Genomic DNA, 165,056 nt, shown 5'->3' with positions numbered 1-165,056 from the left:
TGTGGAGAGGGAAACAACCCAGACCAACAGCTAAGGCCCCCAATTCGTGGCTAAGTGGGAAAGGATGTAAGAATCCCAAAACAACCAGGAGGTTGGCTTAGAAGCAGCCATCCTTTAAAGAAAGCGTAACAGCTCACTGGTCTAAATAAGGGTTCTCGCGCCGAAGATGTACCGGGGCTCAAGCCACGAGCCGAAGCTTTGGGTTCATCCGCAAGGGTGAGCGGTAGCGGAGCGTTCCGTAAGCCTGTGAAGGGACAGTCGTGAGACATCCTGGAGGTATCGGAAGTGCGAATGCTGACATGAGTAACGAGAAACACTGTGAAAGACAGTGTCGCCGAAAGTCCAAGGGTTCCTGCGTAAAGTTAATCTTCGCAGGGTTAGCCGGTCCCTAAGGCGAGGCCGAAAGGCGTAGTCGATGGGAACCACGTTAATATTCGTGGGCCAGCAGGTGGTGACGCGTGGGGTAAATTGTTCGGACTTACTGGATTGTCCGGGCAGTGAACTCGCGCCAGGAAATAGCCCCTGCATCAGACCGTACCCGAAACCGACACAGGTGGACTGGTAGAGTATACCAAGGCGCTTGAGAGAATGACGTTGAAGGAACTCGGCAATTTACCTCCGTAACTTCGGGATAAGGAGGCCTTCGGTTTGGGCAACCAGATCGGAGGGGCACAGACCAGGGGGTGGCAACTGTTTAACAAAAACACAGGGCTCTGCGAAATCGCAAGATGACGTATAGGGTCTGACGCCTGCCCGGTGCCGGAAGGTTAAGAGGAGAGGTTCACGCCTTGAATTGAAGCCCCGGTAAACGGCGGCCGTAAATATAACGGTCCTAAGGTAGCGAAATTCCTTGTCGGGTAAGTTCCGACCTGCACGAATGGCGTAATGACTTCCCCGCTGTCTCCAACGTCAGCTCAGTGAAATTGAATTCCCCGTGAAGATGCGGGGTTCCTGCGGTCAGACGGAAAGACCCCGTGCACCTTTACTGTAACTTTGCATTGGCATTCGTGTCGGCATGTGTAGGATAGGTGGTAGGCTATGAAGCATGGGCGCCAGCTCGTGTGGAGCCACCCTTGAAATACCACCCTTATCGTCATGGATGTCTAACCGCGATCCGTCATCCGGGTCCGGGACAATGCATGGTAGGCAGTTTGACTGGGGCGGTCGCCTCCCAAAGAGTAACGGAGGCGCGCGATGGTGGGCTCAGACCGGTCGGAAATCGGTCGTCGAGTGCAATGGCATAAGCCTGCCTGACTGCGAGACAGACAAGTCGAGCAGAGACGAAAGTCGGTCATAGTGATCCGGTGGTCCCGAGTGGGTGGGCCATCGCTCAACGGATAAAAGGTACGCCGGGGATAACAGGCTGATAACCCCCAAGAGTCCATATCGACGGGGTTGTTTGGCACCTCGATGTCGGCTCATCACATCCTGGGGCTGGAGAAGGTCCCAAGGGTTCGGCTGTTCGCCGATTAAAGTGGTACGTGAGCTGGGTTCAGAACGTCGTGAGACAGTTCGGTCCCTATCTGCCGTGGGTGTAGGAGTATTGAGAGGATTTGTCCCTAGTACGAGAGGACCGGGATGAACATACCTCTGGTGGACCTGTTGTGGCGCCAGCCGCAGTGCAGGGTAGCTATGTATGGACGGGATAACCGCTGAAGGCATCTAAGCGGGAAACCCACCTCAAAACCAGTGCTCCCTCGAGAGCCGTGGAAGACGACCACGTTGATAGGCCGGGTGTGGAAGCAGGGCGACCTGCGTAGCTTACCGGTACTAATCGCTCGATTGGCTTGATCGCTCTCATTTATCAATGCCCATCTTTTGCGCGTGTTCTTATCCGAAAACCGCTACGCACTTTTCGGGAACACGCGAAGATGGATGATGGAAAGACAAAGCGCACAGCGCCCGTTTGCTTCGATGTGTTTCGCCGGCCTGGTGGCCTTCGGCGAAGCGATCAGACCCGATCCCATCCCGAACTCGGCCGTCAAACGCTTCCGCGCCAATGGTACTATGTCTCAAGACCTGGGAGAGTAGGTCGTCGCCAGGCCTGCCAAACACATCGCTTCCTTCCTCTTCCGATCCCAAACCAAAAGCGCCGCTCCAAAAAAGCGGCGCTTCTCGCTTGTCGCGGGGTGGAGCAGCCCGGTAGCTCGTCAGGCTCATAACCTGAAGGTCGCAGGTTCAAATCCTGCCCCCGCATCCAAGCTGACGTTTCCCCAGCAGATCCCTGTAATAAAAAGCCTTTTCGCCGCGCCGCGACAAAATGCGCCGGCTCTTGGGAGCGCTGCAGCAAAAATCGGCTTGACACTTGTGCAATGCAGCAATACAACAGTGAGGCGACAGCGAGATGGTTCTCGCTCTCGTAGCCCTCCTTGGGCGTTTCCTCCCTTGACTTGGGCCGCTGGCTTTCCGGCGGCCCCTTTTTTTGTCTGCGGACGGAAGCTCAGCTAATCACGTGAAAAAAGCTTCCGGAAACCAAGCCCGCGCGTCGGCCGGAAGGCGATTGCGTGGGGGAATAGGCGTCCCGCACCAGCGCGAAAGTCTCGCCTTCTTCGCGCGTGACCGTAGCGTAGTGGAATTCATGCCCCCGTAAAATGCGTCCTTTCGGACCGAGGCAGTGATCCGCCGAAAGAGCCGCGATTCTGTAGCCAAGATGAAGCTTGCGGCTGGCGAAGCTCGTCTCCAGCTCGAGCAATCCCGCCATTCGATGCGCGCGCCCGTCGGCGTCGGTGAGAAGGCGCCCCAGAACCATATAGCCGCCGCACTCGCCATGGACCGGCCGGGTTTGGGCGAAGCGGCGCAGGCCAGAAAGAAAACTTTCCGCCTGCGCGAGCGCGCCGGCATGGAGCTCCGGATAGCCGCCGGGAAGCCAACAGAGGTCGGCGTCTTGCGGCGGCGGCTCGTCAGCGAGGGGGGAGAAAAAGACAAGCTCCGCGCCCTGCGCGCGCCAGCTCTGCGCGTGATGGGGATAGAAAAAGGAAAAGGCCGCATCGCGCGCAACGGCGATTCGCTGCGCCGGCGGCTTCGGCGTAACGGATGCGTCGAGGGCCTTCGGCGCGCTTGCCGCGGCGTTGACGATCGCAGCTACATCGACATGGGCTTCGACAAAATCCGCCAGAGCGTTTAGCCGCGCGTCCAGCCCTTCCGTTTCTCCGGCTTGCACAAGGCCTAGGTGCCGCTCCGGTAGCTTGACAGCGTCGTTGCGAGGCAGGGCGCCGAAAAGCTTAAGCCCAAGCGCCTCGACGCTCTCCGCCACCAGACGGCGATGCCGATCGCTGCCGAGTCGATTGGCGACGACGCCGGCGATTTTCAAACGCGGGTCATGAGAGGCGAGACCTCGGATGACTGCGCCCGCGGTTTGCGCCTGGCCGGAAGCGTCATGCGCCAGCAGCACCGGCCAGCTGAGCAGCGCGGCAATATCCGCGCTTGCGCCTGTGCCGCCGGCGCCCTCGGGCGCGCCGTCGAAAAGCCCCATGGCGCCTTCGGCGATGATGATATCGGCTCCCGCGCCCGCTCGTGCGGCAAGGGCCGCGATCAAGCCGGGCTCCATCGCCCAGGAATCGAGATTGATCCCCTCGCGCCCCGTTGCGGCGGCGTGAAAGGCAGGGTCGATATAGTCCGGTCCGCATTTCACGGCGGTCACGCGCAGCCCGCGCCGCGTCAACGCCCGCATCAGGCCGAGCGCGAGCGTTGTCTTGCCCGAGCCCGATCGCGCCGCCGCGATCAATATGCCTGGAGCGCTCATACGCCGCCTCGCGGCCGGAAGCGACGATCATAGCCGGCGTCGTAAAGCGCGCTTTCTCTAAACTCCTCGGCGTCGAGCGCGGGGCCCACGAGAATCAGCGCCGTGCGCTCCATCGGGGCCTCGGCGGCGCGGGCTTCAATGTCCGCAAGCGCGCCTCGGATGATCGTCTCTTCGGGCCAGGAGGCGCGATAGACCAGCGCGACGGGGCAGTCGGCGCCGTAGAAGGGCGTGAGCTCCTCGACGACGCGGCCGAGAACGTGAATGGAGAGATGGATTGCGAGCGTCGCGCCGGTGTGCGCGAAGGTTGCGAGCTTCTCGCGCTCCGGCATGGCCGAGGCGCGCCCTGACGTGCGGGTGAGCACGACAGACTGCGCCACTTCCGGGAGCGTCAGCTCACGCCCGAGCGCGCTTGCCGCGGCGGCGAAGGCAGGCACGCCCGGCGTCATCGTATAGGGAATGCCGAGCGCGCGCAGGCGGCGCGTCTGTTCGCCGACGGCGCTCCAGATGGAGAGATCGCCGGAGTGCAGCCGCGCCACGTCATGCCCGGCGTCATGCGCGGCTTGCATCTCCGCAATGATGTCGTCGAGCGAGAGGGGCGCGGTGTCGACGATGCGCGCGCCCTCCGGACAATGGGCGAGCACGCCCGCCGGCACGAGCGAGCCGGCGTAAAGACAGACAGGGCAGCGCGCGATGAGATCGCGACCGCGTAGCGTGAGGAGATCGGCGGCGCCGGGGCCGGCGCCAATGAAATGCACGGTCATTCTTTTTCCTCGGCGCTGATGGCGAGCGCGCAGGCGACATAAGGCGTGGCGACGCGCGGCCCCAGGAGGCGGCTGCCGGGCCCTGCTCCGACGAGCGCGGCCGCTTCGGCGACGCTGCCCACGCCGAACATCGCTTGCACGCGCGGCGAATGGGTGGGCGCGGCGCCCTTGCGCGCTTTCAAAGCATCGAGCGGGAGAAAGACGAGCGGGACGCCGAGCGCCTTTGCGGCCTCATGCAGGCCCGGCTCATCTGCTTTGCTTTCCAGCGTGCAGAGCGTGATCTCGGAAAGCGGCGCGCCATGTTGCGCGGCGACGGCGCGCACGAGATCGATGATCGCCTCGGCGGCGACGCCGCGTCGGGCGCCGATGCCGGCCGCGTATCTCATGGTTTCACCGCGCGCCATTGCAGCACCGCCATGGCGGGATCGAGTGCATGAAAGCGGCCGACCGGTCGGGCGCGAGAAATTTGCAAATGTGTCAAGTCTCCGCCCTTGGTCTCGAACGCCTGCGCGAGCAATGCCTGCGTTTCCAAAGTCACGGCGTTGACGACGATCCTGCCGTGTGAAGGAAGCGCGCGCCAGGCGGCCTCTAACGTCGCGTCATTGGCGCCGCCGCCGATGAAAATGGCGTCGGGCGTGCGAAGGTCTTCCAGGGCCCGCGGGGCGGCGCCCTTCACGATCTCCAGATCGGGAACGCCCAAGGCGATTGCGTTGCGCGCGATGCGCGCGGCGCGCGTCTCGTCTCGCTCCAGCGCAATGGCGAGGTTGGCGGGATCGCTCAGCATCCATTCAATGGAAATCGAGCCCGAGCCGGCGCCGACGTCCCAAAGCGTCTCGCCCTTGCGTGGCGCGAGCGCGGAGAGCGTCACGGCGCGGATCTCACGTTTCGTTAACTGGCCGTCGTTTTCGAACCAGTCGTCCGGCAGGCCGGGCGCGCGAGGAATAATGCGTGCGCCGGGCTCGGCGACCACGTCGATCGCGACAGTATTGAGCGCCGCAATGTCTTGGAGATCGAATGCGTCTGCGCGGGTTTCCCGAATGCGTTCCTTCGCGCCGCCCAGGCGTTCGAGCACGAAGAGACGCGAAGCGCACATGCCGAGCTTAGTGAGATGATCAGCAAGACGCCTGGGCGTCGTTTCGTCCCATGACAGCGCGATGATGCGCGCGCGCGGTTGGAGGTGGGGCGTGATGCGCTCGAAGGCGCGGCCATGCAGTGAAACAAGCGCGCAGTCCTGCTGGCTCCAATTGAGCCGCGCAGCGGCGAGAGAGAAGGCGGAAGGCGCAGGGATGCAGAAGATTTCATCGCGCGCGACGTGGCGCGAGATAAGATCGCCGACGCCATAGAAGAAAGGATCGCCGGAGGCGAGCACGACGACCGGCGCGGCGCGGCGCGCCAAGATAAGCGGAATGGCGTCCGTGAGCGGCGAGGGCCATTGCAGGCGTTCGGCCTTGCTTTCACTGATGAGCGAGAGATGGCGCGCGCCGCCGACAATGAGCGTCGCTTGGTTGATCAGCGTGCGCGCGGCGGGCGCCAGCGCTTCGACGCCATCTTCGCCGATGCCGATGATGGAGAGCCATTTCTCCATTCACTCGGCCTTTCGCGACGTATAAACCCAGTCGCGCGCGCCTTCGCGCGCGATGCGCTTTGTGCCGCTCGCGCCGATGACGACAAGGGTCGACATGTCGATCAGCGACGTATCCGCTTCATCGAGGCGCGTGAGAATGATCTCTTCCTTTTCGCGGCCGACCGCCTTCGCGAAGCTGACCAACGTTTCGCCGGGAAGCAAGCGGCGCAGTAGCGTAAAGGCGTCGACGATGCGCGTGGGCCGCGCGCGCGAGGCGGGGTTGTAAAGCGCGATGACGAAATCGCCGCGCGCCGAATGTTCCAGCCGCTTCTCGATGACGCTCCATGGTTTGAGATTGTCGGAAAGCGAGATGGCGCAGAAATCATGGCCGAGCGGCGCGCCGAGCCGCGCGGCGGCCGCCTGCATCGCGGAGACGCCCGGCAGCACGCGAATATCGAGATTGCGCCATTCCTTCGGGCCGTGATCGACAGCCTCGAACACCGCCGCCGCCATGGCGAAAACGCCCGGATCGCCACCCGAGACGACCGCGACGACGCGTCCTTGCGCCGTTCGCGTGAGCGCCTCGCGCGCGCGGTCGATCTCGACGCGATTGTCGCTCGCGAGTCGCGTCTGTCCGGGCCGCATCGGCACGCGGGCGACATAGGGGTCGTAGCCGATGATGTCCTGCGCCTGCGCGAGCGCCTCTTGCGCCTCCAGCGTCAGCCATTTCTCATCGGCCGGCCCGAGCCCGACGATATAGAGACATCCGCTCATGGTCGGCGGCCCTGGCCCGGCACGAGCGCCATGGCGAAATAGGGCGCGTCGTCGTCGCGCTTCTTCGCAAAGGGCATGATCTTCTGGCCCGCCATGGTTCCGCGCTCGACGTAAATGGCGCGCGAGATGACGCCTGCGCGAGTCATGGCGCGGCGCAATTTCGGGAAGTTGCCGCCGAGCTTCATGACGACGGCGGCGTCCGCCGCAGCAAGACGCTCGGTCAGCGTGTCTTCGTCGAGAGTCGCGGGCATGACGGTGAGGATGTCGTCGCCCCATGTCATGGGTTGGCGGGCTGCGGCGAAACAGCCGGACATGCCGGAAACGCCTGCGCAGACTTCGACGCGAAAACGCTGCTGAAGGCGCGTGAACATATGCATGAAGGAGCCGTAGAGCAGCGGATCGCCTTCACAGAGCAGGGCGACGTCGCGGCCCTGTTCGAGCACAGCGGCGAGACGCTTTGCGCTTTCTTCGTAAAAAGTTGCGAGCGCAGCCACATATTCTGGCGCGTCGAAGGCAATCTCAGTTGTTACCGGATAGAGGAGCGGCAGCTCCTCGCAGCCTTTCGAGACATAGCGCTCCGCAATTGTGCGCGCATGACTCACACGGCCGCGCTTGGCGAAATAGGCGATGGTTTTTGCTTCGCCGATGAGGCGCGCGGCTTTCACCGTCACAAGCTCAGGATCGCCGGGACCAAGCCCAACGCCGATCAGCGCGCCGAGCTTTGCGGCGCTTTGTTGCGATGTTGCGGGAAGCACGCTCATTCGGCGTCGCTCGCCAGCGCATTGATGGCGGCGGCCGCCATGGCGCTGCCGCCCTTGCGGCCTTTCACAATCGCGAAAGGAATGCGCCCATCGGCCGCGAGCGCCTCTTTAGATTCCGCCGCGCCGACGAAGCCCACGGGCATGCCGATGATCGCCGCGGGGCGCGCAACGCCTTCGTCGAGCATTTCGAGCAGACGAAAGAGCGACGTCGGCGCATTGCCGATCGCGACGACGGCGCCGTCGAGCCTGTTGCGCCACAGCTCCATGGCCGCGGCGCTGCGGGTCGTGCCGAGTTCTGCGGCCAGCGTCGCCACATTGGGGTCTACGAGGGTACAAACAACGGTATTATTCGCCGGCAGGCGCGCGCGCGTGACGCCATGCGCGACCATATTGGCGTCGCAGAGAATGGGCGCGCCCTTGCGCAGCGCGGCTTTGGCGTCCGACACAAAGCTTGGCGAGAAGTCGATGTCGTCGGCAAGCTCCACCATGCCGCAGGCGTGGATCATGCGTACGGCGACCTTTTCCTGCTCAGGCGAAAAGCGCGCGAGATTGGCCTCCGCGCGGATGATCGCAAAGGAGCGCTGGTAGATCGCCGCGCCGTCGCGGATGTAACTCAATGCGTCCGACATAGATGTTCCCTTGCGCGCGCGGCGAGCGCGCTTTCGACGGCGTCGATGTCGAGCCCCTTCGACTGTGGCGCATCGCTCGCGCCGCCCGTGTCGACGAGGTTGAAGCGGCCGTCATCGGCGATAAGCGTCACCGGCGCGTTTCCGGGCCGCGCGCAGCCTTTCGCGCAGCCGGAGATATGAAGGCCGACGCCATCCTTGCCTGCAAGCTTTTGCGCCAGCGGCGCGAGCCGCGCAAGAGCGCCGCGCGTGTCGCCGCGCGCCTGCGGGCATTCCGGCGCGCCAGGACACGCAACGACGGCAAGGCGCGGGTCTTCGTGGGAGACGATAAGATCGCGCGCGCGGGCGGCGGCGATGATGCTTTGCGCTGCGTCGGCCGATGGCGCGGGGATGAGAATGGCGCGCCAGGGCGTGAGGCGTAATTCGCCGCCCGCTTGCGACGCGGCGAGCGACGCAAGCCCTTCAAGCGCGCTTGCGCGCCAACGGCCCGACGGCGCGGCGACGCCGGCGAAACAGAGGCCGCCGGCTTCTTGCACGCCGAGGAAGGGACGCGGCGCAGAATCGGGACGCCGCGAAAGCGCTGCGACGAGCCCCGCTTCGCTAAACAGGCGCGCGGCCCCAAGCGCTTTGACGAGCCGCCCCATACGGCGGAGCTCGAAGGCGCCGTTGCGGAGCGTCACAAAGGCGCGCGCGAGCTTGAGCGCAGTGGCGACGGCTTCGGTTCGATCGACGATAATCGCGAGGTCGTCGGCTCCCGCTACGCTTATCGCAACGTTGTTCAGTTGGACCGCGGAAAGGCGAATATCCGCTTCGACGTTCGACAGCGGCAGCGCCTCGCCATCTATAGCAAAAAGAATTTTGGCGGGGAGGGCGCGCAGCGCCTGATCTGCCCGAAGGGCGCCGGCGAGTTCGCGTGCCATCACATTGGCGTCGTCAGAGAGCGGCGCTGCGATGATGTTAGTAACCCGCTCGGCCGCGGCGTCGCGCGGGAGCAGATGTGCGGCGTCGAGTCTACGCAAGGCGTCGGGCAATGTCGCCTCGCTGACGCCTCTGATTTGCAGTTGCGCGCGTTGCGAGAGATCCACAAGGCCATTGCCGCAATCGGCGGAAATCGCCGCGACGGCTGCAAGCTGTGCAGCGTTTATCCGCGCGCCGACGATCTTCGCGCGGATGAGCAGACCATCATTGCTCGCCATGGGGGCGTAGGCCCCTGGGCACCAGCCCTTGATTTCAGGCGTTGGCTGCATGGGCCCCTCCGACATTCGTTAGGATGTCATGCACGCTGTTTCGTCCGGTGCGCCACAGCCCGCGCGAGAGCGCCTCGTTGAAGACATGCACGATCGCCTCCAGGGCGCGCGGATTCTCGCGCGCGAGAAAGTCGCGCACTGTGTCGTCGCCGAGCGTCGCTGAAAAGGCGAGGTCGAATTGCGCGTCGCTGACCAGCCCGCTCGTCGCCGCGAAGGCGTAGAGATTGTCGATTCCTTCCGCGATCTCCGCGCCGCCGCGATGCCCATGGCGCATTTGCCCCTCGAGCCAGCGCGGATTGGCGAGGCGCATGCGCAGCACGCGGGCGATTTCGTCTTGCAACGGCCGTGCGGTCAGGCGCTCGGGCCGCGTTGCGTCGAGATGCACCAGATCGGCGTCGCCTCCGAGCATTTTATTTGCGGCGGCAAAGCCGCCTTCGAAATCGGCGAAGGCGGGGCCGGTCAGCACGTCCACTTCCGCCATGTCCTGCGCATGAACATGAGCGTCGGCGGCGGCGACTTGCGCGCTGAACGCGTCATAAGCGGGCGCACTTTCGCCGGCGCGGTCGAGCGCATGGCCGCCCGCTTCAAGATAGGCGCGGGCGAGATCGTCCCGCGACGACCACTCGCCGCGCAAGATCGTCTCGCTGACGCCGAGCCCGTAATTTCCCTGCGCCGCGCCGAAAATGCGCGTGAGGCCGCGCGACTCTGTGAGCGGATTGAAATCCACGTCTTCGTCGAGCGCCGCCACTGCGCGCACAGCGTCGTCGAAGAGGGCGATGAGCCCGGGGAACATGTCGCGGAACAGGCCCGAGACATGCAGCGTGACGTCGACGCGCGGAAAATCGAGCTTGGCTTGCGGCAATATCTCGAAGCCGATGACGCGCGCGCTTTGCTGATCCCATGTCGGCCTGACGCCGAGAAGCGCCAGCGCCTGCGCGAAGTCCTCGCCGCCGGTGCGGATCGTCGCGCTGCCCCAGAGATCGAGCATGATGCGGCGCGGGAAGTCGCCATGCGTTTGCGCATGGCGCGTCATCACTTCATGCGCGGCGCGTCTGCCGATGTCGTAAGCCGTTTGCGTCGGCGCGTGGCGCGGATCGATGCAGAAAAGATTGCGGCCCGTGGGGATGACGTCGGCGCGGCCGCGTGACGGCGCGCCTGCAGGGCCGGGCTCGACGAAGCGGCCCGAAAGCGCGTCGATGAGCGCCTTGCGTTCGCTTAGCCCGCAAGCGTTGCGTGTTGCCTCTTCGTCGGCGCGGCCGAAGACGTGAAGCCCGTCGCCGATGCGCATTTCCTTCAAATCGCACATCCAGGCGTCGAGTCGCGCCAGCGTTTCGGCGATGTCGGTCTCGCGCGTCACGCCGCATTCCTGTGCGAGTCCGCTGCGTTCGGCTTCATCGAGTATCGCGCCGGCAATGAGGCGCGCGCGGCGCGGATCGAGCGACGCTGCGGCGGCATATTCGTCGAGCAGCGTCTCGATCGTCGCGGCGGCGTCGAAGAGCTCGGCCTCGACGAGCGGCGGCGTGAGATGCCCGATCGTCACGGCGCTCGTGCGGCGCTTGGCCTGCGCGGCTTCGCCGGGATCATTGACGATGAATGGATAAATGAGCGGGGTAGGGCCCAGCACGGCTTCGGGCGCACACTCCTGCGAAAGCATCACGGATTTGCCCGGCAGCCATTCGAGCGTGCCATGGGCGCCGAGGTGGATCAGCGCGTCGATTTTGTGGATGTGACGCAGCCAGAGATAGAAGGCGACATAGGCGTGGCGCGGCGGCCGCTGTATGTCGTGATAAGTCTCGTAGCGCTCCGCGCGCGCGCCGCGATCTGGCTGCAGGGCGATGACGAGATTGCCGTTGATGAGGCAGGAGAAGCGGAAGGCGTCGCCTGTAACAGCGGGGTCATCTTGCGGGGAGCCCCATGCGTCGTTGAGGGTTGCGATGAAGGTTGGGGGAAGCGTTTCGAGTAGGCGCACGTAGTCGGAGAGTGGAACGTCGATCGTTTGTGCGCCTTCCTCGAGCGCACGAATGATCGATCGTGATCCTTCCTTCTCCCGCTCGCGGGAGAAGGTGTCGCCGCGAAGCGGTGACGGATGAGGGCCCTCACCCGACCCCTGCTTACGCAGGGGCCACCCTCTCCCGCAGGCGGGAGAGGGGATTTCCGCGGCGTTCGTGGCGTCGCTCAATGACGGAGGGTCTTCTACAACGTAGCCGGCGTCGCCCAGCGCTGCGGTGATCTCCACGACGCTCGCTTCGGCGTCCAGGCCGATCGCATATCCGCTGCGTCCGCGTCGCGCCGGGTAATCGGAGAGAATAAGCGCGAGGCTTTTCTCGGCGTTCGATTTGCGGCGCAGGCGCGCCCAATTTGCCGCGAGCTCTGCGACAAAAGCGATGCGCGAAGGCTCCGGCGCATGGCGGGGCTCGTCCAATTCTGCGGCGCCGCGCGGCGCCGTTTCCTTGAAGGAGATGGCGCGGGTGAAGATGCGGCCGTCGACTTCCGGCAGCACGACGTTCATCGCGAGGTCGGCGGCGTTGGCGCCGCGGGCGGAAGCTTCCCATGCGTCGCGCGTGCAGGTGGCGAGCGCGACTTGCAGGACGGGCGCGTCGGCGCGGTCGAGCACGCAGCCTGCGTCGCGGCGCGCGGAGAAGGCCGTGGCGTTGAGAATGACGTCGGGCGCGAATGCGTCGAGCGCCTGCGTTATAAAAGCTTCGCTCTCGAGCTCCTTGAGGCTTGCGACATAGATTGCGTCGACGGCGAAGCTGCGTTCATTGAGCGCGTCGGCGAGCGCGACAATCGGGGCTACGTCGTCGGCGAGATAAAGCGAGCGATAGAAGACGATCGTCGCGCGCGGCGCATCGCCACCGACCGCGCGACAGGCTCGCGTGAAACGGCCGGCATTGGAGACCGGAACGCTCTCGCGCCAATCGGCGGGACGCCCGGCGAGCGCCGATGCATAGGCCAGGAACGAACGGAGATTATCGGGCCCGCCGTCCTGGAAGAGGCGCCAGATGCGATTGAGGGCCTGGGCATCTAGAGTCGACGCCTGAGCGAGACGGACGTCCTCGACCGTATCGCCCGGCACAATCGCGAGCGCAATATTGCGCGTGCGGGCCAGCGCCTCGAGCTGCTCGACGCCATAGGCCCAATAATCCTTGCCGCCGAGAAGCCGCACCACAATGACCTTGGCGTGGCGCGCGACTGTGTCGAGATAGAGATCGACGGAGTAGGGGTGTTTCAGTTGCGCGAGCGGCGCGCAGCGCAGGCTTGCAAGGCGCTCGTCGCGCGCATGCAGCCGGGCGAGCAGGCGCAGCTCTGAATCGGAAAAAGACAGAAAGACTACGTCGGCCGGAGTCTGGCCGAGATCCGTCGCCGCGCCGGCGTCGTCGAGACTATGGAGATCGCGCGGCAAGAGATGCATGGCGCCTCACGGCTGCGCGAGCATCGCGGCGATCGACTCGCGATCGAGTCCCTTTTCGCCGATCACGACGAGACGGCTCGCGCGTTCTTCGCCGGCTTTCCAAGGGCGGTCGAAATGATGCTGAACGCGCGCGCCGACGCCTTGCACGAGAAGACGCATCGGCTTGCCCGCGACCTCGACGAAGCCTTTTACGCGCAGCACGTCATGCGTACGCGCAGCTTCAGTGAGTCTCGCAACGAGCGCGACCGGATCGGAGATTGCCGGGATACTGACAACAAAACTATCGAAATCGTCGTGATCATGCTCGCTCTCGGCATCGTGATGCGAGGGGCGGTTCGCGAGATCGTCCTCAGCCGCCGCGGCGAGGCCAAGCAACACGAGCGGATCGACGCGGCCGGCGCGCGCGCGCACGACTTTCACGCTCGCGCGCGCGCCTTGCGAAAGCTGCGCGGCGACCGTCGCTTCTTCAGATTCGTCGAGCAGATCGGTCTTGTTCAAAATGACGAGATCGGCGCAGGCGAGCTGATCCTCGAAGACTTCTTCGAGCGGATTGTCGTGATCGATCGTCTCGGTTTCGGCGCGCTCCTGCGCGATGGCGTCGAGGTCATCGGCAAAACGGCCTTCTGCGACCGCCTTGCCGTCGATGACGGCGATCACGCCGTCGACGGTGAGCTTCGAGCGGATGGCGGGCCAGTCGAAGGCCTTTACCAAAGGCTTCGGCAGCGCGAGGCCGGAGGTTTCGATGATGATATGCTCGGGCCGTTTCTCATGCGCGAGCAGGGCCTCGATCGCCGGCACGAAATCGTCGGCGACCGTGCAGCACAGGCACCCGTTCGCGAGCTCGACGATATTCTCCTCCGGGCAATTCTCGATACCGCAGGCGCGCAAAATGTCGCCGTCGACGCCGACGTCGCCGAATTCGTTGATGACAAGCGCCAGCCGGCGGTCGCGGGCGTTCTCGAGCACATGACGGATGAGCGTCGTTTTGCCGGCGCCGAGAAAGCCGGTGACGATGGTTGCGGGGATTTTGGCGGCGCTCATGCGGCCTCCGTTTCGTCACGCGAGATGAGACGCCAAGCCAGTCCGGCCAGCGCGCCGGCGAGCACCCAGCTCGCCGCCTGCACGGCGAGCGAAGCGGCGGCGAAGCGCGCGGCAAGCTCGGCGGGGACGGTGCTTTCCGGCGTGGCAAGCGTCGGCCAGAAGAAATGCGGCGCGACGATCAGCGCGGCGCCGAAGATCTTGGCGGCGGGCGCGTCGAGGCGCAGCAAAGCGAAAAGCCCGGCGCCGGTCGAGGCGGCAGTCGCAAGCCACCAGATTTGGCGGCCCGCAAGATCGGTCTCCGCCGCGCCGGGGAGTTGCGGCGCGAGGCCGAGGCTCGTCGCGAGCCCGGTCGCGGCGAAGGCGCAGGCGCCCCAGAGCGCCGCGCGGCGGGGGCCGATGGACTCTCCAGAAAAAAGCATGCCGGCGAGCAGGATCAGCGCATAGCCCGCCGAGACGGCGATGGTTGCGAGGCTTGTCGCGACCGTGCGGCGCAGGCCCTCGAAGGCCGGGGCCGCCGCTTCGGCCGCGTCATGGGCATGCTGCGCCGCCTCATAAACCTCGGCGGCGAGGATGAGCGGCGTCGTCGTGATGTGCTGCAGACCCGCGACCGCAAGGCCCGCAACAATGCCGGCGATGAGGCCGGCCGCCAACAGGCGCGCGATCACGGGTCGCGTGAAGGGCGGTCAGTGGCAGGGGAAGGAGAGCGCGTGGCGCGAATCATGCGCCGCGTCGTGCACGGTCTCGGAGTTGGCGAAGCCCGCGCCATAGACGAGGCCGAGGCCGACGATGAAAGCAACGAAAGCGGCCTTCAGCGTCTCCGCGCGAGAGCCGGAAATCGAACGAATAGCGGCGGTCTTGGTCGTCATAAGGGTCTCCCTGCCGCCCCACCGGCGGCGCATAATTCCGACAAGCGACGGCAGGTCTCCTGGCTTCCGGGTTCCATCCGCGCCGCCTTCCCAAGCTTTTGGCTCAGTGGCCGATGGCGCAGCCTTCCCGGTTACAGTTGCGGGGGCAGCCGCGGTTTTGGGGACTCCCGCACCGCGTTCCCTTTTCGCCTTCTTGCGAAGGACCGTCACGCTCAGTCATATGCGCGCGTCACCTTTACGTCAAACGCCAAGGAGCGCGTCTTGGAAGAAGATCAGGAAAAGGACGCGGCGCGCCGCCATCGCGAGAAGATGGAAAAGCGCAAGGCCGTGCAGGACGCCGAGGTCGCCGGCAAGACGATCGTGCAAAAAGGCTTGCTGATGGTTCACACCGGCCCCGGCAAGGGCAAATCCACCGCGGCCTTCGGTCTGGCGCTGCGGGCGCTCGGCCACGGCTGGAAGGTCGGCGTCGTGCAATTCGGCAAGGGCGGCTGGCGGTCGGGCGAGCGCGAAATGCTGGAGAAGCTCGGGCAGGTCTCGCTCGGGCAGGTCTCCTGGCACACATTGGGCGAGGGCTTCACCTGGGAGACGCAGGACCGCGCGCGTGACGAGGCCGCGGCGAGGCGCGCCTGGGAGACGGCCTGCAAGCTGATGGATGATCCCGAGATTCGCCTGTTGGTGCTCGACGAGCTGAATATTTCGCTGCGCTACGAGCACCTGCCCCTGGGCGAGGTTGTGGAGAGACTGGCGGCGCGGCGAGACGGTCTTCATGTCGTCGTGACCGGACGCAACGCCAAGCCGGAAATGATCGCGGCCGCCGATCTCGTGACGGAGATGACCCTGGTGAAGCACCATTTTGCGGCGGGCGTGAAGGCGCAGGAAGGCATCGAGTTTTAAGGAGCTCAGCCTTGGCGTCGTAGCATCCGCTCCGCCGCGGCGCCGCTCGCGTTGAAGAAGAACTGCGGCGCCGAGACGAGCGCACGCCAAAACGCGGACGCTGATTTGACCATGGGCGTCAGCAGCATGCCGGCAACCGAATGCGGGTCGACGCCTTTTTCGTCGACGCCATAGGTCAGGCGCGGGTTTTTCTCCGTGGGGATCTCGAGCGTCCCAAACATCCAGTCCCAGACGGCGAGGACACTGCCGAGGTTGCGATTGAAATGCCTCGGATCGTTCGAATGATGGATTTGGTGGTGGGCGGGGCTCAAAATGACGCGGCCCCAGGCGCCGGAGAAGGGTATCCAGAACTGCGAGTGCTGGAGATGTCCGATGGTCCAGAGAAAGCAGAGAAAGAGGATGTTCTTGCCGTCGACGGCAAACATATCCGTCGACCGGTTGAAGAGCCAATGCAAGGCGCCGGACGCGGCGCCGATGAAGGTCGCGAGCATATAGCCGAAGATGACATTGTCGATCGGGTGGTTTCTGAAATTGGTCAGCGGCGTCAGGACATCGGCCGTGTGATGGAGCTTGTGAAGCTCCCACAAGAAAGCAACCCGGTGCTTGAGATAATGGTCTAGAAAATAGCCAATCTCATAGGCCAGGAACAAAACTACGGTCGAGATCGCCTTGATCTGCAAATCGCTGAAGCTTGTGTTCCCCATGTGCCCGAATGCTTTGCCGAGGACTGAACTGACGCCCATCGCAATGACGTTCGACGAAATGACGAGGCCGCCGATCACCGCCGGCATGAAGATGACGCTGAGAACGAAGAGCTTCAAATCTGCGTGAACAGACTCGCGCATCACGAAATTCTTGGAGAAAATCGCGCGCGCAACAGCCCGCAGATTGGCGCGCCCCCGGCGCCGCAAGCGTCGATAAGCCAATGCGGCGAAACCCAAAGCGAAGGACGACGCCAGCGAATAGATCGAAAAGATCGAACCTGCCGAGAACAGCTCCGACGAAACTTGCCTTACGGAAAAGCGGATCGCGCTGTTCAGGTCCATCGGAGCTATCTGGGCGGCTTGAAGTCGGCTCGCGGCGAAGCGTATTCGTAAGGCGCGATGGCGCCAAGGCGCTTTCCGAGGACGGACTTCCGCAAGTAGCTGCGCAGCTTGATATTTTTCGCGGCAGGACCGGCCTCGACCATAAGGACGCCGAGCAGGATGAGAAGGCAGCCCAGGATGGCGGGGCCCGTCAGGCGTTCCGAGAGCAGCGCGGCGCCCGACAGGGCCGCGAAAACGCACTCGAGCGACATGATCAGAGCGGCTTCGGCCGGGGGCGTATATTTTTGCGCGACGATCTGCAGCGTGAAGGCAATGCCACCGGAGCAGAGGCCGGCATAGAGGATGGCCGGAAGCGCCACGGCCAATCCCTCCTGGGAGACAGGCTCGACGCTGAGCCCGACAGTGAGGCCGAGAAGAGAGGCGACGCCATATTGCGCGAAAGCCAGGAAGAATGGCCGGTCGGCGCGCGCCAGAAAGACCGGAACGAGGCTGATCCCGGCCGCCCAAGCGACGTCCGCGATCAGAACCAAAGCGTCGCCGCCGTTGAGCCCCTGAAAATGCCCGTGTTCCGTCAGGAGCCAGGCCCCCGCGACGGACACGGCGATCGCGCCCAAGACCACGGGTCTCGGCTTGGCTCCCGTAATCATCCAGACGATGAAGGGGACGAAAATCACGTAGAGGGCGGTCAAAAAACCGCCGTTCGTCGCCGTGGTCGTGACGAGGCCGGTCTGCTGCAAAGTGGAGCCGGCAAACAGGCAGAGGCCGATCAGGCCCGCAAGCGCCAGATCCTGTTTTCTCAACCGCGCTCGAGCCTTGTTACTGCGCTCGTAGAAGGCGAGCGGCGCCAGCGCCATCCAGGAAACCAAAAAACGCGCGCCGACGAAACTGATCGGCCCCATGGCCTCGTTGGCTTGTTTCTGCGCGATAAAAGCCGTTCCCCAAATGATCGAAACCGCCATAAGCAACAGATCGGCGCGCATTCGGGACATCAGCTTCCTTTGCCGTTTGAGCGCCGCGGCGGTCGTTCCATCTCGAGGAGACAGCGCCGGCCCGGCTGCTTGGTCGCGGCCAGCCCCGCAAAAGTGCGATCGGCGGCCAAAAATGCTGAAGCCGACGCCCGAACAAGTCGAGAGCGTCGGCTCCAAATCGATCTGCGCCGTTGCCGGGCCGATCGTGCTCCCAGACGACAAGACCGGGAGATCACCCCCCGGCAAGTCGTTCAGCAGGGGTATTACTGAATCATGCGCGCGGTAGAGCCGGTGCCGGCGGTGCCGAGAGCCTCGCGGTTGTTGCCCGTGCCGTTGGTGCCCTCGGGAGAGATCCAGTCCGGAACCCAGGTAAGAGCGACGACGACGAAGCCGACGAAGGCGGCGACCCAGATGAGCATCTTGCCGATGTCGCCGGAGCTGTGAACGTTGACAGCCATGCGTTTTCCCCCTGTTTGTTTTTTCTACCAGAATGCTTGCCGCATCGAGGTAACCCTAGCCCGATTCAAACCGCTTGGCAATCTGCGGGGAGAGCCTAATTTTGACGGCCAAAAACGCGATATTATAGCGTATAATCAATCACTTAATGTGCGACAACTGGTCGCGGACAAAAAATTTTTTTAGGCCGTGGAACCCGAAGATTCGAGGCCTTTGAGAGGCCTCTCCGAAGCCCCGCCGCAGGTTGTTTCCACCCCGCGCAGGCGGCCTCGGGGCGGCCTTCTTGCAAATCCTCTTGCAAACCTTGCGGCGATCCCTATTGCTCCCTGCGGGCGCTTCGCCTATAAGCGCGCGCATCCCACAGGCGAAGGTTATGCGGCGTCTGATCCAAGACGTCGTTTCCGGTGGCCGGTTTCCGGCCTCTTCACCTTGCTTTCGCCGAGGCTCAACCGGAGAAAAGTAAATGGCGCTTCCTGACTTCACCATGCGCGGCCTTCTCGAGGCGGGCGCTCACTTCGGCCACCAGTCGCATCGCTGGAACCCGAAGATGGCCCCCTTCATTTTCGGCGTGCGCAACAATATCCACATCATCGACCTCGCCCAGACGGTCCCGCTGCTGCATCAGGCGCTGAAGACGGTCTCCGACACGGTGGCCAAGGGCGGCCGCGTGCTGTTCGTCGGCACCAAGCGCCAGGCGCAGGATCAGATCGCCGACTCGGCCCGCCGCAGCGCGCAATATTACATCAACTCCCGCTGGCTCGGCGGCACGCTGACCAACTGGAAGACCATTTCGGGCTCGATCAATCGCCTGCGCAAGCTCGACGAGATGCTCTCGGCCGGCGCCCAGGGCGTGACGAAGAAGGAGCGCCTGCTCCTCACCCGCGAGCGCGACAAGCTGGAAAAGGCGCTCGGCGGCATCAAGGACATGGGCGGCACGCCCGACCTGATCTTTGTCATCGACACCAATAAGGAGCAGCTCGCGATCAAGGAGGCCAACCGCCTCAAGATCCCGGTGGTGGCGATCCTCGACACCAACTGCGATCCGGATGGCGTGACCTATCCGATCCCGGGCAATGACGACGCCGGCCGCGCCATCCAGCTCTACTGCGACTTGATCGCCCGCGCCGCGATCGACGGCATCTCCCGCAGCCAGGGCGCGCTGGGCGTCGATCTCGGCGAAGCCGAGGCTCCGGCCGTCGAGCCGGCCGTGGCCGGCGCCGAAAGCGGCGAGGCTTACGAGTCGGCCGAGGTCTTCGAGCTGCTCGCCGCCCCGCGCGGCGCGCCCGACGATCTCGCCAAGCTGAACGGCGTCGGCCCGCAGGTCGTCAAGAAGCTCAATGACGCCGGCGTCTTCCATTACTGGCAGATCGCCGCGATGACTCCGGCCGACGTCGAAAAGGTCGACGCCGATCTCAAGCTCAGCGGCCGCATCGCCCGCGACGGCTGGGTGGATCAGGCGCGCGCGCTTCTGTCCGCCTAAAGACTGACTGTCATCTTTCGCCATTACCTCGGGCGCCGGCTCATCCAGAGCCGGCGCCCGTCGCCATAAAGCCCCCGAGAGCCGGGAAGCCGTCGCCGCGGGCTTCCAGCCGGCCCAAACAGAAGGATTTCGACCATGGCCACGATTACCGCCGCCCTCGTCAAGGAACTGCGTGAGAGCACCGGCGCCGGCATGATGGACTGCAAGGCCGCGCTCACCGCGACCGAGGGCGAGTTCGAGGCCGCTGTCGACTGGCTGCGCAAGAAGGGTCTCTCCAAGGCCGCCAAGAAGGCCGACCGCGTGGCCGCCGAGGGCCTCGTCGCCGCGCTCACCGGCGACAAGAAGGGCGTCGTCGTCGAGGTGAACTCCGAGACCGACTTCGTTTCCCGTAACGGCGACTTCCAGACGCTTGTCAAGAACATCGCCGAAGTGGCGCTGGCGACCGGCAAGACCGACGCCGCTGAGCTCGGCGGAGAGGCTTATCCGGGCGGCGGCACGGTCGCCGAGAACATCACGACGTCTATCGCCACGATCGGCGAGAACCTCACGCTGCGCCGCGCCGCCGCGCTGACGGTGTCCGACGGCGTCGTCGGCCGCTATGTGCACGGCCAGGTCGTCGACGGCCAGGGCAAGATCGCGGTGATCGTCGCGCTGGAATCGACCGGCGACAAGGAAGTGCTGGCCAAGCTCGCGCGCGAGATCGCCATGCATGTCGCCTCGGCCAATCCGCAGGCGATGGACGCCTCCGGCCTCGACCCGGCGATTGTCGAGCGCGAAGCCAATCTGCTGCGCGAGAAGAACGCCGGCAAGCCCGAGAATGTGCTGGCGAAGATCGTCGAGTCCGGCGTCAAGACTTTCGCCAAGGAAGTCTGCCTGCTCGACCAGCCCTCGAACCACCCCGAGCATAATGGCAAGACCGTCGCCCAGGCGGTGAAGGAGCTCGAAGGCAAGGCCGGCGCGCCGATCGCCATCAAGGGCTTCGTCCGCTATGCGCTCGGCGAGGGCATCGAGAAGCAGACCAGCGATTTCGCCGCGGAAGTCGCGGCGGCCGCGAAGGGCTGAGCCAAAACGGGCTCCCACGCCATTTCCTCCCTTAAAGGGGAGGGCGCTTCGCAAGGCGTAATGAACAGAAACTAAAAGGCCGAGGCTCCAACCTCGGCCTTTTTTGTTGGTCTAACGCGCTTGGTTGCTTTTCCGCCCAAGCAGACATGCTCGCTGTGGCGCATAGGTCGGCGCCGCGCTGATGAGCCATTGCTGGCTCCTGAACGGGCGTTATCTCCGAACTGTTTAATCCGGCGACGACGCTCCCGCCTCGGCTGGGAGGCCCGGATCACGGAGGGAGAAAAATGACGATCCGTCCGGACCCCACCTTCCACGCCACCCCCAAGCTGGCGATGGAAGCGCCCCCTGAGCGATATGCCTACGTCCTGATGCTCAGTCCCAATTTTTCGCGTCCGGACTGCCTGGGCGTGGTCGACGTCGATTCGAGTTCCTCATCCTATGGAAAAATCGTCCACACGGTGGTGATGCCGAATAAGGGTGACGAATTTCATCATTTCGGCTGGAACGCCTGCTCATCCGCCTTGTCGCCCATGTCGGGCCACGCCTTTCTGGAGCGCCGCTACCTCATCATCCCAGGTCTGCGGTCGTCGCGGATCTATGTGATCGACACCAAGCCGGACCCCACGCAGGCAAAGATCCACAAGATCATCGAGCCGGAGGAAGTCTTCCACAAGACCGGCTATTCGCGACCGCACACGGTCCATTGCGGGCCGGAGGGCATTTATGTCTCCACCCTCGGCGGCGGCGGACCGGATGGGACCGATAGCCCGCCCGGTATCTTCATCATGGATTGCGAAACATTCGACGTGCTGGGCCGCTGGGAGATCGACCGAGGGCCGCAGGACAAGCATTACGATTTCTGGTGGAACCTGCCGCGGGACTACATGGTGACGAGCGAATGGGGGCTGCCGCCGCAGTTCGAGAACGGCCTGGTTCCCGACGATCTGCTCGGCAACAAATATGGGCATAGACTCCATTTCTGGGATCTGCGCGCGCGGCGCAACGTCCAAACAATTGACCTTGGCGCCAACCATCAGATGGCCCTTGAAGTCCGGCCGGCGCACGACCCGATAAAGGAATATGGCTTCGTCGGCGTCGTGGTGGACACGACCAACCTCGAGGGGTCGATCTGGACCTGGTGGCGCGAGGGCGGCACGTTCCGTTGCGAGAAGACAGCCGTCATTGCGCCCGAGCCGGCGGATAAAAATCAGCTCCCACCATTGCTTCAGGCCTTTGCCGCCGTTCCGCCATTGGTCACCGACATCGACCTCTCCCTCGATGATCGGTTCCTCTATGTGTCCTGCTGGGGCACGGGCGAGATGCGCCAGTATGACGTCAGCGACCCGAGGGCGCCCAAGCTGGTTGGCTCGGCGCATATCGGCGGCATTGTCAGACGGACGCCCCATCCGAATGGCAATACATTTGCCGGCGGCCCGCAGATGATCGAGATCAGCCGCGACGGGAAGCGGGTCTACTGGACGAACTCGCTCTATTCGACCTGGGACGACCAGTTCTTTCCTGAGGGAGTGCTAGGCGCGATGGTCAAAGCCGACGTCGGGACCGATGGCGGCGTCACGCTGGACAAGGAATTTTGGGTCGAGTTTCCGGATGGATACAGGTCGCACCAAATACGCCTGGAAGGCGGCGACTGCTCGACCGACTCCTTTTGCTATCCGTCCGTCTGAAGGTGGGCCACGTTCAATGGAGCACGGCTGACCTTTGGCTGGCCGTGGTCGCCAGCGGCCTCTACCACGGCGTTAATCCGGGCATGGGATGGCCTCTGGCCGTTTCAGCCGGCCTGATGGGCAGGGGGCGCTGGGACCTCGCCTTGGCGCTTGCGTCGCTTGCGGCCGGGCACTTAGCCGCCATGCTGGTCATTCTGCTGCCCTTTGCGCTGATGACCGCGCTGGTGGAATGGGGACGAGTCATCAGGATCGCCGTAGGCGCCGCCGTGATCGCCTATGGCGCCTACCGCCTCGTCAACCGGCGACATCCGCGCGCGCTCGCCCGAATCAGGCCCACGCAGCTTGCGCTGTGGTCCTTCGCTATCGCGATCGCCCATGGGGCCGGTTTGATGCTGTTGCCCATCTATCTTGGCCTTTGCTCGGCGGGAGAGGTCGACGCGGCTCATCAGGGACTGGCGAGCCTGATGGGGCGAAACTTTGCAACCGCGGTCCTGGTTTCGCTCCTCCATGTGGTCTCGATGGTGACCGCTGGCGGCTTGATTGCGTTCCTTGTGCACGGCTGGCTCGGCCCGAGCTTCATCTCCAGAAGCTGGTTCAACCTCGACCTGGTTTGGGCGCTGAGCTTGATGCTCGTCGGCGCCGCCGGGCTCGTGACGGCCTTGTGAAACATTCCCTTCATCCCCCGCGTTTCGCCCTGCTGGCGGGGCGCCGGGAGGGTTCAATGCCTGCGCAGGGACAATCGATCACGGAAGCGATCCGGGAGAATATCTCGGTAACCGGCATAGAGAGCGCCGCCCCCCTGCCGGATATGCAGACGCAGGGCGACGGGCTCAAAAATCCGCGCGAGCTTTATCCCAAGCCGCCTTTCGAGAAGCAGCCGCAGCCCTGGCCGGGCCTCGCCTGCAAAATGACTCCGCTGCCCGATCACGGCGAGAAGAGCTATCGCGGCTCGGGGCGGCTCAAGGGCCGCAAGGCGCTGCTCACGGGCGGCGATTCCGGCATCGGCCGCGCGGCGGCGATCGCCTTTGCGCGCGAGGGCGCCGATGTCGCGATCAATTATCTTCCGCAAGAGGAGGAGGACGCCCGGGAGGTTGTGGCGTTGATCGAGGACGCCGGCGGCAAGGCCGCGCCCATTCCTGGCGACATTCGCGACGAAATGTTCTGCAAGCGTCTCGTCGATGACGCCGTGAACGAGCTCGGCGGGCTCGATATTCTGGTCAACAACGCCGCCCGCCAGCATGTGCACGAATCGATCACGGAGATCACCACGGAAGACCTGGATTGGACCTTCCGCACCAATCTCTATGCGCTGTTCTGGATCACCAAGGCGGCCGTCCCCCATATGCGGCCCGGTTCGACCATCATCAACACGACCTCGATCAACGCCTATGAGCCATCGCAGCATCTGCTCGATTATGCGGTGACGAAGGCCGGCATTCTGAATTTCACCTGGGGGCTGGCCAAGCAGCTTGCCAAACAGGGAATCCGCGTCAACGCCGTGGCGCCGGGCCCGTTCTGGACGCCGCTGCAACCTTCAGGCGGGCAGACGCAGGAGCATCTCACCCAGTTCGGCGGCGACACGCCGCTCGGACGCCCCGGCCAGCCGGCGGAGATTGCGCCGCTTTACGTCCTGTTGGCCTCGGCGGAATCGAGCTATGCGACGGGGCAGGTGTTCGGCGCGACGGGCGGCGAGGTCGGACCGTAACCTTTCGCTTTGGAGATTCGAAAGGGTCACTTGCGGCGGGGGCGCGCCATTCGTATTTAAGTCGCGCCCCCGCCCAAGCCATCAGAGAGACCCGTCATGTCCGACCACGCCTCGAAGCGATATAAACGCGTGGTCGTGAAGCTTTCCGGCGAGGCGCTGCAAGGATCGCTGCCTTATGGCCTCGATGCGACGACGCTGGAGCGCATCGCCAAGGATCTGGCGACGGCCTCGGAAAATGGCCATGAGGTCGCGGTGGTCGTTGGCGGCGGCAATTTCTTCCGCGGCATCAAGGGCGCCGATACGGGCATCGAGCGGGCGCGCGCCGATTCGATCGGCATGCTCGCGACCGTCATGAACGGGCTGGCGCTCGAGCAGGCGATCGAAATGCAGGGGCGCCCGGCCCGCTGCCTCTCCTCCGTGCCGATGCCCTCGCTGTGCGAATCCTTCTCGCGCCGCGCGGCGCTGCATCATCTCGCCAAGGGAAGGGTGATGATCGCGGCCGGCGGCACCGGCAATCCCTTCTTCACGACCGACACGGGCGCCGTGCTGCGCGCGGCGGAGCTTTCGGCCGACGCAGTGCTGAAGGCGACCCAGGTCGACGGCGTCTATACCGCCGATCCCAAGCGCGATCCCGCCGCCAAGCGTTACGAGCGCTTGACCCATGACGAGGCCATCGCCCAAAATCTCGCCGTCATGGACACGGCCGCCTTCGCGCTGGCGCGGGAAAATCGAATTCCGATCATCGTCTTTTCGATCGGCGAACCCGGCGCGATCGCCTCGGTGCTGGCCGGGGGCGGGCGTTCGACCCTCGTCGCGCCATAAGCTCACGCGTCTTTAACTTGCGCACGACGCCTAAAAACATGCCATAAGGGGCTTTGATCGCGGACCTGCGCGTCCGCGGGCCAGTTGAGAAACCACGCCGGCCGGGCGCGCGCCCTCGCGCTGCTGGCGACGAAAGCAGGTTGTAAAGGTCATGACGGATAAATTCGATCTGGCGGATTTGAAGCGCCGCATGCAGGGCGCGATCGCAACTCTGAAACATGAGTTCGGCGGCCTGCGGACCGGCCGCGCCGCCGCGAGCCTGCTCGACCCCGTGCATGTCGACGCCTATGGGCAGATTTCGCCGCTCAATCAGGTGGCGACCGTCAGCGTGCCGGAGCCGCGCATGCTCGCCGTCCAGGTCTGGGACAAGGCGCTGGTCATCGCCGTCGACAAGGCGATTCGTGAAGCCAATCTCGGTCTGCAGCCGACTGTCGAGGGCCAGATCCTGCGCATCCGCATGCCGGAGCTCAACGAACAGCGCCGCAAGGAGCTGGTGAAGGTCGCCCATAAATATGCGGAAGAGGCCCGCGTCGCGGTGCGCCATGTCCGGCGCGACGGCATCGACATGCTGAAGCGGTTGTTGAAGGATCACGCCATTCCCGAGGATGACGGCAAGCGGCACGAAACCGAGGTGCAGAAGGCGACCGACGAGGCGGTGAAGGAAATCGACGCGGCCCTGGCCGCCAAGGAAAAGGAAATTATGCAGGTCTAAGGGCCGTGCTGGAGACGCGAGCGCGGCGGCGACCGTCTGCCTCCATTGCTGAGATCGGCCGGCGATTCGGAACGACATATGGCGGAAGGCGATTTTTTGGAGATGGCGACGACCACGCTCGGCATAACGATTGTCCCGCGCCACGTCGCGCTCATTATGGACGGCAATGGCCGCTGGGCGGCGGCCCGTGGCCTGCCGCGCTTCGAGGGGCATCGCCGCGGCGTCGAGGCGCTTCGTCGGGCCGTCCGGGCTGCGATCGAGCTCCGTATCTCCTATCTGACGGTCTATTCCTTTTCGGCGGAGAACTGGTCGCGCCCGCGTGAAGAGGTGCAGAGCCTGCTCGGATTGCTGCATCGGTTCATTCGCAACGACCTGTCCGAGCTGCACGACAACAACGTGCGGGTGCGCGTCATCGGCGCGCGCGAGGATCTCGCGCCGGAGATTCTGGCCCTGCTCAAGGAGGCGGAGCAGGTGACGGCGGCCAACACCGGGCTGACGCTCGTCGTGGCCTTCAATTACGGCGCGCGGCAGGAGATCGCGGCGGCGGCGCGCGCGCTCGCCGAGATGGTGGCGGAGGGGCGGCTTGCGCCGCATGAAATCGACGCCGACGCCATCTCCGCGCGCCTCGACACCGCCGACATACCGGACCCGGATCTGATCATCCGCACCTCCGGCGAACAGCGGCTCTCGAATTTCCTTTTGTGGCAGGCGGCCTACGCCGAATTCGTGTTCCTGCCGATCCTGTGGCCCGATTTCGACCAGGCCGCTTTGGTCTCCGCTTTGGAGGAATACGCTCATCGGGAGCGCCGGTTTGGCCGGGTCGAGTCGCCGCGCAGCGCCAAGACGGCGTCATGACCAGCCCGCTGGCCAAGGAAAAAAGCGGCGGCTTCGCCGACCTCGGGCCGCGCGTCGCTTCTGCGGTCGTGCTCGTCGCGGCGGCGGTGGCGACGCTCTATTTCGGGGGCGCTATTTTCGCTGCCTTCTGGCTCGTGGCGGCATTTGCCGTGAATTGGGAGTGGCAGGGGCTGATTGGCGGCGAGCGTCGCATCGCAAGGGTCGCGGCCGGCGGCGTGGCGACGGCTGCGGCGGCGGCTTTTGGGCGGAACGGGCTCGCAGGCTATGCGGCTCTGGACATCCTCGTCTTTGCGGCGATCGTCGCCGTTTTGGCCGGGCCGGCGCGGCGGGTCTGGGCGGCCGGCGGCGTCGTCTATGCCGGGGCCCTGGCCTTTTCGGTCTGCTGGCTGCGGGAATCATTCGACTTCGGAATTCTGGCGATCGCCTTCCTCTTCGCAATCGTGTGGGGAACCGACATTTTCGCCTATTTCGGCGGGCGGCTGATCGGCGGTCCCAAGCTTTGGCCCCGCGTCTCAGCGGGGAAAACCTGGTCGGGCACGATCACTGGCGTCGTCAGCGGCGCTTTGCTCGGCCTTGCGACCGCCTATCTCGGAGGCGGCCCGGCGCTTGCTAGCGTTCAGGTGTTTCTGGTCGGACTGGCGGCGGCTTCCATCTCACAAATGGGAGATCTGTTCGAATCCTCCGTGAAGCGCCGCTTCGGCGTCAAGGATTCGAGCCAGCTCATTCCCGGCCATGGCGGCGTGATGGACCGTCTGGATGGTTTCATTTTCGCCTGCGTTTTCGCGGCGGCGATCGGCTTGGTCCGGGGCGATCCCTCGGCGGCGGCCAACCTCTTTTTTTGGTGAAGCGCTCATGGGTTTGAAGAACGGACATGCAAACGGGGGCGCCCGAGCGCCGCGCCGTATCGTCCTGCTCGGCGCAACGGGTTCGGTCGGCCGCTCGACGGTCGATCTCCTGGAACGCGATCCGGAGGGGTTTTCGGTCACCGCCGTCGCCGGCGGGCGCGACGCCAAGGCGCTTGCCGACGTCGCCCGCCGCACCAAGGCGGAATTTGCGGCGATTCGGGATGAAAACGCCTATGCGGAGCTGAAGGACGCGCTGGCGGGGACGAATACGCAGGTGGCGGCCGGCCGCGACGCCGTGATCGAGGCCGCCGTGCGCGACGCCGATCTCGTCGTATCGGCCATCGTCGGCGCCGCGGGCGTCGAGCCGACGCACGCCGCGCTGTCTCTCGGCCGCGACGTCGCCCTCGCCAACAAGGAATGCCTCGTCTGCGCCGGCGCGCCTTTCATGCGCACCGCCAAAAAGATGGAGGCGATGCTCCTTCCGGTCGACAGCGAGCACAACGCCATCTTCCAGGCGCTGGGCGGGGAGGACCCGTCGCGGATCGAGCGCATGATCGTCACCGCCTCGGGCGGCCCGTTTCGCACCTGGAGCAAGGAGCGCATCGCCGGCGCGACGGTCGAGGAGGCCCTCAACCATCCGAACTGGGCGATGGGCCCCAAGATCACGGTCGACTCGGCAGGGATGATGAACAAGGGTCTCGAGCTGATCGAGGCGCACCATCTTTTCGGCGTCCCGGCGGAAAAGCTCGAGGTTGTCGTGCACCCTCAGTCGATCGTGCACGGGCTCGTGGCTTTCTCGGACGGCTCCGTCACCGCCGGCATGGCGCCGCCGGATATGCGCGTGCCGATCGCCCATTGTCTGGCCTATCCCGAGCGCCTCACCACGCCGGCGCATCGGCTCGACTTCGCGAAAATCGCGACGCTCACATTCGAAGCGCCCGATTTCGAGCGGTTCCCCGCGCTCAGGCTGGCGCTCGACGCTCTGGCGCATGGCGGCGGCTTGACCAATGTGCTCAACGCGGCGAATGAGATCGCGGTCGAGGCTTTCCTCGGCGGCCGCATTTCTTTCGCCGGAATCGTCCGCCACGTGGCGGAGGCCTGCGAGACAGCGCTGCGCGAAGGCTATGCTCGGGCTCCTGAAAATGTGGAGGAAGCGCTGGGCGTTGACCATATTGTCAGAGAAAGGTCGCGGGCGGCCTTGGCCGTCGATGCGCCTTCAGGCATTTTAACGCTTCAGTAACCAAAAGCCCCGCGCCCCATGTTGTGCGGGGAGCTTGGCGAGCGTGACGCGTTGGAGACGAGACCGTGCTGGACCTGTTGACGACTTTTGCGACCTACGTCATCCCCTTCGTGCTCATCTTGACCATCGTGGTCTTCGTCCACGAATTCGGCCACTTCATCGTCGGCCGCTGGTGCGGGGTCCTGGTCGACGCCTTTTCGATCGGCTTCGGTCCCGAGCTTTGGGCCAGAACGGACCGCTACGGCACGCGCTGGCGCGTCGCCGCCATCCCGCTTGGCGGCTATGTGAAATTCCATGGCGACGCCAATGGCGCGAGCCTGCCGGACCCCGACGCCGTCGAGGCTATGCCGGCGGCCGAGCGCGCCGTCACTTTCGCGGCGCAGACGGTCTGGAAGCGGGCGGCCATCGTCTTCGCCGGGCCGTTCGCCAATTTTGTCCTCGCCATCGCGATTTTTGCTGGCATCTTCAGCTTTTACGGCCGCACGATCCTGGCGCCGCGCGTCGGCTCGATCGTCGAGGGCGGGGCGGGGGCGGCGGCCGGCTTCCTGCCGGGGGATCTCGTCCTGTCGATCGACGGCGCGCCGATCGACGCCTTCTCCAAAATGCAGGAAATCGTTTCAGTTTCCGCCGACTCCAAGCTTGTCTTCGTGGTGCGCCGCGCCGGGCAGGACGTGACGATCCTGGCGACGCCCGCCTGGCGCGAGGTCGAGAGCCCCGCCGGAAAGATGCGAATCGGCATGCTCGGGCTCAAGGCGTCGACCCAGGCCAGCGACGTGCGGGAGGAGCGCTATGGGCCGCTCGAATCGGTCAGGCTGGCGTTCAGCGAGACCTGGCAGGTGGTGTATCGCACCGGCTCCTATCTCGGCGGCCTCGTCAGCGGCCGCGAAAGCGCCGATCAGCTCTCGGGTCCAATCGGAATTGCGCAGATTTCGGGCAAGATGGCGCAGGCGGCGACCAAGGTCGGCCTCGCGCCCTTCCTCAATCTGATCGCCATACTGTCCGTGTCGATCGGCCTTCTGAATCTGATGCCGGTTCCGATGCTCGACGGCGGCCATCTGCTCTTCTTCTCCATCGAGGCCATCCGCGGCCAGGCGTTGAACGAGCGGGCGCAAGAGTTCGCTTTCCGAGTCGGGCTCGCCATGGTCGGGGTGTTGATGATCTTCTCGACCTACAACGACATCGCCCGGCTCATCCACCGCTTCGCTGGCGCGTCCTGACGCAAGCGGCGCAGTTGCGAAGTTTATGGCGAAACCGCGACCAGCGTCGCGGTTTCTTCATTTTTATTCACCGCATTCGCGGTCCGTTAACCGTCTGCTAGCCATGAATAGTGGCTTTGACGCCACGCCTTCGACAAATTGCCCGAACAGAATTCATTCTGGATTTGCAGGGGTGGTTAAACCCTGTAGAAGATTTGGCGGGACCCCGGAAAGGCGTGTTTCGCCTTGCACAAATAGGTTGTCATTCGCCGCGCTCCGGGCGGCGGAAGTTGCGGACGAGGACCAGCATTACATGCAATCCACTGGCGGCATTTGGAAATCTTCGTCACTTCTTATGGCCGCGCTTGCGGCGCTTCTCCTCTTTTCCGCGCCGGCGTCGGCGGACATCGTGGTGCAGGGCAACGCCCGCACGGACGCCGAGACGATTCGCTCTTATTTCACGGGCTCGAGCCCCGAAGAGGTCGAAAAGGGGCTCGAGGCGCTTCGCCAGAGCGGGCGCTTCGCGACTGTTTCCGCAAGCCGCAAGGGCGGCACTGTCATCATCCGCGTGACCGAAGGCAATCAGGTCAACCGCGTGGTCATCGAGGGCAACAGCAAGGTCAAGACCGAGAACCTGCAGCCCGAACTGCGCACAAAGGCGCGCGGGGCCTTCAGTCCGCAGGTCGCGGAGGCTGACGTCGCCCGCCTGACCGAGATCTATCGCCGCGCCGGCCGCGCCGCCGCCAAGGTTTCCTATCGCACGGTCGAGCTGCCGAATGGCCGCATCGACGTCGTGTTCACGGTCGTCGAGGGCGACAAGACCGGCGTTAAGGAGATTCGTTTCGTCGGTAATAACGTCTATTCGACGCGCCGCCTCGTCGGGATGATGGAAACGACGGAGATGAATTTCCTCTCCTTCCTGAAAACCAGCGACGTCTACGATCCCGACCGCATCGCTTCCGACCTCGAGCTCGTTCGCCGTTTCTACCTCAAGAACGGCTACGCCGATTTCCGCGTCATCAGCTCGGATGCGCAATATGACCCCGCGCAGCAGGGTTACGTCATCACCGTCGTCGTCGAAGAAGGTCCGCAGTATCGGGTCTCTTCCGTCGGCGTCGAATCGCATCTTCCCGATATCGACGGCGAAGCGCTGAACGGCGTGCTGCGGCTCTCGCCCGGCGACGTCTACAATGGCGACGCCGTCGAGAAGACGGTCGAGGCGCTGACCCGCGAAGTCGCCAAGAAGGGCTACGCCTTCACGCAGGCCCGTCCGCGCGGCGAGCGCAATCCCGCCGCGCAGACGGTCGCGATTCGCTTCGTTCTCGATGAAGGCCCGCGCGTCTACATCGAGCGCATCAATATTCACGGCAACACCCGCACCCGCGACTATGTCATCCGCCGCGAGTTCGATATCGGCGAGGGCGACGCCTATAACCGCGTCCTGATCGATCGCGCCGAGCGCCGCCTGAACGGCCTCGGCTACTTCAAGAAGGTCAAGATCACCAATGAGCCGGGCTCGTCGCCCGACCGCGTGGTGCTGAACGTCGACGTCGAGGATCAACCGACGGGCAATTTCGGCGTCTCCGGCGGCTATTCGACGAACCAGGGCTTCCTGGCCGAGGTCTCGGTTTCCGAGAGCAACTTCATGGGCCGCGGTCAGGCCGTTCGTCTGTCGGTGCAGGCGGGCCAGATCGCGCGCGGCGTGAACTTCAGCTTCACGGAGCCCTATTTCCTCGATCAGCGCATTTCGGCGGGTTTCGACGTCTTCGCGCGCCGGCAGGACGCCTACAACTACTCGATCTACGCCTCGACCTCGATCGGCGGCACGCTGCGCCTCGGCGTGCCGATCACGGACGAGCTCAGCTTCTCGCCGCGTTACTCGATCTATCAGACGACGATCTCGATCCCGAATACGATCGCTCGGCCTTACAACGACTGTTCGGTGCCGACCGCGATCACGCCTGGCTATTCGGTCTTCTTCCCGAGCTGGCAGGGCTATCCGAATCTCTTCTACAACTGCCAATCGAATGGCGAGGCGTCGCTGGCGATCAAGGAATCGCAGGGCACGATCGTGACGTCGTCGATCGGCTATTCGCTGAACTACAATACGATCGACGACTTCCGGAACCCGCATAACGGCTGGATGGCGACTTTCAGCCAGGACGCGGCGGGACTGGGCGGCTATTCTCGCTACCTCCGCACGACCGGCGACGTCCGCTACTTCCACGAGATTCCCTATCTCGACGACGTGGTCGGCATCGCGCGTCTGCAAGGCGGCAATCTGTTGCCCTTCGGCGGCTATACGCCCCGCATTCAGGACAACTTCAACCTTGGTCCGAGCCTTGTCCGCGGCTTCGCGCCGGGCGGCATCGGTCCGCGCGACTCGAATATCTTCACCACCTACAATGCGCGTTACGGCAACTCGCTCGGCGGCTCCGACTATGTCGGCGGCTCGCTCGAAGTGCAGTTCCCGCTTTGGGGTCTGCCGAAGGATCTGGGCCTCAGAGGCGCGCTCTTCGCCGACGCGGGCAGCCTTTGGAACTTCGAGGGCCGCACCAACTACAGCAATAATCTCCCGACGATTCCGGGCGTGACCTGTCTGGCGGCCTATACGGCGGCGGCCGGGTTCGGCCAGGGAACCTGCGTGGTGCCGAATTCGAACGCCTTCCGCCTTCGCTCTTCGGTCGGCGCCTCTGTGCTGTGGAACTCGCCGATGGGTCCGATCCGCTTCGATTACGCGGTCATCACCTCGAAGGCGAACGCCGACATCACGCAGAACTTCCGCTTCTCGGGCGGCACCAACTTCTAATCATCGCTTAGAGCGCGCCGGACGGATTCCGTCCGGCGCGCTTTTTTGTATCTCGAGCGCCGAAAGTCTGGCAGGCTACGCATATGAGCGTTGCGGCCTTTTTCCATCTCTCACGCCCTTACACCGTCGCTGAAATTGCCGAGCTGACTGGGGCCCGCATCGCCGAGGGCCGCGGTTTCGAGACCCCGCCCGCGCTCATCACCGGGGTTGCGCCGCTTGCGGCGGGCCATGTCGGCGATCTGTGTTTCTTTGCCTCTGCGCGCTACGTCGACGCGCTCGAAACCTGCCGCGCGACGGCATGTTTCATTCGACCGCGGGACGCGCATCTTCTGCCCGCGCGCATAAGCGGGCTGATTGTCCCAGACCCTCAGCGCGCCATGACGCTCGCCGCGTCGAAGCTCTTCCCGCACGCCTTGCGGCCCGAGTCGCTGTTTCGCGCGAGCGGCGTTTCCCCGAGCTCGATCATCCATCCGCAGGCGCGGCTGGAGCCCGGCGTGACGGTCGATCCCGGCGCCATCATCGGGCCGGGCGCCGAGATCGGCGCAGGCTCCATCATCGGCCCGCAGGCCGTCATCGGCCCCGACGTGCGCATCGGCCGCGATTGCGCCATCGGCGCGCATGTCAGCATCATCTGCTCGCTGATCGGCGACCGGGTCATCATTCACCAGGGCGCGCGGCTGGGGCAGGACGGTTTTGGTTTTGCGCGGGGCGAGAAGGGCTGGCTCAAGACTCCGCAACTCGGCCGCGTCATCATTCAGGATGACGTCGAGATCGGCGCCAATACGACGATCGACCGCGGCGCGACGCGCGATACGATTGTCGGCGAGGGCGCCAAGATCGATAATCTCGTGCAGATCGCGCACAATGTCGTGATCGGCCGATTCTGCGCCATTGCCGCGCAGACGGGCATCGCCGGCTCCTGCGAGATCGGCGATTACGTCATGCTTGGCGGTCAGTCGGCGCTCGCCGGCCACATTACGATCGGGGAGGGCGCCGCCATCGCGGCAAAGTCCGGCGTGGCGCGCGACGTGCCGCCGGGCGCGCGCTTCGGCGGCGCCCCCGCGCGGCCCCTGCGGCGTTTTCTCCGAGCCGAAGCGCTGCTCGATAAGACGGCCCGACGCGACAAGCCCGACAAGGCGATATAAAAGACCCCAAGGAGCGCGTTAGACGCTCAGCTATCAGGGGACGGAAACTATGTCAGGGACGGAAGCCGGCGCGACGCTCGAGAGCGCAGATATTCTCGACATCATGCGCAGCCTGCCCCATCGCTATCCATTTTTGCTCGTCGACCGCATCGTCGATATTCGCGGCGACGAGTCCTGCGTCGGCATCAAGAATGTCACGATAAACGAGCCGCAATTCACGGGGCACTTCCCCGAACGGCCGGTCATGCCTGGCGTTCTTCTCATCGAGGCCATGGCGCAAACGGCCGGCGTCATCGTCATGCGCGCGAATGCGCAGAGCGAGCGGCCCAAGCTCGTCTATTTCATGACGATCGACGCAGCCAAATTCCGCAAGCCGGTGACCCCTGGCGACCGCGTGGAGTTTCACATGACCAAGACCGCGCAGAAGCGCAATATCTGGTGGTATCAGGGCAGGGCGCTGGTCGATGGCGCTCTCGTCTGCGAGGCGCAGATCAGCGCCATGATGGGCGTCTGACGCAAAGGCGCGCGCGGCCGTCATGACGGCGATCATTCATCCGACCGCGATCGTCGAGCAGAGCGCGTATCTCGACGACGGCGTCGTCGTCGGGCCTTTTTGCCACATTGGCGCGGGCGTCGAGATCGGCGCCGGCGCTGTGCTGCAATCCCACGTCGTCGTCGCCGGCCGCACGAGGATCGGCGCCCGCGCGCGGATCTTTCCCTTCGTCTCGCTGGGCGCGCCGTCTCAGGATCTCAAGGCCGCGCTCGCCGAAGGCGATCTTTCGATTGGCGACGACTGCATTATTCGCGAGGGCGTCACCATCAACTCCGGCGTCGGCGAGGGCACGCGGGTCGGCGCGGGCTGCGCTTTTCTTGCCTATTCGCATGTCGCGCATGACTGCCGCCTCGGCGACGGCGTGATTCTCGCCAATCAAGTCTTGCTTGGCGGCCATGTCGCCATCGGCGATCACGCCTCCGTGGGTGGCGGAACGGCGGTGCATCAGAATGTGCGTATTGGCGCGCATGCGTTCATCGGCGGACTCGCGGGCGTCGAAGGCGACGTCATCCCCTTTGGCCTTGCGGGCGGCAATCGCGCGCATCTCTTCGGCGTGAATATCGTCGGATTGCGCCGGCGCGGCTATTCGACCGAACGAGTGGCTCGGTTACGGGACGCCTATCGGCGGCTTTTCACTGGCGACGACACTCTGGAAACTTTGTGCGACCGGGTAGAAAAAGTTGCGACGACCTATGCCGGCGTTTCCGAGGTCGAAGAGATCGTCGCCTTCCTGCGCGCGCCGTCTCGACGCCCGCTCTGCGCGCCGCGTCAGCGCGGCGAGCGCGCGTGACCGGCCCGCGCATTTTCGTCATTGCCGGCGAAGCCTCCGGCGATGCGCTGGGCGCGGCCCTGATGCGCGGCTTGCGCGAAAGATCGCCGGACGTCGACTTCATCGGCGTCGGCGGCAAGGCGATGACGGGCGAAGGGCTCGCTTCGCTTTTCCCCATCACCGATATTGCCGTCATGGGGCTTCTGTCCCCCTTGGCGCGCCTGCCGAAAATCCTCGCGCACATCGACGAGACGGCGCGCGCCGTCCTTGCCGCCGAGCCTGATTGTCTGGTGATCGTCGACGCGCCAGACTTCACCCACCGCGTCGCGCGCCGGGTGCGACGGGCGCGACCCGATATTCCCATCGTCGATTATGTGAGCCCGACGGTCTGGGCCTGGCGTCCCGGCCGCGCGCGGAAGATGCGCGACTATGTCGATTGCGTGCTCGCTTTGCTGCCCTTCGAGCCGCAGGCGCATGAGAAGCTCGGCGGGCCGCGCTGCGTCTATGTCGGCCATCCGCTTGTCGAAGCGCTCGACGAGCTTGCGCCTCATGGCGAAAGCGGGCCGTCTCGCGCGCCGCTTCTCCTCGTTCTTCCGGGCTCGCGCCTCGCTGAGATCACGCGCATGACGCCGCTCTATGGGCGGACGTTGGAACGGCTCATGCGCGATTGCCCCCATCTCGATGTCGCGATCCCCGTCGCGCCGCATATGGAGGCGCCGTTACGGGAGGCGCTGCGCGGCTGGCCGATTGCCCCGCGCCTTATTTCGCAAGCTGAGAAATTCGCGGCGTTCCGAACGGCGCGAGCGGCGCTCGTCACCTCCGGCGTCGTCACGCTGGAACTTGCGTTGGCGCAAACGCCCATGGTTGTCGCCTACCGCGTGTCGCAGCTCGAATCCTATCTGCGCTTCCTGGTGAAGGCGCATTCCATCGTGCTGCCCAATCTCGTGATCGGCGAGAACGCGGTTCCTGAATTTTTGCAGGAGGCCGCGACGCCGCGCGCCCTAGCCGCGGCGCTCGCGCCGCTCCTTGCCGAAACGCCGCCTCGCGCGTCGCAATTGGCCGCTTTCGAGCGCGTGCGCGCGCGTCTTTTGGAGGCGGGCGCGCGCCCGAGCGCGCGGGCGGCTGAGATTGTCCTCGAATATGCCGCTTCCCGGCGCCCTTGAGCGCCGTGAGGGGGCGCATAGGCGAGACGAGGCATTTCCGCTTGTATCTTACGGCGCCGCAACCATAATCGGCGCAAACACCCGAGCGGCCAAAGAGATGCGCCGCGCATTCGCGAAAGGGCGGCGCATTGTCCGAGGTCGAGCGGAAGATTTACCTCACGCGCAAATCCGTGGTCGCCATCCTCGCGGCGCATGACGCCGAGAAAGAAGGCGACGGGCTGAAGCGGGCGCTGGGCTGGGCGTCGCTGATGGCGCTCGGCATCGGCGGCATCATCGGCGCGGGCATTTTCGTGCTCACGGGCACAGCGGCGGCGAATTACGCCGGGCCGGGCGTCATGGTCTCCTTCGCGCTCTCAGGGATTGCCTGCGCCTTCGTCGCCTTCTGCTACGCCGAGCTTGCCGCGCTTCTGCCGGTCTGCGGCAGCGCCTACACCTATACTTATGTGACGCTCGGCGAGATTTTCGCCTGGATCATCGGCTGGAATCTCGTCCTGGAATATGCCGCCGGCGCCGCGACCGTCGCTGTCGGCTGGGCGGGCTATTTCAACCGCGTGCTGCATGGGTTGGGGATCAGCGTTCCATCGCAGTACACGACCGCCTATTTTGCCGCCCCGGGCGATCCCGCCGTGCATGGGTTCTTCAATTTTCCCGCCGCGGGCATTGTCCTTTTATTGACCATGCTGCTGGTGCGCGGCACGCATGAGTCGTCGCGGTTCAACAATGTGATCGTCGCTCTCAAGGTTGTTGTCGTGCTGATGGTGATCGCGGTTGGCGCGGCGCATGTCGACGTCGCCAATTGGTCGCCGCTCATTCCCGAGAACAGCGGCGAGTTCGGCGTCTATGGATGGAGCGGCGTGGCGCGCGGCGCCTCGGTCGTCTTCTTCGCCTATGTCGGCTTCGATTCCGTCTCGACGGCGGCGCAGGAGGCGCATACGCCGCAGCGCGACATTCCGATCGGCATCATCGGTTCTCTCGTCATCTGCTCCCTGCTTTATGTGGCGGTTGCGGCGGTGGCGACAGGCGTCGTGAATTACAGGGATCTCGGCGTGCCCGATCCGATGGCGCTGGTGATGGATCACACGGGCGTCGCCTGGCTCGCATGGGTCGTGAAATTCGGCGCGCTCGCCGGGCTGACTACCGCCATTCTTGCGCTGCTCTATGGCCAGACGCGCGTTTTCTTCACCATGGCGCACGACGGCCTGTTGCCGGCCTTTTTCGCCAAGCTGCATCGCCGCTATCGCACGCCGGCGGCGAGCCAGATCCTCGTCGGCGTCACGGTGGCCCTCGCGGCCGGCCTGTTTCCGATCGATATATTGGGAGAGATGGTGAGCATCGGCACGCTGGCCGCATTCGCGCTGGTTTGTTTCGCCGTGCTCCAACTGAGACGAACCCATCCGGAATTGCGCCGGCCCTTCCGGGCGCCCGGCATTCCGGTGATGCCGATATTGGGCATTTTGTCCTGCATCGCGCTCATGGTCGCACTGCCGCTCGATACCTGGCTGCGGCTCTTGGTCTGGACCGGCATCGGCCTCGCCATCTACGCCTTCTACGGGATCACGCACGCGAGGCGATAAAGGAGGCGCAATGGCGCCGGCGATCGTCTGGTTTCGCAACGATCTTCGCCTCGACGACAATCCTGCCTTGATGGCGGCGGCGCGCTCTGGCGCGCCGCTGGTTGCGCTTTATGTGCTCGACGACGACAGCGCTGGCGCGTGGCGCATGGGCGGCGCGAGCCGCTGGTGGCTTCACCATTCGCTCTCCTCGCTCGCCGCCGATCTCGCGCGGCTCGGCGTTTCGCTGATCCTGCGGCGCGGCCGCGCGGAGTTTGCGCTGGAAGCCGTGATCGCCGAGACGGGCGCGAGCGCCGCCTATTGGAACAGGCTTTACGAGCCCTGGGCCATGCGCCGCGACAGCGAGATCAAGGCGATTCTGCATGGGCGCGGCCTTGCGGTCGAGAGCTTCAACGGCCCGCTGCTCTTCGAGCCCGCTCATATGCGCAACAGGCAGGGCGAGACCTTCAAGGTCTTCTCGCCCTTCTGGCGCGCATGTCTTGCTGCGGGAGGACCGCCAGCGCCCTTGCCGGCGCCAACCAAGCTCGATGCGGCTCCGGCGCCGGCGAGCGACAGATTGGACGACTGGAGCCTTTTGCCCAAAAAGCCTGACTGGGCGCGGGGCCTGCGCGATGCTTGGAAGCCCGGTGAAGCGAGCGCTCGCGCACGTCTCTCCGATTTCGTGAAGAATCACGTTGTGGGTTACAAGGTCGCGCGCGACGACCTCGCGGGGCAGGGCGTGTCGCGCCTTTCGCCGCATCTGCATTTTGGCGAAATCTCGCCGCGGCGCGTCTGGGCGGAGGTCATGCAGTCGGCGGGCGAGGCCGGCCTGCCTTATTTACGCGAGCTCGGTTGGCGGGAGTTCTTTCATCATCTGCTCGTGGCCAACCCGGAGATGCCGGAGCGCGCGCTCGATCGGCGTTTCGATGGTTTTCCCTGGCGCGACGATCCCTCCGCGCTCGAGGCCTGGCGCAGGGGGCGCACAGGCTACCCGCTCGTCGACGCCGCCATGCGCGAATTGTGGCTCACCGGCTTTATGCACAATCGCGCGCGCATGGTGGCCGCGAGCTTTCTGGTGAAGCATCTTCTCCTTCCCTGGCAGGAAGGCGCGCGCTGGTTTTGGGACACGCTTGTCGACGCCGACCTCGCCAACAATAGCGGTAACTGGCAATGGGTCGCTGGATGCGGCGCCGACGCCGCGCCTTATTTCCGCGTGTTCAATCCGGTTTTGCAGGGCGCGAAATTCGATGCCGACGGCGCTTATGTGCGCCGCTTTGTTCCTGAATTGGCGGGGCTTGAGTCGCGGTGGATTCACCGGCCCTGGGAGGCGCCGGCGCATGTGCTCGCGGCGGCGGGCGTGACGTTGGGAGAGACCTATCCGCTTCCCATCGTGGATCACGCCGCAGCGCGCGCGCGTGCGCTCGCCGCCTTTGAGGCGATGCGGGCGAGCGGCGCCGATTTTAAAGCCTAAGGGCAGGCCGCTTCTATCAGTCCGTCTCGGCGGTTCTTTCCGCCGATGTCTCGGTCAGATCGCCTTCTCCGAGCTGCTCCTGCCTGCGCCAGACCCACCAGGCGAGAATGGCGACCGGAAGCCCCATCAACGACGTTCCGACGAAGAACGTCTCGAAGCCGGTGTGCTTGATGATGAAGCCGGATGTTCCCGCCAGCAGGCTGCCGGGCAGGGCGCAAAGCGAGGTGAGCAGGGCAAACTGGCTCGTCGCAAATTCTGTCGAGACCAGCGACGACATGTAGATGATCAGCACCACCTGCGCGAAGGCGTAGGCGAAACCCTCGATCCCCACGGCGAGCGCAAAGTCTGTGAAGTCGTGGCCATGCGCCGCGAGCCACGCCAGGGACAGATGCGAGGCCGAGCCGGCGATCGTCCCGATCACGAGGCTCTTCAACATCCCGAACTTGCGCACGACAAGGCCGGCGAGAATGGTGCCGCCGAGCGCGATCCAGAAGCCGAAAACCTTGGTGACCGTGGCGATGTCAGCTTCTGAGAAATGCAGGCTCTTGAACAGCGGCATGGCCATGGCGGTGGAGACATAGCCCGGCATGCGAAAGCCCGCGACAAGCAGCAGGATCGCCAGCGCCATCGGCCCGAGCCGGCGCCAGAGCTCCTTGATCGGCTCGGTCACGGTGAAAGCGAAGCTCGGCCGCGCGCGATGCGGCTCGAAATCGGAGGGCGGCTCGGGCGCGAGGAAGGTCGCGACGAGGCCCAGCGTCATCACGCCAGCCATGCCGAGATAGGCCGCCCGCCAGCCGTAGAAATTGGCGAGATAAAGCGCGCCGGCGCCGGCGACCAGCGCGCCGACGCGATAGCCCATCTCGGCGACCGAGGTCATGAAGGCCAGCTTCTCCTTCGGCGCGACGGTGATGCGCCAGCCATCGACGGTGATGTCCTGAGTCGCGCCGGCGACGCCCAGCGCAAAGGAAAAGAAAATTGTCCAGGCAAGCCAGCTTCCCGGATCGCCATAGGCGACGCCGACCAGCGCGATGATGACGGCAATTTGCGAGACGAGGACCCAGCCGCGCCGGCGCCCGAGCAGCCTGGAAAAGATCGGCGCGTCATACTCATCGAGGAAAGGCGCCCAGAGCCATTTGAATTTATAGGCGAGCGTCATTTCGCTTAAGAGACCGATGGTCTCGATCGGCACTTTGGCATCGTAGAGCCAGGCAGATTGCGTGCTGTAGACCAGAAGAAAGGGCAGGCCGGTCGAGAAGCCGAGCAGGATCGCCGCGCCGATGCGGCGGGGATCATTGTTGAAATGCGTGAGGAAGGATGTCTTGTCGCTGGGCGCTGCGATGTCGTGCACGGCGTACCTCTGGAAGGATTGCGCGTCATTAGAGAGTGCGACGCTGCGGCGTCAACGCATCTGGGGAATGCTCTTTCTCAACTCGCCATTTCGGTCTCCAGGCGCTACACCCCGCGCATGGCTCACGACATCCGTCCCTTTGAAGAAATCCGCATGCTCTTCGCCAATCTTCCGGCGCCGAGCGAAGAGGCCGTCGCCGCCGTGCGGGCGCGCGACGCGCAGCTCACCAAGCCGCCGGGCGCGCTCGGCCGGCTCGAGGAGATCGTCGAATGGCTCGCGGCCTGGCAGGGCGTCGCCGAGCCGGCGATCGCGCGACCGCTCGTCGCCGTCTATGCGGGCAATCATGGCGTCGTGGCGCAGGGCGTCTCCGCCTTTCCGGCGAGCGTCACCGAGCAGATGGTGCAAAACTTCATGAGCGGCGGCGCCGCGATCAATCAAATCTGCAAGGCGCATGACATCGGCCTGAAGGTCTATGAGCTGGCGTTGGAGCGGCCGACCCAGGATTTCACGCTGGCGCCCGCCATGGACGAACGCGAGGCGGCGGCGACTTTCGCCTATGGTTTCGAAGCCGTAGAGGGCGGGATCGACCTGCTCGCGCCCGGCGAGATGGGCATCGGCAATACGACGAGCGCCGCCGCTATTTACGCATCGCTCTATGGCGGGCCGGCCTCGCGCTGGACCGGGCGCGGCACGGGCGTGAATGAAGAGGGCCTCGCGCGCAAGAATGCGGCAATCGACGCGGCGCTCGCGCTGCACGGGCCGCATCTCACCGACCCCCTGGAAATCCTGCGCCGCCTCGGCGGACGCGAGATCGCGGCGATGATGGGCGCGATCACGGCGGCGCGGCTCAATAATGTGCCCGTGGTGCTCGATGGTTATGTCGTTTGCGCCGCCGCCGCCTTGCTTCACGCCATGACGCCGGACGCTGTCGCCCATTGCGTGGCGGGCCATGTTTCGCCAGAGGGCGGGCATCGCGAGGTTTTGGCGCGGATGGGCAAAAAACCATTGCTCGATCTGGGGATGCGGCTTGGCGAGGGGTCGGGGGCCGGCTTGGCGATCGCTATCGTCAAGACGGCGCTCGCCTGCCACCGCGACATGGCTACTTTCGAGAGCGCCGGGGTAAGCGGCAAGGACGCTTAGGCCGGCTTACAAACTGTTGTCACATCGGCGTGCACAGCTTGGCAGTGAAACAGGAGCCTGTCGCCAATGAACCCGGACCTTTTGTCCGCCAACCTCTCCCTTGCTTTTATGGCAATTATCGCGGCTGCGCTTCTCGCGCATCTGAGCCAGCTTGCGACCCGGCGCCGCCTGTTGCATGGCGTTTATGCCGCGACGGCAGCGGGTCTGCTTTATCTTTTCGGGGAGAAAGCTCTCGGCTGGAGCTTTGTCCCGCGCGACGTCCTGCTAGCGGTCTATGCGGCGCTGTTCGTCGCCGTCGCCGGCGCGGCGCTCCTGCGCCGCGGCAAGGGCGAAGACATCCCCTGGATCGGTCTGCTGATCGAGCAGGGCGCGATGGCCTATATTTTCGCGCCCGGGGCCTATTGGAAGCCGCCGCTCGCGGCGCTGCTGCTGCTCTACTTCCTGCTCGAGCTTTTCAGTTGGCTCAAGGGCCGCGAGGAGACGCGCGCGACGGCGGGCGCGTCCACGGACAACCGCCCGCCGCTTTATCCGCCGAAGCGGGTGCGTGGCGCGCGGGAAATGGCTCTCGCGGGCGCGGCGGCGGCGCTTGCCTATGTCTTTGCCATGGGCACGGGGAAAGTTCCGGCGCCCCCGGCTCCCGAAGAGCAGGCGAATGTCGAGCAACAGACCGCAGAGTCGCCTGCGAGCTCGGAGACGCCGGCCGAGAGCCAGGCCGCAGAAGCGCCGGCGCCTTCCGAGGAGTTGAAACCGGCCGAGACCGCCCAGGCGCCCGAGGCGACGACGCCGCCCGACGCTGCGCCAGCGGAAAAGCCAGCCGCGCCTGAGGATACTTATACCGCGAAGGCGGGCGAGACGCTGAAGACGATCGCCAGGAAGCTCTATGGAAAGGCGGACAAGCTGCGCGCGCTTACCGCCGCCAACCCGGGGGTCAAACCGGGCGCGAAGCTCAAGGCGGGGCAGGTGATCAAGCTGCCCGAGCCGCCTGCGAAGTAGTAAGAACCCTATCCGTCATTGCGAGGAGCGTAGCGACGAAGCAATCCAGAGCCGTGTTGCGGCCCTGGATTGCTTCGCTTCGCTCGCAATGATGGGCGGCTTTAAGCCGGAATAATTAGTTCCCGCTCGGTCATCAGATAATCGAGGCGCTCGTCGTGCGGTTCGGTCGGCACATGGTCGGTCTCCTGGCAGGAATAGGCGAGGCCAACAACCGTTACCGCCTTCCTCGGGCGTAGCTGCGCGAGGGTCGCGTCGTAAATGCCGCCGCCATAGCCGAGGCGGAAGCCCTTGCGGTCGAAGGCCGCCAGCGGCGAGAAGATGACGTCGGGGTCGCGCGCCGGCTTGTCTTCGGCCGGCTCGGAAAGGCCGAAGGGCCCTTTCACGAGATCGTCGCCGGGCGCGAAATCCCGGAAGACCAGAGGATGCCGGACCTTGTGCATCACAGGCAGCACCACCCGATAGCCCTTTCGCGCGAGAGCCTCGATCAGCGGGCGGGTGTTGAGCTCGCTGCGAATCGGCCAGTAGACCGAAACAATGGGCGTTTCGAGCCCTGTTGTCGCTGACAGCTCTTCGACGAGCGCGAGGCCGCGGCGGGCGACCGACAAAGCCGCGTCATGGGCTTCCGCATGAGTCACGAGGTCGCGGCGCGCCAGCGCGCGCCGGCGCAATTCTGTCTTCACATCGGTCATTGAGAAGGGGCCGGGAAAGCGAGAGTGAAAGCGCGGGCCACGTGAGCCGTGGGACATCGATCCCGGGAACCTACAACGTAGGTGGGCGCCGTGTGGCCGAGCCCACGGGCAAGACCAGGGACAGCTCCCATAAGGATCGATAAGGCCCCGGGGAATAATAGTCCTGCACGCACCCCGCAGCGCCGCTCATACAACTTAGCGCGCCGCGCGCCTCGGCGCCAGTGCTCAGGCGTATTCGAGTTCGGCTTGCGTCTCGGGCGTTTCGGCGCTCTGGCTGACCGGCAGGCGTTTGATGCGCACGAAGGTGAAGAGGCCGAAAGGCGCCAGCCGCCGGCGCTCCACCAGCCGCATCTCGGGGCGCCGGTCGATCCAGTCGCCGATAATCGCCCAGGGAAATTGCGGGCGCCAGCCGAGCTTGGGCGCGACATGGCGGTCGAGCCAATGCTCGAATATCGCGAAGGGATCGTCCTTGCGGCTGACATGGTTGACGAGGATGATCTCGCCGCCCGGCCGCACCACGCGTCCCAATTCATCGAGCATGGCTTCCGGCTCCGGCGCCACGGTCAGCACGAATGGCGCGCAGACGCAGGCGAAGGTCGAATCGGCGAAGCCCATGCGCGTCGCATCCATCTTGCAGAGCGCCACCACATGGCTCAGTCCCTGTCGGCGCACGCGCTCGCTGGCGCGGCGCAGCATCGGTTCGCAGAGATCGACGCCATAGACCTCGTTATGCGGCTCGAACATGGGAAGCTCGAGCCCAGTGCCGACGCCGACGTCGAGAATCGGGCCGTCCGCCTTGGAGGCCGCAGTTGTGAGGGCGCGGCGGCCGGGACGGAACACGGCCGTGAAAGCGAGGTCATAGATCGGCGCCCAGCGCGCGTAAGCGGCCTCGACGTCGCCAGTGTCCAGCGATTCGATCTCGCGGCTCGAATCTGTCGCTTCGGTCATCTCGGCGCCCTTTGCGCGGTTGCGGCGCGCGGCGGCGACGCCATGACGGGAACGCTTTGTCTGGCCGGCTCGACCGCGGCGATGAAGCCGCCGCCCAGCACGCGCGCGCCATCGCCATCGTCGATAGGGTCGTAGAAGACGCAGGCCTGTCCCGGCGACACGCCGAATTCGCCCGTCGCGAAGACGACTGTCGCCTCCTGGCCTTCACGCGCGAGGAGCCGCGCAGGGACGGGCGGGCGAGTGGAGCGGACGCGGGCCATAATGTCGATCCCTTGCGGCGGCAATTGAGACAACGCGCCAGGGCCGATCCAGTTCACACCCCGCAAGGCGACGGCGCGCGTTTCCAACGCCTCGCGCGGGCCGACGATGACTTGGGCTTTCGCCGCGTCGATGCGCACCACATAAAGCGGCTGCGCGTCACGGCCCGCGACCGCGGCGCCGAGACCAAGGCCTCGTCTCTGACCTATCGTATAATGCACGACGCCCGCATGACGGCCGAGCACCCGCCCGTCGATATGGACGATCTCGCCCGGCACCACGGCCTGAGGCGCGAGCCGCTGCACGACGTCGGTGTAACGTCCGCTCGGCACGAAGCAAATGTCCTGGCTGTCGGGCTTGTCCGCCACTTCGAGCGAGAAGCGGCGGGCCATGTCGCGCACCTCCGCCTTGGTGTAGTCGCCGAGCGGAAAGCGCAGCATCGCGAGCTGCTCCCGCGTCGTGGCGAAGAGGAAGTAGCTTTGATCGCGCGAGGCGTCCTTGGCGCGGTAGAGCGCCCGCCCGCCCGCGCCGTCGTCGCGCGAGGAGATATAATGGCCGGTTGCCAGAATATCGGCGCCGAGGTCCTTGGCGGTTTCGAAAAGATCGGCGAATTTGATGAATTGGTTGCAGGCGATGCAGGGGACCGGCGTCTCGCCGCTGGCGTAGGAGGCGGCGAATTCCCCGATCACCCGCTCCTGGAAGCGCCGCTCGTAATCGAGCACGAAATGCGGAATGCCGAGGCGCGCCGCGACCGCGCGGGCGTCCTGAATGTCCTGGCCGGCGCAGCAGGCGCCCTTGCGGTGGGTGGCCTCGCCATGGTCGTAAAGCTGAAGCGTCACGCCGACGACGTCGTAGCCCTGCTCCTTGAGAAGGGCCGCGACAACGCTCGAATCCACGCCTCCCGACATGGCGACGACGGCGCGCGTTGCGCCCGGCGACGCCGGTAGGGTCGAAACGTCATCCGCAGCGCTGGTGCAAATCGTCATAGTCTGGAGGTTACGCCTTGGAGTGATGGGGAGCCGGCGCCTATGCCGCGTCGCGGCAAAAACCCCGGCAAGCTGCCATTTAGAGCATTACCGGGCCGTGAGGCAATCGTATCGGGGAAAGGCGCGCCCATATCAGCGTCATATTGTTCCTGGGCCGCATGGCTGCTAAGACGCCGCAAACTGTAGCGGTGTAAGGATAGGTCCATGGCGGCGATGAAACTTCTGGCGGGCAATTCGAACCGGGCGCTCGCCGAGGCCATAGCGGCGCATCTCTCGATTCCGCTCTGCCGCGCGCATGTGCGGCGTTTCGCCGATCAGGAGATCTGGGTCGAGGTTCTGGAGAATGTCCGTGGCCAGGACACTTTCGTGATCCAGTCCACGTCCTTCCCGGCGAACGACCATCTGATGGAGCTCTTGATCATGATCGACGCGCTGCGCCGCGCGTCGGCCCGCCGCATCACCGCGGTGATCCCGTATTTTGGCTACGCGCGCCAGGATCGCAAACAGGGCGGGCGCACGCCGATCTCGGCCAAGCTTGTCAGCAATCTCATCACCCGCGCCGGCGCCGACCGCGTGCTGACCGTGGACCTCCACGCCGGGCAGGTGCAGGGCTTCTTCGATATTCCGACCGACAATCTTTTCGCCGCGCCGGTGATGGTCGCCGACATCAAAGCGCATCGGCAGTTGAAGAACGTGATGGTCGTCTCGCCGGACGTCGGCGGCGTGGTGCGCGCCCGCGCTCTGGCCAAGCGCATCGACGCGCCGCTGGCGATCGTCGACAAGCGCCGCGAGCGGGCAGGCGAGTCGGAAGTGATGAACATCATCGGCGACGTCGCGGGCCATAACTGTATTCTCGTCGACGACATCGTCGACTCGGGCGGCACGCTCTGCAACGCTGCCGACGCTCTGCTCGCGGCGGGGGCGGAATCAGTCCACGCCTATATCACCCATGGCGTGCTGTCGGGCGCGGCGGTCGAGCGCATCACCGCCTCGAAGCTCAAGGAGCTTGTCATCACCGACACGATCCGCGAGACGGACGCCGTGAAGGCGGCGCATAACATCCGCGTGATCCCCATCGGCCCGCTGATCGGCGAAGCGATCGCCCGCACGGCGCGCGAGGAGAGCGTGTCGAGCTTGTTCGATTAGCGGCGACGCCTGCAGTGGGCGCATGTCATTCCCGGCGGGAGGAATAACAACCCCTACGCAACCGCGTCATGCCCGCGCTTGTCGCGGGCATCCACGCCAGGACATTGCGACCACGCGGGGAGAATAAGTGGCGTTATTCCGGCTCACGCTCTCAGCTTTCCGCGTCGGCGCGGCGTGGATGGCCGCGACAAGCGCGGCCATGACGCGGAGAACACGTTAACCCGACTGTCGGCTCGGGATGCCCGATCGCTCGCTGCGCGAGCGTCGGGGATGACATCGGCCGGCTTCTTCGGCCTAGCCCCGCGCGTCGAAGGTCCGCACGCTGCCGTCGGCGAAGAAGACCTTCTTCACCAGAAAGACCGCCTTCAGATTTTCCCTGTCCTCGCTCACGAGGCGCCGGCCCTTGTCGTCGAGCTTGCCCGCGTCGATTTGCTCGTCCCAGCGGATCGCGCCGCCTCCGGAGATCAGCGCGCTCACGGCGATTTTCGTGCTGTAGACGGCCCTGTCCTGCTGATCGGTGAGCTTCATGACGCCCTCGAAGGCGCGGATCGCTTTGCCGGCGAGATTCTCGAAATTGAGGGAAAGCGTCACCCGCGCGCCGACGTCGCCGCTTTGCGAGATTTCCTTATTCAGAAAGGTGAAAGCGATCGGGGCCGGCGGGTGAGGGAAGTCCGGCTGCGCGGGATTGGGCCTGGGAGAGGCCGGCTCCGCGTCCTCTAGCTTTAGCGGCTCCCCTCTGGCGGCGAGGTCGGGCTTCGCCGGCGGCGTGGGGACATTTTCGACGGCGCCTTTGGGTTCGGCTGGCTTCGCTGTCGCGCCCTTCAGCAGGCGCGACAGCTCCGACTTCTCGGCCGGTTTGATGGCGCCGGGCGCCTCCGCGCGTTTTTGCTCGGGAGCGGTTTTGGCCGCCGGCGCAGCCGATTTCTCGGCGCTCACCAGAGCCGAAAGGCCGTGCTCGACCGACGCGCTGTTTTTCCCGAGGAAATAGCCCGCGGCGCCGCAGGCGAGCCCGACCGCCACGACCAGTCCGGCGGAGGATGTTTTCGAGGCTTGCGGTTTCTTCTTCGCCACGCGGCGGCTCCTGCATGAATCGCTTTTGACGAAAACTCGCGCCAAATGTCAGGCCGCGAAAGGTCCGCCTCTCGCCATGCTTGCCGTTGGGTTAACGAAGCCCAATCATTCGGCTGGCTGCATGGCGGCGCCCACTCGCGCCTCTGTCGCGCCCTCACGGATTTTCGATCGGAGAGGTTCGACGACGAGACCTTGCAGCCAGGACAGCGCGCCGGAGATCAGAAGAATCGGCGCGACCGAGGCGAAGAACAGCTCCCAGCCGCGCATCGCCGGGCTGGCGAAGAGCATGTAGCCGGCGAAGCCGCCCAGCCATTGCACGAGATAGATTGGGTAGCTCAAATCGCCGAGCAGGCGGTCGACACGGGCGAGGACCGGCCCGGTTTTCAATTCTGAGAGCGCCACGACGACCGGGATGGTCAGGAAGATATTCAAATAGAAACCCGCTCTGACCGGGTAATTCGCCGGGGCCAGGGCGGCTTCCGCGAAGAAATTGGTCATCCATAGGCCAAGCGCAAGGACGGCGGCGAGGGGCGGGATGCGCAGCGTGCTTTGGCGGCGCCAGAAATAGGCGAGGGCGCCGACCGAGAAGCTCATGATCGGGCCGTTAACTGAAAAATAGATTCGGTCGAAGGGCACGTCGTTCAGCGTCGCGACGAGATGCAAATAAATGCCGAGCGCAAAGCCGAAGAACGCAAAAGCGGGGCCTCGCGCGAGGAGGAGAAACAGAGCCCCGTACATCATGATCTCGATCGAGAGCGACCAGGCTGGCTCGATGAAGATGAACTGATCGGCCCTGAAAAAGATGATCGGGATCACGAGAATGTTTTGCACGATGTCGGCGAAGGTTGGCGGAAACCCCCACCGCGGCATGAAGCTTGCCGATTGGAGGGGAAAAATCTCGACGGCGAGGAAGGTCAAGAGGCAGGCCGACAGATATGTCGGCCCCAGCCTCAATAACCGGCTGAGCCAGAAGCTCTTGGCGTCGAAGCGATAGCGCTCGTGAAGCGCCGCCGTCATGGCGTAGCTCGACAATATAAAGAAACTTCCAACGGAGTAATATCCGATATGTTTACAATAACTGGCGCCCGAAAGGTGGGAAAAGACGACGCTGAGAGCGAGGAAAAACCTCAAAGACCCGGTCATGGTTTAGAGATGTCCTTAAAGAAGGCATGAAGGCGGGTGAAAGGCTGCCGTTGATCCAGTTTGAGTTGGGGGTCGCTAAAAAAGAATTATTGAACCAGGCAGCAATGGCGCGCCCGCCCGAGATCTCAGCCGCAACGCGCTTTGGCTTGCGAAGGCGGCTCGGCTGGTGCGAAAAGGCGCCGATGACGCAGACCTTCGTTCGAGAACCCGTTCCCGCCCGTTTCAATCTCGCCCGCTACTGCCTGGCGGAAAACGCCCGCCTTCGGCCGGACGCCACCGCCATCACCGTCGTCGGCGACGCAGGCGCGTTGCGCTGGACCCATTCGGAACTCGATCTGAAAGTGCGCCGGCTTGCGGCGGGCTTTTGCGCGCTGGGGCTCGCGCCCGGCGCCCGCGTCATGATCCGCATGGGCAATGAAGCCAATGCGGCGCTCGCCTATTTCGCGGCGATCGCCGCAGGCTATGTGCCGCTGCTCGCCTCCTCGCAGCTCACCTTCGAGGAAGCGGATTTCCTGCTGAAGGATTGCGGCGCCGCCGTACTGGCGCTCGGCGCGGCTTTCGAAGGGGAGGCGCATGAGGGGAACGCCATCGTGCTGCGCGGCGCCGATCTGGCGCGGCTCGCCGAAAGCGCGCCGTTAGAGGATTACGCCGACACGGGCGCGGATGACCCCGCTTATCTCGTCTACACTTCCGGCACGACGAGCCGGCCGAAAGGCGTGCTCCACGCCCATCGCGCCGCCTGGGGCCGTCGCCCGATGCGGGCGCATTGGACGGGGCTCGGCCCCGGCGACGTCATGCTGCACGCCGGCGCGATCAACTGGACCTATACGCTCGGCGTCGGGATCGTCGATCCCTTATCGGCGGGGGGCTCCGCCGTCCTCTACAACGGCCATCCCGACCCCGCCGTTTGGCCGCGTCTCATCGCCGAGCACCACGCCACGGTCTTCGCCGCCGTGCCCGGCGTCTATCGGCAGATGCTGAAATACGCCGCGCCGGAGATCGCCGATCTTGCCAGCCTGCGCCATTGTCTCTCGGCCGGCGCCGCGCTGCCGCCGAGCCTGTTGGCGGAATGGCGGGCGCGCACCGGCAAGGAGATCTACGAAGCTTTCGGCATGAGCGAATGCTCGACTTTCATTTCGAGCGGGCCGACGACCCCGGTGCATCCGGGCTCGCCCGGCCGTCCGCAGCCGGGCCGGGTGGTGGCGGGGCTGCCGCATGAGGGCGGCGAAACGCCGCTGCCGGCAGGCGAGACCGGCGTGCTCGCCGTGCGCCGCGACGAACCGGGCCTGATGCTCGGTTATTGGAACCGCCCGGACGAAGAGCGCGAGGCGTTTCGCGGCGACTGGTTCGTCTCCGGCGATCTCGTCGAATTCGACGCGGAGGGCTACATGCACCATCACGGCCGCGCCGATGAGGTCATGAACGCTGGCGGTTATCGCGTTTCCCCGGCGGAAGTGGAGAAATGCCTTCTCGCCTTTCCCCATGTCGCCGAAGCCGCCGCGGCGGAGCGCCCCGGCCGCGACGCCGACACGTCGATCATCAAGGCCTATGTCGTGATGCGCGACAATGCGCCCCGCGACGAAGCGGCGATCCTGGCGCATTGCCACGAACATCTTGCCGCTTACAAGCGGCCGCGCGCCGTCGTCTTTCTGGAGGCCTTGCCGCGTAACGCGAACGGCAAGTTGAATCGGAAAGCTCTGCCCGTTTGAGGGGCTGGGCCTGAATAGCCTCAGCAAAGCAAAATGGCCCGACCGCGCCGCGGGCAAGTCGACGCGGCCGGGCGCTCATCCGTCGCGGGGCAATGCGATCGGATGGATCACTCTTTTTCCAGTGTCGGCGCGCAGGACGGCATGTCGCCGGCGCTATGCGCCAGCGGCTGCCGTCGCGACGGCTTCGCGCCTTGGCGCGGCGTCGAACCGCTGATCGCGGCTTTGATCGTCGGCGAGGCTTTGAAGATGACGACCCGGCGCGCGTCGATCGGCACAGGCGCGCCCGTGCGCGGATTGCGGCCCGAGCGCTTATGCTTCTCGCGCACGACGAAGGAGCCAAAGTCGTGCAGCTTGAGGGTTTCGCCCGAAACCAGCGTCGAGACCATCTCGTCGATGACGCAATCCGTGAGGCGCTTTGCCTCGCGCCGCGAGATCCCCTTCACGCGCTCGAAGATCGCCAGGGCGATGTCTTGTCGCGTGAGCGCGCCGCGCTGGCTTTCTTCCCGCTCTTCGGAGGAGCTTGCCGCGGCTTTCAGCCGCGTTTTGATGGGTTCGTCTGATGTCGACATCAGCATGGCGCCTTCTCCAGCGTCTTGCGCCACAGGTCCATAAACAAGCAGCGACATTGACTTGGAGCGCATTAGAGCGCTTTCGGCGCCTCCCAACAGTGCTGTTGGTCACCATGACTCCATGACTTTCGTCATGGTATGTCGCATTTTACAAGTTGCGTGATACAAACATGGCTGTAGAGGGCTCTCATCCGGAGTCTCGAATTATTTGCGTTGCGTGCAGGGAGTCTCAAGAAATACAATGGATAACGGCATTAACGACGACAAACCGCAGCAGCTTCCCGATAATCTCCCCATCGGATTGATGTTCGATCCGATGGAGCAGATGCGCGAGCTGCTCTTCGGCGCCACGAAGCGAGAGACGGAGCGCCAATTCAACATTCTGGAAGCGAAGTTGGAAGAAACGCGCAGAGAGTTCCTGACGCGCTTCGAAGAACTCGACTCCCGCATCCTCGAACTGTCTCAGGAAACCGAGAAAAACCGGTTGGAGACGATAGAGGCGATCGGCGGCGCGATCGTCGAATTGGGCTACATCATCAAGGCGATGAGCGAGAAGCGGAAGGCTTGACGCGATGTCGGCGCCAAGTGGGATCGAGGCCTTCGAGAAAGTAAAGTCGCTTTTACTTGGAGAAACCGTCCGTCGACTCGACGAGACAGACGCACGTCTCGACAGGATCGACGCGCGCGTCGGAGACGAGGAGAAATTCGCCATTTCGTCGGGCGACGTCATGGTCGAGGCGTTCAAGCGCGCGGAACATAAACGCCCGCGTGACCTTACCGCCGCGCTGGCGCCTTCGGTCGTCTCGATCGTCCGCGCCGAGATTCGCAGCTCCAAGGATATGATGATCGAGGCCTTGTACCCGATCATGGGCCGTCTCGTGACGGTGACCGTCGCCAGCGCTTTCCGTGACCTCGTCGAGAGCCTCAACGCGCGCATCGAAGCGCTCATTTCCGCGAACTCGTGGCGTATGCGGCTGCGCGCTCTGCTGACCGGCCGCTCGATGGCCGAAGTCGCGCTCGCCGAAGCCGAGGCAGGCCGTTTGAAACGCGCGCTGCTGCTCGAGCGGGGGAGCGGTCGCCTGCTCGCGATATGGCCCGCGGAGGAAGGCGAGGAGGGCGGCAACGCCGATCTTCAAAGCGGCCTCATCGCCGCTATCACCGAATTCGCAGCAAATGTTTACGCCTATCGCGGCGGCGAATTGCGCATGCTCGACATCGGCTCGGGCATCGTGTTCTTGCGCGCCTCTCCGCGCGTGATCGTGGCGGGCGAATTCGGCGGCCAATTGTCGCGCCGAATGGAGCGCCGTCTCGACGACACCTTTCTGTCGATCGTCGAGCGGCACGAGGCGGATGAGGCTTCCTGCACGTCCACCGCTCTGGGCGATATGTTGAATGAAGCGCTCGCCGCAGAGAAATCGAGGCGGAGTAAAGCGCCGCTAATGATTTTCAGCGCCGCGCTGGCGTTTCTCGGCGCCTGGCTCGCCTGGGATTCGATGCTGCACGGATGGCGCGAGAGGCGCATCCGCGAGGCTTATGTCGTGGCGATGGCCGGCCATCCTGCTTTGGGAAAATATCCGCTCCGTCTCGAGATCGACCATCAAGCGGAAATCGTCGTTCTGCGCGGGCTCGCCGCTGACGAAACAGAACCTCGGACGCTCGCCGCGGAACTCATCGAAGCGGCCGAACCCTATCGCGTCGCCAGCGACGTCACCGCGGTTGCGCCTGTCGCGCAGATGGAGGCGCTCCGCGACGCGCTCGGCGAAGCGCATGCGGCCTTACAGCGCCTCAAGGCCGAACAGGAAGAGCCGCGCGCCAAGCTGCGGCGTTTCACGGACAGTTTCGCGGTCTTCTTCACAGAGCTCGACACGTTTCTCGATCCCGCCGCCGCCGCGGCCGGCCTCGACGAGCTGGCGTCGCTTCTCAAAGCGAGCGGCGAGGGCGTGCGCGTCGTCGGCTATGCCGACGAGGTGGGCACGACGGGCCGAAATCGATTTGTCTCGCGCAAGCGCGCCGAGAGGGTCATCGCGATGCTCGTCGAGCGCGGCGTCGCGCGCAACCGTCTCGCGCTCGTTTGGCGCTCGACATATAATCCCATCGGCGATCCCAATGCGGAGCTGCATAGCCGCCGCGTGTCGTTCGAAATGCCCTTCGCCGGGGAGTTCGCGAAGTGATTTCGGCGAAAGTCATGCTGCTCGGGGACATCGGCGTCGGAAAATCGTCGCTGGCGCGCCGCTTCGTCTTCGATCGCTTCGAGAGCGATTACAAGACGACGATCGGCGTCGATGTGCTCACGCATGACGTCGCCCTCGGCCCCGACGCAAACCATGAAACCTTACGTTTTGTCCTATGGGATACAGATGGGGATTTCGGCCTGCGCATTTTCGAGACGGTCTATCTCGCGGGCGCTTCTGCTGCGATCATCGTCGCCGATGCGACGCGGCCGGCGACGCTCGTGAAAATGGCGGGCCTCGCCACGCATTTCGAAGAAAGATTTCCCGGCCGCCCGGTGGCGGCGATCGTCAATAAAATCGACCTCGCCCCCGAACTCGCCAGCGACGCGTCGCCGTCGCGACACGACGTCGTTTATACGAGCGCCAAGACGGGGCAGGGGGTGGCGGAGATGTTTCTGTCGCTCGGCCGTGCGATCTGGCGGCGCGCGATGTGAAAGCCCGACCGGGAATCCAGAGCCACAAACGCTGGTGATCGCGCGCTGCGCGAGTGTCGGGAGCGACCGAACCAATCCAACGGATCGCGCATCAATTGCCGTTCGTTGGCTTGGAGCCCCCATCCGCCTCCGGAACGTCCTTTTGTTGCTTTGCCGCTTCTTCCTTCGCGAGATCGGCTCTGAGCGTCACGATATCGGCGACGAGCCGCTTCTTTCTTTCGTCGAGCGGCTCCTTGACGATTTTTTGGTAATCATCTTTCGACGCGCCATAGAAGGCGACGCCGAGGCTCGCGACTCTTTTTTCCAGCTCACCGCATTTTATCTCGATGACTTTCACCAGTGTTTCGGCTGGCTCATTCGATAAGGGCACAAGGCTTTTCGACTCCGAGACGAGACAGCTATCGAAGGCGCTCGCCGCTTCGGTCAAAAGCTTCGTGCGTTCGAGCTCGACCGCTTTGATCCGATCTTGCGCAACGCTCGCCGCCTCTTCGCCGCGTGGCGCTTGAGTGGCTTGTTCTTTTTCGACTTGATGGCGTTGCCTTTCGGAGGCGGCGGCCTGGTCGAACAAAGAACGGAGCCCGGGCTGCATCGACGCATAGGCGGACCGAATGATCGCGTTCGCTTCGCTGCGACCAAAATCGCCACGGAAAAGCGCGTCGCGCGCCAGATCGATGTGATTGCCGCACGCCGGGCGCAGCGAGCTTTCGATGCGCTCGAAAAGCGCCGCAGGGTCTTTTTTGGCGGCCTGTCTCAGATATTGCTTGGCGCAGTCCGCGTAAGCCGCAAAATGCGGCTTCACCTGCGAGGCGATAAATTGATCTGGTCCCGCAAAGACGGGGGAGGATACCATTACAGAGAAGCAGCAGACGATTCTGGAGAGAACCCGGACGATTTTGCTCATATCACACCTTCGGAAACGCCAGGGCGCTATGGCGGCTTTGCGCGCGCAAGAAACAAGCGCGAGACAGGATGGGCGGGGTTTGAAGCTTTCGAATCGACGTCGCCAGCGAACTATACCGGAGCGCTATTCAATTAAAAGCATGTAAATCAAGAACTTAGTTCAAATAGGCGGCGACGGTGGCGCGCATGGCCGCCAGACCGGCTGCCCGTCCATGACGGAAGGGACTGTCTGCTTCTGATTTTCTGCGATCGTTGATGGCTTGCCGAAAGCATCCCTTCAGCGGCGGCCGTCAGTGATGCAGCTCTGTTGCATTCGCTGGGCGGCATGGTCGGGCTTGTTCCTTGTAGAAGGCAGCGCCCATCGCAGTGCATCTGGCAGCGTAAGGCTCCATGCTGTGAAATCGTGACCTCCATCGAATTCGACATAACGAGGTCTGTAGCCGTGTCGCAGCAATGCATCTCGGAATCTCTTCACGGCTTCGATCTGGGAGACTGCCTGCAAAACATCCTCTTTGTGCAGGACGCCTTCCTGCGTTTCTTGAAGACCCACATCCAGGTAAAATTCTGTTTTTGGCTTGGGATCCAGTTTCTCAAAATAATCGATAATCCAACAATCGTTCGACCAGAATGAGCCAGACTGGGCGATCACTTTTGTGAATCGGGATGGGTTCACCATCGAGACATAAGCCGCGGCCAAACCGGTATAGCTAAGACCCGCGATCACGCGCTCCTGGGCCTCGAGTGCGCTAGGATAGACGCTCTCCAGCCACGGGAATAACTCTTCTTCGATGAACTGAGCGAACGGAGAATAGCAGGGGCACTCCACCCATCTGGATGCGGCGCTTTCCATCGAGACAAAGACAAAAAGTGAATTAGCGATGTCACCCTTGGAATCGAGGGCGTCGATGATCGACGTTGCGCCAACACGGTCTCGGTAAAGCTCCGCATCCAGAAACACAGTCACGTTCGTGGCCCTATGCTCCGGCTCACGCACCCATACCGTCCGCTCATTCGCAAGGTGGATGCTCTTTAAGGTATGCTGTGTTTCTTTCATTACACGACCCGACGGTTAAAATCCGGGATTGCCGCGAACTGAAACGGATACCGGATCTTCAAGCCAGGGAGTGAGGCCGCTGAATCTCGAAAAAGTGGCAAAGCTCGTAACGCTCACGGGCGGGTGCGTAGACCATGCCCTCCCCAGTTGGCTTCATTCCAAAAGCTCTCAGAACGGCAATCGACGCTGCATTTCCCGGTTGAACCGCCGCCTCGATCACGTCGAGATCGAGCAGGTCGAAACCTGCCGCCAATGCTACCGGGGCAAGCTCCCTCATGTAACCCTTGCCGTGATGCTTCTCGCCGAGCCAATAACCAAGAGAGCCGCGCCGACGGTTGTCTTCGTCGCGGAGGAGCATCACCCACCCGGTCAGCTCGCCGCTGGCTTTTTCGGTCACGGCGAAAGGTAGTGCATCGCCCCGCCGCGCCCGTTCACAAGCGGCGCCGATACACACGACAGCCATTTCATAGGTAAAAGGGACGGGCCAATAAGCCACCCATCGGCTGACTTCCGGCGTCATCATCGTGGCGGTCGCTGCCGCATCTTCGGCGTCGACACAGCGTAGGAGGAGTCGGGTCGTCTCCAATGGTTGAAATGGGTCGCTTTCCATACTTTGACAGATACCACAGATCGACATCGCAGGCGCTGATCCTGCGCGCGTAGGCAGTCTGCCGCTTCGATTACCACGCCGCTTTCGCAGCGAGCGTCAGCAAGAAAATGCCCGCAATGATATTGAAAGCGGCCATCACATCGCTGCTTCCCGCGGCCTTCGCGGCCGTCGCGAAAGCCGCACCGCAAAGCGTCAGGAGTAGCGCCATAATCGAGACGTGGATCGAAGCGGCGAGGAAATAGGAACTCAAATTCGCGCCCGCAAAAAGAGGGACAACCGTCAAATAAAGAAGGAGCGGCTTTACGTTTAGCAGATTGGCGGTGATAGCGCTTGTCATCTTTACAGAGTCGAGGCTGGTCACTTCAACGCGCGTCACTCCGGACAACCCCTCTCCGATCATGCGGAGCCCCAACCACATCAAATAGATTGTTCCGCCGATTTTGAGGGCCCACATAGCCGCTGATGATCGGGCCAAGAGATTCGAGACGCCCAAACCTGCCAATGTCGCGTGGATGTAGATGCCGGTCGCCGTCCCCGCTATTACTGGCGCTACTCCGCGCAACCCGGAGCGCGCCGCGTTGCTCATGGCCATCGTAAAGCTGGCTCCGGGAGACAAAGCGATTGGTAAAATCGCAGCCGTGAAACCGGTTATATCCATGTTGATTTGCATATTACCGTTGCGATAGCGCCTGTATCGCCCGCTCTGTCCGGGTGCGCAAATGCAAGCGCGCCGCAAGATAGTGGCTTTATGAGGCCGAGGGAAAGCACGATCCAAGGAGCTTCCGATGCGCCTGAATGTCAGAAAGCCGAACTGTATCGAAGCGCTACCCAATTAAAATCACTGGATCACGTAAGATTGGCAAGCTCCTGCACGGTAAGTCGCCGCGCTCGTGATCCGATCCCCCCCACAGGACCCTAAGGGGAGTTTTGCGGAAGCCGCCATTCCATCACGAGAAACCAAGGAGCGCGGCGATATCTTGCCTCCCGTTCAGGGTCGTCTCCCGACTGCGGCTGCGGTTCATCGAAGAAAGTCAGCGTAAGGCCCTGCGCAAGCAGTTCTTTCATATACGACGCTAATGGTCGATGCCAGTTTTTGACGCGAATGCCTGACCACTCGACCCACTCGGGGAACTCCTCCAGGTAGCGATCGACCGGGTAATAAAGACAGTTTCCGTCCTGATCTGTTATCCAGCCGCTCGAACACGACGTGATGAAGCTATTTAAGTTTGCGATGAGTAGAGTCCCGCCGGGCTTTAGCACACGCGTCATTTCCGCCAGCGCCGCGCGGAAGTCATCTATGTCGAGTAGCGTCAAATAACTGACGACGAGGTCGAAGCTTTCGGCGGCGAATGGCAGGCTCTCCGCTCCGCCGATGCGGTAATCGCCATCAGGGTCGCGCTGACGCGCATGAGAAATCAATTCTTCGGTGGGGTCGATTCCCACCACATGGATACCTTTTAATTTGAGCGCGCGGCAAAAGCGTCCTTCGCCGCACCCCACGTCGAGCGCGCGCTCGAAAAGCTTTCCGGATACCCGCTCCATGATCACAGGATCGAGCACATGCTCGCGTCCAAAATCGCCGCGTTCACCTTGCGTCGCGATCCACGCGCTCGCCGATTCTTCCCAGCCGTTGCTCATAAGGCGCTCCATTAGACGAATTTATGATTTAAAACTGCAAGGATAAGCAAAACCGCGAATGGCGCAGCCGGGCGACGAGGTTTGCCACTGGCCCATCGCGCATCTTTCCTAGCATTCCTGCTCAGCGTAACGCATGCATACATTCATGTCGCGGCCCTCGTCATGGCCGGGCTTGTCCCGACCACCCACGCCGCGCAACGGCGGCTAACGCTGGGCATAGGTCGATCATGGAACATTTGCGTCGGCTAGCAGGACAGGGAGCATCGCAAAGCCCGCGCTGAACTTCATCCCTAGCGATAACGCGTCCTGTTGGTCTGTGCCCGCCGGCGTGGGTGGCCGGGACAAGCCCGGCCATGACGGTCCCCGAAATGTGTGATTCCCTTAGACCTGCTTAGCGAAATATCAGCAGCTACCTTTCCGACAGCGCCCGTATCGCCAGCTCTGTCCGGCTGCGCAAATGCAGCTTGGCGAGAATGGTCGAGACGTGGTTCTTCACCGTGCCTTCCGCGAGGCCCATTTCGCGCGCGATTTCGCGATTGCCCTTGCCGGCGGCGACGTGGTTGAGGACGTCCTTCTCGCGTTCGGTGAGCGGCTCCTCGTCTTCGAACGATAATTTGCTCGGCGTTCTGACGCGGCGAAACTCTGAGAGGATTTTTGTCGCGACGCTGGGCGACAGACGCGGCTCGCCGCGCGCCGCCGCGCGGATGGCGGCGAGGATTTCGGCCTCTTCGGCGTCCTTCAGCAGATAGCCTTGCGCGCCGGCCGACACCGCCTCGAAGACAAGCTCGTCAGTGTCGAAGGTCGTGAGCATGATGACGCGGGTGAGGGGCGCTTTCGCCAAAATTGCGCGCGTCGCGGCAATGCCGTCCATGCGCGGCATTTTGAGGTCCATCAGGATGACGTCGGGCGCATAGGCGAGGGCGGCGCTGACCGCCTGCGCGCCGTCCGCGGCCGTGGCGACCACCGCAATATCCTTCTCGAGCGCCAACAGCGCCGCCAGCGCCTTGCGGATCACGCTCTGATCCTCGGCGATCATTAGGCGTATCTGCTTTCCGGCGGTCAATCGGCCTCTCCCCGCCAACCACGAGTTTGGCAATATAATAAGCGCAACCAGGGCTATGCGCAAAAAGCTGACTGGAAGCTGAACGGCGCGGACACCTTCGGTTCAGGCGCGCGGCGCGATAGTCGCTTCATGAGGCCGAGGGAAAGCCTCGATCCAAGGGAGCCTCCGATGCGCCTGAATGTCAAAAAGACGATCGCTCTCACTGTTTTGGCCGGATTGCTTGGCGCGGGCGCCGCTTCGCCCGCCGCCGCCGATGGCTGGGGCTGGAATGGCGGCTACGGCTGGGGGCATCATGGCGGCTGGCGACATCATCATGGCGGTTGGAACAATGGCGGCGCGGCCGCCGCCGCGGCGATCGGCGGTCTGGCGCTCGGCGTCGCCGCCGGCGCGATGAGTCAGCCCCAATATGGGACCGGCTACGGCGGCTATTATGGCGGCGACTGTTACCCCGTCGATCGCCCGGTCATGGACGGCTGGGGCAATGTGGTCGGCTATCGCAGGGCCCAGGTCTGCGATTAGCGCTCTCTTAATCTCCTCCGACCCGTCCTCCCCGGGTTTTGTTGCGTCCCGCGTGCTTTCCGAGTTTCCGCCGCCCACCCCCGCACCCCTCTCGCGCGGCGGCGGACAAAGAGCCTCCCGGAGCGATCCGGGAGGCTTCCTTTTTTCAGATTGGCTTGAAGGCGAGCGAGGATTTGCCCTCGGCTGGATCGCGCCGCCAGATGCTGGCGCTGTCGCGTTCGAAATGGGCCTTGTGGCCCTTGCGCGCGACGAGCACGAGGCGGCCACGGTCGAGCGACCACCGCACCGGGTCGAAAACCACAATGCCATTGTCGCGGCAGGCGGGGGCCAGTTGCGCTCTGCCGCCGCCCATCAAGGTCAGCATGCAGCCGGTGTCCTTATCGTCACGCAGAATGCCGTAGCGGCCTGCCGTGTCGCCGGCGGCGACGGCGTTGGCGAGCGGCAAAGCGGCGAACAGGGCCGCGGCCAGGCCGAGGCGCCGCAGCTTATCCGCGCGCGGGGAAGAGGTCGACATCGACGCATGCTCCAGAGTGGGTGAATCGCGTGCAGTCTGCCCTTTTCACGCGCCCGGGCCAAGGCGTCTGCAGCCGTTTTCGCAGCAATTCGGCTGAGCAATCATGCGCCAACGCACGTCCTGCTCAGATTCCGCCAACTTAGATGAGGCGCGGTAATCTGTAGCAGGCGGGGGCTTTTGCGCAGCGCGGTCGATCGGGATAAAATTCGTATGAATTCGTCTTCCAGGAGTTCCCCGCGCCATGGACCCGGCCGCACTCGCGCTCGCCGAACGCTCCGCTCCTCGCTACACGAGCTATCCGACCGCGCCGCATTTCGTAAAAGAGATCGGCGACGTCGAGATGCGCGACTGGCTCGGCGCCCTCGATCCGCACGCGACGCTCTCGCTTTATTTCCATGTGCCGTTTTGCCGGGAGATTTGCGCCTATTGCGGTTGCCACACTAAGGCCGTCCGGCAGGAGGCGCCGCTCACTGCCTATAAGGAAACGCTGCTGCGCGAGGTGGAGATGACCGCGCGCGCGACAAGCGCGCGCAGCGTGGCGAGCATCCATTGGGGCGGCGGCACGCCGGGCATTTTGGGGCCCGCGCGCTTTGGCGAGATCGTCGAGCGCCTGCGCGACCTCTTCGATGTCACCCATGAGACGGAACATGCGATCGAGCTCGACCCGCGTCTCCTTGAGCCGGATATGGCCGAGGCGCTGGGGCGGGCGGGCGTCAACCGCGTTTCCTTTGGCGTGCAGGATCTCAACGCCCATGTTCAGGAAGCGGCCGGCCGAGTGCAGCCCTTCGAGATCGTGGAGCGCGCCGTCGCGATGATGCGCGGCGTGGGCGTCAGCGCGATCAATCTCGATCTGATGTATGGCCTGCCGCTGCAGAGCGTCGCGGACGTCGAGCGCACGGCCTCCATGGCGGCTTCGCTCGATCCGCAACGGCTTGCGGTTTTCGGCTATGCGCATGTGCCCTGGTTCAAGGCGAACCAGAAGCTTATCGACGCCGCCGCGCTGCCCGGCGCCGCCGAGCGCCTCGCGCAGGCCGCGGCGGTGCGTCGCGCGTTGGAGCGCGCGGGCTATGAGGCGATCGGCCTCGATCACTTCGCGCGGCCAAGCGATCCGCTGGCCGTGGCGGCGCGGCAGGGGCGCATGCGCCGCAACTTCCAGGGCTATACGATCGACAGCGCAAGCGCTCTGCTGCCCTTCGGCGTTTCCTCGATCGGCCGTCTGCCGCAGGGCTTCGTCGGCAACGCCACCGATCTTGCCGGCTGGCGGCGCGCCGTGGAGGCGGATCGATTCCCGGTCACCCGCGGCCTCGCCTTTTCCGTCGAGGATTTGGCGCGCAGCGAGATCATCGAGCGGCTGATGTGTGACTTTAGCGTCGATTTCGGCGCAGTCTCGCTGGAGCATGGCTTTGCAGTCGACGCCTTCGACCAGGCGCGCCTATCCTTGAGCGGGCTGGAGCGCGATGGCGTGGTGGCGCTGCGCGACCGGCGCGTGAGCGTCACAGAGCGTGGGCGGCCGTTTGTGCGCCTTGCCGCTGCGGCTTTCGACGCCTATCTGGAGGCCGGCGCGGCGCGCCATTCCGCGGCCGTTTAATCTGCGAGAAGTAAAGCCGGGCAGGGGGCTGTCTGGAGAGGCGCATGACGCCGCTGACGGCCTTTTTCGCCAAATTCATCGGCGCCTATGCGCTGTTTGCGGCGGCATGGCTCTACTTCCGCCGCGAAGCCGCGGTGGGCTTGATCGAGCGCATCTCCCACGATCCCGTCTTCGAATCGATGATTGGCGTGCTCCGGCTGGTCTTCGGCCTGGCTGTCATCTCGGCGCATAACCGCTGGGATGGATGGCTGGAGGCGCTGGTCTCGGCGCTTGGCTGGATCGGCCTCTTCAGCGGGCTTGCGACCATGTTCCTGCCGACAGGCTTTTTGCGCAGATCGGTCGACTGGATGCAGTTCAAGGAGAAGCTGCCCGTTTACGCGCTTATTTCGGCGCTTCTCGGAGCCGTGCTGCTCCTCGGCGGCCTTGCTGCGTGATGCGCACGCCAAGCTCCAGGTTACGCACCAGCGTCATGCCCGCGCTTGTCGCGGGCATCCACGCCAAGACATTGCGACACGCGGGGAGGAGAAGCGGCGTTGTTCAGCTTATGCTCTCAGCTTTTCTGCGTCGGCGCGGCGTGGATGGCCGCGACAAGCGCGGCCATGACGCGGGAACACGTTTGCTCGTTAACCCGAATTCGGAGCCCTGATGCGTGCGCGGAGCGGCTTGTGAGTGGGAGCCGTCTCCGGCATCGTGCGCCTTCCCGATTCTAGCCAAATGAACCCATGCCCGTCTGGACGCCCGAACAGGAGAATGCGCTGAACAGCGTCGCGAAATGGCTTGCGACGCCGCGCGGCCCGCAGGTGTTTCGCCTGTTCGGCTATGCCGGCACGGGCAAATCGACGCTCGCGCTTCATCTTGCCGAACATGTCGACGGCGACGTCGCCTTCGCCGCCTTCACCGGCAAGGCCGCGCTGGTCATGCGCTCCAAGGGCTGCAAGGACGCCCGCACGATTCACAGCCTCATCTATCGCGCGACCGATTCTGAAACCGAGGAGCCGTCCTTCGTTTTGAATGACGAGAGCGACGCGGCGCGCGCGAAGCTCATCGTCATCGACGAATGCTCGATGGTCGACGAGGAGCTCGGGCGCGATTTGCTGTCCTTTGGCAAGAAGGTGCTGGTTCTCGGCGATCCGGCGCAATTGCCGCCGGTGAAGGGCGGGGGCTTTTTCACGGAGGCCGAGCCGGATGTGATGCTGACGGAGGTGCATCGCCAAGCCTCCGACAATCCCATCATCCGCCTGTCGATGACGATCCGCGAAGGCGGCACGCTGACGCGCGGCGTCTATGGCGAGACGCGCGTCGTCTCGCGCGAAGGGCTCGATCCCGCGCTCGTCACCGGCGCCGATCAGGTGCTGGTGGGCATGAACAAGACGCGGCGCGCCTATAACGGGCGACTGCGCGAATTGCGCGGCTTCACCGGGCAGTTTCCGCAATCAGGCGAAAAACTCGTTTGTCTGCGCAATAACCGCAAGAAGGGCCTGCTCAACGGCGCGCTGTTCACGGTGAAAAGCGCGGGCGCGCTAAGGCGCGGCAAGATACGGATGCTCGTCATGCCGGAGGAGGGCGAGATGGGCAAATTCCAGCGCGTCGCCGTCATCCCGCAGTTCTTCGATGGCGGCGAGGGCGAAATTCCTTACGCGATGCGCAAGGATTCGGACGAGTTCGATTTCGGCTATGCGCTGACGGTACACAAATCGCAGGGCTCGCAATGGGACAATGTGACCCTCTTCGACGAGTCTTTCGCCTTCCGCGAACATCGCGCCCGCTGGCTCTATACGGGCGTCACGCGCGCCGCGCACAAGCTGACGCTGGTGATGTGAAGCAGGAAGCCAGAACGCCATTCCCGACGCTCGCGGAGCGAGCGATCGGGAATCCAGAGCAAAGCTGGCTATTTTGGCTCTGGAGTCCCGATAGGGCCTTCGGCCCATCGGGAACAAGCGCCAATGCGAGCTATTCAAACGGCAATGGTATAACGCCCGCGCCTTCGCTTTCGGCGCGATAAGAAAGGCAGACCCGTTGTCAAAACGCGCGCGCGAGCGTTAATCTTCCGTCTCATATTTCAGTGATGGAGGTTTTTATGACGACTGCGCGGATTCTAGCCATTGTCCCGAGTGTCGGCGCCTATATCCCAACCGTATGGAGCCTTGCGCCCGGCCAGAAGCTGGGACTCGCCTTGTCCGGCGGCGGTTTCCGCGCCTCGCTCTTCCATATCGGCGTGCTGGCGCGATTGGCCGAACTCGACCTGCTGCGGCGGGTCGATGTGCTCTCCACCGTTTCGGGCGGCTCGATCATCGGCGCATTCTATTATCTCAAGCTCAAGAAGCTGCTGGAGGAAAGGCCGCTCGACCCGAATGGCGAACCCATTTTGCCGTCGTCGCAGGACTATGTGGACCTCGTCGGCGAGATCGAAAGCGAATTTTTGGCGGCGGTTCAGACCAATGTCAGAATAAAGGCGCTGCTCGACCCCGTCGCCAACGCCAGGATGATTTTCTCGGATGATTATTCGAGAAGCGACCGCATCGCAGAAGTATATGAACAGTGCTTTTACAGCAGATTCGCGAAGAACCCTGGCGAGAAAATTCCACTGTCGGATTTGCTGATCACGCCAGCCTGGATGCAGCCCGGCTTCAATGTGCGGGAGTATAATTCGACATCGGATTTCAAGATTCCCATCCTCAACCTCAACGCGACGTCGCTGAACACCGGCGGCCGATGGGTTTTCACCGCGACGGATCTGGGCGAGGTCCCCTCGGCAAATCCGATCGGCACGATCAAGCCCTTGCCAAGGATCAGTTATTCGGACCCCAGTTTGACGCCGGAGCAGCAAAAGAAGCTGGCGCAGATCGGTCTTTCCGAAGCCGTCGCCGCTTCGGCCTGCGTGCCGGCAATCTTTACGCCGCTCGCAATCCACGATCTTTATCCGAAGGGAGCGAATGGCGAAGAGATTGTGGTCGAGCTGGTCGACGGCGGCGTTTACGATAATCAGGGCGTCGAGGCGCTGCTTTCTGAAAAATGCGACCTGATCATTTGCAGCGACGCCTCCGGGCAGTTGGACGGGAACCGTACGCCGGACATTCAACTGTTGCCGGTCGCCACGCGCTCGAATGACATATTGGCGACGCGCGTGCGCGCCGAGTGCTACGACAATCTCCGCAATTGCCCCGGCGATGGGAGCTTCGTCTTTTTCCACCTGCGCGACGACTTCCCCGGAAATTCGGCCTATCCGTCGCTGCCCGGGCCGGTCGACCAGTGCAACGGTCTCAACGATGGGCATATCTACGCCCTTTCCAATATCAGAACCGATCTCGACGCCTTTTCGGACATCGAAGCCTATACGCTGATGTACGACGGCTACTGTCTCGCCGACTATTTTCTCCAGCATAACCAAGGTAACGCGGGGCTCGGCGCGCCGTCGCCCGGCGGCTCGCCTCGGCAACCGTGGCGTTTCCTGGCCATCCGGGGGATGGTCAAGACCGACAAGCAAAAGCTGCTTTCGCATCTGCTGATAGGGAAATACTTGTTCTTCAAACCCTTCTACGCCGATCCCGCGCGGACCTGGGGCGTCACGCTCCTTCTGCTTGCGCCCGTCCTTTTCTTCTTGTGGGCGCGCGTCGATCTCGTTGCCGAGCTCTACAAACTATTCGTCGAAAATATATTGTACTACATATTGCCAGCGGCGCTTATCGGCGCCGCGGGCTACGCCATCGTCAAGGCTTTGGACAATGCGCCAAAATTGCTGAAACTGTTCGATTTCATTCGGAAATACCGGCGCGCCGACAACCCCTTGCTCACCGCCCTGTTTTACGCGCCCGGACTTTTCGGCGCGGCAGTGGCGTATTTGAACCTTTCTATCTACAACAAGATCTTCCTTCAGGCCGGGCGATTGCCGCCGTCGGACGGCGAGGCGGCGCCGGAGCCCGACCGCCGTCCGGCGCAAGTGGAGGTAGCTGCTCAAGAATAGAGGAGAACCATGGCCGAGCGCGCGATCGAAATGCGCCGTCTTTCCGACGGCGCCGTCTATCGCTTTCTCCCGGCGCCAGCGGCCGCGGACGGGCTGCCGCGCTTCAAGCGCGCCGACAAGGACATCTGGATTCTACGCGACCCGGATTTTGGCTGGATCGTTTGGGACGCAGAAGAGCAGGCGTTGATGGGGCGGCCGTGGGACATCGCGATAAATCGCCAGGGCGCGACGCCGCCGGAATGCGACTGGGTAAGCCGGAAGGGCGCGAATTCCTTCGTTTATCGGCTGGTCTTCGTCTGATGCAAACCCGCTTGAACTGCGGTTTTTTGCTGTTCGAGGCGGGCTGAAAGCTCGACTGGGAACCTGGAGCCATAAGAGCGCTGGTTTTGCTCAGAGCCCGTCATTGCGAGCGAAGCGAAGCAATCCAGGGCAGCGATGCGGCATTGGATTGCTTCCTCGGCTCCGCCTCCTCGCAATGACGACGGTAATTCCGATCGCTCGCTTTGCGAGCGTCGGGAATGACAGGCAACCGAACGGGGCGAGATCTCGTCTAAGACGCCTACTTCGTCCAGGAATCGATCGCATCGGCGAAGATGCGGTCTCCGGAGGGGCCCTTTTCCATATTGATCGTCGCCGGCCGCCCGTCGGTGAATTGCAACGGCAGGTCGATCACCGCGAAGGAACGCAGGAGCTGGATGTTGCGCGCTTCATGGTCGCCGCGCATCAGGCCGATGAGGAAGTTGTTCTCGGTAATGGGCACCGGAATGCCGAAGACCTTTTCGCCGGCCTGCGCATCGGCGCGACGCATCTGAATCGGGCCGATCGCCTTCACGCCACCGAGCGGGCTCCCCGGCGCCGGCTTGAAAGACACGTTGATCGTGTGGGAGGCCGAAAGCGCCGAGTCGTTGTTCTTTTGAATCAGCAGCGTCAGCTTCATCTTGCCGTCGGGAATATCCACATCGCCGCGGATCGCCGAACTCACCGGCTCTCCGGGACCGCCGCCGACATTCTCCAAACGCCAGACCACCGTGGCGTTATAAATCCGGTCGACCTTATCGGGCGCCTGCAAGGTCGCGACCCACAATTCCGCCTTCTGCGCCACCGGCACAACGACCGTGCGCTTTCCAGATGACGGCGCCGGGGCGGATGCGCCGCCATCGACGCGGCCGCCGAATTTACCGGCCTCCGCCGCGTCGGAAGGCGATGTCTCGGCCGGCTGCAGCTTTGCGAGATCTTCCGGCCGTTCACGCAGATACCATGCGAGGCCGCCGACGACGGCGATCAGCGCCACCAGCACGCCTGCGAGGGCCCATATGCGCTGCGTTGGACGTTGCGCGCGCGGCGGCAGAGGCAGCGGCGCGGCGGGACGCTGCGCTTCGCGCGGCGGGGCTTCCGACTCGGCGGCGGGGAGCGCGTCGGACCAAGCCTCTTCGGCGCTGCGCTCGGCCGGCGGCGGCTCCGGCGGCGCTGCGGGCTTCGACGGTTCGGCGGCGCGCTGGCGCGTCGGCGCGGGCTGCGGCTTCGGCGGTTCCGGCTTCGCGGGGGCGGCGGTGGTCGGCGCTGGTTTCGTAGCGGATGGCTTCGCCGGCGCTGGCGGCGCGTTCTTCGCGGCGATTTCCTGTTCGAGGCGCGCAACAGCTTCTTCGAGCGCGCGGCCTTCGGCGGAAATGTCCGCTTCCGCAACCGGCGGCTGAATGCTTCTCAATTGATTGAACAACGCCTTGCGCGCCCGATCATAGACAGCCTGTCGCGCGTCGGGCGTCTGCTGGGGTAGGGCGGCAATGGCGCGGGAGATCAACGAATAGTAATCAGCCATGGTCGGTTAAGAGCACTTCCTGCCGGGGGCGTCAATCCTGACCCCTTGCAAATGCGAGAAAAACAAGGGATTCCAGCATGCTTGTCGGCGATCGCGACGCGGCCGGCCGAGCCTGATCGGAAGAGGAAGATATGTCATCGCTCATCTCATTGGCGCGTCTCTTTGGCGTCGCCTTCGTCGTCGCATTTTTCGCGCCGGTTTGCGCAAACGCGATCAGCATGGACAAGGCCTCGACCATTCGCGACCAATGCGAAATCTCGATAGGCCCTGACCTTATCGGCGTCGTCTCCTATATGCCCGATCGTTCGCGTGATCGCTTCTGCGGCGATTTCCCATCGACGGGCCGAATCATTCTCACAATCGACCTCATCGCCGAGCGGCTGCGCCAATTGCCGATCGAGGTGCGCATCGTGCGCGAGAAAAACGGACCGATTTCCCTGGAGGAAGATCCGACGCCTTTCACCGTGGCTTATCTTCCGCCGCGTCTCTATCCAGGCGGCGCCGTGCCGATGGAGCATGTGTTCGACGAGAGCGGCGCTTACGCCGCCTTGATCACCGTGACGGAAAACTCCGGAACGAAGCGCACGACGCGTTTCGCCATCAACGTGGGCGGCCCGCTGCAGTTCTATGCGACGGCGATGCTGTCGGCAGTGTTTATCTTTGGCGCAGCTTTTCTCTATTGGCGCTACACGGAAGAAAAGAAGCAACGCGATCGCACTTCGCGCGCTTTCCGCCCGACCTGAATCGGTCAAGTGAGGAGCTCGCTCTAAATTCCGCGCCCGTCGCTCGCAGTCTGCGGCGCCGCCGCCTTGCGGGCGGGCGCGGCGATCGGCCAATAGATCGCGCCGGTCAGCGCGCCGGTGAGGAAAAACAAAAGCGCGAGCCGCGCCTCCGCCTCGCTGACCTTATGGGCGCGCTCCAGCCCTTTCGACGCGCGCGCAATCCAGGGCGAGGCGCCCGCGAGGACGCCGCTGACGCCCGAATACCAGACGATGGAGCGCGCGCCGGCCGCTTCGCCGACAAGAGCCGCCACGGCGAGCGGCGCGGCGCAGACCGCGACGATGGCGGCCCATATCACAAAGCCGAGCGTGGCGACGGCGTCCTCCGGCTCGATCGCTTCGTCCAGGATCGCGAAAATCCCCGCGAGGACGGAGGAGAGGCCTGCTTCCCGCGTCACGGGATCGAAGAAAGCCGAAACGAAGAGAAAGACCGCGCCGACGCCAACAGCGATGACGAAGCCGAAAACAATGACGATCAAGCGCATAGCAACTCTCTGGCGCCGGCCTTATACGAGATCCGCTTGATTGGGCCGGTGTCATTCCCGACGCTCGCTTGAGCGAGCGATCGGGAATCCAGAGCCAAACCAGCGATATTTTGGCTCTGGATTCCCGGTCGGGCTTTCAGCCCGAGGGGAATGACATTCCCCAACGCGAGCTGTTCAAACGGAAATAGCCTTACGGCTCGAGCACCGAATCCCAGTAGAGATAATCCATCCAACTGTCATGGAGATAGTTAGGCGGAAAGCGGCGGCCGTTGCGATGCAGGTCGACGACCGACGGCTGATAGGGCGTCTGCGCCGGCGTCATATGCGCGTCGAGCGGCAGCCGGTCGCCCTTGCGCAGATTGCAGGGCGAGCAGGCTGCGACGACATTCTCCCAAGTGGTCGCGCCGCCCTTGGAGCGCGGGATCACATGGTCGAATGTCAATTCGTCATGCGCCCCGCAATATTGGCAGGTGAAGCGGTCGCGCAGGAAGACGTTGAACCGCGTGAAGGCCGGCTGACGGGCCGGCCGCACATATTCCTTGAGCGAGACCACAGAGGGCAGGCGCATCTCGAAGCTCGGGCTTTTGACCGTCTTGTCATATTCCGAGACGATATTGACCCGATCGAGGACGACGGCCTTGATGGCGTCCTGCCAGCCCCATAGCGAAAGCGGATAGTAGCTCAGCGGGCGATAGTCCGCGTTGAGCACCAGCGCGGGACAAGCTTGCGGCGAGACATATTGGTGTCTGAAGTGAGCGGTCACCTTGCCAGCCTCTCGGTTTCGAGAAGGGCCCGAAGGACCGCGCCAAGGTCCACACCGGCCTTTTGCGACTCTCTATATGTTACAGGGAGGATGACGGGCTTGTGAAGGCGCCTTGTGCAGCCGATTTGCGCGGCTTGTCCGGCAGGTTCATGAAGTAGAAATCTAGCAAAACGATAGGTATTTTGAATAGTTAATTCCAGCGTGAGGCGGTGTTTTGAAATTCCCGATTGGCTGGCGAGCAGAGGACGGCGCCAGACAGGGCTCATTACTTGCTCCGATTCGGCAATAGCATCGCTCTTGTTCCGTTTTGGGGCAGGCGAGCCGATCCAGGGCCGATCAATTGTCTCAGCAGGCTGATTTTTCCAAAAGGCCGTCTCAGTTTGAAACGCGGTCCCCAAAGGCGAGGCCGCGGCTTCTCGCGGGGACGAATCGCGGCGCAGCTTATTGGGCGCCCCGCCAAAGCACGGCCTTCGTCCGGGCGTCGTTCTCGCTCCTCGCTGCATCTTTGGATTTTCTGGCGCTCGTCCTGACCTCGGTCGTGGTCCAATTCGCCTATGGGGCGCTCACGATCGGCAATCTCGAACTGGGCCTCGTTGCGACGATGATTTTCCTTCTCGGGAGCGTCGTCCGAGAGGAATATTCTTTCGCCAACTACCTCCAGCTTCGCGGCCACGCCTGGCGCTGTTTCAGCCTGTGGAGCGTCGTCAGCCTCCTCGCGCTCGCGATCGGATTTCTGTCCAACGTCACTGGAGAGACGTCGCGGGCCGCTTTTGTGCTGACCTCGACCCTGGGGTTTGTGGCGCTTTTCGCCGAGCGGGCGACGCTCACCCGTTTCGTCCGCTCCAGCGCGGCCTCGGGCGGCGTATCGGCGCGGCGCCTCTTTCTCGTCGGTTTCGAGAAAGACATCGAGGCCTTCACCTATCGCTACAAGCCCTGGACCTGCGGCATGAGCGTAGCCGCCGCCGTGGTGCTGCGCGAGACCGAGCATACGCTCGACGACGACCTCACGCTTGCGGCGGCCTCGGCGCGTATGCTGCGGCCCGACGACGTCTTCATCCTCTCGCCCTGGTCGCGCACCGATGTGATCGACAAATGCGTGACAGCCTTCCTGCGCGTGCCCGCCCGCATCCATCTCGGGCCGGAGCGCGTGCTCGACCGCTTCGCCAACGCCCATATCGACAAGGTCGGCGCGATCTCGAGCCTGAGCCTCTCGGGCGATCCGCTCAATCTCTTCGAGGTGGCGGCGAAGCGCGCCTTCGACATTGTGGTCTCGGCGCTTGCGCTCGTGGCGCTATCGCCGGCGCTGTTGCTCTGCGCGCTGGCGATCCGGCTCGACAGCCGCGGGCCGGCGCTCTTCTATCAGCGCCGTTACGGCTTCAATCGCCAGACGTTCCGCATCGTGAAACTGCGCACGATGACCACCATGGACGATGGGCGCCACGTCAAACAGGCGACGGCGAATGATCCGCGCGTGACCCGCGTGGGGCGCATTTTGCGCCGATACAACATCGACGAGCTGCCGCAGCTCTTCAATGTGCTGCGCGGCGAGATGTCGCTCGTCGGGCCGCGCCCGCACGCGCTAGCGCATGATCAGCTCTTCGAGCGGCGGATCGCGCTCTATGCGCGCCGTCACAACGTCAAACCGGGCATGACCGGCTGGGCGCAGGTCAACGGCTTGCGCGGCGAAATCGATTCGCCGGAGAAGATCCGACAGAGAATCGAGCACGACCTTTATTACATCGACAATTGGTCGCTGCCGCTCGATCTCTGGATCGTGTTCCTCACCGTCTTTTCGCGCAAGGCGTATCGCAACGCGGTTTGACGAGTTGGGGGGCCGGGCGGCGGGCCCGGGCAGGCAAGTTGCGTATCGCTTGCCTCGGGTCCGCCGCTTGCTGCTTACTGTCGCCGCTGTGATTCGACTTCTGCATACCGCCGACTGGCATTTGGGCGCCGCGCTGCAAGGCTGGTCGCGAGAGCCCGAGCATCGCGCCGCGCTGGCGCAGCTCGTCGCGACGGCGCGCGCCCGCGCCGTCGATGCGGTGATCGTCGCGGGCGATGTTTTCGACAGTCTCAACCCCTCCGCCGAGGCGCAGCGCCTGCTGTACGATACGCTGCGCGACCTGCGCGCCGCCTGTCCGCGCGCGGCCATTGCGCTTCTTGCCGGCAATCACGACCCCGCCGGCAGGCTGGAGGCGCCCCGCGCCTTGTTCGAGATCGCGGGGGTGCATTCGGTGGGCGTCATCGCGCGGCGAGAGGGCGCGCTCGACCTTTCTACGCATCTTCTGCCGATCCGGGACTCATCCGGCGCGGTCGGCGCCCATCTTCTGGCGCTGCCCTATCCGCGCGCCGCCGACCTGCCGATCGCGGGGGTGGATGTGGCGGGCTCTGCTACCGTCTGGGGCGTGCGGGCGCTTTATCGGGAGGCCGTCGACGCCGCTCGGGCAAAAATCGGCGGTGCGCCGCTGATCCTCACGGGCCATCTCCATATCGCCGGCGGGCTCGAATCCGAGGGCGAGCGGCGCATTCTGGTGGGCGGCGAGCATGCGGCGCCGCCCGACATCTTTCCTGCCGACGCCGCTTATGTGGCGCTTGGCCATCTCCATAAGCCGCAGAAGGTCGGCCGCGAGACGATCCGCTATTCCGGCGCGCTCATCCCGATGTCGAAATCGGAAATCGACTATGCGCATGGCGCCACAATCGTGGAGATCGACGTGGCCGGCGCTGCGACCGCCGAGCATGTGCCCTTCACCCGCAGCGTCCCGCATCTGCGCCTGCCGCGGCAGGGCGCGCTGGCGGTCTTGGAGATTGAGAGCGCGCTTTCCGCTCTCGCGTTCGCCCCAGAAACGCCCGACGAAGCGCGGCCTTTCGTGCATCTCAACGTGAAGATCGACGGCCCCGCCGTGGGATTGAAGGCCGAGATCGACGCCATCTGCGAGAAGTTTCCGGTCCGCCTCGTCTCGCTCGCCGTCGAGCGGCCGCAAATGAGCGAAGCGCCTCAGCCGGCGCCAATGCGGCTTGCCGAACGCCAGCCGCGCGATCTCTTTCGCGAGGCTTTCGAAGCGACGCATCACGTCGCGCCGACGGACGAACATTTGCGCTGCTTCGACCGGCTCGCGGAGGAAGCGTAATGCGCATTCTTGCGATCCGGGGCGAAAATCTTGCGAGCCTCGCCGAACCCTTCGCCATCGAGTTCGAGAGCGAGCCTTTGCGCTCGGCGGGACTTTTCGCGATCATTGGCGAAACGGGCGCGGGCAAGTCGACCATCCTCGACGCGCTGTGTCTGGCGCTTTACGACGAGTTTCCTCGCGTCGTAGCGCCCGGTGCACGAGACGAAATGCCGGACCCCTCTGGGGCGACCATCAAGGAAAATGATCCACGCACACTGTTACGGCGCGGGGCGGGGCGCGGTTTCGCAGAGGCCGATTTCGTCGCGCGCGACGGTAAACGCTACCGCGCCCGCTGCGATCTCATGCGCGCGCGCGGCAAGGTCGCTGGGAGGCTGCAAAATCGCGGCCGCAGTCTTTGGCGCATCGACGAGAGTGGCGAAAAGATCGAGACGCTCGACTCCGGCGTCGAGCCGGTCAACCGTCGCATCGTTGAGTTGACTGACCTCACCTTCGATCAGTTCCGTCGCACGGCGCTTTTGGCGCAAGGCGATTTCGACGCCTTTCTGCGCGCCGACGCCAAAGAGCGCGCCGATCTTCTGGAAAAAATCACGGGCGCGGAAGTCTACGGCCATCTGTCGAGACGCGCCTATGAGCGCTGGGACGAGGCCGCGCGCGCCGTGAAGGCGTTGGAGCAGCAGCGCGCGCTCATCGGCGCCATGCCGGAGGAGGAGCGCGCGGCGATCATGACTGAGAGCGAAGAGATCGGCGCGCGGCGCTCGACGCTCGCCGCCGAGCAGAATGAGACGCTCGACGCCTTGCGCCGGATCGACGCGCGCGCGCAAGCGCAGCAGAAGCTCACTGAGGCGGAAACCACGCGCGCCGCTGCGAGCGAGGCGCTGGCGGCGCTCTCGCATCAACGACAAATGCTCACGGACCTCGCTAACGCCGAGCCCTTGCGCGCGCCGCGCGAGGAGCTTCGCAAAGCCGAAGAGTTATTGGCTGAAAAACAGGCTTCTGCGTTGCTCGCGCAACAACACGCCGAGGCGGCGCAGGCCGCCTTGGAGGCGGCGAGGACGCAAGAACGCTCCGCGATGGCGGCGTTAGGCGCCGCGCAGCGCGAGATCGAGACATTCGAGCCGCTATGGCGGGAGGCGAGTGCGCTCGACGCGCGCATCGAGGCTCAGCAGCGTGAAGCCGCCAAGGCGCGCGAAGTGGAAGCTGCCGCGGCACTGCGCCTTGCCGGTAAGCAGGAGGCGCTCGCCCGCGCTCGGTCGGAAGAAGAAGCGGCGGCGGCTGAAAGCGCGACGGCGCAGGGCCGGCTGGAAACGCTCGAGGCAGCGCGGTCCTTGAGCGAGCGGTGGGAAGAGATCGACGACTGGCTCTGCAAGCGCACGCTTCTGTCAAAAGAAAAAAGCGAAACAGAGCGCGCGTTGCAAGACGCAGCAAAAGAGTTGGGCCGCGCCGGCGAGATGCGCGCGGCCTATGACGCCGCCGACAAAGCAGATCGCACGCAGCTTGACGCCGTGCTGGAGCAGACGCGCGAAAGAGAAACGGCGCTTCAGGCCCTCGATGCCCCGACTGCGCAAAAACGGGCGGAGGCGTTGTCCGCCGCGCAAGAGGCTTTGCTGTCCATGGCGCGTTGCGCGCGCGATTACGCCGACGCCGAGGCGATTGCTGAAAGTGCGGCGGCGGACATCGCCCGGCTCGGCTCGGCGCATGGCGCGCTTGTCGAGCAGTTGGAGAATTTGCAAGCGGCGCGCAATGCCGAGGTCGCTCAAACCGCTGAGGCCGAGCGGCTTGGCGAATTGGCCGACGCCGCCGCCGATCCACATGCGCTGAGGCTGCGCGCCGCCTTGGACGATGGCGCGCCTTGCCCGGTCTGCGGGGCGAAGGACCACCCTTTCGCACATGCCGAGAACGCCGCGCGGGCGCTCGTCGATGCTCTGCGCGCCAAGCGCGAGGCGGCGCGTCAGGCGCTGGCGCGAACCAACAAGGCCATTTCGGAAACGTCTGCTCAAGAGGCGGCGACGCGCGCCATGCATGAAGAGGCGGCGCGGCGTCTCAGTGCAGCGACAGCGGCGCTCGAAGCCGCCACGCGCGACTATGCGGCGCTGTTTGCGCAAAATCTCGATTGCTGCGCCCCGCAGGAGATAGCGGGGGCCGGAGCAAAAATTGCCGCTTTGCTCGAAGAACTCCGCGCGCAGCGCGCGGCGCTGACGAAAATACACGACACGGCGCAGAAGCTCTCTTTGGAGATCGAGCGCCTGCGCAAGGCGTCGGACGACAAGCGCCACGCGATCGAGGGGCGCAAGGAGACGCGCGACGAAGCTGAGGCGCTCGCGCGGCGGGCGGGCGAGGCGCAGGCAGGGCACAAAGAAGAACTTGCGCGCGCCATGGAGGGCATCCGGTTGCACGACGGGTCGCTTGCGCCCTTTCTTACGCTTTGCAATCTCTCTACCGCCGATCTCGACCGCGACGCCGCCGGCGCGCGTAAAAGGCTCGAAGAGGCCGGCGCGCATTATCGGAAGGCCAAGGAGGCGCATGATAGCGCCGCCGCGCGGCTTATCGAGCTGAGGCCGCAAATCGCAGCCTTCGAGGCGGAGACGCGTTCGCTCGCCGATCAGGCGAAAGCTGCGGCGGCAGAGCATCTGGCGCGCGCCGCAGACCTCGCCAAATCGCAGCAGGCGCGCAGCGTGCTGCTCGGCGGCGAAGCGACCGCAGCCCACCGCGCGCGTTTCGAGGAACAGCACAAGACTGCGCGCGGGACGCATGAGGCGATGCGCGAGGCGCTGTCGGCGGCCGATAAGGCGAAAGCCGCAAGCGATGAACGCAACGCCGGCGCCGCGCGCGACATCGCGGCGGCGCAAGCCGCTTTGGCGGCGGCGCGCGCGGCTTTTAGCGAAGCGCTCGCAGCGGCGGGGCTTGCCGAAGAGGACGCCACACGGCTTCTTGCATTCTCGCGCGAGGAGACGGCGGCGATGCGGCTCGTCGTCGAAAACGCGCAATCGGCGCTCCACGCAGTGGAGGCGACTCTCGCGCAACGGCGCCGCGATCTTGCCGAAGCCGAGGCCGTTGCGCCGATCGACATGGCCCGCGACACTCTCGCCGCGCGCCAGGCGGAATTGGCGCAGGCGCTCGACGCCCTTTCTGCGCGGTTAGGCGCCTTGCAGGAGCGGCTTGCGCGCGACGATGAGGCCCGCAGCCGCGCGCGCAGCCTGTCGGAAGAGATCGCGGCGGCGCAGGCCAATCGCAGGATTTGGGAAGAGATCAATGCTGCGATCGGCTCGAAGGAAGGCGACAAATTCCGCCGCTTCGCGCAGAGCGTGACGCTCGAACAGCTCGTCGCGCTCGCCAATCGTCGCCTGTCGTTGCTCTCGCCGCGCTATCGGCTGGAGCGCGCCGGCGAGATCGGATCGCTCGGGCTTCAGATCGTCGATCACGATCTTGGCGACGAGCGGCGCTCGACGCGCTCGCTGTCGGGCGGCGAACGCTTCCTTGCGTCGCTCGCCCTGGCGCTCGCGCTCGCGGGTTTGGAGGGCCGGGATTCCTTCGTCGATACGCTATTCATCGACGAAGGCTTCGGCGCGCTGGATTCGGCGACGCTCGACGTCGCCATCGATGCGCTCGAAAATCTGCAAGGGCAGGGGCGCAAGGTCGGCGTCATCAGCCACGTCGAATCGATGCAGGCGCGAATCGCGACGAAAATCTGCGTCGAGCGGCGGGGCGGCGGCGTCAGCGCGGTTCGGCTGCGCGCGCCGGGCTTTGCCTAAAGCTATTCGCGGACCGACCATGCGGCCACGCCTGCTCATTGGGTCAATCTGGGGGCGCCGCTGTAATTATTGTTCGAGGCGCAGGTCGTTTGGATGCTGAAGAAAACGTCCTGGTTCGACCAACTCCCGCCGGTCAACGAGCCGGCATAGGGCGTATCCTCCCAGGCGTGGGTGTTGGTCGCCGTCGTCTCGCCTTTGGCGCAGGGCAAAAGCTGCATGATAGAGGGCGCGGTCGTGGTCGAATACATATTGACGCCGTTGACGAAGAGATTGCGCGATTGGGCGGCGTCCGAGGTGCTGTATACGACAGGCGACGCCGTCTTCGTATAGGTCTTGCGGGAAGCTCTCGTTCCGGACGTAACGCAGGTGTAATTCCTGGTCGACGACGATTGGGAGGTGGTCGGCGCCATTCCCGGGCCGCAACCGTCCGTGTAAACCGTCATGGTCAGATAGGCGTTGTCGTAATTCGAGCCGAGCGAAATGGACGTATTCACAGGCCCGGAGACCATATCGCCGCCCGACAGGAATTGCGCTGTCGTCGTTCCGGTCCCGCGGCCGCTCTGGCCGCCCAGGTCGACCGGCTGATAGACGTATGACGCAAGAAGCGTGTCGCTGGATGCGCCGACCGTATGAACATAGAGGTCGACTTCTTTCCAGTACCAGCCATAGGCGCCGGTCAGCGTGAAGATAAGAGTCGACGGCGTGCGCGCGGTCTGATTTGTCGCCGTCGCAGTGGCCCGGATCGGAATCGAGTCGATATAGGCGAGCTGCAGAAAGGTCGTCGGCACTTTCGCGTCGGCCGTGCCGGTGATCGAGCCGTCGGCGTTCTTCGTCCAGGAGACGGTCGCGCTTTTCAGCAGCGAGGCGTCGGGTTGGTTCGTGAGATGTATCGTGGCGGCGGTCGATTGATTTGCCGTCGCCGCCAGTGTCGCCGTATCGAGCGCCTGTTGAAGCTCCGATTTCGCGCGATCGACTCGCATGAAGTCGACGCCGGCGCCAACGAACAACATGATCGGCAAGAGCGCCATGGCGAAAAGAACTGCCACAACGCCGTCGTCCTCGCGCTGCATGGCGTGGACGAGCAGTCGAATCCTGCCCGAGTAATGGGAGAAGCCCCGAGTCCGCATCATGCGTCTCTCGTTTAGTTATGTAGTGATGCGGTATTACTCCTTAGTCGTTGACAAACCCTTCAGAGAATATCCTGGCCTCGCATCAAAATTCGGATAATTGGCGCAGCCCGCCCCGGACGCGCGATTGCGCCGTTTGCGGAATTTTATGAATAAATACTTGTTAAATTAAAGCAATTTGTAATTGATGGCTTTCAATCCCAGCGTAAGACTGGAGACGAGGAGCGCCGCGGCGGCGAAATAGCTCGCGCCGGAGAAAAAATCGATCGACAGCGAGAAGGCGAAAATCTGCGAGAAGATCAGCGGGCCGGTCATGCCCGAGACCCCGCGCAGACTGCCGAGCGCGCCTTGCAGCCGGCCTTGCTCCGAAGAGCCGGCAAGCCGCGTCGCCAGGCCTTGGAAAGACGGATTGGCCATGCCCCAGAGCGCCACCAACGGCGCCCCCGCCATGAAGCCCAGGCCCGTCGGCGCGAAGGCGAAGGCGAGAAAGCCGAGGGCGCCGGAGACGAGCGCAATGGTCAGCGTCACTTTTTCGCCGAGCCGCGCTACCGCGGGCCGCACCAGCCCGCCGGAGACGATGGTTTGCGACACGCCGACAATTGCAAGCGCCCAACCCGTGTCGGCTACGTCCCAATGATAGCGCTGCTGCGTATAGAGCACGAAAAGCGCCGGCAGCGATTCATGCGCGAGATAGGACAGGAAGAGCGCGCCGGATAGCAGCGTCAGCGCGCGGTCGCGCCGCAGGAAATCGAGCGAGCCGGCCACATTGGCGCTGCGCCAGACAATGCCGGTCGTGCGCTTTTCGGGCGGCAGAGATTCAGGGAGGATGAAATAGCCGTAAAGCGCATTGGCGAGGCTGAACGCCGCCGCGGCCCAGAACGGAAAGCGCAGATCATACGCGCCGAGCGCGCCGCCGATCGCCGGGCCGAGGACGAAGCCCAGGCCGAAGGCGGCCCCGATGAGGCCGAATCGGCCCGCGCGTTTCTCCGGCGGGGTGATGTCCGCGATATAGGCGTTGGCGGTCGAGACGCTCGCCGCCGTGGCTCCGGAGATCAGCCGCCCAATGAGGAGAAACGGCAGCGAGGGCGCGAGCGCCATGAAGATATAGTCGAGGCCGAGCCCCAGATTGGAGGCCAGCACGACCGGGCGGCGGCCGAAATGATCGGACAGGGCGCCGAGCACGGGCTGGAAGAAGAACTGCATCGCCGCCCAGGCCAAGCCGAAGAGGCCGACGATTCGCGCCGCCGAGCCCAGATCCCCGCCCTCGAACTGCACGATCAGCTTCGGCAGCACCGGGATGATGACGCCCAGAGCCAGCATGTCCAGCGCGACGGTGACGAGGATGAAGATGAACGCCGCCTCACGACGAGGCTGTTGCGCGGGGGTCATCTGTGGCCTTGCAGTTAGGAAAAGTCGGCCTTCCCGATAGCGGCAACGCGACCGCGCGGCAAGGCGGTGATTTGGGCGAGGCCAGGACAAGCTATGGTTAATATCATGGCTGAGTGTGGCCGTTATGCCACGCGAATCAGGCTTGTAAATGCTAAAACTGTGGCATTGGGGCCACAGTTGCGTTCGCGCCTCCTGTCACAGTTTGCGTTCTATGAAAATTGTCACGCCATTGTCATCGACGGGCGGCTTCACTCGCCCCCGGAAGTTAACGAAGGGGGTTCCTTATGAAACTTGGTGTTGGACGGGCCGCATTTGCCGCCGCGGCGTTCGGTCTTCTCGCGGGGGTGGCGGCCTCTCCGGCCGCGGCCGACACGGCTTCGGAAATCCGCGCGTTGAAAGCGCGCCTCAACAAGCTCGAATCCGAAGAGGCGGCCGCGAAACGCGCCGCCAAGGCGGAAGCGCAGCGCGCACATGCCGCGCCGGCCGTGGCGCATGCGCCGGAGGCGCCGAAGCACTGGTACGAGAAGCTCAGCATCCGCGGGTACACGCAGATGCGCTACAACGACACGATCAACGCGGACAATTGGAACAATGTCTACAGCCCGCATGATCGCTCGGTGGGCCCGCGCAGGAACTTCCTGCTCCGTCGCGCGCGCCTGATCGTCAGCGGCGACGTCTCCAGCCATCTGTATCTCTACGTTCAGTTCGACCTTGCCTCCGCGCCGTCGGGCACGTTCAGCAATAGCTTCACGGCGGGGACCAATCCCTCCTACGCCCTGTACAATCCCCAGATCGGCATCTACGGCAACTCGGCGGGTAATTTCGCCCAGATGCGCGACGCTTACGCCGATATCTCGATCGACGAGAAGAAAGAATTCCGTTTCCGCGTCGGTCAGTCGAAGATCCCCTACGGCTTCGAAAACATGCAGTCCTCGCAGAATCGCCTCGCGCTGGACCGCGCCGATGCGATCAATAGCTGCTGCAAGGACGAGCGCGATGTCGGCATCTTCTTCTACTATACGCCCGAGCATATGCGTCATCTCTTCCGCGACCTTGTGAGGAACAACCTCAAGGGCACGGGCGACTACGGCATGGTCGCTTTGGGCGTCTATAACGGCCAGGGCGCGAACCGCATCGAGCTGAACAACGGCGTCCACATCGTCGGTCGCTTCACCTATCCTTACGTCTTCGCGAACGGTCAGATCGTCGAAGCCTCGATCCAGGGCTACACCGGCCGCTACATGCCGACGACGTCCGCGATCACCCCGTCTCTCGGCATGGCCACCAACTGGGCGGGCTACCGTCCTGTCGGCTTCCCTGGCGCCGGCGTGCCTTTCGTCAATGCGCCCGGCTATTTCGACGGCACCCGGAATCTCGTGCTCGGCAATTATCCCGGCGCGAACGCCTGGGGCTGGAGCTGCGCCAATGGCTGCCAGGGCGTCAAGGACGATCGCGTCGCCGTCACCGGCGTGATCTATCCCCAGCCCTTCGGTCTGCGCGCCGAATGGAACTGGGGCCGCGGCCCCGCTCTCGATCCGACGCAGACCTATATCCGCTCGGCCGGCCTGAACGGCGGCTATGTCGAGGCGACCTATAAGTATGACGACAAGGAGTTCGGCCTCGGCACCTTCTTCCCCTTCTTCAAATGGCAGTATTTCAACGGCGGCTGGAAGACCGAAACCAACGCTCCGTCGGCCCGCACCTACGAATGGGACGTCGGCGTCGAGTGGCAGCCGCTGCCGGAGGTCGAGGTGACGGCGGTCTATTCGAATATGAACCGCACCAACACCGGCGCGGCGCCCTACCGCCAGTTCCATGCCGACTTGCTGCGCATGCAGCTTCAGTGGAACTACTGAGCGAAATTCGATACGCTCGACAAACAAGAGGAACGTCCCCGGTTTTTTCCGGGGGCGTTCCTATCTCTTTATAGCGTGAAAAAGGGTTCGCATGCGAAAGCGCATTGGCTCATTCCTGATCCTGCTCGCCGCCACAATCGCGGCTAGTTCAGCTCGCGCCGACGCTTACGAGGACGTGACCGCCGCGACAAGCAAGGGCGACTACGCGGCTGCGGTAAAAATCCTCAAGCCGCTGGCCGAGAAAGGCGAAGCGCGGGCGATGTCCGAGCTCGGCCCGATCTACCTTATGGGCAAGGGCGTCCCGATCGATCACAAGGAAGCGATCAAGTGGATCAGGCAGGCTGCCGAAAAGGGTGACGCGGCGGCTCAGGCCAATCTGGGCACGATGTATCTCGATGGCCACATACTGAAGCAGGACTATGCGGAAGCGATGAAGTGGAGCCTGCTCGCAGCGGACAAGGGCGTCGCGGCGGCGCAGGCAAATATCGCCAGCATGTATTATGACGGCTCCGGGGTCGGGCAGGATTATAAGGAAGCCGCGAAATGGATGCGCCTCGCGGCGAAGCAGGGAGACGCCGAATCGCAGGTCAATCTCGGAACCATGTATGTGGCGGGTCAAGGTTTGGATCGTGACCTGCTGCGCGGTTACATGTGGACCGCGATCGGCCTCGAACCTTTGTCCATGCCGCCCGACCAGAAAAAGGAAATGCAGGAGTTATCCGCGCAGCTCCTCTCTGAGCCGGATCTCGCCAAGGCCAAAGAGATGGTCAAGAAGTGCAAGGAATCGCAATTCAAGAATTGCGATTGACGATGAGCCTGAATGGCGCGTCGGCGAAGCCGCGCCGCGAAGGGCGGTGCGGCTTTTTTGTCGTGGTTTTTTTCTAGGGTTTTATTTTGGGCGCGGCGCGATTCTTTTCCGCCGCAAATTTTGAACGATTGAAGCGGCTGTTTGCGCGCCAGGCGCCCCCCTCTGAATCTCGACAACAGCGTCTTCGGTCCCGATCTCTCGCTATCGGGAGCGCTCGCAAGCTCTGGTTTCTTGCGAGAGGCTGATCGACGAGGATTGTTTCAGCCCCGTTCAGCCAAGTCCACCACCACGCCCCTACGGCGATAGGCTTTTTACCCGTTCTTCGCGCCTTTGGACAGCGGGCTCGACCCAAGGCGGGCGGATCAGGCCGTCGGCTCCTTTCGCCGCGACCCATCCGCTGCGCATAGCGCGAGGTTGAGAATGGGATCCGCTGCGCATAGCGCGAGGTTGAGAATGGGATGCCGATATTTCTGCCATATGTCCAATAGATTTCTTGCATTGCCAATCAGCGATTATATGTTTCTCAAATACAGTAATGTTTCGAGGTGATGACTGGAGTGTTTCAGATTCACTGGAAGTATGTCGTAATATTATTGGTTGACACCATGTAGAAATATTCAGAAATGTGTCCGAACTGTGTTGCAAAATGGCAACGATATTGGTGAATAACTATCTATAGCGCAGCTAATACTTAGAATGTCACGGATATGTCACAGGATGTATCGACTATGCCTCAGCCTAAAAAATAGGCACAATCGGAGTGCGGGCTGGAGAAATTCGGACATGATCAAGAAATATGCAGTTTGCGGCGCAGCGCTCGGCGCGCTTCTATCCTCGTCGGGAGCCTTCGGGGCCGCCGACCCGGGGTCGATCGAAAAGCGCATGAAAGCTCTGGAGGCGGAGATGGCCAAGCTGCGCAAGGAAGCGAAGGAGGCCAAGGCCGCGGCCGCCGCCAAATCCAACGTCGCCAACCTTTCGCACAAAGGCGACGTCCACGCGCCGCCGCCGGTGTTCGTAAGCTTCAAGAACGGTCTCTTCGTCGAGACCGAAGACAAGGCTTACAGTTTCAAGGTTGGCGGCCGCATCATGGTGGACGGCGGCGGCATCTCCCAGCCGTTGAACGGCTTCTCGAACCAGGTCGGCGTTCGCCAGATCCGTCTCGAGGTCGAAGGCAAGGCCGCCCAAGTCTGGTTCTACAAACTGCAGTACGACTTCTCCGGCACCGGTCAGGTCACCGGCAACAATCAAGTGCTCGGCGGCATGCGCGATGTGTATTTCGGCATCCAGCATCCGGCCCTGTCGGTTCCTTTCGCGAAGGACCCGCTCTTCGTGATGGTCGGCAATCACTTCGAACCGTTCAGCCTCGAGTCGACGTCTTCTTCTAAGTTCCGCACGTTCATCGAGCGCGCGATGGCGGTGGAAGGCATCGCCCCGAACCGTCACCTCGGCATTTCTGTGGGCGGTTACGGCGACAATTGGACCGGCCGTATTGGCGTCTTCTCCACATCGATGGAAGACGCCTCCTACACGCCGGGCCAGAACACGCCGTCGAGATGGGGCATCCCGAAAGCCGCTGGCTGGGTCTCCACGGGCGGAGCCCAATATGTCGACGTCGCCGGCCGCTTCACCTATGCGCCGATCAAGGACGAGCACAATCTGCTGCACTTTGGCGTGTCGGGCCGCTACCACAGCCCGAACGACGCCACCGGCGCCAACGACGATCGAGTTCTGCGTCTCGGCAATCGCCTGCGCTCGGAGGCGACCGTGCTCGGCCAGGGCCTTCTGGGCACGCCGGATATGTCCTGTGGCTCCTACGCCAACGGCGGCTTGTTCGGGGGCATCCCATTTAGCGCGGTGGCCGGGCACTGCACCAAGCATGTCACGAGCTACGGCTTCGAGCTCGCGGGCGCCTATGGGCCGTTCGACATGCAGGCCGAATATATCGCAACGGATTATACGCGCGACAACAACAAAATCCTGCAAGCTCGCGCCTCGGGCGTGTTCGCTCCGGGCGGGTCGAGCTCTCACTTTGGCGGCTACTATATCTACGGCCAGTATTGGGTGACGGGCGAAGAGCGCGCCCAAGCCTACAGCACCTCCGATAAGTCGGGCGCGAATTTCTTCGAGCCGAAAATCAAGAACCCCTTGAGCGCGGGCGGCTTTGGCGCGTTCAGCCTGGCCGGTCGCTACAGCTCGGTCAATCTGAACAGCGGGCCTTACTCCGGTTCGGGCCTCGCGAATATGCTCGCCTACACGACTTATGTGCAGCCGAGCCCGGCCACGACCGCCGCAATTGTCAACTCCGGCGTTTATGGCGGCCGTCAGGAGAACGTCACGACGGGCTTCAACTGGTATCCGGACAAGGGCGTGCATCTCCAGTTCAACTGGACGCATGTTCTCCACGTCTCGGCGCCGCTCAACGATTACAACATCGTCGGCGCCCCGATGCCGGGCCGTCAGGGCTTCTACTACAATGGCGCGCATCCCGACCTCTTCGAGGCGCGCGCGCAGGTCTACTGGTAAGAGTTCGCGCAAGAAGACCGTCCCGCGCCTCGCGCGGGGCGGTTTTTTCAGGGCGCGGAAAAGACGCCGTGGCTCTGCGCTATTCGCACCACATGCGCATGAGACTTGCCGCGTTCTTCAGCAGCAGGTCGACCAATTCGTCACGTCCATGTCGCGCGACGTAAGAGCGGTGAACGACATTGAGCTCGCGGAGAACCGTGCGCCGCTGTTCGTCCCGCACACGGCTTTCGATCCAGCCGACGCATGCGAGGCGGCTGCCCCGAGTGACTGGCGTCACGCGGTGAATCAACCCGGTCGAATAGAGGAACAGGCTGCCGATCGCGGGCTTGACTTTCAAGAGACCGTGCTCTTGCTCTAGCACCAATTCGCCGCCGTCGTAATTGGCGTGATCTTCGAGAAACAAGGTGAACGAGAGATCGCACCTGTAGTTGTTCATGATCGGCGCGTCGGTGTGGTTGCCGTATTCCATCCCGACGTCGTAGCGGTTGACGCTCATCGCGGCGATGCGTTTGGGGATGGCGTAAAGCTCTACCTCTTCGTGGGTCATCAACCTCGAAGCGATGTCGTCGAGAATCCTGCTACCTTTCTCGCGGTCCATTTGGAGATTGTTTTTGACGCGCGCCGCAAGGCCGGTGGCCGTCGACGAGCCGGCGTTGAAGGGCGTATCGACGATCTTCCTACGCAGACGTTCGGCGCTGTCCCGATCCAAGAAATTGTCGATGAGCAGCACGGGAAAATCCTTTCCGTGGATCGAGCGAATTCAATCGCACTTCTTCCAGGTCGCTCGACGCAGGGCCGGCAACGACGACCGCGCCGAGAGGAGGCGATGACGCAGGCTTTCTGAATGGCGGAGGCATGATCGAAAGGGAGCGCCCGGCACAAACTGGCGGAGCCGTGCCGGGCGCTGGGGGTCGGCCGCGGATGGAGACCGGCCGACGCGACGCAATTATACCCGGGGCGCCTTGGACTCTGTTTCTGAAGCATTGCTGCTCTGCGTCAGACGGCCCCATTGACCCGCGGCGCTTCTTCTTATACGAGACTGAAAGCTGCGCCGCAGCATGAGGCGCTCCAGCCGCGTATAGCCGACGTCACTTTCAGTTGCGTCGGGCCCGCTGTCGAGCCTCCCCACGCATCAATTGACGGCCCGATACGCGGGGCAAGTCTCCCTTTTTTCCGGATCGAAACCGCCGCGCCCGCTTTCCGGCCGCGGCTGCGAATCCCTTATGAAAGACGCTCAGTGACCCAATTTGCCGATCTCGGTCTTTCCGAGATTCTTCTTCGCGCCTTGAACCGCGAAGGCTACGAGACCCCGACGTCCATCCAGGCCCAGTCCATTCCCTATCTGCTTCAGGGGCGCGACCTTCTCGGCATCGCCCAGACCGGCACCGGCAAGACCGCGGCCTTCGCTTTACCGATATTGGAGCGCTTCGCCGCCGACCGGCGTCGTCCCACGCCCTTTACGGCCCGCGCGCTGGTGCTTGCGCCGACGCGCGAGCTCGCGGCCCAGATCGCCGATAGTTTCCGCGCCTATGGGCAATTCATGCGGCCGAGCGTCGGCGTGATCGTCGGCGGCGTATCGCATCGTCCGCAGATCGAGATGCTGTCGCGCGGCCTCGACGTGCTCGTCGCGACGCCCGGCCGGCTTCTCGACCATATTGCGTCGGGGCGCTTCAAGCCGGCGACGACCGAGGTGCTCGTCCTCGACGAGGCCGACCATATGCTCGATCTCGGCTTCGTCGTTCCGATCCGCCAGATCGTTTCGAAGCTCTCCAAGAACCGCCAGACTTTGCTCTTCTCGGCCACCATGCCGAAGGAGATCGCCGGCCTTGCGCAGGATATGCTGAACAACCCCGCGCAGGTGTCGGTGACGCCAGTCGCCACCACCGCCGAACGCGTCGAGCAGCATGTGTTTCTCGTCGACGGCGGCGCCAAGCGCGACGTGCTGCTCGAGCTGATGAAAGACACGGACATCTCCCGCGCCATCGTCTTCACCCGCACCAAGCGCGGCGCCGATCGCGTGGCGCAGCATCTCGAGGCGGCGGGCGTCGGCGCCGAGGCGATCCATGGCAACAAGAGCCAGAACCAGCGCATCCGCGCGCTCGATTCGTTCCGCAAGGGACGCACCCGCGTTCTGGTCGCGACGGATATTGCGGCGCGGGGCATCGACGTCGATGGCGTGACGCATGTGGTTAATTTCGAGCTGCCGGAAGTGCCGGAGGCTTATGTTCACCGCATCGGCCGCACGGCCCGCGGCGGCGCCTCTGGTCGGGCGATTTCCTTGTGCGACAACGGCGAGCGTCCGTTGCTGCGGCAGATTGAGAAATTGACGCGCCAGTCGCTGCCCTTCACCGACCGCCGCAGCGAGGACCAGCGCCGCGACGACGCCCAACCTCGCCGCGCCCAACCGAGCAATGGCGCCGGGCGGAATGCGCATAAGCATCCGCGCCGTGAAGGCCAGCACGCCGAAGCGCGCCGGCCGGGGGGCGAACGCCAGAACGCGCAGCGTCCGGCGCGGCCAGCCAATGGCCAGAAGCGGCGGGCGCATGGCGGCGGCGGCAATCGCTCGCAGTCGCGCGCGCCGCAGGCCTGATAAGAAAGACCATCGCTTTCGCAAAGCCGGCAGTCGCCGGCTTTGTCTTTTTTCAGCGGATATATAAAGGCGGGCGTCGCCACGACGTCATTGCGAGGAGCGAAGCGACGAAGCAATCCAGGGCCGTGATGTGGCCCTGGATTGCTTCGCTGCGCTCGCAATGACGGTGGATGGTGTTGCGGTCTTTCCTTGCGCTCGCCCGCACGCGCCTTAGATTGAGCATGAGCCAACCGAGAGCGGCGCGCATGCTCTATGACCTTCTTATTATCGGCGGCGGGATCAACGGCTGCGCCATTGCGCGCGACGCGGCGGGGCGGGGGCTTTCGGTGCGCCTCGTCGAGCAGAACGATCTTGCGAGCGGCACGTCCTCCGCCTCGACAAAGCTGATCCATGGCGGTCTGCGCTATCTCGAACTCTATGAGTTTCGCCTCGTGCATGAAGCGCTGGAGGAGCGCGAGCGCCTGCTCGCCGCCGCGCCGCATATCATCTGGCCGTTGAAATTCGTGCTCCCCCATGAAAAGGGCCTGCGTCCTTTGTGGATGCTGCGGCTCGGCCTCTTTCTCTACGACCATCTTGCGCGCCGCAAACGCCTCGAAGGCTCGCATCTGGTCGCGCTAGGGGACAACGCGCTCGGCGCCCCGTTGCGCGAGACCTATAACGTCGGCTTCACTTACGCCGATTGCTGGGTGGAGGATTCGCGTCTCGTTGCGCTCAACGCGCTCGACGCCAAGGAGCGCGGCGCGATGGTCAGCGTTGGCGCGCGGCTCGTGCAGGCGAAACGCAAGGGCGCGCATTGGATCGCAAAACTCGAAGGCGGCGTGGAGATCGAGGCGCGCGCCCTGGTGAATGCGGCGGGACCATGGGTGTCGCATGTCATCGAAGGCGCGCTGCATATGCATTCGCGAAAGCATGTGCGGCTGGTGAAGGGCTCGCATCTTGTTACGCGCAGGCTCTACGCGGGCGACCACGCTTACATTTTGCAAAACCCGGACGGCCGCATCGTCTTCGCCATCCCATTCGAGCATGAGTTCACGCTGATCGGCACAACCGACGTCGCTTATGAAGGCGCGCCGGGGGAGGTTGCAATCAGCGACGCGGAGACAGACTACCTCCTCGACGCCATCAACCACTTTCTGCGCAAGCCTGTCACGCGCGCAGACGTCGTGTGGAGCTATTCGGGGCTGCGGCCCCTTTACGACGATGGGTCTCTCAACGCTTCGGTGGTGACGCGCGACTATGCTTTTGATCTCGACGCGCCGGAAGATGGCGCGCCGGTTTTGTCGATCTTCGGCGGCAAGATCACCACGGCCCGTCGCCTCGCGGAACATGCGCTGGCCGAGTTGCGCCGCTTTCTGCCGGCGCATGGCGAGGCATGGACCGCGGGAGCGACGTTCCCCGGGGGCGATATGGAGTTCGACGCCCTTCTGGCGCGGTTGAAGAGCGAGAAGCCTTTTCTCGGCGACGCATTGGCGCGGCGGCTCGCGCGCGCCTATGGGACGCGCGCCGAGCGCATTGTGAAGCATGCGCATGCGATGGCGGATTTAGGCGGTGACTTCGGTTGTGGGCTCACCGAGGCAGAAGTGCGTTATTTGATGGAGAACGAGTGGGCCCGCAAAGCCGACGATATTTTGTGGCGTCGATCGAAGCTCGGGCTGCATATGAGCACGGCGCAGCAACTGGCCTTAAGGGAATATATGGGCGCTTAGGTGCTTCCCGGCGATCCAGCGTTGTGAGCCGCCAATACCTCCCCTTTACGGGGAGGTCGGCGGCCAAAGGCCGCCGGGTGGGGCTCGCGCCGCAACAAACCGTGGTGGGGCTTTACCCCACCCGACCCCGCTTACGCGGGGCCACCCTCCCCGTAAAGGGGAGGGATTCGCTCGCGCCCCAGCGCATTCACCCCCCAAACGCGGCCTTTCCTTCTGTCACTGAGCGCGCGCCTTCTATTACTGTTTGCGCCAAGCTTGGCGCCGCAACCGCAATGTTCTTGGCGAAGAAATGCGCGAGCGCTTCATAGCGCGCAGCGTTGTGGTCATTTTCGCGACGCGCGGCTTTGGCGGCTTTTTCGAGAAGCGTCGCGCCGCGCGCCAGCGCGAACAGGCGCAGATAAGGCGTCGCGCCTGCAAGAGCCTCGGCTGGCGCTTGCTTTGCCGCGCGCAACAGATAGTGGCTGGCTTGTGCGAACGCTTCCACCGCCGCGCCGACCGCGGCGACAGTGCTTTCTCTTGCGATGGCGCGCATGTCGTCGATCTCGCGGGTCAGCGCCGCGCCGCCCGACATCGGCAATTTGCGCCCCACGAGGTCGATCGCCTGAATGCCATTCGTTCCTTCATAGATCGCGCAGATGCGCGCGTCGCGCATAAGCTGGGCGACGCCCGTCTCTTCGATATAGCCCATGCCGCCATGCACCTGCACAGCGAGCGACGTCACCTCATTGCCAATGTCGGTGGAGAAGGCCTTGGCCATAGGCGTCAGCAGGCTCGCGCGCTCTTCCGCCGCCTTTGCGCGGGCGGGGTCCTCGTCGCGATGCGCGCGGTCGAGAGATGCGGCCGTCTCGAAAGAGATCAGACGCGCAGCCGCCGTCAGGCTCGCCATGGTGAGGAGCATGCGGGCGACATCCGGGTGCTCGATGATCGCGCTTGTCTCCGGCGCCCCCGGCGCGCGGCCCTGCTTGCGTTCTTTGGCGTAAGCCAGCGCCGCCTGCGTGGCGCGTTCGGCGAGCGCCACGCCCTGCAGGCCGACCGAAAGCCGGGCGTTGTTCATCATGGTGAACATGCAGGCAAGGCCATTGTTTTCTTCGCCGATCAGAAAGCCGACGGCGTCCTCATAAACCATGGTGCAGGTCGGCGAGGCATGGATGCCGAGCTTGTGTTCGACGCCGGCGCAATGCAGCGTGTTGCGGCGGGTGAAGGCGCCCTTTTCATCGGGCAGGAATTTTGGCGCGAGGAAAAGCGAGATACCCTTCGTTCCGGGCGGCGCATCGGGGAGCCGCGCCAGCACCAGATGCACGATGTTGTCGGCGAGATCGTGCTCGCCATAAGTGATGAATATCTTCTGGCCGCTGAGGCGGTAGGAGCCGTCGGCGTTGCGCTCGGCGCGGGTGCGCAGAAGCGCGAGGTCCGAGCCCGCCTGCGGTTCGGTGAGATTCATCGTCCCGGTCCATTCGCCGCTGACGATCCTGGCGAGATAGGTCTCCTTCAGCGCCGCGCTCGCATGCGCCTCGAGCGCCTCGATCGCGCCATGGGAGAGGAGCGGGCACAGGGCGAAGGAGATATTCGCCGCGTTCCAGATTTCCGTGCAGGCTGCATTGAGCAGCGCCGGAAGGCCGAGCCCGCCGTGATCGGGGCTCGCCGCGATGGCGTTCCAGCCGCCGGCCCGCCAACCGGCATAGGCCTGGCGCCAGCCGGGGGCGGTGGTCACGGCGCCATCGGCAAATTTGACGCCGGCGCGGTCGCCGATCCTGTCGAGCGGCAGAAGCTGCCCTTCGGCGAATTTCGCCGCCTCGTTCAGCGTCTGCTCGGCCACGCCGTCGGCAATGTCGGCGTAGAGGTCCTCGAGGTCCGCTCCCGCGGCGAGGCGGAGTGAAAAGAGAATGTCCGAAAGCGGCGCGCGATAGGTCATTGCTTTTGCCTTGGGGATGCGAATCGTTAAGGTGCATTTAGGGTTCGGCGTCGCGCGTGGTCGAGACGGGAGCCCCATACCGTCATGGCCGGGCTTGTCCCGGCCATCCACGCCGTGCAGACGCCAGAGCCTGCGGGACGATATGTTTACTGACATAAACCCAGCGTGTGGGACAGTGCGCCCGGCATGGGCCGTATCCCTTGGCGTGGATGGCCGGGACAAGCCCGGCCATGACGCGATGTACGGAGCCGACCAGTCGCTTCGCGCGCCACCCTCTCGAGCCCGCGCTTTTTAGCCCGCTTTTCCGCCGCGCCGCCAACGCCTATTATGCGGCGAACCTTTCCAACCCACGAGACCCCATGCCCCTCTACGCCTTTCGCTGCCAGGATTGCGCCCATGAATTCGAGACGCTCGCGCGTTTCGAGGAGATCCCCGAGTGCCCCGCTTGCGGCGGCGCGCATGTCGAGCGCCAATTGTCGCTGATCGCCAAGCCCGCGGCGGGCGGCGATATGGACACAGGCCCGAGCTGCGGCGCCATGTCCGGCGGCGCGCCCTGTCCGAGCTGCCCCGCGCTCGCCGGTTGATGGACGCCGAGGCCCTTCTCGGCGCGCGGCGCATTTTCGTCCCGGCCAACGGGCTGACCTTCGAGGTCTTCGAGGCGGGGGAGGGGGAGCGGCTTGCGCTGCTGCTGCATGGCTTCCCCGAAACCGCCGTCATGTGGCGCCATCTGGTCGCGCCGCTTGTCGCTAAGGGCTATCGCGTCTGGGCCGTCAATCAGCGCGGCTATGGCGCGACGAGCCGGCCGAAGGGCAGGAAGCATTATTCGCTGTCGGCGCTCACCGGGGACGTCGCGGGCCTTATCGACGCTTCCGGCGCCAAGTCGGTCACGCTGATTTCCCACGATTGGGGCGGCCTCGTCGCCTGGGTGGCGGCTATTCGCCGCCTTCGGCCGCTCGAGCGGCTCGTCTTCATCAATATTCCGCACCCGCTCTGCTTCTGGCAGACCTTTTGGCGGAGCCCGCGGCAAAGGTGGAAATCCTTCTATATCGCCTTGTTCCAGATTCCGGCGCTGCCCGATTGGCTGCTGTCGGTCGGGCGCGGCTATCTGACGGCGGCGCTGATCCGCAATGCGGCGCCGCGCCCGGGCGCGATCTGCGACGACGCCAAGGACATTTACCGCGACAACGCCGCTTCGCCCGGCGCAATGACGGCCATGCTCAACTGGTATCGCCGCGCCCTGTGGGACGTGATCGCGGCGCGCGACGCGCTTGACGCGCGCGTCGAGGCGCCGACGCTGATCGTCTGGGGCCTCCGCGACGTCGCTTTGGACCGGGACTGTCTCGAGGGCACGGAGCGTTACGTCGCCAACCTTCGCATCGAGCGCCTGCCGGGCGTGAGCCATTTCTCGCCCGAAGACGCGCCCGAAAAGCTCGCCACGCTCATAGATGATTTCCTTTAACGCGCATTTCCGCGTGAATAATCTCTAAATGGCCATTTCGCCTGTTGACTTGCCGCGCAGTCGTGAGAATCTCCCCCGCTCCGGACATACGTCCGAAAATCATCTATCCGCGCGCTCAGCGCAGTTTTCGATCACGGCCGAGGTTGTCGGCCCTCAAAGGAGTAAAGATCCATTCGCAGGCCAATGAAGAGCACCGCGGCGCCGCAAAAAGAAGGCCCGCGCACCAACCGAGAAATTCGCGCCCGTGAAGTGCAGTTGATCGATTCCGAAGGAAAGAATCACGGCGTCGTCCAATTGCTGGACGCGCTAGGCATGGCCGAGCAGGCCGGGCTCGATCTCGTCGAGATCGCGCCGAACTCGACGCCGCCGGTCTGCAAGATCCTCGATTACGGCCGTTTCCGCTTCGCCGAGCAGAAGAAGGCCGCCGAGGCCCGCAAGAAGCAGAAGGTGGTCGAGGTCAAGGAAATCAAGCTTCGCCCCGGCATCGACGAGCATGACTATGACGTCAAGATGAAGGCGGTTCAGCGCTTCTTCGAGGAAGGCGACAAGGTCAAGGTGACCCTTCGCTTCCGTGGGCGCGAGATTGCGCATCAGGACATCGGCTACCGATTGCTGACGCGCGTGAAGGCCGAGACCGCTCAGATCGCCAAGGTCGAGCTGGAGCCCTCGATGGAAGGGCGGCAGATGGTGATGGTTCTGGCGCCGAAATAGGCGCTGCGCCTGCCGGCGACCCGGCGGGCAGGGGGAGGGGTTGGCAGGCCGATGTCGATTGCGCCGTCCAGGACATTTCTTTCTCGGGCGGCCGCTGGGCTTGTGTCCAGCGCGCTGATGTCGGGCGCTGCGCTAACGCCTGCTGGCGCCCAGCTTGCGCTTCCCGGCGCCGTGGCGCCGACTCCGGAAGGAACGGTGACGTCTCCCGGCGGAAAGTCCAAGAAAAAGCTCAGCAGCGGCGAAATGGGGCAGGCGCGGGGGCCTGTCGTCATGCCCAAGGCCCCTTCCGAGGAGACAATCGTCGGCAAGACGCTGCAGCTCGACGGCGCAGGCGGGGCCATAGAATTCTCTCGGATTGGACCGGATCTGGAAGTCGCGAAGCTGACGCTTTCGGGCGATCGCCTGTCGCGCTCGGGCGAGGAATGCCGCGTCGAGATTGCCGGCATGCCTTTGAAACTCACGCGCCGCGACAGCGGATCCGGGCTGCGCCGCTATCAGCTTCTGTCGCTCCCGGCCTGTCCGTTCACCCTCGATGTGCTGGACGGGGCCATTCTCGTCACCAATGACGGCAAGGCCTGCGAGATCAAGGAAGCGGATTGCCGCGCCGATCCGAGCGGGCTTTGGGGCATGGCGGAGACGGAGTTCGACCCCAAGAAGGCCGAGGACATGCTCGGCGCCCGCGCCAAGGTCGAAAAAGACGTCCGCGCCGATTTCCGCGAACTTTACGAGCGCAACAAGAAAGAAAAGCTGGTCCGCAGTTTCGTCGTGAAGGAGCAGGCGGGCTTTTCCTCCTGGCGGGAGGAGGTTTGCCGCTCCTACGCCAAGGAATCCGACTTCGGCTATTGCGCCCTGCGGTTGACGGAGGCGCGCGCCATTGCGCTCGGCGCCCAGCTCGCGAGCGGCGTGAAGCTGCCGGAAGGCTACGCCGAGGCCGCGGCGGCGGAAGAGGCGGCGGCGAAGGCCAAGGGCAAAAAATAAATTAGCTGGTCGAAACAAGCGTTTACAGAGGCTGCGCTTAAGCTGCCGCTAAGGTCTTTCCCTGATCCTGTCGATGACGACATGGTTTGGGGGCCTGGAAATTGCGCCTATTACAGCTTTACGCCTCAACGAGCAGGCGTTCCGCCTTCGCAGCCTGTCAGCGCGGCACCGTCGCCATTCTCTTCGGCCTAGCGCTTTTACCCGTGGCGCTCCTGGTGGGCGGCGCCGTCGACTATTCTGCGGCAGTAACGAAGAAGTCGCGATTGCAGGAAGCGCTCGATAAAGGCGTTTTGGCGGCTGCGGCTAAAGGCGTCGCAGATTCTGCGCTCCTCAACCGATATTTGAACGCCAATATGCCTGTCGGGATCAGCGCCATCAATGCGACGCTTGCCGTTAGCACGGCTGCAAATGGCGCCGTTATCTACGCGTCTGACGCGACCTTTGCTGTTCAGACGGCTTTTCTGAAGATCATCGGGATGAACTCGATCAACGTGGGCGCGCATTCCGAGGCGACGCTTCCGACGCAGATCGTCACCGCGACTTTCAACGCGGTCAGCGCCAAGGGCGCTTTCGCGAAGGACATGTTCCTCTGGACGAAAAACGCCTCCGGGGCCGTCACCTCAAAGCAAACGGTTCTTTCCTACCGTTACGGCGTCTCCGGCTCCGGAACCAACCCGCCGGTCGGGGCTTGGACAGTCACTTTTTCGGTCCCGAAATATTCGACCTATGGCGTCGGAATGGTCGCTTACCAGGACCTGAGTTATCAAGGTGGGCTGATCAATCCGGTCGAGTTCTATAGCGACGTCAACTCGGCCTCCTTCCGTAAAACCGGCAATTGTCAGGATAGCGGCGGCGCCCAGTACAACGTCGAAGACGGTGGCGACAACGACTATCTCGATTTCGTTTACACGATGAAATGCGCGCTCGGCGTGGCGTCCAACAGCGTAGCGCGCCTCTCGAAATAGAGCGGATTGTCGTCGCCGCTCTATCCGCCCCTGCGCATCAGCATGCCCCGCGCGGGATCGTAGGCGATGATCGCGCCGATGAGGAAGACGCTCGTATAGCCTGCGACCACGAGCAGCGAGACCCAGTCGACCTGCTGATAAAAGGCGAAGCGGATCAGCTCGACCGCGTGGGTAAACGGATTTGCCTGGCAAGCGTAATAGAGCCAGGGGCTCGACTCCTTCACGCGCCAGAGCGGGTAGAGCGCGGAAGAGGCGAAGAACATTGGGAAGATAACGAAGTTCATCACGCCCGCGAAATTCTCGAGCTGCTTGATGAGCGATGACAGCAGCATGCCAAGAGCGCCGAGCATCAGCCCGCCGAGCGCGAGCGCCGGCAGGACGGTGAGATAGCCCCATTTGGTGGGCGGCTCGATCTCCCAGAAATAAGCAATCAGCAGAAAAGCGTAGACCTGCAGGATCGACACGGCGACGCCGGCGAAAAGCTTGGCGCCGAGCAGGAACCAGCGCGGGAAGGGCGAGACGAGCAGCGTGCGCATATTGCCCATCTCACGGTCGTAGACCATGGAGAGCGACGACTGCATGCCGTTGAAAAGCTGGATCATCGCCATGAGGCCCGGCGCGATATAGACCTCATAGAGCACATAGGTTTCGTAGGGCGGGATGATGGAGACGCCGAGCACCTGCCGGAAGCCCGCCGCGAAGATGAAGAGCCACACGAGCGGCCGCACCAGCGCCGAGATGAAGCGCTCGCGCTGATGCAGGAAGCGCAGCCCCTCGCGCCAGACGACGCCCCAAAGACAGACGAGATATTGGCGCGGGGTGAAAGAGGAGGCGAGCGTCATTGGCTCCCGACAGCTCATGCCGAAATCCTCTCTGCGTCGGCGCCTGTGATCTTCGCGAAGGCCGCCCCGATCTCCGCCGCGCCACTTTCCGCAACGATCTCTCGCGCCGTTCCGGTCGCCAGCGCCTTGCCCTTGTGCAGGATCACCACCTGATCCTCGTGATCGATCTCGTCGATGAGATGGGTCGTCCATAAGACGCCGAGCCCCTCGTCGCGCACGAGGCCGCGCACATGGGCGAGAATATCGGCGCGGGCCTTGATGTCGAGGCCGACGGTCGGTTCGTCGAGAAGCAGAAGGCGGGGCTTGTGCAGCAGCGCGCGGGCGATCTCGATGCGGCGCATCTGCCCGCCCGAGAGCGCACGGGCCTTGTCATTGGCGCGTTCGGCAAGGCCGGCGCGCGTCAACGCCACTTGCCCGAGGCGGCGCGCCTCGATAGGGCCGATGCCGTGCAGCGCCGCGTGATAGACGAGGTTCTGCATCAGGCTCAATTCGAGATCGAGCGTGCGCGCCTGAAACACGACGCCGAGCCGCCGCAGCGCCGCGCCAGGGCTGCGCATGACGTCTGCGCCAAAGATCTCGATCTGGCCCTGCCGCGCCGCATAAAGCCGCGTGACGAGGGAGAAGAGCGTGCTTTTACCTGCGCCGTTGAGGCCGAGCAGCACGGTGAAGCTGCCGGGCGCGACAGTGAAGCTCACATCGTCGAGCGCCTTGCGGGGGCCGTAGGAATGCGAGAGATGACGGATGGAGAGGGCGTCGGTCATCGCGGCGCTGTGTTGCAAGCGCGCCTGAAGGCGCGCGGTCCGGACCGCGCGCCTTCAGGCGCGCATCGGCGATTATCAAGCAGCGCCAGCCCCATCATTGCGGCGACACCACCACGCCCCAGGGGAAGGAGCCGACCGGGATAGACTTCACCACTTTGAGGCTCGCCACGTCGATCACCGACACGTCGTTCGACACGCCATTCGCGGTCAGCAGATATTTTTCGTCCGGCGTGAAGGCGAGGTGCCAGACGCGCTGGCCGACAAGCAGATATTTCTCGATCTTCTTCGTCTCGGCGTCGATCACCGCCACACGGTTCGCGGGGCCCAAAGCGACAAAGGCGCGCTTGCCGTCCTTGGTGATCGAAATGCCGATCGGCTGGATCGCCTCCTTCGACATTCCCGGAATCTCGAAGCTGATCTTCTGCTTCAATTCGCGCTTGTTGGGATCGATCACCGCCACCGTGCCGCCAACCTCCGACGACACCCAAAGCTCGGAGCCGTCCTTCTTGAATTCGGCGAAGCGCGGGCGGTTGTCGACGAGGATGTTGGCGACGATCTCCTTGGTCTGCGTATCGATCAGATGCGCCATATTGGTCGTCTCTGATGTATTGACTAGGAGCTTGCCGTCCGGACTGACCGCCATGCCTTCCGGCTCGACGCCGACCGGAATATCGCCAACCTGCTCCTTGCGCTTCACGTCGATGAGCGTGACGAGATTATCGTTCTCATTGGAGACGTAGATCGTGTCGCCCTTGGGGCTGAGCACGAGCAGCTCCGGGTCCGGGCCGGAAGGGAGCTTGCCCGTGAGCTTCAAGGTTTTGGTGTCGAGCACCTGAATGGCGTCGTCGTCGCCGGCGCAGATGAAGAGCTCGGAACCGTCCTTGTTCAGCTCGATGCCGCGCGGGCGGCGCCCGACCTTCACGGTCGCCGTCGCTTCCAGCTTCTCCGTGTCGATGACGGTGATGGAGTTGCCTTTTTCATTGCTGACGAACGCTGTGTAGGCGTGGGTTTGGGCGGGCAGAAGAACACCGCAGAAGAGCGCTGCTCGCAGCAGCCCCCTCCCCAGCCCTCCCCCGCTTCGCGGGAGAGGGAGCAGATCGCGGTCTCCATAAAAAAAGCGGCTCTTGGGCGTGAGTGTTCCCTCTCCCGCGCAGCGGGGGAGGGGCAGGGAGGGGGCCTTCTTCATTTCAACCTGCACTTCGTTTCGGGCTGATCGAGCCCCAGCGTATCGAGTTCGCTCACCTGATGAAGGAAGCCTTCCTGCGGCGAGACGGAGACGGTGATGCGGCCGTCCGACAGGAGGATCGGCTGGCGCAATTGCTGGTTCCAGGGACGCAGCGTCAGGCGTACGCCCTTGAAGGCGGCGATGGAGAAATCCTTGCCGAGCATAAACGCGCGCAGTCTGTCGGGCGCGTTGGAATTGGTGCGCGTCGCCGCTTCGCCGATCATGCGCATGGCGAGCCAGGCGGCGTTGTCGCGCGCGTTCATGAGCCGGCGATAGGTCATCATGAAGCGGTTCTGCAATTGCTGCGCGCCCCATTGCTCATGGGCGGGGTCCCAATTGGTGGGGTAAAGCCCAGCCGAGCCCGCGACAGGGCGCGGGTCCCATGTGCGATAGGGGAGATAGCCCGCGAAAACCTCGCTCTCATCCACGGCGACAAGCGCGTCATAGGCGGGCGCATTCTGGGTCAGGACGGGCATTTGCCGTTGCGTCTGAACCGAGCCCGAGTCGCTGCGCCGCCCGCCGCCGGTGTCTTCATAGAGGCGCTCTTCGACGATCTTGGCGCCGAACTTCTTGGCCGCGCGGCGATAGGCCTGCGCGAGCAATTCGTCATTGGCGTGCGAGCCCTTGATGAGCAGCCATTTCCGCCACTGTTTCCAGACGAGATATTGCGCGAGCCCATCGGCCAGCATGGCGCGCGTCGGCGTGACATGCACGACATTGGCGCGGCAGTCTTCCTCGCGAAGCCGATCGTCGGGCGCCGACACGTTGAAGATCAGCGCGCCCTTCGTCTTGGCGCGCTCGCTCGCCGCAAGAAGACGATCGGGCGAGAGATCGGCAATGATGAGAAGCGCGCCCTTGTCGACGAGCGCGTCGATCGCCGCCGCGACATCGGCGCCGTCGTCGAGCTTCTGGTCGATCGCTTCAAAAGTTTGATGGGTGAATTTGCCGGTGGTGTTGTTGTCGACCGCGCCCATCAGCGCGCCGGCGAGCGTGTCGTCGGCGGCGGGAATGTCGAGGATGGAGAGGGTCTCGCGCGAATGCGGCTCGCGCAACACGCCGACCTTGACATCGAGCGTCTCGGCCCGCGCGGAGGCGGTCGCGAGCATGAGGCATAAAGCGGCGGCGAGGCGTTTCATGGCCTTCTACATGGCCGGATCGGCGGGAGGGATCAAGTTGTAAGAACGCGGTCCATCATTCGCGCCCTTGGAGTTCGCACCCTTGGAGAATGCGAGGCAACCGGGAATCCGGAGCAAAGCCTGACACCTTTTCCGGTTGAACAGCTCGCATTGGGGGATGTCATTCCCGGCGGACTGAAAGCCCGACCGGGAATCCAGAGCCACAAAAGCGCTGGTTCGGCTCTGGATTCCCGATCGCTCACTACGCGAGCGTCGGGAATGACAGCCGGAAAGCCGGGATCAGCGGACGACGCGCAGCAGCGCCTTGCCTTGCTTGGACGCGAATTCCTTGTCGTCCAGCGTCCCTTCATTGTCGCCGTCGGCTTCCTTGAAGAGCTTGCCGACGACCGCGAGATATTCGTCCTTGCTCAGCGTGCCGTCATTGTCGGGGTCAGCCGCTTTGAATTCCTTTTTGGAGAGGCGGCCCTGAAGCTCCTTGGGCTCGATGGTGCCGTCATTGTCCTTGTCGAGCTTGGTGAAAAGCGCCTCGGCGGATTTGTTCGCCTCGTTCACGTCGACCGTGCCGTCATTGTCCGTATCGAGCGAGGCGACCGGCGGGGCCTTTTTGGCCAGCGCGGGCGCGACCGGGGCGACGAGCAGCCCGGCAAGCGCCAGCGCGCCGTACACAAACGTCTTTTTCATATCGATCTCCAAAGTTGGCGCCGAAGCAGCGCTAAAATAGGCGCCCGGGAGCCCGGGCGCCAGCGCCGCCGGTCAAAAGGAGATCTTCACGCCGCCAAAGAGGCCGAGCGGCGGTCCGAGCGAAACCATTTTCGGATTCGACAAGGGCAGGAAGGAAATCGCCGCCGTATCGTAGAAGACTCCGAAGCTGCGCGACCGCACATTGGCGACGTTTTCGATGAGCCCGTAGAATTGCAGATTCGGCGTCGCCTGCCAGGATGTGCGTAAATTGATCAGCGCATAGGGCGAGAGCGTGCCGAAGGCGTTGATTTCGTCCTCGCGCAGCCAGCCCCCCGTCGAATAGACGACATCGCCCCCGATTCGCCATTGCGGCGTCACGGCGTAATCCGCGCCCGCCTTCAGGCGGTGGCGCGGGATCGAGGACATGTTTGCGCCGGGCGTGATCATCACGCTGCCATTGCCGAAGGCCGCCGCCAGCGGATTGTTCGGCGCGCCGAGCAGGATCGTCGACTGGAAAGTTGCGTCGGTCAACGTATAGCTGAGCCAGGCGCTGAGCCTTTCGTCGGCGTAGCGCAGCGAGGCTTCGACGCCCTGGCGCAAGGTCGTCCCGGCGTTGGTGAAATAGCCGCGCCCGCCGACCTGGGTCGGGACGCTCAGAATGTCGTTGAAATTATAGGTGCGATAGAGCCCCGCGCTCCAGGTGAGCTCGCCGGGGAGATAATCCGCCGCCCACGGAATGATCGCAGGAAGCGCGACATTGCCGCGCAGGCCCGTCTCGATCGTATGCGACACCACTTGTTTCAGCGGCGGATCGGCGACAAGGAAATTGTCGATGAGACAGGGACGGTTCGGGTCGGCGCAGGCGAGCTCGAGCGGCGTCGGCGCGCGATTGGCCTCCGAATAGCTGGCGTAGGCCGAGACATTCGGCAGGATTTTATAGGTGAGGCCGGCAACAGGATTGATGCGCGTATAGACGCCCGAGCCGTTGATCTGGGTCCCGCGCATATCGTACAGCGAAATGCCGGCGCGATTGAAGCGCGCGCCCGCAGTCGCCGAGAGCTTGTCGGTGATGTCGAGCGTGTCGAGCGCATAGACGCCGAGATAGTCGTTCGAGGCGCGCACCGAAACGCTCGAAATGCTGCTCCCGGGTTCTTCCACGACCGGGCCGGTGATCCCGACGACGAGGTTCGGTTGAATGACACCGAGCGTCTCATTCGCCGAAAAGGCCGTCCAGCCGTGATCATAGCTGACGCCGAAAGTGATCTTATTGTGGAAGCCGAAATAAATATCATCGTTTGTGGCCTGGACGGTGCCGCCGATGGTGCGTGAGCGAGTCCAGGTGTTGTCGATCACGCCGAGCGATGCGGCGCCGCCGAAATAGTCGGGAAGCCGCGTGTCCTCGCCCTCGCCGTTGCACAGCGTTGCTTCGCCGCAGGAATTGAACTCGGTGGTGTTGCCGTCGACGCGCGCTTGATCGAAGGCGCGGAAGTGAACGTCGCCGAAAAGCTTCCAATGCTCGTTGGGCGCGATGTTGCCGTTGATGTCGTACATCGCCAGCGTGTTCTTATAGGTTTGCGGCGTCGTATAGGCTGCGCCCGGATCGATGTTCGTCAGCTCGACGGGCGCCGGGCCGGAGGCGCCGAAGCGGTTTTGCGCCACCGTGACATTGGCGTGGATTTCGCCGCTCTCGCCGCGATAGCCGACGTCGCCGTAAAGCCGCTTGACGTGCGAGCCGGAGAAATGGCGATAGCCGTTGTCGCCCGCAGCCTCCATGGCGAGGTAGCTCGCAAAGGCTCCTTTTTGGACGCCATATTGCATCGAGGCCTGACGGCGCGCCCAGCTACCGGCGCGGGCGTCGAGTTCGAAGCCCTGATAGGTAAAGCCGTTCTTCATGTCGACCGTGACGGCGCCGCCGATGGCGTTGAGGCCGAAGAGCGGGTTGCCGGTGACCACCGTCAGGCGGTCGATGGCGATATTCGGGATCAAGTCCCAGTTGACCGCGTCACCCCAGGCTTCGTTGACGCGAATGCCGTTCTGATAGACGGCGAGCCCCTGCGGCGTGCCGGAGATGGGCGAGGCGACAAAGCCGCGGAAGTCGATCTGCGGCTGGAAGGGATTGCCGGCGACGTCGCTGATGATCACGCCCGGCGCCTGGCGCTGAAGCGCGCCGGAGACGTCGAACTGGCGGGTCTGCGCCAGTTCCTTGGAGGAGAGCGTATAGGTCGCCGCCGGAACGGCGTATTTGATAACGACCGGGGAAGCCGCGGGCGTCGCCGAGATCGGGGCGGAAGAGACGCGTGTGGACTGGCCGGCGGCCGGGCGGCTCGGGGCGGTTTGCGCGGGCGCAGGACGCGCGGTCGAGCGCAGCGGCGCGCCGCCGACCTCGATCGTCGGCAAGGAGGTCTGCGCCAAGGCCCCGCCCGGCGCGAGCGCCACCGAGAGAGCGATGAAGGAAATCCGTCTATCCAAAACCATGGCCCCAGTCCGATTTTTGCGAGCATCTTTATTGGGCGGGTTTATATCTCTCAGCCTGCCGCGCCGTCCCGTCGCCAAGACAGTTTAGCGACAATATTCCCGACCTGTTGCGCCTTCGCTACAGGTTTGAAAAATAACGGTTTTACAGGGATGCGGTCCTGCTCTTTTCGGGAGAAAATCCCGGGCCTCTCGGGCCGAGCGGCTCAGCTCCGCGTCTTGTCGGCGGACGCTGCGTCGAGGGGCAACTCGGCGACGAGCCGGGCGCCGCCGTTCGAACCATTGTCGAGCCTGAGCGTTCCGCCAAGTGCGCTCACCCTTTCACGCATGCCCCGCAGCCCGAGTCCGGCAGGCGTGAAAGCGGCCGGAAGCCCCGTCCCGTCGTCGCGGACTTCGACGCGTAGCCGCTGGCCGGCGCGCGCGATCGCGACGGCGATTCGGCTTGCCCCCGAATGTCTGAAGGCGTTGGTGAGCCCTTCCTGGACGACGCGATAGGCTGTGATCGCGGTCGTTTCGTCGAGCTTGGCCCGCGCGCCTTCGAGCGAGAGATCGATGGCGATTTCCGCCCGCGTCTCACGCCAGCCGCGCGCCAGCGCCTCGATCGCGTCGGCAAGGCCCATCTCCTCCAGCGCCGCCGGCCGCAGTCTTCCTAAAATGCGTCGGTTCACCTGCTGCAAGGCGGCGATCTGTCCGTCGATCTTGGCGCAATCTTCAGCCAGCCGCGCCGGGTCGGCGCCGGGGCTTTGCGCCTTGCGCGCCAGGGCGCCGACGCCGGCGCGCACGGTGAAGAGGAAAGGCCCGATCTCGTCGTGAAGGTCGCGCGCAATGGCGCGGCGCTCTTCGTCCTGCACATGGATCATGTGGCGCAGAAGCCGCCGATTTTCCGCGTCGAGTCGCTGCAAAGTGGCGGCGAGGCTGTCGATGCGCTCGGCGATCATCACGAATTCGCGGGAGCCGTCGGCGGGAACGCGTATCGCATGATCGCCCTGTTCGAGCCGTTGCAGCGCCTCGGAAAGCGCGCCGATCGGGGCGAGCGCGCGGGAAACAGCATAGGAGACGAGCGCGAAGGCGATCGCGGCGACGCCGGCCGCGCCGATCGCGAGCCAGACAATTTCCTCCCAGATCTCAGCGATCTCGTCTTGCGAGCTTGCCGTAATTTCGATTGTTCCGAGCGGCGTTGCGAGGCGCGTCGGCGCGGGCGCCCGAAACACCAGCGCGCTGAACCAGTCGGGCGCGCGTTTCTCATTTGTCCCGACCGATGGCGCTTCCCCTTCCACGATCACGCGCACGTGGCGAAGGCGGCCCGCGTCTTCCATCAACTCCGCAAGGACGGCGCGCGGATTCTGCGTCGTCGACAGCCGGGGCAGGGTGGCCTGGACGAGCTCGCGCGCAAGTCTTGTCGCGCCCTCGGCTTCCGCGCTGACGCGCGTTCCCGCATGGAGGATCAGCAGGCCCACGCCAAAGGCAAGACCCGCGATGATGACGCCGCCGATCAGAAGCGAGAGCCGCGCGCGCAACGTCATTTTTCGCAACATGGCCGATTTCCTCCCGCTTTCTCGCCTGCGTCGGGACGAACGCAGGGAGCGGCGACTTTACGAAGGCGCCGCTTACGGTCAATCTTGACGCAGTTTCAAGGGAGGAAAGATGCGCGTTCTTATAGTCGACGACCATCCGATCATTGTCGCGGGCTGCTCAGCGATGCTCGCCGGGGAAGGCGACATAGAGGTCGTCGACGCCCGTGATGCGGAGAGCGGCCTTGCGGCCTTTATCGCCAACAAGCCCGATGTGACGGTCGTCGACATCGCCATGCCCGGCGTTTCGGGGCTCGAATTGACGCGGCGTATTTTGGAGATCGACGGGCAGGCGCGCATCGTCGTGTTCAGCATGAATGACGACCCGATCTTCGCCGCGCGGGCGATCGAGGCCGGCGCCAAGGGCTATGTTACGAAGAACGACGACCCCTTTTTGCTGCTGAAGGCTGTGCGCGAGGTGGCCGCTGGCGGGGTGTTTCTGATGCCGAAAATCGCCAATCAGCTCGCCTTCGCGAAAAATTCCGCCGCGGTCAGCCCGCTCTCGGCGCTCACGGCGCGAGAGCTGGAGATATTGCGCATGCTGGGCTCGGGCCTCGGCATGGCCGAAATCGCCGAGGCGACTCAGGTTTCCTACAAGACCGTCGCCAATAGCTGCTCGATCATGAAGCGCAAGCTCGGCGCCCGCACGCCGATGGAGCTGATGCGAATCGCGCTGGAGCAGAAGCTGGCGTGAGTTGCGTCTGCCGCATTACCCACTCTCGCTTCGCTCCCGCGTCAAGGCCGGGCTTGTCCCGGCCATCCACGCCGCGCAACGGCGGCTCAGGTGGGGCGGGTGCGCGCCACCTCGCAACGCCTGCGAAGTCGCCCGGATTGGTCTTTGGCTCAGAGCTAGTCACGTCCCAGGGTAGGCCCTGCCCATTGGCGTGGATGGCCGGGACAAGCCCGGCCATGACGGCCTTGATGCCGACTCGCGCTCTGGGAGGGGCTTACTTCGCGTCCGGGTAAGGCTCCGGCGCCAAATAATTCGCCGGGACGGAGCCCGTCAGGCTTCCCAGGAAGGCCACGATGTCGGCGGCGTCCTTATCGGAGAGCGTCTTGTCGAGCTGCGTCTTGCCCATGATTTTCACGGCCTTGGTCAGATCGTCGACCGAGCCGTCGTGGAAATAAGGCGCGGTCTTCGCGACATTGCGCAGGCTCGCGACCTTGAAGACGTAGAGATCGTCGTCGTTTTTGGTGACGTCCGCGCGGCCCTTGTCGGGCGTCGCCGCGCCCGTTTCCTTCCAGTAGTCTTCGGTCACGCCGAACTTCTGGAAGGAATTGCCGCCGAGACCGACGCCATTGTGGCAGGTGACGCAGCCGGTATCGATGAATTTGCGCAGGCCCGCCTGTTCCTGCGGCGACAGCGCCTTGGCGTCGCCTGACAGGAAGGCGTCGAATCTCGATGGCGTCAGCAGCGTCCATTCGAAGGCGGCGACGGCGATGCCCCAATTGCGGGAGTTGATCGGGTCTTTGTCGTCCGGAAAGGCTTTCGCGAAAGCGTCCGGATAGGCGGGGATGGCCTTCAGCTTGCCCATTGCGGTCGCTTGGTCGGGATTGCCGAAGCTCGCCGGGCCGAGCAGCGATTTTTCCGCCTGCTCTTCGAGCGATTCGCGGTCGCCGCGCCAATGCTGCTTGAAATTCATCGCGGCGTTGAAGATAGACGGCGCGTTGCGGGGATTTTCCTTGCCGAACACGCCGACGGCCTTGGGAAGGCCATCGGTCGCCTGCTTATCCGGCAAATGGCAGTGAGAGCAGCTCACATTGCCGTCCATCGAGACGCGATTCTCGAAGAACAGCCGTCGACCAAGCTCGGCGCGGACAGCCTGCAGCGAATCCTTGGCGACCGGGACCGAAGGAAGCGGCTGGAAGGACGCATGCGCGTCGTTGAGAAGCTTTTTCGTGTCGAGCGTTTCGGCGATCGCCGCCGTGGACAGGATGGCTGCCGTTGAAGCGATAAATAGCGCCGATTTGCGCATGACGGCCCTCAGAGACTTTGCTGTTTCAACGAATTGGGCAAAAAAATCGAGCCGAGTAAGAAACGCCGTCAACAGCGGCGTATATCCTACCGGCTCGCTTTTTTGTCGAGCATATCGTCGCCGAAGCGCCGATTCTCGCGAATTCTTAGATTTCAGCCGAAGAGTAGCTGGTGACTTCCATGCCGACGCAAACTTCGACGATCACAGGGGTGGTCCAGGCCATGTCGATATCCTCCGATTTGGAACTCTGACGGCTGCTTCCCGCTCTTGTTGGCCGTTTGATCGGCTGGGGCAGGTTCGAGCTCGGCGAGAGCATTATCATGATCGATGGGGCCGTGCAATTGACCTTATGGCCCCGCTTGCGGCGAAGCCGGCGCGGCGGCAGACCTCGCTTCTTTGTGTTCTGCAGAGATGTGACGCCCAAGCGTCTCGACATGGCGCGTGACGGCTGCTAGGTACAGCGCGCTTTCGAAACGGGCGCGTGCAATCCGGCCGAAGGCCATCATTCATAAGCCTTAGAGCCTTCCTCACGCCACTGGCGGCGAGAGAATCGCTCGGGCCCGCGCGGCGCCGGCCGCGCGACAAGGACAACAACCGCGACCAGCGGAACGGGGCAGGGAATCGGATGAGCAAGGCGACGCTCGACGGCAAAGCGATTGCGCTCGAAGACGCCTATAAAAAGGCTGCGCGGATATTGAGCCGCGCGAATTTTCCCCTCGTAGCAGGTCTCGGGGCGGACGTTCCCGGCGCACGCGCGGCGATACTTTTAGCCGAGCGGCTGCGCGGCGCGTTCGACCATCTGGCCTCGGGCGAGTCGCTGGCCGACCTCGACGTGAAGCGGTCTTTCGGCATGTTCACCACCACGGCCAATGAGGCGCGCGTGCGCGCCGACGTCGTCGTGCTCGTCGGCCCCGGCCTGACCAAGCAATGGCCCGGCATGCTGGAGCGTCTCGCGCTCGATCAGGCCCCGCGCCATGGTTCGCACGCCGGGACGCCGCGTAAGGTCATCTGGCTCGGGCCGGACGCGAGCGAGGCGAACGCCATCGCCGGCGCAACGGTCATTCCGGCGAATTTGCAGGAAATCCCCGGCGCCCTCGGCGTCTGGCGCGCCCGCGTCGGCGGCCGCCCGGTCAATGCCGATCGGATCGACGCCGCCAAGCTCGAGCGGATCGACGCCCTTGCCGACACGCTGAAAAACGCCAAGTTCGGCTGCTTCGTCTGGGCCGCCTCCGCCGGCCTCGACGCGCTGACGATCGAGATGATGCAGGCGCTCGTCACCGACCTCAATGTCACGACGCGCTTCACGGGCGTGCATATCGGCGCCCGCGCCGGCGCGTCGGGCGTGACGCAAGCGGCGGGCTGGATGACGGGCTTCCCGCCGCGCACGGGCTTTGGCCGCGGCTATCCCGAGCACGATCCCTGGCGCTTCGAGGCGACGCGCCTCGTCGACAGCGGCGAGGCCGACGCCGCGCTGTGGATTTCCGCTTTCGACGGCGAGGCGCCCTCCTGGTCGCGCCCGGATATTCCGCTCGTCACTCTGGCCCCCGCTGGCTCGGCGCCGGCGCGCGGGCTTTACATCGAAGTCGGTCAGCCCGGCGTCACTCACGACGCCGTGCTCATGGCCCAGGAGACCGGCGGCCTGACGCTGCGCACGGCTACAGCGCCGTCCGACGCGCCGACGGTTGCTCACGTCATCGACGCCATCATGGCGAATGTTTCGGAGGTCGCGCCTTGCTGACAGTTTTGCGTGGCGGCCATGTCGTCGACCCGGCAACGGGCAAGGACGGCGTCGGCGACGTCTGGTTCGAAGACGGCCGCATCGTCGCGCCCCCGGCCGACGGCAAGGCCGATCAGGAGATCGATTGCACGGGCCATATCGTCATGGCCGGCGCCATCGACATTCACTCACACATTGCCGGCGGCAATGTGAACACCGCGCGCCTGCTGCTGCCCGAGCTGCATCGCGGCATTCGCGCGCGTCTCGCCAATACGCCGCTCTCGACCGCCAAATGGTCGACCTATGAGACCGGCCGGCTCTATGCGCAGATGGGCTTCACGACGGTCGTCGAGCCAGCGATGGCGCCGCATCACTCGCTGCAGACGCATTTCGAGCTCAATGACGTCCCGATCCTCGACAAGGGCGCGCTGACGGTTCTCGGCAACGACGACTTCCTGCTGCGCCAGATCCGTGCGGGCGAGCCCGAGAGCGCGATCAACGACTATGTCGCGACGACGGTCGCCGGCACGAAGTCGCTCGGCCTCAAATGCATCAATCCGGGCGGCTGCGAGGCCTTCAAGGAGAATATGCGGGCCTATGGGCTCGACGACGAGGTGCCCTTCTACGGGCTCACGTCGCGCCAGATTTTCCAGTCGTTGCAGAAGGCGACGCAGGCGGTGGGCATCCACCACCCGCTGCATCTGCACATGAACAATCTGGGCATCGCCGGCAATATCCAGACCGCGCTCGACACGATCGACGCGGCGCAGGGCCTGCCGCTGCATCTCGCCCATATTCAGTTCTATGCCTATGGCAAGGAGGGCAATAACGCCTTCTCCTCGGCCGCCGCGACTTTCGCCGACAAGATCAACGCCAATCCGAATGTCACGGTCGACGTCGGCCAGGTGATGTTCTCGCAGACGGTGACGATCTCCTCCGACGTGTTGAAGCAGTTCAACAGCATGCCGGGCGGCATCCCGAAGAAGGGCGCGATCTTCGACGGCGACGCCAATGGCGGCGGCATCGTGCCTTACAACTACAAGATCTCGAACTATTACAACGCTATCCAATGGGCGGCGGGTCTCGAGCTGTTCCTGCTCATCAAGAATCCCGAGCAGGTCTTCTTCACCACTGACCATCCGAACGGCGGCCCCTTCACCGCCTATCCGGAGCTGTTCGCGCTGCTGATGAGCGCCGAGCTGCGCGAGCAGGTGATGTCGCGGCTGCCGGCCGAGGCGCTGCAGTTCACGACGCTGCCCTCGCTCAAGCGCGAATACACTTATTATGAACTCGCGCAGATGAGCCGCTCGGGCGCCGCCAAGCTCTTCGGCTTCACGGACCGCGGCACGCTCGCCGCCGGCGCCGTCGCCGACGTCGCGGTCTATAAGGAGAGCCGCGACAAGGCCGGCATGTTCCGCCGCGCCGCTTACGTCTTCAAGGACGGCGACCTCGTGGTGAAGGACGGCGAGGTGTCGCATTACAAACGCGGCAAGACGCTGCATATCAGCCCGCGCTTCGACAACAATATCAACAAGCGGCTCGATAGCTACTACGAGGAGCTTTACGGCCTGCCGCGCGGCATTTTCGACGTGCCGGACGCCGCTCTGCCGCACAAGGACGCCTTTGCGGAGGTCGCATGCAAGGAATAGTTCGCAACGGCGTTCGCATCGACGAGAGTTTCGCCGAAGCCTTCCCGATGAGCGGGACGGGCATTCTCATCACCGGCCCCAACGCCAAATGGGCCATGATCGCCGCCAAGACCATGACGGGCTTCGCGACCTCGGTCATCGGCTGCGGCTGCGAGGCCGGCGTCGACTGCGAGGTTTCGCCCGAAGAGACGCCCGATGGGCGCCCCGGCGTGCGCGCGCTGCTGTTCGCCATGTCCTCGAAGGACGCCGAAAAGCAGCTCGTCAACCGCCTCGGCCAATGCGTGCTGACCTGCCCAGGCTCGGCGGTCTATTCGACCGTCAAGGGCGAGTTCGAGATCAAGGTCGGCGACGCCGTGCGCCAGTTCGGCGACAAATGGCAGATGTCCAAGGCCATCGACGGACGCCGCTTCTGGCGCATCCCGGTCATGGACGGCGAGTTCTTCTGCGAGTCGAAGGTCGGGCTGACGAAGAAGTCCGTCGGCGGCGGCAATCTGCTCGTCATGGGCGCGGATTGGGAGTCGACCATGCGGGCGACGGAAGCCGCCGTCGCCGCGATCGACGCCGTGCCGGACGTGATCCAGCCCTTCCCGGGCGGCATCGTTCGTTCGGGCTCCAAGGTCGGCTCGCAATATAAGGGCATGGGCGCCTCCACCAATGACGCCTATTGCCCGACGCTGCGCGGCGTGACCAAGAGCGCGCTCGATCCCGACGTCGGCTGCGTGCTCGAGATCGTCATCGACGGCCTGACCGACGCGGCGGTTTCCGCCGCCATGCGCGCGGGGTTGAAAGCGATCATCGAGATGGGCCCGGAGAAGGGCGCCAAGCGCGTCGGCGCCGGCAACTATGGCGGTAAGCTCGGCCCGTTCCACTATCATTTGAAGGATTTGCTGCCGTGAAGCCCTTCACCTTCACGCTCCGCCAGGAGCCGCCGCAGCGCGTCGACCTTTCGGCGCTCACGCCCGACCGCCTCGCCGGCAAGTCGCTGGCCGACATCGAGAAGATCGAAATCGGCACGACCCGCGCCTCGACCAAGGTCGGCGACGTGTTCAAGCTCGCCGAGGGCGATCTCAAGAACATCCGCTACGAGGGCGGCTCGGCGCGTTTCGATCTGATCGGTGCCAAGCTCCTGCCGGACTTCGCCATTCACGTCGAGGGCGACGTCGGCCTGCAGCTCGGCCGGCTCGCCAAGGGCGGCAGGATTACGGTTTCGGGCAGCGCCGGGGCCTATGCGGCCTCGGGCAATGAGGGCGCCCATATCGAGATCAAGGGCGATGCGGGCGAGATGCTCGCGGCCCCGCTTGCGGGTGAGCTTGCCGGCATGTCCGGCGGCCGCGTCTTGGTGCGCGGCAAGGCCGGCGCACGGGCGGGCGACCGCCTCCGCCGCGGCATTTTGATTATCGAAGGGGACGCTGGCGAGGATTTGGGCTCGCGCCTCATCGCCGGCACCATCGTGGCGCTGGGCAAGACCTCGGGCCGCGTCGGCTATCTCAACAAGCGCGGCTCGCTGGTTTTGGCCAAGCGCCCGGAGATCGGCCCGACCTATATCGACTGCGGCCCGCATGTCCTTACTTTCGCGCGGCTTTTCGCCCGCGGGCTGAAGGCGGACAGCGAGGCGGCGGCGGCGGTTCTGTCGGCCAAGCTGCAGCGCTACGGCGGCGATACGGCCGTCTATGGCAAGGGCGAAATCTTGACCCCCGCCTGACCGGCATTACCCTTGCTTAGAGTTTGTGCGCCGCCGAATTCGGCGGCGCTCACGCAAGGGGTGTTGCCGATGAATTTCGTCGAACTCATCCTCACTGTCTGCACGCTCGCGCAGCCGAACGCCTGCGATGAGCGCCGGCTCATGCTCGAATCCGCCACTGGCTCGACGAGCAATTGCATGATGCAGGCGATGCCATACATCGCCCAGTGGTCGGGCGATCATCCCAATGTGCAGGTCACCCGCTGGCGCTGCGTCACGCCCGGCGCCGAGGGAAACAAGATTTAGGAGACAGCCGTCATTGCGAGCGAAGCGAAGCAATCCAGGCCCGCTCCCGCTATCCTGGGGACGCTTCTCGCAATGACGGCGGGAGACTCCCATATGCCCTGATAGAGGCATGAGGGAGCCGCCCATGGTCGAGCCGCCGCCTTTCGCCGCGCCCTATGCGCCGCCGGACGAAGCCTTCGCCGCCGCCTTTCTGGCAGACCGTCCGGACGCGTCTTTGCGCGCAGCAATCGACTCCAAGGCGCTTGCGCTCGTTCGCGGCATGCGCGCCGAGCACAGCGCGCTCGGCGGCGTCGAGGATTTCCTCCATGAATTCTCGCTGTCATCGCGCGAGGGCCTCGCCGTCATGGCCCTTGCCGAGTCGCTCTTGCGCGTGCCCGACGACGCCACGGCCGACCAACTTCTCGCCGACAAGCTCGCCGCCGGCGACTTCTCCCATCACGAATCCGCCTCCGACACGCTGCTCGTGCAGGCCTGCGCCTTTGCGCTCGGCTTCTCGGCGCGGCTCGTGGGGCCCGGAAAAGACGAGAGCGCCGAGCCGCGCGGTCTCGTCGCCGATCTCGCGCGGCGTCTCGGTCTCCCCACTTTGCGCATCGCCGCGCGGCAGGCGATGCGGCTCATGGGCGCGCATTTCGTTTTCGGCGAGACAATCGACGACGCGCTGTCGCGCGCGAAGGGCCGGCGGGAGAGATTTTCCTTCGACATGCTTGGCGAAGGCGCGCGCAGCGCCAAGGACGCGGAGCGCTATTTCGACGCTTATGCCAGCGCGATAGAGGCGATCGGCGCGCGCGCGGGCGATCGGGTTTTGCCCGACCGCCCCGGCATATCGGTCAAGCTCTCAGCGCTGCATCCGCGTTATGAAGCCATCTCGCGCGAGCGCGTGCTGAAGGAATTGCCGCAACGCGTGCTTGCGCTCGCCCACCTCGCCAAAGCGCGCGACCTTGCTTTTACCATAGACGCTGAAGAAGCGGACCGTCTCGAGCTTTCGCTGGACATAATAGCGCGCGTCGTCGCCGATCCCTCTCTTGCCGGCTGGGAGGGTTTCGGCCTTGCCGTGCAGGCCTATCAAAAGCGCGCCGGCGCAGTGATCGATTACATCGCGGCGCTGGCGGAGAGCTACGATCGCCGCTTCATGCTGCGTTTGGTGAAGGGCGCCTATTGGGACAGCGAGATCAAACGCGCGCAGGAGCGGGGCCTCGCCGATTATCCGGTCTTCACCCGCAAGGCGATGACCGATCTCAACTATGACGCGCTCGCGGCGGGCCTGCTCTCCCGGCCGCGCCTCTATCCGCAATTCGCCACGCATAACGCCCGCAGCGTCGCAGCGATTCTCGCACGCGCCGGGACGCGCAAGGATTATGAATTCCAACGCCTGCATGGCATGGGCGAAGCGCTCTATGCGGCGCTGGCGCAGATGAATGACGCCCCGGTGCGTATTTACGCGCCCGTCGGCCCGCATCGCGATCTGCTTGCCTATCTCGTGCGGCGATTGATCGAGAACGGAGCCAATTCGTCATTCGTTGCGCGCGCGGCTGATCCGCAGATGTCGGAGGCGGCGCTCGTCGAGGATCCGCATGAGAGGGTTGGCGACGCCGCGCAGGCGCGCCATCCGCGCTTGCCTCTGCCGGCGCAAATCTATGAACCGTTGCGCGCCAATTCGAAGGGCGTTGAATTCGGCGACAAAGCGGCGCTCGCTGCTTTGCTTGGGGAGCGCGACGCCGCCCCGCCTCCGGCGCCAGCGCGGCCGAGCGCCGTTGGGAAAAATGCGGCTCGGGATGTCTTATCTCCCATCGACGGCGCTGTGGTCGGGCAAGTGACCGAGACGGACCCCGACGGCGCGCGCGCAATGATGGCCAATGCCGCGAGCGCATTTCCGCACTGGAATGCGACGCCCGTGGAGACGCGCGCGCAAAAACTGGAGCGCGCGGCGGATTTGATCGAGGCTCGGCGCGGCGCCTTCATCGCGCTCTTGCAGAGTGAAGCGGGGAAGACGCTCGACGACGCGCTCGCCGAAGTCCGCGAAGCGGCGGATATGTGCCGCTACTATGCTTCGGAGGCGCAGCGCATCAGCAGCGAGATCAGGCTTCCGGGGCCGACCGGGGAAGATAATCGCCTGCGCTATTCCGGACGCGGCGTTTTCGTCTGCATTTCGCCGTGGAACTTTCCTTTGGCGATCTTCCTGGGGCAGGTCGTGGCGGCGCTCGTCACAGGCAATGCCGTCGTCGCCAAGCCCGCAGAGCAGACGCCGCTGATCGCGGCTTTGGCCGTCTCGCTTCTTTACGAGGCGGGCGTTCCGCGCGCGGCCCTGCAATTGGCGCCGGGCGCCGGAGACGTCGGCGCGGCGCTTGTCGCCGACCCTCTCACGGCGGGCGTCGTCTTCACCGGCTCCGTGGAGGTCGCCCGCCATATCAACCAATCGCTCGCCGCCCGCGAGGGCGCCATTGCGCCGCTGATCGCCGAGACGGGCGGCGTCAATGCGATGATCGTCGACTCGACGGCGCTGATCGAGCAGGTGGTCGACGATGTTCTCGCTTCCGCCTTTCGCTCGGCAGGGCAGCGCTGCTCGGCGCTTCGATTGCTGTGCGTTCAGGAAGAGATCGCGCCCACGGCAATCGAGACGCTCATTGGCGCGGCAAAGGAACTGCGCATCGGCGATCCGCGCCGGCTCGGCGTGCATGTCGGCCCGGTGATCGACGCCGACGCGAAGGCAAAGCTCGATCGCTATCTCGCTGTTCAAAGGGAGGCCGGGCGCCTGCTTTATGCGGGCGAGGCGCCGACACCCGGATACTATGTCGCGCCGCATATTGTGCGGCTCGATCGAGTAGCGGATTTGCGCGAGGAGGTCTTCGGTCCGGTTCTGCATGTCGCCACTTGGCGCGCGCGCGATTTCGACGCGCTGCTGCACGAGATCGAGACGAGCGGCTATGGGCTGACCTTCGGATTGGAGACGCGCATCGAGGAGCGCATTCGCGATGTGGCCGCGCGGGCGCCGGCGGGAAACGTTTATGTGAACCGCAATATGATCGGCGCCGTCGTCGGTAGTCAGCCTTTTGGCGGTTTTGGCCTTTCCGGCACGGGGCCGAAGGCGGGCGGGCCGGAATATCTGCGCCGCTTCCTGCGGGAGGCGACGGTGACGATCAATACGGCGTCCTTCGGCGGCGATGCGGGTCTGCTGTCACTCGAAGAGTGATGCTTTGGAATGCGAGCCTGAAGGCTCGCGGTCCGGGGCGCGGGCCTTCAGGGCCCGCATCGTCCGCGACAATTTGTTCTCACGGCTTCGCTTGAAGATGACGCTGGCCCCGACGATTTTTTTGTCGTCGAGACGTGCGAACGTCGCTCAAAAGCGTTGGAATTGGTCATTTACCTTACGGAGGCAGTGATGGCTCAAGAGCAGAATGCGCCCGTGAAAAAAGACGTCGGATCTTCTCTCGTTTCGCCCGATCTTTGGGATTGGCGCCCCTTCGAGGCGCTGCGCCGCCAGCTCGACCGCTTCTTCGACGAGGCGCCCGTGGCGCGGCGGACAGGCGAGGTCGAGCCTTTCGATCGCTTCATGGGCTGGGGCTCGCCCCCCGTCGACTTCGTCGAGCATGACAATGAATATGAAATGACCGCCGAGCTTCCCGGCCTCGACGAGAAGGACGTCGAAGTGAAGCTCGTCAACGGCGCCCTCGTCATGAGCGGCGAAAAGAAGGTGGAGCGGGAGGAGAAAGGCGAGGGTCGGTTCTTCTCGGAACGCCGCTACGGCGCCTTCAAGCGCAGCTTCCGCCTGCCCGACAACGTCGACCCGGACAAGATCTCCGCCAACTTCGAGAAGGGCGTGCTGAAGGTCACGCTGCCGAAAAGCGCGCAGCCAAAGTCCGAAGAGAAGAAGATCGACATCGCCGCCCAGAAATAAGCGGCAGGCGCAACGAACCCGATCGCGACACGGGGCGGGTCTGCTTCTTGCGCCAGGCCCCGGTGCTCTTGGTGCGATTGCGCCTCTGCGGCAGCGCGTCCGCATGCCAAGCCGTCACGACCCGCGAACTCGCGCACCATCGGGGCTGACGGTTCGGCTGTTGGGCGCCGATCTCATAATCTCTGGGCTCTACCGCAAGCCTCGTTTTCGATCCGAAAGACGTTCAAGGTTGGCCGCGTTTGCCGCTGCCGCGCTTCTCCAGAACGCAGCGCCTGATCGCGTCCTCCTTCTCGCGCCCTCGAAGAATGCCGATCTTAGGCTCGCGCTTGCACTCGCCCCAGAGACGTCGTGCGGCGATATGTAGCTCGAAACAATGGCGTAGCTCTTTGCTCGCACTCGAGTCGGCGACCTGATCCCGGCAACGGCGGTGAATGCGTCGCGCCTCGAATTTGGACAAGGAAGGCCCAGACTGCTGGCGGTCCGCCTGCACGTCCCCGGGGCGTTCCGCTCGAACCTGCTCGGCCTGAGGCGCCGCCAGGCTCATTTGCGGCGCGCCAACAGCAAAGATGAAGGTCGCCAGAAGACAAGCTCGCGCCAGCCGATTCGCTCTTAAACGCTGTTCTGTTTCTGCATGCTCAAACGGTAGCTCTTGCATAGCGTCCCCGCTCGCCTTAGCAACGGATGATAGCGCGTCTGGGCCCCAAGGGCGCGCGAATGCTCCACGATAGGTTCCGCAAAGTATGAATGATAGGCCTTTCGTCTTGGGGACTGCCAGGACTGTTCAATCGGCCGCGCCAGGCTTTTCTGTCGCCCTGGGGACAAAAGCCGAATTCCTGCTTCGCGACGAGTTGCTCTGCGAAATTTTCGCGGAAACGGCGAAGCGCCACCCAAACGCCAATGCCCTGAAAAGCTTACGTCATTCCATCAGCTATCGGGAGCTTGACGCCCGATCGGACGCCCTCCGCAGAGGGCTGCTCGCCCTTGGCGCCGGTCCTGGCGACGTCGTCGGTCTTTGGATGGCGCGCGGGACCGAGGCCCTCATCGCGCAGCTCGCCATCGCGAAGACTGGCGCCGCATGGCTGCCATTTGACGCGGAAGCGCCGGTCGACCGTATCGCCGCCTGCCTGGAAGACGCCGAAGCGCGCTTCTTGCTCACCAGCCAGGAATTCTCCGCCAAGGCTTCTGGCCATCTGCCTGCTCAGCTCGTCATCGCCTCGGAGGCGAGCGTCGAAGGAGACGATCGGCTTCCAACAGCAAGAGAATTGGGCGCGACGCCAGAGCATCCCGCCTATTTTATTTACACGTCAGGGTCCACCGGAAAGCCGAAAGGCACAATAATCACCGGTAGGAATATTTGCCATTATCTACGCTCGGCCAACGAAATCTATGGATTCTCCTCGTCCGACGTGACCTTTCAAGGCGCCTCGCTCGCCTTCGATCTGTCGATGGAGGAAATTTGGGTCAGCTATCTTTCGGGGGCGACGTTGTTTGTCGCGACCGCCGAGATTCTCGCTGACCTCGAAACTTTGCCGGCCGTTTTAGAGCAGGCGGGCGTCACCGTGCTCGATACGGTTCCGACTTTGCTGAATGCGCTCCCGCGCGACGTCGCGACGCTACGGACGATCATCCTCGGCGGCGAGGCGTGCCCTCCGAGCGTCGCGGAGCGCTGGTCGCGCGACGGCCGGGTTATCTACAACAGCTATGGCCCCACGGAAGCGACCGTCGTGGCGACGATCGCCGAGGTCCGCCGTGGCGAAGCCGTGACCATCGGCAAGCCCATCCCGAACTATTCCTGCTATGTGGTCGACGAGACGCTCGCTCTGCTGCCTCCCGGCGCAGAAGGCGAGCTTCTGATCGGCGGGCCGGGGGTCGCGAAGGGCTATCTGAAGCGAGATAGCCTCACGGCCGAGAAGTTCATCGAAAATCCTTACTACGATGGCGGCCTCGATCCGATCCTTTATCGCTCCGGCGACGCCGTCATTCTGAATGAGTCCGGCGACCTCGTTTTTCGCGGGCGTGTCGACGATCAGGTCAAGATACGCGGTTTCCGCGTCGAGCTCGGGGAAATCGAAGCCGTCATCGCCTCGCACGTCGATGCGCGCCAGACGGCGGTCGTGCTGCGGAACGACACTGGCCTCGACGAGCTTGTCGCTTTCATTGTGACGGACGCGCCATTGCCGAGCGAACGCGAGTTGCGCGTCGCGCTACGCAAGGCGTTGCCGTCCTATATGGTCCCGTCGCGGTTCGAGGCGATCGCGTCTTTGCCGACGCTGACATCGGGCAAGGTCGATCGCAAGAGCCTCCAGGCCATGCCGCTGTCGCAGCAGTCGGCGCCGGACGACGAGCAGGACGAGCCGCGCAACGACATCGAGGCGCGTCTCCTGGACGCGGCAAAACGGGCGCTATCGACTCCGACGGTTCCGCTCGAAGCGGATTTTTTCATGGATTTGGGCGGGCATTCGCTCCTTGCCGCGCGCTTTGTTTCCATCGTTCGAGAAACGCCGAGTCTGGCGTCGATCACTTTGCACGACTTGTACGCGCATCGGACGTTGCGCAATCTCGCCGTCCATCTGAGGGAGAATGCAAAAGAGTCCGTTAAGGAGTTGGCCTTCGAGCCGCCGCCACTCAAACGGCGCGTTCTCTGCGCTTTGGCGCAGCTCGCGGTCCTGCCGTTTCTCTTGTCCATCTCGGCGGCCCAGTGGCTCGCCATCTTCATTTCTTACACGCTGATTACCCCCGTCAATGCAAGCTTCGTTGACGAGGCGCTGAGCCTGTTCGGCATCATTCTCTCCATCACTGTATCCACCTTAGTCATCTCAATTGCGGGAAAATGGCTCGTCATCGGGCGCACCAAGCCCGGCCGGTATCCCCTCTGGGGCTTCTATTTCTTTCGATGGTGGCTCTCCCAGCGGCTGCTGGGGTTGAGCAACGCGAGGCTGCTGCAAAACTCGCCGCTGATGCCTTTGTACCTCGCCGCGATCGGCGCAAAGATCGGCCGAGACGCGCAGATCAGCGATATCGAGGCTGGCGCCATCGATCTCCTATCGATCGGTTCGGGCGCATCGCTGGGCTCCAAGCTCAAGATCGCCAACGCAAGGGTCGAAGGAAACGAGCTTGTCATCGGTCCGGTCGAGATTGGCGCGGATGCGTATATCGGCACGGGCTGCGTGATCGAGGAGGGCGTCTTCATCGGCGACGGCGCAGCGCTCGAAGATCTGACGTCCTTGCCCGCCGGATCGCGCGTCGAGGCGAATGAGATCTGGGACGGCTCGCCCGGCCGGCGCATCGGAGCCGTCGATCCTGAGGCGCTCGAAGCGCCAGCTCAGGCGACGATCGTCCGGCGCCTTGCGGTGAATCTGGTTTCCGCGGCGTTGGCGCTTTTCCTCCCGATCATCGGGCTGCTGCCGATTTTTCCGGCCTTCTGGGCGTTCGATACGATCGAAGCCGCCATGAAGTTCTCGGAGTCGGAGTACCACTATTACCTCGCGGCCATTCCCCTGCTTGCATGGCCGACCGCCTTCGTCCTGGTGTTGGCGACGATCGCTCTGGTCGCCATTTTCCGCTGGACGGTGCTGCCGCGCGCGGCGGCGGGAAGATATTCGGTTTGGTCGGCGTTCTATCTGCGTCGCTGGGCCGTTTCCCTGGCGACGGAGGTTGCCCTTGAAACGCTGTCGTCGCTTTACGCGACGCTTTACATGCGCGCTTGGTACCGGCTCATGGGCGCCCGTATCGGCAAGGGTTCCGAAATCGCCACCAACCTTGCCGGCCGTTACGATGTCGTCTCTCTTGGCGAGAACTGCTTCATCGCCGATGAGGTCGCGATCGGGGACGAAGACATCCGCAGAGGTTGGATGCATCTTGAGCCAGTCGCGGCGGGCGATCGCGTGTTCGTCGGCAATGACGCTGTCGTGCCGCCCGGCGCCACACTGCCGTCGGACGTCCTTATCGGCGTCAAATCCAAGCCGCCGGCGGGACAAAAGGTCGAAAGCGGCGACACTTGGTTCGGCTCACCGCCGATACTGATGCCGGCACGCCAGAAACTGGATTCCGCTGATGTGGCGCTCACCTTCAATCCGACGCGACTGAGACGCATTGGTCGGGCAGCTTACGAAGCGCTGAATATCTCGCTGCCGTCGATGCTTTACATCACGCTCGGCACCTGGGCCGTCGAAATCTTCGGCGATAAGCTGATCGCCAAGGACTACCTCGGCTTCGCCGGGCTCTTCATTCTTGCCTCGATGGTAATCCCCTTCGCGGTGATGCTCGTCGCCGCAGCAGTGAAATGGACCACCATGGGACACTACAGGCCTCAAGTGCGGCCAATGTGGTCCTTCTGGGCGATCCGCAATGAGACCAGCACGGTTTTATATTGGGGAATGACCGGCCGCATTTTGCTCGACTACCTGCGGGGAACGCCGTTCCTGCCCTGGGTTTTGCGGGTGTTCGGCGCGAAATTCGGCAAGGGCGTCTATATGGACATGACCGACCTCACCGAATTCGACTGCGTGAAAGTCGGCGATTACTGCGCGCTCAACATGGGCAGCGCGCTGCAAACGCATTTGTATGAAGACCGGCTGATGAAGATCGGGTCGATCGAGCTGGGTAAAGGCGTGACCTTGGGCTCAGGATCGACTGTCCTCTATGACACCCATGTCGGGGATTATGCGCGCCTCGGTCCGCTGACGGTCGTTATGAAAGGCGAGACGATTCCGCGCGCCTCTGAGTGGGTCGGTTCTCCCGCCGAGCCTGCGTGAACGTCATCGTTCACAAGCCGCGCTCAATTTTCGACGATCCCCTTGGCCGCGAGGAAGGCCGCCTGAAACGCGAGGATCGTATCGAGACAGTCGAGGAATATCTGAGGGCCGCTCGCTGTCGGCGCGTGAAAGACGAGCGAGACAGCGGCGCCGGCAAGCGCAACCGCCGCAGAGTTCCGGGCGGAAAGCCAGGTCGCCATCATCAAGCACTCCCTCGACTTTCGAAATCGAAACAGCAAAGCCGCTTCCAGGATTGCGCCGGTTGCAAAGACCAGCGCGGAAAACGGCGTATCGACGGAAACGTCGTGGCCTCTGCGGGCAATTTCGCTCCAAACGTCGTAGGAGCCCTGACAGCCGGCGACCGCAAGGACCAGCGAGAGCATAAAGGCCGCCGCTCTTTCGTAAAAGACGCTCCTTCCAAAAGAGATCGCGACCAAGCCGTAAATCGCGCAGTCGTAAATCCAGGAAGCTCCATCCTCGAAATACTTCCCCGAGGCGGAAAGCCAATCGAAGGCGACGCTCGAAACGCTCATCGCAAGCGCCAGGATGGAGATCAGCCGAAGCGCCTTCAAAAAGCGCTTGCCACTGTCTGACTCTCGAACGCTCGCCTTCTTCAAGGTTTCCGCCATCGGCAGCTTCCTCGGCTCTGCGCTATGGAGCGCCTCCAATCAGAGACAACGCGGACTCGTTCGGCTCGCGCAGAACGCGCCTGGCTTTTTGAAGTTGCGCGCTTTCTCTTCGCTCGGATGACATCATGCGAGCGGAAAGCACGCTACACATACGCCTGCTTTCGCCTCAAGCAAGCCTGAGGCCATTATCCTTGTGCCGGACGCTCGTCTGGCCATCCTGCCTCCAGTGACGGCCCCATGGCCCTGAAACGATCATAGAATGACAGTTGGGAAGCTGCGACCTTTTTGAAGACGACAAGATGCTTGGGACGTTTTGCAAAGTTCAAAGTCTGGCGATGCTGCGCATGCGTTGCACGCTCAAGTTGAAATTGGCCTGTTCCGTGTGCTTAATTATATCATCGTGGCTGTATATAATTTGGAGACGGCGTAAATGTTACGCTTTATTACCCTATCTGGCTGGATTCTTCTCTTCTGCGCTAGGTTGAAGGCACGTTTTTAAGCCTCGATTAAGTCATTCTGAAAATGATGCGCGCGTGTTTCGTCGACCTGGGCCAGGGTCGAGGATGAAGCCGCCATATCAATACCCGCGCTCGATCGAGCTTCTCGATCCAGGCGCCGCCATATTCGATAAAACTTGAGGAAACTATAGACGATGTCCCAGACCCAGGTTTTTCTCGACGCCATCATAAACAACCTTCCCATGATGGTCACAGTGGTCGACGCGAACACGCAGAAGTTTGTGCTGGCGAATAAAGCGACGGAAAAGGTATTTGGAACGCCGAGCGCCATCATCGGAAAAACGCTGCATGATTTGCTCCCGCGCGAGAGGGCGGATGAGTTTGCCTTAAGGGACCAGGCCGTTATCAAGTCTGGAAAAGCTGTAACTTTCGAATGTGAGTATGAAACAGAAACAAAATTGAGCCTGTTTGCGACATTGATTCCGCTGTTCGACGAGAAGCAAAATCCTCAATATCTTCTCAGCATTTATGAGGATGTGACCGAAAAGCGCAAAGCTGAAAATGATATCATATACCTTGCGCATCATGACTGTCTTACCGGCATCGGCAATCGCGCGACGTTCTACGCGAATTTGAAGGAATCATTTTCTTACTATCAACATGGCGGCATATTCGCGCTCGTGTATCTCGATCTCGACGACTTCAAATCGATCAACGACACTCTCGGGCATCCGGTGGGAGACCTCGTGCTCGTTTCTGTCGCCGAGCGGCTGCGAAAAATTATTCGCGAGCCGCACCACATCGCGCGCCTTGGCGGCGATGAATTTGCGATCATCTTCAATGGCGTTCCAAGCGTCGACGCGCTTCATGCGGCAATCGATCGAATTGTCTCGGCGATTGCGGCCCCTATCGAGACTTGCGGCAGTCAAGTCATCACGACGGCGTCGATCGGCGTCGCGATCGGGCCCGACGATGCGAGCGATCCCGACGCATTGCTCAGAAACGCCGACATCGCGCTTTATTGCGCAAAAAAGGAAGGGGGCAATACGCAGCGCTATTTCGATGTGCAGATGCTGAAGGACTTCAATGCCCGCCACGCCCTCGAGAACGATCTACGGCATGCGCTGGAGAACAACGAGCTGAAGCTTTTTTATCAGCCGCTCGTTGGCCTCTCGGACGGCCGGGTCAACGGTTTCGAAGCGCTGATGCGCTGGGACTCGCCGACGCGCGGGCTCGTCTCTCCGGCGGACTTTATCCCGCTGGCGGAAGAGACAGGTTTGATCCGCAGCATCGGCGCATGGGCGCTCAAGCGCGCATGCCTCGATGCGGCCGATTGGCCCGAAGACGTCGGCGTTTCCGTGAATATTTCAGCCTGCCAATTCCGCGATCAATCTATTCTGCTCGATGTCGCGGCGGCGCTGGGCGTTTCGAATTTGAGACCGAGCCGGCTCGAGCTCGAAATCACCGAGAGCGTTATGCTCTATAATACAGAGGACACCATCGCTATTCTCGAAAAGCTGAGACATATCGGCGTGAAGATAGCCATGGATGATTTCGGGACCGGATATTCGTCTTTGGCCTACCTCACGAAATTCGCCTTCGACAAGGTGAAGATCGACCGCGCCTTCGTCAAGGGGGTTGCTGAAAATCCAGACTGCTTGGCGATTATACGCGCCATCACCGGCTTGTGCGAAAGCCTGAACATACCCACGACCGCCGAGGGCGTCGAAACCGAGGATCAGCTCCAATGGCTCCGCGCCGAGCGGTGTGACTCGGTGCAGGGCTATCTCCTCGGTCGTCCCAAGCCGCTAGAGGCGGTTGAAAGAATCCTGGCTTGCGACGGCAAGCGCGAGGCCGTCGCGTAAAGTAGGGAGCGACTTTTCATGGCCGGATCATACTATTTCCGGTTGAACACAGTAGCGCTTGTCATTCCCGGCGGACTGAAAGTCCGACCGGGAATCCAAAGCCACAAAAGCGCTGGTTTGCTCTGGATTCCGATCGCTCGCTCGAGCGAGCGTCGCCAGTGACAGCGAACCAATCCAGCGGATTTTGCATCAGCTCGCAGGACCGACCCACCCGCATGTTGGCCACGGGGCGCCAACAAGGAATTTAGCGCGACCACGGCAAGGACCTTTCATGCGCGCTCCCGCGTTACGCAGGGAGGCAAGCGTCAAAAAAGGGAGCTGCAGCCATGGTCGCGGTGGAAAGTCTCTATCTCCTCGCGCTTCTGAGCGCATTCGTCGGTTTGATTGCGCTCCTTGTCTTAGCCGGGCCAGAGATTGCGCGGCCCGCAAGCTCGAAAAACTTCCTGGCTGGCGTGATCCTCACCGCGGCGATCGTGTCTGTCGGATCGTTCTTTCTTTACGCCTTGAGCCCCCACGCTGGCGCACGCTCCGTCTACAGCGCGACTTTGGCGCGGCCGGCGCAGATTTAACGGAAGGGTTAGAAGGCAGGCGCGCGGCGCGCAAGCTCATTGCCGCAGCGCCTGTCGAACCTAATTGTTGCGAGTAGGCTCTCGTGAAAGGTCACGGCGGATGCTGGTCGCTTTGATTATGGCCCTTGTTGTCGTCGGCTCGCTTGTCTTTCATTTTCTAAGCCCCTGGCGACCAACTCAGATAGCCTCCAACTGGGGCTTCATCGACGATACTCTGTCGCTGACCTTCATCGTGACGACCATTGGTTTTGTCGCTGTCATCCTGTTCATGTCCTACTGCCTGTACAGGTTTCGCCACCAATCCGGGCGGCGCTCCACTTACGAGCCCGAAAACCGAAGGCTCGAGCTTTTGCTTGGCGGAATAACCACCCTCGCCGTGATCCTCTTGCTTGCGCCAGGGCTTTCCGTGTGGGGGAGTTTTATCACGCCGCCAGAGGGCGCGATGGAGGTAGAGGCGGTCGGCGCGCAATGGAGCTGGAGCTTCCGCCTGCCCGGGGCCGATAATCAATTCGGCGCGACCGACGTCCGCTTTATCGACGCGGCTAATGCTTTGGGGGTCAATCCCGCCGATCCGAAAGGACGCGACGACCTCATTATCAGCAATGGCGAGCTGCACCTGCCGGAAGGCAAGCCGGTCAAGGTGCTGCTGCGTTCGATCGACGTCTTGCACGACTTTTACGTGCCGGAGCTTCGCGCCAAAATGGATCTCGTGCCGGGCATGGAAACCTATTTCTGGTTCACGCCAACCAAAACCGGCCAGTTCGAAATCCTTTGCGTCGCTTATTGCGGCATTGGCCACGCGCAAATGCGCGGCGCGCTTTTTATCGATTCCGAGAGTGACTATCGCAATTGGCTGGCGGCGCAAAAGAGCTTTGCGCAGTTGCGCAAGGCAGAGGCTTTTTGAGGCGCGTCGGGGGAGGGGGATCGACCATGACCGATGTCTCGATAGAGGACGACGGCGTTCCAACCCAGGAGGTCGAGGACGTCGAACTCTACCACGCGACGTCTTGGCTGACGAAATACGTCTTTTCACAAGACGCCAAGGTCATCGCCATTCAATATGCCTGCACGGCGATCGCGATCGGGCTTGTTGCGCTCGTGCTGTCGTGGCTGATCAGATTGCAGCTCGCCTTTCCCGGCGCCATCCCCTTCATCGACGCCAATGTCTATTACCAGGCCGTGACCATGCATGGCATGATCATGGTGGTTTATATGCTCACCGCGATCTTCCTCGGCGGATTCGGCAATTACCTCATTCCGCTCATGGTGGGCGCGCGGGACATGGTGTTTCCCTTCGTCAATATGCTGAGCTATTGGGTGTATCTGCTGGCGACGCTCGTTCTCGCCGCGAGCTATTTCGTTCCCGGCGGTCCGACTGGCGCGGGCTGGACGCTCTATCCGCCGCAAGCAATTCTTACCGGAACCCCTGGCCACGAATGGGGCATCATATTGATGCTCTCGTCGCTCATTCTCTTCATCGTCGGCTTCACGATGGGTGGCCTCAATTACGTCGTGACGGTGCTGCAGGGCCGCACGCGCGGCATGACGCTCATGCGCATGCCGCTCACTGTTTGGGGGATTTTCACCGCGGCGGTGATGGCGCTTCTCGCCTTCCCGGGCTTGTTCGTCGCCTGCGTCATGCTGCTGCTCGATCGCACGCTCGGCACCAGCTTTTTCGTTCCCGCGATTGTGGAGATGGGTGAGCGCCGCGACTACAGCGGCGGCAGCCCGATCCTTTTCCAACATCTGTTCTGGTTCTTCGGGCACCCTGAGGTCTATATCGTCGCGCTGCCGGCTTTCGGCATGGTTTCCGATCTTATCAGCGTCCATGCGCGCAAGAATATTTTCGGCTATCGCATGATGGTCTGGGCGATTCTGGCGATCGGCGTTCTGAGCATGGTGGTCTGGGGCCACCATATGTATGTGAGCGGCATGGATCCGATCTTCGGCTTCTTCTTCGCCGTCACCACGCTCGCCATTGCCGTTCCGACGGCTATGAAGGTCTATAATTGGGTGGTGACGCTCTGGCGCGCCGACATCCATTTTACGACGCCGATGCTCTTCGCGCTTGGCTTTCTGGTCACATTCGTCAATGGCGGCATCACCGGCCTTTATCTCGGCAATGTGATCGTCGATGTCCCGCTCTCAGCGACGCTGTTCGTCGTCGCGCATTTTCATATGGTGATGGGCATCGCTCCCGTCCTGGTGATCTTTGGCGCCATCTACCACTGGTATCCCAAGATCACCGGCAGATTGATGGACGAGCGCTTGGGCAAGATCCACTTCTGGATCACATTCCTCGGCGCCTATGCCGTGTTCTTCCCGATGCATTACCTCGGGCTTGCCGGCGTGCCCCGCCGTTTTTACGAGATGGGCGACGCCGCCTTTCTCCCGCACTCGATCGTCGGGCTGAATATCTTCATGACAATCATGGCGCTGATCGTCGGCTTTGCGCAATCCATCTTCTTCTACAACGCTCTCAGCAGCCTCAAGCATGGCGCGCTCGCCGGGGGCAATCCCTGGCGCGCGGCGTCGCTGGAATGGCAGACGCCGGAAACCCCTCCGGGGCACGGCAATTGGGGCAAACAGCTCCCCATCGTTTATCGCTGGCCTTACGGCTACAGCATCCCCGGCGCTGCGGAAGATTTCGTGCCGCAGAATGCGCCGCCGCAGAGAGGAGAAGATGCGACATGAGCGTCATGGGGCTCTTTTTCATCTGCGTCTTTTCGGTGGCGCTCATCTATCTGTGGCGCGAGGGCGTATTGGAGGCGTCTTGGCTGCAAGAAGGCGAGATAGCAGCCTATCGCGCCAATGGCGGCCGCCCGCCCAATGCGGCGAAGACCGGCCTCATCGTCTTTCTGGCGGTGGCTCTCTGCCTGTTCTCGTTGCTTTGCGCGGCCTTTTTCATGCGGATGGGCTCGTATGATTGGCTCTCGCCGCCTTTGCCCGGCATTCTCTGGTTCAACACAGCCGCTCTCACCGTCGCGAGCGGCGCCCTACATGTCGCGAGCGCCGCGCGAAAGACAGCGGCTCGGGAGCGAATGAGATATGCGCTATCGGCCGGCGCCGTTGCGAGTCTGGTTTTCCTGTTCGGGCAGCTCTGGGCCTGGCGCGACATGATCGCAGGCGGCTTCTATGCGTCGCAGAATCCCGCCAATGCTTTCTTCTTTCTGCTCACGGGCGCCCACGCGCTACATTTGCTGGGAGGGCTCGCCGTCCTGTTCTGGACGATCGCGCAAGCGTCGCGGAAGGAGGCGGAGAATGCCTTGGCGGGGACGGTCGAACTCTGCGCCATCTACTGGCATTTCCTGCTGGCCGTCTGGTTGCTCCTTTTTGCGCTGCTCGTCGGATGGGCGGACACGCTCGGCGTCGTGTGCCGCCGTCTTCTTTCGTGATCGAAGGATCGTCGCATGTCAGTCGAGTCTGTGGGGCAAAAGACGGCGGTGGAGGCTCAACGGCCAAGCGGCGTGAGCGGCGTCGTCGCGGATTGGTCCTCGGATCAGCGCTCCTTCAAGAGCGCGTCCTGGGGAAAGACGATGATGTGGATTTTCCTCGTCAGCGACACATTTATTTTTAGCTGTTTTCTCGTTTCCTACATGACTGTCCGCATGTCGACGACGGTTCCCTGGCCGAATCCCAGCGAAATCTTCGCGCTCGACATCGGCGGAAAGAAAATCCCGCTCATCCTCATCGCCATCATGACCTTCGACCTGATCACAAGCTCGGGCACAATGGCGATTGCCGTCAATTACGCCTATGCGCGGGAGCGTCGGAAGGCGGCGCTGATGATGCTGGCGACGGCTTTCTTCGGCGCGACCTTCGTCGGCATGCAGGCGTTCGAATGGACCAAGCTTATCCAGGAAGGGGTGCGCCCTTGGGGCAATCCTTTCGGCGCCGCGCAGTTCGGCTCCTGCTTTTTCATGATCACCGGCTTTCACGGCTTCCATGTTTCGATGGGCGTGATCTTCCTTCTGATTATTGCGAGATCCGTCTGGCGCGGCGACTATGATCGAGCGAAGCCTGGATTTTTTACGGGCCGGCGGGGGCGGTACGAGATCGTCGAGATCATGGGGCTTTATTGGCACTTTGTGGATCTGGTCTGGGTGTTCATTTTCGCCTTCTTCTATCTCTGGTGAGCGGCGACGAATTTCCGGGAGGAGCAGGGAAATGGAAGCGGCTGGTGATAAAATGACGGCTCTCGCGCACGCCTCGTCCGCCAAATCGCGTAGCACGCCGGGCGCCGCCGTTCATGGCCAACAGCACCCGATCGCACTCTATCTACTGGTCTGGGTCTTGCTGTTCGTTTTGAGCGCCTGCTCCTATTTGGTCGATTATTTCAATTTCCACGGCGAGCTTCGTTGGGGCTTGATCATTCTGTTCATGCTGCTCAAGGCAGGGCTGATCGTCGCGGTGTTCATGCATATGGCGTGGGAGCGCCTTGCGCTTGTCGCCGCCATTCTTGTTCCGCCGCTCGCCGTGCTGGTTTTTGTCGGGGCGATGGCGCTGGAGGGCGGTTACACGAATATTACGCGGCAGGCTTTCTTTGCGCCGGCGGCGGAATCACATGCGGTCGAGCATTAGCAAAAAGCTGGAGCGCATTCCGCAAAAGTCTGTCAACTTTTGCGGAATGCGCTCTAGCGCAGCACGAGAACCGGGCAGGCGGCATGGCGCACGATGGCGCTGGCGTTCGAGCCGATCAGAAAGCGGTCCATGTCGGGACGGTGCGAACACAGCACGATAAGGTCCGCGCCCCAGCGCCCAGCCTCCGCCAGGATGGTTTGATACACGGGACCGAACAGCAGCACTGTGGAAATGCGCTCGGCCGGGCAATCGATGTCAGCCGCGACCTTCGCCAATTCGCTCTCGAAACCGCGCCTTATATTCTCGTCGAAGTCGCGCGGGAGATAATCGAGAAGCTTGATCGGCGTGAGCGATTGCACATTGGCCAGCCGAATTTCCGCGTCGAAAGCTTTGGCGAGCGTTTCCGCGTAATCTACGGCCAGCTTTGTCATCTGAGGCTCGGCAAGATCGACGGGGACGAGGAGTCTTGTGAGCATGACTGATGTTTCCCAATTAGGCCTGACCGACGCTCATCACATATAGGGCCGAGCAGACGCGCTGGCTCGTGGCCCTACCATCCGGGAAACAGCGAAAAGGCCCGCTTCGATTGGTCTTGCGGATTGACAAAGACGGTCGCGGTCCGGCCAGCCACGAGGAGCATATCCTTCGGCGGCTCGTCGAGAGCGATGCGCACGGGAATGCGCTGGGCCAGCCGCACCCAATTGAAGGTGGGGTTGACGTTCGCCAGAAGGTTGGCGCCGCTGCTGCGATCGCGATCCTCGATGCCGCTCGCAATTCCCTCGACATGGCCGAAGAGAGGCTGGCGCTCGCCCATCAGATGCACCGCGACGCGGTCGCCGACATGGATCATGGGGAGCTTCGTCTCCTCGAAATAGCCGTCCACGTGAAGGCTATCCTCGTCGACAAGCGCCGCGACGCTTTTGCCCGCCGTCACATAGCTTCCCGGCCGAAGCTCGAAATTCGTCATCGCGCCATTGACGGAGGCGCGGACCTCGGAACGCTCGAGATTGAGGCGGGCGAGATCGCGGTCGGCGACCGCAAGGTCGTAAGCCGCGCGCGCCTGCTCGTGCTGCCCCGTCACATTCTCGAACTGCTGCTTGGAAACGGCGATGTTGTTCTTCGCGTCGAGCGTGCGGTAGCGCGTGAAGTCCTGCGCCGTGACCTCGCGCGCGGCGGCGCGGCCGGCGAGGGTCGCCTCCGCCTGGCGCAACGCCAGCTCGAAACGCTTCCGGTCGATGCGGAACAGGACATCGCCCTTCCGGACGCGTTGGTTGTCGTGCACGAGGACTTCGCTCACGAGGCCCGAGACGTCGGGGGCGACAGCGACGACCTCTGCGCGAACGCGGCCGTCGCGCGTCCATGGCTCTTCCTCATAATAAGACCACAGACGCCATCCCACGAAGACCGCAGCCAGCGTTATCGCCACAGTGATCGCGACGCCGAGAGATTTCGCAAGGGCTTCCTTCATAGCGCGGTCCTCGAAAGCACGTGAAGGAGGGCGCCGAGGAAACAGACGAAGACGGCGGCGTTGAAGAGACCCCGGTGCCAGAGAAACCGATAAAGGCCCAAGGCGCTCAGCGCCAATCGCAACAGGGAAGCGAGGATGTAGGCGAGCGGCGCACACACCAGTAGTCCGGGCGCATAGAGTCCAAAGAAACTCACCTCCGCATTCATGGATGTCCTCCGAAATCTGCGAGTTGAAGCGGCGTTGCTTGCGGAAAGAGGCAACGACGCAGACCCGCGAGCGCAAGAAGCGCCTCCCTCTCCGCCGCGTCGCCGCCACGCAGGGCCTGAATGGCGCGATCGAGCGCTGCGAGCGCGCGGCTGTCGAGCGGCGTATGCCGCCGATAGTTGCGTCGCAGGCGCAACAACGCGGCGTCGAGCCGTCGCCGCGCCCGCTGCGGAAGCTTCGCGCGCGCCTTGCGGGCTTCGACCATATTCAGCCCAGCCCCCAATTGCCGCATGGCGTCCGGCATGTCTTCATCGGCCGATTGCACGATGGGGGCGATCGTCGACAGCCTGTCGAACATGAGCCCCAGCAGATAGGCGTCATTGCGCCGGCTTCGAATATCGGCGACCTCTGCGAGGCTGCGGTTGTTCGCGCGAACAAATTGCGCCGCACGCCATTCCGCGCCGATGACGCGCACCACCGCGGTAGTTACCGCTGCGATCGCCATGCCGGAGATCATCGCCATGCCGGTGTTCAAGAAGGCTTTGGCGTCTACCTCATAGGCGCTTTGGAGCGCCATGGTCGTCGGCATGAGAATGCCAAGGGCGACGCCGATCACAAAGGTCTTCGGCTCCGCAATGAGCAGGCCGAAGAGAAGCAAGGCCGGCGCAAGCGCAAGCGCGAGAGTCTCGAAACTATGGACCTTGGGGAGAATGACGAAAACATAGAGGCCGGAGGTTGCGACGGCGACGGCGCTCCATATCCCGAACTTCCGGATAGAAGGCACGGGATCGTCCTGTGTCGCAAAGAGACTGCCCGCGACGGCCGCCATCATCGCTGCGGCGGCGCCCTCCTGCCAGCTCGTGAGAATCCAGAAGGCGCAGCAGAAGATGAGGGCGAGTGAGAGCGTCGCGGCGGCAATGAGCGCGCGGGCATGCTCGTCATGGCGAACGCGCGGCGCATCTGCGTCGATCGGAAAGGCGACGGGCTTGTCGAGGCTCTGCGTGTTGGCGGCAAGGGCGCGCGCGAGGGCGTCATTGTCCGAAAAAAGAGCGACAAGGTCGCGTAGGCGAAGCGCGAGGGTGAGCTCGACGAACGCCCGCCAGCATGTGATGGGGCCGCGAGCGCGGGTAAAGGCGTCTATCCCTTCCAACATAGTAGCGTCCGCGCGAGGGGCGTGGGCCGCGAAGGCGGGATCGACGCGCGCGAGCAAAGACGCCATCTCGGGCGAGGGACCGCCGAGCGCGCTGAGTTCGCGCATCAGGTCCCCGACAGCCGAAATCATTGGCAGCGTCATGAGCATGCGCGGAACAAGGCTGTGCGCCAAAGGCGACACAGCCGGGTCTGTGGCTGCTTCAAAAGGAAGATGCTCGGCAAGCGCTTCGATCTTTGTCGTGTCGGCGGCAAGCTGCAGCCAATGCGCTTCTCGGGCGCCGGGATCGATTTTACGCAGCGCGTCGCGTCCGGCGGCCCGTGCGTCGCTCAGCCATAGCGCAACGCGTTCCGCCACTGCCGGTCCGACGCTACGCGGGAAAAGCAGGCTCGACACCAAAGCGGCGCAAAAAATGCCGACGAGAATTTCTTCCGTGCGCGCCAAGGCGAGGTCGAAGATCTCGATGGGCGTATCGACCGCGGGGAATCCGATGATCGCCGTCGTATAGCCCGCGAGCATGAAGGCGTATCCGCGCGGGCTCCGATCGAGAATCGACGCATAAAGGCACAGGCCCGACCAAATCGCGATGGCGAGGATGAGCACGGGCGGCGCATTCACGAGGTTGGGAACGAGCGCAATGGCCATGGCCGCTCCCGCCAATGTTCCAATCGCGCGATAGAAGGACTTCGAAAATGTTGCGCCCGTGAGCGGCTGTGCGGTGATGTAAACGGTTGCGAGCGCCCAATAGGGCCGCGGCAAGTCCAGCCAGAAGGCGACCGCCAGCGCGAGGACTCCGGCAAGGAACGCCTGAATGGAGAAAAGCCAATGCTCGGGGCGGGGCAGCACGTAGTTTCCTTCGTGAAACGAAGCCGCTCATCGGGCCGGCTTCGCCAACCCTCTTGATTTTATAAAAATGACCGGTTAGTCATTTTGTGTCAAGAGAGGGAGCATTCAAGATGGCGGCTGGCGCTCAGCGGCGAGGCGACGCCCCGCAGAAAGAGCTGCGGCAGCGGGCAAGGAGCCCGAGCGTAGAGAAAACGACGCAGACGCGGCGCGCGATCGTTTCAGCGGCGCTCGCGGAGTTTCTCGAGAGAGGCTTTGCATGCGCGACCATGGATGCGGTCGCGAGGCGGGCGGGCGTCGCAAAGGGCACGCCTTATCGTTATTTTCCGACGAAGGAAGCCTTGTTCGAGGGCGTCGTTCGGCAGGAGATCGCTGGCGCGGTCGTCGATGTGAACGCCGCCAACCGGGCGCCGGGCGAGAAGGTGGGCGCGTTTCTCAGGCGCACCATGTCGCCTGCAATGCAGGTCGTCGAGCGTCAGGGACGCGCGGCGCTGGCGCGGCTCGTCTTGACAGAGGGCGTGCGATTTCCCGTGCTCGTCGAAATCTACCGCCGCGAGATGTTCGATCCTTTGCTGAACCAGCTTCGCAACCTTGTGCGATCGGCGCGCGAGGAAGGCGAATTGAAATCCGATGCGCTGGTGGACAATCCGGAGCTGCTGATTGCGCCGATCTGGTACGGGATCGTTCACAATGGCTTGCTCGATAGGTCTCAGCCCCTCGACATCGGGGCGCTCTTCGACGCCAATCTCGATCTTCTCTTCGAGGAATAAGAAGAGCCGTGAAAAACAAGCGAGGAATCGCGCGCTGGGAGGGCTTGGCGAGGCGCCGTCTCCTTGTTGGCGCGGTTTTGAGCGGCTCGATATTCGCCGGCGGAATCGAGGCTCATGCCGAGAGCCTGCGATCGGCTTTGGCGCGCGCCTATGTCGAAAACCCCGATTTGAACCAGAGCCGGGCGAGCGTTCGCGCGCAGGATGAAGAAGCGCCGAAAGCGCTTGCGGGCAAGCGCCCGAAAGCCAGCATTCAAGCGACGGCGGGGTGGCAGGTTGGGGCGATCAAAATCCCGGCGGGCCGATCTGCGAACGGACAACGCCAGTTTGTCGATGACGCCTTCTCGAGCTTTCCTCGCGGCGCGACGCTCGCTGTTTCGCAGACCCTTTTCGATGGGGGGCGCACCGAAAGCGCCTTCAGGCAGGCCGAGTCGAGTGTTTTCGCCGCGCGTTCGACCCTGCGTCTCACCGAACAGGCCGTCCTCCAGAACGGCGCCGCCGCTTATATGAACGTCTTGCGCGATACGGCGATAATGCGCCTGAGGCGAAATAATATCTCGGTGCTGGAGCAGCAGCTCAGAGTCACCGCCGACCGTTTCAGCGTGGGCGCGGTGACGCAGACCGATGTCGCGCAAGCGCAGGCGTCATTGGCGCAGGCGCGTTCGCAGCTTTACGCGGCGCAGGCGCAACTCAAGACCAGCATCGCCGGCTACCGCCAGATTATCGGCAACGAGCCAAGGCGCCTGGAGCCGAGCCCCTCGGTCGAGCCCTTGCTGCCAAAATCCCTGAACCAAGCGATTACCGTCGCGCTGGCCGAACATCCGGGCGTGACGGCGGCCCTGCATCAGGTCGATGCAGCGGAACAAGCTGTGACGGCGGCCGAAAGCGTGCTTTCGCCAACTCTATCGGTTGGCGCGCAGCTCACGAACGAACGCGACGCGGTTCTGGGCGTCCCAGGCACGCGCCAGTTTGCCGCCGCGGTCGTCGGGCAGCTCAATGTGCCGCTCTATCAGGGCGGCGGCGAATATGCGTCGATCCGCCAGGCCAAGGAGCGCCTCGGACAGGCGCGGCTGAATGCGGATCTGCAACGCGACAGCGTAAGGGCGAGCGTGGCGTCGAGCTACGGGCTTCTCGAAACGGCGAAGGCGTCTCTGACGTCCTGGCGCGCCGCCGAAAAAGCGGCGGAGACTGCGCTCATTGGCGTGCGGGACGAGGCGAAAGTTGGAAGGCGCACCACGCTCGATGTCTTGAATGCTCAGCAGGCGCTCCTGAACACGCGCGTCGCGATCGTTGTCGCGCAACGCGATCTCGTCGTCGCGTCCTACGCCGTTCTCGGCTCCATCGGGCGGCTTTCAGCGGATACTCTGAATCTCGATGTGATAATCTACGATCCGAGCGCGCATTACGACCAGGTCAAAGTCAAATGGTTCGGCGTCGAAACGCTGGGCGGTCCGTAATCGACGAGCGCGCTTTTTACTTCCGCTCGACTTGTTCGGCGCCATCCCCGACGCTCGCGCCGTTTGGACACACAGGAAAATCACCGCCGTCATGCGGCGATGCGACGAAGCAATCCAGGGCCGCATCGCCGCCCTGGATTGCTTCGCTTCACTCGCAATGACGGGCTCTGGGCAAAATCAGCGCTCTTGTGGCTGCCCGCCGGGAAAAACACGCGCCCGATGCGAGCTGTTCAAACGAAAATGGAATGGCGCCTGATCTTCAGTGTTGGCCCTCGACCAGCTTTCGCGCTGCATCGCGCATGCCCGCGCGCGACTCATCATGCAGATAGGGCATGTGCCCGCCTTTCAGCACAATAAGGCGGACGCGGTCGGCGTCCCCATAGGCGGGCAGTTGATCGAGCATCAGCTTGGTGGCGAAATAGGGCGTCACGAGATCAGCGACGCCATGGACGACAAAAACCCGCAGTCTGGGATCGAGCGCCAAGGCGTCACGCAGATCGGAGACAACCTCGGCGTTCTCGCGTCCGCCATGGCCATAATCCCAGCGGCGCGCGATCCGTTCGTTGAGGATGAAATAGCGCGCTTCGCCGATCGGCCAGGCGAGCTTTTCCTGGGTGAGGCGCATCATGGCCGCGCCGAGCGGCGTGCGCCATGTTTCGAGAACCGGATCGCTCCAGTCGCTCACCGGCGCAAAGGGCGTGGGATCGTAACCCTCCACGCCGCCGTCATAGGCGCTGGAGACGCGCTGCTTGTTGCGACCGCGTTCGCGACTGAAGCTCTTCGCGTCGATACGGGCGCCGAGGCGCGAGACGAAATGGCTGTCGAGCAAGGTGAAGCGTGCGATGGACTGGTTCATGCGGGCAAGCGCTTGTCCATCCTTGGCGCCTTTGAGGAGGTCGACGACATAGTCGCCCGCAGCGTAGGTTTCGGCGTCCGCCAGCTCGCTGCGCGCGTTGGAGCCGCGCGCGATGGCGGTCATGGAGGGCAGCAGACCCGCGTAAGACAGAAGATTGCGCCCGCCCTGCAACCAAGTAAAATCAAGCGCGGGCGACACCAGATAAAGACCCTCGACGCCGATGTTCTCGCGCTCCCTCAAAGGCGTGAGCACTTTAATCGCGCGAAAAGCGCCGTAGCTTTCGCCGACAATATATTTTGGCGACAGGAGACGGCCCCTGGCGGCGAGCCATTTGCGCATGACGACGGCGAGCGCCTCGGCGTCGCCGTCGGCGGAGAAAAAGCGCTTCTCGATGTCGTCGCTGTCGGACAACAATTTGCTGTAGCCCGTCCCAGGCGGATCGATCAGGACGAGGTCGGCGAAGGCGAGCCATGTCTCCGCATTGTCGGCAAGCACGGGCGCTCGGGAAGGGGAGGGGGCGTCCGGCGGAAAGCGCAGTCTCCAGGGCGAAAGGGCGCCGAGCCCCAACCATGCAGAGGCGGCGCCGGGCCCGCCGTTGAAGACAAAAATGACCGGGCGCGCGGCGGCGTCGGCGCCGTTGCGCTCATAGGAAACATAGGCGACGTCGGCCTGGGGCGCGTCGCTCTTGGCGTCGCGTAGCCGAATGGCTCCCGCACGCGCGGTGAACGCGACCTGCTCGCCTTGCAGAGAGATGATGTGCGATGTCACCGCCTCGGCCGGCAGCCCCCGCGCAACAACTTGTTCCTCCGGGTGTTTCTGGCTCTCGGCGCGGGCGGGCGGAGAAGCGCAGACAGCGAGCGCCGCCGCCAGCGCGATCGATGCAAATCTCATCATGCCGCCTCCTCTCGTGAGCTCGTCCAGAAAGCATATCGTCGCCGAGAAACGCCGCCGACCGCTTTTTTCGATCATTTTCCACGATCCGCGGCGCCTGCCGAATGTTCTATCTATCCGGCGGGCGGGCGATCCGGAGGCACAATGCGACCGATTCAAATCTTTTTCGTGCTCCTCGTGGCAACCCAATACGTTGGGGCGCTGGCCGCAGAGGAGGCCCAGCCAAAAAGAGAGCCGTCTGGCGACGAAACCCTCAGCCAGCGCCTCGATAGGCAGAAAGGCGTCCTGAAACCGAAGCAGGACGTCGATCCCTCCTTTGTAAAACCAGCGCCAAAGATGGACCCTCGCTCGACGCCGGAGATCAAACCGCCGAGCCCCGAGGCGAAGTAGTTTGTAGAAAGGGCCAATCAAACGGATCTCGCATCACTTTGTCGAGGGCGGGTATTTGATTGCGACCCGCCGAGGGGCGGAGCGGCGATTGCCTCCCGGACGTCGACGCGCCGCTCTCGGGCTCTTCAAGTGCGGCACGTTGCCTCGCAGCGGCAAAATTCCCCGGCTTCAAAACGGCCGGAGTTGGAGAAGTCGCCAAAACGCGTCCAAAAAACATATTAAAAAACAATATGTTTTGACGAGCACTGTCTATCTGCCAACTGTTCGAATGGTTAAGAGAAAAATTTACCTAAAATTGTCCGTATTCTATTCAAATTCGGGCAAACGATCTATAGCTTAAATGTTTGCGGATTTCATTTGGCGTGTGAGTTTCCCTAATGCCCAACGAGCTCATCCTGGGGCCGATCAGAGTAGAGCACCTGACCGTCGATGCAGCGCTGAAACAACTCGACGAGGCGCTGGAGAAGGACTCTCCGAAGCGCGTCGCATTTTGTAATGCGCACTGCGTCAGCCAAGCCCTTTTCGACCCAACCTATCGGGCGGCCCTATCACGCATGCTTCTTTTCAATGATGGGGTGGCGCTCGACATTGCGTCCAGGCTGATCACAGGCAAGCCTTTTCCAGCAAATTTGAACGGCACGGATTTCATTCCGGCCTTTCTTGCCAAATCGAAACACTCCCTGCGCATTGCTCTCCTCGGCGGAAAACCGGGAGTCGCGCATCGGGCGGCGAAGAGCCTGGCGGCGCGCTATCCGCGGCATCAGGTCGTCTTCGTGCGCAACGGCTATTTTTCGGCGGAGCAGGAACGGGAGATCGTCGCGTTGATCGCCAAAGAGGCGCCGGACGTGCTCCTCGTTGCCATGGGCAACCCGCTTCAGGAACTATTCATGCACAGAAATGCGCAGGCGCTGAATTGCAAGCTCGTCTTCGGCGTTGGCGCACTGCTGGATTTCATGTCCGAGAGCATGCCTCGCGCGCCTTTCTGGATGCGAAAAGCGCGTCTCGAGTGGCTGTTTCGGCTGAAGAACGAGCCACGTCGGCTGATGGCGCGTTACACCGTCGGGGCAATCACTTTTGCCTGGGCGGTGTTGGTGTTCCGGATCAAAGCGACGCTCGATAGCCCTTGATCGTTCCGCGCATCCATTCGAGCTTGTCTCGCGCTGTCGTAAAGTCGAGCGCAACGAGCGAGAGTGCGGCGCGCGCGAACATCCGCGCCAAACGCCAAAGAAAATAGCCCGCGCCGTAATGGAGCCGCAACACGCGGCCAAATCCGGGCGCATAGGCGCGTGCCCGTTCGAGGGAGGCTCCGGCTCCTCCGGCGCCAACCTGATCGTGATGAACGATCAGATCGCTTTGGAACCAGGCGACGGCGCCGAGGCTCAGTCCCCGAAGCACATAATCCGTCTCTTCGCCCGATTTGAAAGCCGTCGACGCGCCCACGCCGAGTTCTTCGTTGAAGGGGCCGATTTTGCGAGCCAGTTCGGCGCGCAAGAAGATGGTGTTGGAGTTGCCGCAGAACCACACGTTGTGGCGATCGATCGCAACGGTCTCCGTCAGAAAATTCCCGAGGGAGTCTTTGCCCGAGGCGTCGACGGTCCTGCCCATGATCAGCTCGATGTCAGGATTTCGCGCGAAGCGTTCTGTGATGTCGGCGATGAGCCCATCCGGATACCAGCAATCGTCGTCGGGAAAGCAAATCAGCGCTCCGCTCGCTTCCGCAAGGCCGACATTTCGGGCTCGGGAGAGACCGCGCGGCGAGGTCAAATGTGAGATTTTGAGCTTGCCCGCATAGGCGGCGAGGATGGGATCGAGTGCGCCCGGCGGATTTTGGTCGACCAAAATCACCTCGAAGTCGTCGCTCGTTTGCCGGGCAAGAGATTCCAGCAGCCGGCTGAGCGGCGCGGTGCGGCCGACCGTGCAAAGGATGAGCGATAGGCTCGGGCTCCCGGATGCGAGACTCTCTGCCGGCCCATTAGCGCTGCGCATGAATTCTGCCTTCTAGAAAGTAGTTAGGTCGATCTTTATCATTTTCCCCGTAAATCCTTCGCTAATTCGGCGGAATGCCATGGGGAGACGGCGGGCGCTAATGAAGATCGTTCATGTCGTTCGTCAATTCTGGCCTTCGAATGGCGGGTTGGAAGAATTCGTGCGCAGGCTCGCGCTCGAGCAGATCGCCAAAGGCGACGATGTCCGCATCGTTACGCTGGACGAATTGTTTACGCGCCGGGGCGTGAAGCTCCCTGAGCGCGAGACGCGGGAAGGGATCGCCATCCAGCGCATCCTTTTTCGTGGGTCGTCACGTTACCCCTTGGCGCCGAGCGTACTCCGCTACATTGGCGACGCGGAGATCATTCATGTGCATGCAATAGACTTTTTCTTCGATTTTCTTGCCCTGACGCTTGGTGTGCGTCGCCGGGCGCTTGTCGCGACCACGCATGGCGGCTTCTTCCATACGTCCAAAAACTCTTTGCTCAAGCGAATCTGGTTCAATACCGTGACGCGGCTGTCCTCTCGCTTTTATGGCGCGATCGTCGCTTGCAGCGAGAGCGACTATCAGATGTTTGCGGATATATCGCCTGCTAATCTGCGTCTCGTCGAGAACGGGGTCGATATTGCAAAGTTCGCAAATCTGGCCAGCGCCGAACCGGTCAAAGCGATGATAACGATCGGGCGGCTCTCCGATAACAAAAGGATCGACCGTCTTCTCGATATGATGTCGGCCTTGGCGGCCAAGGATGATGAGTGGCGGCTGCATATTGTCGGAACTCAGTCCGATTGGTCGGGCGAACGCTTACGCAACGAGATTTCCGCGCGCGGCCTCGATGCCAAAGTGGAATGCTATCTGGGGCTCGACGACGCTGGCGTCGCAGAGGTGATCCGGCAATCCAGCATCTTCGTCAGCGCCTCCGAGCATGAAGGGTTTGGCATAGCGCTCGTCGAAGCGCTGAGCGCAGGCCTCCTTCCGGTCGTCCATGGCAACGCGGCCTACCGCGGTTTTGCTTCGAAGCACGGCGCCGTTCGCATCGTCGATTTTGAAGACTCCCGATCGAGCGCGGCCGCCGTTCGAGGCGCATTCGCTGCTCTTGCCGCATCTCCGAACTTGCGCGACGACGGGATCAAGGTTGCGGAAAAATTCACGTGGCCGCAGGTCGGGCAGAAATACCAAACGGTTTATAGAGACGTCCTCGGGCGGCGCGCCAGTGGATGAGGCGGATCGACATCTGAGCGAGGGTCTTCGTGGGCAGTTCGCGCTTGCGCCTCAGCGACGGCGCGCGCGTCCATAGGCGCTTAGAACGCTCATCTGCGGCCGGTCGTGGCCGTCTTTTGGTTCAACCGAGAACATATAGTCGCCCCACCAGGCGCCCGCCGCCCAATAAGCCCAACCGACCCATACGTCGCGGTTCTGCGCCATAAAGTCGAGCATCGCACGACCTTCGGCCAACGCTTCCGGCGTCGCCGCGAATCCAAATTCCCCGAGAAACGCCTTGGCGTGGCGGGCGCGCGCCCATTCTGTAAATTCTTTCAATCGCGCCTTGCCGGCGCCCAAACTCGCCTGAGGCGATGTGCCGGAGCTATCGGCGTCGAGATATTGGTGCAGCTCATAGGCGAAGTTGTCTCCTGGGTCCACGACGCCCGTCATGACGGCGCCATTGTCGGTATTGGTCCAGGAATGCGCGCCGCTCCAATAGGAGCCAGGAACGAGGATAAGCTGACGGGCGCCGCTCTTCCGAATGGCGGCGATTGCAGCGTTGGCGCCGGTCAACCATTCGGCGGCCGATTGTTCGTGCGGCTCGTTCATCAAACCGAAAATGACGTTGGTACGGCCACGTAACCGCGCGGCGATCTCACCCCAGACGGCAGCGAACTCTTGTGTCGCTGAAGCGTCTCGGCCAATGAGGCGTGAGTCGATCGCGCCATACTGATGGAGATCGATGATGACGTCGGCGCCCTTGCGCGCCGCATAATCGATCAAACCGACAAGGGCGCGCCAATCCTCGGTCACGATCGATTTATCGCTGACGAACAGTCGGCTGCTCAGCACGGGAATCCGGAACGTGAGCAAACCTCGCTCGGTGAAATAGTCGATCTGTTGCGTCGTCGGCAGGACGTAATCGATGTTTGGGCGGTTGCGCCCTGGATTCAACTCCGCGCCAGACAGATTTACGCCCGTCTTCCACGCATCCGAGCAGAGAGCGACGTTTGGCGCGAAGACGAGGCTTGCTGCGAGGGCGATGGCGGACAGTCTCGAGAAGAGCGCCAAAGCGCGCTCTCGCGTGGCGGACTCGAGACGAGAGGGATTGGAAAAGTGGAGCTTTGATCGCAAGATTCTGTCGCTTTCCGGCTGGCGCGCGCCGCAATGATTTTACGTTTTACGGCGTCCATTCGCGCTGCAACATGAACATTCTCTCGAAATTGCGCAGTTTCGTTAATGGCGGATTTGATCGCGCTCCATTTTTTACCTTGGTAAACAACCAAGTTTATTGTGCGTTTCCTCAGCCGTCCGCCAACAAGATTCCGGAGTTTAGATTAAATATGTAACATAGCGTTCACGACTGCGCTGCAGGAAGAGAGGGGTGAGTGAATGGCGTGGCCCTTGATCTCTGATGACGGGTTCGATCATCGACGGCGACCGCTCGATGAAATTTTTGCCCGTGCTCGCAGTAAAGAGGTTACGCGTAGCGTGGGACGACTTGTTCGCCGAGCTTTCGGGCTATCTCGAGCTCGAGCATTAGCGCGGCGTTCTAAGCGGATTCGAAACGAAAAGGTAAACGAAACTTCATGTCCTTCGACCGTTTCGCGCGAAATTCGATCTTCGGCACGATTGCCGGCCTCAGCTCGGCTCTGGGCAGCTTCCTTGGGATGGTCATCGTGGCGCGGACGCTTGGTCCCGTCGGTTCTGGCGTTGTCAGCATGGGAATCTGGCTTGCCGGGACGGCCGTGACTTTCGCCGATTTGGGACTGCCTCTCACAGTGTCTCGTTTTGTTCCCGAGTTGAACGCGCGCGAACAAAACCTGGAGGCGCGCGCGTTTGCTCCTTATTTTTTGAAAATGGTGTTGCTGACGACGGCGATCGTCGTCGGCCTATGCGTCGCTCTGGGCGTCGGCGGCGCCGAATGGCTGCGCGACCATGTGCGATTCAGCATTCTGTCCAGCTCTCCGGATTCGATCTGGCTCGTTGTGGGATTTGTCTTCGCGTGTCAGGCCATCGGCAATTTTGGCCTATCCACGCTCCGGGGAGAGCAGCGCTTCGACCGAGCCGCGAAGCTGACGACTCTTGGGGCTCCGATCCAACTGATCGCGATGGCGGCCGGCGCTATTATGGGCGGCGCCGAGGGCGCGCTGCTCGGTTATGCGGTGGGCGGCATGGCGACGGCGAGCGTCGCTTTGCGGTTGATCGGCGCCAAGGTCGATTTGCCCGACGAGCTGAAACGCCGATCGTGGCGCTTCGCCGTCAATAGCTGGATCGTCGGCGTCATTTCGACCATCGTCTGGTCGCGGGTGGAGCTTGCCTTTCTGGATTATTGGCGCGGCGCGCGGGAGGCGGGACTCTACTCGGCCGCCTATACGCTATGCGCCCTGGCCGTGCAGGGTCCGATGCTCATGACCGGCGGCCTCCTCGCTTATTTCTCCGAACGCCACGCTGTTTCGGATCAGTCGGGCCTCAAAGAGGCCTATGCGCAGGCCGTGCGATTTATGAGTCTTCTTCTGCTTCCCGCCTGTTTCGGCATGGCCGCGATCACGCCCGTCATCTTGCCTCTGCTCTTCGGCGAGGCATTTTCCGACGCTGCTCCGGCTGCGGCGATCCTGGTTGGCGCGCAGGCCCTCGGCGCTATTTCGACAGTCAGCTCGACGTTTCTCATGTCGGTCGAGCGCGGCGCTTTTCTGGTGCGTGTCGGCCTGCTCGGCGTCCTGTTCTCGCTCCTGGCCGGAATGACGGTCATTCCGTTTTTCGGTCTCGAGGGCGCGGTGATCTCGCGGGCCTTTGTGCAAGGACTATTAACCATCTTGGCTTTCATCTTCATCGAGAGAGGGCTGCAGTGCCCATTTCCCCTCGGCGCCGTTCTTCGAATTACCGCCGCGGCGCTGGGCTGCGCGATCGCCGCGCGCGCCATCATTGTTCTGTGGCCGCAGCCTGTTGCGCTCTTTCTTGCTATTCCCGCGGGCGCAATTCTTTACGTTGCGGCGATCCTCGCTTTCCGCGCCATGACGCCGAGCGACATCCAGGCGGTGAGCAAGGTCGCGAACAGGCTGGCTACACGAGCGGCGCCATTGCTCGGCGCCTTTCAGGCCAGGCGACGCGGGTGAGGCTCCCCGAATATGGTTAGCGGAATTTTAAGCCGCCGGTTCTTAAAATTGCGGCCAGCGACCGACGCCTGGTTTTATGGCGTCGCGTGGAAAGCGGGTTTATGAATCGCGTGTCGGCCAGAAGCGTCAAGCAGCTCGGGAGGTTCGGCGCTCGGCCGGAACTCGAGGCCAGGACGCGGGCGCTTCCGCAGGATCGCCTCGATTTGGCGCGATTGATTCAGTTTCTTCGGCGGCGTGCGCGATGGATCGGGGGGACGACGGCCCTCGCTTTGGCGCTCGGACTCGTCTTTTACCTCGTCGCGCCGGCGAAATACCGTTCGGCTGCGGAATTGCTGATCGATCCACGTGGAATTGCGGTCTCCAAATCGGACTCGGCGTCGCAAACCCAGGGCGCCGACAGTAATCTGCTCGATCTCGAAACGTACCGCTATCTCATCCTGTCCAAGGCCGTCCTCGGCTCCGTCGTCGATAGCGAGCATCTCGACGCCGACCCCCGTTTTGCCGGGCCCGGCTTTTTCGGCAGGCTTTTCAAATTCGGCGCCAAGAGCGGCGACGCGCGCGAAGTCGCCTTAGCGAAGTTGATCGACAGCGTCGAGGTTGTGCGCGGCGAACGCGCCCTTATTCTGGACGTCGTCGTCACGACGTCCGACCCTCAGCTTTCCGCGCGCCTCGCGAACGCCATCAGCCGGGCGTTTTTCACGCAACAGGCCAATGCGCGCACCGAGGCGGCCAAGCGCGCCGGGCTGGCGTTACAGACACGCGCCGAACAATTGGCTCGGCAGGTTCAGGAAGCGGAAGTCAGGGTCGAACGCTACAAATCCGAACATGATCTCTCCGGCCAGGCGGGCAAGCTCACCGAGGAGCAGCAGCTCAACGATGTGAACTATCAACTCGGGCTGGCGCGCTCGCAGACGGCGACGCAGCATGCACGCTACGAGGAGGCGTTGCGGCTGAGCCGCTCGCGCGCCGAGACGGACCAATTGAGCGAGGCCGAATCCTCGCAGGTCTTGATTGGATTGCGCGCGCAATACGCCGCCCTCATGCAGCAGAAATCGGCGCTCGAAACTCAGTTCGGGGCTCAGTATCCCGCCGTCGTCGACGTGAACCGCCAGTTGCGCACGGTGAGCGGATTGATCAAGGACGAGCTGACGCGGCTCGTCGGCGCCGCGCTCAGCGATTACCGCCGCGCTCAGGCGAAGGAGGCGGCGCTGGAGAAAACCCTCACGGAGCTCAAGCAGAAGTCATACCGCCAGAATGAATCGGTGATCGGCTTGCGCGCGTTGGAGCGCGGCCTCGAGGCGACGCGGGCGCTATACCAATCCTCCTTGACGCGCGCTAAAGACCTCGAGGAAACGCAGGACGTCGACAGCTCGACGTCGCGCATCATTACAGAAGCCACGCCCGCGTCGAAACGCAGCGGCGCGCCCTTGCCGCTGATACTTGGAGGCGCGCTGATCTGCGGCCTGGGTCTGGGATCAGCGCTCGGCTATCTGCGCGATCTTTCCAGCAACAACGTGGATGCTGGCGCCGGCGCTTCGCTGGGAGACCGTCTTGGCCTGCCCGTCGTTGCGCAGGCGGTGTTTGCGCGCCGGGACGCAATCGGTAATGCTGCGGCTTCCCGGCGCGGCGATCCTCCTGCGATAGAGGTCCAATCGGAGCAGTTGCTCGATTGGATTCTCTCCATACCGCCACGATATGGCGCGCGCATCATATGTGTCGCCGGGCTAGACGGCGATTTACGGAAATCGAGGATATTGTTCGAGTTGGGCGTCGCTTGTCTTTTGGACAAGCGACGCGCCCTTGTCGTCGATACCGACCTCGACGGGGGCGCGGCGAGCAGCTTTTGGCGCAAAGCTGGCGAAGGCTTGGTGAGCGCGGAACGCCGTGTGCAGCCGTTCGAATTGGCCGCATTCGAATTGGCGCCGTTCGAAGAATTCGAGGCTTCTTTTGCAATCTACGGCCCTGGCCCCGGGGCGCTCGAATTCTTGTGGCTCGGCGACGTAACGGGCCGGAACAGGAATTCTTTGACGGCGGGACGCCTCGAACGGGCGCTTCAGCCTTGGACAGAGGACGCTGACATTGTCTTGATAGACGCAGGCCTGGACGAGAACCTTGACCGCGCCTGCAGGGAGATTTCCGACGGCCTCGTCGTGCTCGTCGACAGCGACCATATGTGTGCTTCCGATATGGCGAGCCTATCGGATCGGCTCGGGCCGAAATATCCGGATTCAGTTTGCGTCATGCTCGTCAGCGAAAGGGCGGCGGCGTGAGCGCCGGCCACTCTGACGCGTTCGACTGGCTACGCATCGCCGAGACTCGTTATGGGGCGAGCTTTGCGGGATGGATCGTTTTCGGCGCGCTGACGTTCAATTTCATCCTGTGCTTCGTCAACACGAAGATTTTCGGGGTCAGCGCCGCAATTGTGATGGCGTCGGAGATGGCGCTTCTTGGCCTCGCCTTACTCCTGGTCCTCAGAGACAATCCGCCCTTATACGCGGTCCTCGCGGGCTATGTGTCCTTCGCGCTCTATTTGAGCAGCCTGCAAGGCGCGTTGGACATGAAGGCGATACGAGATATTCTCATCCCGATCGTTTTTTTGTTTCTCGGCCGCCGTCTCGGTTCGCCGGAAGCAGGCGACCGGCTTGTCGATATATGCGTCTGGACAGTGCTCGTCGTCGGAATCTGTGAATATTTGTTCCTGCCGTATTATCTGAAGTTCTTCGACATATTGGCCTATTACGTCGCGCGCGGGACGGTCGACGCCGCCGCGGCGGACACCACTGGAACAGGACTTTTCGCTAGCGGAATTCGGCCGGAAGGGCGCACGCTCCTGCCGTTCCTTGGCCCGCACCGCGTTTCGTCGATTTTCCTCGAGCCTGTTTCGGTCGGCAATTTTGGAGCGGTTGTCTTCTCGTGGATCATATTGCGCAATGTCGAGCGTCCGCTCGTCATGGCGATGAAGCTTCTACCCGCCACCGCCGTTTTCGTGCTCGCCGACGCGCGCTTCGGCCTGATGGTGTCGCTGACAAGCTTCGTCTTGTATCCGCTGGCGCGGTATATTGGACGGTTGCCGATCCTGTTGGCGCCCTTCTGCGTCCTTCTTCTTCTTGCCGTAAACGGCTTCCTCAACCCCGACAAGCCTTGGGACAATGGTTTCGCCGGTCGCCTTCTTCTGACCGGCCAGATGCTTTCGCATCTCGATTTTTGGGAGGCCATGGGCTTCGTGCAGGTGACGCGTTTTGTCGCCGATTCAGGATATACCTACACGCTCACCAAATTCGGGCTGCTCGGCTGCATCGGCCTCTGGAGCTTATTCGTGCTGCGCCCCGTCTCGGATGAAGCGGCCTGGCGCTATCGGCTGTTTACCGCAATTTACATCATCGCATTGCTGATGATCAGCAATTCAATGTATTCGATTAAAACCGGGGCTCTGCTCTGGTATCTTCTTGGCTGTTTGGAGGCGCCCGCAGCGCTCGATGAATATTACGAAGGGGTTGAAAGTTGACCGCCACGATCCCCACCGCCTTCAGCGCCGCAGCCGAGGGGGGAATTCCTGTCACCTTCTCTGGTTGCGCGGGCTTTTACCATCCGGGCGGGGGCGACGTCGCCGTGCTGATGTGCAGCGCCTGGGGCTATGAAGAATTATGCGTTCGCGCAAGCTGGCGGCAAATGGCCGATGAATTGGCCACGGCCGGCTTTCCAACGCTCCGCTTCGATTATCCGGGCGTCTGTGATTCACTCGGCGCCTCGACAGAGCCATGGCGCCTCGACGATTGGATCGACGCAGCCAAAGCGGCCGCCGCCTTGCTGCTGGATGTCTCGCAAGCGCGCCGGATCATCGTGCTTGGCCAGGGCCTCGGCTCGGGCGTCGCGATCCTTGTGTCGCAACAACTCTCGCGTGTCGAAGGCCTCGTTCTCCTTGCGTCATTTTCCAAGGGGCGTGCTTATGTTCGGGAACTGAGTGTTTCCGCCACTATGCTCGCAGATGCGGCTGGCGTTTCCATCGCCGCCCGCGCCGATGGGTCTTTGACCATGCTGGGCTTCGAGCTTCCGGCCTCTTTCGTCGGCGATCTCAAGAAACTCAATTTCCTCGAGTTGGAAAGCTTGCCGGCGCCGCGCGTTCTTTTGGTCGATCGCGTTCAAAGCCAGCAGGAACTCGCAAACCATTTCAACTTTCTTGGCGCGGCCGTCGAGCAGGTTCCCTACACTGGCTACGAGGAGCTCGTTTCCAATCCGACGATCACCGAGCATCCCCGCGAGGTCTTTTCCGGCATTGTCGGCCACATGGTCGCTTGGAGCGGCGATCGAAAGCGCCCCTATAATTCCACGCCGCGTGCGCCGCAACCCGCTAAGCCGCTCGTGGGCCCTTCGTGGCGGGAAACGCCGCTACACCTGGCGAACGGTCATGCGTTCGGCGTGTTCTGCGAACCGCTGGCTCCGCGCGTCGAGAGTGTTGCGCTGTTTCTCAACTGCGGCGCCAATCCGCACACGGGATGGCGGCGCATGACCGTCGACCATGCCCGCGTTCTGGCGGCGCATGGGATTGCGTCGCTTCGCATCGATACGACCGGGATTGGCGATTGCCCGGCGCCGATTGACTTTGGCGAAAGAATATACACGCAGGCGCAGACTGCGGATGTTCTCGCCGCCGTCGATTGGCTGGCGGGGCAAGGCAGGGGGAAAGTCTCCGTGATTGGCGTATGTTCCGGCGCCTATCAAGCCTTTCACGCCGCCATCCGCGACCCGCGGATCGAACAAGCGATCATCGTCAATCTCGTGGTCTTCGCCCGCGACCCCGCGCGCTCGGTTAGCGAATTGATAAAATATCACTCTCGCAGCAATACGGAATATTTCTCTCGCGTGCTCGATCGCGACGGGCTGATCAAGCTGCTCAAAGGCCAGGCGCCTATCCGCAAGCTGCTTTCGGTTGTTTTGGGGCGGATCGTAGATTCCGCCAAACACAAATTGATGTGGCTGATTCACTCGTTGGTCGGCAAAAAGCTTTTGAACGAACCGCAGAAGCGATTGGCGGAATTGGCTGCGCGCGGGACGCGGATCTCCTTCGTGACGAGCGCGGGAGATTTGGGAGAGGATGAGCTGACCAAATATTTCGGCAAGAATTGCGTCGGTCTGCGAGCATATGACAATGTCACTTGGTCGCGCATCCAAAACGCCGACCATAATCTGACGACGCAGGAAAGCGTCGATTGGCTTCGAGATCATCTTCTCGCCCGACTCGACGGTCCGATAAAGAGTTCATTCAGACAAGCGTCGTAACATCCTCGCCGGAAACAACGAGCAATTCATTGCGACGCGGACTTGTGTGTCCGTATCGGCGGAGAAATGGAAATGAACGAGGCCATTCGGCAGGCTCTTGAGGAACATGGCCGCCTTGCTGTGTCAGTCGATACGCTCACCGGAGCGTCCGACCTCTACGCGGCCGGCCTGACCTCCTTCGCAGCGGTTCAACTTATGCTTGCTCTCGAAGAGAAATTCGACATCGAGTTTCCGGATAGAATGCTCAACCGAAAAAGCTGGGCGTCGATCGACATGATCGCGAGCTGCATCTCCGAGCTCAAAGGTAAAGGCGTCGCTGCATGAGCGCGCCGCTCGACCGTATTTCGAGCGTCGTCGCTGTCGCTGCGCGCCATGCGGAGGAAGTCGACAGAGAAGCGCGTTTTCCCTTTGAAGCCTTTGCGGCTCTCAAAGACGCGCGGCTGCTGTCTCTCCTCATCCCGGTAGAATTTGGTGGCGACGGCGCGCGGCTTGCCGAAGTCGCGGAGGTTTGCTCCGCGCTGGGACAGCATTGCGCGTCGACGGCCATGATCTTCGCGATGCACCAGATCAAGGTTTCCAGCCTCGTCTCTTATGGCGCGGAAACCGATTGGGGCAAGCGGTTCCTGCGCCGCGTCAGCGACGAGCAATTGCTTCTTGCTTCGGCCACCACTGAAGGCGGCGTCGGCGGCAATATGCGCGCGAGCGTTTGCGCCTTCGAGCGCGAGGGAAGCGATTTTCGCGTCGAAAAGCGCGGCGCTTTGATCTCCTATGGCGCTCAAGCCGACGCCATCTTGGTCACGGCGCGGCGTGCGCCCGATGCGGCCGCCTCCGACCAGCTCATGGCCGCCATCACCAAAGATCAATACACGCTGTCGCGCACGGGCGTATGGGATACGCTCGGCATGCGCGGGACGTGTAGCGACAGCTTCATTCTGACAGCCAAGGCCCCGACCGAGCAGATTCTCGGCGCCGATTTCGCCGAAATCGCCGCGCAATCGATGCTGGCGACAGCCCATCTTCTGTGGGGTTCGGTGTGGTATGGCGTCGCCGTCGACGCGCTCGTGCGCGCTCAAAATTTCGTTCGCGCAGAAGCGCGCAAGGGAGGCGGCGGGCTGCCGCCCGGGGCTTTGCGATTGGCGGAGGCGTCCACGAAAGCCGAGGCGATGCGCGCAGCGCTCAAGGAGGGCCTCGCCCGCTTCGAATGTGCGCAGGAGAATCACGAAGACCTCAATTCGATGAGCTTCGGCGTCCGATTCAACAATCTAAAGACTTTTGCCTCTGAAACGGCGATCGACATCATCAATCACGCGCTGTTGATCACCGGAATCTCGGGCTACCGGAACGACAGTCCGCACAGTGTGGGCCGCCATATGCGGGACGCGCTCTCGGCGCGGATCATGATCTCGAACGACCGGATCTATCAGAACCTGTCGAATATGCTGCTTGCCCATCGACTCGATCCGAGGCTTTCTTAAATGTGTGGCGCTTGTTCCAGTTTCCTCGAGAATTTATTCGCCAAAGGCATTCTTCATGCGACTGGCGTCGATGGGTTATATGCGCGTGGCGGACGCTTCGAGGCTGTCATCGAGGGGATCGACGCGCTTATCTCGAATTTCGGCGCTAAGGACGGCGCCGAGGTCATCCGCTTTCCGCCTGGGATGAATCTGTCGCTCTTTCAAAAGAGCGGTTACATGAAATCATTTCCCCAGCTTGCAGGAACGGTGCATAGTTTTGCCGGCTCCGAGCGCGAGCACCTCGCGCTGCTCGATCGGATTCACAATGGCGAGAAATGGACCGATGGGCAACAGGCGACAGAGATCGCGCTGACGCCCGCGGCTTGCTACCCGCTTTATCCGATCGTCGCCCAGCGCGGTAAACTACCCGAAGGCGGCCTGCTTTTCGACGTGCAGTCCTATTGCTTTCGTCACGAGCCGTCGAAAGACCCGGCGCGGATGCAGATGTTCCGAATGCGGGAGTTTGTGCGTATCGGCCCGCCGGAGACTGTCACGAGCTTTCGACAGGATTGGCTGGATCGCGGCCGGGAGTTCGCAAGCGCGCTTGGCCTGCCGTTCGACATCGACGTCGCGAACGACCCGTTCTTTGGTCGCAGCGGCCGCATGATGGCCTCCAGCCAGCGTGAGCTCGGACTGAAGTTCGAGCTCCTTGTTCCGATCGAAGACGCCGACAAGCCGACAGCGTGCCAGAGCTTCAATTACCATCAGGACCACTTTGGTTCGCTGTGGGGCATCCAGACGGCTGCCGATGAAGTCGCGCATACGGCGTGCGTGGGTTTCGGAATGGAGCGCTTGGCGCTCGCCTTGTTCAAACACCATGGGCTCGACACCGATGGCTGGCCTTCTTCAGTTCGCGCCGCGCTCCAATTCTGAGGGAGCGCCGCGCGTCTCGCCTGCGAGCTATGTGTCGCACGCGTTGCATCGCCCGGAACGCGACTGGCCTCAGACCAATTGCTATGTCGATCTCTGGATCGAGGTGATTGCAACGCATGGCTTCGCGCCCGAGGCCATGCTCGGCTTCACGGTTCGTCAGGATTTCGAGGGCGATCAGTTCACTTTCTTCAAGCCGCCGCATGCCGATCTCGAATTTCTGTACGGCTTGCGGGTGGATGAGCTGGCTCTCTACGACAGCCTCGAAAACCATATCGAGACGCAGTTGCATCGCAAGCGCATTGTCGTCATCGAGGTCGATAGCTTTTACTTGCCGGACACGCGAGGGATTTCCTACCGCAGCGAACATTCGAAAACGACGATCGGCATTGTCGGCTTCGACGTCGCGCGATCGCAAATGCTCTATTTCCATAATGACGGCCTCTTCGCGCTCGATCACGACGATTTCCTTGGCGTGCTCGGCCGCGCGGCGGAGCAGAAGCGCGATGATGCGCTTTTTCCTTATGCCGAGTTTGCGCGTTTCGAGGCGATCCCCGAGTCGGCGGTGGACGTTCGCAACAAAGCAGAGCAGCTTCTGCGCGCGCATTTGGCGCGTCGGCCGCAGCGTAATCCTGTGAGCGCGTTTTCGGCCGCGTTTCCGCAGCTCTGGCAAAACCTCGAACAGCGACCGCCTGCTTTTTTCAACGTCTTCGTCTTCAACACGCTTCGGCAATTCGGCGCGAATTTCGAGTTGCTCGGCAGTCATCTCGATTGGCTGAGGCCCGAAGGCGCATTTGCGCGAGAAAGCGCCGAGTGCCACTCGCTTTCCTCGGCGGCAAAAGCGCTGCAATTCAATGTGGCGCGGGCGGCGACTCGGCGACGTCCGATTGATCCAACGCAGGCATTGAACGAGATGGCGGCTGCTTATGATCGTCTATTCGCAGGTCTCCTCGCCACGCTCGACGGCGCGAGATAAGAGGTGGCGCGCATTCTTTCGGTGCAAGGAGAATGCCGGCGCCGGCTCGAAGAAAGTTGGTCATTTCTTATCGACGAAGGCGGCGACTGGTCGCATCCTGACGTAATTCCATCGGATGCTGTATGGCGCGCCGCCAAGGTCCCCGGTGTCCTCGCGCAAGCTTTGCTCGAGCAAGGCTGTCGTTACGAGGATCTGCCGCCGCTCGACGGGATCGACTGCTGGTACAAGCTCTCCTTTAAGAATGAAGTCGAAGCCGATCTCGTGTTTCACGGGCTCGCGACGCTCGCGGAAGTTTTCCTGGACGGAGCGCTGGTGCTGTCGAGTGACAATATGTTCGTTCGGGAGGCAATTCGTTCTATCCAGCCCGGACAGCACGATCTGCACATCCGGTTTCGCTCGGTCCTGCGCGAGATAGACACGAAGAAGGGGCGCGCGCGTTGGCGCCCGCGCATGATCGTTCCCAGCGGGCTGAGGCACATTCGGACAACGGCGTTGGGACGGCTACCTGGATTTGCGCCGCCGACGCCGCCGGTCGGGCCTTATCGGGCTGTCGAGTTGATCGAGCACGGTCCGTTGCGTTTGCGTGACGCGGCGGTTCGCGCCGAGGTCGATAGGAGGGGCGCGAGACTTGCGGTCACAGTGGATGTGGCCACGCCCGAAGTGGATTCGGGCGCGCTATTCTGTGGCGAGCGTCATGTAGCTTTTGAAAAGCAAGGGGAGGGACGTCTCGTCGCCGAACTCCGGCTGGATGCTTACGAGCCTTGGTTTCCTCACAGCATCGGCGCGCCGAAATTATACGACGTTCACGCCGAGATCGGTGGTGTTAGCGTGGATCTCGGGCGCACGGGCTTTCGCCGCGTGGAGCTTTCGCGTGGCGAAGACGGCGCCGATTTCGCCCTCTCGGTGAATGGCGGGCCGCTCGTCTGTCTCGGCGCCGTCTGGACGGGAGCGGATCCACACAGTCTCGACGGCTCACGCCAGACGCTTGCGCCGCTCCTTGAAGTGGTGCGAGACGCGGGCATGAATATGCTGCGCGTTCCAGGAATACTCTACTACGAGAGCGACGACTTTTACGAGCTGTGCGACGAACTCGGGATCATGGTGTGGCAGGATTTCGCCTTCGCCAATTTCGATTACCCAATCGACGCGCCTGAATTTCGCGCGAGCGTTGCGCGTGAGGCCGCAGAGTTTCTTTCCCGCGTCGAGGCGTCGCCGTCTTTGGCGGTGACTTGTGGGGGCAGCGAGGTCTATCAGCAGGCCGCGATGATGGGGATCGCCGAGGCGAAATGGCGTTCGCCATTGTTCGAAGAGCTTTTGCCGGAAGCATTACGACGTCGAAGGCCCGACGTGATTTACGTCGAGAACTCGCCTTCCGGCGGCGCCTTGCCCTTCCAATCCGATCATGGCGTTTCTCATTACTACGGCGTCGGCGCCTATCGCCGCCCGTTCGACGACGCTCGACGCGCCAATGTGCGTTTTGCAACCGAGTGCCTCGGCTTTTCCTGTCCCCCGGAGACGGCGTCGATCCTGCGCAATTTCGGGTCGGCGCAAATGGCGTCGCCGCTCTGGGACCCTCGTATCCCGCGCGACATGGGCGCGTTGCAGGATTTCAGGGACGTCACCGAGCACTATATGCGGCTTCTCTATGGCTGCGAGCCGGAGCTGCTGCGGGCGTCGGACCCTGACCGCTATCTCGACCTCGCACGCGCTTGCGTCGCCGAAGCGATGACGTCGACCATCTCGGAGTGGCGGCGTTGCGGTTCGGAGGTGCGTGGCGCGCTTGTTTGGTTCTTGAAGGATCTTTGGCCGGGGCCGGGGTGGGGCGTTCTCGATTCAGACGGATTGCCGAAATCCTCCTATTACGCATTGCAGCGCGCCTTTGCGCCGGCGCAGACGTTCCTGATAGACGAAGGGGTGAATGGTCTTCATCTGCACCTCGTCAATGCCGGACCTGACCCGCTCGAAGGTGAGGCGTCGCTGACGTGCTACCGCGACGGAAGAACCATTGTCATGCACGCGACACGCTCGATCAGAGTGGCGCCGGGACAGGTGAGCGTCACTCGAGACGTTGCGTTCTGGGGCGGGTTCTTCGACACGGCGCTCGCCTATAATTTCGGACCGCCGTCGCATGACGTCACTGTCGCGGCGTTCCGGCCTAAATACAATCCAGATCATGTGTTGGAAGCATTTCACTTCCCGCTTGGGTTTGGGATCGCGCGCGCCGAATGTGGCTTACGGGCGGAGGTGGTTTTCGACGGCGCGGGCTTTGCCCTGCTGTTGACCGGGGAGTCTTTCGCGCAGTCGGTCTGCATAGAGTGTGAAGAGTTTCTCCCGGAGGACAATTGGTTTCATCTGGCGCCGGGGAAGCAAAAGCGCGTTGCGCTGCGTCCGCTCCGGCCATCGGCTATTCACCCGCGCGGTAGCGTGAGGGCGTTGAACGGTAAGCGAGTAGCTTACGAATGGCGGCCCGCGTAGCGGGGACGCCTGCGGCAAGAGACCAGATCAACGATAGCGCTCTTGTGGCTCTGGATTCCCGGTCGGGCTTCCAGCCCGCCGGGAATGACAAGGCCTCGTGCGAGCTGTTCATAGGGAATGGCGCCAGTCGCCCTTTGCGTGTCGTGCATTAATTGGCCAATTTAACGCAGGAGGCGCGCCATGACCGAGAGCGTCATCAAGGAAGAGGTCATCGTCGGTCGCCAAGGTCTCGAAGGCGTTCTGCGTAAGCCGCGTGAACCGCAGGGTCTCGTCATTTTCGCCCATGGCAGCGGTTCGTCGAGGTTGAGCCCACGCAACAACTTTGTCGCGGGGGAGCTGTCCAAGCGCGGATTCGCAAGCTTGCTGTTCGATCTTCTTACCGAGGAAGAAGCGCAAGATCGCCGTAACGTCTTCGATATCGCTTTACTGGGCGAGCGTGTCGTCGAAGCGCTCGAATGGGCGACGCGCGAGCCGGCTTTGCACGGATTGCCGATCGGCCTCTTTGGAGCGAGCACCGGCGGCGCGGCGGCCTTGGTTGCTGCGGCAGCAAGGCCCGCCCTGGTTGGCGCGGTGGTCTCGCGTGGCGGTCGCCCTGATCTCGCCGAAAGAGCGCTACCGTTGGTGAAGGCGCCGACTCTGTTGATCGTTGGCGGCCTGGACGATCTGGTTATACAACTGAATCAATCGGCGCTGCTCATGCTGCAATGCGCGAAGCGCCTCGATATCGTCCCGGGCGCTACGCATCTTTTTGAGGAGCCCGGAACGCTGGAGACGGTCGTCAGCCTGGCGATGGATTGGTTCGATCGCCATCTCCGGAATGCTGGCTGATACCATTTCGGTCTGAACAGCTCGCATCGCGCGCGTGTCATTCCCGGCGGGCTGAAAGCCCGACCGGGAATCCAGAGCCACGAGAGCGCTGGTTTTGCTCAGAGAGTCATTGCGAGCGAAGCGAAGCAATCTAGGACAGCGATGCGGCCCTGGGTTGCTTCGTCGGCTCCGCCTCCTCGCAATGACGGCAGTGTTTTCCTGTGTGTTCAAACGGCGCGAGCGTCGGAAATGGCGCCGAACCAATCGATGAGATGCCATATCACGAGAGGTCGGCTTCGTAGAGCGCCTTGGTTATGTGGTCGTGCAGATCGGCGTCCTCCATCATCGAGGCGCTGATCGTCTCGTCGCCGAGCCTCTCGGCCTCCGCTGCGCCCTCGCGCAAATCCTTGGCGGCGAGATGCCCCTGGCCAATGCGCATCAGGGCGTAAAGCTCGAAGCGCGCTGCTGGAGAGAGAGCCGCGATCGCGTCGCGCAGCGCAGTAATCTGCGGGGCGCCTTGAGGCAGGGGCTCGAAGCCAAGAGCCCCCGTTGGGTTATGTTCGCCGCGCGCTGGCGGCGCTTCGCCGAGATCCTCCTCGGCGACATTGCCGAGTAATTCATCGCGGCGCGTGCGCGCGGCCTTCGCAAGGGTCGCGATGGATTGCGCCTGGCGGACGTCGATATCTTCGAGCGTGATCATATCTGCCTCTCTCGCCGCAGATGCGCGATCGAGCGTCAACGGTGATGCGCCGATACGGCTTTCATTACTTCCGCCGCGAGATCGCGCGAGCCCCCGTGGGAGATGTCGCCCAAAGCGACGATTCCGACCATGCGTTTGTTTTCGTCGATCACTGGAAGCCGTCGGATTTGCTTGGTTTCCATGATCCTTATCGCGTCGCCGACGTCCTCCGTATCGCGGCAATAGATGATGCCGCTCGTCATGACCTCGCGTACGGAGAGCTTGGAAATATCCTTGTCTTCGGCGACGGCTCTGATGGTGATGTCGCGGTCCGTGACCATGCCGACGAGGCGATCATTTTCACCCACCGGGATTGCGCCCACGTCGTGCTCGCGCATCTTTTTCGCCACTTCTGCGACCGGAGTGTCGGGCGAAACCCATTCGACGCCCTGGTGCATCACGTCCTTCACCTTCATGGCAAGCTCCAATGCAAAGGCGGAGTTTCGCGCAGGGACTTCACGCATTCGTCCCTACGCTCGCTCGATGCTATCTGGTTCGCCCGTTCGAGAGCGCAATCCCGCTGCCGGAGCTGGAGATTGTCGCCCCGACGCCGCGGGCTCGCTTGACAACGGCGCCTCTTCGCCGTGACTTGCGGCCGGTTTTCATGCGCCGGAGTCGTCATGCGCCTCGCCCAACTCTACCGCTATCCAGTCAAGGGCCTCTCGCCGGAGCCGCTGCGCGCCGCCGATCTCCAGACGGACGGTTATTTCCCCTGCGACCGGCTCTTCGCGTTGGAGAACGGGCCTTCGGGTTTCGACCCGGCCGCGCCGGAGCATCAGCCCAAGATCAAGTTTCTCATGCTCATGAAGAATGGCGCCCTCGCCGGGCTTGCCACCCGCTACGACGAAGACAGCGGGACGCTTGCGATCTCGGAGGGCGGCCGTGAGGCCGTGCGCGCCAATCTGCGCACGCCAGAGGGCCGTACGGCGATTGAGGCGTTTCTGAGCGCTTATGTCGATGAGGCACAAATCCGCGGGCCGGTGAAGCTGCTCGAGGCGCCCGATGGTTTTCGGTTCACCGATTCCAAATCGGGCTTCGTCTCGCTCATCAATCTCGCAAGCGTTGCAGAGATCGAGAAGGCGCAAGGGACCCGCGTCGATCCGCTGCGCTTTCGCGGCAATCTCTATATCGAGGGCGCAGACGCTTGGGCGGAAGCCGCTTGGCCGGGGCGCACGCTGAAGATCGGCGACGCGACGCTTTCAGTGCTGAAGATGACCGACCGTTGCGCGGCGACGGGCGTCGAGCCCGGCACGGGGCGGCGGGACATGGATGTCGTGCAGACGCTGAGAAAGAATTTTGGCCACGTCGACTGCGGCGTCTATGCCCGCGTCGAAAAGGGCGGACGCGTGGCGGTCGGCGATGCTCTGACGCTCCTCTGATACCGTTTCCGTTTGAATAGCTCGCATTGGCGCTTGTCATTCCCGACGGGCCAAAGGCCCGATCGGGAATCCAGAGCCACAAAAGCGACGCAGGTTTTGCTCTGGATTCCCGATCACTCGCTGCGCGAGCGTCGGGAGAACCGATCTCACGGATTTCGTATGAAAAAGAGCTGACGCGCCTTTGAAAAAGAAAAGAGCCGCCTCGGTCTGAGGCGGCTCTTTTGGTTTCGATGAAGCTCAGAGACGGTCCGGCTCGAGCGGGAGCTCGGTCGGCTGCGTCGCTTCCTCGCGAGCTTCGCTGGCGGCTTCGTCGAGCTGCGCGCGCGGACGGCGGCGGCGGCGCGGATTGAGGTGGAAATTCACCCCCTCGTGCTCGCGCGCCTGCGGGCGCTCGGCAGGCGCGAAGCCGGTTTCGGGCGCCTCGCCCTCGGCGGCGACAGGCGCGCGCGCGGGCGGCGCGGTGATGAAGGAGGGCAGGCCGGGCGGCGGCTCGTCACTGGCCTCGGGCCGCTGGAAGCGGCGGTCGCGGCCGCGTTCGAAGCGACGCGGCTCACCCTCGGCGCTGCGCTCGCGGAAGGGCGGGCGCTCGGGCCGCGGCGGTCGCTCGCCGCGCTCTGGCCGCTCCATCCGCTCTGGCCGCTCCATGCGTTCTTGCCGATCCGCACGCTCGGGCCGTTCGGGCCGCTCCGGGCGTTCCGGCCGCTCTGCGCGCATGTCGCCGATCGGCCGCTCCTCATAGGGCTGCGGCTGGGGTTGCTGCTGCGCGTAATGGGGTTGCGGCTGCGGCTGCTGCGGCGCGAAAGGCTGCTGCTGCGGCTGCCCTTGATAAACCGGCTGCGGCAGGCGCTCGGAGAGCGGCGCGAAGCGATCGGGCAGGGCGGCGAAATCGTCGTCGTCCTCCAGCTCGACTTCCGCCTCCATTTGCGGGCGGCCGTAGCCGCTCGCCTGCTGCTGCGCGAGCTGCGCGGCGGCGATGAGACGGAAATAATGCTCGGCGTGCTGCAACAGGCTCTCGGCCATGATCGTGTCGCCAGAGGACTGCGCGTCGCGCGCGAGCTGCAAATATTTCTCGGCGATGTGCTGGGCGGTGCCGCGGATTTTGACGTCTGGACCGTTCGACTCGTAAGAGCGCGTCAGTGGGTTCGGCCCTTTCCGGCCGCTGCGCCCCCGCATTCTCTTGTTTTGTCCTGGTCTCATAATTCCCCCGAAAGCTTCGCGCAATTCATGCGCAAATGATGCAAATGGCAGGTCGCGCCGTGCCGTTCCTTCCGCCGAAGGAAGTTCGTTTGGATCGCTCCGCAGGCGCTGCGTATCGACGGATCGGAGGCCGGCCATTGACCGCGCCGTCATCGATCCTGTTGCTGCCGCTTGGCCCTGCGCGATTCCCTGTATCGCTCGGCGACTCGCCTGGCCTCTCGGCGCGGTCGCCTAACATGTCAACCAAGCGGACATCGATGGCCGCGCATCTTCAAAGGAGGCGCGCCGTGACGATCAGCGTGGTTTTACTCCGCCGGGATCATGCAGCTTACACGCCAGCCTTTGCCGGCCTGTCCTGAGGCGTCGCTCGCGAGGCGGGCCCGGAATTGTCGAGATCCCCATCTCGATTTCGTTTAGCTGATATAGTTCAGACTATAGAGACTGCATCCCCCCGAGCCAAGTGCGGCGTCGCGTTCTACGGTTAAAATCGAGTGCACTGTAGCGAATATGTCACGTCTACGGCTGAGCCGGACGCGCAGCCACGACGCGCTCGTGGCCGCCCGCGTCTCTGCCTACCCGCGCAATGGCGAAACCCTTCGCGCCAAGGAGGGAAGCAACGCTCACCGCCTGATCCGAGCCGACCTCGAATGCGACAAGTCCGTCGGATTTCAGCAATCGCGCAACATCTGCGACAATCTCGCGGTAACAATCGAGTCCGTCCCGCCCGCCGTCGAGCGCGAGCGCAGGATCATAGAGCCTGACCTCCGGATCGAGGGTGGGAATATCGCCGGCGCGCACATAGGGCGGATTGGAGACGATGACGTCGAAGGGACCGGCGAGCGATTCGGCCCATCTTCCCCGCACCACGACGGCGCGGTCCGTGAAGCCGCAACGCGCGAGATTTTCGGCCGTCGCCGCGCAAGCATAAGGCGAGAGATCGACCGCCACGGCGCGCGCCGCTGGCAATTCGCTCAACAAAGCGCAGGTGATCGCCCCCGAACCTGCGCCGAGATCGAGAATAGAAAGCGGCGCGTCGCGCTTGTCGGTAAGCGCAAGAACGGTTTCGACGAGCGTCTCCGTATCGGGGCGCGGGTCGAGAACTTGAGGAGAGACGACGAGGTCGAGCGTCCAGAAGCCGCGCTCCCCGAGAATGCGCGAGACCGGCTCGCGCGCCGCGCGGCGCGCCGCCAGTCGCGAAAGCCGGTCGGCTTCGTCGTCGGTAATCGGCGCCTGGGGAGACATCGCCAGCTCCAGGCGCGAAAGCCCCGCCGCCGCGCGCAGCAAGGCCCGCGCGTCGTCCTGGGCTTGCGCGGCCTCAACGCCGCTATCGCTCAGATAGGCCGCGACCTGCGCAATGGCCTCCGCGCGCGAGGGTTGCCTCTCGATCGCGGAGAATGGCGCTGGGTCGCGGCGCATGTCCATGTCTATGCGACCTTGGCGATCAGCGCCGACAGACGCTTGGCGAAGGCCGCCGGATCGACAGGCGCCTCGCCGTCGGCGACGCGCGCGAGATCGAGCAGGAGATGCAGCCCATCGGCCGCGCCCTCTCGCCCCTTCTCACGCAGGCTCGCCGCCAGCGCCGCGACGGCGGGATGCTTGGCGTTGATCTCCAGCACGGGCTTGCCGAAAAGCCCCTTCTGTCCGGTTTCGGCGAGAATGCGCGCAAGCTGCCGGTCGAGGCCCTTTTCGGACGCAACGAGACAGGCGGCGCTTTCGGTCAGCCGCGTCGAGACGCGCACGTCCTCGACGGCGTCCGACAAGGTCTCCTTGAGCGCGGCGACGAGATCGCCCACATCGGCGGCCGGCGGGGTTTCCTCCTTGCTCTCGTCGAGCAGGGCAATGGCGTCGATGTCCGCCGCGCCCTGGGTCACGGATTTGAATGGCTTGCCGTCGAACCCAAGCGCGTTCGTCACCCAGAAGGCGTCCACGGCGTCGTCGAGCAGCAGAACCTCGACGCCTCTCGCGCGGAAGCCTTCGAGCTGGGGACTCGTCGCCAGACGCGTCGCATCGTCGCCGGTGATGTAATAAATCGCGGTCTGATTTTCGCGCAGATCTGCGACGTAATCTTTCAGCGTGCGCGTCTCGCCGTCGGATTTCGTCGAGGTGAACCGTGCAATCGCGAAGAGATCGTCGCGGCGGCTCGGGTCTTCGTGCAGGCCTTCTTTCAGCACAGAGCCGAAGTTTTCCCACACTGTCGCGAATTTCTCGGGCTCGTTCTCAGCGAGCTTTTTGAGTTCCTGGAGGAGACGCGTCGCGACCGCCTTGCCGATCGAGGCGATGACGGGGCTCTTTTGCACCATCTCGCGAGAGACATTGAGGGGAATGTCCGCGCTATCGACCACGAGCCGCACGAAACGCAGCCAGGCTGGCAGAAGCTCGACGTCGCGCGAGATGAGCACGCGGCGCACGTAAAGCTTCGACTTGCTCTTGCGGGAGGGCTCGAAGAGGTCGAAAGGACGCGAGCCGGGCACGAAGGCGAGCACCGTATATTCGGTGCGGCCCTCCGCGCGCCAATGCACCGTCAGCGCCGGCTCGTCGAAGGAGCCCGAGAGCTGGCGGTAGAAATCCGTATACTGCTCCTCGGTGATCTCCGACTTCGGCTTGGTCCAGAGCGCTTGACCGTCGGCGATTCGGCGCGGCTCCTTGCCAGGCTCCTCGATGAGGTCGATCGGCGTCGAGACCGCGCCGGAATGTTCGCGCACGATGCTCTCGATGCGCCAGGGCTCGAGAAATTCGTCGGATTCGGCGTTGAGATGCAGCGTCACGCGCGCGCCGACCTTGGGCGCGTCGTCGAGCGCGAGCGGCGCAATCGAATAGGTTCCCTTGCCCTGCGACGACCATAGCCAGGCTTGGTCTTCGCCCGCGCGCCGCGTCGCGACCTCGACCAGATCGGCGACCATGAAGACGGAATAGAAGCCGACGCCGAACCGGCCGATCAGCGACGCGCCTTCCCCGGCGCCCTCCTGGCCGAGCTTATCCAGAAAAGCGCGCGTGCCGGAATTGGCGATGGCGCCGAGCGCGCTGATAAGCTCGTCATGCGACATGCCGACGCCATTGTCGGCGACGGTGAGCTGGCGCTTTTCCTTATCGAGCGCGATGGTGACCAGCGGCGCGCCGGCCTCGGCCGCGAGCCTCTCGTCGGAGAGTGATTCGTAGCGCAGCTTTTCGCAGGCGTCGGCGGCGTTCGAAATAAGCTCGCGAAGGAAAACCTCGCGCTCCGAATAGACGGAATGCGTCATCAGCTCGAGAAGCTGCGCGACATCGGCCTCGAAGCCGAACTGAGCGGCTTGCGGCGCTTCGGCAGTGACAGCGTCTTTGGTCATGAGTGCTCCAAATGGGTCAGGCTCCGGCGCGGGAGTCCTGATTAAAAACGCAAAATGGGCGGCCTTGCGGCGCGCTGCTTGAGTTTGGCATTTGTCCAAAAATTGCAAGGGGACAGCGGTCAAAAGACAGGGCCGGCGCGGGATTTCTCCCGGCCGGCCCGTCATCACCGGACCTGTTGCGACTTGAGAACGCGCGATCCCGGGGGGCTGGGGGGCTGACGAAAACCGGAAAAGCGCGCCGAAGCCGGTCGCGGCAATGAGAAGAAATATTGGGCTAGCCGTTTGACGCGCAAGGGGCCCAATGCAGGCTAAATTGTGATTAATGACTGTAGATGCTGAGGTTAAGGCCCGAGAGCCCTTAATATGTCGCGTCGATGACAAACAACGCTTGCCCCGCAGCCCGCATCGCGCGAACATAATGGCAAGCTTGGAGAACATGCATGGCGGAGTCGGAGACGACGGAGCCCAGCCGTTCCCGCCCAGCCTTTGTGGTGGTGGGCGGCTCCGGACGCTCGGGGCAGGGGGACCACGCGAAGGGGGCGGAGAACCGGGCGGCGGCGCAGGTCTCGTTCGACCGGCGCGAGCTCAACGCCCTGTTCAATCTCTACGGCGCCAAGGTCGCCGCCGGCGAGTGGCGCGATTACGCGCTGGACTTCACGCCCGCCAAAGCGGTTTTCTCGATTTTCCGGCGGACCAGCGAAGCGCCGCTGTATCGAATCGAAAAAAATCCCGAGCTGGCGCGCAAGCAGGGCGCTTATGCGGTGATCGCCGCCGGCGGGCTCGTCATGCGGCGTGGGCACGACCTCGCGCGCGTTTTGCGCGTGCTCGACAAGGGGCTGCGCATCGTCGGCGCGGAATAGGCAAAAAAAGCCCCGCTTACGCGGGGCTTCTCCGGATCGGGCTTAGGCCGCCTCAGAGCGTCAGTCGTTGCGCTGACCGAAGAGATACAGCAGCGACTGGAACATGTTGATGAAGTCGAGGTAGAGCGACAGCGCGCCGAAGACGCTCTTTTTCTGCGCCACTTCGTAACCGTCGCCCTCGTAATACATGTCCTTGATGTTCTGCGTGTCCCAGGCGGTGAGGCCCGAGAAGATCAGCACCGACAGGATCGACAGCGCGAACTGAAGGCCGCTGGAGTGCAGGAACAAATTGACGAGGCCGGCGATAACGAGCCCCCACACGCCCATGACCAGGAAGGAGCCGAAGGCCGAGAGGTCGCGCTTCGTCATATAGCCGTAGATGCTGAGGCCGCCGAAGGCCGCCGCCGTGATGAAGAAGACGCGGGCGACCGATACGCCGGTGTAGACCAGCAGGATCGACGACATCGACAGGCCCATCAACGCCGAGAAGGCGAGGAACAGGTTACGCGCCGTCGCCGCCGACATGGTCTGGGCGCGCGCGCCGATCAGGAAGACGAAAGCGAGCGGCGACAGCATCACCACCCAGCGCAGCGGCGAGAGATAGAGCGCCTGGCCGAAGGACGACAGAGCCACCAGCTTGCCGCCGACGAATTGCGGCTCCGCGAGCATATAGGTGCCCAGCGCCACGAGGCCGGTCACGGCGAGGCCCAGCGTCATGTAATTGTAGACGCCCAGCATATAGCCGCGCAGGCCTTCGTCGATCTCGGCCGTGGTCGACCGGGCGACCCCGCGGCCGTAGCCGAAGTTCGAGTTGCGGTCGTAATATGACATAGCGATCCTCTCGATCTCCCAAGGCCGGCGGGGACGGATTTCCGACCATCGCTCGTAGCCTCAACCATTATGGCTGAGTGCAATATGGCTTGGCCCGATTTGGGTGGCAAGGCGCGCCTGGATGAACTCTTGTTAAGGTGGCGCGAGGATTAATGGAAAGTAGAGAAGAGGCTTGGCGTCGCGCCCCTCGCCAGGAAACGCCCCGGATCCGTCATTGCGAGCGGAGCGATCAGGGCCGCGTCGCAACCGATCGCTTCGTCGCTTTGCCGCGCAATGACGGCTGCGCCGCCGGTTCTGGCTTTTTTTGTGCGGTTGCGAAAAGCGCAAGCGCCGTGCCAGGAGCCCTCGACTTCCCCTGCGCCCCCGGGCGTCCAGGCGGTTTCGAGGGGAAAAACGCGCGGCCAGCCATGGTGCGAAGCCGCATAGATGACTGATTGTCGCACCCTTGCCGTTCAAACGGATTACGCTAACATCGAGGGAAGGGCGTCGCCCGGCTTCCCGCCGGAGCGGCGGGATTGCGCGGCGCAATGCGGATGTCCCGGGAGTCGCGTGTCCTTGCCGCACGAGGACCAGGAGGAGAAGATGAGTGATGACGCGCCGACGTCGTTTCATAGCTACATGAGGCTGCTCCGAACTTTTGCGGCCGCCGGCGCTCTGGCTTTCACAGGGCTCTTCGCTGCGCCGGCAGAGGCGCATGGGCGCCTGGGCGCCGCCGAAGGCCGCTGCCGGCTGTACATCGGCCCCGACGTCATGAACTTCACGGGCTATTTGCCCGAGGCCTCGAAAAACGAGTTCTGCGAGGACATCCCCGCGACCGGCCCGATCATCATGGTGCTCGACGCGGAGCAGCAAGAGCTCCGCGACATGAAGATCGAGATCCGTATCGTCAAGGACGTGGGCGGCCCGGAAAAGGAGAACGAGAATCTCGAGGCGGCGACCGTCGCCTACCAGCCGCCCAAGCTCTATCCAACCGGTACGGTGAATTTCGAGCACACCTTCAAGGAGGGCGGCTATTTCGTCGGCATCGTGACCGTGACCGGCGACCACGGCGAGCAATGGGTGTCGCGCTTTCCTTTCTCGGTCGATCGCACTTTCATGCGCGATCTGCCGATCTATCTGACGCTTGGCCTTGGCGTCGTCGCCGCTTTCCTCATTTATCTCGTGCATCGCGGCCGCAAGCCGCCGCCGCAGATCGCCACCGCCGCGGCGGCTTTCAAGACGCCGCCGCTGCCGCCGATCGACGGCCCCGACCCGGACGCGGACCCGTCCCGAGAGACGGTTGAAGAAGAGGCGGCCGAGACCGACGGAGAAAAAGCCGAGGAACGGGACGAGACCGACAGGTACAGCACCGCCGCAGAATAGGTCGACATCCATGTAAGTCCGCCGTTTTCGACGCGGCGGACTTAGCAATTCAACTCGAGCTATTCGCCGCCGCCGTCGATCTGGCGGCCGATGATGGCGATGGCTCTTTCATAAACCGAGGCGGCGTTCCAGGCCTGGATCGCCTCGAAATTGGGCTCTCCCGGCTGATAGCCCGCCCCCGCGCGCCAGCCATGCGCGTGCAGGAAATTCGCCGTGGACATCAGCGCCGCCGAGGCGTTGTCCAGATTGCCGACGCCATATTGCAAAATGTTCTTGGGCAGAAACTGCGTCTGGCCAATCTCGCCATGCATGGAGCCGCGGGCGCTGGCGGACAGTCTCCCATTGTCGATCAGCTCGAGGGCGGCGTAGAGCTGATCTGTGAAATAGTCCGACCGTCGGCAGTCATAGGCGAGCGTCGCCACGGCGGACAGCGCGTGCTGATTGCCATGCACCGCGCCGAAACCCGTCTCCATGCCCCAAATCGCCAAAAGCGGGCCCGGCGGCACGCCATAGCGGCTCTGGATCGAGGAGAAGAGCGCGGCCTGCGAATGTTTGAGCTGGCGTCCGCGCGCGACGATGGCCGAGGCGCCGCGCTTCGTCATGAAGGCTTCCAGAGAGAGATGAAAGCTCTTCTGGCCGCGATCCGCGCCGATCGTCGGGGAGTTGTAATGGGTGTCCATGAGGGCGTCGATGCCCGCGGCGCCGACGCGCCCGCGCGCTTCCTCGGCAAACGCCTGTTTCCACGCCTCGAAGCCGCCCGCGCCATTGCCGCATCGCGCCGCCTGAGCCGGCGCCGCCACGCCGAGCGCTCCGATAACAAGCGTCGCCGCCAAAAACTTAGCGGCGGCGCGGCTTGTCGATAATCTCTTCATCGGCCTCCTCCTCGGGCTCTCCGAAACGCCAGGGAGCCTAAACATATTTGACAATGCGGCAAGCTTACGAGCGAGCGTTCGAATGTTCGTATATTGTTCTTGCGCGATCAAGCCCCGAAAGTTAATTTAGCTCTGTTTCAGGCGGCCGGTGGTTTTCTGGGAGCATTGCTATGGCGGTCAGGGTGGCGACGGTCGCTTTCGAAGGCGTCGAAGCGCGCCCGGTGGACGTCCAGGTCCAGATTGCGCCCGGCTCGGTCGTCTTCAATGTCGTGGGCCTTGGCGACAAGGCTGTCGCCGAATCGCGCGAGCGGGTGCGGGCGGCGCTCATCGCCTCCGGCCTCGCTCTGCCCGCTAGGCGCATCACCGTAAATCTCGCTCCCGCCGACATGCCCAAGGAAGGCAGCCATTATGATCTGCCCATCGCGCTGGGGGTGATGGCGGCCATTGGCGCGATCCCGGCCGATGCGCTGGAAGGCTTTGTCGTCCTCGGCGAGCTCGCGCTCGACGGGACGCTGACGCCTGTCGCCGGCGTGCTCCCGGCCGCGGTGGCGGCCAATGCGCGGGGGCAGGGGCTGATTTGCCCCAAGGAATGCGGGCCGGAAGCCGCCTGGGCCTCCGGAGAGATGGAGGTGCTCGCGCCGCGCTCGCTCATTCAGCTCGTCAATCATGTCAAAGGAACGCAGGTCTTGGCCCGGCCCGAGCCGGCGGTGCGCGCACGGGCCGCAGATCTTCCCGATCTTGCCGACATCAAAGGGCAGGAGAGCGCCAAGCGGGCGTTGGAAATCGCCGCGGCGGGAGGCCATAATCTGCTGATGAGCGGGCCGCCGGGGGCGGGCAAATCCATGCTCGCCGCAAGGCTCCCGTCGATCCTGCCGCCGCTGACGCCGCGCGAGCTGCTCGAAGTTTCCATGATCCATTCGGTCGCGGGGCAGATCGCCGGGGGCGAGCTGACCGACCGGCGGCCATTTCGCGCGCCGCATCATTCCGCTTCCATGGCCGCT

142 protein-coding genes, 1 tRNA gene, 2 rRNA genes, 1 other RNA gene and 1 riboswitch (2 of these 147 cut by a window edge) are annotated in these 165,056 nt (G+C 63.3%); of the genes, 84 read left to right on the top strand and 62 right to left on the bottom strand.

Annotated features, from left to right (window positions below):
* The 3 genes from QNA11_RS08055 to QNA11_RS08045 all read left to right on the top strand — a co-directional run.
* Positions 1-1,795, top strand: a 23S ribosomal RNA gene (locus QNA11_RS08055) (it extends 1,145 nt beyond the left edge of the window).
* A 133-nt stretch (positions 1,796-1,928) separates the two neighbouring features.
* A 5S ribosomal RNA gene (rrf, locus tag QNA11_RS08050) occupies positions 1,929-2,044 on the top strand.
* Positions 2,045-2,123: 79 nt separating this feature from the next.
* Positions 2,124-2,200: transfer RNA gene (locus QNA11_RS08045), tRNA-Met, on the top strand.
* A 240-nt stretch (positions 2,201-2,440) separates the two neighbouring features.
* On the opposite strand, the gene QNA11_RS08040 is transcribed toward QNA11_RS08045, so the two are convergent.
* The 12 genes from QNA11_RS08040 to QNA11_RS07985 are packed head-to-tail and all read right to left on the bottom strand — an operon-like array spanning position 2,441 to position 14,794.
* Positions 2,441-3,742, bottom strand: a complete 1,302-nt coding sequence (locus QNA11_RS08040) for a cobyrinic acid a,c-diamide synthase CobB (RefSeq protein ID WP_283482620.1) — start codon at positions 3,740-3,742, stop codon at positions 2,441-2,443.
* Complete coding sequence (cobM, locus tag QNA11_RS08035; protein ID WP_283482619.1) at positions 3,739-4,503, bottom strand: precorrin-4 C(11)-methyltransferase; 765 nt, start codon at positions 4,501-4,503, stop codon at positions 3,739-3,741. The genes QNA11_RS08040 and cobM overlap by 4 nt, the downstream gene beginning before the upstream one ends.
* On the bottom strand, positions 4,500-4,889 hold the full coding sequence (locus QNA11_RS08030; protein WP_283482618.1) for a cobalamin biosynthesis protein: 390 nt from the start codon (positions 4,887-4,889) through the stop codon (positions 4,500-4,502). The genes cobM and QNA11_RS08030 overlap by 4 nt, the downstream gene beginning before the upstream one ends.
* On the bottom strand, positions 4,886-6,088 hold the full coding sequence (gene cbiE, locus QNA11_RS08025) for a precorrin-6y C5,15-methyltransferase (decarboxylating) subunit CbiE (RefSeq protein WP_283482617.1): 1,203 nt from the start codon (positions 6,086-6,088) through the stop codon (positions 4,886-4,888). The genes QNA11_RS08030 and cbiE overlap by 4 nt, the downstream gene beginning before the upstream one ends.
* A complete protein-coding gene (gene cobJ, locus QNA11_RS08020) occupies positions 6,089-6,841 on the bottom strand; it encodes a precorrin-3B C(17)-methyltransferase (RefSeq protein WP_283482616.1) in 753 nt (250 codons plus the stop codon).
* Positions 6,838-7,602: a precorrin-2 C(20)-methyltransferase gene (locus tag QNA11_RS08015; protein WP_283482615.1), complete on the bottom strand. Its 765-nt coding sequence runs from the start codon at positions 7,600-7,602 to the stop codon at positions 6,838-6,840. The genes cobJ and QNA11_RS08015 overlap by 4 nt, the downstream gene beginning before the upstream one ends.
* Positions 7,599-8,231 carry a precorrin-8X methylmutase gene (locus QNA11_RS08010; protein WP_283482614.1) on the bottom strand — a complete coding sequence of 211 codons (633 nt, stop codon included), beginning with the start codon at positions 8,229-8,231 and terminating at the stop codon, positions 7,599-7,601. The genes QNA11_RS08015 and QNA11_RS08010 overlap by 4 nt, the downstream gene beginning before the upstream one ends.
* Positions 8,216-9,475 carry a precorrin-3B synthase gene (cobG, locus tag QNA11_RS08005; protein ID WP_283482613.1) on the bottom strand — a complete coding sequence of 420 codons (1,260 nt, stop codon included), beginning with the start codon at positions 9,473-9,475 and terminating at the stop codon, positions 8,216-8,218. Before cobG ends, QNA11_RS08010 begins: the two co-directional genes overlap by 16 nt.
* Positions 9,459-12,887 (bottom strand): cobaltochelatase subunit CobN, encoded by a 3,429-nt coding sequence (gene cobN, locus QNA11_RS08000; RefSeq protein ID WP_283482612.1) that lies wholly within the window; start codon positions 12,885-12,887, stop codon positions 9,459-9,461. Before cobN ends, cobG begins: the two co-directional genes overlap by 17 nt.
* Positions 12,888-12,893: 6 nt before the next feature.
* Positions 12,894-13,928 carry a cobalamin biosynthesis protein CobW gene (gene cobW, locus QNA11_RS07995; RefSeq protein ID WP_283482611.1) on the bottom strand — a complete coding sequence of 345 codons (1,035 nt, stop codon included), beginning with the start codon at positions 13,926-13,928 and terminating at the stop codon, positions 12,894-12,896.
* Complete coding sequence (locus QNA11_RS07990; protein ID WP_283482610.1) at positions 13,925-14,593, bottom strand: CbtA family protein; 669 nt, start codon at positions 14,591-14,593, stop codon at positions 13,925-13,927. Before QNA11_RS07990 ends, cobW begins: the two co-directional genes overlap by 4 nt.
* Before the next feature lie 18 nt (positions 14,594-14,611).
* Positions 14,612-14,794, bottom strand: coding sequence for a CbtB domain-containing protein (locus tag QNA11_RS07985; protein ID WP_281928538.1), 183 nt, complete (start codon positions 14,792-14,794; stop codon positions 14,612-14,614).
* A gap of 32 nt (positions 14,795-14,826) precedes the next feature.
* Positions 14,827-15,017: riboswitch (cobalamin riboswitch) on the bottom strand.
* Between the two features lie 38 nt (positions 15,018-15,055).
* Between QNA11_RS07985 and cobO the strand changes: the two genes are divergently transcribed.
* The gene (cobO, locus tag QNA11_RS07980; RefSeq protein WP_283482609.1) at positions 15,056-15,688 is read left to right on the top strand and encodes a cob(I)yrinic acid a,c-diamide adenosyltransferase; all 633 of its coding nucleotides are present in this window, start codon (positions 15,056-15,058) and stop codon (positions 15,686-15,688) included.
* A 5-nt stretch (positions 15,689-15,693) separates the two neighbouring features.
* Here cobO and QNA11_RS07975 read toward each other — a convergent pair whose 3' ends face one another.
* The 3 genes from QNA11_RS07975 to QNA11_RS07965 form a co-directional block, all read right to left on the bottom strand.
* A complete protein-coding gene (locus QNA11_RS07975; RefSeq protein WP_283482608.1) occupies positions 15,694-16,734 on the bottom strand; it encodes a sterol desaturase family protein in 1,041 nt (346 codons plus the stop codon).
* A 5-nt stretch (positions 16,735-16,739) separates the two neighbouring features.
* Positions 16,740-17,723, bottom strand: coding sequence for a DMT family transporter (locus tag QNA11_RS07970; RefSeq protein ID WP_283482607.1), 984 nt, complete (start codon positions 17,721-17,723; stop codon positions 16,740-16,742).
* A gap of 242 nt (positions 17,724-17,965) precedes the next feature.
* Positions 17,966-18,160 carry a hypothetical protein gene (locus QNA11_RS07965; RefSeq protein WP_202073577.1) on the bottom strand — a complete coding sequence of 65 codons (195 nt, stop codon included), beginning with the start codon at positions 18,158-18,160 and terminating at the stop codon, positions 17,966-17,968.
* A gap of 461 nt (positions 18,161-18,621) precedes the next feature.
* Between QNA11_RS07965 and QNA11_RS07960 the strand changes: the two genes are divergently transcribed.
* The 18 genes from QNA11_RS07960 to QNA11_RS07875 all read left to right on the top strand — a co-directional run bounded on the left by QNA11_RS07960 (position 18,622) and on the right by QNA11_RS07875 (position 39,220).
* Positions 18,622-19,638 carry a 30S ribosomal protein S2 gene (locus QNA11_RS07960; RefSeq protein WP_283482606.1) on the top strand — a complete coding sequence of 339 codons (1,017 nt, stop codon included), beginning with the start codon at positions 18,622-18,624 and terminating at the stop codon, positions 19,636-19,638.
* A gap of 135 nt (positions 19,639-19,773) precedes the next feature.
* Positions 19,774-20,700: a translation elongation factor Ts gene (tsf, locus tag QNA11_RS07955; protein ID WP_283482605.1), complete on the top strand. Its 927-nt coding sequence runs from the start codon at positions 19,774-19,776 to the stop codon at positions 20,698-20,700.
* Between the two features lie 284 nt (positions 20,701-20,984).
* A complete protein-coding gene (locus QNA11_RS07950; protein ID WP_283482604.1) occupies positions 20,985-22,385 on the top strand; it encodes a selenium-binding protein SBP56-related protein in 1,401 nt (466 codons plus the stop codon).
* Positions 22,386-22,387: 2 nt separating this feature from the next.
* Entirely contained in the window at positions 22,388-23,050 is a 663-nt protein-coding gene (locus QNA11_RS07945) for a hypothetical protein (protein WP_283484176.1), read from the top strand.
* Between the two features lie 56 nt (positions 23,051-23,106).
* Positions 23,107-24,090, top strand: coding sequence for an SDR family oxidoreductase (locus QNA11_RS07940; RefSeq protein ID WP_202073582.1), 984 nt, complete (start codon positions 23,107-23,109; stop codon positions 24,088-24,090).
* 96 nt (positions 24,091-24,186) lie between these two features.
* Positions 24,187-24,912 carry a UMP kinase gene (gene pyrH, locus QNA11_RS07935; protein ID WP_202073583.1) on the top strand — a complete coding sequence of 242 codons (726 nt, stop codon included), beginning with the start codon at positions 24,187-24,189 and terminating at the stop codon, positions 24,910-24,912.
* A gap of 151 nt (positions 24,913-25,063) precedes the next feature.
* The gene (gene frr / locus QNA11_RS07930) at positions 25,064-25,624 is read left to right on the top strand and encodes a ribosome recycling factor (RefSeq protein WP_281928525.1); all 561 of its coding nucleotides are present in this window, start codon (positions 25,064-25,066) and stop codon (positions 25,622-25,624) included.
* Positions 25,625-25,702: 78 nt separating this feature from the next.
* Positions 25,703-26,479: an isoprenyl transferase gene (locus QNA11_RS07925; protein ID WP_246744924.1), complete on the top strand. Its 777-nt coding sequence runs from the start codon at positions 25,703-25,705 to the stop codon at positions 26,477-26,479.
* Entirely contained in the window at positions 26,476-27,324 is an 849-nt protein-coding gene (locus QNA11_RS07920) for a phosphatidate cytidylyltransferase (protein ID WP_283482603.1), read from the top strand. Before QNA11_RS07925 ends, QNA11_RS07920 begins: the two co-directional genes overlap by 4 nt.
* Before the next feature lie 7 nt (positions 27,325-27,331).
* Positions 27,332-28,564 (top strand): 1-deoxy-D-xylulose-5-phosphate reductoisomerase, encoded by a 1,233-nt coding sequence (gene dxr, locus QNA11_RS07915; protein ID WP_283482602.1) that lies wholly within the window; start codon positions 27,332-27,334, stop codon positions 28,562-28,564.
* Positions 28,565-28,629: 65 nt separating this feature from the next.
* Positions 28,630-29,781, top strand: coding sequence for an RIP metalloprotease RseP (rseP, locus tag QNA11_RS07910; RefSeq protein ID WP_283482601.1), 1,152 nt, complete (start codon positions 28,630-28,632; stop codon positions 29,779-29,781).
* Positions 29,782-30,073: 292 nt separating this feature from the next.
* Positions 30,074-32,569: an outer membrane protein assembly factor BamA gene (bamA, locus tag QNA11_RS07905; protein ID WP_283482600.1), complete on the top strand. Its 2,496-nt coding sequence runs from the start codon at positions 30,074-30,076 to the stop codon at positions 32,567-32,569.
* Between the two features lie 83 nt (positions 32,570-32,652).
* A complete protein-coding gene (lpxD, locus tag QNA11_RS07900) occupies positions 32,653-33,714 on the top strand; it encodes a UDP-3-O-(3-hydroxymyristoyl)glucosamine N-acyltransferase (protein ID WP_283482599.1) in 1,062 nt (353 codons plus the stop codon).
* A 49-nt stretch (positions 33,715-33,763) separates the two neighbouring features.
* The gene (fabZ, locus tag QNA11_RS07895; protein WP_202073590.1) at positions 33,764-34,228 is read left to right on the top strand and encodes a 3-hydroxyacyl-ACP dehydratase FabZ; all 465 of its coding nucleotides are present in this window, start codon (positions 33,764-33,766) and stop codon (positions 34,226-34,228) included.
* Between the two features lie 22 nt (positions 34,229-34,250).
* Positions 34,251-35,057 (top strand): acyl-ACP--UDP-N-acetylglucosamine O-acyltransferase, encoded by an 807-nt coding sequence (gene lpxA, locus QNA11_RS07890; RefSeq protein WP_283482598.1) that lies wholly within the window; start codon positions 34,251-34,253, stop codon positions 35,055-35,057.
* Complete coding sequence (lpxB, locus tag QNA11_RS07885) at positions 35,054-36,199, top strand: lipid-A-disaccharide synthase (protein ID WP_283482597.1); 1,146 nt, start codon at positions 35,054-35,056, stop codon at positions 36,197-36,199. The genes lpxA and lpxB overlap by 4 nt, the downstream gene beginning before the upstream one ends.
* Before the next feature lie 128 nt (positions 36,200-36,327).
* A complete protein-coding gene (locus tag QNA11_RS07880) occupies positions 36,328-37,773 on the top strand; it encodes an amino acid permease (RefSeq protein ID WP_283482596.1) in 1,446 nt (481 codons plus the stop codon).
* A gap of 10 nt (positions 37,774-37,783) precedes the next feature.
* Positions 37,784-39,220 (top strand): cryptochrome/photolyase family protein, encoded by a 1,437-nt coding sequence (locus tag QNA11_RS07875; RefSeq protein ID WP_283482595.1) that lies wholly within the window; start codon positions 37,784-37,786, stop codon positions 39,218-39,220.
* Between the two features lie 16 nt (positions 39,221-39,236).
* On the opposite strand, the gene QNA11_RS07870 is transcribed toward QNA11_RS07875, so the two are convergent.
* Positions 39,237-40,568: an AmpG family muropeptide MFS transporter gene (locus tag QNA11_RS07870; protein ID WP_283482594.1), complete on the bottom strand. Its 1,332-nt coding sequence runs from the start codon at positions 40,566-40,568 to the stop codon at positions 39,237-39,239.
* A 117-nt stretch (positions 40,569-40,685) separates the two neighbouring features.
* Here QNA11_RS07870 and cobT point away from each other — a divergent pair, with 117 nt between their 5' ends.
* Positions 40,686-41,708, top strand: a complete 1,023-nt coding sequence (gene cobT / locus QNA11_RS07865) for a nicotinate-nucleotide--dimethylbenzimidazole phosphoribosyltransferase (protein WP_283482593.1) — start codon at positions 40,686-40,688, stop codon at positions 41,706-41,708.
* Positions 41,709-41,774: 66 nt separating this feature from the next.
* A complete protein-coding gene (locus QNA11_RS07860) occupies positions 41,775-42,701 on the top strand; it encodes a LysM peptidoglycan-binding domain-containing protein (RefSeq protein WP_283482592.1) in 927 nt (308 codons plus the stop codon).
* Between the two features lie 101 nt (positions 42,702-42,802).
* Here QNA11_RS07860 and QNA11_RS07855 read toward each other — a convergent pair whose 3' ends face one another.
* From QNA11_RS07855 to mnmA, 4 genes are all read right to left on the bottom strand, one after another.
* Positions 42,803-43,390, bottom strand: coding sequence for a 5-formyltetrahydrofolate cyclo-ligase (locus QNA11_RS07855; RefSeq protein ID WP_283482591.1), 588 nt, complete (start codon positions 43,388-43,390; stop codon positions 42,803-42,805).
* A gap of 31 nt (positions 43,391-43,421) precedes the next feature.
* A non-coding RNA gene (gene ssrS / locus QNA11_RS07850) (6S RNA) lies at positions 43,422-43,576 on the bottom strand.
* A gap of 39 nt (positions 43,577-43,615) precedes the next feature.
* Positions 43,616-44,338: a class I SAM-dependent methyltransferase gene (locus tag QNA11_RS07845; protein ID WP_283482590.1), complete on the bottom strand. Its 723-nt coding sequence runs from the start codon at positions 44,336-44,338 to the stop codon at positions 43,616-43,618.
* Positions 44,335-45,582, bottom strand: coding sequence for a tRNA 2-thiouridine(34) synthase MnmA (gene mnmA / locus QNA11_RS07840; protein WP_283482589.1), 1,248 nt, complete (start codon positions 45,580-45,582; stop codon positions 44,335-44,337). The genes QNA11_RS07845 and mnmA overlap by 4 nt, the downstream gene beginning before the upstream one ends.
* A 204-nt stretch (positions 45,583-45,786) precedes the next feature.
* On the opposite strand from mnmA, the gene QNA11_RS07835 reads away from it, so the two are divergent.
* Positions 45,787-46,728 (top strand): ribose-phosphate pyrophosphokinase, encoded by a 942-nt coding sequence (locus QNA11_RS07835; protein ID WP_202073600.1) that lies wholly within the window; start codon positions 45,787-45,789, stop codon positions 46,726-46,728.
* Between the two features lie 294 nt (positions 46,729-47,022).
* On the opposite strand, the gene QNA11_RS07830 is transcribed toward QNA11_RS07835, so the two are convergent.
* Together QNA11_RS07830 and QNA11_RS07825 are read right to left on the bottom strand one after the other, a co-directional pair.
* A complete protein-coding gene (locus tag QNA11_RS07830) occupies positions 47,023-47,799 on the bottom strand; it encodes a hypothetical protein (protein WP_283482588.1) in 777 nt (258 codons plus the stop codon).
* Positions 47,800-47,904: 105 nt separating this feature from the next.
* Positions 47,905-48,942 carry an acyltransferase family protein gene (locus QNA11_RS07825; RefSeq protein WP_349362185.1) on the bottom strand — a complete coding sequence of 346 codons (1,038 nt, stop codon included), beginning with the start codon at positions 48,940-48,942 and terminating at the stop codon, positions 47,905-47,907.
* Between the two features lie 182 nt (positions 48,943-49,124).
* Between QNA11_RS07825 and QNA11_RS07820 the strand changes: the two genes are divergently transcribed.
* The gene (locus tag QNA11_RS07820) at positions 49,125-50,651 is read left to right on the top strand and encodes an acetate--CoA ligase (RefSeq protein ID WP_283482586.1); all 1,527 of its coding nucleotides are present in this window, start codon (positions 49,125-49,127) and stop codon (positions 50,649-50,651) included.
* 107 nt (positions 50,652-50,758) lie between these two features.
* Here QNA11_RS07820 and QNA11_RS07815 read toward each other — a convergent pair whose 3' ends face one another.
* Positions 50,759-51,277: an HU family DNA-binding protein gene (locus QNA11_RS07815; RefSeq protein WP_283482585.1), complete on the bottom strand. Its 519-nt coding sequence runs from the start codon at positions 51,275-51,277 to the stop codon at positions 50,759-50,761.
* Between the two features lie 184 nt (positions 51,278-51,461).
* On the opposite strand from QNA11_RS07815, the gene QNA11_RS07810 reads away from it, so the two are divergent.
* Genes QNA11_RS07810 through QNA11_RS07800 form a run of 3 tightly spaced genes read left to right on the top strand, consistent with a single transcriptional unit; the run spans position 51,462 to position 53,885 of the window.
* Positions 51,462-51,788, top strand: a complete 327-nt coding sequence (locus tag QNA11_RS07810) for a hypothetical protein (RefSeq protein ID WP_202073605.1) — start codon at positions 51,462-51,464, stop codon at positions 51,786-51,788.
* Between the two features lie 4 nt (positions 51,789-51,792).
* Entirely contained in the window at positions 51,793-53,391 is a 1,599-nt protein-coding gene (locus QNA11_RS07805; protein ID WP_283482584.1) for an OmpA family protein, read from the top strand.
* The gene (locus tag QNA11_RS07800; RefSeq protein WP_202073607.1) at positions 53,388-53,885 is read left to right on the top strand and encodes a Rab family GTPase; all 498 of its coding nucleotides are present in this window, start codon (positions 53,388-53,390) and stop codon (positions 53,883-53,885) included. The genes QNA11_RS07805 and QNA11_RS07800 overlap by 4 nt, the downstream gene beginning before the upstream one ends.
* 91 nt (positions 53,886-53,976) lie before the next feature.
* Here QNA11_RS07800 and QNA11_RS07795 read toward each other — a convergent pair whose 3' ends face one another.
* The 6 genes from QNA11_RS07795 to QNA11_RS07770 form a co-directional block, all read right to left on the bottom strand.
* Positions 53,977-54,786: a hypothetical protein gene (locus QNA11_RS07795; RefSeq protein ID WP_283482583.1), complete on the bottom strand. Its 810-nt coding sequence runs from the start codon at positions 54,784-54,786 to the stop codon at positions 53,977-53,979.
* 276 nt (positions 54,787-55,062) lie between these two features.
* Complete coding sequence (locus tag QNA11_RS07790; protein WP_283482582.1) at positions 55,063-55,839, bottom strand: alpha/beta hydrolase; 777 nt, start codon at positions 55,837-55,839, stop codon at positions 55,063-55,065.
* A 58-nt stretch (positions 55,840-55,897) separates the two neighbouring features.
* Positions 55,898-56,449, bottom strand: coding sequence for a GNAT family N-acetyltransferase (locus QNA11_RS07785; protein ID WP_283484175.1), 552 nt, complete (start codon positions 56,447-56,449; stop codon positions 55,898-55,900).
* A gap of 70 nt (positions 56,450-56,519) precedes the next feature.
* The gene (locus QNA11_RS07780) at positions 56,520-57,119 is read right to left on the bottom strand and encodes a LysE family translocator (protein ID WP_283482581.1); all 600 of its coding nucleotides are present in this window, start codon (positions 57,117-57,119) and stop codon (positions 56,520-56,522) included.
* A gap of 245 nt (positions 57,120-57,364) precedes the next feature.
* Complete coding sequence (locus tag QNA11_RS07775) at positions 57,365-58,087, bottom strand: class I SAM-dependent methyltransferase (RefSeq protein WP_283482580.1); 723 nt, start codon at positions 58,085-58,087, stop codon at positions 57,365-57,367.
* Positions 58,088-58,496: 409 nt separating this feature from the next.
* Positions 58,497-59,150: a response regulator gene (locus tag QNA11_RS07770; RefSeq protein ID WP_283482579.1), complete on the bottom strand. Its 654-nt coding sequence runs from the start codon at positions 59,148-59,150 to the stop codon at positions 58,497-58,499.
* Positions 59,151-59,318: 168 nt separating this feature from the next.
* Here QNA11_RS07770 and QNA11_RS07765 point away from each other — a divergent pair, with 168 nt between their 5' ends.
* Positions 59,319-59,669: a hypothetical protein gene (locus tag QNA11_RS07765; RefSeq protein WP_283482578.1), complete on the top strand. Its 351-nt coding sequence runs from the start codon at positions 59,319-59,321 to the stop codon at positions 59,667-59,669.
* A gap of 145 nt (positions 59,670-59,814) precedes the next feature.
* On the opposite strand, the gene QNA11_RS07760 is transcribed toward QNA11_RS07765, so the two are convergent.
* Positions 59,815-60,183 carry a hypothetical protein gene (locus tag QNA11_RS07760; RefSeq protein WP_281928474.1) on the bottom strand — a complete coding sequence of 123 codons (369 nt, stop codon included), beginning with the start codon at positions 60,181-60,183 and terminating at the stop codon, positions 59,815-59,817.
* 241 nt (positions 60,184-60,424) lie between these two features.
* Between QNA11_RS07760 and hemN the strand changes: the two genes are divergently transcribed.
* From hemN to QNA11_RS07735, 5 genes are all read left to right on the top strand, one after another.
* A complete protein-coding gene (hemN, locus tag QNA11_RS07755; protein ID WP_283482577.1) occupies positions 60,425-61,771 on the top strand; it encodes an oxygen-independent coproporphyrinogen III oxidase in 1,347 nt (448 codons plus the stop codon).
* A gap of 44 nt (positions 61,772-61,815) precedes the next feature.
* Positions 61,816-62,205 carry a hypothetical protein gene (locus QNA11_RS07750; RefSeq protein ID WP_283482576.1) on the top strand — a complete coding sequence of 130 codons (390 nt, stop codon included), beginning with the start codon at positions 61,816-61,818 and terminating at the stop codon, positions 62,203-62,205.
* 288 nt (positions 62,206-62,493) lie between these two features.
* Complete coding sequence (locus QNA11_RS07745; RefSeq protein WP_283482575.1) at positions 62,494-63,591, top strand: ATP-dependent DNA helicase; 1,098 nt, start codon at positions 62,494-62,496, stop codon at positions 63,589-63,591.
* Positions 63,592-63,848: 257 nt separating this feature from the next.
* Positions 63,849-65,732, top strand: coding sequence for a patatin-like phospholipase family protein (locus tag QNA11_RS07740; RefSeq protein ID WP_283482574.1), 1,884 nt, complete (start codon positions 63,849-63,851; stop codon positions 65,730-65,732).
* A 9-nt stretch (positions 65,733-65,741) separates the two neighbouring features.
* Entirely contained in the window at positions 65,742-66,032 is a 291-nt protein-coding gene (locus QNA11_RS07735; RefSeq protein ID WP_283482573.1) for a hypothetical protein, read from the top strand.
* 259 nt (positions 66,033-66,291) lie between these two features.
* Here the strand turns inward: QNA11_RS07735 and QNA11_RS07730 are convergent, their stop codons facing one another.
* On the bottom strand, positions 66,292-67,548 hold the full coding sequence (locus QNA11_RS07730; RefSeq protein ID WP_283482572.1) for a hypothetical protein: 1,257 nt from the start codon (positions 67,546-67,548) through the stop codon (positions 66,292-66,294).
* 131 nt (positions 67,549-67,679) lie between these two features.
* Between QNA11_RS07730 and QNA11_RS07725 the strand changes: the two genes are divergently transcribed.
* Positions 67,680-68,291 carry a hypothetical protein gene (locus QNA11_RS07725; RefSeq protein ID WP_283482571.1) on the top strand — a complete coding sequence of 204 codons (612 nt, stop codon included), beginning with the start codon at positions 67,680-67,682 and terminating at the stop codon, positions 68,289-68,291.
* Between the two features lie 23 nt (positions 68,292-68,314).
* Here QNA11_RS07725 and QNA11_RS07720 read toward each other — a convergent pair whose 3' ends face one another.
* The gene (locus QNA11_RS07720; protein ID WP_283482570.1) at positions 68,315-68,812 is read right to left on the bottom strand and encodes a hypothetical protein; all 498 of its coding nucleotides are present in this window, start codon (positions 68,810-68,812) and stop codon (positions 68,315-68,317) included.
* A 190-nt stretch (positions 68,813-69,002) separates the two neighbouring features.
* Positions 69,003-69,521: an HNH endonuclease gene (locus tag QNA11_RS07715; RefSeq protein ID WP_202073742.1), complete on the bottom strand. Its 519-nt coding sequence runs from the start codon at positions 69,519-69,521 to the stop codon at positions 69,003-69,005.
* Positions 69,522-70,080: 559 nt separating this feature from the next.
* On the opposite strand from QNA11_RS07715, the gene QNA11_RS07710 reads away from it, so the two are divergent.
* The 3 genes from QNA11_RS07710 (at position 70,081) to QNA11_RS07700 (ending at position 76,452) form a co-directional block, all read left to right on the top strand.
* Complete coding sequence (locus QNA11_RS07710; protein ID WP_283482569.1) at positions 70,081-71,397, top strand: exopolysaccharide biosynthesis polyprenyl glycosylphosphotransferase; 1,317 nt, start codon at positions 70,081-70,083, stop codon at positions 71,395-71,397.
* 88 nt (positions 71,398-71,485) lie between these two features.
* The gene (locus tag QNA11_RS07705) at positions 71,486-72,703 is read left to right on the top strand and encodes an exonuclease SbcCD subunit D (RefSeq protein ID WP_502867557.1); all 1,218 of its coding nucleotides are present in this window, start codon (positions 71,486-71,488) and stop codon (positions 72,701-72,703) included.
* Positions 72,703-76,452, top strand: coding sequence for an AAA family ATPase (locus QNA11_RS07700; RefSeq protein WP_283482567.1), 3,750 nt, complete (start codon positions 72,703-72,705; stop codon positions 76,450-76,452). Before QNA11_RS07705 ends, QNA11_RS07700 begins: the two co-directional genes overlap by 1 nt.
* Positions 76,453-76,487: 35 nt before the next feature.
* Here QNA11_RS07700 and QNA11_RS07695 read toward each other — a convergent pair whose 3' ends face one another.
* A complete protein-coding gene (locus QNA11_RS07695) occupies positions 76,488-77,582 on the bottom strand; it encodes a TadE/TadG family type IV pilus assembly protein (protein ID WP_283482566.1) in 1,095 nt (364 codons plus the stop codon).
* Positions 77,583-77,747: 165 nt separating this feature from the next.
* Positions 77,748-78,968, bottom strand: a complete 1,221-nt coding sequence (locus QNA11_RS07690) for a TCR/Tet family MFS transporter (RefSeq protein ID WP_281928457.1) — start codon at positions 78,966-78,968, stop codon at positions 77,748-77,750.
* Between the two features lie 284 nt (positions 78,969-79,252).
* On the opposite strand from QNA11_RS07690, the gene QNA11_RS07685 reads away from it, so the two are divergent.
* From QNA11_RS07685 to QNA11_RS07675, 3 genes are all read left to right on the top strand, one after another.
* Positions 79,253-80,824 carry a porin gene (locus QNA11_RS07685; RefSeq protein WP_202073627.1) on the top strand — a complete coding sequence of 524 codons (1,572 nt, stop codon included), beginning with the start codon at positions 79,253-79,255 and terminating at the stop codon, positions 80,822-80,824.
* 91 nt (positions 80,825-80,915) lie between these two features.
* On the top strand, positions 80,916-81,632 hold the full coding sequence (locus QNA11_RS07680) for a tetratricopeptide repeat protein (RefSeq protein WP_283482565.1): 717 nt from the start codon (positions 80,916-80,918) through the stop codon (positions 81,630-81,632).
* A gap of 783 nt (positions 81,633-82,415) precedes the next feature.
* Positions 82,416-84,155 (top strand): OprO/OprP family phosphate-selective porin, encoded by a 1,740-nt coding sequence (locus tag QNA11_RS07675; protein ID WP_283482564.1) that lies wholly within the window; start codon positions 82,416-82,418, stop codon positions 84,153-84,155.
* Positions 84,156-84,234: 79 nt separating this feature from the next.
* On the opposite strand, the gene QNA11_RS07670 is transcribed toward QNA11_RS07675, so the two are convergent.
* Positions 84,235-84,885, bottom strand: coding sequence for a Fe2+-dependent dioxygenase (locus QNA11_RS07670; protein WP_281928450.1), 651 nt, complete (start codon positions 84,883-84,885; stop codon positions 84,235-84,237).
* 507 nt (positions 84,886-85,392) lie between these two features.
* Here QNA11_RS07670 and QNA11_RS07665 point away from each other — a divergent pair.
* Positions 85,393-86,745: a DEAD/DEAH box helicase gene (locus QNA11_RS07665; RefSeq protein WP_283482563.1), complete on the top strand. Its 1,353-nt coding sequence runs from the start codon at positions 85,393-85,395 to the stop codon at positions 86,743-86,745.
* Positions 86,746-86,990: 245 nt separating this feature from the next.
* Positions 86,991-88,451: a glycerol-3-phosphate dehydrogenase gene (glpD, locus tag QNA11_RS07660; RefSeq protein ID WP_283484174.1), complete on the top strand. Its 1,461-nt coding sequence runs from the start codon at positions 86,991-86,993 to the stop codon at positions 88,449-88,451.
* Between the two features lie 187 nt (positions 88,452-88,638).
* Here glpD and QNA11_RS07655 read toward each other — a convergent pair whose 3' ends face one another.
* Entirely contained in the window at positions 88,639-90,363 is a 1,725-nt protein-coding gene (locus tag QNA11_RS07655; RefSeq protein ID WP_283482562.1) for an acyl-CoA dehydrogenase family protein, read from the bottom strand.
* 230 nt (positions 90,364-90,593) lie between these two features.
* Here QNA11_RS07655 and QNA11_RS07650 point away from each other — a divergent pair, with 230 nt between their 5' ends.
* The 5 genes from QNA11_RS07650 (at position 90,594) to QNA11_RS07630 (ending at position 94,476) form a co-directional block, all read left to right on the top strand.
* Positions 90,594-90,947: an FmdB family zinc ribbon protein gene (locus QNA11_RS07650; protein WP_283482561.1), complete on the top strand. Its 354-nt coding sequence runs from the start codon at positions 90,594-90,596 to the stop codon at positions 90,945-90,947.
* Positions 90,947-91,822: an alpha/beta fold hydrolase gene (locus QNA11_RS07645; protein WP_283482560.1), complete on the top strand. Its 876-nt coding sequence runs from the start codon at positions 90,947-90,949 to the stop codon at positions 91,820-91,822. Before QNA11_RS07650 ends, QNA11_RS07645 begins: the two co-directional genes overlap by 1 nt.
* Before the next feature lie 183 nt (positions 91,823-92,005).
* Positions 92,006-92,533 carry a translation initiation factor IF-3 gene (gene infC, locus QNA11_RS07640; RefSeq protein ID WP_202073633.1) on the top strand — a complete coding sequence of 176 codons (528 nt, stop codon included), beginning with the start codon at positions 92,006-92,008 and terminating at the stop codon, positions 92,531-92,533.
* Positions 92,534-92,650: 117 nt separating this feature from the next.
* Positions 92,651-93,511, top strand: coding sequence for a hypothetical protein (locus QNA11_RS07635; RefSeq protein WP_283482559.1), 861 nt, complete (start codon positions 92,651-92,653; stop codon positions 93,509-93,511).
* A gap of 86 nt (positions 93,512-93,597) precedes the next feature.
* Positions 93,598-94,476, top strand: coding sequence for a TadE/TadG family type IV pilus assembly protein (locus QNA11_RS07630; RefSeq protein WP_349362184.1), 879 nt, complete (start codon positions 93,598-93,600; stop codon positions 94,474-94,476).
* 20 nt (positions 94,477-94,496) lie between these two features.
* Here the strand turns inward: QNA11_RS07630 and QNA11_RS07625 are convergent, their stop codons facing one another.
* From QNA11_RS07625 to QNA11_RS07595, 7 genes are all read right to left on the bottom strand, one after another.
* Entirely contained in the window at positions 94,497-95,336 is an 840-nt protein-coding gene (locus tag QNA11_RS07625; RefSeq protein ID WP_283482557.1) for a lanthanide ABC transporter permease protein PedC, read from the bottom strand.
* Positions 95,333-96,079, bottom strand: a complete 747-nt coding sequence (locus QNA11_RS07620) for a lanthanide ABC transporter ATP-binding protein PedB/LutE (RefSeq protein ID WP_283482555.1) — start codon at positions 96,077-96,079, stop codon at positions 95,333-95,335. Before QNA11_RS07620 ends, QNA11_RS07625 begins: the two co-directional genes overlap by 4 nt.
* A 94-nt stretch (positions 96,080-96,173) precedes the next feature.
* Positions 96,174-97,265 (bottom strand): YVTN family beta-propeller repeat protein, encoded by a 1,092-nt coding sequence (locus QNA11_RS07615; RefSeq protein ID WP_283482554.1) that lies wholly within the window; start codon positions 97,263-97,265, stop codon positions 96,174-96,176.
* The gene (locus QNA11_RS07610) at positions 97,262-98,440 is read right to left on the bottom strand and encodes a lanthanide ABC transporter ABC transporter substrate-binding protein PedA1 (protein ID WP_283482553.1); all 1,179 of its coding nucleotides are present in this window, start codon (positions 98,438-98,440) and stop codon (positions 97,262-97,264) included. Before QNA11_RS07610 ends, QNA11_RS07615 begins: the two co-directional genes overlap by 4 nt.
* A gap of 279 nt (positions 98,441-98,719) precedes the next feature.
* Positions 98,720-99,121 carry a lanmodulin LanM gene (gene lanM / locus QNA11_RS07605; RefSeq protein ID WP_283482552.1) on the bottom strand — a complete coding sequence of 134 codons (402 nt, stop codon included), beginning with the start codon at positions 99,119-99,121 and terminating at the stop codon, positions 98,720-98,722.
* 72 nt (positions 99,122-99,193) lie between these two features.
* Positions 99,194-101,596 (bottom strand): TonB-dependent receptor, encoded by a 2,403-nt coding sequence (locus QNA11_RS07600; RefSeq protein WP_283482551.1) that lies wholly within the window; start codon positions 101,594-101,596, stop codon positions 99,194-99,196.
* A gap of 203 nt (positions 101,597-101,799) precedes the next feature.
* The gene (locus QNA11_RS07595; RefSeq protein ID WP_283482550.1) at positions 101,800-103,128 is read right to left on the bottom strand and encodes an ATP-binding protein; all 1,329 of its coding nucleotides are present in this window, start codon (positions 103,126-103,128) and stop codon (positions 101,800-101,802) included.
* Between the two features lie 109 nt (positions 103,129-103,237).
* On the opposite strand from QNA11_RS07595, the gene QNA11_RS07590 reads away from it, so the two are divergent.
* Positions 103,238-103,858 (top strand): response regulator transcription factor, encoded by a 621-nt coding sequence (locus QNA11_RS07590; RefSeq protein ID WP_283482549.1) that lies wholly within the window; start codon positions 103,238-103,240, stop codon positions 103,856-103,858.
* 253 nt (positions 103,859-104,111) lie between these two features.
* Here the strand turns inward: QNA11_RS07590 and QNA11_RS07585 are convergent, their stop codons facing one another.
* The gene (locus QNA11_RS07585; protein ID WP_283482548.1) at positions 104,112-105,140 is read right to left on the bottom strand and encodes a cytochrome-c peroxidase; all 1,029 of its coding nucleotides are present in this window, start codon (positions 105,138-105,140) and stop codon (positions 104,112-104,114) included.
* 145 nt (positions 105,141-105,285) lie between these two features.
* On the bottom strand, positions 105,286-105,363 hold the full coding sequence (pqqA, locus tag QNA11_RS20735; RefSeq protein WP_165052019.1) for a pyrroloquinoline quinone precursor peptide PqqA: 78 nt from the start codon (positions 105,361-105,363) through the stop codon (positions 105,286-105,288).
* Between the two features lie 402 nt (positions 105,364-105,765).
* Here pqqA and QNA11_RS07580 point away from each other — a divergent pair, with 402 nt between their 5' ends.
* From QNA11_RS07580 to QNA11_RS07545, 8 genes are all read left to right on the top strand, one after another.
* Positions 105,766-106,878, top strand: a complete 1,113-nt coding sequence (locus QNA11_RS07580) for a formylmethanofuran dehydrogenase (RefSeq protein ID WP_283482547.1) — start codon at positions 105,766-105,768, stop codon at positions 106,876-106,878.
* Entirely contained in the window at positions 106,872-108,506 is a 1,635-nt protein-coding gene (locus QNA11_RS07575; protein WP_283482546.1) for a formylmethanofuran dehydrogenase subunit A, read from the top strand. The genes QNA11_RS07580 and QNA11_RS07575 overlap by 7 nt, the downstream gene beginning before the upstream one ends.
* A complete protein-coding gene (fhcD, locus tag QNA11_RS07570; RefSeq protein WP_283482545.1) occupies positions 108,494-109,402 on the top strand; it encodes a formylmethanofuran--tetrahydromethanopterin N-formyltransferase in 909 nt (302 codons plus the stop codon). The genes QNA11_RS07575 and fhcD overlap by 13 nt, the downstream gene beginning before the upstream one ends.
* Positions 109,399-110,208 carry a formylmethanofuran dehydrogenase subunit C gene (locus tag QNA11_RS07565; protein ID WP_283482544.1) on the top strand — a complete coding sequence of 270 codons (810 nt, stop codon included), beginning with the start codon at positions 109,399-109,401 and terminating at the stop codon, positions 110,206-110,208. The genes fhcD and QNA11_RS07565 overlap by 4 nt, the downstream gene beginning before the upstream one ends.
* A gap of 12 nt (positions 110,209-110,220) precedes the next feature.
* Complete coding sequence (locus tag QNA11_RS07560) at positions 110,221-110,493, top strand: hypothetical protein (RefSeq protein ID WP_283482543.1); 273 nt, start codon at positions 110,221-110,223, stop codon at positions 110,491-110,493.
* 124 nt (positions 110,494-110,617) lie between these two features.
* On the top strand, positions 110,618-113,680 hold the full coding sequence (gene putA, locus QNA11_RS07555) for a bifunctional proline dehydrogenase/L-glutamate gamma-semialdehyde dehydrogenase PutA (protein WP_283482542.1): 3,063 nt from the start codon (positions 110,618-110,620) through the stop codon (positions 113,678-113,680).
* A gap of 189 nt (positions 113,681-113,869) precedes the next feature.
* Positions 113,870-114,385: an Hsp20/alpha crystallin family protein gene (locus tag QNA11_RS07550; protein WP_283482541.1), complete on the top strand. Its 516-nt coding sequence runs from the start codon at positions 113,870-113,872 to the stop codon at positions 114,383-114,385.
* A gap of 740 nt (positions 114,386-115,125) precedes the next feature.
* Positions 115,126-119,139 carry a Pls/PosA family non-ribosomal peptide synthetase gene (locus QNA11_RS07545; RefSeq protein WP_283482540.1) on the top strand — a complete coding sequence of 1,338 codons (4,014 nt, stop codon included), beginning with the start codon at positions 115,126-115,128 and terminating at the stop codon, positions 119,137-119,139.
* A 23-nt stretch (positions 119,140-119,162) separates the two neighbouring features.
* Here the strand turns inward: QNA11_RS07545 and QNA11_RS07540 are convergent, their stop codons facing one another.
* Both QNA11_RS07540 and QNA11_RS07535 read right to left on the bottom strand, forming a co-directional pair.
* A complete protein-coding gene (locus tag QNA11_RS07540; protein ID WP_283482539.1) occupies positions 119,163-119,768 on the bottom strand; it encodes a hypothetical protein in 606 nt (201 codons plus the stop codon).
* A 495-nt stretch (positions 119,769-120,263) separates the two neighbouring features.
* Positions 120,264-120,560, bottom strand: a complete 297-nt coding sequence (locus QNA11_RS07535; protein ID WP_283484243.1) for a hypothetical protein — start codon at positions 120,558-120,560, stop codon at positions 120,264-120,266.
* On the opposite strand from QNA11_RS07535, the gene QNA11_RS07530 reads away from it, so the two are divergent.
* From QNA11_RS07530 to QNA11_RS07500, 7 genes are all read left to right on the top strand, one after another.
* Positions 120,469-122,091, top strand: a complete 1,623-nt coding sequence (locus tag QNA11_RS07530) for a sensor domain-containing protein (RefSeq protein ID WP_349362219.1) — start codon at positions 120,469-120,471, stop codon at positions 122,089-122,091. The two genes, QNA11_RS07535 and QNA11_RS07530, sit on opposite strands and share 92 nt — an antisense overlap.
* A gap of 326 nt (positions 122,092-122,417) precedes the next feature.
* Complete coding sequence (locus QNA11_RS07525; RefSeq protein ID WP_202073652.1) at positions 122,418-122,660, top strand: hypothetical protein; 243 nt, start codon at positions 122,418-122,420, stop codon at positions 122,658-122,660.
* A gap of 100 nt (positions 122,661-122,760) precedes the next feature.
* Complete coding sequence (locus tag QNA11_RS07520) at positions 122,761-123,564, top strand: cytochrome c oxidase subunit II (RefSeq protein WP_281928415.1); 804 nt, start codon at positions 122,761-122,763, stop codon at positions 123,562-123,564.
* A gap of 26 nt (positions 123,565-123,590) precedes the next feature.
* On the top strand, positions 123,591-125,354 hold the full coding sequence (locus QNA11_RS07515; protein ID WP_283482538.1) for a cytochrome c oxidase subunit I: 1,764 nt from the start codon (positions 123,591-123,593) through the stop codon (positions 125,352-125,354).
* Positions 125,351-126,055, top strand: a complete 705-nt coding sequence (locus QNA11_RS07510) for a cytochrome c oxidase subunit 3 (RefSeq protein ID WP_283482537.1) — start codon at positions 125,351-125,353, stop codon at positions 126,053-126,055. Before QNA11_RS07515 ends, QNA11_RS07510 begins: the two co-directional genes overlap by 4 nt.
* Before the next feature lie 15 nt (positions 126,056-126,070).
* Complete coding sequence (locus QNA11_RS07505) at positions 126,071-126,796, top strand: heme-copper oxidase subunit III family protein (protein ID WP_202073656.1); 726 nt, start codon at positions 126,071-126,073, stop codon at positions 126,794-126,796.
* A 52-nt stretch (positions 126,797-126,848) separates the two neighbouring features.
* Entirely contained in the window at positions 126,849-127,241 is a 393-nt protein-coding gene (locus QNA11_RS07500) for a cytochrome C oxidase subunit IV family protein (RefSeq protein WP_283482535.1), read from the top strand.
* A gap of 53 nt (positions 127,242-127,294) precedes the next feature.
* Here QNA11_RS07500 and QNA11_RS07495 read toward each other — a convergent pair whose 3' ends face one another.
* The 4 genes from QNA11_RS07495 to QNA11_RS07480 all read right to left on the bottom strand — a co-directional run bounded on the left by QNA11_RS07495 (position 127,295) and on the right by QNA11_RS07480 (position 130,909).
* Positions 127,295-127,717, bottom strand: a complete 423-nt coding sequence (locus QNA11_RS07495; protein ID WP_283482534.1) for a universal stress protein — start codon at positions 127,715-127,717, stop codon at positions 127,295-127,297.
* A gap of 74 nt (positions 127,718-127,791) precedes the next feature.
* A complete protein-coding gene (locus tag QNA11_RS07490) occupies positions 127,792-128,709 on the bottom strand; it encodes an efflux RND transporter periplasmic adaptor subunit (protein WP_283482533.1) in 918 nt (305 codons plus the stop codon).
* Complete coding sequence (locus QNA11_RS07485) at positions 128,706-128,915, bottom strand: DUF1656 domain-containing protein (protein ID WP_283482532.1); 210 nt, start codon at positions 128,913-128,915, stop codon at positions 128,706-128,708. Before QNA11_RS07485 ends, QNA11_RS07490 begins: the two co-directional genes overlap by 4 nt.
* Positions 128,912-130,909 (bottom strand): FUSC family protein, encoded by a 1,998-nt coding sequence (locus QNA11_RS07480; RefSeq protein ID WP_283482531.1) that lies wholly within the window; start codon positions 130,907-130,909, stop codon positions 128,912-128,914. The genes QNA11_RS07485 and QNA11_RS07480 overlap by 4 nt, the downstream gene beginning before the upstream one ends.
* 110 nt (positions 130,910-131,019) lie before the next feature.
* Here QNA11_RS07480 and QNA11_RS07475 point away from each other — a divergent pair, with 110 nt between their 5' ends.
* Positions 131,020-131,676 carry a TetR/AcrR family transcriptional regulator gene (locus QNA11_RS07475; protein ID WP_281928406.1) on the top strand — a complete coding sequence of 219 codons (657 nt, stop codon included), beginning with the start codon at positions 131,020-131,022 and terminating at the stop codon, positions 131,674-131,676.
* A gap of 77 nt (positions 131,677-131,753) precedes the next feature.
* On the top strand, positions 131,754-133,130 hold the full coding sequence (locus tag QNA11_RS07470) for a TolC family outer membrane protein (protein WP_283482530.1): 1,377 nt from the start codon (positions 131,754-131,756) through the stop codon (positions 133,128-133,130).
* A 259-nt stretch (positions 133,131-133,389) separates the two neighbouring features.
* Here QNA11_RS07470 and QNA11_RS07465 read toward each other — a convergent pair whose 3' ends face one another.
* Positions 133,390-134,880 (bottom strand): S10 family peptidase, encoded by a 1,491-nt coding sequence (locus QNA11_RS07465; protein ID WP_283482529.1) that lies wholly within the window; start codon positions 134,878-134,880, stop codon positions 133,390-133,392.
* Between the two features lie 764 nt (positions 134,881-135,644).
* On the opposite strand from QNA11_RS07465, the gene QNA11_RS07460 reads away from it, so the two are divergent.
* A complete protein-coding gene (locus QNA11_RS07460) occupies positions 135,645-136,394 on the top strand; it encodes a WecB/TagA/CpsF family glycosyltransferase (protein WP_283482528.1) in 750 nt (249 codons plus the stop codon).
* Here the strand turns inward: QNA11_RS07460 and QNA11_RS07455 are convergent.
* Positions 136,369-137,253 (bottom strand): glycosyltransferase family 2 protein, encoded by an 885-nt coding sequence (locus QNA11_RS07455; protein ID WP_283482527.1) that lies wholly within the window; start codon positions 137,251-137,253, stop codon positions 136,369-136,371. The two genes, QNA11_RS07460 and QNA11_RS07455, sit on opposite strands and share 26 nt — an antisense overlap.
* A 100-nt stretch (positions 137,254-137,353) precedes the next feature.
* Here QNA11_RS07455 and QNA11_RS07450 point away from each other — a divergent pair, with 100 nt between their 5' ends.
* Entirely contained in the window at positions 137,354-138,475 is a 1,122-nt protein-coding gene (locus tag QNA11_RS07450; RefSeq protein WP_283482526.1) for a glycosyltransferase family 4 protein, read from the top strand.
* 51 nt (positions 138,476-138,526) lie between these two features.
* Here the strand turns inward: QNA11_RS07450 and QNA11_RS07445 are convergent, their stop codons facing one another.
* Positions 138,527-139,528 (bottom strand): glycoside hydrolase family 5 protein, encoded by a 1,002-nt coding sequence (locus tag QNA11_RS07445; RefSeq protein ID WP_283482525.1) that lies wholly within the window; start codon positions 139,526-139,528, stop codon positions 138,527-138,529.
* Between the two features lie 343 nt (positions 139,529-139,871).
* On the opposite strand from QNA11_RS07445, the gene QNA11_RS07440 reads away from it, so the two are divergent.
* From QNA11_RS07440 to QNA11_RS07390, 11 genes are all read left to right on the top strand, one after another.
* Positions 139,872-140,000 carry a hypothetical protein gene (locus tag QNA11_RS07440; RefSeq protein ID WP_283482524.1) on the top strand — a complete coding sequence of 43 codons (129 nt, stop codon included), beginning with the start codon at positions 139,872-139,874 and terminating at the stop codon, positions 139,998-140,000.
* Positions 140,001-140,046: 46 nt separating this feature from the next.
* The gene (locus QNA11_RS07435) at positions 140,047-141,573 is read left to right on the top strand and encodes a lipopolysaccharide biosynthesis protein (protein WP_283482523.1); all 1,527 of its coding nucleotides are present in this window, start codon (positions 140,047-140,049) and stop codon (positions 141,571-141,573) included.
* A 101-nt stretch (positions 141,574-141,674) separates the two neighbouring features.
* Positions 141,675-143,843 carry a GumC family protein gene (locus QNA11_RS07430; RefSeq protein ID WP_283482522.1) on the top strand — a complete coding sequence of 723 codons (2,169 nt, stop codon included), beginning with the start codon at positions 141,675-141,677 and terminating at the stop codon, positions 143,841-143,843.
* The gene (locus tag QNA11_RS07425) at positions 143,840-145,078 is read left to right on the top strand and encodes a surface polysaccharide polymerase (protein WP_283482521.1); all 1,239 of its coding nucleotides are present in this window, start codon (positions 143,840-143,842) and stop codon (positions 145,076-145,078) included. The genes QNA11_RS07430 and QNA11_RS07425 overlap by 4 nt, the downstream gene beginning before the upstream one ends.
* Entirely contained in the window at positions 145,075-146,850 is a 1,776-nt protein-coding gene (locus QNA11_RS07420; RefSeq protein ID WP_283482520.1) for an alpha/beta fold hydrolase, read from the top strand. Before QNA11_RS07425 ends, QNA11_RS07420 begins: the two co-directional genes overlap by 4 nt.
* Before the next feature lie 72 nt (positions 146,851-146,922).
* Positions 146,923-147,174: an acyl carrier protein gene (locus tag QNA11_RS07415; protein WP_202073671.1), complete on the top strand. Its 252-nt coding sequence runs from the start codon at positions 146,923-146,925 to the stop codon at positions 147,172-147,174.
* Positions 147,171-148,325: an acyl-CoA dehydrogenase family protein gene (locus QNA11_RS07410; RefSeq protein ID WP_283482519.1), complete on the top strand. Its 1,155-nt coding sequence runs from the start codon at positions 147,171-147,173 to the stop codon at positions 148,323-148,325. The genes QNA11_RS07415 and QNA11_RS07410 overlap by 4 nt, the downstream gene beginning before the upstream one ends.
* Entirely contained in the window at positions 148,326-149,237 is a 912-nt protein-coding gene (locus QNA11_RS07405; protein ID WP_283482518.1) for an amino acid--[acyl-carrier-protein] ligase, read from the top strand.
* Positions 149,197-150,210, top strand: coding sequence for a DUF1839 family protein (locus QNA11_RS07400; protein ID WP_283482517.1), 1,014 nt, complete (start codon positions 149,197-149,199; stop codon positions 150,208-150,210). Before QNA11_RS07405 ends, QNA11_RS07400 begins: the two co-directional genes overlap by 41 nt.
* 3 nt (positions 150,211-150,213) lie before the next feature.
* Positions 150,214-152,685 carry a glycoside hydrolase family 2 protein gene (locus QNA11_RS07395; RefSeq protein WP_283482516.1) on the top strand — a complete coding sequence of 824 codons (2,472 nt, stop codon included), beginning with the start codon at positions 150,214-150,216 and terminating at the stop codon, positions 152,683-152,685.
* A 180-nt stretch (positions 152,686-152,865) separates the two neighbouring features.
* On the top strand, positions 152,866-153,513 hold the full coding sequence (locus tag QNA11_RS07390) for a dienelactone hydrolase family protein (RefSeq protein ID WP_283482515.1): 648 nt from the start codon (positions 152,866-152,868) through the stop codon (positions 153,511-153,513).
* 259 nt (positions 153,514-153,772) lie between these two features.
* Here the strand turns inward: QNA11_RS07390 and QNA11_RS07385 are convergent, their stop codons facing one another.
* Positions 153,773-154,192, bottom strand: coding sequence for a DUF3775 domain-containing protein (locus QNA11_RS07385; protein ID WP_283482514.1), 420 nt, complete (start codon positions 154,190-154,192; stop codon positions 153,773-153,775).
* 35 nt (positions 154,193-154,227) lie between these two features.
* Positions 154,228-154,647: a CBS domain-containing protein gene (locus QNA11_RS07380; protein WP_281928378.1), complete on the bottom strand. Its 420-nt coding sequence runs from the start codon at positions 154,645-154,647 to the stop codon at positions 154,228-154,230.
* A gap of 204 nt (positions 154,648-154,851) precedes the next feature.
* On the opposite strand from QNA11_RS07380, the gene QNA11_RS07375 reads away from it, so the two are divergent.
* A complete protein-coding gene (locus QNA11_RS07375; RefSeq protein WP_283482513.1) occupies positions 154,852-155,610 on the top strand; it encodes an MOSC domain-containing protein in 759 nt (252 codons plus the stop codon).
* A gap of 237 nt (positions 155,611-155,847) precedes the next feature.
* Here QNA11_RS07375 and QNA11_RS07370 read toward each other — a convergent pair whose 3' ends face one another.
* The 3 genes from QNA11_RS07370 to htpG form a co-directional block, all read right to left on the bottom strand.
* A complete protein-coding gene (locus QNA11_RS07370) occupies positions 155,848-156,783 on the bottom strand; it encodes a DUF4167 domain-containing protein (RefSeq protein ID WP_283482512.1) in 936 nt (311 codons plus the stop codon).
* A 540-nt stretch (positions 156,784-157,323) separates the two neighbouring features.
* Entirely contained in the window at positions 157,324-158,223 is a 900-nt protein-coding gene (prmC, locus tag QNA11_RS07365; RefSeq protein WP_283482511.1) for a peptide chain release factor N(5)-glutamine methyltransferase, read from the bottom strand.
* 8 nt (positions 158,224-158,231) lie between these two features.
* Positions 158,232-160,130: a molecular chaperone HtpG gene (gene htpG / locus QNA11_RS07360; RefSeq protein WP_283482510.1), complete on the bottom strand. Its 1,899-nt coding sequence runs from the start codon at positions 160,128-160,130 to the stop codon at positions 158,232-158,234.
* A 440-nt stretch (positions 160,131-160,570) separates the two neighbouring features.
* Here htpG and QNA11_RS07355 point away from each other — a divergent pair, with 440 nt between their 5' ends.
* Positions 160,571-160,990: a DUF2794 domain-containing protein gene (locus tag QNA11_RS07355; protein ID WP_202073681.1), complete on the top strand. Its 420-nt coding sequence runs from the start codon at positions 160,571-160,573 to the stop codon at positions 160,988-160,990.
* Positions 160,991-161,050: 60 nt separating this feature from the next.
* On the opposite strand, the gene QNA11_RS07350 is transcribed toward QNA11_RS07355, so the two are convergent.
* Positions 161,051-161,821: a Bax inhibitor-1/YccA family protein gene (locus QNA11_RS07350; protein WP_281928369.1), complete on the bottom strand. Its 771-nt coding sequence runs from the start codon at positions 161,819-161,821 to the stop codon at positions 161,051-161,053.
* Between the two features lie 582 nt (positions 161,822-162,403).
* Here QNA11_RS07350 and QNA11_RS07345 point away from each other — a divergent pair.
* Positions 162,404-163,183: a hypothetical protein gene (locus tag QNA11_RS07345; protein WP_246744936.1), complete on the top strand. Its 780-nt coding sequence runs from the start codon at positions 162,404-162,406 to the stop codon at positions 163,181-163,183.
* Between the two features lie 59 nt (positions 163,184-163,242).
* Here the strand turns inward: QNA11_RS07345 and QNA11_RS07340 are convergent, their stop codons facing one another.
* The gene (locus QNA11_RS07340) at positions 163,243-164,055 is read right to left on the bottom strand and encodes a lytic murein transglycosylase (RefSeq protein ID WP_283482509.1); all 813 of its coding nucleotides are present in this window, start codon (positions 164,053-164,055) and stop codon (positions 163,243-163,245) included.
* A gap of 170 nt (positions 164,056-164,225) precedes the next feature.
* Here QNA11_RS07340 and QNA11_RS07335 point away from each other — a divergent pair, with 170 nt between their 5' ends.
* Positions 164,226-165,056 carry the 5' portion of a YifB family Mg chelatase-like AAA ATPase gene (locus QNA11_RS07335; RefSeq protein ID WP_202073685.1) on the top strand. Its footprint extends 708 nt past the window's final position, so the window shows 831 of its 1,539 coding nt (coding positions 1-831); the start codon lies at positions 164,226-164,228; the stop codon falls past the right edge of the window.

Source organism: Methylocystis sp. JR02 (assembly GCF_030063565.1).
GTDB classification, from domain to species: Bacteria; Pseudomonadota; Alphaproteobacteria; order Rhizobiales; family Beijerinckiaceae; genus Methylocystis; species Methylocystis iwaonis.
The sequence above is the reverse complement of the archived record's forward strand: the minus strand, read 5'-3'. Positions and strand labels throughout refer to the sequence as shown.

Coding starts and splice junctions, on each gene's coding strand:
- QNA11_RS08040 (WP_283482620.1), bottom strand. CDS start 3,742: ATGAGCGCTCCAGGCATATTGATCGCGGCGGCGCGATCGGGCTCGGGC.
- cobM (WP_283482619.1), bottom strand. CDS start 4,503: ATGACCGTGCATTTCATTGGCGCCGGCCCCGGCGCCGCCGATCTCCTC.
- QNA11_RS08030 (WP_283482618.1), bottom strand. CDS start 4,889: ATGAGATACGCGGCCGGCATCGGCGCCCGACGCGGCGTCGCCGCCGAG.
- cbiE (WP_283482617.1), bottom strand. CDS start 6,088: ATGGAGAAATGGCTCTCCATCATCGGCATCGGCGAAGATGGCGTCGAA.
- cobJ (WP_283482616.1), bottom strand. CDS start 6,841: ATGAGCGGATGTCTCTATATCGTCGGGCTCGGGCCGGCCGATGAGAAA.
- QNA11_RS08015 (WP_283482615.1), bottom strand. CDS start 7,602: ATGAGCGTGCTTCCCGCAACATCGCAACAAAGCGCCGCAAAGCTCGGC.
- QNA11_RS08010 (WP_283482614.1), bottom strand. CDS start 8,231: ATGTCGGACGCATTGAGTTACATCCGCGACGGCGCGGCGATCTACCAG.
- cobG (WP_283482613.1), bottom strand. CDS start 9,475: ATGCAGCCAACGCCTGAAATCAAGGGCTGGTGCCCAGGGGCCTACGCC.
- cobN (WP_283482612.1), bottom strand. CDS start 12,887: ATGCATCTCTTGCCGCGCGATCTCCATAGTCTCGACGACGCCGGCGCG.
- cobW (WP_283482611.1), bottom strand. CDS start 13,928: ATGAGCGCCGCCAAAATCCCCGCAACCATCGTCACCGGCTTTCTCGGC.
- QNA11_RS07985 (WP_281928538.1), bottom strand. CDS start 14,794: ATGACGACCAAGACCGCCGCTATTCGTTCGATTTCCGGCTCTCGCGCG.
- QNA11_RS07975 (WP_283482608.1), bottom strand. CDS start 16,734: ATGGACCTGAACAGCGCGATCCGCTTTTCCGTAAGGCAAGTTTCGTCG.
- QNA11_RS07970 (WP_283482607.1), bottom strand. CDS start 17,723: ATGTCCCGAATGCGCGCCGATCTGTTGCTTATGGCGGTTTCGATCATT.
- QNA11_RS07965 (WP_202073577.1), bottom strand. CDS start 18,160: ATGGCTGTCAACGTTCACAGCTCCGGCGACATCGGCAAGATGCTCATC.
- QNA11_RS07960 (WP_283482606.1), top strand. CDS start 18,622: ATGGCGCTTCCTGACTTCACCATGCGCGGCCTTCTCGAGGCGGGCGCT.
- tsf (WP_283482605.1), top strand. CDS start 19,774: ATGGCCACGATTACCGCCGCCCTCGTCAAGGAACTGCGTGAGAGCACC.
- QNA11_RS07950 (WP_283482604.1), top strand. CDS start 20,985: ATGACGATCCGTCCGGACCCCACCTTCCACGCCACCCCCAAGCTGGCG.
- QNA11_RS07940 (WP_202073582.1), top strand. CDS start 23,107: ATGCCTGCGCAGGGACAATCGATCACGGAAGCGATCCGGGAGAATATC.
- pyrH (WP_202073583.1), top strand. CDS start 24,187: ATGTCCGACCACGCCTCGAAGCGATATAAACGCGTGGTCGTGAAGCTT.
- frr (WP_281928525.1), top strand. CDS start 25,064: ATGACGGATAAATTCGATCTGGCGGATTTGAAGCGCCGCATGCAGGGC.
- QNA11_RS07925 (WP_246744924.1), top strand. CDS start 25,703: ATGGCGGAAGGCGATTTTTTGGAGATGGCGACGACCACGCTCGGCATA.
- QNA11_RS07920 (WP_283482603.1), top strand. CDS start 26,476: ATGACCAGCCCGCTGGCCAAGGAAAAAAGCGGCGGCTTCGCCGACCTC.
- dxr (WP_283482602.1), top strand. CDS start 27,332: ATGGGTTTGAAGAACGGACATGCAAACGGGGGCGCCCGAGCGCCGCGC.
- bamA (WP_283482600.1), top strand. CDS start 30,074: ATGCAATCCACTGGCGGCATTTGGAAATCTTCGTCACTTCTTATGGCC.
- lpxD (WP_283482599.1), top strand. CDS start 32,653: ATGAGCGTTGCGGCCTTTTTCCATCTCTCACGCCCTTACACCGTCGCT.
- fabZ (WP_202073590.1), top strand. CDS start 33,764: ATGTCAGGGACGGAAGCCGGCGCGACGCTCGAGAGCGCAGATATTCTC.
- lpxA (WP_283482598.1), top strand. CDS start 34,251: ATGACGGCGATCATTCATCCGACCGCGATCGTCGAGCAGAGCGCGTAT.
- QNA11_RS07875 (WP_283482595.1), top strand. CDS start 37,784: ATGGCGCCGGCGATCGTCTGGTTTCGCAACGATCTTCGCCTCGACGAC.
- cobT (WP_283482593.1), top strand. CDS start 40,686: ATGGCTCACGACATCCGTCCCTTTGAAGAAATCCGCATGCTCTTCGCC.
- QNA11_RS07860 (WP_283482592.1), top strand. CDS start 41,775: ATGAACCCGGACCTTTTGTCCGCCAACCTCTCCCTTGCTTTTATGGCA.
- QNA11_RS07855 (WP_283482591.1), bottom strand. CDS start 43,390: ATGACCGATGTGAAGACAGAATTGCGCCGGCGCGCGCTGGCGCGCCGC.
- QNA11_RS07845 (WP_283482590.1), bottom strand. CDS start 44,338: ATGACCGAAGCGACAGATTCGAGCCGCGAGATCGAATCGCTGGACACT.
- mnmA (WP_283482589.1), bottom strand. CDS start 45,582: ATGACGATTTGCACCAGCGCTGCGGATGACGTTTCGACCCTACCGGCG.
- QNA11_RS07835 (WP_202073600.1), top strand. CDS start 45,787: ATGGCGGCGATGAAACTTCTGGCGGGCAATTCGAACCGGGCGCTCGCC.
- QNA11_RS07825 (WP_349362185.1), bottom strand. CDS start 48,942: ATGACCGGGTCTTTGAGGTTTTTCCTCGCTCTCAGCGTCGTCTTTTCC.
- QNA11_RS07820 (WP_283482586.1), top strand. CDS start 49,125: ATGACGCAGACCTTCGTTCGAGAACCCGTTCCCGCCCGTTTCAATCTC.
- QNA11_RS07815 (WP_283482585.1), bottom strand. CDS start 51,277: ATGTCGCTGCTTGTTTATGGACCTGTGGCGCAAGACGCTGGAGAAGGC.
- QNA11_RS07810 (WP_202073605.1), top strand. CDS start 51,462: ATGGATAACGGCATTAACGACGACAAACCGCAGCAGCTTCCCGATAAT.
- QNA11_RS07805 (WP_283482584.1), top strand. CDS start 51,793: ATGTCGGCGCCAAGTGGGATCGAGGCCTTCGAGAAAGTAAAGTCGCTT.
- QNA11_RS07795 (WP_283482583.1), bottom strand. CDS start 54,786: ATGAGCAAAATCGTCCGGGTTCTCTCCAGAATCGTCTGCTGCTTCTCT.
- QNA11_RS07790 (WP_283482582.1), bottom strand. CDS start 55,839: ATGAAAGAAACACAGCATACCTTAAAGAGCATCCACCTTGCGAATGAG.
- QNA11_RS07785 (WP_283484175.1), bottom strand. CDS start 56,449: ATGGAAAGCGACCCATTTCAACCATTGGAGACGACCCGACTCCTCCTA.
- QNA11_RS07780 (WP_283482581.1), bottom strand. CDS start 57,119: ATGCAAATCAACATGGATATAACCGGTTTCACGGCTGCGATTTTACCA.
- QNA11_RS07775 (WP_283482580.1), bottom strand. CDS start 58,087: ATGAGCAACGGCTGGGAAGAATCGGCGAGCGCGTGGATCGCGACGCAA.
- QNA11_RS07765 (WP_283482578.1), top strand. CDS start 59,319: ATGCGCCTGAATGTCAAAAAGACGATCGCTCTCACTGTTTTGGCCGGA.
- QNA11_RS07760 (WP_281928474.1), bottom strand. CDS start 60,183: ATGTCGACCTCTTCCCCGCGCGCGGATAAGCTGCGGCGCCTCGGCCTG.
- hemN (WP_283482577.1), top strand. CDS start 60,425: ATGGACCCGGCCGCACTCGCGCTCGCCGAACGCTCCGCTCCTCGCTAC.
- QNA11_RS07750 (WP_283482576.1), top strand. CDS start 61,816: ATGACGCCGCTGACGGCCTTTTTCGCCAAATTCATCGGCGCCTATGCG.
- QNA11_RS07745 (WP_283482575.1), top strand. CDS start 62,494: ATGCCCGTCTGGACGCCCGAACAGGAGAATGCGCTGAACAGCGTCGCG.
- QNA11_RS07740 (WP_283482574.1), top strand. CDS start 63,849: ATGACGACTGCGCGGATTCTAGCCATTGTCCCGAGTGTCGGCGCCTAT.
- QNA11_RS07735 (WP_283482573.1), top strand. CDS start 65,742: ATGGCCGAGCGCGCGATCGAAATGCGCCGTCTTTCCGACGGCGCCGTC.
- QNA11_RS07730 (WP_283482572.1), bottom strand. CDS start 67,548: ATGGCTGATTACTATTCGTTGATCTCCCGCGCCATTGCCGCCCTACCC.
- QNA11_RS07725 (WP_283482571.1), top strand. CDS start 67,680: ATGTCATCGCTCATCTCATTGGCGCGTCTCTTTGGCGTCGCCTTCGTC.
- QNA11_RS07720 (WP_283482570.1), bottom strand. CDS start 68,812: ATGCGCTTGATCGTCATTGTTTTCGGCTTCGTCATCGCTGTTGGCGTC.
- QNA11_RS07700 (WP_283482567.1), top strand. CDS start 72,703: ATGCGCATTCTTGCGATCCGGGGCGAAAATCTTGCGAGCCTCGCCGAA.
- QNA11_RS07695 (WP_283482566.1), bottom strand. CDS start 77,582: ATGATGCGGACTCGGGGCTTCTCCCATTACTCGGGCAGGATTCGACTG.
- QNA11_RS07690 (WP_281928457.1), bottom strand. CDS start 78,968: ATGACCCCCGCGCAACAGCCTCGTCGTGAGGCGGCGTTCATCTTCATC.
- QNA11_RS07685 (WP_202073627.1), top strand. CDS start 79,253: ATGAAACTTGGTGTTGGACGGGCCGCATTTGCCGCCGCGGCGTTCGGT.
- QNA11_RS07680 (WP_283482565.1), top strand. CDS start 80,916: ATGCGAAAGCGCATTGGCTCATTCCTGATCCTGCTCGCCGCCACAATC.
- QNA11_RS07675 (WP_283482564.1), top strand. CDS start 82,416: ATGATCAAGAAATATGCAGTTTGCGGCGCAGCGCTCGGCGCGCTTCTA.
- glpD (WP_283484174.1), top strand. CDS start 86,991: ATGCTCTATGACCTTCTTATTATCGGCGGCGGGATCAACGGCTGCGCC.
- QNA11_RS07655 (WP_283482562.1), bottom strand. CDS start 90,363: ATGACCTATCGCGCGCCGCTTTCGGACATTCTCTTTTCACTCCGCCTC.
- QNA11_RS07650 (WP_283482561.1), top strand. CDS start 90,594: ATGACGCGATGTACGGAGCCGACCAGTCGCTTCGCGCGCCACCCTCTC.
- QNA11_RS07645 (WP_283482560.1), top strand. CDS start 90,947: ATGGACGCCGAGGCCCTTCTCGGCGCGCGGCGCATTTTCGTCCCGGCC.
- infC (WP_202073633.1), top strand. CDS start 92,006: ATGAAGAGCACCGCGGCGCCGCAAAAAGAAGGCCCGCGCACCAACCGA.
- QNA11_RS07635 (WP_283482559.1), top strand. CDS start 92,651: ATGTCGGGCGCTGCGCTAACGCCTGCTGGCGCCCAGCTTGCGCTTCCC.
- QNA11_RS07625 (WP_283482557.1), bottom strand. CDS start 95,336: ATGAGCTGTCGGGAGCCAATGACGCTCGCCTCCTCTTTCACCCCGCGC.
- QNA11_RS07620 (WP_283482555.1), bottom strand. CDS start 96,079: ATGACCGACGCCCTCTCCATCCGTCATCTCTCGCATTCCTACGGCCCC.
- QNA11_RS07615 (WP_283482554.1), bottom strand. CDS start 97,265: ATGAAGAAGGCCCCCTCCCTGCCCCTCCCCCGCTGCGCGGGAGAGGGA.
- QNA11_RS07610 (WP_283482553.1), bottom strand. CDS start 98,440: ATGAAACGCCTCGCCGCCGCTTTATGCCTCATGCTCGCGACCGCCTCC.
- lanM (WP_283482552.1), bottom strand. CDS start 99,121: ATGAAAAAGACGTTTGTGTACGGCGCGCTGGCGCTTGCCGGGCTGCTC.
- QNA11_RS07600 (WP_283482551.1), bottom strand. CDS start 101,596: ATGGTTTTGGATAGACGGATTTCCTTCATCGCTCTCTCGGTGGCGCTC.
- QNA11_RS07595 (WP_283482550.1), bottom strand. CDS start 103,128: ATGTTGCGAAAAATGACGTTGCGCGCGCGGCTCTCGCTTCTGATCGGC.
- QNA11_RS07590 (WP_283482549.1), top strand. CDS start 103,238: ATGCGCGTTCTTATAGTCGACGACCATCCGATCATTGTCGCGGGCTGC.
- QNA11_RS07585 (WP_283482548.1), bottom strand. CDS start 105,140: ATGCGCAAATCGGCGCTATTTATCGCTTCAACGGCAGCCATCCTGTCC.
- pqqA (WP_165052019.1), bottom strand. CDS start 105,363: ATGGCCTGGACCACCCCTGTGATCGTCGAAGTTTGCGTCGGCATGGAA.
- QNA11_RS07580 (WP_283482547.1), top strand. CDS start 105,766: ATGAGCAAGGCGACGCTCGACGGCAAAGCGATTGCGCTCGAAGACGCC.
- fhcD (WP_283482545.1), top strand. CDS start 108,494: ATGCAAGGAATAGTTCGCAACGGCGTTCGCATCGACGAGAGTTTCGCC.
- putA (WP_283482542.1), top strand. CDS start 110,618: ATGGTCGAGCCGCCGCCTTTCGCCGCGCCCTATGCGCCGCCGGACGAA.
- QNA11_RS07550 (WP_283482541.1), top strand. CDS start 113,870: ATGGCTCAAGAGCAGAATGCGCCCGTGAAAAAAGACGTCGGATCTTCT.
- QNA11_RS07545 (WP_283482540.1), top strand. CDS start 115,126: ATGAATGATAGGCCTTTCGTCTTGGGGACTGCCAGGACTGTTCAATCG.
- QNA11_RS07540 (WP_283482539.1), bottom strand. CDS start 119,768: ATGGCGGAAACCTTGAAGAAGGCGAGCGTTCGAGAGTCAGACAGTGGC.
- QNA11_RS07530 (WP_349362219.1), top strand. CDS start 120,469: ATGATGGTCACAGTGGTCGACGCGAACACGCAGAAGTTTGTGCTGGCG.
- QNA11_RS07535 (WP_283484243.1), bottom strand. CDS start 120,560: ATGATGGCGCTCGGCGTTCCAAATACCTTTTCCGTCGCTTTATTCGCC.
- QNA11_RS07525 (WP_202073652.1), top strand. CDS start 122,418: ATGGTCGCGGTGGAAAGTCTCTATCTCCTCGCGCTTCTGAGCGCATTC.
- QNA11_RS07520 (WP_281928415.1), top strand. CDS start 122,761: ATGCTGGTCGCTTTGATTATGGCCCTTGTTGTCGTCGGCTCGCTTGTC.
- QNA11_RS07515 (WP_283482538.1), top strand. CDS start 123,591: ATGACCGATGTCTCGATAGAGGACGACGGCGTTCCAACCCAGGAGGTC.
- QNA11_RS07510 (WP_283482537.1), top strand. CDS start 125,351: ATGAGCGTCATGGGGCTCTTTTTCATCTGCGTCTTTTCGGTGGCGCTC.
- QNA11_RS07505 (WP_202073656.1), top strand. CDS start 126,071: ATGTCAGTCGAGTCTGTGGGGCAAAAGACGGCGGTGGAGGCTCAACGG.
- QNA11_RS07500 (WP_283482535.1), top strand. CDS start 126,849: ATGACGGCTCTCGCGCACGCCTCGTCCGCCAAATCGCGTAGCACGCCG.
- QNA11_RS07495 (WP_283482534.1), bottom strand. CDS start 127,717: ATGCTCACAAGACTCCTCGTCCCCGTCGATCTTGCCGAGCCTCAGATG.
- QNA11_RS07490 (WP_283482533.1), bottom strand. CDS start 128,709: ATGAAGGAAGCCCTTGCGAAATCTCTCGGCGTCGCGATCACTGTGGCG.
- QNA11_RS07485 (WP_283482532.1), bottom strand. CDS start 128,915: ATGAATGCGGAGGTGAGTTTCTTTGGACTCTATGCGCCCGGACTACTG.
- QNA11_RS07475 (WP_281928406.1), top strand. CDS start 131,020: ATGGCGGCTGGCGCTCAGCGGCGAGGCGACGCCCCGCAGAAAGAGCTG.
- QNA11_RS07465 (WP_283482529.1), bottom strand. CDS start 134,880: ATGATGAGATTTGCATCGATCGCGCTGGCGGCGGCGCTCGCTGTCTGC.
- QNA11_RS07460 (WP_283482528.1), top strand. CDS start 135,645: ATGCCCAACGAGCTCATCCTGGGGCCGATCAGAGTAGAGCACCTGACC.
- QNA11_RS07455 (WP_283482527.1), bottom strand. CDS start 137,253: ATGCGCAGCGCTAATGGGCCGGCAGAGAGTCTCGCATCCGGGAGCCCG.
- QNA11_RS07450 (WP_283482526.1), top strand. CDS start 137,354: ATGAAGATCGTTCATGTCGTTCGTCAATTCTGGCCTTCGAATGGCGGG.
- QNA11_RS07440 (WP_283482524.1), top strand. CDS start 139,872: ATGACGGGTTCGATCATCGACGGCGACCGCTCGATGAAATTTTTGCCC.
- QNA11_RS07435 (WP_283482523.1), top strand. CDS start 140,047: ATGTCCTTCGACCGTTTCGCGCGAAATTCGATCTTCGGCACGATTGCC.
- QNA11_RS07430 (WP_283482522.1), top strand. CDS start 141,675: ATGAATCGCGTGTCGGCCAGAAGCGTCAAGCAGCTCGGGAGGTTCGGC.
- QNA11_RS07415 (WP_202073671.1), top strand. CDS start 146,923: ATGAACGAGGCCATTCGGCAGGCTCTTGAGGAACATGGCCGCCTTGCT.
- QNA11_RS07410 (WP_283482519.1), top strand. CDS start 147,171: ATGAGCGCGCCGCTCGACCGTATTTCGAGCGTCGTCGCTGTCGCTGCG.
- QNA11_RS07405 (WP_283482518.1), top strand. CDS start 148,326: ATGTGTGGCGCTTGTTCCAGTTTCCTCGAGAATTTATTCGCCAAAGGC.
- QNA11_RS07400 (WP_283482517.1), top strand. CDS start 149,197: ATGGCTGGCCTTCTTCAGTTCGCGCCGCGCTCCAATTCTGAGGGAGCG.
- QNA11_RS07390 (WP_283482515.1), top strand. CDS start 152,866: ATGACCGAGAGCGTCATCAAGGAAGAGGTCATCGTCGGTCGCCAAGGT.
- QNA11_RS07385 (WP_283482514.1), bottom strand. CDS start 154,192: ATGATCACGCTCGAAGATATCGACGTCCGCCAGGCGCAATCCATCGCG.
- QNA11_RS07380 (WP_281928378.1), bottom strand. CDS start 154,647: ATGAAGGTGAAGGACGTGATGCACCAGGGCGTCGAATGGGTTTCGCCC.
- QNA11_RS07375 (WP_283482513.1), top strand. CDS start 154,852: ATGCGCCTCGCCCAACTCTACCGCTATCCAGTCAAGGGCCTCTCGCCG.
- QNA11_RS07370 (WP_283482512.1), bottom strand. CDS start 156,783: ATGCGGGGGCGCAGCGGCCGGAAAGGGCCGAACCCACTGACGCGCTCT.
- prmC (WP_283482511.1), bottom strand. CDS start 158,223: ATGCGCCGCGACCCAGCGCCATTCTCCGCGATCGAGAGGCAACCCTCG.
- htpG (WP_283482510.1), bottom strand. CDS start 160,130: ATGACCAAAGACGCTGTCACTGCCGAAGCGCCGCAAGCCGCTCAGTTC.
- QNA11_RS07355 (WP_202073681.1), top strand. CDS start 160,571: ATGGCGGAGTCGGAGACGACGGAGCCCAGCCGTTCCCGCCCAGCCTTT.
- QNA11_RS07350 (WP_281928369.1), bottom strand. CDS start 161,821: ATGTCATATTACGACCGCAACTCGAACTTCGGCTACGGCCGCGGGGTC.
- QNA11_RS07345 (WP_246744936.1), top strand. CDS start 162,404: ATGAGTGATGACGCGCCGACGTCGTTTCATAGCTACATGAGGCTGCTC.
- QNA11_RS07340 (WP_283482509.1), bottom strand. CDS start 164,055: ATGAAGAGATTATCGACAAGCCGCGCCGCCGCTAAGTTTTTGGCGGCG.